Below are 227054 nucleotides of genomic sequence, written 5' to 3'. Positions count from 1 at the left end.
GAGCGACGCCATTCGCATCCGGATCCTGCGCGCGCCACACCGCGTCCCAACCGCCGAGATCCGACCAGCCCGCCGAGAATGGCACCACGGCAAGGTTGTCGGCCTTTTCCATCACCGCGTAATCGACCGAGATCGACGGCGCCCTTGCGTAGTCCTCGGGCGAGAGCCGCATGAAACCCAGATCGGCCGTCGCGTTCTGCAGCGCGGCCGCGACCGGCTCCATCACCTTGGGGGCATGGCGGCGGAATGCCTCGACCATATCGGCGGCGCGGGCGAGGAAGATGCCCGCATTCCACAGGAAATTCCCCGATCCGAGCAGTTTCGCGGCGCGGTCTGCGTCGGGTTTTTCCACGAAGCGCACCAGATCGACGGCGGCTTCGCCTTCATCGGGGGCGGCGGCAAGTTCTAGATAGCCATAGCCGGTTTCGGGGCGGTCGGGGGTGATGCCGAACGTCACGATCTTGCCCGCGCCCACCGCCGCCATGCCGCGCGCCACCGCGGCGCGAAACGCGGCTGCGTCGGGGATGGCGTGATCCGAGGGCGCGACCAGCATCACCGCATCGGGGTCGCGCGCCATCAGGTAGAGCGCGGCGGTCAGCACGGCGGGGGCGGTGTTGCGCGGCTCTGGCTCGATCAGCACCGCGCCGGGGTCGATGCCCAGCTGCGCAAGCTGTTCGGTGACGACAAATCGGAAATCCGATCCGGTCACGATCACCGGGGCGCCGAAATCCGTCCCCTCTCCGGCAAAGCGCAAGGCGGCCTGCTGGAACAGCGTCTCTTCGCCGATCAGCGGAACGAACTGCTTTGGGTAGGATTTGCGCGAGAGCGGCCAGAGCCGCGTCCCCGATCCGCCGCACAGGATGACGGGAAACAGCTTCGCGGGCGCGGAAGGGTGCATGATGTCGGGCCTCTCAGTCTCAACCTCTCCCGGATGAAGGCTCATGCGGGAGGCACGGCGTGCATAAAGGCCCGGCCCGTCTTAGGCAATCATCGAGTGGTTCATCGCAAAGCGCGCGAGCCGGGGCGGACGCGGCGCGGAACGGAAATCGGCGCGGGCTTACGAAGCTGCACTGCTGCACGAGCGATCGGCGCGGCCTCAGTTCTGCGCCAACTGCACCGGCTCTTCGCCGATGGCATCACGATACCAGTCGACGATGGCCTGACGCTCCTGCGGCTCCATGAACGAGACATTGGCCGGGGGCATCGCGTGGGTCAGGCCCGCTTGCAGATAGATCTGACGCGCAGCGCGGGTCACGTCATGCGGCGTTTCCAGCAGCAGATCCTTGGGCGCGCGCCGGATGCCTTCATAGCCCGGATCGCGGGCATGGCACATGGCGCAGCGCCCCGGCACGATGGTCATCACCTCGTCGAACCCCTCTGCCTCGGCGAATTGCTGTTGCAGCGGGGTCAGGGCCTGCGCTTCCGATTCCTCATAGGAGGACTGCCAGAGCGGCGCGGTGGACAGCCACATCACCCCGATGAACAGCACCGTGGTCGCCGCCCAGGCCCACCACTTCATGTTCCCGGTGGCGTGCATCGTGTTGAAGAAATGCCGGATGGTGACACCCATCAGGAAGATCAGCGCCGCGATCAGCCAGTTATACTCTGTCGCGAAGGCCAGCGGATAATGGTTCGACAGCATCAGGAACACGACCGGCAGGGTCAGGTAGTTGTTATGCGTCGAGCGCAGCTTGGCGATCTTGCCGTATTTCGGGTCGGGCTTGCGGCCTTCCTGAAGATCCTTCACCACGACACGCTGGTTCGGCATGATGATGAAGAACACATTCGCGGTCATGATCGTTGCGGTGAACGCGCCCAGATGCAGCATCGTCGCCCGGCCCGTGAAAATCTGGTTGTAGCCCCAGCCCATCGCCACAAGCAGCACGAAGAGCAGCAGCATCAGCAGCGTCGGACGCTCACCCAGGCCGGATTTGCACAGCCGGTCATAGACCAGCCAGCCCACCGACAGCGACAGCGCCGAGATCAGGATACCCTGCCACAGCGACAGATCGGCCTTGGCTGGATCGATGAGGTAAAGCTCGCCCCCGACCCAATAGACGATCATCAGCAGGGCAGCACCCGAGAGCCATGTCGAATAGCTCTCCCATTTGAACCAGATCAGGTGGTCCGGCATGTTGTCAGGTGCAACGAGATATTTCTGAATGTGATAAAAACCGCCGCCATGGACCTGCCACTCTTCGCCATGCGCGCCGGCAGGCAGATGCGGCGTTTTGCGCAGCCCGAGATCGAGCGCGATGAAATAGAAGCTCGACCCGATCCAGGCCATTGCGGTGATGATATGCGTCCACCGAACGGCAAATCCGATCCAGTCCCAGATGATGGCAAATTCGTTCATCAGAGTCTCCCTTCGTCCCGTCCTGCCACGCTAGCCGAAGCGCCGGGGCACGGGTAAGCATGAAAATCGCCGAAGAGTTTCAAGAAATGCCTGAAACGGTGCACGCTGTCTCTGCTCCCGGCGGCGGCATAATGGCGGCGCCGGGACCAGAGATGTCAGCGGCGATCAGCCATAGCTGGAGACATGGCTTCCGGCGAGGGCCGAGATATTCACCAGCCCGCGCACGGTAATGCCCGGGGTGACGATATGGGCGCGATTCTCCATCCCCATGAGGATCGGCCCGACCTCCAGCCCGCCCGCGACCGAACGCAGCATGTTACGCCCGGCATTGGCGATCTCGGCATTGGCATAGACCAGACCGTTCGCCGCCCCTCTCAGCCGCCCGTCGGGATAAAGCCGTTCGCGCAGCTCCGGGTCGAGCGCGACATCGGCGGTCATTTCGCCCTCATATTCGAAATCGAGATCCATCGTGTCGAGGATCTCCATCGCTGCCCGCATGTTCTGGCTGGTGGGCGTGTCGAGATTGCCGAATTGCGAGGCCGAACACAGCGCGATGCGCGGCTCGACCCCGAATCGCCGCATATGGCGCGCGGCCCCGATCACGGTCTCGGCGATCTGGCTGGGCTCCGGGTCGAGATGGACCTGCGTATCGGCCAGAAAGAGCGGCCCCTTATCGAGAATGATCAGCGACAGCGCGCCCACCGGATGCGCCCCGCCACGGGCGAGGATCTCGCTCACATAGCGCAGATGCCAGCGATATTCCCCGAACGTCCCGCAGATCATGCTGTCCGCCTCGCCGCGATGGACCATCATGGCGGCAATGGCGGTGGTGTTGGTGCGGATGATCGCCCGGGCCAGATCCGGCGTCACGCCGCGCCGCCGCATGAGCTGGTGATAGGCGCTCCAATATTCGCGATAGCGCGCGTCGCTTTCTGGATTGATGACCTCGATCGCGTCGAGATCCAGCCGGATGCCGTCGCGTTCCAGACGCTGCTTCATCACCTCGGGGCGGCCGATGAGGATCGGCGTATCGTAACCTTCTTCGATCAGCTGGCGGGCGGTGTGCAGGATCCGCTCGTCCTCACCCTCGGCAAAGACGAGACGGCGATTGGCCACCCGGTCGGCCTCGAAGACGCGCCGCATGATGTTGTAGGTCCGATAGACCCGGCCCTGAAGCCGCCGGGTGTAATCGTCGAGATCCAGATCCCGCGTCGCCACCCCCGATTCGACCGCCGCCCGCGCCACCGCCGAGGCGATTTTCGGCAGAAGCCGCGGATCGAAGGGTTTCGGGATCAGATATTCCGGCCCAAAGGTCAGCGTCTCGCCGCGATAGGCCTGCCCGACCTCGGCCGAGGTGGTTTCGCGGGCCAGCGCCGCAATCGCCTCGACACAGGCGACCTTCATCTCGTCGTTGATCGTGGTCGCCCCGGCATCGAGCGCGCCCCGGAAAATGAAGGGGAAGCACAGCACATTGTTGACCTGGTTCGGATAATCGCTGCGCCCGGTGGCGATCAGCGCGTTCGGCGCGGCTTCGCGCGCCTCTTCGGGCATGATCTCGGGCGTGGGGTTGGCCAGCGCGAAGATGATCGGATCGGGCGCCATTTTCGCGACCATCTCCTTGGTCAGCAGGCCGGGGCCCGAGACGCCCAGGAACAGATCCGCACCCTCCATCGCGTCCATGGTCGTGCGCATCTCGGTGTCGCGGGCGAATTCCTGCTTTTCCGGATTCAGGTCGTTGCGGCCGGTATGCACGACGCCCTTGCTGTCGAGCATGGTGATATGGTCCTTCTGCACGCCCAGAACCATCAGCATCTTCAGGCAGGCGATCCCCGCCGCGCCCGCTCCGAGCGCCACGACCTTCAGTTCCTCGAATTTCTTGCCCGAGAGCCGCATCGCATTGCTTGCGGCGGCCGCCGCGACAATGGCCGTGCCGTGCTGGTCATCGTGGAAGACCGGGATATTCATCTTCTCGCGGCAGATTTTTTCCACGAGAAAACAATCCGGTGCCTTGATATCCTCCAGATTGACCGCGCCGAATGTGGGTTCCAGCTTGCAGACGATCTCGGCCAGTTTCTCGGGATCGGTCTCATCGACCTCGATATCGAAGCAATCCACACCGGCGAATTTCTTGAAGAGCACCGCCTTGCCCTCCATCACCGGCTTCGAGGCCTGCGCGCCGATATTGCCCAGCCCCAGCACCGCCGTGCCGTTCGACACCACCGCGACAAGGTTGCTTTTCGCGGTAAAGCGCATCGCGTCGAGCGGGTTTTTCTGGATGTCCAGACAGGCCTCGGCCACGCCGGGCGAATAGGCGTTCGACAGGTCGCGCCCGGTATCCATCGGCTTGGTGGCGCGGATCTCCAGCTTCCCGGGCTTGGGGAATTCGTGATAATCGAGCGCCTCCTGTCGGCGATCCCTGCTGATATCGTCTTCCGGCATGCTGTCCTCCCTCGCGCATCGGGCCGCTTGACCCCGGGGCATATTCGGCACGGGAAGCACGGGATTTGCAATGCCTCTCGGGTGGTTCCGGCGGCTTTCCGGGAATGAGGCTGTTTCAGGCAAAGCCTGAAAGCGCCGTCCGCGCCCAAGCTCAGCCGCTTCCTTCGGCGGAGCGGTTCAGGCGGCGGCGAACCGTGTCATGCGCTCGCGCAGCGCGGCGATCTCTGCCTCGTTCATGACCAGCCCCAGCTTGCTGCGCCGCCAGATGACATCCTCGACCGTTTCGGCCCATTCCTGCGTCACCAGCCAGTTCAGCTCTGCCTCGGTCAGCCCGCCGCCGAGCTGCGCGCCCGGCCCGTCGGCCAGAAATGTCTCTGCGTCCGTGCCATAGGCGCGGACCAGCCGCAGCGCCTGGGCATCGTTCAGCCAGTCATGCGCCGCTTGCAGCCGCGCCACCAGATCGCCGACGCCGTCGACCGGGAAATCTCCACCCGGCAGCGCCACGCCCGCCGTCCATTTGCCGCGCGCGGCGGGAAAGAAGGGTTCCAGCTTTTCCATCGCGCTTTCCGCGAGCCGGCGATAGGTGGTGATCTTGCCGCCAAAGACATTCAGCACCGGCGCTCCGCCCTCGTCATCATCGAGGCTCAGCACATAGTCCCGCGTCGCAGCCGTGGCCGAGCTGGCCCCGTCATCGTAAAGCGAGCGCACGCCGGAATAGCTCCACACGATCTGATCGGGGGTGATCGGCTCGGCGAAATAGCGGCTGGCGAATTCGCAGAGATATTCGGTCTCGTCGCCGGTAATCTCGGGATTGCCGGGATTGCCTTGGTGATCGGCGTCGGTGGTGCCGATCAGGGTGAAATCCTGCTCGAAGGGGATGGCGAAGATGATCCGGCCGTCAGGCCCCTGGAAGAAATAGGATTTCTCGTGGTCATAGAGCTTGCGCACGACGATGTGACTGCCCCGTACGAGCCGCACGGATTCGCGGCTGTCGAGATGGGCCACGTCGCGGATCACATGCCCGGTCCACGGCCCCGCCGCATTCACCAGCGCGCGGGCGCGATGGGTCGCGCGCTCGCCCAGGGCGGTCTCGGTCTCGATGCGCCACAGATCGCCCTCGCGCGCCGCCTCTATCACGCGGGTCCGGGTGTGGATCTCGGCCCCGCGCGCCTGCGCGTCGCGCGCGTTGAGCACCACCAGACGCGCATCCTGCACCCAGCAATCGCTGTATTCATAGGCCAGCTCGGTGCCGGGTTTCAGCGCTGCGCCCGCCGGATCGTCGGTCAGGTCCAGTTCGCGCGTTGGCGGCAGCAGCTTTCGCCCCCCCATATGGTCATAGAGAAACAGCCCGAGCCGGATCAGCCATGACGGACGCCGCCCCTTCAGCCAGGGCATGACAACCCGCAACAGCCGCGAGGTCGGGGTGGTCGATTCAAAGCGCATCTCGGGCAGGATCGGCAGCACGAAGCGCATCGGCCAGCTGATATGCGGCATGGCGCGCAGCAACAGCTCGCGTTCACGCAGCGCCTCGCGGACCAGCCGGAACTCGAAATATTCCAGATAGCGAAGCCCGCCGTGAAACAGCTTGGTCGATCGCGAAGAGGTCGCCTGCGCCAGATCGTCCATCTCGGCCAGACGCACGGTCAGTCCGCGCCCGGCGGCGTCGCGGGCGATGCCGCATCCGTTGATGCCGCCTCCGATGATGAAAAGATCGACGGGCTCGTTCACTGGCAAATCTCCACAAATTCTCCGCAAGGAACGCGATAATGCGGGGAATGTCAAAGCCGCGAGGGCTGTTCGGGCGGTGCTTCGGACCGTTTGGCTTTCATTGGGTTTGACGCTGCTAGGGTCAACTCGCGCAATTGCGACTTGCCGAGCCCCCCGCCCTGCATGACATAGTGATCCGACCCCAGCCAAGACAGCGAATGACATTGCTCCTGCCCCAATTCCCGCCCGCCATGCCGCGCGCCCTGGCACGGCTGATCGCCGCAGCGGCGCTGACGGTCGTGATCCCGTCCCAGATGTCGGCACAATCGGGGCCGCCGGGCGGGCGCGGCGCGGCCGGACCGACCGAGGTCGGGGTGATGGCGGTGCGCCGCGAGCCGGTGCCGGTCACCGTGGAACTTCCGGGCCGCGCTGTCGCCTATCAGCGCGCCGCAATCCGCCCCAAGGTCGGCGGCGAGATCACCGCCATCCCTTACGAGGCCGGTGCCGAGGTCGAGGAAGGCACCGTTCTGTTCCAGCTTGAGGACGAAACGCTCGCCGCCGAGCTGACCGCGCGAGAGGTCGCGGTGTCGTCCGCCGAGGCGGCGCTCAGCGGGGCGCAGGCCACGGTCGATCGCTATCGCCAGCTCAGCGGTTCGGGCGTCAGCCGGGCCGAGTTCGAACAGGCCGAGGTGGCGCTTGCCGCGGCAGAGGCAGCGCTCGGCGCGGCAGAGGCACAGCGCGATCTGGCGCGGCTGGCGCTGGCCAGGACGGAAATCGTCAGCCCGATCCGCGGCGTGGTCTCGGTCAGCCCGTTCAGCGTCGGCGATATCGTCAGTTCGGGTCAGGCCGATGCGCTGACCGAGGTGGCGCAGATCGACCCGATCTATGTTGATGTGTCGGAATCGCGCGCGCGCATTCTGCGCTATCAGCAGCGCATGGATGAAGGAGACATGCAGCGGCTCGGCGCGCCGACGGATGCGCGGCTGGTGCTGGAAACCGGCGAGGCGTATGACCGGCCCGGCCGCGTGCTCAGCCCCGGCGCCGAGGTCTCTGCGACCACCGGAACGATCCCGATCCGCCTGCAATTTCCCAACCCGGATCGCCGCATCCTGCCCGGCCAGTTCGTCAGGGTGACGCTGACCGTGGGCAGCGTCGACGCGGTTCTCGTGCCGCAGCGCGCCACCAGCCGGGCCGCCAGCGGTGAACTGACCGCTTTCGTCGCTCGCGACGGGGTGGCCGTGGAGGTTTCGCTGACCGAGACCGGGGTGCATGAGAATGGCTGGATCGTCACGGAGGGGATCGATGGGGGCGAGCAGCTGGTCCTCGACGGGCTCAGCAATCTGCGCGACGGGGCCGAGATCACCACAGTGCCGGTCACCATCGATGCCGAAGGCGTGGTGCGCGACGTCGAGGCCGATCCGCCCCAGAACGCAGCAGCCGATGCGGTCGCAGGAAGCGGCAGGGATGCCGGGGCGGCCCCCTCTCAAAGCCGCGCGACGCCGCAACCGGGCGGCTGAGCGATGGGGCAGTTCTTCATCCATCGGCCGGTCTTTGCCTGGGTGCTGGCCATCGTCACGATGCTGGTCGGTGTGTATAGCCTGATCGGTCTGCCCGTGTCGCAATATCCCGACATCGCCCCGACCACGATCCGCATTTCGGCGGCTTACTCGGGCGCGACGGCAGAGGCGGTGCAGAACTCTGTCACCACCCCCATCGAGGACGCGCTGACCGGGATCGACGGGATGATCTATTTCGAATCCAGCTCGTCTCAGGGCCGCGCCTCGCTGGAGCTGACCTTCGACGACAGCGTCGATCCAACCGATGCGTTGAACGATGTGCAATCCAAGGTGCGCAGCGTGGAAAGCCGCCTGCCCTCGCCCGTGCAGTCGAACGGGGTCAGTGTCTCGCGCTCGACTTCCTCGATCCTGATGGTCGGTTCGCTGGTGTCGACAGATAACCGCTATTCGACGGTCGAGCTGGGCAACATGCTCGAAGAGATCGTCGAGGGGCCGGTAAAGCGCGTCGCGGGCGTGGGCGGGATCAATGTGTTCGGCTCGGGCTACGCGATGCGGATCTGGCTGGACCCGTTCCGGCTGGCGCAATACAGCCTTCTGCCGACCGACATCACCTCGGCGGTGGCCTCGCAGAACTCGACCGTTTCGGTGGGCTCGCTCGGCGATCAGCCGGTGACGCCGGGCCAGCAATTCACCTCGACCATCACCGCGCAGAGCCAGCTGGAAAGCGTCGAGGATTTCCGCCGCATCCTGCTGAAGACCGGCGAGGATGGCGCCACGGTCTGGCTGGGCGACGTGGCCGATATCGGGATCGGGCAGGAACGCTATGGCTCGGACAGTCGCTTCAACGGGCTGAATGCGGCCGGGTTCGGGGTCAATCTGGAAACCGGCGCCAATGCGGTCGAGACGGCGCAGGGCGTGCGCGAGGTGCTGGCGGGACTGAACAATGCCCTCCCCGACGGGGTCGAATTGCGCGTGGCCTATGACACCTCGCCATTTGTCGAACTCTCCATCGAGAAGGTCTATCACACGCTGATCGAGGCGATCTGCCTCGTCGTCGGGGTGATCCTGATCTTCCTGCAACGCTGGCGGGCGACGATCATCCCGGTGATCGTGGTGCCGGTGGTGCTTCTGGGCACATTCGCGGTGCTGGCGACGCTCGGCTATTCGATCAACACGCTCACCATGTTCGCGATGGTTCTGGCGATCGGTCTGCTGGTCGATGACGCCATCGTCGTGGTCGAGAATGTGGAACGGGTGATGCGCGAGGACGGGGTCGGCCCGGCCGAGGCCACCGAGCGGTCGATGCGCCAGATCTCGGGCGCGTTGATCGGGATCGCGGCGGTGCTGTCGGCGGTGTTCCTGCCGATGGCCTTCATGGCCGGCTCGACCGGGGTGGTCTATCGCCAGTTCTCGGTGACGATCATCACCGCGATGGTTCTGTCGCTGCTTGCCGCGCTGATCCTGACCCCGTCCCAGACCGCGACCCTGCTGCGCCGCCACGAAGGCGAGATCGGGTTCGCCCCGGCGCGCTGGTTCAACCGCAATTTCGACCGGCTCGCCGATCTTTATGCGGCAGCGGTGGCGCGGCTGGTTCGCCGCCCGGTCATGGCGCTTCTGGTTCTGGCACTGATCGCGGCGGGGGGCTGGCAGCTTTTCAGCCGAATGAGTTCGACCTTCCTTCCGACCGAGGATCAGGGCGTTCTGATGGTGCGCATCTCGCTGTCCGAGGGCTCGACCTCGCAACAGACCCGCGCCGTGGTCGAGGAGATCGAGGATTACCTGCTCAACGACGAGGCGGCGGTCGAATCCATCTTCGGCGCGCTTGGCTGGGGCTTTTCCGGCAGCAGCCAGAGCCGCGCCATGCTGTTCGTCAAGCTGAAGCCCTTCGATGAACGCGCCGACCCGGAACTGGCCGCGGCCTCGGTGGCGCAGCGGGCCAATGCGCGCTTCGGCAATGACCGCGCCGGACGGATCAGCTTTCTGCAACCGCCCGCCATCCAGGGGCTCGGCAACCAGGCCGGGTTCAACATGTTCCTGATCGACCAGACGGGACAGGGAATCGACGGGCTGCGCGAAGCCTCCTCTGCTCTTGAAGCCGCGGCCGAGGCCGATCCAAGGCTGGCCAATGTCAGCGGCCGTGGCGACGAGGACGACGCGGCGCTGCGCCTGACCATCGACGCACAGCGCGCCGAGGCGCTGGGGTTGAGCCTCAACGAGGTGAACGGGATGCTCTCGGTGATCTTTTCGGGGCGCGAGGTGAACGACTTCGCGCTTGGCGCGACGCTGCGCCCGGTGATCGTGCAGGGCGATGCGGAATACCGGATGCAACCCGACGATCTGGAGGCATGGTATGCGCGCAATTCCGACGGCGAGATGGTGCCGTTCAGCGCGTTCTCCTCTTATCGGTGGGAGCCGGTCGCGCCCCGCCTGCAACGGTTCGAGGGCGCGGATGCGATCTCGATCTCGGGCGAGGCGGGGCCAGGCACCCCGTCGGGCGAGGCGCTGGACGCGATGGAAGAGCTGGTCTCCGAACTGCCGGGCGGCTTTGGCGTGGCCTGGACCGAACTCAGCTATCAGGAACGGCAATCAGGCAATCAGGCGCCCTGGCTTTATGCGCTGTCGGCGCTTGTCGTGTTCCTGTCGCTGGCGGCGATCTATGAAAGCTGGTCCGTGCCGATGGCCGTGATTCTCGCCGTGCCGGTTGGCGTGCTTGGCGCGGTGGCCGCGGCGCTGATCTTCGGGCAGCCCAATGACGTCTATTTCAAGGTCGGCATCCTCACCACTATCGGGCTGGCGGCGAAGAATGCGATCCTCATCGTCGAATTCGCCCGTGTTCTCGAACTGGAAGGCCGCGCCACCGCCGCAGCCGCAATCGAGGCCGCACGGCTGCGGCTGCGTCCGATCCTGATGACTTCCTTTGCCTTCATCCTCGGCGTGGTGCCTCTGGCAACGGCAAGCGGGGCCGGGGCCGCGGCGCAGAACTCCATCGGGATCGGGGTGATGGGGGGGATGATCGCGGCGACCTTTATCGGCATCTTCATGGTGCCAAGCTTCTATGTGGCGATCCGCAGCCTGTCCGGACCGCTGCGCGCCCCGCCGAAGCCCCGCCGGGACGAGACCGGACAGGCTATGCCGGGCGAATGAGGATGGCGCGGAAATCATTCACATTGGTCAGGGTGGGCCCCGGCACAACCTGATCGCCAAGCGCGCCGAAGAAGCTGTGCGCGTCATTTCGGCTCAGCGCATCTTGTGCATCAAGCCCGGCCGCAGCCGCGCGGGACAGCGTGTCAGGGGCGATCACCGCGCCGGCCACCTCGGCCGCGCCATCGACACCGTCCGTATCGCAGGCCAGCGCGTGAATGCCCGCCGCGCCGTTCAGCGCCATTGCGAGGGCCAGAGCGTATTCCGCATTCGGCCCCCCGACCCCGTCGCCGCGCCGTGTGACCGTCAGCTCTCCGCCGGAAAGCACCAGAAGCGGATCGTCCTTCGCGCCCATCTCGGCCTGCAATTTCAGCGCCAGCGCGGCATGTTGCGACGCCACCTCGCGCGCTTCGCCGTCAAGATCGTCACCCAGCATCAGCGTGGCATAGCCGTTGCCCTGCGCCTCTGCCGCCGCTGCGCCGAGCGATTGCGCGGGCGCTGCGACGACGCGGTTTTCGACCCGCGACAGCCGCGTGTCGCCGGGCGCGATCACCCCTGATCCCGCCGACAGAACCGCGCGGGCGCTGTCCGGCAGGGGGATTTTCCAGCGATTGACGATGGCCTCGGCATCTTCCGCCGTCGAGCCATCGCCGACGGTCGGTCCCGAGCCGATAATCGCGGGATCGTCGCCCGGCACATCCGAGATCATCAGCGCCAGCATCCGCGCCGGCGCCGCCGCAGCGGCAAGCTGGCCGCCCTTCACCCGGCTGAGATGCTTGCGCAGAATGTTCATCTTCCCGATCGGCGCGCCCGATTCCAGCAGTGCCGCGTTGACCGCCTGTTTTTCGGCCAGCGTCATCTCTCCGGCGGGCGCGCAAAGAAGCGCTGAGGCCCCGCCCGAGATCAGCGCCAGCACCAGGTCGTCCTCCGCCAGCCCCTCCAGCAGAGACAGCATCCGCCGTGTTGCCGCAACCCCGGCCTCATCCGGCACCGGATGGGCGGCCTCGACGATCTCGATCCCCTGCGTCGGTCGGCCATAGCCGTAACGCGTAATGACCAGACCCTCGCAGGGGGCCCATTCGGCCTCGACCGCCTCGGCCATGCGCGCCGACGCCTTGCCCGCGCCGATGACGACACAGCGCCCCGCCGGACGCTCGGGCAGGTTCGGCCCGATGAAGCGCATCGGGTCGGCCGTCTTGACCGCCCGGTCGAACAGCCGGTTCAGGAATTCGCGCTCGGACATTCTTTCCTCCGTCAGCCTGCGGCGCGACGGCGCCAGCCCTGCCAGATGGTTAACACGATCAGCGCCGCGGTGGCGATGACGAAGCCGCAGGCGATGGGCCGTTCCAGGAACACCATCGGATCCCCGCGAGAGATCAGCAGCGCGCGGCGCAGATTGGTCTCGATCAACGGCCCGAGCACAAAACCCAACAGCAGCAGGGCCGGGCTGAATTTCGCCAGTGCCATCAGATAGCCCGAAATGCCGACAATCGCGACCACGGCGATGTCGAAGCCGGATTCGCGCACCGAATAGACGCCCAGGCAGACAAAGATCAGGATCGCCGGATACAGATAGCGGAACGGAATTCGCAGCATCGAGACCCAGATCCCGATCAGCGGCAGGTTCAGGATCAGCAGCAGGAAATTTCCGATCCCGAAACTGACCACCAGCCCCCAGAACATCTCGGGCCGTGCCTCCAGCATCAGCGGGCCCGGCTGAATGCCGTGGATCACCAAAGCGCCCAGCATCAGTGCCATGATCGGATCGCCGGGGATACCCAGCGTCAGCGTCGGCACGAAGGCGGTGATCGCGGCCGCGTTATTGGCGGCTTCCGGTCCAGCGACGCCTTCCACCGCGCCCTTGCCAAACCGCTCGGGGCTGCGCGAGACGCGCTGCTCCATCGCATAGCTGAGGAAAGAGGACAGCGTCGAGCCGGTGCCGGGCAGCGCACCGAAAAACGATCCCAGCGTAGTGCCGCGCAGCACCGGCAGCGGCATCCGGCGCAGATCGTCGCGGCTCGGCATCATCTGGCGGAAGCTGACCTTCTGCGGCACACCGGTCCGCTCGGCATCGCGGATATTGCCGACGACCTCGGCCACCCCGAACAGCCCCATCGCCAGAGCGACAAGGTTGATCCCGTCCAGCAACTCGGTCTGGCCAAAGGTGAAGCGCTGCGCTCCGGAATTCACATCCGTGCCGACGCAGCCAAGGATCAGCCCCAGAACCACCATCGCAAAGGATTTGAGAGGCCGGTCAGAGCCGATGGTCGAGGCCGCGACCAGCCCGAGGATCATCATCGCTGCATAGTCCGCCGCCCCGAAGGCGGTGGCGGCGCGGCTCAGCCAGCCGGCCAGCACGACCAGCACCACGATGCCCAGAACCGAGCCTGTGAAGGACGACACCATCGACACGAACAGCGCCACCCCGGCGCGCCCCTGCTGGGCCAGAGGATAGCCGTCCAGCGTGGTCACCGCCGATTGCGGCGTGCCGGGCAGGCGCAGCAGGATCGAGGCCACCGCCCCGCCATATTGCGCGCCGTAATAGACCCCGGCCAGCATGATCAGCGCCGCCTCGGGGCTGATGTAATAGGTGATCGGCAGCAGCAGCGAGATCGCCGCCATCGCCCCGATCCCCGGCAACACGCCGATAAACGTGCCCAGCGTCACGCCGAGCAGGCAATAGATCAGCACAGCCGGTTGCAGGGCGACGCTGAACCCGTAGGCGATGCCTTCAAGCGCGGTCATGGATCAGGCCAGAGCGGCAGGCCCATTTGCAGGCCCAGTTCAAACACGACGAAGGTCAGCGCCGTGACCGACACGGCCAGCACCACGCGCCACAGCCAGCCCGGACGCGGCGCGGGGATCGAGGCGACCAGCACGGCGATGAAACAGGCCAGCACCATGCCCAGCCATTCCATCCCCAGCCCGAAGATCAGGATCGCGGCGATGACCGCGGCGAGATCGGAGAGGCGGATCGGGGCGGGCTCCGCCCCGCGCGACCAGGCCGGCACCGCGATGGCCGCACCGAGGGCGGCAAGCGCCACCCCCAGCACGGTCGGGAAGAACCCTGGCCCCATGGCGCGCAACGTCCCGAAATCCAGCCGCGCCCCGGCCCAGGCAGCCACGCCCAGCCCGATCGCGGCCAGCACGGCACCGCCCCAGATATCCGCCCAGTCCCTTTGCATCTGCCGGGGCTTATTCCGCCGCCTCGACCTTGTCGATCACCGCGCCCCACATCCCGGTGTCATCCGCGATACGCTGCGTCAGATCATCGGCGGAACCGCCCGCCGCCTGCCAGCCCATATCCAGAAGCTTCTGCTGAACCGTCTCATCCTGAAGGATTTCGTTGATCTCGGTATTGAGCCGCTCGATCACGGCCGCATCCATGTCGGCGGGCGCGATGAAGGCGTTCCACAGCTCGGCCTTAAAATCATCCGGCAGACCGGCGTTTCCGGCGATCACCGGCACGTCCGGGATCTGGCCGAAGGGCTCTGCCGATGTCACGCCCAGCATCTTCATGTTCCCGGCCTCGACATGGGGCAGCGCGGCAGAGGGCGCCATGAAGCCCGAATCGATCTCGCCGCCCATGATCGAGGTGGTGACCTCGGCATAGGCGGTGAAGGGGACATGCAGCATCTCGATCCCGGCCTCGCTGTTGAACAGCTCGGCGGTCAGATGCGCGCCCGAGCCCTGCCCGACCGAGCCGAAGCTGAGCGCGCCCGGCTCGGCCTTGGCGGTCTCGACGAAGCCGGCCAGATCCTCGATCTCGGACTCGCCCGAGACGGCCAGGACCAGCGGAGATGTCGCGATCAGCGCGATCGGCGCAATGTCGGCCTGCGGATCGAAGCCGGTATCGCCCATCATCCGCGCCGCCGTGGTCAGCGGCCCGTTGATCGAGGTGCCGATGGCGTGGCCGTCATCGGCATTGGCCAGCATCTGCTGGATGCCGATCACCCCGCCCGCGCCGGGCTTGTTCTCGATCACGATGGGCTGGCCCAGACGTTCCGCCAGAGGTTCCGTGATGATCCGGGCCAGCAGGTCGGGCGAAGATCCTGCCGGGAAGCCGACATAGACATGGACCGGCTCGGTCGGCCAGTCGGCATCCTGCGCGAAGGCCGGGAGGGCAAAGGCGGCAGCGCCGAGGATCAGCGTGGCGCGGCGGGTCAGGTGAAGGGTCATGATATGTCCTCTCTGTTGGATCAAAGGTCGCGCAGGGCCGGAAGCCCCACGCCGGTGGCATCGAAGCCGCCATCGGCGGCGATGGTCTGGCCGGTGACATATCCGGCCTTGTCCGAGCACAGGAACACGATCACCTCGGCGATCTCTGTCTCGGTGCCGTAGCGGTTCAGCGGGATCGCGTCGTGATAGGCGGCGCGGATCTCTGGCGTGTGAACGGCCAGCGCGAGCTTGGTGTCCACAGGGCCCGGCGCGACGCAGTTGGAGCGGATCCCCAGCTCGCCCAATTCGGCGGCCTGCTGGCGGGTCAGGTGGATCACCGCCGCCTTCGAGGTGCCATAGGCCACCCGCAGCGTCGAGGCCCGCAATCCGCTGATCGAGGCGATGTTGACGATGGCCCCCCGGCCCCGGCGCAGATGCGGGATCACGCTTTGAGAGGTCAGGAAAACCCCGTCGAGATTGGTCTCCATCACCCGGCGCCATGTCTGCATCTCGGTTTCACCCAGAGGCCGGAAATCCGCCACCCCGGCATTGTTGATCAGCGCATCCACCTTTCCGAATTCGCCAGTGACCTGCGCCACCATCGCCGCGACCTGCGACTCGTCCGAGACGTCGCAGATGACGGGCAGCACATTCTCCAGCCCCGCGGCGGCCTCGGCCAGCGCCTCTGCGTCGCGGTCGATCATGGCGACGCGTCGGCCCTCGGCCAGAAACAGCCTGGTGGTGGCGAGCCCGATGCCGCGCGCGGCGCCGGTAACGATGGCGTTGGACATTTCAGCCTCCCAGCAAACGAACGAGGAAAAGGGACATTTCCGGTGCGGCAGCGATCACGACCAGCCCGATCAGGCTGGCCAGCAGGAAGGGCAGCGCACCGCGCGCGACCTGCTCGATCCGCAGGCGGGTGACATTGGCGGCGACATACAGGTTGATCCCGACCGGCGGCGTGATCAGCCCGATGGCCAGATTCACCATGGTCAGCACCCCGAACCAGACCGGATCCCAGCCCAGTTCCCGCACCACCGGCATGAAGATCGGCAATGAGATGAACATCACCGTCACCGCATCCATGAACATCCCCGCGATCAGCAGGATCAGCATGATTACGATCAGGATCACCGCGCCGTTGTCGGACAGGCCCAGAAGGGCGGTCGAATAGCTGCCGACCAGATCCTCGACCGTGACCACCCAGCCGAACAGGCTCGCATAGGCCACGACCATCATCACCACCGCCGAGGAGGACGCGGCATCGCTCAGCGAGGCATAGAGCCCGCGCAGCGTCAGCGTGCGATAGACGATGCCCCCCACGCCAAGCGCATAGACGGTGGCGACAAGCGCCGCCTCGGTCGGGGTAAAGATGCCGGAATAAATCCCACCCAGGATCACCACCGGGGTCAGCAGCCCCCAGAAACTGTCGCGAAAACTGCGCCAGAGCCGCGTGCCATAAGGCGCCCCCGCATAGGGATCGGGGCTGAGCCGGTCCAGCGCCGCTCTGCCCTTGCCCTGTCCGCGCCCGGCCAGCGGCAGCACCGCCAGCATGGTCAGCCCCATGAAGGCGCCGGGAATGATCGCGGCGATGAACAGATCCGAGATCGAGGTTTCCGCGATCACCCCGAAGATCACCAGCCCGATCGAGGGCGGGATGACGATGGAAAACGCCGCCCCCGTACTGACCAGCCCGGCGGCGAAGGCGCGGGAATAGCCGTCCTCCTCCATGGCGCGGATCAGCATCGGGCCGATGGCCGCGACCGAGGCCGGGCCGGACCCCGACACCGCGCCCCAGAACAGGCAGACCACCGTGCCGACAACGCCCATCCCGCCGGGCAGGCTGCCGATCAGCACGCGGAAGAAGCGGATCATCCGCTCGGCGATGCCCAGCGAGCCCATCAGCGCGCCCGCAAGAATGAAGAACGGGATCGCCAGCAGCGAATATTTCGCGATGCCCGAGGCGATCAGATCGCCGGCAAGATCGAAGCCGAAGCCGATCAGCCACATCGCGTACAGCGCTGAGAGGCCCAGCGAAAACGCCACTGGCACGCCGATCGCCATCAGCAGGAAGAAGGCGATCACCATCTGGGTGCCGGCGGGGATGCTGGCGACGGTCTCAAACATCGGGCACCTCGGCGGGCGCGTCACCGGGGTCGTGGCGGCCTTTCCACGCATATTGCAGATAGCGGATCATGATCAGCGCGAATCCGAAAGGCACCGCCGCCTGATAATACCAGGCCGGGATCTGCAGCGCGTAGCTCTGCATCCCGTTGCCGATCAGATTGGTCAGCGCCTGCCAGGAAAACCACGCCGACATGAGCAGCAGCAGCACGCTCAGCGCGGTGGCCAGCAGGAACAGCGTCCGGCGCAGCACGCGCGGCAGGCTGTCGGTCAGAAGCGTCACGGCCAGATGCTCGCCCCGCCTTGCGGCGATGGCGGCGCCGAACACGGTCAGCAGCAGGAACCCGTTGGTCAGCAGCTCTTCCGAGGCCGCCAGCGAGTAATTCGTCAGATAGCGCACGCAGACATTGGCAAAACCCACCGCCGTCATGCCCAGAAAGATCACCGCGCAGATGATCTTTTCGGCCTCGTTCAGGATGAAGCGCATCCGGTCCCTTTCCGGCAGCGGGGCGGCCGACCGCCCCGCCGGCGATCGTTACTTCACCGAGGCCACGGCGTCCTGGAAGGTTTTGACCAGATCGGGGCCGACCTTTTCGGCCCATGTATCGAAGGCGGGCTGGGTCGCTTCACGGAAGGCGGCGAGCTCTTCGGCATTGGGTTCATAGACCTCCATCCCCTGTTCTTTCAGGAAATCGAGCCCTTCCGCGGTGCCTTCGCGGCTGATGTCGCGTTGATATTCCATCGCCTCGGTCGCGGCCTCCTGGAACTGCGCCTGTGTGTCCGCATCGAGCGAATCCCAGCGTTCCTTCGCGATGCCGAGGAACAGCGGATCATAGGAATAATGCCAGGTCGTGATGTATTTCTGCATCTCATAGACCTGCTGCGGGATGATCACCGCACCGATCGGGTTCTCCTGCCCGTCCACCACGCCCTGCTGCAATGCGGTGAGGGTTTCCGACCATTGCATCTGCTGCGGATTGGCGCCGAGCGCATTCATCACGTCGATATACATCGGCCCGGCCACGCGAACATTCATACCCTCCATATCGGCGGGCGAGGTCACCGGCTTGGTGTTGTTGGTCAGCTCGCGGAAGCCGTTTTCGCCCCAGGCCAGCACCTTGATGCCCTTTTCCAGCAGGATCTCTTCCAGCGGCGCGACCGCCTCGCCCTGGGTGGTGGCGTCGACCTGTTCGTAATTCTCGTACATATAGGGCAGCGAGAACACCGCCATTTCCGGCACCAGAGGCGTGACGTTGATCGCCGAGGTCACCACCAGATCCAGCGCGCCGCGCCCGACCATCTCGGCCTGTTTCATCTGGTCGCCGCCGGATAGCTGGGCGTTCGGAAATACTCGCACGTCATATTCGCCGCCGGTCTTTTCGGCCAGAAGCTCGCCAAAGCGTTCCGCCCCCTGCTGCCAGGTCGTGGTGTCGCCGACATTATGCGACAGGCGCAGCGTTTCCGCCTGCGCGCTGACCGCCATGATCGCGGTCGCCGCGATGGCGGCGAAGCTGAAGCGTGTGAAGCTCATGAAATCTCTCCCCGTTGATAGTCACGCCGCGTCGGGTCCGAGACCCGCGCGAAGATTGCCGCGCAACTTCACCCTATCGGGCGGCTGCATACAAGACGTATTTCGGTGCAGATCCTCCGGCTCAGACCGCGTCCCAGAGCCGCTCCGCATGCCAGGCGACGTGATCGCCCATGAAGCTCTGCACGAAGAAATAGCTGTGATCGTAGCCGGGCTGCATCCGGATCATCGCCGGTTGCCGACGCGCGGCGATGGCTTGGGCCAGCGCCTCGGGGCGCAGCAGGTCGAGAAACTGGTCCTCGGTGCCCTGATCGATCAGGATCTCACCGGGATAACCCTTTTCCGCCATCAGCAAACTCGCGTCATGGGCGGCCCATGCGGCGCGGTCCTCGCCCAGATAGGCGGTGAACTGCTTGCGGCCCCAATCCGAGTCGCTCGGGTTCGCGATGGGCGCGAAGGCCGAGACGCTGCGATAGGTCTCGGGCAGGGTCAGCGCCAGGGTCAGCGCGCCGTGACCGCCCATGGAATGCCCGGTGATGCCCTGCGCGGCGCGGTCCAGCGGAAATTCGTCAAAGACCAGATCGGGCAATTCCTGCGCGATGTAATCCCACATGCGGAAATGTTTCGCCCAAGGGTCCTGCGTGGCGTTGACATAGAAGCCCGCGCCCTGCCCCAGATCGAAAGCCTCGTCATCGGCCACCCCCTCGCCGCGCGGCGAGGTGTCGGGGAAGATCAGCGCGATCCCTTCGCGCGCGGCATGATCCTGCGCGGCGGCCTTGTTCATCGCGTTCTCATGGGTGCAGGTCAGCCCCGACAGATACCACAGCACCGGCACCTCGGCCTGTTCGGCCTGCGGCGGCAGATAGACGGCAAAGGTCATTTCGGTGCCGGTCGCTGTCGAGGCGTGACGATACACGCCCTGCCGCCCGCCGAAGCTGCGGTTTTCGCTGAGTGTTTCAAGGCTCATCGAGGTCTCCCTTACTCAGATCGTGATACATAACGAGCGCATCGACATAGCCCGCACGCGGGTGGCTGAACGCGCCGGGAAGGCGGCCCACGGCCTGAAACCCGGCCTGTTCCCAGACCCGGATCGCGCCCGCATTGGTCGCCACGACGAAATTGAACTGCATCGCGCGGAATCCCCGTTCCCGCGCCCATATCTTCGCATGGCGAACCATGTCCCGCGCCACGCCCTGCCCGCGCGCCGCCGGGTCGGTGGCGAAGCTGGCATTGGCGACATGGCTGCCGCCTCCGCCCCGGTTCGCGCCGACATGGCTGGTCCCGAGAACGCGCCCGGCGCGTTCTGCCACGAAGGCTGTGAAGGGCGCCGCGAACCAGTCGTCAAGCGCATCGTCTCGGTTGATGTCGCGGTCGATGCAATAGGTCTCGCCAGCGCGATAGACCGGTTCGAGGATCGCCCAGATCGCGTCGTGGTCGCCCGCCCCGGCCTCTCGGATCGAGAGCGGCGCAGGCTCGGAGCCATCGCTCAATACAGCACCACCGAGCGGATGGATTCGCCGGAATGCATCAGATCGAAGCCCTTGTTGATGTCGTCCAGCCCCATGGTGTGGGTAATCATCGGGTCGATCTCGATCTTGCCGTCCATATACCAATCGACGATCCTGGGCACATCGGTCCGGCCGCGCGCGCCACCGAAGGCCGTGCCTTTCCAGACCCGGCCGGTGACCAGCTGGAAGGGCCGCGTGCTGATCTCGGCCCCGGCGGGCGCCACGCCGATGATGATCGACTGGCCCCAGCCGCGATGGGTGCATTCCAGCGCGTCGCGCATCACCTTGACGTTACCAGTGGCGTCGAAGCTGTAATCCGCCCCGCCGATCTGGTCGAAGGGGGTCTTGGTCATCTCGACGATTTCCTGAACCGTATTCTCGACCTCGGACGGGTTGATGAAATGGGTCATGCCGAAGCGTTCCGCCATCATCTTCTTTTCGTTGTTCAGATCCACCCCGATAATCATGTCGGCCCCGGCGAGCCGCAGCCCCTGGATCACGTTCAGCCCGATCCCGCCCAGCCCGAACACCACGGCCTTGGCGCCGATTTCCACCTTGGCGGTGTTGATGACAGCGCCGATGCCGGTGGTCACGCCGCAGCCGATATAGCAGATCTTGTCGAACGGCGCGTCCTCGCGGACCTTCGCCACGGCAATTTCCGGCAGCACGGTGAAATTCGAGAATGTCGAGCAGCCCATATAGTGATGGATCGGCGTGCCATCGGGCATGGAAAACCGGCTGGTGCCATCGGGCATGAATCCCTGCCCCTGCGTGGCGCGGATCGCTGTGCAGAGATTGGTCTTGCCCGACAGGCAGGACGCGCATTGCCGGCATTCCGGCGTGTAGAGCGGGATCACATGATCGCCCGGCTTCACGCTGGTGACGCCCTCGCCGATCTCGACCACGACGCCGGCGCCCTCATGACCCAGAATCGAGGGGAACAGCCCCTCGGGATCGCCGCCGGAGAGGGTGAATTCATCGGTGTGGCAGATGCCTGTGGCCTTGACCTCGACCATCACCTCGCCGGCCTTGGGACCGTCGAGATTGACCTCCATCACTTCCAGCTTCTTGCCGGCCTCAAGGGCCACGGCGGCACGGGTTTTCATGGCAGGACCTCCTATCTGTTGCGGGCATGTTTGGACAGGCCGGCGGGGCGGGTCAAGCGAAGCGTGTCGCGTGACACAGCGAGCTTGCCCGAACGCCGGACAGCGCAACGCCTTTCGATGACCTGCCTGCGATGATCGTCGCAGCCGCCCGACCCTCACGCACCCGTTATTTCCGACAAAAATAGTTTGACAGCCGGAGGAGTAACTGATGAAAAGACTGGGAATTGGGCTGGCGCGCCCGCGCCCTCCATCGCCCGTCTGTCTCAGGAGACCACATGTTCCGCTCGACCCTGACCGCCCTGCCGCTGGTGATGATCGCCGCCGCCTCTGTCGCCGCCACGCCGGAAGACGTCGTCGAGACCTATGCCGACATCGCCGAAGCCGCCTATGGGGACAGCCTGTCAACGGCGCAGGCACTGCGCGAGGCCATCGGGACGCTGGTCGAGAGCCCTTCCGAAGAGACCCTCAACGCCGCGCGCGAGGCTTATACCGCCGCCCGCGTCCCCTATCAGCAGACCGAGGCCTATCGCTTCGGCAACCCGATCGTGGATGATTGGGAAGGCCGCGTGAATGCCTGGCCTCTGGATGAGGGTCTGATCGATTACGTGGCCGAGGACACCCCGTCGGCCGAGGATAACGAGCTGGCGCAACTCAACGTGATCGCCAATCCTTCGCTGGATCTGTCGGGCGACACCATCGACGCAACCGAAATCACGCCAGAGCTCATCTCGGGCCAGCTTCACGAGGCCGGCGGGATCGAGGCGAATGTCGCCTCGGGCTATCACGCCATCGAATTCCTGCTCTGGGGGCAGGATCTGAACGGCACCGGGCCGGGCGCGGGTGAGCGCCCCTGGACGGATTACGCAACCGGCGAGGACTGCACCGGCGGCAATTGCGACCGTCGCGGCGCCTATCTGACCGCGGCCGCCGACCTGCTGGTCTCGGACCTTGAAGAGATGGTTGCCAACTGGTCCGAGGGCGGCGAGGCCCGCCTGGCCGTGACCGAAGACCCTCAGGCCGGACTGAACGCGATGCTGACCGGCATGGGCAGCCTCTCTTACGGCGAACAAGCTGGCGAGCGCATGAAGCTGGGGCTGATGCTGAACGACCCCGAGGAAGAACATGACTGCTTCTCGGACCAGACCCATCTGAGCCATTACTATGACGGGCTCGGCATCCAGAATGTCTATCTGGGCCGCTATGTCCGTCCCGATGGCAGCGAGGTCAGCGGCCCGTCCCTGTCCGAACTGGTCGCCGAAGCCGATGCCGATGTGGACGCGGCGCTGAAATCGGGGCTGGACGCCTCGATGGCGGCACTGACCGAGCTGCGCGACACCGCCGAGGCCGGAACGGCCTATGACCAGATGCTCGCCGCGGGCAATGCCGAGGGTGAGGCGATCATCATGGCCGCCGTCGATGCGCTTGTCGCCCAGACCCGGGATATCGAGCGCGCGGTCGCGGCGCTCGGGCTGAACGAGATCGCCTTCGAAGGCTCGGACAGCCTCGACGACCCCAACGCCGTCTTCCAGTAACCGCATAAACCCAAAGGTTTTTGTCATGATTGTCTGTCACTGCATGCAGATCTCCGACCGCGATATTCGCGCCGCTGTCGGCTGGATGCGCGCCGCGGACCCTGATACGATTGTGACGCCGGGCAAGATCTATCACGCGCTCGGCAAGCGCGCCGATTGCGGCGGCTGCATGAAGTTGTTCGTCGCCGAGATGCGCGCGGCGGACGGGTTCGCTGTCGGTCAGGGTCACCCCGTGCCGGCAGTGCTGACAGGCCTGCGGCGCAAGATCGCGGGCTGACAAGAAAGGAACTGGAATGAAGGGCGACGCCAAGGTCATTGAATACCTTAACGCAGCTCTGCGCTCGGAACTGACGGCGGTCAGCCAGTACTGGCTGCATTACCGGCTTCAGGAAGATTGGGGCTATGGCAAGATCGCCGACAAGTCCCGCGCGGAATCGATCGAAGAGATGCACCATGCCGACAAGCTGATCCAGCGGATCATCTTCCTGGAAGGGCACCCGAATCTGCAGAAGCTCGACCCGCTGCGCATCGGCCAGTCCATCAAGGAAACGATGGAATGCGATCTGGCTGGCGAGCATGACGCGCGCAATCTCTATATCGAGGCGCGCGATCACTGCGAGAAGGTCGGCGACTATGTCAGCAAGAACCTTTTCGAAGAGCTGATCTCGGACGAGGAGGGCCATATCGACTTCCTCGAAACCCAGCTCGAACTGCATGAGCAGATCGGCGCGCAGAATTTCGGCCTGCTGAATGCGAAACCCTCGGACGAGGCCGAGTAAGACAATCCGGCGGGCGCATCTGCCGCCCGCCGCCCGAATGATCTTCCGATACAGACGACCAGATGATCCGCCGCCCTGCCCCTGCCGGTCCGTTTCTCCAGCCCGGCGCCGCAAGGCGGCTGATGACTGCCTGCGTGCTGGCGTGGCTGGCCGCGCCTGCGGTCGCACAGGACGGTCCCGATTCCGTCCGCGCGGTGCCCGATGATCCGCAACCCGCCGCTGACTGGCAGGCAGAGCCGCATCTGAACATCATCCCGCGCACACCAGCCGAATCCGCACGCATCGGCGCCGCGACCCGGCCGGCCACGGATTTCTCCGCGCCCGAGCCGTTCGAGCAGAACCCCGGCGGGGCGGCGACGACGCGCTATACCGACAACGCAGACGCCTTCTCGCAATTCTCCGCCAATATGCCCTTCGAATCCGAACTGGATTTCAAGGTCGGCAATGGCATCTTCCGCAAGCTGTGGATCGGCGCGCCCTCCTCGACCAAGGGCAGCGACGGGCTCGGGCCGCTCTACAACGCGCGGTCCTGCCAGAACTGCCATATCAAGGACGGTCGCGGCCATATGCCGGACGGGCCGGATGACAGCCGCGTCTCGGCCTTCCTGCGGCTCTCGGTGATGGGCGGGCCGGATCAGCCGGCGATCCCGGATTACATCCCGACCCTGCCCGACCCGGTCTATGGCGGGCAGTTGCAGGACCTGTCGCTCGAGGGCTACCTCGCCGAGGCAAGGATGGGCGTGCAGTGGCGCAACAAGACCGTGACGCTCTCGGATGGGGAAACCGTCACCCTGCGCGCACCAAGCTACAGCCTCGACAACCCCGCCTATGGCAACCCGCATGAGGGGCTGATGATCTCGCCCCGTGTCGCGCCGCAGATGATCGGGCTGGGTCTGCTCGAGGCGATCCCCGCCGCCGACATCGTCGCCGCCGCCGACCCTCAGGACCGCGACGGAGACGGCATTTCGGGCCGCGCGCAGATCGTCTGGTCGAGCGAATTCGGCCAGCCCATGCTGGGCCGCTTCGGCCACAAGGCGGGCAATGCGACGATCCATGAACAATCGGCCTCGGCCTTCTCGGGCGATATGGGGCTGTCCACCCCGCTTTTCCCCGCCCCTTCCGGCGAATGCACCGAGGCGCAGCGCGACTGCCTCACCGCCCCCGCCGGGCAGGAGCCGGGCATTCGCGACGGGCTGGAGGTCGATGCCCAGACGATGGATCTGGTCACCTTCTATTCCCGCAACCTCGCCGTCCCCGAGCGCCGCGATCTCGACGACCCTCAGGTGTTGCGCGGCAAGCAGATCGCCTATGAAATCGGCTGCACCTCCTGCCACCGCCCGAAATTCGTGACCCACCGGCTGAATGATCGCCCCGAGCAGAGCTTCCAGCTCATCTGGCCATATAGCGACATGTTGCTGCACGATATGGGCGAAGATCTGGCGGATCATCGCCCCGAATCCCGCGCCACCGGCCGCGAATGGCGCACCGCGCCGCTTTGGGGGATCTCGCTGAACGGGCAGGTGACCGGCACCGAATCCTATCTCCATGACGGCCGGGCACGCACGCTTCTCGAAGCGATCCTCTGGCATGGCGGCGAGGCGCAGGCAGCGCGCGACAAGGTGGTGGCCATGCCCCGCGACGACCGCGACGCCCTCATCGCCTGGCTGGAATCACTATAAACAAGGCGCCGCACGCGGCGACGCCTCTTCATCCTGAGCCAAATATCCCGGGGTGAATGGCCCGGTCACGGGCCAGAGGGGCAGCGCCCCTTCTACGCCATCTCGACCAGCAGGTCCTTCGCATCGATCTGCTGCCCGGGGCTGACATGCACCGCCTTCACCGTGCCGTCGCGATCGGCGTGGATGGCGGTTTCCATCTTCATCGCCTCGATGGTCAGCAGCATGTCCCCCGCCTTCACCGCCTGCCCCACCGTGGCCGCGACCGAGGCGACCACGCCCGGCATCGGCGCACCGATATGCGACTCGTTCCCCGGATCGGCCTTCGGAGCTGCGGCAGCCGCCGCACCCTCGGCGCGGTTCGGCACGCGGATATTGCGCGGCTGGCCATTGAGTTCAAAGAACACCTTCACCTCGCCCTTGTCATCGGTCTCGCCAATCGCCTGAAGGCGGATCTCCAGCGTCTTGCCGGGGTCGATCTCGACGCTGATCTGGTCGCCCGGTTCCATCCCGTAGAAGAAATTCTTCGTCGGCAGGGTGCGGACCGGGCCATAGATGCGGTGCCGGCCCATATAGTCGAGAAACACTTTCGGATACATCAGATACCCGTTCAGATCCTCGTCATCGATGCTCATCCCGTCGAGCTGTTCCGACAGATCGGCGCGCGTCGCTTCCAGATCGACCGGCTTCATCGCCGCGCCGGGGCGCGTGGTCAACGGCTTTTCGCCCTTCAGCACCTTCTTCTGCAACGCCTCGGGCCAGCCGCCCGGAGGCTGGCCGAGATTGCCGCGCATCATGTCGATCACGGAATCGGGGAAGGCCACGTCCACATTCGGGTCCTCGACCTGTTCGCGGCTCAAACCCTGGCTCACCATCATCAGCGCCATGTCGCCCACCACTTTCGAGGAGGGCGTGACCTTCACGATATCGCCGAACATCTTGTTCACCTCGGCATAGGTCTGGGCGACCTCGTGCCAGCGATCCTCCAGCCCGAGGCTGCGGGCCTGAGCTTTCAGATTGGTGAACTGCCCGCCGGGCATCTCGTGCAGATAGACCTCGGAGGCCGGTGCCTGGAGCCCGGATTCAAAGGCGGCGTAATCCTCGCGGACACGTTCCCAGTAATTGGAAATCTCGCGCACCGCGTCGATATCCAGCCCGGTGTCACGCCCGGTCCGCTCGAATGTCTCGACAATGGACCCGAGCGTCGGCTGGCTGGTATTGCCCGACAGCGCATCCATCGCGCCGTCGACGATATCCACCCCGGCCTCGGCGGCGGCCAGATAGGACGCACCGCCCATGCCGCTGGTATCATGGGTATGGAAATGGATCGGCAGCCCGACCTCTTCCTTCAGCGCGGTGACCAGCTTGCGCGCCGCGGCGGGCTTCAACAGCCCCGCCATATCCTTCAGCCCGAGGATATGGGCGCCCGCGTCGCGCAGCTCTTTTCCCATTGAAACATAATATTGCAGGTCGTATTTCGCGCGATGCGGGTCGAGAACATTGCCGGTATAGCAAATCGCGGCCTCGCAGATCTTGCCGGTCTCGATCACCGAATCCATGGCAACGCGCATATTCTCGACCCAGTTCAGACTGTCGAAGACGCGGAACACATCGACGCCCGATTCCGCCGCCTGTTTCACGAAGCTTTCCACGACGTTATCGGGATAATTCGTATAGCCCACCCCGTTCGACGCGCGCAGCAGCATCTGGGTCAGCAGGTTCGGCATCCGCGCGCGAATATCGCGAAGCCGCTGCCACGGGCATTCCTGCAAGAATCGATAGGCGACGTCGAAGGTCGCCCCGCCCCAGCATTCGACACTGAACAGCTGCGGCAGATTGGCGGCATAGGCCGGCGCCACCCGGATCATGTCGATGGACCGCATCCGCGTGGCCAGCAGCGACTGATGCCCGTCGCGCATCGCCGTGTCGGTCAGCAGCAGGCGGCTTTGCGAGGCCACCCAGTCGGCCACGGCCTGCGCGCCTTTCTCTTCCAGCAATTGCCGCGTCCCGGCGGGCGGAGGAGAAACGCGGGGTTTCGGCGCGGTCACGGGCCGTGCCTCGGCCGGCGGCGCGGCGCGGCCCGCGGTCTCGGGATGACCGTTGACCGAGATATCCGCCAGATAGGTCAGGATCTTCGTCGCCCGGTCCTGCCGCTGCCGGAACTCGAACAGCTCGGGCGTCGTGTCGATGAATTTCGTCGTGTATTCATCCGACAGGAATGTCGGGTGTTTCAGCAGGTTGATGACGAAATCGATATTCGTGCTGACCCCGCGCACCCGGAATTCGCGCAAGGCCCGGTCCATCCGCCGGATCGCCTGATCGGGTGTCTGCGCCCATGCGGTGACCTTGACCAGCAGCGAATCGTAGAACCGCGTGATCACCCCGCCCGAATAGGCCGTGCCGCCATCCAGACGGATGCCCATCCCGGTCGCCGAGCGATAGGCGGTGATGCGCCCGTAATCGGGGATGAAATTATTCTGCGGATCCTCGGTCGTCACCCGGCATTGCAGCGCATGGCCGGACAGCGTCACCTGATCCTGAGACGCCACGCCCGTCGCCTCGGCCAGTGTCGCGCCCTCGGCGATCTTGATCTGGGCCTGCACGATGTCGATCCCGGTCACCTCTTCGGTGACGGTGTGTTCGACCTGAACGCGCGGATTGACCTCGATGAAATAGAAAGCGTCGGTTTCCATATCCATCAGGAACTCGACCGTGCCCGCCGCCTGATAGCCGACCGCCTGCCCGATCTTCAGCGCAAGCGCGCAGACCTCCTGGCGCTGCGCTTGCGTCAGATAGGGTGCGGGCGCGCGTTCCACCACCTTCTGATTGCGGCGCTGCACGGTGCAGTCGCGTTCAAACAGGTGATACAGCCCGCCATGCGTATCGCCCAAGAGCTGCACCTCGACATGGCGCGCGCGGGTGATCATCTTTTCCAGATAACCCTCGCCATTGCCAAAGGCAGCCTCGGCCTCGCGGCGGCCTTCGCGGACCTTCTCGACCAGCTCGTCAGGTGCGTTGATCGGGCGCATCCCACGCCCGCCGCCGCCCCATGAGGCTTTCAGCATCAGCGGATAGCCGATCTCGGCGGCTTCCTTCTTGATGGCGTCGAAATCCTCGCCCAGAACCTCGGTCGCGGGGATCACCGGCACTCCGGCCTCGATCGCCACGCGCCGCGCGCTGGCCTTGTCGCCAAGCGCGCGCATCGTCTCTGCCCTGGGTCCGATGAAGATGATCCCGGCAGTCTCGCAGGCATCGACCAGCTCGGGGTTTTCGGACAGAAGGCCATAGCCCGGATGGATCGCATCCGCGCCGCTTTCCTTCGCGACCCGGATGATCTCGTCAATCGACAGATAGGCCGCGACCGGACCCAGCCCCTCGCCGATGCGATATGCCTCATCCGCCTTGAAACGGTGCAGGCCCAGCTTGTCTTCCTCGGCATAGACCGCGACGGTTTTCTTGCCCAGCTCATTCGCCGCGCGCATGACGCGGATGGCGATTTCGCCACGATTGGCCACAAGGATCTTCTGGATGTCGCGCATGGCTCCCCCCGATTTGCTGCACCTGCAAAGACCATAGCGATCCGTCGGCGCATGTAAACGCGCCTTGTCACAAACGCGTCATTGCCGCGGCTCAGGCTGCAAGATCGACCCAGACCGGCACGTGATCCGATGGCTTTTCGCCTGCGCGAACCTCTCGATCCACGCCAGATGAATTCACGATATCAGCCGCTTGCGGAGACAACATCAGATGGTCGATACGAATCCCGTTATCGCGCCGCCACGCGCCGCCCTGAAAATCCCAGAAGGTGAAGGGACCGCGATGGCCGTAAGGATCGGCATCGCGCAGCGCATCGGTCCAGCCCTGCGCTGCAATGCGGCGAAACGCGGCGCGGCTTTCGGGCAGGAACAGCGCGTCCCTGACCCACTCACCCGGCTCGGCAGCATCGCGGGGTTGCGGAATGATATTGAAATCGCCCAGCATCACCACCGGCATTTCGGTGGCCAGCAACTCGGCAGCGCGCAACCGCAACCGTTCCATCCAGTCGAGCTTATAGTCGTATTTCGGCCCCGGCGCCGGGTTGCCATTGGGCAGGTACAGCCCCGCCACCCGCACCGCGCGATCACCGACCACCGTCGCCTCGATATAGCGGGCCTGTTCGTCGGCATCGTCCCCGGGCAAGCCGCGCGTCACATCTTCCAGCGGCAGCTTCGACAGGATCGCCACGCCATTGAAGCCTTTCTGCCCATGTGTCGCGACGTTATAGCCCATATCCTCGAAATGCGCGGCAGGGAAATTCTCGTCCACCGACTTGATTTCCTGCAACACGGCCAGATCCGGCGCGGCCGCCGCCAGCCAATCGCTCAGCGCGGCGATGCGCGCCTTGATGCCGTTGATGTTGAAACTGGCGATTTTCATGCGCGACATCATGTGCCGGGCGGGAGCGATTGGCAAGATGCGCTGCCGCACCTGGCGCTTACGCGTCAGCAGCAGCATGGTCATGCTGCCGGCACAGGCGATCTGCCGCCGGTCACGATGGCGCCGCGCGCTCTTCGACGGCAAGAAAGGCGAAGTTGCGCCCGAAGCCGGTCAATCCGAACTCAGGCGCCAAAAATGACGCCTGAGATCATCATCAGCGACCGAAGCCTCAGATCGAAAACGATGTCCCGCAACCGCAGGACGACGCCGCGTTCGGGTTCTCGATCACGAAACGCGCCCCGATCAGCTCATCGGCAAAGTCGATAACGGCACCTTCCAGAAACGGAAGCGAGACCGGATCGACCAGCACACGCTGCCCCTTGCCTTCCAGAACCAGATCATCATCGGCCTGCGCATCCAGGCGGATGTCATACTGAAACCCCGAGCAGCCGCCACCCTCGACCGCGACGCGCAGCGCCTGCGGATCATCCGCGCCGTCATTGATCTCGGCCAGGCGGGCAAAGGCGCGTTCGGTCACTTGGGGAGGCAGGTTCATGGGGCGTTCCCGTTTCGCTTGTCTTGCCCCGAATATAGGGTTCGCGCGGTAACGCTGCAAGGAACCCAGCCGCAAGGAGGTCGCATGACCGCCCCCTATGCCTGCCAGCCCGAGGATAGCCGCGGACGGCTTCACCCCGAAAGCCTGTCCAGCTTCCGTTCGCCCTGGCAGCGCGACCGCGACCGGATCATCCATTCCTCGGCCTTCCGCCGTCTGAAACACAAGACGCAGGTTTTCGTCGAGCAGGAGGGCGACGCCTATCGTGGCGATTATTTCCGCACCCGGCTGACCCACACGATCGAGGTGGCGCAGGTGGCAAGGACCATTGCCGGCGCGCTCGATCTGAACACCGATCTCGCCGAGGCGGTGGCGCTGGCCCATGATCTCGGCCACCCGCCCTTCGGCCATACCGGCGAGGATGCGCTCGCCGCGCTGATGGAGCCTTATGGCGGCTTTGACCATAACGCGCAGGCGCTGCGCATCGTCACCGGGCTAGAGCGCCATTACGCCGATTTCGACGGGCTCAACCTGACATGGGAATCGCTCGAAGGCATCGCCAAGCATAACGGCCCGGTGGCGCCGCCCTATCCCTATGCGCTGTCCGAGGTGAATGCGCAGTGGAATCTGGAACTTTCCAGCAATGCCAGCGCCGAGGCGCAGGTGGCGGCGGTGGCCGATGACATCGCCTATAATCATCACGACATTCATGACGGGCTGCGCGCCGGGCTGTTCAGCGAGGCCGATCTGGCCGATCTGCCCGTGGTCGGTCCGGCCTTCGCGCAGGTCGACCGTCTGCATCCGGGGCTGGACACCAGCCGCCGTCGCCACGAGGCGCTTCGCCGCGTCTTCGGGATCATGGTCGAGGATGTGATCGCGGTGGCGCAGAACCGGCTGACCTCGCTGCAACCGCGCTCGGCCGATGATATTCGCGGCATGGACGGGGCGATCATCCGGTTTTCCAAGCCGCTTTACCAAAATCTCAAGGCGATCAAGTCGTTCCTGTTCACCCGCATGTATCGCGCGCCCTCGGTGGTCGATGAACGCAAGCTGGTCACGCATATGTTGAACGATCTCTTCCCGCTTTTCATGTCCAACCCCGAGCTTTTGCCCCAGGACTGGCGGGCCGAGGCGATGGCCGGAACCGAGACCGAGCGCGCGCGGCTGGTGCTGGATTATGTCGCCGGGATGACGGATCGCTTTGCCATGGCCGAATGGGAACGCCTGTGCCAAAGCGATCTGCGCGGCTGAACACGCGGCCGTAATGCGGGCAGCCGCGGCATTTGCGCATTGCCCAGCCGTATATCATTCATCAAACCGGTGAACCCTGCGGGGCTTCCTGCGTTGTGCTGCCAACAAAGGAGGTTTCCCATGATTACCAAGACTGGTTCCGCGAAATGGCAGGGTGGCATCAAGGACGGCAATGGTGAGGTCTCGACCGAATCCGGCGCATTGTCGTCGCAGCCCTATGGCTTCGCCACACGTTTTGAGGACAAGGCCGGCACCAACCCCGAAGAGCTGATCGGCGCCGCGCATGCCTCTTGCTTCGCGATGGCGCTGTCGAAGGAACTCGGCGATGCCGGGGTGACGGATGTGACGATCGAGGCCAGCTCGGCCGTGTCGCTCGATCAGGAGGGCGAAGGCTTTGCGGTGAAAAAAGCCGCATTGACCGCCCGCGTCTCCGGCAATGGCGACCGCGATGCGATCGAGAAGGCAGCCGAGGGGGCCAAGGCCAATTGCCCGATCTCCAAGCTGCTGAATACCGACATCACGCTTGACCTCACAGTCGCATGATGTTTATTCGCTACGGCTATGATATCACGATAGAAAGCGACGCGTCGCTGCCGATGCTGCTGCAAATGTCGGTGCGGCCGGAGCGGCAACTAGACTTGCGCGGAGTCGAAGCGTTCGAGACCGATCCCGGCGTCCCGTTTTCGACCTTTGTCGATGATTACGGCAACTTCACCCGCCGATTGACTGCGCCGGCGGGTCAATTCCGCATGAAGCAGGAGGCGATCATCACCGATAGCGGCCTGCCCGAGCCGGATTTTCCCGATGCGCAGGAAATGCCCGTCGAGGCTCTGCCGGATGATGTGATCCAGTTCCTGATGCCGTCGCGATATTGCGATTCCGATCTGCTCATGCAGCCGGCCTGGGATCTGTTTGGCAATGTCGCGCCGGGCTGGAACCGGGTCGAGACGATCATGGATTGGGTGCATAACCACATCAAGTTCAACTACATGGACGCCGACGCGACCCGCACCGCCAAGGACGCGTTCGAGCAGGGCAAGGGCGTGTGCCGCGATTTCGCGCATCTGGCCATCGCGCTTTGCCGCGCGCTGAATATCCCGGCGCGCTATGTGAATGGGCATCTCGGCGATTTCGGCGTGCCGTTGCCGCCCGATCCGATGGATTATGCCGCCTCCGTGCAGGTCTATCTGTCCGGTCGCTGGTGGAATTTCGATCCGCGCAACAACTCGCGCCGGATCGGCCGGCTTCCCGTCGGTTACGGGCGCGATGCCACGGATGTGGCGCTGATCTCCAGCTTCGGGGCGCATCGGCTGCTGAACTTCACGGTCATCACGGAAGAGGTCGATGCCGATGGCAAGAAGGTCGAGCAGAAGAAATCTGCCTGACAAATCAGCGCCCTGAGCGCGTTAATTAGAACGAGGAAGGGCGTGCCGCGGCGCGCCCTTTCCGATCAATACGCGACGCTTCCGGTGCCCGCTGGCAATGCGCCATAGGGCAGCCAGACGGTTTTCCACTGCACCGCATGGTCGAGGAAGCGCTGCCCATGCGCGCTTTGCTTCGTCCAGTCCAGATTCTCGAAGGACCAGACCGGCTTGAGATTGCCCGTCGAGGCTTTCTCGACCGCCTCAGCCCCTTTTGCGCCGCAATACCACAGAGCCGCCACATCGTCATGCGCGGCCAGCACCGCCGCCAGATCATCCTTCGGGCCCGAAATGATGTTCACCACCCCTCCCGGCAGATCCGAAGTGTCGAAGACCTGCGCGATGTCGAAGGCCGCCACCGGATCGTCCTGCGCCGGCACCGCAACCACCGTATTGCCCATGGCGATGGCCGGAGCCACGAGACTGACCAGCGACAGAAGCGGCGCGTCATTGGGACAGATCACCCCCATGATCCCGAAGGGCTGCGGGATTACATTGACCAGGTAGCCGGGCTTGGTCTGCACGTTCATCCCGTCGAACTTGTCGGCCCAGGCGGCATAGTGGAACAGCCGCCGAATCGCGGCGTCCACCGCCTCTTTGCCGTGTTTCGCGCCCAGCTCGTCCCGGCGCAGCGAAAGGTTCTCGGCGATGAAATACATCACCTGCGCGCGCCCATGCCCGCCCATCGCGGCCCATTTCGAGGCTTTCTTCGCTGCCTCGACCGCGTTGCGGATATCCTTGCGGTTGCCCAGAGGCACCAGGTCGCCCGAGGCCGCGCGATAGCTCGCCCCGCCATCGGGCCGTTTCTGCGCGCCGCCGATATAGAGCTTCTCGGTCCGGTCGATCCCCTTGCCGGACGCTGCGCCATCGGTCATCGCCTTGGGGGTTTTCGGCGCTTTCTCCTTCACTGAATCGGGCTTCGGGCCCGAGAGATAATCCAGCATACCAACGCGCCCGCCCTCGCGGCCAAAGCCGGATTCGCGCATTCCGCCGAAAGGCGCCGCCGCGTCGAACATATTCGCGCCGTTGATCCACACCACCCCGGATTTCACCTGCGCGGCCAGATCGGTCGCCACGGTGGCGCTTTCGGAAAAGATCTGCGCCGCCAGCCCATAGCGCGTATTATTCGCCAGGCTGATCGCCTCATCGGCGGTGCGGAAGGTCGTCAGCGTGGCGATGGGGCCAAAAATTTCCTCGCTCCATGCGGGGTTTGCAGGCGAAACCTCGCGCAGATAGCCGGGCGCGACATAGCAGGCTTCGCCGGGTGCACCGCCCACCAGATCCGCCCCCGCCGCGACCGCCTGTTTGCACAGCGTCACGATCCTGTCCTTCTGCACCGGATGCACGATTGCGCCCACATCGGTCGATTTGTCCAGTGGCGGCCCCATACGCAATGTTTCCATGCGGCGGGTCAGCAGCGTCTCGAACCGCTCGGCCACCGCTTCGGCCACGAGGATCCGCGAACCCGCGCAACAGACCTGCCCCTGGTTGAACCAGATCGAATCGACCACGCCTTCGACCGCAGCATCAAGATCGGCATCCTCCATCACGATGAAGGGCGATTTGCCGCCCAGTTCCAGCGTCAGCCGCTTGCCGGTTCCGGCGGTGGCGGCGCGAATGGCGCGCCCCACCTCGGTCGAGCCGGTGAAGGCGATCTTGTCCACATCGGCCTCGACAAGCGCCGCGCCGGTCTCTCCGTCGCCGGTGACGATATTGACGACCCCGCGCGGCAACCCGACCTCCTGGCAGATCTCGGCAAAGGCAAGGGCGGTCAGCGGCGTGTATTCCGCCGGTTTCAGGACCACGGTGTTGCCCGCCGCAATCGCGGGCGCGATCTTCCAGGCCAGCATCAGCAGCGGAAAATTCCACGGCACGATCTGGCCGGCCACGCCGATGGCGCTGTGATCGGGAAACTCATCCGCCATCAGCTCGGCCCATCCGGCATGATGATAGAAATGCCGCACGACCAGAGGAATGTCGGCATCGCGGCTTTCGCGGATCGGCTTGCCGTTATCGAGGCTTTCCAGCACCGACAGGAACCGCTCGCGTTTCTGGATGACCCGCGCAATGGCATAGAGATAGGACGCCCGTTCATAGCCGGTCAGCTTGGCCCATTTCGGCTGCGCCTTCCGCGCCGCCTTGACCGCCGCGGCGACATCTTCGGCGGTGCCCTGGCTGATCTGGGCCAGGGTCTCGCCGGTTGCCGGATCGCTGGTGACAAAGCCGCGCCCGGCCGGGGTGAAGCTGCCATCGATGAAATGGCCGAAACGCTCATGCTGCTTCAGCCAGTCGCGCACCGCGCTGCTGTCCTCGACCGAGGGGCCGTAATCCATCGTATCCATGATTTCGCTCACAGTCGGCATGTTGTCCTCAGGCCATGGTAAGGCGGTGGGCGGCGGCATAGCGGCCGGTGACGAAGTGGCTGATCTGGCGTTCCAGATCGCCCAGAAGCGAGCTTGCCCCGATGCGGAACAGATCGGGCCGCACCCAATCGCGGCCAAGCTCCTCGACCATCAACACCTGCCAGGCGAGCGCATCCTTCGCCGTTTTCAGCCCGCCCGCCGGTTTGAACCCGACCACGTGGCCGGTCCGGTCGCGATAGTCGCGGATCGCGCGGCACATCACCAGGCTGACCGGCAGCGTGGCGTTCACGCCCTCCTTGCCGGTCGAGGTCTTGATCCAGTCGCTGCCCGCCTGCATGGCGACATGGCTGGCGCGGGCCACGTTTTCCAGCGATTTCAGATCGCCTGTCGCCAAAATCGCCTTCATCTTCGCCGTGCCGCAGGCCTCGCGCATGGCGCTGATCTCATCGTAAAGCGCGGCCCATTCGGCTTGCAGCACATGGGAGCGGGTAATGACGATGTCGATTTCGTCCGCGCCCTGGTCGACGGCATAGCGGATCTCGGCCAGCCGCAGATCCAGCGGCATCAGCCCGGCGGGAAAGCCGGTGGCGACGCTGGCCACCGGAATACCGCTATTGCCAAGCGCACGCTTCGCCGCTGCCACCATCGTCGGATAGACGCAGACCGCGCCGGTGGTCAGCCCCTCGACCCCCATCGCGGCCAGCAATTCGGGATCGACCGGCTGGCGCGCCTTGGCACAAAGCCGCGCCACGCGGTCCTCGGTATCGTCCCCGGCCAGGGTGGTCAGGTCGATGCAGGAAACCGCGTTCAGCAGCCACGCCGCCTGGTATTCCTTCTTGATCGAGCGCCGCACCGGCAACGTCGCCGCCCGACGCTCGACCGCCGGGGTGTTGATGCGGATCCGGTCGAACCATTCCGGCGTCAGCGCGGTGCCGGGATTGCGTGTCGTGTCAGCCATGAATGTCCCTGCGTTTCAGACAGGAAGACTAGCCCCTGCCAGACATCGCCGGCAAGCAGCCGTCACGGATTTCCCCGCGTCACTTCGGGTCGCGCGGCTTGCCCTTCCAGCTATGCAGCCAGCCGGTGAACCCGTCGCGCGCCTCGTTGAACTCATCCGAGACGCGGTCCATCGCCGCATCGGCGCGGGCATCGACGCTGTCCACAGCCGCGCCCATGCGCTTCGTGGCCGGGTCGATGGTGCGCTCGCGGAACTGGTTCCACATCCGCCAGAGCAGTGCCAGAAGCGCGCCCAGCACAAGCAGGATCAGCAGCGCCGGCCAATTCAGCGGCGCCGCCGAGGGCCCCGCCACCTGCGTCACCGAAATCGCGTTGGGATAGATCGAGAACAGCGGAATCCGCCAGCCATACGAGGCGATGCTCACCCAGATCGGATCGCGCGAATTGGATTGCAGATTGGTCGCCTCTGCATGGAGGTTCGAGCTGTCATATTTGAAATAGGGCGGCCAGATCAGACCCGTATCCTCGTTGCGATAGACGAAGACCTTTTCGCTCGGGCGCACCGTCTCGATGAAGCGGATATCGCGCTGCCCCGAGGAATTTTCCACCGTGCCGGTATCTTCCGACGCGTAGAAGATGGCATTGCGCCCGATCTCGGTCAGCCGGTTATAGGTGTTTGTGATCCGCACCGTGTCCTTGCTCGGCAGCGCATAATCGAGAAACAGGAACACGAAGACGCCGAACACGACCCCCAGAGTGACCTTTACGTAATACATCCGGCGTTTCTCCTTACTGCACGTTCACGAACCAGGCGATCGCCACGATGGCAATGGTCGGCACCACAAAGACAAGCGCAACCAGCCGCGCCTTCAGCGTCTTGCGAAAACCCGTCATCGAACGCTGCACGAAGGTTCTTCGTTCCGGGCTGTCCCCGGCGCGTTCGGGATGGCGGCGGTCCCATTCCTCTTCGAGCGCCTCGGTCTTGGTCGATCTCAGATAGACCGAGATCATCACATAGAACACCGCCTCGACGATGAACAGCACGACCGCAAGCCGGATAATTGCCATGGCTCAGGCTCCCCAGGGTCCGCGAAGCGAACCGCCCTGCCCGCTCAGCCCGCCGATGCGAAGCGAGCCCGCCGCGCCCGTCCCGCCGCGCGAAGGGGCCGCGCCCCAGGGACCGGCAGCAGGGGCGGGTTCCTCCATCCCGGGTTCGGGGCCGAAAAGCGCCTCGCGCGTGCCCTGCTTGTCGATCTGGTATTCGCGGGCGAGATGGCGCACGACATAATCCTTCTTGGCATCGTCCCAAGCCTGATATTCTTTATAGAACAATGGCTTGTTCAGGATGAACATGGCACGCAGATCATGCGGCGCAAGTTCGGTCAGAAGCTGGTTCACGAGATCCCGCGCCGGCGTCCCCGTGGCGCGGATGGCATAGAAATACGCCGGATCGGCGCTGTCGATCACCGGCCAGGCGCCGCCCTGTTCGGCATAGCGCAGCAGCGCGCTCAGCCCCCTGATCTCGGCTGGCAGACCCGCCCCCATCCGCGCCGCCGCCCGGCGCAGCGCCGGGCGCGTGCCGTCGCCAGTGTCGATCCCAAGACGCGTCGCGGCATCGACGAGGATGAAGTCGATCTTCTGGCGCAGGATCGCCGCGGCGGCGCCCGATTGCGCGGTCACGACCGGCTCGGCAAGCGCGTTGCGCGCCAGCCACATGGCGATGTCAGTGCCGTTTTCGAGGCTCAGCATGGTGACATCCGGCAGATCGAGCTCGAATTGCGGGTCCGAGAGAAGCTTCGGATCGCGGAAGATCATCGCCTTCTCGCGCGGCGAGCGGAACACATAGACGCCACCAAACAGCGAGGACCAGAAATCAGGCACCTCGTAATCCCCGGTTCCGAGACGGATCGGATTGCGGATCACGTCGCCGGTTTCCCTGGCCTGATCGATCATCCGCGCGATCAGCACGTCGTCGTACCAGCCGCCCGGCTCGCTGCGGAACCGCTCGATCAGCGCGGTGAGATTATCCGCATTCGCCACGTGATTGCCGGTCGTGTCGGCGCTGATCCGGATCCGCCCGATCTGGAGCAGATCCGCCGGCGCGTTCACCCGCCAGACCATATCGTCCATCTCGCCCACAACCGCGTCGCGGGCAGTCAGGCTGAAAAGCTGGCTCTCATTATCGAAGATGAACCGCCTGAGGAGTTCGCGCAGCACCGAGAGATCCGCATTCAGCAGCGGCGCCGTCTTCTGTTCCGTCGTGAGCAGGATGAACTGGCGATGCGCGCCCTCGGGGTTGAGATAGTCCATATCGCCGATCTCGTCCCCGATCTCGGGCGAGTATCCCGCCAGATCGATATGAAACTCGCCAAGCGCGGTTTCCTTGCCCGTGACCAGCTTCAGCGCCCGATTATAGCGCGCCACCCAGGCCGGGCTGTCCACCCGGATCAGGTTGCCGAACATCAGGCCGTTTTCGATGAGGCGTTTCATGCGGTCACCTTAGCATCTGGATGTGACAGAGGGCAGCGCCGGTTTTTCGCGCGACAGAGCCGCGCGGAACTACGGCGGTGGTCAGAATCACCCCTCCCCCCGATACCGCTTTTGCGCCTCGGCCATACGCTCCATGTTCCGCACGGCCTCCTCGATTGCGGTTTCGTCGCTGCTGTCGGCATAGCGCCACTCGCTGTCGGCGTAGCGGTTGATTTCCTGGGCGATCATTTCCCTGGTGATCGGCTGACGCAGCGCCTCGATCATTTCCCGCTTGCGGGCGTAGGGCTGGTGAAGGAACGGCTCGGGGCTCTCGAACCACTCATCGGGCATGTCGAAATCCATCGAACGCGCCTTGATCGCGTCGGTGATATTCTTGATCGCGCGGCCGGTGAAGCGTTCGTCGGCAACCGAAATCGCGTGCAGATAGGTGCCGAACTCGGCCAGCGTGTCGAGGCTGCCGGTCTGCGCCGTCACCTCTTCCCAGACCTTGGCCAGCCCTGCCTCCTGCGGCTGGTTATGGCGCTCCAGACTGTCGGCCACGGCGGTCTTGATTGCCTGCGCCTTCATCAGATCATGCTCGCCGACCGGGATCTGGTGACGCCTGCCCAGAAGCAAGGCCAGAATGTCGATATAATCGGCCCGCGTCTTCGGCCCGTCGATCAGGAACCGCGCACCGGCCCTTTGCCGCAGCGCGTCGTCGATGGATTCGGCATAGTTGGAAAACATCCCGAAGGTGGCATTGCCGCGCACGATGGTCGAGGCCCCCGCGAAAGCCTCCATCAGCACGGCGGTGATCTCCTGCTGGCCGCTCGACGACTGTTTGTCACCGCGCTTCCCGGCGATCTGGTCGATATCGTCAATGGTGCCGAAACCGATCACGCCGGGGTCGATCACGCTGTCGATAAAGGCGCGCGCGTTCTGGCCCGACTTGCCCTGATAGGAGTCCACATTGTCGATCGACAGATTCGCATAGCGGAACGGATAGCCCGCGACAGTGCAGTAATCATTGATCAGCCCGGCCATCATCTGGATCAGCGTCGTCTTGCCGGTGCCGGGCTTGCCGTCGCCGAGGAAGGTATAGATGAAGCCGCCCAGTTCCACGAACGGGTTCATCCGGCGGTCGAAGTCATAGGCGACCAGCATCCGCGACAGCCGCATCATCTGGTGTTTCGCGATGGCGTTGCCGACGACCTCTTCCGGTGTCTTGAAGGCCAGTTGCACGGGCTTGCCGCGTGCCTTGGTGGCCGGGGCGAAACCGGCGATGGGGAAATCATCCGCCGCCACGCGCCAGCTTGCGCCGGTGAAGCTGCCGCTGCGCGGAGCGGTCTCGGCACGGGCCTGCACGGCGGAGGATAGCGCCTCGGCATGGGCGATCACGGCGGCGATCAGCGTCTTGTCGTCATGCGCCGCGCGGGCGAGGTTCTGATCCAGCTCCCACAGCGCGCCCTGCAGGGCAACGGTCGGGTTGTCGGTCAGGATCTCGTCGGCGGTGATCCCCTCGACGGTTTCCGACCCGGCATGTTCGGCCAGCAGGAACGCGGTCGCATTGGCAAAAACCGACATGGCGGCGAGCGACTCCACGGCCAGCAACTCGGCGAATTCACCCCTCCGCTCATTCGGCATCCGCCCTTCCAGATTGGCCCGCTTGAGCTCGGCGGCCCCCGACCGCGCTGCCACCTCATCGACCACGGCGAGCGAGATCGCCAACGCGCGGCGCAGCGCCCGCGCGACCGTGGCGGCGGCGGGCGAGGGCAGATCGTCGCCGCCCACCGCCTCGATCCGGTCCACAAGCTGGACCCCCTCGGCGCGCGCAGTGGACCGCCCCGCCAGCCCCGGCGTGGTCGAGCGGAAGCGCGAGCTTCGTCGCGGTATGCCCGGCGAACGCTCCGGCCGGGCGCTCGGCGCGGCCTTGCCCAGCCGGGGGGCATGGTCGAAGCCGGTCAGCAGCGACAATGCCTGCGGGTAATGGCTGCGGATTTCGGCCTCGGGCAGCTCCATCTCGTTACGAACGTCCATTCGGGTCCTCTTCACTCCACCAATCGGGCGTATCTCACCCGCAAAACCGCCCGCCGCCTGCCATCAGCGATAGCCGGCGACGCGACCATCGGGCAGCGGCACATATTTCCGCATGCGCCGGAAACCCTCGGGATCAAGTTCTGCCAGCGCCTGATAGGGGCGCGCGGGCAGGATCAGGGCGCGCTCCACCGCGCTCGCCCCCTGCCCGGTCCCGCCCAGCCCCAGCGGGTCCAGCTTGAAGATCTGCCGCTCGGTCACGCTGAAGAACCCGGTCGATTCCATGATCGCGCGCTCTGCCCGCAAATCCTCTACCGTCAGCGCCACCGCCCAATCCTCGCCCGACGGCGCGCGGGCATTGTCCAGCACCTCGCGGATCGGACCTTCCTGCGTGGTGAAGTGCTGCGAATAGATCGGCCCGAGCAGCACGCGCCGCAGCCGATGCGGATGCAGATTGTCGAAATCGCGGTCGAAGCCCTGTGCAATGGTGACCAGTTGCAGCGTGGTGACCGACTGCGCCATCAGATGCGCCTGCACCTCGGGCCAGCGCCTTGAATCCTCGACCAGAGGCCGGCGTCCGCTATCGTCGCATTCCAGCAGATACAGCACCGGCATGTTCAGCTGGCTGTCATAGACCGCCCAATGGATCAGCCAGCGGCGGCGATTGCGGGCGTCGGACAACCAGTATCCCTGCGGATGCATTTGCGGCCAGAACAGCCCGCCCTTCGCCAGCGCCTCGTAATAGAGCCGCTGCGACATGGCGTATTGCAGCTGGGTGGGGATGGTCAGATCGCCGACGATCTGGCGGATCATGTCATCCTTGATCGCCTCGCTGTCCGGGGTGCGCCCCAGTTGGCTCTCGGCCTGTGCGGCATCGGCGGCCATCTGCGCGATCTCGGACCAGACCGGATAGCCCGATTCATGCACATCTATGGTCAGGAACCGCCTGAGCGGCCCCTCGACCCGGCCCGAGACGAGGTATTTCATCGACAGCGCATCTGCCGAGGCAACCATCGCCGCCAGATAGGCGTCGATGATCCCGGTCTCGGTCTGGCTGAACAGCCCGTCGCGCACGGTCTCTTCCAGCACCGCCGGAAGCGTGGCCGAGATCAGCCGCAGCTTCTCGAAATAGCGGCGCGCGATCAGATCGTCCTCGATCTGCCGGTGATCGGCGTCCAGATTGCCGGTGCGGTCTTCAGTCATGGGGTGTCCTCGGCGGTCTGAGCGTCTGTCCGGAACCAGAGTATCGGCGAGATCAGCCAGCACGTCACCCGGTCGGCCACATCGTCCAGCCGTGCGTTCACCGACGCCAGCGTGCGAATCCAGCGTCGCGGCGCATGTAAAACAAACAGGACCAGCATGATGGCGGCCAGAGGCAGGGTCAGTGCGGCACGGATCACCATATCGGCCAGATACAGCAGCAGAAAGACGACCACCCCCGCGATCAGCGGCCCGAAACAGGCCGCCGATACGCCGCTGAGCAGCGCCTCGGCCGGGCCGTGCCCGGCGGCCAGCGAATACCCCGCCACGGTCAGCCCCGACAGCAGCGCCGCAGCCAGCAAGCCGCCCACGACCCGCTGCCGGTTCCAGCCCGAAACGGTGCCCTCGCCACGCGGCATCCGGCCCGCCCCATCCGAGGCCATGTCGGGGATGTGCGTCATCGGACCGCGTCCCGTCTGTTCCCGCACGGGCATCCCCCGCGATCAGCCGCCGTAGAGATTGCTGTCGTGCTTCTTCACGATCTCCGCGAAGCGGCGGGCGAAGCGTTCATCGGCCCTGGCCTTTTCTTCCAGAACCTTGCGGGCAAAGACCATGTGGTCGCCATGCGCTTCCAGCATGTCGGCCATCCGGTCATTCGTCGCCGTGCCGATCGCCGCCATCTGGGCCTGCGCCTCCTGATCGGTGCGCACGCCGATCTCGTTGATGCGGTGGGCGACATCCTGCTGCTGCGCGGTCTTCAGCGACTTGGTCAGCGCGTCATACAGCACCACGCGCTGCTTGGTGTCGGTCTGCAGCTTGTTGATCAGCACCATCTGCGTGGCCGCCTGGTTCTGAAGACTGTCCACCCATGTCTTTCCGGCCTCGATATAGCGCTCCAACGTCTGCGATTTGGCAAGCGCAACCTGTTCCTGCTGGATCAGCTCGTTATGATCCTTGTTGGCATTGGCGAGTTCGGTTTCCAGCCGGGTCCGGTCGGAGGGGTCGGTGGTCGAGGCGACCTTGTTTTCCAGCTCGATCAGCTTCGGGTCCATCGCAGCGATCTTCTGACGCAGATCCTCCAGCGTGTCGACCGTGGCCTCACGCTCGCTCAGCGTGCCGGTCAGGTTGGTCTCGACCTTCGCCTTCTGATCGTTCAGCTGTGCAAGCTGATCCTGCAACAGCCGCGTGATCACATCGGATTTCGAGATAAGATCCTGCAACTTGTCGTCGATCGAGGCGGTGCGCAGACGCTCCTGCCGCATCGATTCGGCCTTGCCGCGCGCAAAGATGCCGACAAAGCTTTCCCAGCCGGTCTTGGATCGCATCTCTTCGAAATCCTTCGAGAACCCGGCGGTCACATCGTCCAGCCCCATGATGAGCTCGGCGATATTGGCGTTCATCGTCTCGGTATGGGCGTTGACATCGGCCAGCGTGGCATTGGCGATGTCGATGCCGGGTTCGGCCACCCCGGTCTCGGTGCCGGCGCGGTCGAGCTGGCTCGTCACCTCCGCCATTTTCTGCTGCGTCAGCACGATCTGCTTCTGCGTTTCGGTCATTTGCTGGTCGAGCGACGCCATCCGATACCCCCTTAAAATGGCAGTTGATAAAACTTTAGGCTCAAACGCGAGGCATACAAGACCCGTCACCGGAATTCACGTCTTGGAAGGCGGCCATCGGCGGAATGGTTAACGCAGCATGCGGCAGGTCAACCCGGCCCCGGAGCCGGGGGGCACGGCCCCGCCGGCGCGATGCCGGCGCAGCGCGAACCATCTGGACAGCCCTGCGCCCGCGCGTCACTCTGCGCGCCATGAGCAGCCTCAGTGAAAACATCCTGTCCCGCCGCGACGATCTGATCCGTCTTACCCAAGACTTGATCCGAATCCCGACGCTCAACCCGCCGGGCCAGCATTATCGCGAGATCTGCGACTATCTCGAAGCCCGGCTCGCCCCGCGCGGCTTTCGTTGCGAGCTGATCCGCGCCCATGGTGCCCCCGGCGACTCCGAGACCTATCCGCGCTGGAACATCCTCGCCCGCCATCACGGCGAGCGGCCCGGAGACGCGGTGCATTTCAACTCGCATCACGACGTGGTCGAGATCGGCCATGGCTGGACGCGCGACCCTCTCGGTGCCGAATACGATTCCGACGAGGACCGCATCTATGGCCGCGGCGCCTGCGACATGAAGGGCGGGCTGGCGGCGTCGATCATCGCGGCAGAGGCGTTCATCGACACATATCCCGACCATGCCGGCAGGGTGGAAATTTCGGCCACGGCGGATGAGGAAACCGGCGGCTATGGCGGCGTCGCCCATCTGGCCGAGCGCGGCGATTTTGCCGATGTGCAGCATGTCATCATCCCCGAACCGCTGCACAAGGACCGGATCTGTCTCGGCCATCGCGGCGTCTGGTGGGCCGAGATCGAGACCCATGGCCGCATCGCGCATGGCTCGATGCCGTTTCTCGGCGACAGCGCCATCCGCCATATGGGCGCGGTGCTGGAAGAGATGGAGGCGACGCTCTGGCCGCTTCTGGCCGGGAAACGCACCGAAATGCCGGTGATCCCGGAAGGCGCGCGCTCCTCGACGCTGAACATCAACTCGATCCATGGCGGCGAGCCGGATCATGGCCCCGAATATACCGGCCTGCCCGCCCCTGTCGTGCCGGATCGCTGCCGCATCACCATCGACCGGCGCTTCCTAATCGAGGAAGACCCCGCCGAGGTAAAGGCCGAGATCACCGCGCTGATGGAACGCATCCGCGCCCGCCGCCCCGGCTTCCGCTACGAGATCCGGGACCTGTTCGAAGTGATCCCCTCAATGACCGACCGCGACGCTCCGGTCGTGCGCAGCACCGCCGCCGCGATCGAGCGCGTGCTGGGGCTTCAGGCCGGCTATGTCGTCAGCCCCGGCACTTACGATCAGAAACATATCGATCGGATCGGCAAGCTGAAGAACTGTATCGCCTACGGGCCGGGCGTGCTGGAAATGGCGCATCAGCCCGACGAGTGGATCGGCATCGCGGATATGCTGGATTCGGCAAAGGTGATGGGCCTCGTGCTGGCCGACCTTCTGACCGGCGACCGGGCCGCCAGCCGGTAAGGGCGCGGCACCTCCCAGCAAGGCCGCGCCGCAAGGCTCAGATGCGCTGCTCGGCGGCCATGGCGTCCCAGATCGCGGGCAGCACGATATCGCGGGTCAGCGGCGCAAGCTCCAGCGCCGAGCGGTCCGGCGGCAGCAGCCAGCGGATCTCCTCGATCTCGGATCGCGCGCTCAGCGTCTCGGCGGTCTCGACCCGGTACAGCTCGGCGATGATGCGGTCGCCTGCCTCATGCGTCGCCAGCGCCTCGAACCGGCCCAGATACAGCGCGCCCTCGTCGGAAGGCTGCAAACCCAGCTCTTCGTCCAATTCGCGATACAGCGCCACCAGCGGCGCCTCGCCGCAATCGATCTTGCCGCCCGGCTGCATGAAGGCGGTCGTGCCGTGTTTGCGCACCAGTAATGTTGCCCCATCCGCGCGCATCAGCGCCGCCGCGGCGATATGGATGTCCATCTCCCCACTCCAATCCCCTCCATTCCTCCCGCGAGAAAATTCAACCCGACACGCAAGGGTTGCAGCAACATGTATAACAATGGGATGCGCCGCCGCCGGGTGGATCGGCGGAAAATCGCCGGAAATCAGCGGTGCAGCAGCGCTTCCGTCGCGCCGCCATTCGTGCAAATATGCGCCCAAAGGCCCGAAGAAGGCCGCAACCGGGGCAGCCCATGTCACAGCGCCTGTCGCTTTCGGCGATCGTCATCGTTCTTCTGGCCGTGCTGGCCAGCCTCTATTTCGCCTTCGCCGCCGTGCAGGGGCCGTCGGGGCTGATGCGCCGCATTCAGCTCGAGGCCGAGACCGAGACCCTGCGGGCCGAACGCGACGCGCTTCAGGCCGAGGTGGACGAGATGGAGAATCTCACCCACCGCCTCTCCGATGATTATCTCGATCTCGACCTGCTGGACGAGCGCGCCCGCGAGGTTCTGGGGCTGATGCGCCCGGACGAGGTCATCATCCGCTAACCCCCGCGCGCGTCACCTGTTTCACCCGGTCGCGGATCCCTGAGTTGGGGCGATTTCACGGCTTCATTTGATAGTGTTCCGTCTTCGAGATCGCCGATTGCAGCCCCCGCGGCGATGCGCTACGGATAGTTTAACGCTGAACTATCCCGCCAGCTTGCAGGAGGTAACCCGCATGGCCAGGAAACCCGCAGCCACCAAGTCCACAACCACCAGAAGCACGCGCTCGCGCAGTGCAGGCTCCGGTTCGCGCAGCGCGTCGAGCTCGTCGAAAAGCAGTGCCAAGCCGAACGTGTCGAAGGACGAACTGCTGAAATACTACAAGGACATGCTCCTGATCCGCCGATTCGAGGAAAAGGCCGGCCAGCTTTACGGCATGGGCCTGATCGGCGGTTTCTGTCACCTGTATATCGGTCAGGAAGCCGTCGTCGTCGGGCTGGAAGCCGCCGCCGAGGAAGGCGACAAGCGCGTCACCTCCTATCGCGATCACGGGCATATGCTGGCCTGCGGCATGGACCCGAACGGCGTCATGGCCGAGCTGACCGGCCGCGAGGGCGGCTATTCCAAGGGGAAGGGCGGCTCGATGCACATGTTCTCCAAGGAGAAGCATTTCTATGGCGGCCACGGCATCGTCGCCGCCCAGGTGCCGCTCGGGGCCGGGCTCGCCTTTGCCGACAAATATCTGGAAAACGACCGTGTCACCTTCACCTATTTCGGTGACGGCGCCGCCAACCAGGGCCAGGTCTATGAAACCTACAACATGGCCGAGCTGTGGGATCTGCCGGTGATCTTCGTGATCGAGAACAACCAGTATGCGATGGGCACCTCGGTCAAGCGCTCGACCAAGTCGACCTCGCTTTTCGGCCGTGGCGAAGCCTTCGGCATCCCCGGCGAGCAGGTGGACGGCATGGATGTGCTGGCCGTCAAGGAAGCGGGCGAGAAAGCCGTCGCCCACTGCCGCGCCGGCAAGGGGCCGTATATCCTGGAAATCATGACCTATCGCTATCGCGGCCATTCCATGTCGGACCCGGCGAAATACCGGTCCCGCGAAGAGGTCCAGAAGATGCGCGAAGAGCGCGACCCGATCGAGGGCATCCGCGCCATGCTGCTGCAAGGCAAGCACGCATCCGAGGACGATCTCAAATCCATCGACAAGGAAATCAAGGACATCGTCAACCAATCCGCCGAATTCGCCAAGGAAAGCCCGGAACCGGCGCTGGATGAGCTGTGGACAGACATCTATGCCGACGTGGCGCCCCAGGACGAAGACGCGTAAGGGAGGGAAAAAGAATGGCTACCGAAATCCTCATGCCCGCCCTGTCCCCGACCATGGAGGAAGGGACGCTGGCGAAATGGCTCAAGAAAGAAGGCGACACCGTTTCGGCGGGTGACATCATCGCCGAAATCGAAACCGACAAGGCGACGATGGAATTCGAAGCGGTGGATGAAGGCATCCTCGGCAAGATCCTGATCGACGAGGGGTCCGAGGGCGTGAAGGTCAACACCCCCATCGCCGTGATGATCGAGGAAGGCGAAAGCGCCGAAGACATCGAGGCTGCCTCGTCCGGCGGCGACAGCGGCGGCGATGACAGCGCCTCGGAAGAACCGCCCGCCCAGACGGGCGAAGGCGAGAACTCCAAGGACGAGAAGGGCGAAACCACCTCTGCCGTGGCCGAGGTCAAGACCCCCGCCCCCGACCGCTCGCCCGACTGGCCAGAAGGCACCGAGATGAAGCAGCAGACCGTCCGCGAGGCGCTGCGCGATGCCATGGCCGAGGAAATGCGCCGCGACGACACGGTGTTCCTGATGGGCGAGGAAGTCGGCGAATATCAGGGCGCTTACAAGATCAGCCAGGGTCTGCTGGACGAATTCGGCCCGAAGCGGATCGTCGACACGCCGATCTCCGAACATGGCTTCACCGGCATCGGGGTCGGCGCCTCGTTTGGCGGGCTGCGCCCGATTGTCGAGTTCATGACCTTCAACTTCGCCATGCAGGCGATGGATCAGATCATCAACTCGGCGGCCAAGACGCTGTATATGTCCGGCGGCCAGATGGGCGCGCCGATGGTGTTCCGCGGCCCGAACGGCGCTGCGGCCCGCGTGGCGGCGCAGCACAGCCAGGATTATGCGGCATGGTATAGCTCGGTTCCCGGGCTGAAGGTCGTCATGCCCTATACCGCCGCCGATGCGAAGGGCCTGCTGAAAACCGCCATTCGCGACCCCAACCCTGTGATCTTCCTCGAAAACGAGATCCTCTATGGCCGCAGCTTCGACGTGCCGGATCTCGAGGATTTCACCATCCCCTTCGGCAAGGCCCGCATCGCCCGCGAAGGCAAGGATGTGACCATCGTCAGCTTCGGCATCGGCATGGCCCATTCGCTGGAAGCCGCCGACAAGCTGGCCGAGGACGGGATCGAGGCCGAGGTGATCGACCTGCGCACGCTGCGCCCGCTCGATTACGGCACGGTCATTGAATCGGTGAAAAAGACCAACCGCATGATCACCGTCGAGGAAGGCTTCCCGGTCGGCTCGATCGGCAACCACCTGTCGGCCTATGTGATGGAAAACGCCTTCGACTATCTCGACGCGCCGGTCATCAACTGCACCGGCAAGGACGTGCCGATGCCCTATGCCGCCAATCTTGAAAAACACGCCCTCATCACCTCTGACGAAGTCGTCGAGGCGGTGAAAAAAGTGACCTACAAGTAAGGGAGGGACGACCATGCCCACGGAAATCCTGATGCCCGCCCTGTCCCCGACCATGGAGGAGGGGACGCTGGCCAAATGGCTGGTCAAGGAAGGTGACGAGGTCAGCTCGGGCGACATCATCGCCGAGATCGAGACCGACAAGGCCACGATGGAATTCGAGGCCGTCGATGAAGGCAAGATCGGCAAGATCCTGATCGAGGAAGGCAGCGAAGGGGTGAAGGTCAACACGCCCATCGCCGTTCTTCTGGAAGAAGGGGAAAGCGCCGACGATATCGGCGATGTCTCCTCCGGCGGCGGCGAGGCCAAGGCCGACGCGCCGAAGGACACCGACAAGAACGCTGATGAGGGCTCGGGCAAAGACGATGCCAAGCCAGAAAAGGCCGAGGCACCCAAGGCCGAAACCGGCAAGGCCCCGCCCGCGCCGAAATCCGGCGATGGCGGGCGTATCTTCGCCTCGCCCCTCGCCCGCCGGATCGCCGCCGACAAGGGGCTGGATCTCGCCCAGATCAAGGGCTCTGGTCCGAATGGCCGGATCGTGAAGGCCGATGTCGAGGACGCCAAGCCCGGCGCCGCCCCGGCCAAAGCCGACGCGGCGAAATCCGACGCGCCCGCCGCCTCCGCCGCGGCATCGGCCCCGGCCGGACCCTCCGCCGACGCCATCCTCAAGATGTATGAGGACCGCGAAACCGAAGAAATCAAGCTGGACGGGATGCGCCGCACCATCGCGCAGCGTCTGGGCGAGGCCAAGCAGACCATCCCGCATTTCTATCTGCGCCGCTCGGCCAAGCTGGACGAGCTGATGAAGTTCCGCGCACAACTGAACAAGCAGCTCGAAGAGCGCGGCGTGAAGCTGTCGGTCAACGACTTCATCATCAAGGCCTGCGCGCTTGCCCTGCAGGAAGTGCCGGACGCCAATGCCGTCTGGGCCGGCGACCGCATCCTCAAGCTCAAGCCCTCGGATGTGGCCGTGGCCGTCGCCATCGAAGGCGGGCTGTTCACCCCGGTGCTGAAGGACGCGCAGCAGAAGACGCTGTCGGCCCTGTCCGCCGAGATGAAGGATCTGGCCAGCCGCGCGAAGTCGAAGAAACTCGCTCCGCATGAATATCAGGGCGGCAGCTTCGCGATCTCGAATCTCGGCATGTTCGGGATCGAGAATTTCGACGCGGTCATCAACCCGCCCCACGGCGCGATCCTCGCCGTCGGCTCGGGCATCCAGACCCCGGTCGTCGAGGCCGGCGAGGTCGTGATCCGCAACGTCATGTCCATGACCCTCTCGGTCGATCACCGCGTCATCGACGGCGCGCTCGGCGCGCAGCTTCTGGAACGCATCGTCGCGCATCTGGAAAACCCGATGGGGATGCTGGCCTGAACCACGCAACGACGAACCGACGAAAGGGGCCACGCGGCCCCTTTTTTTCGTGGCGGCTTCCGCAGGCATATCCACCCCGAAAGGCCGCAGATGAATGACCTGTTCCCATATCGTGACCTGGCCGCAAAGCTGGCGGCACAGACCCCCGAAGACGAGCTTCTCCTCCGGGCCGAGGATTTTCCGCCAGAGCTCCCCGACCATCTCGACTTCGACGGTCTGGTGATCGACACCGGCTTCCGGCGCCAGATCGAATGGATCGGAGGCGACAGCGCGCCCTTCACGATCCGGGACCGCACCTTCGGCTTCGACGGCTACGCCATGCCCGAGGGCTATCGGCTCTTCGGGCTATGGCTCCTGCATCTTCTGTTCTCGGGACGTGACTGGGCAGGTCTCAACCTGACCCATGAACGCAGCCTGACCAAAAGCTTCTATGCCAGTGTCGAGCGCCCCGGCCCGTCCCTCTCCGGGCTTCGCATCGCCAGTCACACGCGATATTCCGGCTATCATCACACGCCGCAACAGGTCTCGCGCCACCCGTTTGCGGACCCGGAGATCTCCAGCCCCCAGAGGCTCGACGGGCCCGAGGACCGCCCGCTTTTTGTCTTCGGCTGGAGCGAGACGGGTCAGGACAGACGCTGGGACATCGCCAGCGCCGATCAGCTTATCCTCGCGGCACCCCCGCCCGGTCTGGCGGCGATGGCGGGGCTGATGATCGACATGGCCCACCCGACGCTCGGCCGTGACGAGATCAATTTCGAAGTGCCACATATGGGCATCGCAGGCACCCGCCCCTTCTCGGTTGAGGCACGGTTCTGGCTGCCCGGCTCCATCGCCTTTCCCGAAGCAAATCTGGCGCATGTCCCCATCCGCAGACACCGCACGGATTGAGGCAGGCAGAAACGCGCCGGTCTCACCCTGACCGAAATATCCGATCCGGCGTCGACGGCTCGTCCGGCATCCGATCAGAAATGCGCTTTCGGCACATCCGGCCTGCGCGCGGCAAGCGCCAGCAGCCCGGCGGTAAAGCAGAAACCGATGGGGAAAATGGTAAAGATGCCGAGTCCGAACGCATAGAGCATCAGCCCGCCCGCGATCAGCAGCAGCACCCCGCCCCAAAGCGCACGGGCCATGGCCATCGCGCCCCCGGCGATTGCCAGAAGCGGCGAGATCAGGCTCGCGATGCGGATCATCTCGGCATTCTCGATCGCGCCGAATGTCTCGGCAAAGGCGGCACTGCGGCTGCTGAGTTCGATGAAGCCATAGCTGAAGAACCCGACCATCAGCGCCATCAGCCCGCCAATCACCCCCAGCATCATCGCCGCTGCCCGCATGCGCAAATCCTTTCCCTCGCCACGCGCAGCGCGCGGCTCTGCGAACAGGAGATGGCGCGCGATAAGCGGGATTTCAACCGCTTGGCCATGACCCCGCGGGATTGTGTAGGCGCGGTACACATGCTTCGTGACAGCTTTGCACGCCCCGAGCCGCCGGTATCGCGGCTCAGACCATCATCTCTTTGGTCGCGGTCAGCTTCAGCTCGGGATGGTCGCGCTCGACCCGGTCGATGTCCCATTGCAGCCGCGTCAGATAGACCTGATCCCCGTCGTGATCCGTCGCCATATGCTGCTTGTTGGCATTGGCAAAAGCCTCGACCTTGTCCTGAGGCCCCGCCAGCCAGCGGGCCGAGGTGAATTGCGACGGCTCGAACCGCACCGGGATGCCGTATTCCAGCTCGATCCGGCTGGCCAGCACCTCGAATTGCAGCGCGCCCACCACGCCGACGATAAAGCCAGAGCCGATCTGCGGTTTGAACACCTTGGCAGCACCCTCCTCGGCGAATTGCATCAGTGCCTTTTCCAGATGCTTGGCCTTCATCGGATCGGTTGCCCGCACCGATTGCAGCAATTCCGGCGCGAAGGATGGAATTCCGGTAAAGCGCAGCGCCTCGCCCTCGGTCAGCGCATCGCCGATGCGAAGCTGGCCGTGGTTCGGAATGCCGATAATGTCCCCCGCCCAGGCCTCTTCGGCCAGTTCGCGGTCGGCGGCGAGGAACAGCACCGGGTTGCTGACCGCCATCGGCTTCTTGCTGCGCACATGCAGCAGCTTCATCCCGCGCTCGAAATGCCCCGAGGCGAGCCGTACGAAGGCCACCCGGTCACGATGCTTGGGGTCCATATTGGCCTGCACCTTGAAGACGAAGCCCGAAACCTTCTTTTCCTCGGGCGAGATCTGGCGCTCGGCGGCGTTCTGGGGCTGCGGCTCGGGGCCGTAACTTCCGATCCCGTCCATCAGCTCGCGCACGCCGAAACTGTTGATCGCGCTGCCGAACCAGATCGGGGTCAGATGCCCTTCGAGGAACGATTTCCGGTCGAAGGCGGGCAGCAGTTCCCGCGCCATTTCAATCTCTTCGCGCAGCTTGTTGAGCTGTTCCTCGGGGATGTGCTCGGCCAGTTTCGGATCGTCGATGCCGGTGATCTTCACGGTTTCGGCAACCTTGTTCCGGTCGGCGCGGTCCATGATCTCCAGCCGGTCGTTCAGCAGGTCATAGGCGCCGATGAAGTCCCGCCCAACGCCGATGGGCCAGCTTGCCGGTGCCACGTCGATCGCCAGGTTTTCCTGGATTTCGTCGATGATCTCGAATGTGTCGCGGCTTTCGCGGTCCATTTTGTTGCAGAAGGTCAGGATCGGCAGATCGCGCAGCCGGCAGACCTCGAACAGCTTGCGGGTCTGACTTTCGACGCCCTTCGCCCCGTCGATGACCATGATCGCCGCATCCACCGCCGTCAGCGTGCGATAGGTGTCCTCGGAGAAATCCGAGTGGCCGGGCGTATCGACAAGATTGTAACGGAAATCCTTGTATTCGAAGGACATCGCCGAAGCCGAGACCGAGATCCCCCGGTCCTGTTCCATCTTCATGAAGTCGGACCGGGTGCGCCGCGCCTCGCCCTTGGCGCGGACCTGCCCGGCCATCTGGATCGCGCCGCCGAACAGCAGGAATTTCTCGGTCAGCGTGGTCTTGCCGGCATCCGGGTGGCTGATGATCGCGAAGGTGCGGCGGCGGGCGATCTCGGGCGGCAATTCGGGGCGGTTGGTGGTCATTTCGGGCGTCCTTTCCTGACCGCGCCGTTTACCCTGCCGCGCGCCGGCCCGCAAACCGGAAAAGGGGCGTCCGTTGGGACGCCCCTCACAAGCTCGGGATGATTCAGCCTCAGCCCAGATAGGACGAGACGAACCAGGTATCCTTATCCACGTCATTCGACGCGGCGGTGAGGATATCGGCGGTGTTCGGATCGCCCGCCTCGTCGGTGGTATCGATTCCATCTCGCAGCTTGCCGCCATATTCGCGCAGCATCTCTGCAACTGCCTTGGCATGAGCGTCCAGCTTGACCAGATCCGTCGGATAGGCCTTCAGCGTGGTGGCCTTCGCCACCTCATCGACCGTGCTGATCGCGGTGCCGTCAAGCTGTTGCACCCGCTCGGCCATTTCATCGACGCCGGCATCGACATGTTCCTTGACGCTGTCGAGAAGCTCGTGAAAGCCGATGAAACCCGGTCCTTTCACATTCCAATGCGCCTGTTTCAGCGCACGGCTGACGGCGATGCCGTCCGCGACGAGGGTGTTCAGCACCTCGATCGAGGTCTTGCGTGCATTATCTGTCAGGCTCTTGAGATCGACACTCATATCCGTCTCCTTCTCTGCTGCCGCGGCTCGCGGATCTGGCGATCAACTTGCGCTGCGCGACAAAGTTCCCCGGCGCGGCGGCACGACGCGGCAGCCGGGCCAAGACTCGAATAACAATGATTTTTCGTTGGAAAGACGGAACGGATGCAGCGCTCATATGTTGACTCGCCGAACCCGAGTTTGCATCCTGACGCGCAGCCGAGAGAGGTGACCAATGAGCGACAACACACTGACCCGGATGGATTTGGCAGAAGCCGTGTTCCGTGAGGTGGGTCTGTCCCGACATGAATCCGGCCAGCTTGTCGAAAGCGTTCTGACCCATATCTCCGATGCGCTCGTTCGGGGGGAGCAGGTCAAGATCTCGTCCTTCGGCACGTTTTCGGTGCGCGACAAGAATGAACGCATCGGCCGCAACCCCAAAACCGGGGAAGAGGTGCCGATCACCCCGCGCCGCGTTCTCAGCTTCCGGCCCTCCCATCTGATGAAGGACCGCGTGGCGGTCGGCAACAAGGCCTGACATGAAAAAAGCAGCCGACGCGTTCCGGTCTATTGGCGAAGTTTCGCAGTTGGTCGGGGTCGCGCCGCATGTGCTGCGATACTGGGAAGCGCAGTTTCCGCTGTTCTCTCCCGTCAAGCGCCGTGACGGGCGGCGCTATTACCGGCCCGATGACATCCGTATGGCAGCCGGGCTGTGCGAGACGCTGCGCGAGGAAGGCACGCCGATCAAGCTGGTGAAAAAGCAGATGGCGCAGGATCGCGGCGCGGCGCTGAAGGCACGCGGCGCAGCGCGGCTTGGCGGAAGCTTCGCCAGTGAAGTTGCAGGCAGCAGCGCCGGGCAGCCAGTCGGTCCCGCAAAGGTCGAAAAAACGACGGCGCGCCGTGCCAAGAGCAGCAAGGCTACAGGAAAAAACCCGGCCAGGGCGCAAGAGAAGACGGCGCCTGAAAAAGGGCCGGATATGGCAGAAAGCGCGCCGAGACAGCAGCGCAAGGCAGGTAGTATGAGTGACTCGCTTCCCCTCTTCCCCGAGCTCGAGTCCGGGAAGGCACGGAAAGAACCATCGAAAACCCGCGCCACCGCCGAATCGCCGCTGCGCGGCGACACCGCGCCGGGGGAGTGGCTGGGCCGCCTGAACGCCGTGGCATCCGGGTTACGCGGCACCCGTTCCTTGCCGCCCGATGCGGCGCGTGCGCTGCGCGACCGGCTGGACGAAGCCCGGCGCGGCCTCGCCGCCTGAGCCGCGCATCGCGGGTCGGTTTTTTGTCACGCGGCCCCTTGTGTCCCGGAGGCGCTTCGCCCTATATGGCCCGCGTCGGGCTGTGGCGCAGCCTGGTTAGCGCGTCCGTCTGGGGGACGGAAGGTCGTGAGTTCGAATCTCGCCAGCCCGACCATCTTCGAACCGCCCATCCCGTCCGGGGTGGGCGTTCGTCTATGCGGAGGTCGAGGAAATGAGCGGTGTTCTTCCAGACAGCGAATTGCGCGCGCTGATTGCGGATGGCGCGATCACCGCAGATCTGCCCATCACCGATGCCCAGATCCAGCCCGCCAGCCTCGACCTGCGCCTCGGTGCGCAGGCCTGGCGTCTGCGCGCGTCGTTCCTGCCCGGCAAGGGGCGTGGCGTGCGCGAGAGGCTCTCGGATTTCGAAATGCACCGGATGGATCTGTCGAACGGCGCGGTGCTGGAGAAGGGCTGTGTCTATCTGGTCCCGCTAATGGAGCGGCTGCGTCTGCCGCGCGGGCTGTCGGCGGTGGCCAATGCGAAAAGCTCGACCGGACGGCTGGATCTGCTGACCCGGCTGATCACCGATGACGGGACCGAGTTCGACCGGCTGCCCGACGGCTATGACGGCCCGCTCTATGCCGAGATCTGCCCGCGCAGCTTCTCGGTGCTGGTGCGTCCGGGGATGCGGCTGAACCAGCTTCGGCTGCGGCGTGGACAGGCGGTGCTGGATGACGCGGCACTGTGCGTGCTGCATGCCGAAACGCCTCTGGTCGGCGGTGAGGCTCTGATCGATCAGGGGCTGGGCTTCTCGGTCGATCTGCGGCCCGGTGACGGCGATCTCGTCGGCTATCGGGCGCGGCCCCATAGCGGGGTGATCGACCTGGACCGGATCGGGGCCTATGACCCGCGCGAATTCTGGGACGCGCTGCACAGCACGGACGGGCGGCTGATCCTCGATCCCGGCGCGTTCTACATTCTCGTCAGCCGTGAATCGGTGGCAATCCCCGCCGATTACGCCGCCGAGATGGCCCCCTATCTGGCGATGGTGGGCGAGTTCCGGGTGCATTACGCGGGGTTCTTCGATCCCGGATTCGGCATCGGCCCGTCAGGTCAGGGCGCGCGCGGCGTGCTGGAGGTGCGGTGCCACGAGGCCCCCTTCGCGCTCGAACATGGGCAGGTCGTCGGGCGGCTTGTCTATGAAAAGATGGCTGGCCGGCCCGAGCGGCTTTACGGTCAGGACATCGCGTCGAATTATCAGGGTCAGGGGCTGAAGCTCGCCAAGCAGTTCAGCGGATCCGGCGGGTGATCCGCGCGGCCTTGCGGGCGCGTTTGACCATTTGACGGGTGCTCTTCTTGGAGTTCGCCATCTCGCGGCGCTCCTGATCGGTCATGTCGGCGGGGTCCTTGCCGCGCCGCGCGAGCATGTCGAGCCCCTTGTCGATGCCCGCATTGGTCGCCCGGCGCGTGACCTGGCGCATGACCATATTGATGATATGGTTCAGATTCATATGTCTTCCTCCTCGCCGAAGAGATCTCCGGGACGGCTTTCAGCGGATATATCGTCATCATCGTTGTCGCGGACAAGTGGCACCGCCAAATCTCCGGGCGGGCGGCTGTCCAGCAGACCCGCGGCGCGCAGCTCGGAGAGGCCAGGCAGATCGCGGGCGGTTTCCAGACCGAAATGGTCCAGAAATTCCTCGGTCACAACGAATGTCACCGGCCGGCCCGGAGTCATCCGGCGGCGGCCAACCCGGACCCAGCCCTGCTCGATCAGCTGATCCAGCGTCCCGCGCGAGGTCGCGACGCCGCGGATTTCCTCGATCTCGGCGCGGGTGACCGGCTGGTGATAGGCAATGATCGCGAGGGTTTCGGTGGCCGCGCGCGACAGGCGGCGGGTCTCGATGGTCTCGGTCTGCATCAGGAAGGACAGATCCGGTGCCGTGCGGAAGGCGAAGGCGTCGCCGACGCGAGTCAGTTCCACCCCCCGGCCCTCATAGCGGCTGCGCAGCCGCGCCACGGCCTCGGCTGCGTCGGCGCCCTGCGGCATGCGCTCCGCCAAGTCGCGCAGGCTGACCGGCTGGGCCGAGGCGAACAGCATCGCTTCGACCATCCGCTCCTGCTCATCGAGCGGCGGCGGCGGGAATTCCAGATCGTCGTTCATTCTGTCCCCGGCTTGCGGCGGATGGTGATGGGCGCGAATGTATCGGCCTGCCGGATTTCCAGCTTACCCTCGCGCGCCAGTTCCAGCGTCGCGGCGAAGGTCGCCGCGGTCGCGGAACGTCCCCGCTCGCCCCGGCCCCAGCCATCGGGCAGGAACTCGGCCAGCGAGGTCCACTCGCCGGCATAGCCGATCAGGTGGCGCACACGCTCGAGCGCCTGCTCCATGGTGAACACATCCTTGCGGTCGAAGGCATAGGGGCGGAACTCGTCGCGGGTTTTCAGCCGCGCATAGGCGCGCATCAGGTCGATCAGCCCAACCTCATAGGTCACGCTGCGGCTGCGGGCGATCTGCTCGGGCATGCCGCGCACGAAACGGGTCTGCCCCAGCCGGTCGCGCCCCATCAGCCGGGCCGAGGCCTTGCGCATCGCATCCAGCCTTTCGAGCTGGAAGGCCAGATGCGCGGCCAGATCCTCGGCAGAGGGGCCGTCCTCCTCGGAGTCGGGCGGCAGCAGCAGCCGCGATTTCAGAAAGGCCAGCCAGGCCGCCATGACCAGGTAATCCGCCGCCAGTTCGATGCGCAGCTTGCGCGCCTCCTCGACGAAGGCCAGATATTGCTCGGAGAGTTGCAGGATCGAGACCTGCATCAGATCGACCTTTTGTGTCCGCGCCAATGTCAGCAGCAGATCCAGCGGTCCCTCATAGCCGTCCACATCGACGATCAGCGCCTCTTCGGCGCGGCGTTCCTCGACAGCGGTGGCGACCTCGAGCGGAAGCGGCTCCTTCTTCTCGCGCCTGGGTCGCAGAGGGGTGACGTTGTCGGTCAAGCGGGCCTCATCGGTTCAGGGGCGCAGAATCCGCGCAGCCCGCGCTTGAGTCAAGCGTGGGGCCAATCGACCTGCCCGCCAGAGCTGCGATATTCGGCCAGCAGCTCGGCGGCGGGGGCGGTATCCGGCGCGCGGCGGGCACTCAGCGCCGCGTCGCCGCGGCGGATCGCATCAGGCGTCATCTCGCCCGCCTCGGCCACGACCTCTTCCATCTCGGACATATGGCCATGGCAATGCAGCACCAGATCGCAGCCCGCAGCGATGGCCGCCGCGCTGCGCTGCCCGATGCTGCCCGACAGCCCGTTCATCGAGATATCGTCGGTCATCAGCAGCCCGTCAAAGCCGATCTCGTCACGGATCACCCCGATCATCCGCGCCGAGGCCGTGGCGGGCGCATCGTCAAGATCGGAAAAGCGGATATGCGCGCTCATCCCCATCGGCAGATCGTTCAGCGCCCGGAAAGTCGCGAAATCGGTCTGGTTCAGCTCATCGAGCGGGGCAGAGACCAAGGGCGTTTCTTTGTGGCTGTCGGCAACGGCGCGGCCATGCCCCGGCATGTGTTTCATGATCGGGACGACGCCCGCCTCCAGCAGTCCGTCGGCGACGGCGCGGCCATTGGCGACGACGCTGGCCACGTCCCGGCCAAGGCAGCGGTTTTGCAGGAAGGGATGCGTCTCGTCCGAGGCGATGTCCAGCGTCGGCGCGCAATTGCTGTCGATCCCAATCGCGCGCAGCTCTTGCCCGATCAGCCGATAGCGCAGCCGCATCGCCTGCGGCCCGCGCCCGGCATCGTCCAGAGGCGGCGCCCATTCGGCCCAGTGCGGCGCGCGCATCCGCTGAACGCGCCCGCCTTCCTGGTCGATGGTGATGATCGCCTCGCGCCCGACGGCCTCGCGCAGATCTCCGGTGAGCCGGCGAAGCTGATCGGGATGCTCGACATTGCGGGCAAAGAGGATGAACCCCCAGGGATCGGCCGAGCGGAAGAAATCCCGCTCGGCCTTGCTGAGTTCGGTGCCGAGAAGCCCGAAAATCGCGGCAGTGGTCATTACTGCGCCGTGGCGGGATAGCAATCCGTGCCTTCGGCGAGCAACGCGGCGCAGAAGCGGCGCGCATCGTCGCGCGATTCGAACCCCGCGACACGCAGGCGATAGAAGGTCCGCCCGTTCCGCTCGGTCGTCTGCACCACCGGCGCCTTGCCCGAGAAGAGCGACGAGAACCGGCCCGAGATCCGGCCCCATTCGCTGTCCGCAATGGCGTTGGAATCGAAGGCGCCGATCTGCACCAGAGGCGCGCCCGAAGACACTTGCGCGGTTTCGGTCGCAGGCGGGTCTTCGGCAACGGCTTCGGCCACGGCGTCCTCGATGGCCGGGCGCTCTGCCGGGGCGGCAGCGGCGGTCTCGGTGCCGGTCTCGGTCGCGGTTTCGCTCGCCGCTGCGGTGTCCGTCGCGGCGGGCGCGGATTGCGCGCGCGCGGCGATGCTGGCCGGGCGCGGTGCCGGGCGCGGCGCGCTGATCGCAGGGGCGGCGTCGGCGGCGGCCTCGGCCTCCATCTGCGCGGTGAGAGCAGTTATGTCCTCTCCCTCGCCGACAATGCCAAGCGAGGCGAGATCGCCCGGCTCATCGGCGATCAGACCGGCGGCAAGCCCGGCGGCGGCCTCGGCATCGGCGACGGCGATCACGGGTTGCTGAGGCGGCAGCGGCGCGATGTCTTCGGCGGCTGCATCCATGGCGGCGGGATCTGCCAGTTCGCCCATCGCCACATCATCGGCCTCCAGCCCGGTCGGCGCGGGGGCGATGGCGATCTCTGCATTGGGCGGCACTTCGACGCCGGCGGCAACCTCGTTCACCGAAAGCCCGCCATTCTGCGCCAGTTCTCCGCCAGGCTCATCCGGTGCCGTGCGCGCCTCGCCCACTGCGGCGCGGATCACCGGCACGCCCGACACATCGCGGGCCACCAGCTTATAGCCCCAGACCACGAGCCCGATCAGCAGCAAGACCGAGACGACCGCGCCCAGGTAATGGGTCAGCCGTCCAAGCCGCGCGCCGAGACTTTCGGGATGTTCTTCCGCATAGGGCTGGTCTTCGTCATACCAGCCGTAATCTTCTTCGTAATCGTCCTGAGCCTGATGCTGATAACGATATTCCCGAGCCTGACGAGGCGCGGAATCCGCAAAACGGCCCGAGCCGAAATCGGTAACTGCCATAAGATGCCTGCCTGCCGGGGTGACCGGCTGTTGATTACTGCCCGATCCCGGCCCGGCGCCTTTATCAGCGCATTTCCTTGGCCGGAGTCACCCCAAGAATAGCAAGACCTGACGAAATGACAACGCCAACGGCACGCAATAGCGCAATTTTTGTCGCGGTGGCCTTGGCATCGCCCTCCTGGATGAAGCGCAGCGCGGTCTCGTCATTGCCGCGATTCCACAGCGAATGCAGGGCTCCGGCCAGATCATACAGGTAGAATGCCACCCGATGCGGCTCATGCGCCGAGGCCGCCGCCTCGATCAGACGGGGATATTCGGCCAGCTTGCGCACCAGCTCCATCTCGGCGGGATGGTCGAGCGCCGACAGATCGGCCCCGGCCAGCGCCGTATCCGACACATCCACCCCCATCTCGGCGGCGCGTTTCATCACCGAATGCACCCGGGCCGAGGCATATTGCACATACCAGACCGGATTGTCCTTGGACTGTTCCAGCACCTTGGCGAAGTCGAAATCCAGCGGCGCATCGTTCTTGCGGGTCAGCATATGGAAGCGGGTCACGTCGCGGCCCGCCTGTTCGACCACGTCGCGCAACGTGACGAAAGTGCCGGCGCGCTTGGACATCTTGAAGGGCTCGCCGTTCTTGAACAGCTTCACCAGCTGGATCAGCTTCACATCCAGCGGGACACGGCCATTCGACAGCGCCTTGACCGCCGCGTTCATCCGCTTGACATAACCGCCATGATCGGCGCCGAACACGTCGATCAACTGATCGAAACCCCGGTCGATCTTGTCCCAGTGATAGGCGATGTCGGGGGCGAAATAGGTCCAGCTCCCGTCGGATTTCATGACCGCCCGGTCCTGGTCGTCGCCATGATCGGTCGAGCGGAACAGCGTCTGCTCGCGCGCCTCCCAGTCATCGGGCAGCTTGCCCTTGGGCGGCTCCAGCACGCCTTCATAGATCAGCCCGGCGGACCGCAGCCGCCCGATCGCCGCCTCGATCCGGCCCGAGCCGTAAAGCGCCTTTTCCGAAGAATAGACATCCATCTTCACGTTGAGCGAGGCGAGATCCGCGCGGATCATCTCCATCATCTTCTCGGTGGCGAATTCGCGGATTTCGGCCAGCCATTCCTCTTCGGGCTTGTCCAACAGGCTGTCGCCATATTTCTCTTTCAGTGCTTCGCCGACCGGGATCAGATAGTCGCCGGGATAAAGCCCCTCGGCAATCGCCGGTTCCAGCCCGTTCGCCTCGCGATAGCGTTCATAAGCGGATCGCGCCAGAACATCGACCTGCGCGCCGCCATCGTTGATGTAATATTCGCGAGTCACGTCATAGCCGGCGAAATCCAGCAGGCTGGCAAGCGCGTCGCCGAACACCGCGCCGCGCGTATGACCGACATGCATCGGCCCGGTCGGGTTGGCCGAGACGAATTCGACATTGACCCTGGTGCCCTGCCCCATTTCGGACCGGCCATAGGCTTCGGGCGCGCTCAGCACCGCCTTCACGACGCCCTGCCACGCAGCGGAATCGAGCCGCAGATTGATGAAGCCCGGCCCCGCCACCTCGGCCGAATTGATCCGCGCATCGCCGCCCAGCCGGGCCGCCAGTTTCTCGGCAATGTCGCGCGGCTTGGCGCGGGCGGGCTTCGCCAACACCATCGCCGCATTCGTCGCCATGTCGCCATGCGCCGGATCGCGCGGCGGCTCGACGGTGACATTCGTGTAATCCAGACCCGAGGGCAGTTCGCCCGCCTCGGTCATTGCGTTCAGCGCGTCCAGAACGACGCCGTGAATATCGGCAAACAGGTTCATCATATTCTTCCGCTTGTTCCCGGCTGCGATAGCCCTGCCCGGCACCAAAGGTCAACATCGGCCCGCCGCCAGCACGGCTCAGCTTGTCGTGCCATCCGCCGTGAGATGGCGCAGACCGTGGGTCACATCGGCGCGGATGGCAAGCCGCAGCGCCGGCTCATCGCCCGCCCTGAGTGCGGCGATGATCATCCGGTGATGGCACGGCGGATCATTGCGCTGCACCCGCCCGTAAAGCGCCCGCATCGTCGGGCCGAGCTGTAGCCACACGGTTTCCAGGATCGCCAGCATCGCCGGAGCCTGGGCGCGAAGATAAAGCGTCCGGTGAAAATCCAGATTGCTGCGGATATAGCCCACCGCGTCATGTCCGGTCACCGCATCGGCGATGCCGTTATTGATCGCGCTCAGCCGGTCGATCAGCGCGAAATGCGCGCGCGGCAAGGCGCGTGCGGCCAGCTCCGGCTCGATCAGCGCCCGCAGCGCGGCGAGTTCCTCGATCCGCTCCACCGAGAGTTCCGGCGTCGTCACCCGCCCCGATGCCGAAAGCGTCAGTGCGCCTTCCGCCGCCAGCCTGCGCACGGCCTCGCGGGCGGGCGTCATCGAGACATGGTAGTCCCTGGCGAGGCCGCGGATGGTCAGCGCCTGGCCGGGCGGCAGCTCTCCGACCAGGATCCGGCCGCGGAGATTGCGGTAAAGCCGCTCATGGGCGGTGGGATCGGCGGGGCGGGCGGCATTCATGCCGTCTTGTGATCACAAGAGGGGGCGGCGTCAATCCTTGAAACGCCAGGCTTGCAGATCGGCACCATGCTGCCGCAGCCAGCGGCGATGCGGCGCATGATCCGGCATCAACGCCTCGACCTGCGCCCAGAAACGCGGCGAGTGATCCATATGCGCCAGATGCGCGACCTCATGCGCGGCGACGTAATCCAGCACCTCGGGCGGCGCCATGGCCAGCCGCCACGAAAACATCAGCCGCCCCTCCGAGGTGCAGCTTCCCCAGCGGGACCGCGTGTCACGCAGCGTCATCGCGGTGGGGCTCCGGCCCAGACGATGCGCATGACGCCCCACCGCCTCGCGCAGCGCGGCATGGGCGCGATGTTTCAGCCAGGCCTGAACGGTGGCCCCGACAAGGCGGCCGCGGGGCACAGCCAGAACATCCTCGGCCATCGTGACGCGCTTCACCGGCAGCACGCGCAGCCGCAGCACCTGCCCCGCCACAGGCAAAGCCGCACCCTCGGCCACGATGCGCGGCGCGGGCATCGCCGCCACGGTCCGGCGCAGCCAGTCGGCCTTCGAGACCGCGAAATCACGCCCCGCCTCCAGGCTCGCGCGGCTTGGCAGGGTCAGCACCACCCCGCCCCCGCTGCGCGATACCCGCAGCGTCATCCGCCGCGCGCGGCTGTTGCGGCGCACGGCCACGGGCATATCATCGACGGTAATCTGCTCGGGCATGGCTGCGGAAGGGACTTTACAGCTAGATGGGCTTGTGGCAGGGGAACGCGGATTTACCTAACCGCGGCGTAAGGAGAATACCATGCCCAAAGAGGAATGGGGCACGAAGCGCCTCTGCCCGCAATGCGGGTCTCGTTTCTATGACCTGCAGAAAGACCCGATGACCTGCCCGGTCTGCGATGCCGAGATGACGCTGGAAAGCCTCAGCCAGGGCCGCACCCGCTCGCTCGTCTCTGAAAAGACCGCGTCGAAGGATGATGATCAGAGCGATGATCTCATCGAAGACGATCTCGATGACGACGATGACAGCAGCGTCGATGACGATCTTCTGGAAGATGACGACGACGATGGCGACGTATCGCTCGACGACATTGCGGATGTGTCGAATGAGGATGACGACTGATTGCATTTGCAACAGTTTGGTTTTATGCCCTGTTCTGACGTAACTGGTTCAGAACAGGGAGAAACCTCTTGAAATACCAGACCTTGAACGCCTTGGCGCCACAGATGCGCAGCATCCTGCGGATCGTTTCGGCGATTGTCTTCATGGCGCATGGCACGCAGAAGATCCTCGGATTCCCGGCCAGCGACCGGGCCTTCCCGGAAATCATGTCGCGTTTCTGGATCGCCGGCATGCTGGAGCTCATCGGCGGCGCGCTGCTGATTCTCGGGCTGTTCTCGCGCCCGGTGGCGTTCATCCTGTCGGGGCTGATGGCCTTCGCCTATTGGCTTGCACACGCGCCGCAGCACTGGGTTCCGGCGCTGAATGGCGGAGATGCGGCGATCCTCTATTGCTTCATCTTCCTCTATATCGTGTTCGCCGGTCCCGGCCCGTGGAGCCTCGACGCCCGCCTCGGCCGCGACCGCTGAGCGACGCCGCAGCGCAACCCGAAACCGGGCCCCCAGCGGGCCCGTTTTCTTTTTCCGCGCGGCCGGAATTTTCCTCTTGCGCCCCGCAACCCGACCCCATATAGACCCCCCACGCAACGGCGCAGCGCGCCCTTGCAGACCTCCGGTGGGGCCATAGCTCAGTTGGTAGAGCGCTTGAATGGCATTCAAGAGGTCAGGGGTTCGACTCCCCTTGGCTCCACCAGTTCACCGCTTAACAGCGCCGGATACCTCGCTCGTCTTCGCCTGAGGATGTGGATTTGCCGTGCGGTCAGGTGTTGTTCTTCCCTGACAATCCGACGCTGATTTGATCCGCCCCACCGGCGTCCCGATCGCCGCGCGGCATTTTCCCTTTCCGAGGCTGAGGATGCACCATGAGCGACCAATTCCACGTCGTGACGGGGGGCCCGGTGCGGGCAAGACCAGCCTCATCGCCGAGTTTTCCCGACGCGGCGTCCACAGGGTTCCCGGATCCGGCCAGGCCATCACGCGTGAGAAGATGGCGCGCGGTGGGGACGCCCTGCCCTGGGCGGATTGCATGGGCTTTGCCGAGCGGATGATGGATTATGACTTGCGCGACTACAGCGCCGCATAGGCGCTCTCCGGCCCTTGATGTTCGACGGCGGCATTCCCGGCTAGCCGACCCTCTCCGGCCTCCCGGTGCTACCGCATGTCGCCGCAGCCGCCAGGGAAATGCGCTACAGCGCCCGCAACTTCCCAGCATCCTTCTGTGACGAGATCTGCGAACAGGATTCCGAGCGCAGGCAGAGCCGGGTTGAGGCCGAAATGACATCCGCGCTCATGCCGCGAAGCCACGCTGCGCTTTCCCTCGAAGTCACGGCGCTTCCGCTCGACGGCAGAGCGGAGCGCGCCGATTTCGTCATCGCGCATGTCTGGCCCTGAAACCAGGGCCGACCGGGCAACGGCATCGCATCAGCCCTCCCCTGCCGCAGCCCAACGCGAACGCAGGACAGGATGCTTCAGACCGTATCGGCGGCACCCTTCGCGCCGTCAGCCTTGGCCCGCGCCTCGGCGGCCTCGGCGACGGCCTTGCTGGCTTCTTCCTGAACCTGCTGGGCATAGGCGACCATGTTCGCGGCGTAGGCCTCGTACCAGTCGGCGGTTTCCTCGGCCTGCATCGTCTCGGCCTTGCGGCGCATATCCTCGGCCTTGCTACGGGTCTCTTCGACCGACTTGTCCCAATCCGCCTTGGCCTGGCTCCACTGTGCCTTTACCTCGTCACTGGCCTCGTCGAAATAGCCCTGGATCTGCTTGTTCAGCTCCTCCTGCCGCTCCGCGGCAGAGTCGCGCCATTTGCGCATGTTATCGGCGAAATCGTCGCCGCGCTCGCGCATATCCTCCTGCCATTTGGCAAGGCGCTTTTCGAATTCCTCGGCGTTGCGGGCGAGGTTGGAAAACATGTCGGACAGTTTCATAGCTGATCTCCCTGAGATTCATGCGCGGATCAAATCATGTGCGACCCAACAAAAAGCCCCCGCGCCGGGTTCCGGGCGGGGCAGATGCTGCAAGAGGCGGGCGAGGCTCAGCCTTCGGCGTTCTCCGCCTCGGCGCGCTCGGCCTCGATCTCGCGCCAGCGGGCGACATTGGCGTTATGTTCGTCCAAAGTGCGGGCGAAGGCGTGCCCGCCCGTGCCGTCCGCGACGAAATAGATAAAATCGGTCTCAGCCGGGTTCAGCGCGGCCTCGATTGCGGCGCGGCCCGGATTGGCAATCGGCGTCGGCGGCAACCCGTCGATCTGATAGGTGTTCCAGTCGGTGCGCGTGTCCAGCTCGGACCGGCGAAGACCCCGATCAAGCACGCCGCGCCCCTCGGTCACGCCATAGATCACAGTCGGGTCGGTTTGCAGCCGCATCCCCTGTTCCAGCCGGTTCACGAAGACGCTCGCGACTTGCGGACGCTCTTCGGGCTGTCCGGTTTCCTTTTCCACAATGGAGGCCATGATGAGCGCTTCTTCCGGGCTCTCATAGGGCAGGCCAAAGGGCCGCGCCTCCCACGCATTCGCAAGGATCGTGCTCTGTCGCGCCGCCATCTGAGCCAGCAATTCCGCGCGGTCCTGCCCGCTGGACACCTCGTAGCTGTCTGGCGCGAGGGTGCCTTCGGCCGGGATTTCCGCAACCTCGCCGGTCAGGAAGTCGGCGCGTTTCAGCCCCTCGACCACCTGCCAGCTGGTGACGCCTTCGGCCACCGCGACGCGCAGCCGCGCATCGGGCTGGTTCTCGGCATTGGCGATGGGCTCGGGCTTGGCCTCATCGGCGGGGTTATACTGCACGCGCTCTTCGTAATTGCCCGTTTCGGGATCGATGTCGCGCAGGATCACCGAGTCGGCGCGAACGCCGATGCGATAGATCACCTCGGTCCCGCAGGTGGACGGCCCGCCTTCGGTGATGATGCCCACGATGTCGGACATGCTCGCCTCGGGCTGCACCAGGTAAGAGCCGAATTTCAGCTCACGCGACTTTCCCTCGGCATCGGCGCCGGCGCGGAAGATATAGGCGTTGGAGATTGCCCCCTGCTCTTCGAGCTGCTTGCTCACCGCCGACAGGCTGGCCCCCCGCGCCACCTGCACGCATTGCGCGACCTCGCTCGGGCCGGAGCCGGAATATTGCGCCTTGCCCCAGGCGATCATCGCCGCGGCGCCGATCAGCAGAAAGATCGCCAGAGTCAGGAATGTCGATACGATATTCTTCCACATGTCAGTCGCGGACCTTCCCCACGATCAGGCAGGCATTGGTGCCGCCGAACCCGAAGCTGTTGGACAGCGCCACGTCGATCTTGCGGCGCACGGCGGCATTGGCGGCGAGGTCGAGCTTGGGCTCGACCGCCGGCGCATCAAGGTTGATCGTCGGCGGCGCAATCTGGTCGCGCACGGCGAGGATGCAGAAAATCGCCTCGACAGCGCCTGCGGCCCCCAGCAGATGCCCGATGCTCGACTTGGTCGATGACATGGTCACATCCTTGGCGTGATCCCCCAGCAGACGCTCGACTGCGCCCAGCTCGATCGTATCTGCCATGGTCGAGGTGCCATGCGCGTTCACATAATCGATATCGGCGGGTTCCAGCCCGCCATTCTTCAGCGCCGCCTGCATGGCGCGGAAACCCCCATCGCCATCCTCGGACGGGGCGGTGATGTGATAGGCGTCACCCGAAAGCCCGTAACCCAGCACCTCGGCATAGATCTTTGCACCGCGAGCCTTGGCGTGTTCGTATTCCTCCAGCACGACACAGCCCGCGCCCTCGCCCATCACGAAGCCGTCGCGATCCGCGTCATAGGGGCGGCTTGCGGCCTTGGGGTCGTCGGCCCGCTTGGTCGACAGCGCCTTGCAGGCGTTGAACCCGGCGATCCCGATCTCGCTGATCGGGGATTCGGCGCCGCCCGCGACCATCACATCGGCATCGCCCAGCATGATCAGCCGCGCCGCGTCGCCAATCGCATGTGCCCCGGTGGAACAGGCCGTCACCACGGAATGGTTCGGACCCTTGAAGCCGAAACGGATCGAGACCTGACCCGAGATCAGGTTGATCAGCGCGCCCGGAATGAAGAAGGGGCTGACCCGCTTCGGCCCGCGCTCTTTGATCAGCACGGCGGTTTCGGCGATCGAGGTCAGCCCGCCGATGCCAGAACCGATCATCACCCCGGTGCGCAGCTTTTCGTCGTCGGATATATCCTCCCAGCCCGCATCCTGCACCGCTTGCGTGGCGGCGGCCATGCCGTAGAGGATGAAATCATCGACCTTGCGGCGCTCTTTCGCGGCCATCCAGTCATCGGGGTTGAATGTGCCGTCGCTGCCATCGCCGACCGGAATTTCGCAGGCATATTTGGTCGTCACGTTCTCAGCGTCGAAGCGGGTGATCGGCCCGGCGCCGGATTGGCCGTCCAGCAGACGTTCCCACGTCGCCTCGACCCCGGACGCCAGCGGCGTGACCATTCCCAGCCCCGTGACAACAACCCTGCGCATCGCAAATCCTCTCTGCTCGTTTCGCGATCTGATACACGCAGCGCGAGATACGCGCAACGCTGCAAGGGTTGATCACGCTGCGGCCCGCCGGGGGTTTGCGGCGTTTGGCCTGCGGTGCCCGCCCGACGGCCGGACAGGCCCCGTGCCGCACCTAAGCGGCATCCATCCTCACGATCACCTTCCCCTTGGCGCGCCCGGATTCAAGATAGGCCATCGCCTCCGACATCTCGGCGAAGGGGAAAACCCGGTCCACGACCGGGCTCAGCCTCCCGGCCTCGATCAGCGCGGCGAGCTCGGCCAGTTCCGGCCCGCTCGGATGCATGAAAAGAAAGCGGTAGCGCACCCCATGTTTTCGAGCTTGCTGACGCAGCTTTCGGGAAATGAACCAGAAAACCCCGGTCATCATCGGCCCGAAACCCAGATCCTTGCGGGCCGTATCTGGCTCGGGCAGCCCCGAGACCGAGACCACTTTTCCGCCCGGCCTGACCACGCCGAAACTCGCCTCCAGCGCCGCGCCGCCCAGCAGATCCAGGGCCCCGTCCATGTCGCTCAATCTGTCCTGAAACTGCTCTTGCGTATAATCGATCACATGGTCCGCCCCGAGACGCTCGACCAGCTCCCTCCCACGCGGCGAGGCGGTCGTCGTCACCTCGGCGCCAAGCCATTTCGCGATCTGGATGGCGAAGGTGCCGACCCCGCCCGCACCGGCAGAGATGAAGACGCGACTGCCGGGCCCGAGCCCGATTTCGTCGCGCAGGGCCTGAAGCGCCGTCAGCCCGGCCAGGGGCACACCGGCGGCAGTCACCAGATCCAGCCGATCCGGGACGCGGGCCAGCAGATCCTGCGGCACCACCGCATATTCCGCGAATGCTCCCATCCGGTCCTTCGGCATCCGCGCAAAGACCCGGTCGCCGGGGGCGAACTGCGTCACCCGCGCGCCCGCAGCCTCGACGATGCCGGAAACTTCGTTCCCCATCACCGCAGGCAGTTTGTAGCGCTGAATGGCCTTCAGATCGCCCCCGCGGATCTTGTAATCCACCGGGTTCAGCCCCGCCGCATGAACCTTGATCAAAAGCTCGTCCGGTCCGGGCCGGGGCCTGTCGATCTCTTGCAGCCCGGATTTCTCCGGGCCGCCATAGCCGGTCATCATGAACGCCTTCATCGTCAACCTCTCGCACGCCATGGAGTCGGTTCCGATGAAAGCCCGCCGCCGCCGAGTTCAACCCCACAGGCGCGAAAAACCTACGCTTGCGGCGCGTTTTCATGCATTCTTCATATTGGTGCGGGGCCTGTTCAGCCCTGCTGCCAACCCGGCTTTCGCTTGTCGAAGAACGCGGCGATGCCTTCCGGCGCCTCTTTACCGTCCCACATGGCGATCAGCCGGTCGATCGTATCCTCGATCACGGCCTCGTCGATGCGCGGACCCAAAGCGCGGGCGAGCCGCTTTGCCTCGGCCACCGCACCCGGCGCGCATTGCATGTAGGGCGCGGCCTCGGCCTCGACCATCTCATCCAGATGGCCCGGATCCGCCAGCCGCGCGACGAGGTTCAGCGTCACCGCTTCCTCTGCGTCAAAGATCCGGCCAGACATGAAGACGCGCCGTGCCTTGTCCTCGCCCATGCGGGCCAGCACATAAGGGCCGATAGTGGCCGGGATCAGTCCGAGCCGCGTTTCGGTCAGGCCGAATTTGGCGTCCCGCGCGGCGATGACCACGTCGCAGACCGACATCATGCCCACCCCGCCACCGAACGCGTTGCCATGCACCCGCCCGATCAGCGGCTTGGCCATTATGTTCATCGCGTGCAGCATATGGGCGAGCTGCCGCGCTCCGGCCCGCCGGGTCTCGGCATCGGCGTCGATCTGCTGACGCATCCAGCCCAGATCGCCCCCTGCGCAGAAAGTCGGCCCATCGGCGGCGAGAATCACTACCCGAACCGAGTCATCCGCGCTCAGCGCGCCGGCTGCATCGGTCAGCTCTTCCAGCATCTTGGCCGAAAGCGCGTTGCGCTTTTCCGGCAGAGCAAGCGTCAGCGTCGCCACGCCACGCGGGTCGGTCTCGATGCGGATCGTTTCATGGCTCATGCCGTTCCTCCCTGCCGCAAATGCCGCGCGAATTCGGCGGCTTTTGTGATCACATCCATATCCAGCCCGGTCTCATACCCCGCCGAGGCGAGATGCGCGGCGACTTTCTCGGTCGCCACATTTCCCGCGGCGCCCGGCGCATAGGGGCAACCGCCCAGCCCGCCGACCGCAGCGTCGAAGACCCGCACCCCACGCGCGAGGCTGGCATCGATATTCTGCAAGGCCCGCCCCGCCGTGTCGTGGTAATGCCCGGCCAGCCGATCCGCTGGCACCTCGTTCAACACCGCCGACAGCATCGCGTCGATGGTTTCCGGCCGCCCCTGCCCGATCGTGTCGCCGAGGCTGACTTCATAGCACCCCATCGCCGACAGCGCCGCCGCCACGCGGGCAACATTCGCGGGCGGGGTCGGTCCGTCAAAGGGGCAATCCGTCACCACGCTGACATAGCCGCGCACCTTGATGCCATCCTGCTTCGCGGCCTCCACCACCGGGACAAATCGTTCCAGACTTTCGGCAATGCTGGCGTTGAGATTGGCCTTGCTGAACCCTTCCGAGGCCGAGGCGAAGACCGCCACCTCGTCGGCCTGCGCGGCCCGCGCGCCCTCATAGCCCCTGATGTTCGGCGTCAGCACCGCATAGCTGACCCCGTTCGCCCGCGCGATCCCGGCCATGACCTGCGCGGCATCGCCCATCTGCGGCACCCATTTCGGGCTGACGAAGCTGGTGACCTCGATCCGCCGGAACCCCGCGCCGGACAGCATGTCCACAAGCGCGATCTTGTCTTCGGTGGGGATCAGCCGCTTTTCGTTCTGCAAGCCGTCACGCGGGCCCATCTCGAAGATCTCGACCGGACCGCTCATGCCGCCTCCTCTTCCTCTTCCAGCCGGATCAGCGCCGCGCCGGCCTCGACCTGATCGCCGGCGGCGGCCAGAACCTCGGCCACCACCCCGTCGCGGGCGGCGGTCAGCGTATGTTCCATCTTCATCGCCTCCAGCACCGCCAGCCGGTCGCCCGCCGCGACCTGCTGACCGGCCTCGACGAACACCGCCTTGACCTGGCCGGGCATGGGCGACAGCGTCAGCGCATCGCCCGCCTCTTCGCCTGCGACGTCCAGCGGATCGAGCGGTTTCAACGTGACCGAGCGCCCGCCGAACACGCTGACCCCGGCGCCGTGGCGCACCACGCGCGAGCGGCGCGGGCTGCCATCCACCCACCAGCGGCCGCTCTGCTGAGTGACCTCATGCGTGGCCCCGTCCAGCGTCACCTGCGCCCGACCCGGCCCCAGCGCCTCGATCACGGCCTCGCCGCCCTCCCACATCACCGTGCGGCGCAAAGGCTGCCACAGGGTCATGCCGGCGCGGGTCTCGGGATCGTCCAGACCGGCGACACCCAACGCGCCGAGCGCCAGCGTGCGGCGGTCGGGTTCGGCCTCGGCGATCAGATCGTCCAGATCGCGTTCGATCAGCCCGGTATCGACCTCGCCCTCGCGGAACCCCTGATGCCGGGTCAGCGCGATGAGGAATTCCAGATTGGTGACGCTGCCCGCGACCTCGGTGTCGATCAGCGCGGTTTCGAGCGCCCGCAGCGCAATCGCGCGGGTCGGGCCATAGGTCACGATCTTCGCGATCATCGGGTCGTACCAGGGCGAGATCGTGTCGCCGGGGCGCACCCCGGTTTCGGTCCGCGCGTGATCGGGGAATTGCAGATGCGCCAGAGTTCCGGTCGCGGGCAGGAACCCCGCCGGGACATCCTCGGCATAAAGCCGCGCCTCGAAGGCATGGCCGGTGATGCTCAGATCCTCCTGCCGCGCGGGCAGATCCTCGCCGCTGGCGACGCGCAGCTGCCATTCGACCAGATCGACCCCGGTGATGAGCTCGGTCACCGGATGCTCGACCTGAAGCCGCGTGTTCATCTCCATGAACCAGAACCCGTCCTCGCGCAGCCCGTCCGCGCCGTCGACGATGAATTCGATGGTCCCCGCGCCCTTGTAGCTGATCGCCTCGGCCGCGCGGACGGCGGCATCGCCCATCACCTTGCGGACATTTTCCGGCATGTCGGGGGCGGGGGCTTCCTCGATCACCTTCTGGTGGCGGCGTTGCAGGGAACAGTCGCGTTCGAACAGATGCACGGCGCGGGTGCCATCGCCGAAGACCTGCACTTCGATATGGCGGGGCTGAAGAATATATTTCTCGATCAGCACGTCGGGATTGCCGAAGGCGGTCTTCGCCTCGCCCTGCGCCGAGGCGAGCGCGTCGGCGAAATCCTTGGCATCGTCCACGCGGCGCATCCCCTTGCCGCCGCCGCCCGCCACGGCCTTGATCAGCACCGGATAGCCGATTTTCTCGGCCTGCCGCGCCAGATGATCGGCGTCCTGATTGCTGCCATGATAGCCGGGCACGACCGGCACGCCAGCCTCCTCCATCAGCTTCTTCGCCGCATCCTTCAGCCCCATGGCCCGGATCGCTTTGGCCGAGGGGCCGACAAAGACCAGCCCCGCGGCCTCGACCGCATCGACGAAATCGGGGTTCTCGGACAGGAACCCATAGCCGGGATGGATCGCCTGCGCGCCGGTCTCCTGCGCGGCGCGGATGATCGCATCGCCGCGCAGATAGCTGTCGGCAGGCGCGGGGCCGCCCAGATGCACGGCCTCGTCGGACATGGCGACATGGCGCGCATCGCGGTCGGCATCGGAATAGACCGCAACGGTGGCCACGCCGAGACGGCGGCATGTGTCGATGACACGGCAGGCGATCTCGCCGCGATTGGCGATCAGGATTTTCTGGAACATGGCGGCTCCTGTGTTGCGCGGGCAGCGGCGGGGGCTTCGCGCCCCCGCACCCCCGCGGGATATTTGGACCAGGGTGAAGAGGTCATGCTGCGGCCTCTTCCAGCAGGCGGGCCGAGGCGGCATCGAAGGCGACCAGAGTGACGTCGAGCCCCTCGCCATTCTGACGGATCGTCTCGACCGCGATGGCTGCGGCGCGCTCGGGCGGGAAGCCATAGACGCCGGTCGAGATGGCCGGAAAGGCAATCGAGCGGAGTCCGTGTCCCGCGGCGAGGGCAAGGCTGTTGCGATAGCAGGCGGCGAGAAGCGCGTCCTCCCCCGCATCGCCGCCCTTCCAGACCGGGCCGACCGTGTGGATGACATGGCGCGCCTGCAATTCGTGACCGCCGGTGATTCGCGCCTCGCCGGTCGGGCAACCGCCGATGCTGCGGCACTCGCTAAGCAGGCCCGGCCCGGCCGCGCGGTGGATCGCGCCGTCGACGCCCCCGCCGCCCTGCAAGGTTTCATTCGCGGCGTTGACGATGGCATCGACGCTCAGCCTTGTGATGTCGCCCTGCCAGACGCGGATCATGCGTAATCCTCCACCACGCGGAAACGTTCGCAGACCAGATCCATCTCGGCATCGAAACCGCCATTGCGGGCGAAGAATGCCATATGGACGCGCCGCCAGGTTTCGTAATCGCCCTCGCCCTCGGCCAGGGCGAATTCCTCGGGCACTTCGCAGAAGCGGCGGATCGTGACCTCGGTGGTTTCGATCAGCAGGGACGGGTTGCCGTCCCAGTCGAGCGCCACGTCGCGCCGCCCGACCTTCGGCAGCGGCTCGCCGTCCTGCTGAAAGTCGCGCAGCGCGCCGCAGGTCGCGGTTTTCGCGCCCGAGCGCACCAATTCCAGCAGATGCGCATTCAGCGCGCGCGTATCGCCGAATTTGAAGCTGACCGTCATCGCCGCTTCATCCTGATCGAAATATCCCCGCCGGAGGCATCCCGCATCGCAAGCCTCACATCCGGAAGACGCCGAAGCGCGTCGGTTCAATCGGCGCGTTCAGGCTGGCGCGCAGCGACAGCGACAGCACATCGCGGGTCTTGCGCGGATCGACGATGCCGTCATCCCAGAGCCGGGCCGAGGCATAAAGCGGATGCGACTGGCGTTCGAACATCTCGATGGTGGGGCGCTTGAATTCGGCCTCTTCCTCGGCGGACCAATGGCCGCCCTTGCGCTCGATCCCGTCGCGCTTGACGGTGGCCAGAACGCCAGCGGCCTGTTCGCCGCCCATGACCGAGATGCGGCTGTTCGGCCATGTCCACAGGAAGCGCGGAGAATAGGCGCGGCCGGACATGCCGTAATTGCCCGCGCCGAACGACCCGCCGACCAGCATGGTGATTTTCGGCACATTGGTCGTCGCCACCGCCGTCACCATCTTGGCACCATGCCGGGCGATGCCTTCGTTTTCGTATTTCCGCCCGACCATGAAGCCGGTGATGTTCTGCAAAAAGATCAGCGGCGTGCCGCGCTGCGAGCAGAGTTCGACGAAATGCGCGCCCTTCTGGGCGGCCTCCGAAAACAGCACGCCGTTATTGGCGACGATGCCGACCGGACAGCCCTCGATATGGGCGAACCCCGTGACAAGGGTTTCCCCGAACCGCGCCTTGAACTCATCGAAGCGGCTGCCATCCACCACCCGCGCGATGACCTCGCGGATGTCGTAGGGGGTGCGCAGGTCGGCCGGCACCACGCCGAGGATCTCGTCAGGGTCATAAGCCGGAGCCTCGGGCGGTTGCCAGACCACCGTGTCGGGCAGGCGGCGGTTCAGATGCAGGATGGCGCGGCGGGCCTGTGCCAGCGCATGGGCGTCGTTCTCGGCCAGATAATCGGCCACGCCGGACAGCCTTGTATGCACATCGCCGCCGCCCAGATCCTCGGCGCTGACGACCTCTCCGGTCGCCGCCTTGACCAGCGGCGGGCCGGCCAGAAAGATCGTGCCTTGATCGCGGACGATGATGGTCACATCGGACATGGCGGGAACGTAAGCCCCGCCAGCGGTGCAGGATCCCATCACCACCGCGATCTGCGGGATGCCCTTGGCGCTCATCTGCGCCTGATTATAGAAGATCCGCCCGAAATGGTCGCGATCGGGGAAGACCTCGTCCTGATTGGGCAGGTTCGCGCCGCCGCTATCGACCAGATAGACGCAGGGCAGATGGCATTGCTCGGCGATCTCCTGCGCGCGCAGATGTTTCTTGACGGTCATCGGGTAATAGGTGCCGCCCTTCACCGTCGCATCATTGGCCACGACCATCACGTCCTGCCCGCGCACGCGCCCGATCCCGACGATCACCCCCGCGCCCGGCGCCGCACCGTCATACATGCCATGCGCCGCCGTTGCCCCGATTTCGAGAAAGGGCGAGCCGGGGTCGAGCAGATTGGCCACACGTTCCCGCGGCGGCATCTTCCCGCGCGAGACATGTCGTTCCATGGATGCCTCGCCGCCGCCTGCCGCGGCGGCCTCGGCGGCCTCGCGCGCAGTGGCGAGCAGTTCCAGATGCGCGTCGCGGTTGTCGCGATACGCATCCGACGAGGTCAGTGCCGCAGAGTTCAGCTTCATTCTTCGCCCTCTCGCTTCGATCCGTCATCCGGGCCTGCGCCCGGTTCATTGTCCTGTCCTGCAGCGTCGATCTCGCGCTGCCGCAATTCGCGCCGCATGACCTTGCCGGTGATCGTCATCGGCAATGCCTCCAGAAATTCGATCTCACGCGGATAGCTATGCGCGGCACAATGGCGCCTGGCATGATCCTGCAACGCGGCGGCCAGATCGTCCGTGGGAGAGACCCCCTCGCGCAGCACGATGAAGGCCTTCACGATCTCTGTGCGCATCGGGTCGGGCTTGCCGACCACCCCGGCGGCGGCGACGGAACCGTGCTTGATGAGCACATCCTCGATTTCCGACGGACCGATGCGATAGCCGGACGAGGTGATCACGTCGTCATCGCGCCCGACAAAGCGCAGATAGCCGTCCTCTTCGACGCCACGATCTCCGGTCAGCATCCAGTCGCCGCGGAATTTATCCGCCGTCGCGTCGGGCCGGTTCCAATAGCCGAGAAACATCGAGCCCGCACCGCGCCGCACGGCGATATCGCCTTCGTCCGTTGTAGGCTGGCCGTCCTCGTCGATCACCGTGACCTCGAAACCGGGGGAAGGCTTGCCCATCGCGCCGGGGCGGGTCGGGAACATGCTGCCCGCCGAAGACACGATCATGTTGCATTCGGTCTGGCCGTAGAATTCATTGATCTCGACACCCAGCGCCTCTTGCCCCCAGGCCAGCATCTCGGCCCCCAGCGTCTCGCCGCCCGAACTGACCGAGCGGAGCCCCGGGACAGAGACCCCGGCCGCGCGCAGCATGCGCAGCGCCGTGGCGGGCAGGAAGGCGGCCGTCACGCCGCAATCGCGGATCAGCCCGACGCAGGCCTCGGCATCGAATTTCGGCAGCCGCGCGGCGACCACAGCCACGCCGAGCGCCAGCCCCGGCATGGCCACGTCGAACAGCCCGCCGATCCAAGCCCAATCGGCAGGTGTCCACAGCACATCCGCGCCGGGGCGCAGCAGGTCGTGGCTCATCTCGACGCCGGGCAGATGGCCCGTCAGCACGCGGTGACCGTGCAAGGCGCCTTTGGGCGCGCCGGTGGTGCCGGAGGTGTAGATGATGATGGCGGGCATCTCGGGCCCGGTTTCGACGGCGGTGAACGGGCCGGGTTCGGGCAGTTCGTCCTCTTCCGGAACGATGACCCGAAGATCGAACGGCGCCAGCATCTCGCGCCCCTCGGGATCGGTGATGACGGTATCGACCCCGGCATCTTCCAGGCGGAGCCGCAGCGCCTCGGGACCGAACAGCTTGAAGAGCGGGACAGAGATCGCCCCGGATTTCCAGACCGCCGCATGTGCGGCTGCTGTCCAGGCGCTCTGGGTGCGCAGAATGCCGATCCTCGCCCCGGGGCCAGCGGCAAGCGCATGGGCCAGCCGGTCGGTCATCGCCGAGAGCGCGCCATAGGTCACATCGCGCCGGGCCGCGCCGTCATATTCGATCACCGCCAGCCTGTCCGGCTCGGCCCTGGCCCAATCATCGGTGATCTGCACACCCATGTTCAGCCGCGCGGGGAAGTCCCAACGGAAACGCGCCCGGATGGCCGCGTAATCATGACTGTCCAGCAAAGGCTTCATCGCGCGCCCCGATCCGCGCGCCCTGGCCGAAGCCCTTGTCGCGCATCCGCCGCAGCGTCGAGACATGGCTCGACGAAAATACGATCCATCCGCGGCACGGACTGCCGATTCAGCACCGATGCCGGGGCTGCGACCGGCGCGGGCGGGTTTGCCGGCACCGCCATCATCATGCCTCCCCCGGCAGGGCAAAGCCGAAACGCTCGCCCGCCTTGAAGGCGTTGCGGTCGTTGCCGCGCGACGGGATGCCGGGCTTCAGCAGCTGCGCCAGATGCATCAGGTTCCAGCTCATGATGGTGCTGTTGCGCCGCGTGAAATCATTGTCGAACCCGGCCCGGCTGCCATCCTCGGCCTTGTCGCCGAAGCTCGGCCCCGGCCCGGCCTCTCCGATCCAGCCGCAATCGGCCTGGGGCGGGATCGTATAGCCCAGATGGTTCAGCGCGAAACCGATGGTCATGGCGGCGTGCTTGATGCCGTCCTCATTGCCGGTGACGACGCAGCCGCCCACCTTGCCATAGAACACCGACTGCCCCTTGTCGTTCAGCATCCCCGACATGGCATAGAGCCGTTCGATGAGAATGCGGCAGACGCTGCTTTCCTCGCCCAGCCACAAGGGTGTGCCGATCACCAGAATATCGGCGTCGCGAATGCGCGGCCAGATCACCTCGGGCCAGTCGTCGCGGTCCCAGCCATGCGCGCGCATATCGGGATAGACCCCCGGCGGCACCACATGGTCGAGCAGGTGGATGTGATCGACCGAGACGCCCTGCCCGGCCATCAGGCCGCCGCAGGCATCCAGCAGAATCTGCGTGTGGCTGTCGCTGCTGCGCTTTTGCAGCGAGCAGTTCACGAAAACCGCGTTCAGATCGTCGAAACCCATCCGCCTCTCCTCCCTCGATGCGGTGTTTCGGATCAGGCCCCCGCCATGAGTTCCCGCCCGATCAGCATCCGGCGGATTTCGCTGGTCCCGGCCCCGATCTCCATCAGCTTGGCGTCGCGGAACAGCCGGCTGACCACGCTGTCATTCAGGAAGCCTGCCCCGCCAAGCGCCTGCACGGCCTGATGCGCCTGCACCATGGCTTGTTCCGAGGCGTAAAGCACCGCCCCCGCCGCATCCTGCCGCGTCACCTTGCCAGCGTCGCAGGCCTTGGCGACCTCATAGACATAGGCCTTGGCGGTGTTCATCGCGACATACATATCGGCGATCTTGGCCTGCATCAGCTGGAAATCCCCGATGGGCTTGCCGAACTGCTTGCGCTCCTTGCTATAGGGGACGACCTCATCCAGACAGGCGGCCATGATCCCCGTCCCGATCCCCGACAGCACCAGCCGTTCGTAATCGAGACCGGACATCAGCACGCGGACGCCTTTGCCCTCTTCGCCCAGCACATTCTCGAACGGGACTTCGCAATTTTCGAAGATCAGTTCACCCGTGTTCGAGCCACGCATCCCGACCTTGTCGAAATGCGGACCCTGCTTGAAGCCCCCCATGCCCTTTTCGATGATGAAGGCGGTGATGCCTTTCGATCCGGCCTCGGGGTCGGTTTTGGCATAGACGACCAGCGTATCGGCATCCGGCCCGTTGGTGATCCAGTATTTCGCGCCGTTCAGCACATAGTAACCGTTGCGCTTTTCCGCCTTGAGCTTCATGCCGACGACGTCCGACCCCGCGCCCTCTTCGGACATGGCAAGCGCGCCGATATGTTCGCCGGAACACAGCTTCGGCAGGTATTTCTGCTTCTGCTCCTCAGAGGCGTTCAGCTTGAGCTGGTTCACACAAAGGTTGGAATGCGCCCCGTAGGACAGGCTGATCGAGGCCGAGGCCCGCGCGATTTCCTCTGTCGCGATGGTATGGGCCAGATAGCCCATGCCCGAGCCGCCATATTCTTCGGCCACGGTAATGCCCAGAAGACCAAGTTCACCGAATTCCTGCCAAAGCTCGTTGGGGAAGGCGTTCTCGGTATCGGTCTTCGCCGCCAGAGGCTTGATCCGTTCCTGCGCGAAGCGATGCACCATCTCGCGCAGCGCGCCGATATCCTCGCCCAGATCGAACTCCATCCCGTGGTTGAACATCGCCAGCCTCTCCTCCGGTTATTTGAACAAGTGTTCATATAACGCTGAATATGCGACACCCGCCCCTCCCGCGTCAAGGAAAGACTGCGCCCCATGACGGGCTGCGTCAATCGGGCGTCTTTGCGCGCGGGGGAAATTGGGCATCGAAGCGCGGACGCGAACATGCGTCTGCGGCGGGTGACGATAAGAGAGCAAGGTGGTGGGCGGTGAGGGATTCGAACCCCCGACATCTTCGGTGTAAACGAAGCGCTCTACCAGCTGAGCTAACCGCCCCATGACCGCCCTGGGCGGCGCATGCGAACCGCGCCGGATTAGCCCGGCGCGGTGCTGTGATCAAGGGGGCGGGTTATTTCTCGCCCGGCGTGCCGTCGAATTTCTTTTCCAGACTGTCCCAGCAATCGACATAGTTGTCCTGCAAGGGCGCCTCGTTCGCCGCGAACGCGGTGAGTTGCTGCGGGAAGCGGGTCTCGAACATGAACTGCATGGTGTTGTCCTGCTTGACCGGCTTCATCGGCTCGGTGCTGCCATGCTCGAAGGCGTCGCGGTCGGGGCCGTGGGGCAGCATCATGTTGTGCAGAGAGGTGCCGCCCGGAACGAAGCCCTCGGGCTTGGCGTCATAGATGCCGTGAATATTGCCCATCATCTCGGACATGATGTTCTTGTGATACCAGGGCGGGCGGAAGCTGTGTTCGGCCACCATCCAGCGTTCACGGAACAGCACGAAGTCGATATTCGCCGTCCCCTCCTGCCCCGAGGGCGCGGTCAGCACGGTGAAGATCGAGGGGTCGGGATGGTCGAACAGGATCGCGCCCACCGGCGAATAGGTCCGCAGATCGTATTTATAGGCGCAGTAATTGCCGTGCCAGGCGACGATATCCAGTGGCGAGTGGTCGATGAAGCTCTCATGGAACTGGCCGCACCATTTGATGACCACGCGCGATTTCGCCTCGCGATCCTCGAAGGCAGCCACCGGGCATTTGAAGTCGCGCGGGTTGGCCAGGCAGTTCGCACCGATCGGGCCGCGCCCCGGCAGGTCGAATTTCTGGCCGTAATTCTCGCAGACGAAGCCGCGCGCGGGGCCCTCCAGAACCTCGACGCGATAGACCAGTCCGCGCGGAATGATGGCGATCTCGCGCGGTTCCAGGTCGATGATGCCCAACTCGGTGCAGAAACGCAGCCGGCCTTCCTGAGGAACGACAAGCAACTCGCTGTCGGCGCTGTAGAAGTATTCGTCCTTCATCGATTCGGTGACGAGATAGATATGCGCCGCCATGCCGACCTGGGTGTTCACGTCCCCGGCCGTGGTCATGGTGCGCATCCCGGTGATCCAGGTCAGTTTCTGGTCCGTATGCGGCACCGGGTCCCAGCGATACTGGCCGAGGCTGATGACGTCGGGCAGCACATGCGGCGCTGATTTCCAATAGGGCACATCGATTTTGCTGAACCGCCCGACATGCTTGACCGAGGGGCGGATGCGATAGCACCAGCTGCGTTCATTCTGGCCGCGCGGCGCGGTGAAAGCCGTGCCGGAGAGCTGTTCCGCATACAGCCCGTAATTCACCTTTTGCGGCGAGTTCTGCCCCTGGGGCAGCGCGCCCGGCAGCGCCTCGGTTTCGAAATCATTGCCGAAGCCGGGCATATAGCCTTCATGCGTGTCGGTGCCATTTTTCGTCGCGGCGCGAATCATGCCTTGCGGCAGGGCATCGATGGTCATGGATTCCCCCTTGAGATGAGTTTGCGGCAGAATAAGTTGCAACTGCAACTAAGTCAACTGCCCTTGGCGTGAATCGGCGTATTTATGGCGCGCGGGCAAGCGCGCCTCGCCCGTATGCGCATAAGAAACGCCGCGCGGGGCCGGGCCGCGCGGCGTGTCGGGCCGGGTCAACAAACTGGTTCTGGCTCAGTAATCGCCCTCTCCGTCACCGTCAGACGGGAACTCGGCGATGGTGCGCTTGTCGGGCGGCGGCAGGCTGGGTTCCTCGGGCGGCGCTTCCGGCGCGTCGTTTTCCTTGTCCTTGCTGTCGCCATCGGCGCGCAGCGCCTCGGGGTTGCGCAGCCAGACATCGCGCTGCGCGAAGGGGATCTCGATCCCTTCCTCGGCGAAACGTGCGGCGATCTGGTGGCGGATTTCGGACATGACGCCCAGCCCGCCATTGATGTCCGACAGGATCGCGCGGATCTCGAAATCGAGGCTGTCGGCGCCGAAATTCTGGAACAGCACCGCAGGGGGCGGGTCGAACAACACCGTCGGCTGATCCTCGGCGATTTCCATCAGGATGCGCTCGACCTTGCGGGTGTCGGTGCCATAGGCCACCCCGACCGGAACGATGATCCGGCCCCGCGCATTGCCGCGCGTCCAGTTGGTCACCGACTGGCTGATCAGGTCGCTGTTCGGCACGATCACATCGGTCTGATCGAAGGTCTTGATCCGGGTGGAGCGGACCGAGACATCCTGTACGAAGCCCTGCTGACCGCCGGCTTCGACCCAATCGCCGACGCTGATCGGGCGCTCGATCAGAAGGATGATCCCCGAAACGAAATTCGACACGATATTCTGCATGCCGAAGCCGATCCCGACCGACAATGCACCAGCAACGATGGCGAGGCTGGACAGGTCGAACCCGGCCGAGGTGATAGCGATCAGCGCGGCAAGAAAGATCCCGATATAACCGACGCCAGAGACAAATGCGGTCTGCGCGCCCTGATCGAGCCTCGTGCGCGGCAGGATCTGCGTGCGCATGGCGCTTTTCACCCAGCCGGTCAGCAGATAGCCAAGCGCAAAGACGATCAGGAAGGTGACCACCGCGCCGGGCGACAGCTTGATCCCGCCCAGCGTCACCCCTTGCAGGATCTGTGTCCAGCTTTCACGCAGATCGGCCAGCGAAGCGCCCCAGATCAGCGCGAAAAGCGGCAGCGACAGGATCGTCAGCGCCGTGCCGACCAGAACCGGAAACAGCGAGGCGGTGACGGTATCGCGGTCTCCGCGCATCAGCGAATACAGGTCGACCAGGAAATCCTGTATCAGCACCAGCAGGCCGATCAACCACAGCGTCTTGACCATCGGCCAGAAGAAGGCGTTGGCGCCGTTCACATAGCCGAACATCATCGCCGCTATGACCGCGACCACAAAAAGACGCAGGAACCGCCCCAAGAAGGACAGGAAACGCGCCCGCAAGGGCGGCGAATCGCTGCCGTCATATTTCGTCAGGCGCCGCAGGATATTGGCCAGCTGGAACATGAAGAAGGCGCCGGCAAGAAGCAGGATGAAATGCACCACCCCGGCCCCGGCCTGGCTGACCTCATAGGGGATCAGCGGCGGCGCGTTATCGCGGCGCACGAAGCCCGACAGCGGCAGCATGGAATTGGCCAGCCAGGCGTGTATCGCCGTCACCACCGCCAGCCCGGTTCCGTAATAGCGGGCGAGATTGCGCTGTTTGGGCGGCAGGTTCAGCGTGTCATAGGCGACCGCGGTCGAAGCGAACGCCACGCTGACCAGCCACCGCCCGCTGAAGAACACCAGCCCGGCCAGCGGCATGCTGAGCAGAAGCGGCGTGGTCCACTGCCCGAACAACCCGGTCGCGTCGAGCGCGTAGGCGAACAGGAAGATCCCGATCATCGGCACGAGAATCTGCGCCAGCGACACCAGAAAGGCGACCACCGCGCGCGCATCGCCCCGCGTCCGCGAACCAAGCCAGGACGGCAGGAACTCGACCAGTTGGCGCGCATAGATCAGTCCCGCCGCGGCCAGCAGGAACAGCATCAGCCGCGGAACGGATTCGATCCTGCCGCGATCCGCCCACATGCTGCCCGCCTCATCGGCGACCCCCGAGACCGTGGCCCGGAAATCCTCTGCCGCCGCCGCCCAGCTTGTCGGCATCAGCGGCGATGCCGTCTCGGCGAGGATCTCGCGCGCTTCGCGCATCCGCTCGATTTCGTCGGCATGCATGACAAGCGCTTCGGCCCGGCTGAAGGCCTCGGTGGCGCGGACGGCAGGGGCCTGCAACTCGGCAAGCTGCTCGTTCAGCCGCTCTCGGCGCGAGGCGACATCCTCGGCCTCCTCCTCGCCCTCAGCGGGCTCCGGGCCGAGCGTGGCGATCTGTTCCTTCAGCGTCTCGATGCGTGGGCCGTTGATGTTCTCGGCCTGCTCGAAACGCTCGCGCCATTCGGTCGCCCGCTCGCGGATCGAATCGATCTGCCCGTCCGAGGTATCCCGGTCATCGAGCGCCGCCTCGGCCTGGCTGGCGAAATTTTCCCAAGTGTCGTAATTGATCTCTTCCGGCTGTTGCGCCGCGACCTGCGAGGCAAGCAGAAGCAGCGCCAGAAGCGCGGCGCGAAAAACATTCGGAATCAACATTATTCCTCAAACACCTCAGGCATGTCCTGCGGCTCTGCCTCCATCCAGCCGGGGACAGGCAGGCCCTTCTCGCGCAGGAATTCGGGGTTGTAGAGCTTGGTCTGGTAGCGGTTCCCCGCATCGCAGAGCACGGTAACGATGGTCTTGCCCGGACCCAGATCCTTCGCCAGACGGATCGCGCCCGCGACATTGATCCCGGCGGAACCGCCAAGCACCAGCCCCTCATTCTCGGCCATATCGAACAGCACCTCGAGTGCCTCGCTATCGGGGATACGATAGCTGTAATCGGGGCGGAAGCCCTCGAGATTGGCGGTGATCCGGCCCTGTCCGATCCCCTCGGTGATCGAGCTTCCGGGGCTTTCGAATTCGCCGGTCGTATAGAAGGAATGCAGCGCCGCGCCTTCGGGATCGGCAAGCCCGATGGTCACACCCTTGGGCTGAAGCGCCTCGGCCACACCGGCCAGCGTTCCGCCCGAGCCGACCGCGCAGATAAAGCCGTCAACCCTGCCGCCGGTCTGATCCCAGATCTCGGGGCCGGTGGTTTCGGCATGGGCGCGGCGATTGGCGACATTGTCGAACTGGTTGGCCCAGATCGCGCCATTCGCCTCGGTCTCATTCAGCGCCTTGGCGAGACGCTCGCTATAGCGCACATAGTTGTTCGGGTTGCGATAAGGCACCGCCGGCACCTGCACCAGCTCGGCCCCCGCCAGGCGAATCATGTCCTTCTTTTCCTGGCTCTGCGTCTCGGGGATCACAATGACAGAGCGGAACCCCATCGAGGCGCCGACCAGGGCCAGCCCGATGCCGGTATTGCCCGCCGTGCCTTCCACGATGGTGCCGCCGGGCTTCAGCGCGCCGCGCTCGACCGCGTCCTTGATGATATACAGCGCCGCACGGTCCTTGACCGACTGGCCCGGATTCATGAACTCGGCCTTGCCCAGAATCTCGCATCCGGTCGCCTCAGAGGCGCCATGAAGGCGGATCAGGGGGGTGTTGCCGATCGCGGCGGCAAGATCGGGGCGAATGTCCATGTCGGGGCCTTTCCTGTCACGTCCAGTTCAGATCAATACCAGCGTGGCCTGTGGCGGCAAGGCTTCAGCGGCCGGAAACCGCAAGCGCGGATCAAGTTCCCGCCAGATCGGAGCGGATTTTATAGACCATCCGGTCAAGCCAGAGCGCCATGGTAATCAGCGGCCCGCATTGCAATTGGCCGTCAAGCGCGAGTTGCACCAGCTCGTCGCGGCGCATGATATGGGTGGCGATATCCTCGCCCTCCTCGGCCAGCCCGAACCCGGCACGATCCTCGTGGCCGGACAGGTCCACCGCGCCGATGAAAGGGTAGAAGAACTCGCTGTTCGAGCCGGGCGTCGGGTAATGCGGGGGCAGCGCGTAAAGCCCGCCCGTCCGCAGCCCGGCCTCCTCGACCGCCTCGCGCCGCGCCGCCTCGGCCGGGTTTTCGCCGGCATCGATGCGCCCGGCGATGGGTTCCAGCATCCAGCATTGCCGCTGGCCGCGGGCCATCGGGCCGATGCGGAACTGGCTGATGAGCATGACGCAGTCGCGCAGCGGATCATAGGGCAGCAGCAGCGCCGCATCCGCCGAAATGAACGCCTCACGATGCAGCTCGGGCGACCACCCGCCATCAAAGAGCCGGTGCCGCAGCGAGATCTCGTCGACCGCGAAATAGCGTCCATAAGCCTCGCGCCGCGCGGTGATCTCGACCCGGTCGGGCTGAGGCGCAGGGAGATGCGCGACCGGATCGGGCTCGGCCGCGGCCCGCAGCCGGACCGCCGCGATCTCGGCGATACGAGCGAGACGCGCCCTTATGCCGGCCGCCGGCATTTCGTCGCGGGCCAGAATGGCGCGGGCGGTTTCCGCCATCAAGTCGGCACGGTCCGGGGTCCAGTCTGCAGTCCCGCCGCCCGCGCCAAGCCCCCAGACCGTCTGCCCACCCGCCGACACGGGAACCAGCCCCATCACCTCCAGATAGCGGCGCAGCGCCGGGGTCGGCGCGACGTGCAGCGTTGCGATCTCGCCCGCGTCTTCCTGCCATGCGGGCCAGTCCCCGCCGAGCCCGGCATCAGCCCCGCCGGAGAGCCGCCCCGGCAGCGTCCCGGACACGCCCGAGACGCCCAGCCTATCGGCCAGCTTCGGCGCGGCCAGAGGCCCGGCGAGGATCATCGTCGTGTCCGTCATAGTGCCGTTCCCTTCAGACGCCGCGCTGCCGCCCTGCCCGTCTCTGCGGCGAGTTGCTCCAGCACCTCGGACTCGATCCGCGCCATCAGGGCGTCCAGACGCTGCGCCGCGGGATCGCGCCGCGCCGCCGCGATCCGGTCTATGGCCGCCACCCCGAGCGGCGCGAAAGCGGCGTGATAGGTGAGTTCGGTGCGCATCCTGGTCTCGGTTCGGATCTCGCGCAACTGCAGCATCAGATCGGCCGCGATATCGTCGGGGGTGACCGGAAATTCAAATCCATCCGCAGCCGCGAAACCGCGCGCAAAGGCGACTTCGCGGTTCAGCCGCGCCGCAACCATCTGCGGCACGGGATCTGTGACATTCAGCAGAGCCCTCAGCGCAGCGAGGCTGACCGCGCCCCGCTTTTGGTCGCGGCCAAGCCGCAGCGCGGCGGCAGACAATGCGCCGGGCCGCGTGAGTTCAATCCGCGCCGCCAGCTCCAGCCCGCGCCCCTCAGTCTCGGTCGAAACCCCGGTTGCGCCTAGCGCCGGACCGAGTGCCGGATCGTCGATCAGCGCGGGGGTGAGCTGGGCCTCGATCGCGCCCAGAAACAGGGCCGAGACCCGTGCAGGATCATGGATCCGCGCCACCTCGGCCCGCCAGTCGGGGCTGCTTCCATGGGTCAGATAAAGCCGCGCCATGCGGTCGGCGAACAGCTCTGCCTCGGCCCCGACCGCCTGCGCGCGCTGTTCGGCCAGCCCGGCGCGGAACAGCGCCTCCGCCGCCGTCTCGGCACCCAGGGCGGGCGGCGCCTGCGAAGTCACGCGCTCGGCCCCGGCACCCTGCGGCAGGGCCAGCACGGCCAGCAGGCAGAGGGCCGTCGCAACGGCGCGGAAGTGACGCATCGGAGAATCCTTGCAGGCGATACCGCTTTTCACCGCAAACCCCCTTGCGCTTCAACCCCTCGCCCGCTACATGCGCCCCCACCACACCGAAAAAAGCGCGGAGAAGTGCCGGAGTGGTCGAACGGGGCGGTCTCGAAAACCGTTGAGCCTTCACGGGTTCCGTGGGTTCGAATCCCACCTTCTCCGCCATTTACCACACCCGATTATCGACGCTGACGGCTTGTTTCGCGGATGGGGTCCGGCCTAGTCCTGCTGCTGCGACAACAGCGCCTCGCGCAGGGTGACGCTGGTTTTCTCCAGATGGTCTTTCAGGATCACGGAGAGCGCCGCCCCGTCGCGGGCCGCGAGGCTTTTCAGGATCGCCTCGTGTTCGGCCATGGCCTGATCCCACCGCTCGCGGGTCATGTTCGCCATATAGCGCCCGCGACGCACGCGTGTGGCCAGATGCCGATATTGCGCGGTCAGCGTATCATTGCGCGCGGCGGCGAGTATAGCCTCGTGGATTTTCTGGTTCAGCTTGAAATAGCCTTCGAGCTTGCCATCCTCATACAGGCCGCGCATTTCGTCGTGCAGGGCGCGGATCGCGGCGATCTCGTCTTCGGTGATATGTTTGCAGGCGAGCTCGCCGGCCAGGGCTTCAAGCGCGCCCATCACCGGGAACATCTCGTCCAGATCCTCGATGGTGATCCGGCTGACCCAGGCGCCGCGATTGGTTTCCAGATTGACCAGGCCATCGGTCGCCAGCACTTTCAGCGCCTCGCGCAGCGGGGTGCGCGACACGCCGTAAACCTCGCATAGCTCCTTTTCCGGGATCTTCTGTCCCGGAGGCAACTCACCGCTGACGATGCGTTCGCGCAGGGCTTCGGTCAGCTCTTCATGCAGCGAGCGGCGGCGAATCTGACGGCCTGACCGGGTTTCGAGATTCATCGTCAGATCGCCTCCTTCAGCGAAAGTTCCAGTAGTCTGGCGACATGGATCGCCTGCCGCCCCGTGCCGTCGGCGATCTGGTGGCGGCAGGACGTGCCATCGGCGACGATGAGGTCATCGCCCCCGGCGGATCTGACGGCGGGAAACAGGCTCAGCTCGCCCATCCGGCGCGAGATTTCCTCGGTTTCGACGCCATAACCAAACGCACCCGCCATTCCACAGCAGCTTGTCTCTATGATCTCAATATCCGTTTCGGGCACAAGCGCCAAGGTCTTCTGAATGGCCGGCATGACCTCCATCGCCTTCTGATGGCAATGTCCATGCAACAGCACGCGCGGCGCCGGCGCGCGCAGGGCAAGGTCCAGCCGGCCGGCCTCGTCCTCGCGGGCGAGATATTCCTCGAACATCAGCGCGGCGGCCGCGACCGTGTCGCTGTCCTCACCGGGAAGCAAGGCCGGGATCTCGTCGCGCAGTGTCAGCAGGCTCGACGGTTCCAGACCGATCACCGCGCGCCCGGCCCGCACATGGGGCAGCAGCGCCGAGATCAGCCGCCGCGCCTCGTCCCGCGCCTGATCGACCAGCCCGACCGACAGGAAGGTGCGCCCGGAATGCAGCGGCCTGCCGCCGCCGACCGGACGCGCCACGGCGACGCGCCGGCCCGCCGCGCGAAGCACCCGGATCGCGGCGCGCAGATTTTCGGGCTCGAACCAGCGATTGAACGGATCGGCGAACAGCACGACATCCGGGTTATCGTCCTGCGCCTCGTCGTCGCGGAACGGATGCGCGGCCCAATGCGGCAACTGGCGCTTGTCGGAAAACCCGGTCGCGCCCTGCATCAGCCGGGCAAGCAGCGGCACGCGGTTGCGCAGATTCAGCAGCCAGCCGAATCGCGAGGCGACCGGCGCATAAACCGGCAGATAGGCGACCAGCCGGTCATGCAGCGACAGCCCCGTCACCGAGCGCCGCGCCGCCTGCACCTCGATCTTCATCTTCGCCATGTCGACACCGGTCGGGCATTCTCGCTTGCAGCCCTTGCAGGACACGCAAAGCTTCATCGTCTCGGCCATCTCCTCCGAGGCGAGCGCATCCGGCCCGAGCTGACCCGAGATCGCCAGCCGCAGCGCATTCGCCCGGCCCCGCGTCACGTCGCGCTCGTGCCTTGTCACACGATAAGAGGGACACATCGTCCCCCCCGCGAGTTTGCGGCAGGCGCCGTTATTGTTGCACATCTCGACCGCGCCCTGAAAACCGCCGCCCGCGCCGGGCCAGGCCGACCAGTCGAAGGCCGTTTTCAGCGGCGCGACCTGATAATCGGGCGCGAAGCGGAACAGGCTGCGATCATCCATTTTGGGCGCATCGACGATCTTTCCGGGATTGAAGCGGCGCTCGGGGTCGAAACGGTCCTTCACCTCGCGGAACAGCGTGGTGATCTCGGTGCCGAACATCCGGTCGTGAAATTCGGACCGCACGATCCCGTCGCCATGCTCGCCGGAATGCGAGCCCTTGTATTTCGCGACCAGATCGAAGGCCTCTTCGGCGATGGCGCGCATTCGTTTCACATCGTCATCGAGCTTGAGGTTCAGCACCGGGCGGACATGCAGACAGCCGACCGAGGCATGGGCATACCATGTGCCGCGCGTCCCGTGGCGCTCGAATACCTCGCTGAGTTCGCGTGTGTATTCGGCCAGATCGGGCAGTTCGACCGCGCAATCCTCGACAAAAGAGACAGGCTTACCCTCCTGTTTCATCGACATCATGATGTTGAGCCCCGACTTGCGGACCTCGGCGATCTGACCCTGAAGCCGCTGATCCGTGACCTGCACCACCCCGCCCCAGCGCTTGCCCTCGCCGGACCAGTCGAAGCCGAGATCGCCCATCCGCTCGTCAAGCTGGCGCAGCTTGGCGGCGTTGGCTGCGGCATCGCCCTCATCGAATTCGACCAGCAGAAGCGCCTCGGGCGCGCCCTTCACGAATTGCTCGATGGTGCGCCGGAACAGCGGGATCTGCCGGGACAGGCCGATCATGGTGGAATCGACCAGTTCGACCGAAAGCGGGTCCAGCCCGACCAGATGCTGCGTCGCATCCATCGCCTGATAGAAGCTGGGAAAATGACACACGCCCAGAACCCGCTGCCCGACCAGGGGCCAGAGCTTCAGCTCTATCTGCGTGAAATAGGCCAGCGTCCCCTCGCTGCCGACCAGCAGATGCGACAGGTTCACCGGGTGGTTCGACGGCACCAGCGCATCGATGTTATAGCCGCCGACGCGGCGCGTCAGCTTGGGGATGCGGGCGTCGATCAATGCGGCATTCTCGCGCCCCAGCCGCAGCAGCGGATCGATCAGCGCGGGGTCGAGATCGCTCTGATCCGACGGGCCGAACCGCGCGAGACGGCCATCGGCCATGATCGCCTCGATCGACAGGACATTGTCGCGCATCGTGCCGTAGCGCAGAGAACGCCCGCCGCAGGAATTGTTCGCCGCCATGCCGCCGATCGTGGCGCGCGACGCGGTCGAGACATCGACCGGAAACCACAGACCATGCGGTTTCAGCGCCCGGTTCAGCTCATCCAGCACGATGCCCGGCTCGACCACCACCCGGCGGTTTTCGACATCGAGTTCGAGAATGCGGTTGAAATGCACCGAATTGTCGAGAATGAGCCCGCTATTCACCGTCTGCCCGCATTGCGAGGTGCCCCCGCCGCGTCCGGTCACCGGCACACCCTCGGCCCGCGCGGCGGCCAGCGCGATCTCGACATCCTCCCGCCCCCGCGGGATCGCGACACCCTGCGGCATAATCTGGTAGAACGAGGCATCCGTCGAATAGCGCCCGCGCGAGAATGCGTCGAACATCACATCGCCCGAGAAGTCGCGGCGCAGCACCTCATCCAGCATGGGATCCCTCTTCGAAATTGCAGGTTGACTCAGGGCTAGCCGAATTGGATACATAATGCAAAATTAAAAACGCAATATGGAGCGGCACGACGTCGCATTGGGAGAGAGAGATGACACATAGATCCGGCCGCCACTTCTTGCAGATCCCCGGCCCGAGCCCGGTGCCAGAGCGGGTGCTGCGCGCCATCTCGGCCCAGGTCATCGACCATCGCGGCCCGGATTTCGCCGCGGTCGGCAAGGCGGCGCTGGAGGGCATGAAGACGATCTTCAAGACGGAACAGGATGTCATCATCTACCCCTCATCCGGCACCGGAGCGTGGGAGGCGGCTCTGGTCAATCTGCTGTCCGAAGGCGATCGGGTGCTGATGTACGAGACAGGGCATTTCGCTGCGCTGTGGAAGAAAATGGCCGAGAAGCTGGGGCTGCGTCCGGAATTCATCGAGGGCGACTGGCGCGGGGGCGCCGATCCCGACGCGATCGAGAAACGTATTCGCGCGGACAAGGCCCATGAGATCAAGGCCGTGGCGGTGGTTCATAACGAGACCTCGACGGGCTCGGTCTCGCCGGTGGCGCAGATCCGTCAGGCCATCGACGCGGCGAAGCACCCGGCGATGCTGATGGTGGACACGATTTCAGGCCTCGCATCGATCGATTTCCGCTTCGACGAATGGGGCGTGGACGTGGCCGTTTCGGGCTCGCAGAAAGGTCTGATGCTGCCGCCGGGCATCGCCTTCAACGCGGTCAGCGCCAAGGCGATGGAGGCCTCGGAGACAGGGGGCATGCGCCGCTCTTACTGGGACTGGCGCGAGATGAAGGCGATCAATGCGTCGGGCTATTTCCCCTATACCCCGGCCACGAACATGCTTTACGGGCTGAACGAAGCCATCGCCATGCTGCATGAGGAAGGGCTGGAAAATGTCTTCGCCCGGCACCAGCGCCACGGTGCCGCGACCCGTGCCGCCGTGCGGCATTGGGGGCTCGAGGTGCTGTGCCGCCAGCAGGGACAGGAAAGCGGCGTGCTGACGGCGGTGATGATGCCCGAGGGACACAGCGCCGACGCGTTCCGCGCCACGGCGCTGAAACATTACGATATCTCGCTCGGCAACGGGCTGTCGAAGGTCGCCGACAAGGTCTTCCGCATCGGTCATCTGGGCGATTTCAACGACCTGACGCTGGCCGGCGTGCTGACCGGGGTCGAGCTTGGGCTGCGCAAGGCCGGGGTTCCACATCAGGATGGCGGGATCGACGCGGCGCTGAAGGTGCTGGACGAGATCCCGCAGCCCGGCGTGGCGGCCTGATCCTGCCGCCGACTATGGCAGGGCGGCGGCCCGTCGGCGCGCCGCCCTCGTTCATCAGCCGCCATCAGCCGTCAGACCGGCCGCTTCGATGGCCCGGCTGGCACAGGCCTCATCATTATCCGAGCTGTCCCCGGTGATTCCGACCGCGCCGATGATCTCTCCATCCTTGCGGATCAGCACGCCGCCCGGCACCGGCACCAGCGAACCGCCTGCCAGCGCGTTGACCGACTGGATGAAATAAGGCTGTTCCTTGGCGCGCTCGAAGATCCCGCGCGAGCCCATGCCAAGCGCGATGGCGCCGCTGGCTTTCCCCTTCGCGACCTCGCGGCGCAGCGTGCTCGTGCCGTCCTGACGCAGCAGCACCTTCAGATGGCCGGCCGCATCCAGCACGGCGACGGTCAGCGGCTTGAGGCCCATATCGCCCCCGATCCGCAGGCAGTCATTCGCTATCGCCTGGGCAGTGTCGAGCTTCAGATCCATTCCGTATTCTCCTTTCGGCGCAGAGCCGTGGCGGTCATTGATATGCACGAGGCATCGGGGCGATGGTGACGATGCGGCGGCGCGATGTCTACCGCCCCTGCCATTCCGGTCGTCGCTTGGCCAGGAATGCGCCGACACCCTCGCGGAAATCGCGGCTGCCATAGACCCGTTCGATGATGTCGCGATCCTGCGGCGGTCCGGCCTCGATCCGCCCGAGGATCTCGCGGCAGGCGGCAAGGGTGATGGGCGCCGCCTCGCAGAGCCGTGCGATCTGGCGCTCGGCCTCGGCCTCGAGCTCCTCGGGCGGCACGCAGGCGCTCGAGAAACCCAGCCGGTGCACGGTTACACCGTCAAGAAAGCGGGACAACAGCAGCATCTGCCGCACCGGACCGTCGCCGAAGGCGCGGACCAGCCGGGCGATATTCGCCGCCGACAGGCAATTGCCGACAGTGCGCGCGATGGGGACGCCGAATTTCGCCTCGGGCGTGACGATGCGCAGATCGCAGGCCGCGGCGATGGCGAGCCCGCCGCCCACCGCCGCACCCCCGATCACCGCAAGCGTGGGCGCGGGAAGCCGGGACAGCCTGCTCAGCGTGGCGTCGATGCGATCCTCATAGGCGACACCATCGGCGCCATCTTCGAACGCGGTGAATTCGGAGATATCGGTGCCGGCGACAAAGCCGCCCCCTGCCCCGCGAAACACGATGGCCCGCAGATCGCGCTGCGCTTCGAGACGGTCACAGATCCCGGCCAGCCGGTCATACATCGCAAAGCTCATCGCATTGCGCGCCTCGGGGCGGTCGAAGGTCACATGGGCGACCGCATCTTCGATCCGCAGGGTGACATCGCCCTTTGCCTCAGCCATGGGCGGCCTCGCGTCCCAGTTCGCGCAGGATCTCGGCGCGATGTTCATCCAGCAGGGGGGGATGACGGCGCACGCGTTGCGGCGTGCCGCGCAGCTTGACCGGAAAGCCGATATTTCTGACCTCGCCCTCGACCGGGTGGCGGATGGGCATCACCATGTCGCGCGCCTGCGCATGTTCGTTGCCCAGCGCCTCGGCGTAATCGAGGATCGAGCCGGCGGGAATACCCGCGGTCAGCAGCGCTTCGACCCAATGCGCGCGGGATCGGGTAATCAGCGTCTCTTCCAGATCGGCGATGAGCGCATCGCGATTGGCCAGACGCAGCGCGTTGGTCGCGTAATCGGCATGGTCAATCAGATCCTCGCGCCCGATGGTTTCGCAGAGCCGCCGGAACAGCTTGTCGTTATTGGCACCGAGCACGAAATGCCCATCCGACGCCCGGACCGCCTGATAAGGCGCGGCCATGCGGTTGGCGGTGCCGATCCGTTCGGGAATATTGCCGGTCCCCCAGTAATCGCAGATGTCCCAGACCGCGAAGGACAGCCCCGCCTCGTAAAGAGAGGCATCGATGAACTGCCCCTCTCCGGTTTTTTGCCGGCCGATATAGGCGGCAAGGATCGCATAGACGGTCAGCATCGAGCAGCCGATATCGGCCAGCGGACCGCCCGACTTGGCCGGTGGCCCTTCGGGATGGCCGGTGATCGACATGATCCCCGAAGCCGCCTGCGCCATGAGATCGAATCCCGGCCTTTGCGACCAGGGGCCGGTCTGGCCGAAGCCAGAGATGCTGGCATAGATGATGCCGGGGTTGCGCGCGGCCACCGTCTCATAGTCGATCCCAAGCTTCTTCACCACGCCGGGGCGGTAATTCTCGACGATCACATCCGCTGTGGCTGCCAGATCCATGAAGATCCCGCGGTCCTCCTCGGATTTCAGATCGAGCGCGATCGAGCGCTTGTTGCGGTTCAGGTTGAGAAAGCCGAGACTGTCATCGCCTTTCAGCTTGAACCCCATCGAGCTGCGGGTCTGATCGCCGGTGGGCGGCTCGACCTTGATGACATCAGCCCCCAGATCGCCCAGCAACATGCAGCAGAACGGCCCGGCCATGACCTGACAGACATCCAGCACGCGGATGCCCTCCAGTGGCAGCGGTTTTTCGGCACTCATGGCGCTATCCTCCGTAGATCAGGTTGACCAGCAACAGCGAGACGCCGGGCAAGTAGGTGCAGATCAGAAGCAGTGCGACGAGGGCGCCGATGAAGGGCAGATTGACCTTCGTCGTCTCCCAGATGTCGGATTTCGCAATCGAACAGGCCGCGATCAGCACCGAGGCAACCGGCGGCGTCTGCTGGCCGATGGCGAGGTTCAGCGTCACCACCAGCCCGAAGTGCACCGGGTCGATCCCGGCGGCCAGCACCATCGGCATGACGATCGGCACGACGAGGATGATCGCCGCAGCGGAATGCAGGAACATGCCGAGGATCAGAAAGGCCACGTTCAGCATCAGCAGGATGAGATATTTGTTGTCGGTCAGCTCGCCGATGGTGCGGGCCAGCTGCTGCGGAAGCTGCGCCTCGGTCAGGAAGCCGCCGATCAGATAGGACGAGGCAACGAGCAGCATCACCACCGCCGTCTGCACGCCGCTATCGACCAGAGCCTTGTAGAGCGCGCGCACATCGAATTCGCGATAGATCACGCCCGAGATGAACAGCGCCGCAACCACGGCCAGCGCCGCGCCCTCGGTGGCGGTGACGATGCCGCCGAAAATGCCGCCAAGGATGATGACCGGCAGCATCAACGCCCAGCCTGCCTCCTTGAAGCGCAGCCAGACATTCGAAATCTGGAAACGCTCCTCGACCGGGAAATTATGCCGCCGGGCCTGGATATAGGCGGCGATGGCAAGACAGATCGCGCCGACGATACCGGGCCCGAAACCCGCGATGAACATCTTCACCACGGATTGCTGCGCCATGACCGCATAGAGGATCATCGGGATCGACGGCGGCAGGATGATGGCGAGGCTGGAGGCCGAGGAACAGATCGCCGCCGAGAACTCCTTCGAGTATCCCTTCTTGCGCATCGCCGGAACCAGAATCGAGCCGAGCGCGGCGACGCCTGCCACGGCCGAGCCGGAAATCTCGGCGAAGAACATCGAGGCGCCGATCACCACGAAAGACAACCCCCCGCGGACGAAGCCGACCAGAGCCGACGCCAGCGCGATCAGTCGCCGCGAAATCGACGAGGCGTTCATGATCGCACCCGCGAACACGAAAAGCGGGATCGCCAGCAGCGAGAAATTCGATGCGCCCTCGAACATGGTGAGCGCGAGGTTGGGCAGCATGTCCACGCCCTGCACGGTGACCACCGCCACGATGGCGACAATCCCAAGCGCGACCGCGATGGGCACATTCACAAGGGCAAGCGCGAACATGCCCAAAAGCATCAATCCGATGGTCATTCTGCATCTCCGCGTTGGCCGGGCTTGCGGTGGTCCAGTGGGGTCTGGCGGTCGGGGGCGGGGTTGGCGTCGTCCTCATCCAGCGGGGTGTTCGCGATATCGCCGAGCGCCTCCTTGATCTCGTGATCGACGAAACCTTCGCCGCGCGCGTCGCGCATCAGCTCGGGCAGGCGCATGGCCTCGGCGATCATGAACAGCACCGCGCCGACCGGGATGATCGCCTGGGTGAACTGGACCGAGACACTCGGCAGCGACACCAGCGTCATTCCTTCGAGGATCACCAGCACCTGCCAGCCCGCATAGGCGAGCAGGCCGAAGAACAGGAACACGCAAAGCTCGGAAAAAATCGTGGCGGCGACGCGCCAGTGTGGCGGCATGGCGTTGACCAGTCCGGGAAAGCCGATATGCGCCCCCTTCAGCGCCGCGAGCGCGCTGCCGAAATAGGTCATCCAGACCAGCCCGATCGAGGCCACCTCGTCATACCAGCTCAGCGCCGCGCCCATATAGCGATAGGCTGTGCCCATCACGATCAGAATGGCCAGCAGCGCCACGATCAGCGCGGTGATGACCTCGAGAATTGTCTCGAAGCCCCGCCTCAGCGTGAGCGTCTTCATCGGAGTCTCCTGGGGGGAAAGGGTTCAACGTGCAGCCCGGTCGGAAAACCGGCCGGGCTGCGCGGCGATGCGTTTATTCGGCCGGGGCCAGGCTTTGCGCCTGCGCGATCAGATCGGCAGCGCCGTCCACGGCCTCCGAGAACTGCGCATAGATCGGCTGGCTGGCCTCGATGAAGGCGGCGGTGTCGACCTCGTTCACCTCCATCCCCTCGTCCTTGAGCTTCTGAAGCAGATCGGTGTCCAGACCGGCGGCGATCTCGTAAACGACATCCTGCATCTCGACTGCGGTTTCCTGAAGCACCTGCTGCACCTCGGGGTCGAACTTGTCCCAAGAGCGCCCGGCGACGACATAGCCCGGGGTATAGACGTGGTTGCTCTGCGACAGATAGCTCTGCACCTCATAGAAACGCGACGGATAGATCTGTGCATAGGGGTTCTCCTGCCCGTCCATCACCCCGGTCTGGAGCGCCACGAACACTTCGGAGAACGCCATCGGGCTGGGGCTTGCGCCATAGGTCTCGAACATCTTCACGCGCCATTCGCCATTCGGCACGCGCAGCTTGATCCCGGCGAGATCCTCGGGCGTGTTGATCGGGCGGGCATTATTGGTGATCTGGCGGAAGCCGTTTTCCCAGACCCCGATGATCCTGAACCCTGCGGCCTCGGCCTGCGGCGCCATTTCCGGCATGACGATCTCGTCGCGGATCTTCTTCATATGCTCGCGGTCCTGGACGAGATAGGGCATTTCGAACAGCCCGAAGATCGGCACCATCGAGGACATGATCGTCGAGGGCAGCGCCAGATCGACCGTGCCGAGCTTGATCTTCTGGAGCATCGCCTTGTCATTGCCGAGCTGGCTGGAGCCATAGACCACGACCTTGGCGCTGTCGCCGAGCTTTTCATTGGCGCGTTCGGCGAATTCGGTGGCGCTGAGATCCATCAGCGATCCCGGCTCGCCGACATGGCCGAATTTCACCTCGGTCTGGGCGAAGCCCGCTGTGGCCATCCCGAAACCCGCCACCACGGCGGCGGTCAGCATTGCTTTCATGTTCATTGGTTTTCCTCCCGGTTTGGTAGTCTGTTTGCGACGGCCTGACTGGAGCTGCGCAGACCCTATCCGCGCGGTGAACAGGGTCACGCGCGTCAGAATGTCTTCGGGTGTGTGAGGGGCCGGCGGCAGCGCCAAAGGCGGCGGATATGCGTTCGGCACCGCCATCAGCCGTGGACGCTTTCGGTCCGGCGGGGCTGCTTGGGTCCCGTCGCGGCGGCATGGCGCGGAGCTTTTGTCACGACTCTCACCCTCCCCTGTGCGTCGTCGTAATTTTGAATTATGTATAAATAATGATTCTTCGGCGGGTCAAGCACTTCCTCGTCGCGATGCGAGAATGTCCTGCCTCCTGAAATGACATCTCAGTCTTTTCAGCCAGTTAGGTTTTTCCGGGCTTCGCGGTGTCGCATGTCCTGGCCTGCCCCGCCCGCAGCGCGGCGACGGGCCCGAAGCGTTGCGCCGACATGCAAACGCCCCGCGTGGCGGGGCGTCGGATAGGCTCGCTGCGATGTCAGCGGGTCATTCGCGGCTGGCAAGAAGGTGGTTCAGGATCAGCCGGTCGCGCCGCGCAGCAAGGGTCTCTGCATCCTGATCTGCGGTGATCTCGGCCATTCCCTCTTTCAGTCTGGCGACGGTTTCTGGCGTCAGCCGCGGCTGGCCGAGATCGTCCCACCACGCCTCGAAATGCGGCCCGAGATGATCGCAGAAGCCACCGATCCCGCCCGCCCCGCCGCCAAGATGGAACAGCGTCGTCGGCCCGAGACAGGCCCAGCGAAGACCCGGCCCCGACGCGACGGCCTTGTCGATATCGGCAACGCTGGCCACGCCTTCGGCGGCAAGATGGATCGCCTCGCGCCAGACCGCAGCCTGAAGCCGGTTGGCGATATGGCCCGGCACCTCCTTGTGCAGCCGCACGCAGACCTTGCCGAGCGATTCATAGAACTGCGCGGCCGTGTCCAGAACGTTGTCTTCGGTGCGGTCATTCCCCATCAACTCGACCAGAGGGATCAGATGGGGCGGGTTGAAGGGATGGGCAAGGATCAGCCGCCCCGGCTCGGCGAAGCCCTGTTGCAGTTCGCTGAGCCGCAACCCGGAGGTCGAGCTGCCGATGATTGCGTCGGGCGTCAGCTCGGGCTCGATCCGGGCGTAGATTTCATGTTTCAGCTCCAGCCGTTCGGGCACGCTCTCCTGCACGAAATCGGCGCCGCGCACCGCCTGAGCGGGATCGTCCACCACCCGCAGCCGGGTCTGCACGCCGGCATGATCCCAGCCAAGCGCGGTCAGCGCCGGTGCGGCAGCCTTGACGACATCCTTGAGTCGCGCACCGGTATCCTGCGCCGGATCATAGACAGTGACCTGCCGCCCGGTCGCCGCGAAAAGCGCGGCCCAGCTGAGCCCGATCGTTCCGGCCCCGATGATGGCAATATGCGGATTCTTCATGGATCAGCCTTTCTTAAGTCCCCGATAGACGGCGTTGCGCAGCCCTTCGCGATGCTGCACGCGGTGGTCTGGCGCATGAGTCAGAAATACGACGATCAGGTCATGAGCGGGATCGACCCAGAAATTCGTGCCCGAGACACCCGGCCACAGAAATTCGCCGATCCCGCCGGGAATCGCCGCGCGACGCTGGTTGCGCACCGCCAGCCCAAGGCCGAAGCACAGCCCGGTTTTCGGCCAGGGCGCGGTGACGCCGAGATTGGCGGTATAGCTGCCAAAGCGGATATTCGCGGGCAGGTGATCGCTCAGCATCAGAGACAATGCCTCGGCCGACAGGATCCGCGTTCCCGCCAGCGCCCCGCCATCGGCGAGCATCCGGGTGAATTTCAGGTAGTCGGCGGCGGTGGACCACATCCCGGCCCCGCCCGAGCACCACCGCTCTTCTGACGACAGCGGCGGGGCCAGCGCGTCGCAGACCTGCGACTGCGGCAGCGCCGCCGTGCGCGCGGGATCGGGGCGGAACCCGGTCCGCGTCATCCCCAGCGGGCCCAGCACGATCTCTTGCAGCGAAACGTCGAGAGGCCGTCCCGTCACCACCTCGATCACGCGCCCCAGCATATCCGTTGACATGCCATATTCGAAAACGGTGCCGGGCTGGTGCAAAAGCGGGATCCGCGTCAACCGCTCGACCATCAGCCGGTTGTCGGCAGCATAATCGAAGACGCGATGCGCCTTATAGGCCCGGTGCACATCCGTGTCGCCAAAGACACCATATGTCAGACCCGAAAGATGCGTCATCAAGTGATGCACGCTGACCGCCCGCTCAAGCGGACGCGTCCCGCCCTGCCCGTCGCTGACCCCCGCCGCACCGAAGCCCGGCACGAAGCGCGACACCGGATCACCGCGCGAAAGCCGCCCCTGCGCGATCAGCGACATCGCCGCGACCGATACGATGGGCTTGGTCATCGAGGCGATCCAGAAGGCGGTATCCTGCGACACCTCGTCCGATCCCGGCCCGGAAAGCGTGCCGAAATCTGTCTGGTGAACGATGCCACCGCCCCGCATCACGGCAAGCGATCCGGCCCGCAGCCGCCCCGCCTCACGCTCCTGCGCGAGCCAGTCTTCGACCGGCCGGGAATCGAAAGCGCCCCGCGCGCTCATTGCATCACCGAGGGCAGGAATGTGACGATCTGCGGCAGCGCGAAGAAAAGCAGTATCATGGCCAGAAACGCCGCCACGAAGGGCAGTGTCCCTGTCGAGATCTGCCCGAGAGACGCCTCGCGCCCGGCCACGCCCGACAGCACATAAAGGATCATGCCGACCGGGGGCGTGATCAGTCCGATCTCGACCAGCATCACCAGCACGATGCCGAACCATAGCGGGTCCCAGCCTGCCGCCCCGATGACCGGCAGGATGATCGGCAGCGTCATCAGCACCATGCTGATCGGCTCGACGAACATGCCGAGCACCAGATAAAGCAGCACGATGGCCAGAAACAGCCCGATATCCGATAGTGACATTTGGTCGATCAGACCAACCAGAGCCTGCGGCATGGACAGGAAGTCCACCGCGAACCCCATCAGAGAAGCGCCCACCGCGATCATCAGCAGGAACGAGGTCGTCAGCACGGTCTCTTCAAGGGCTGCCATCAAGGCGCCAAAGCTCAGCATGCGCCGGAAAAAGCTGATCAGCAGCGCGCCCAGGACGCCGACCGCACCGGCCTCGGTCGGCGTCGCGATCCCGGCATAGAGCGATCCGAGCACCATCACCATCAGCACGAGGAACGGCACCACGCCCCGCATGGCCGCGAGTTTCTCGGTCAGGGTCGCGGCCTGACCGCGCGGCGCGGCATCTGGATCGATCAGCGACCAAAGCAGCACCAGAACCGAAAAGGCTGCGATCATCAGCAGACCGGGGATGATCCCCGCCATGAATAGCTGCGTTACCGGCACCCCGGCCATGGGACCATAGACGATCATCGCGATGCTGGGCGGGATCAGGATGCCGAGCGTTCCGCCCGCTGCCAGTACGCCGTATCCCAGTCCCGGCTTGTATCCCTCGCGCATCATTTCGGGCCCGGCGACCCGGCCCATCGTCGCGGCGGTGGCGAGGCTCGAACCCGATACGGCGGCAAAGATGCCCGAGGCGAGGATCGAGGCATAGGCCAGCCCGCCGCGCAGCCGGCCCATCGCCGTTCTGGCCGCGGCGAACATCTCGGTCGAGGCATTGCTGCGCACGAGGATCGCGCCCATCAGCACGAACATCGGAATCGCCGCCAGCTCGAAGCTGTTGATCGCGCTCCAGCTTCGTTCGCCGATCGCATTGAGCGTCACCGGGGGCAGCCAGAAGATCATCGACAAGACACCGATGCTCATCAGCGTGAAGACGACCGGCAGACCAGCCAGCAACAGCAGGAAAAGGATGCCGATCAGCGACAGAGATTTCGCCGTCAGACCGGCATCCTGCGTCAGGACGAACCAGACCGCCACGGGAGGGATGATCGTGGCGATGGGCAAAACCGTCCGGACGCCTCCGGCCAGCGCGGCAGAGATAAACACCAGCGCACCGAAGATCGCGATGTGAGCCGTGGCCGACCAACCCGGCTCCAGCAGGCCGGTGCCGCTCAGCCCGGCCAGCAGAAGCGCAAGCCAGGCCGGTGCCCGCGCGGCGAGGCCTCCGCCAGCCGTGCCGATCAGCGCGACGATCATTCCCGCAAGGCCCAGCATCACGGCAAGCTGCGGGATCCAGAGCGGTGTGTTCATCAGGCTCCAGCTTCGGGTGCCGCTCTCAAGGCTCTCGGACCAGAAGGCCGAAAAGCGCCACAGCACGATCAGCGCGACGAAAACAGAAATCCAGTTCAGCGCCGAGATCACCGCGCGCTGTCGCGCCGGGGCAAGCCGTCCGATCAGAAGGTCAACGCGCACATTGCTGTCGCGGCTGACCACGAAACCCGCGCCGATGAACGTGATCGCCACGACCAGATAGGTCGACACCTCGGTGACCCAGACCGTCGCATGGCCGAAAAAGCTGCGCGCGATCACCTCGTAGTTCACCGAGATCAGCATCGCCATCACGGCCAGCATTCCAAGACCGCGCGACACCACAGCCACCTGACCGGCAAGCGTGCCCGCCCCGCCAGCCGCCGCCGGGGCAGTCGCCGGGACCGTCTCCGGCCCCGGCGACTCTTCCATGACCGAGACCACCTTTTCACTCAAGGGCTGCACGAGCGGTCGCGAGCACGGAATCCGCATCCAGGCCGGCGCGCTGCATATCCTCGCGCCAGGCCTCGATGACCTTGGACTGAAGCTCTTCTGCATTGAACCGGGCGTTTTCCTCGTCGCTGACAACGGTGTATTCCACACCGGCCTCGGCCCAGAGCTCGGGCAGTTCCTCGGTGCGTTCGCGCCAGCGCTGTGCGAAATCCGCCTCGATCCGGTCGAACTCGTCAGAGATCTTCGCCCGAAGCTCTTCGGGCAGTTCGCCCCAGGCATCGTTATTCACCAGAACCGGGGACGGCACCACCTTGCCCAGTTGCCAGTCCGCGGCATGGGTGATGACCGAGCCGAACCCCGCACCATAGGCCCAGCACGTGTCGGTGATGACGCCGTCGATGACCCCGCGTTCAAGCGCAGGCAGCACCTCCGCGGCCGACAAGGACACGGTGATCGCGCCGAGCGCGTCGCCGATCAGCCCGGTGCCGCGATTATTGACGCGCAGCTTCCGGCCCTCCCATTCTTCCAGCGTGGTGATCGGCTTGGTCGAAAACAGCGTCTGCGGACAGAAGGCCGTCTCCAGGATCTCGGTGGCGTTGTAATCCTCGGTATAGATGGCGCGCAGCTGGTCGCCGTAATCGCTTTGCGACAGGGCCAGCAGGTCGTCATAGCTCTCGGAATAGCCCGGCAGGCTCGGCACGGTGAACATCGGCTGGGTGCCGGTGTAATAGCCGGTCAGCGGCATGCTGAGCTGCACGAGCCCGTCGCGGACGCTTTCCAGCAGCCGGTCGCCCGCGACCAGCGAGGATGTCGCAGTGATCTGAACCTGCCCATCCGTTGCCTCGGCGATGCGATCGGGGATCGCCAGCGCCACCTCTTCGTAGATCGTGCCCTTCACCGACAGATAGGCCAGCGTCCACTCATAGCTCTGATCCTGCGCTTGCGCCGCGCCGAACGCGGTGCTGCCCAGCAGTCCCGCCGTGATGCGATATTTCATGATCCTCTTCCCTGTTTGTCTGCCGGGCGCCGGCCTCCCCACGACCTGATCTTCTTCAGAATACTCTAATCGGAATTCCGCAGCTGGCTTTTGCTTGGCGCCACGAAATTTTGTGATACCGTCCACCGTGTCGCAATGAGCTCACGGCCATGAACGCCAGGACCAGCAATTTCGCCAATCCAAAGCTTCCGCTGATCGGCAGATCTGCCGATGCGCAGCCCGGCGATGCCGGCGATCATTGGCGCAGCGTATTCAGCGGCGTCTGGGGCCCGCTGAATGTCAGGCCGGTGACCGACGGGAATATCTCGGGCAGCCTTTACAGCCGCAAGGTGGGCGATCTGACCTTCAACCGGATCGAGTTCGGCAATCAGCAATTCGAGAAATCCCACAGCCGTCACAGCAATGAAGAACCGTTCTTTTCGCTCAGCTTTCCCGAAAGCGGCGCGGCCCTGTGTCAGATCGGCGAGAGGATCGAACAGCTTCTGCCGCAAAACGCCTATTTGCTGAATAACGGCATGTCGGCAAAGCTGCGCGTGCAGAAGGATTATTCGACCTTCAACCTCAAGATCCCCGTCAGCGCGCTCGAACACCGGCTGGGACCGAATTCCGGCATTCTGTCGCGCGCGGTGGTCCGGCCGGATGCGATCTTTCACATGATGAAACGGCTGATCTTCGAATTGCTCGACACCGGGGACGAAGCCGATGAGCGCACCATCGGTTTCATGACCAATCAGATGCTGGAGACGGTGGCCTTTTTTCTGACCTCGGGCGACAGCATGTCCGATGACAGCATCGCCGTGCAGGCGGCGCAGGCGCGGGTGCTGGCCTTCATCGATGCCGGTTTCCGCGATCCGGGCCTGACCCCGCTGCGGATCGCCGAGGCGTGCCGCATCTCGCGCAGCTATCTTTACAAGATATTCGCCGACGGCCCTTCGGTGATGGAACGTGTGCGCTTGCGACGGCTGGAATCGGCGCGCGGGATGATCATGCATGGCGGCGGGCGACGCTCGATGACCGAGATCGCGATGGCATCGGGGTTTTCCAGCTCCAGCGAGTTTTCGCGTCTGTTCCGCAAACAATACGGGGTCGCGCCGAGCCGCCTTTAGGACAGGCGCAAAGGCGGCGCCGGGATGGGCGGGACGGATTTCCGGTCCCGCCGGGGCGCGGGCATGGCCCTGCCCCGGCGCAGATAGCGCGATCAGTCGGCGCCTCTGACTTCGAAACCGGCGTCAGGATCGGGACGGAAGATCTTGCGCACCGCATAGGCTCCGGCGGCGATGGCAAGGCCGATCAGATCTGTGACCCATCCCCCCTCGATCATCGACAGCGCCGCCACGATCAGCGCCAGACGCACGAACCACACCGCCCGTGCGCCGAGGAACCAGCCCTGCACACCCGCGGATAAAAGGAACACGCCGAAAGTCGCCGTCGCGCCTGCGCGGATCACTTCGGGCCAGCTTCCATCCATCAGGATTGCCGAATTATAGAAGAACATGAATGGCACGATGAAGGCCGCGATGCCGATCTTGAACGAAGCGACCGAGGTCTCCATAGGGTTGGCGCCCGATATCCCCGCAGCGGCATAGGAAGCCAGCGCCACAGGCGGGGTGATCGCCGAAAGCACGGCGAAGTAGAACACGAAGAAATGCGCGGTCAGCGTCGGAATCCCCAGCTCGACCAGCCCCGGCGCCACCACCGAGGCGGCCACCGCATAGGCCGCCGTGGTCGGCATCCCCATCCCCAGAAGGATCGCGATGCACATGGCAAAGAACAGCGCCAGAAGCTGCGACGCCTCGGCCAGCCCGAGCAGCAGGTTGGAAAACCGCGCCCCGACCCCGGTCAATGAGATCACGCCCACGATGATGCCAGCACAGGCGCAGACCGCGATGATCTGGATCGACATGGTCCCGGCCAGTTCGAACGCCTTCACGACCGAGCGCGGCCCCATCCGGTAAGGCGTCAGCCAGCTCACCACCGCCGCCGCCACCGTCGCCAGCGTGCCTGCGCGGATCACCGAATAGCCCATGAACAGCGCCACGATCAGGATGACGATGGGCAGGAACAGGAAGGCGCGCTTGGCCATGGCTTTCAGCTTGGGCAGCTCGTCGTCGCGCATTCCGCGCATGCCCAGCTTCGCGGCCTCGAAATCGACCATGAAATAGACCGAGACGAAATACAGCACCGCCGGGATGATCGCGGCGATGGCGATCTCGGTATAGGGAATGCCGGTGATCTCGGCCATGATGAAAGCGCCCGCACCCATGATCGGAGGCATGATCTGACCGCCGGTCGAGGCGGCGGCCTCGACCGCGCCAGAGGTCTGCTTTTTATAGCCGACCTTCTTCATCAGCGGGATCGTCAGCGACCCCGTCGCCACCACGTTCCCCGCCGAAGTGCCGTTGATCATTCCCATCAGACCCGAGGCGAAGATGGCCACCTTGGCCGGCCCGCCGCGCGTCCTGCCGGCTGCGGCAAAGGCGAAGTTCACGAAGTAATCCCCCACCTTCGAGGCCTGAAGGAAGGCCGCGAAGATGATGAAGAGAATGATATAGGTCGAGCTGACCGCCGTGGTCGGCCCGAGAATGCCGGCATCGGTGTAAACCTGGCTGAAGAAGCGCTTCCAGCCGATTTGCGGCGAGTTCAGGAAGCCGGGCAGCATATGGCCGAAGAACACATAGCCGAGGAACACCGTGGAGATGATGACCAAAGCCAGCCCGGCCACGCGCCGCGTCAGCTCCATGATGAGCAGCGTGCCCGCCGTGGCCGCGAGCGAGATCCCCACCGGCGCGAAGGGCGTGCCGGTCGAGTTGCGCATCAGCGTGCCGTAGATGGTGATGAGATAGGCCGCGACGGCGACCGCGCAGATGCCCAGCACCACATCGGGCACCGCAATGCGCCCGCGTCTGCGGCGATGCGCCCAGGACAGCACGATGCCGCCCACCGTCGCCACGATCAGCGGCGCGCCATACAGCCAGACTTCGCGGAAGCGGATGGTTTCGTCGATGCCGGTCCATTGCACCCCGCCAGAGATCTGCAATGCGAACCAGATCGCCACCCCCAGCGAGAAGAGCGCCGGAATCATCAGCGCCATGCCGATCCAGTCGAGCGCCCTGGTGTCGGCGGTTTCCTTGTCGTCATCGAACCGGGTCGACGCGAACAGGATAAAGCCCAGGAACAGCGCACCCGCCACGTGAACGATGCGGAAATTCCACGTCTCCATCGGGAAACGCGGCAAAAGCGGGATGCGGATGCCGGTCCATTCAGCGATGGACAGCCCGTTCAGCGCCGCCATGTGGAAGATCGCATAGATGGCTGCCAGCCCGCTGACCGCGTAAAACCGCCAGCCCTCGAAGATCCGCCGATTGGATTCGATCGCCTCTTCGTCGACGCCATCGGCAAGGGCCAGATCCATCGGATCGTTTCTCTGCTCCGTCATAAGGAACATCTCCGCTTCTTCTGTGGCGCAGCGCGGGCGGCACCGAATTGGTCAAGGCGCCGCACCCGGTCCGGGCGCGGCGCCGTCATGTCGTGAAAGACCTGCGATCAGCCGCCGTAGATCATGTCCTCGGCGATTTCGGCACCGGCGTTCTCCTGGAACCACTTGGCCGCGCCCGGATGCCAGGGCAGGACGGTGTTCTTGTCCCAGTTCTCCGGCACGGTGGTTTCGGCGGCGCGGTGAATATTCACCATGCGCTCATTATCCGACATCACCACATCGACCACCGCGTTCACGAAGCTCTCGGGCAGGCTGCAATCGGCGATGGCGAAGTTCCACATCGCGACCGAGCGCGCCGGGGCTTCCAGCGTGGTATAGGTATCCGCCGGGATCTCGAATTCCGAAACCGGGAAATTGTCCAGAATCTGCTTCTGCTCTTCTTCCGTGAACTCGATGATGTTCACATCGGTCTGCACCTCGAGCTGGCTGACCGCCGGAACCGGCACGCCGGCCGCGAAGGCGATCACGTCAAGAAGCCCGTCCTGAAGCTGCCCGCCGAGATCAGACCAACCGCCATTGCGGCGCTCGTAATTGACGCCCAGCTCATCCATGAAGCGCGGGAAATACGTGTCCGAGGTCGAGCCCGCCGGGCCGAAGCCGATCCGCGCGCCCTCCGGGATATCGGCGACCGAGGCGATGCCCGACGAGGACAGCGCGGTGACCGAGAACGGGGTCTGATACATCGGAAACATCGCGCAGGCATTGGTCAGCTGCATCCCCGGCGCGATCGGGTTCTCGCCGGCCAGCGACTCCGCCGCCGGACCCATCGTGGTCATGCCGAAAGCCGCGTCGCCGGTATGGACCAGCGCCATGTTCTGCATCGGACCGCCGGTGACCTCTGCCCCGCCCGAAATCCCGAGTTCTTCGGCAACCAGATTGGCCCAGCCCGAGCCATAGGCGAAATAGGTGCCGCCCTGGCTCGCCGTGCCGACCGTAAAGCTGTCCGGCCAGCCCTCGCGGTCCTGATCCTGCGCGAGCGCCGCGCCACCAAGCGAAGTCAGCGCGGCCGCGCCGAGCGCTGCCATCGAAGTCATGAAGATTCTCATTATTTTTCCTCCTGTTGGTCGTCCGTGTCCGCAACCGCTTCGCGTCTCCTGGCCCGCGAGCGGAACAGGAGCGATGCGGCCCGTGCAAAATCGGTATGCTAAAGAAAACCGGGGTGATTGCAAACTGTCATTCGGCGCCGCATCGCGCGCCGACCCCGCCATCGGGACCGATCCTGTCCGACAGGACCAGCGCGGCTCGGCAGGGGCTGCCGATCAGGCTGCTTCGGGGCGTTCTTCCTCGGGGATGGGCGGGGTCGTTTCGGGTGGGATCGGGCAGAGATAGGGTGTCTCGGCCAGAAATGCCTCATGCGCCGACTTCGCCTCGGCGATCAATGCGGGATCACGCAGCGCCGCGCGCGCCGTTGCCGCCATCACCTTCGCGGCGTGGAGCATCCCCTTATGCGCGGCGGGCATTTTTCCCTGCGCGGTCTGCTGCCAGCTATGCAGCGCCGTGCCGATCGCGCAAGTGGCGACGCGGGCCTGAACCGTCGGCACCGCCCAGCTGACATCGCCGACATCGGTCGAGCCCATGCCACCCATGAAGGGCCGGTCGAGCGGCGCGATGAAATCGCACATGGCCTTGTCGTAATCCGGTTTCATGGACAGCCGGAAGAAGGTGTCGGCGATATCCTCGCGTGTCATGGTCTTGCGGATATCGGTCGCGAAGGCGATATCGCTTTCGTCGAAGGGCACCGGCCCGAGCGCATTGAACTCGGCCTGCATCGCCTCGGAGAGCGGGCGGTTCTCGATCAGGTTCGACACCGCAGAGAACACGCGCGAGGTCACCTTTGTCTCGGTCATCAGCGCCGCCCCCTCCGCGATCTTGCGCACCCGCTCGACCAGCGAGGACAGCCCGCCGAGATCCGGGCTGCGGATCAGCTGGCGGATCGTGGCCTTGGCCTGCACGACATTCGGGCCGATCCCGCCCGCATCCAGATAGGCGTAATGGACCCGCGCCAGATCCGGCATATGTTCGCGCATATAGTTGACGCCGACATTCATCAGCTCGACCGAATCGAGGGCCGAGCGGCCCAGTTCCGGCGCACCTGCCGCATGGGCCGCCTTGCCGTGGAAGGTGAAATCGATCCGCGTATTCGCCAGGGACCGCATGTCATCCACCGCATTGAAGCTGGCCGGATGCCAGGTGATCGCGATATCGACATCGTCGAAGAATCCGTCGCGGACCATATAGGTTTTCGCGGCCCCGCCTTCCTCTGCCGGGCAGCCATAATAGCGCACGGTGCCGTCGATCCCTTCGGCCTCCAGCCAGTCCTTGACGGCGGTCGCAGCCGACAGGGCGGCGGCACCCAGAAGGTTATGGCCGCAGCCATGGCCAAAGCCGTGATCGGCGATCTGTTTCGGCTCTGCCAGTCCGGGCTGCTGCGACAGGCCGGGCAGCGCGTCATATTCGCCCAGGATCGCGATGACGGGGCCGCCCTTGCCGGCCTCTCCCATCACGGCGGTCGGGATGCCGGCGATGTTTTCAGTCACCCGGAAGCCCTGCTGGCGCAGCATTTCGGTATGGGCGGCGCAGGATTCCTTTTCGCCATAGGCCAGTTCCGGCGTGTCAAAGACACGGTCGGCAAGGCCGGTGAATTCTGCAGCTCTTTCGTCCACGAGGGACCAGATCGGATTGTCGTTACGCATGGTTCTCTCCTTCGGGGCGGGTCAGGCCGCCCGGTCATTCAGATGGCAGGCCGACATCCGGCCCGGCGCGATTTCTTTCAGCGCGGGAACCTCGATGCGGCAGCGGTCATGGGCATGGGGGCAGCGCGGATGGAAGTGACAGCCCTTTGGCGGGTTCATGGGCGATGGGATTTCGCCTTCAATCGCGTGATAGGTCTTCTTGCCGGTTTCGAATGTCGGGATATTCGCGACAAGCGCCTGCGTATAGGGATGGTTGGGCCGTGCGATCAGATCCTGCGCGGTGCCGATTTCGACGAAACGGCCCAGATACATCACCACGATCCGGTCCGAGATATGTTCGACCACGCCCAGATCGTGGCTGACGAACAGATAGGTCAGGTCGAACTCCTCGCGCAGGCGCACGAAGAGGTTGAGCACCTGCGCCTGGATCGAGACATCGAGCGCCGCGACGGATTCGTCACAGACCAGAAAATCCGGCTTGACCGCAAGCGCCCGCGCGATCCCGATCCGGGCCCGCTGCCCGCCGGAAAACTGGTGCGGATAGCGTTTGCCCGTGCTGGGGTCGAGACCGACCTGATCGAGCAGCCTGTCGACATAGGACGCCACCTCGGCGCGTGGCACGATGCGGTGCACGCGGGGCGCCTCGCCGATGATGTCGCGCACGCGCGAACGCGGATTCAGCGACGACATGGGGTCCTGAAAGATCATCTGGATCTTCAGAGCGGCATCGCGCGCCTCGGCCCCTTTCAGCGCGGCAATATCCTGCCCGCGATAGAGAATACGGCCCGCCGTCGGGTTGCTCAGCCCCGCCACCATCCGGCCCAGCGTGGATTTGCCGCAGCCGGATTCGCCGACCAGCCCCAGGATCTCGCCGCGCCTGATGTCGATGCTGACATCATCGACAGCGTGCACCGTCACCGGCGCAATATCGGCGCCGAGCTTGCGTGCTGCACGCTCGGCAATGTCGAGTTCGCTGGTAAAGCGCTTGGATACTTTGTCGATGCTCAGGATAGGCTCTTGGGTCACGCGGCAGAGCCCCCCTCGCGCATGTCTTGATGCGGGTGAAAGCAGCGCACAAAGCGGTCGGCCCCCGCCGGATCAAGCGTCGGCTCTGCCTGACAGGCGGCATCGGCGCGGGGGCAGCGGGGCCGGAACTTGCAGCCATCGGGCAGCTTGAGAAGCGAGGGCGTCGCCCCCTTGATCTGGTTCAGCATCGCCCCGTGCTGCTTGCCATGCGGCACGCTTTCGATCAGCCCGCGCGTATAGGGGTGGCGGGGCCGGGCGATCACCTCGGCCGTGGGGCCTTCTTCGATGATGCGGCCCGCATACATCACCGCCAGCCGGTCGGCGAGGCCCGACACAACGGCGAGATCATGGGTGATCCAGATCAGTGCCGTGCCGGACTGGGCGCAAAGCGTCTGAATCTCGGACAGGATCTGCGCCTGAATGGTCACATCAAGCGCCGTGGTGGGTTCATCCGCGATGACCAGATCGGGCTTGTGCAGCAAGGCAATCGCAATCGCCACGCGCTGCCGCATTCCGCCCGAAAACTGATGCGGATAGCTTTGCAGCCGCTCATCCGGCGACGAGATACCGACCTGGACAAGCGCCTCTCGCGAGCGTCGCAGGGCTTCTTCGCGGCTGACATTGTCATGGGCGCGGACGGTTTCGATCATCTGGGTGTCGATGCGCAGAACCGGGTTCAGCGTCATCATCGGGTCCTGAAAAATCATTGCGATCCGCTTGCCACGCAGCCCGCGCATCACCGGCTCGCCGCCGGTGACAAGATCGTCGCCGTGAAACAGGATCTGCCCGCCGGTGACGCGGCCCGGCGGATCGACCAGGCCCAGGATGGAAAAGCCGGTTACGGACTTCCCGGAACCGGATTCCCCAACCAGCCCCAGGATCTGCCCCTTCTCAAGCGAGAAGCTGACACCATCCACTGCCTTGGCAACGCCGTCGCGGGTGAAGAAATGCGTTTGCAGGTCTTTGACGTCGAGAAGTGCGGTCATTTCTGCAATCTCGGGTTAAGCACATCGCGCAGCCGGTCACCGACCAAATTGATGGCGATGATGGTGACGACAAGGGCGATGCCGGGGAACAGGCTGATCCAGAAGCGGCCCGACAGCAGGTAGTCATAACCATTCGCGATCAACAGACCCAGCGAGGGTTCCGTGATCGGGACGCCGACGCCAAGGAAGGACAGCGTCGCTTCCAGGGCAATGGCCTGCGCGATCTGGACGGTGGCGACGACGATCAGCGGCGGGATGCAGTTGGGCAGCAGGTGCCGGAACATGATCCGGCGGTTCGACAGCGCCAGACAGCGCGCCGCGTCGATATAGTCCTTGCGCCGTTCGACAATGGCAGAGCTGCGCACCGTGCGCGCGTAATAGGCCCATTGCACGATCACAAGCGCCATGATCACCTTATCCACCCCGCGCCCCAGCAGGGCCAGCAGGATCAGCGCAATGAGAATGGCGGGGAAGGACAGTTGCAGATCCACGATCCGCATGATGAAGCTGTCCAGCCGTCCGCCGAAATAGGCAGCGGTGACGCCGACAATCGTGCCGATGGTGATCGCGATCGCCAGCGAGGACAGCGCCACCAGCAGGCTGATCCGCAGCCCGAAGATGATCGCCGACAGCATGTCGCGCCCCTGCTGATCGGTGCCGAGCCAATAGGTCGTCTGCCCGTCGAAGGTCGTCTCGCCGGGCGCCAGCCCGCCATCCATGATATTGAGCTGCGTCAGGTCATACGGGTTCTGCGGCGCGATCAGGGGGGCGGCCAGCGCGATCAGCGCGACCAGCACAAACAGGATCAGGCCAATCACCGCGACAGGGTCCTCGACGAATTCCTTCGCGATGCGGACAAGCGGGCTCTCGACGCGGATGGGTGCCGGCGTGGCGGCGGGGTCAGTCGTCGTCTCGGTCATCCCTTCATCTCCGACAGGCGGATGCGTGGATCGAGCAGCGAATAGATCACGTCGACAACGAAATTGATGGTCACGATGATCAGCACGGTCAGCATCAGATAGGCCACGATGACCGGGCGATCCAGCAGGTTGATGCTGTCGATGAGCAGCTTGCCCATGCCGGGCCATGCAAACACGGTTTCCGTCACGATGGCGAAGGCCACCATGGAACCCAGTTCAAGCCCGATGATGGTCACGACCGGGATCATGATATTCTTGAGGATATGAACCAGCACAACGCGGCGTCCCGACAGCCCCTTCGCGCGGGCGAATTTGATATAATCCTGCAGCGCCACCTCACGCGTATTGGCGCGGGCCAGACGGATGATCAGGGACATCTTGAACAGCGCGAGATTCACCGCGGGCAGGATGAGATGCGACAGCCCGTCCCATGTCAGGAAGCTGACCTGCATGCCCAGAAACTCTGTCGTCTCGCCGCGTCCGCCTGCCGGCAGCCAGCCAAGCAGAACCGCGAAAACAAGGATCAGCAACATGCCCTGCCAGAAGTTCGGCAGCGAGAAGCCGAGGATCGACCCCGCCATGATCGTGCGGCCCGCCACGCCATTGGGGCGCATCCCGGCCCAGACCCCGAGCGGCACACCGATGCCCACTGACAGAAGCAGCGCCACGAAGGCCAGCTCCATGGTCGCGGGCAACCGTTCCAGAATGATGTCGAGTGCAGGCCGCCCATAGACGAAAGACGTGCCGAGATCGCCCTGCACCGCATTGCTCAGAAAGATGCCGAATTGCTGATAGAGCGGCTTGTCCAGACCCAGTCGCTCTGTCGTGGCCGCGATATCGGCCTGCGTCGCCTCGGGGTTGATGAGCACATCGACGGGGTTGCCGATAAAGAATACCCCGATGAATACCAGCACCGCCATTGCGATGACGGCCAGAAGGCTCTGACCCAAACGGCGGAGAAGATAGACGATCACGCGGCGGCCCCTTCGGTCATCGCATCCGGTCGCGCGCCGGCACCCCGTGCGGGATGCCGGCGGCGGCCTTATTCGGCGGGCTTCACTTCGGAGGCCATGGTGTACTGGTCCACCCGAGGCTCATAGCTCAGTTCGGGCTTCATCGCCCAGACGGTCTGCTCGTAATGCAGCGGGATGATCCCGAAATCGTCCAGCACCATGGTTTCCGCCTCTTGCAGCATCCGGTCACGCTCGGCATCGTCGATCGTGGCCATCGCTTCCAACAGCAGCGCATCCATCTCGGGGTTGGAATAACGCCCGGCATTGGTCGGACCCATCCCGGCGGCCTCGTCATAGGTCGCGACCAGAGATTTCAGCGGCGAGGACATGTCCCCCGAGGACGCACCCCATCCCGCCATATAGATCGGGAACTCCAGCGCATTGCGGCGCGAGAAGAACTGGCTCGCCGTGCTGGCATCGACATTGGTCTGGATGCCGATCTGGGCCATCATCTGTGCCACGGCCTGAGCAACCTGTTCGTCGTTGATATAGCGGTCATTCGGCGTTCCGAGCGTGATCGAGAAGCCGTCGGGATAGCCCGCCTCGGCCAGCAGTTCCTTGGCGCGTTCCGGATCATAGGGATCGACCTCGCGACCGGAGGTGCCGAACATCGGCGGCGGCAGCAGCTCGCCCGCGGCCTGAGCATATCCGCCCATGATCCGCTCGGTGATGGCCTCGCGGTTGATCGAGATCGAAATCGCTTCGCGGACGCGCGGATCGAGCAGCGGGTTGCCGTCCGCGCCCTCGATGCCGGGCGGGTCGTCGGTCTGCTGCATATGCAGATAGATAATCCGGTTCGACAGCGCGTCGACGACGCTGAACCCGGCCTCTTCGATCCGGGGAATGTCCTGGATCGGCGGCGATTCGATCATGTCGACGTCGCCTGCCAGCAATGCCGCGACGCGCGGGCCGTCACTGGTGATCGGGCGCATGACAACGCGTTCCCAATCCGGGGTGCCGCCCCAGTAATCCTCGAAGCGGGTCACGACCAGCTCCGAGCCGCGCGTATAGTTGTCGAGCTTGTAGGGTCCGGTGCCCACGGCGATATCTGGCGAGTTAAAGGCGGGGGCTTGCGGCACCTCGCCCATGCCCTCGCAATTGCCCTCGGGGGCATAGGTCACCTCGTCCTCGGCGCCGAGCGCGTCGGCGGACACGATGGCGAGGCTCCACAGATCGGTGGGCAGAAGCGGGTTGGTGGCGGTGGTGGTGATGGTCAGCGTATGATCGTCCTCGGCCTGCATATCGGCAATGCCGCCGGTGAAGATCGTATAGGCCGAGGGCGAGTTCTCGACCAAGGGCACGCGGCAGAAGGAATAAATAACGTCGCGCGCGGTGAAGTCGCTGCCATTGTGGAACTTGACGCCCTGCTTCAGCTTGAAACGCCATGTGGTGTCATCGAGCGCCTCCCAGCTTTCGGCGAGGCCGGGCGTCACCTTTTGCACGGCATCCTGCGTGGTCAACGCTTCGAAGATGTTCTTCAGCACCTGAATATTTGTCGAGAGCTGGTGAAACTGCGGGTCCATGGACGTGGCCTCGGATTTCAGCCCGAGCGTCAGTTCCTGTGCGAGGGCCGGCGTGGCTGCGGAGCCGAGCAGCACAGCGATCAGAGGAGCGGTTAATCTGTTCATGACGTGAATCCCTTCCCGTTGGTGGCACGACGTCGCACGTTGCGGCGACACTCCCCGAGGTTGATCCCCGATGGCGCAATGGCGTGTTGGAGATCACGGTATTATGCGATATTCATAAGTCAACAAACAAATTCTATGAGATTTTCGCATAGCACGCATGAGCAGGCGAATAGATCCCGACGGCACCCGAAGCCATGCCGGAATCACCCTGCGTGAGCTGGAAGTTCTGGAGGCGCTGATATCGGCTGGCAGTTCGATCAACGCAGCACGGCGGCTCGGGATTTCGCAATCGGCTGTGAGCCGCAGGCTGACCCAGCTTGAAGACCGGCTCGGCTCGCGGCTGTTTCGCCGTGAGGGTGGCGGTCTGCGCCCGACCATCGAGGCGCTTTCGATCAATGAAAAGCTGAGGCCGGTTTTCGATACGCTCGCGAAGATCGTGAATGCGGATGAGGCACCGGAGGAAGGGTATGGCGGCACGCTGTCCATCGTGGCGCCGCCGACCATCGCGCATCGTTTCCTGCCGACGCGGATCGCGGCGTTCCGAAAGCGCAACCCGGCGCTGCACGTTTCGCTCGACGTGCTGGCCAGCGACAGCCTGCTGACCGGGATTGCGGAAAGCCGCTTCGATATCGGGCTGACCGACAGCACCGTCGCCCATGACGGGGTCGTCAGTGAATTGCTGCTCGAGACCCAGGCGGTCTGCATCATGCGCAAGGATCACCACCTTGCCGGCTTCGACGTGATCCGCCCCGAAGACCTGCATGAGGAACAGTTCGTCGCGCTCTCGCGCCGCCATTCCAGCCGCGCCAAGATCGACCGCCTCTTCGAGCGCGCCGGCGTGGACATGCATATCGTCATCGAGACCTCGACCAATGTCTCGCTCGTGGAGTTCGTCGGCGAGGGGCTGGGCGTGTCGCTGCTTAACCCGTTTCCGATGATCCATCAGGTTTCGGACCAGATCGCGATTCGTCCGTTTCTTCCGGCGATCCGCTACACCGCGAATTTCATGGTCCCGGCGAGCCGCCCGCTGTCTTCGGCAACGAGCGCCTTCATGCAGTCCATCCGCAGTAGCCTCGACCGCAGCGCCTATCCTGATCTTCCCCTGCCCCGCTGATCGACGCGAAGCGGCCCTTTCCTTGCGGCCCGCATAAGGCTGCGGACTGTCGGCTTTGCCCGCTCCGCTCGCCCCGGAATTTGACACTTAATCGTCAGATTACCGTCACATAACTGTCACGGGCGGGGCGTAGACGGGCGGCGGAGCAAATAACTGCCCTCAGACTATGGAGTCGATTATGAGCAAGATCCAAGTGATCGTTTCTGCCACGGCGATCATTGCGGCCTCGGCCGGTGTCGCTTCGGCCCGCGACCAGATCCGCATCGTGGGATCGTCCACCGTGTTCCCGTACACCCAGGCAGTGGCCGAGGAATTCGCCGCTGAAACCGGCGCGCCGGCCCCCATCGTCGAATCGACCGGCACCGGCGGCGGCATGCAGATCTTCTGCGAAGGCGTGGGCGAAGACACCGCCGACATCACCGGCGCCTCGCGCGCGATGAAGAAATCCGAATACGATCTCTGCACCGAGAACGGCGTCGACAGCATTTCGGAAGCGATGATCGGCTATGACGGGTTGTCCATCGCGACCTCGATCGAGAACGAAGCGCTGACCGAGCTGACCCTGGCGCAGGTCTATAAGGCCCTGGGCGCTCAGGTTCCGGTCGACGGCGAGCTGGTCGACAACCCCTATACCAAGTGGTCGGAAATCGACGACTCGCTGCCCGACACCGAGATCACCGCCTTCGGCCCGCCCCCGACCTCGGGCACCCGCGACGCCTTCGTCGAGCTGGGCATGATCGTCGGCTGCGAATCGATCCCGGAAATGGCCGAGCTGGCCGAGGCTTCGGACGACGAAGACTTCTTCGAAAACAACTGCTCGCGCATGCGCACCGACGGTCCGTTCATCGAGGCCGGCGAGAATGACAACCTGATCGTTCAGCGTCTTGAAGCCGATCCGAACGCGGTTGGCATCTTCGGTTATTCGTTCCTTTTCGAGAACCAGGACAAGCTGAAGGACATCGCTCTGGACGGCGTCGAGGCCAACATGGACACGATCGGCGACGGTTCCTATCCGCTGTCGCGCCCGCTCTTCTTCTATGTGAAGAACGCGCATCGCGGCGTGATCCCGAACCTGAACGAGTTCATCGACGCCTATATGGCGGATGACGCACTGGCCGCCGACGGCTATCTGGCCGAGCGTGGTCTGGTCGCGCTGGGCGATGACGAGCGCGCCTCGCTTCAGGAAGCGGTGACCTCGGGCGCTGCCATGGAAGCGCCGGCCGAATAATCCGGCTCTCGGCAACCGGGCCCCGCCTCGTTTCGGGGCGGGGCCCCTCTTCAAAAGCGGATTCGCTCGATGGTTCTTTTCGCCTTTGCCCTGCTGCTGACGGCTTCGCTGGTCGGTTATGTCTTCAACCGCCGCGCCGCCGTCGCGATTCGCGCTGACGGGACGCGGCTGCACTCGCTGCCTTATTTCCACGGGCTCTATGCTGCGCTGATGGTTCTGGTGCCTGTTCTGGTGCTGATCCTCGTCTGGCTTGCGCTGCGCGGACCCACGATCGACATGATGGTGATGAGCTCGCTGCCCGCCGACGCGACGGCGGGCATGGGTCCGGGCGACCGCCAGCTTCTCAGCTCCGAGATCGTCTCGATTGCCCGCGGACAGATCTTCGGCGAACCGGAGCCCTGGAAGCTCGCCGCCGCCGAGCGGATGGTGTCGCTTCAAAACGCCGCCGGCTGGCTGCTGCTGTTGGTTGTCGCCGCTCTGGGCATCGCCATGCTGGCCTTGACGCGCCGCCGCGTTGCCGCCGAGTTCCGCGCCCGCCAGGGCGCCGAGGGGATCATCCACGGCATCATGATCGCCTGTTCGGTCTTTGCCATTCTGGTGACCGTCGGCATCATCTTCTCGCTGCTGTTCGAGGCGATCCGCTTCTTCCGCATGGTGCCCTTCACCGAGTTCCTCTTCGGCACCAGCTGGGAGCCTCAGATCCCGATCCGCGCGGACCAGATCGCTGCCGAAGGCGCGTTCGGCTGGCTGCCGGTGCTGACGGGCACGCTGGTGATCAGCTTCATCGCGATGTTCTTCTCGATCCCGATCGGGCTGTTCTCGGCGATCTACCTGAACGAGTTCGCCAGCCAGCGCGTGCGGAAAACCATTAAACCCATCCTCGAGATCCTCGCCGGCATCCCCACTGTCGTTTACGGCTTCTTCGCAACGTTAACCGTGGCGCCTTTCCTGCGCGATACCGGCGCGGCAATCGGGCTTCAGGTCTCGCCCAACACCGCGCTCGCCGCGGGCAGCGTGATGGCGGTGATGCTGATCCCGTTCATCTCTTCCTTTACCGATGACGCGCTGTCGGCGGTGCCGCGAAGCCTGCGAGACGGCAGCCTCGCGCTCGGCTCGACCCGCTCCGAGACGATGTTGAAGGTGCTCTTTCCCGCGGCGATTCCCGGTATCGTGGGCGGCATCCTGCTGGCCGTAAGCCGCGCGATCGGCGAGACCATGATCGTGGTGATGGCCGCCGGCATCATGGCCAATCTGACGCTGCACCCGCTGGACAGCGTGACGACGATCACCGTGCAGATCATGACACTGCTCATCGGCGACACCTCGTTTGACAGCCCCAAGACCCTGGCAGCCTTCGCGCTCGGGCTCATGCTGTTCATCTTCACGCTTCTCATCAACATTCTCGCGCTGCGGATCGTCCGCAAATATCGCGAACTCTACGATTGAGGCCCGACATGGCGACCCATCCCGATATCGAGGGCCAGACCGGCCAGTGGACCTCGTCCCGCGCCGCCGCCCAACTGCGCAAGCGGCATCGCGGCGAGACGATCCTGAAGACGCTCGGCATCGCAGCACTTGGCATCGCCGTTGCGATGCTGGTGATCCTGCTGTGGACATTGGTGAGCGAAGGGGCGAAGGCGTTCCGCCAGACCCACATCACCCTCAGCGTGCCGATCACCCAGGAATATATCTCGGCGGACGATCCCGCCGAGGGAGATTTCCGCGGCATGTTCTCGGCCGCCGTGGCGCAGAGCTTCGACTTTCTCGACGAAGAAGAAGCCGAGATTGCCGAGGACATGCTGACCAGTCAGGCCCGGTTCCAGATCCGCGACGAGATCCTCGCCGATCCATCGCTGATCGGCCAGACGGTCGAGATGAGGGTCGCGGCGTCGGACCCTTACGACCAGCTGAACAAGGGCGTTCTGAGCCGTGAGATCGCCGAGGGCGGGCGCAGCCGCTTTACCAATGACAGCATCGCCGTCTTCGAGAAGATCGAGGATGCCGGGCTGATATCCCTGCCCTTCAACACGGGGCTGTTCACCAATGCCGACAGCCGCTTCCCCGAGGCGGCCGGCCTGAAAGGCGCGCTGATCGGCTCGTTCTACACGCTGTTGGTCTGCTTCATGATCTCGTTCCCGGTCGGTATCGGCGCGGCGATCTATCTTGAGGAATTTGCGCCGAAAAACCGGCTCAGCGACCTGATCGAGATCAATATCAACAATCTCGCCGCCGTGCCGTCCGTGGTGTTCGGTCTGCTCGGTCTCGCGGTGTTTCTCGGCTGGTTCGGGATGCCGCGCTCGGCCCCGCTGGTGGGCGGGATCACCCTGTCTCTGATGACCCTGCCGACGATCATCATCGCGACGCGGAACGCGCTGAAAGCGGTGCCGCCTTCGATCCGCGAAGCCGCGCTTGGCGTCGGGGCCTCGCGTCAGCAGGTGGTGTTCCAGCATGTGCTGCCGCTGGCCATGCCCGGTATCCTGACCGGCACGATCATCGGTCTGGCGCAGGCTCTGGGAGAGACCGCGCCGCTTCTGCTGATCGGGATGAACGCCTTTATCACCGCCGCGCCGGCCACCCCGCTTGACGCGGCCACCTCGCTGCCCACCCAGATCTATATCTGGGCCGACAGTCCCGAACGCGGCTTCACCAGCCGGACATCGGCCGCGATCCTGGTTCTCCTGGGCTTCCTCGTGATGATGAACGCCTTGGCGATCTTCCTCCGCAACAAGTTCGAACGCCGCTGGTAGAAACGTGGCTGGGATGGATACAATGAACGATATGACCATGGTGGAGCGTCGCGTGACGCAAGATGACAAGATCAAGATCTCGGCCCGCAAGGTTCAGGTCTATTACGGCGATAAACACGCCATCAAGGATGTCGATGTGGACATTCTCGACAAGACCGTGACCGCCTTCATCGGACCCTCAGGCTGCGGCAAGTCGACCTTCCTGCGCTGTATCAACCGGATGAACGACACGATCGACATCGCCCGGATCGAGGGCAATATCGAGATCGACGGCCAGGACATCTATGACCGCCGCGTCGATCCGGTGCAGCTTCGCGCCCGTGTCGGCATGGTGTTCCAGAAGGCCAACCCCTTCCCGAAATCGATCTATGACAATGTCGCCTATGGGCCGAAGATCCACGGGCTGACCAGGAACAAGGCCGAACTCGACGAAATCGTCGAGACATCGCTGCGCGGTGCGGCGCTCTGGGATGAGGTGAAGGACCGGCTTCATGAACCCGGCACCGGGCTTTCCGGCGGTCAGCAGCAGCGTCTCTGCATCGCCCGCGCCGTCGCGACCCGCCCCGAGGTGCTGCTGATGGACGAGCCCTGCTCGGCGCTCGATCCGATCGCCACCAGCCAGGTCGAGGAACTGATCGACCAGCTCCGCGAGGAGTTTTCGGTGGTGATCGTGACCCACTCCATGCAGCAGGCCGCGCGTGTCAGCCAGAAGACCGCCTTCTTTCATCTCGGGAATCTGGTCGAATATGGCGACACCGACGATATTTTCACCAAGCCGCAGGACCCGCGGACGGAAAGTTATATTTCAGGCCGGATCGGCTGACGCCCCGCGCCGCAGGAGGAACAGATGCAAAGCGACAAACATATCGCCTCGGCCTTCGACCGCGATCTCGAAACCATTCAGGCGCTCGTGGTGCGCATGGGCGGCATGGTCGAGACCGCCATCACCGACGCCGCCCGCGCGCTCGAGACCTTTGACGAAGAGCTGGCCGAAACCGTGCGCCGCCGCGACAAGGAAATCGACGCGCTCGATCTTCAGGTGAACGAAGAGGCTGCGCGGCTGATCGCCCTGCGCGCGCCCACCGCGACCGATTTGCGACTGGTGCTGACCGTCATCAAGATCTCTGCCTCGCTCGAACGGGTCGGGGATTACGCCAAGAACATGGCCAAGCGCAGCCATGTGTTGTCGCATCTGCCGGTGATCGACGGGGCCGGCATGGCGCTGCGCCGCATGTCCGTCACCGTCGAACGGCTGCTGAAGGATGCACTCGACAGCTATATCCAGCGCGACGCCGAACTTGCCGCCGATGTGCGCGAGCGGGATCTGGAAGTCGACCAGATGTATAATGCGCTGTTCCGCGAATTCCTGACCTATATGATGGAGGATCCGCGCCACATCACCGCCTGCATGCATCTGCATTTCATCGCCAAGAATATCGAGCGCATGGGCGATCACGCCACGGCCATCGCCGAGCAGGTGATCTATCTCGTCACCGGCGAACTGCCCGACGAGGCCCGGCCCAAGAAGGACGGGGTGGTGCGCGCAACGGTCACGGAAGCCGAGGGATAAGACATGTCGATCCGTCAGACCCCCTGCGTCCTGGTCGTCGAGGATGAAAGCGCGCAGCGCGAGGTGCTGAAATACAATCTCGAAGCCGAGGGTTTCGAGGTGGTGATCGCTGAAAACGGCGATGAAGCGCTGCTGCTCGTGGCCGAGGAAAATCCCGATCTGATCGTGCTCGACTGGATGCTGCCGAACGTCTCGGGGATCGAGATCTGCCGCCGGATCAAGGCCGATCCGCAGACCCGGTCCATTCCCATCGTGATGCTTTCGGCGCGCGGGGATGAGACAGACCGGGTGCGCGGGCTTGAAACCGGCGCGGATGACTATGTGGTGAAACCCTATTCGGTGGTCGAGCTGATGGCCCGGCTGCGCACCCAGCTTCGCCGCACCCGCCCGGCGACAATGGGCGAGCGGCTGAGCTTCGGCGACATCATCCTTGACGCCGGAGAACATCGTGTCTTCCGCGCCGGCCAGGCGCTGCATCTCGGCCCGACCGAGTTCCGGCTGCTTTCGACGCTGATGGAAAAGCCGGGCCGGGTCTGGACGCGCGAGCAGCTCCTCGACCGGGTCTGGGGTCGTGACATCTATGTCGATACCCGCACCATCGACGTGCATGTCGGAAGGCTGCGCAAGGCGCTGATGCAGAATGGCGGCGACAACCCGGTGCGCACGGTGCGCGGCGCGGGCTACGCGCTCGGCTGAACCCCTGCCGCAACCCACACAGCTCAACACCAACGGGTGCATTGCCCCCGCACCCCCACGGTATATCCCCACCAAAGATGGGCCGCGACATGCTGGCTCGGGCATCTTTGGTGCGAAAATACCCTAGGGTCCGGGGCAGAGCCCCGGTCCGGCCGCGCGGGACTGATCACCCTGCCCGCGCCGCTCAGGCGGTCACAGCTTGGATGCGATAAAGGCCAGATGCTTGCGCTGCGCCGTGCCGGCTGCGCCGGGATCGCCCGAGGCGATGGCGTCGAAAATGCGCTGATGCTGCTCGCCGAGAATATCCAGCACTTGCGGCACGTTGGTTTCCGCCCGCCGCTCGCGCCAGCCCTGATCGCGGCGGAATTCGCGGATCAGCTCGTAGATTTCCAGGAACAGCGCATTATCGGCCAGCTCGGCGATGCGGTAATGGAACACCGCGTCGGCGACCTCGTAATCCTGCGCCGACACGGCGGCGCGGGTGTTCTGCATCAGCTGGTCCAGCTTCACGATGTCCCCCGCCTCGGCCCTGATCGCGGCAAGTTCGGCCAGGCGCGGCTCGATCTGATAGCGCACATCCATCAGCTGGCTCAGCGAGAGCCGCCCGGCCAACAGCCGGTGACGGCCACGATCCGGATGCGGCGGCGGGATTGCGAAAGTGCCGCGCCCGTGACGGCGAAACACCGCGCCCCGGGCCTGCAACTCATCCAGCGCCAGCCGCAGATTGCGCCGCGAAACGCCCAGCATCTCGGCGAGGCTGCGCTCGGGCGGCAGGCGTCCATCGGCGCGAAGCGCGTCCTCGACCACGGGCATCAGCGCCGCGATGACATCCGTGTGGTCGTCCTTGGCCATTCCGTGCCGTGCCCTTCTCAGCCGCTGAACAGGTCGATGAACATGCGTATCGAAGTGAGCAGCAGAAAGCCGCCAAAGGCAAGCCGCAGCGCCCGGCGCGGGATGGAGTGGGCCAGCTTCACTCCCAATTGCGAGAAGGTCGTGGTCAGCGGGATGATGACCGCCGCCGCCAGCAGGTTCACGTAGCCGATGGAAAATGGCGGGAGCCCGTCCTGCCCCAGCCCGGTCGCGGCATAGATCAGCGCGCCGGGCAGGCCGATGATGAACCCGATCGCCGCCGAGGTGCCTACCGCGCGGCGGATGTCATAGCCGAGGAAGTTCAGCAAAGGCACGCCGATCGTGCCGCCGCCGATCCCCATCATGGCGCTGACCGTGCCGGTGAACACGCCGAAAAAGGCCCAGACCGGGCGCGAAAACCCCTTCGGCTCGGGATCGGCGCGGCCCTTGCGGAGGATCATGTCGGCGGACACAACCAGCGCGACCGTGGCGAAGACCGCAATCAGCACATTGCCCGAAACATAGCCGCCCAGCAGGCTTCCCGCGATGACCCCGGCCAGGATCCAGGGCGCCCAAAGCCGCAGCAGCCCGGTGTCGATGGCGCCGCGCCGGTGATGGCCCAGCCCCGAGGCGAGCGAGGTGAAGACGATGGTCGCAAGCGAGGTGCCGACGGCGACCTTCATGGTCAGCTCCGGGTCCATGCCGGCCAGCGTCAGCGCGAAATACAGTGCCGGGACAATGACGATGCCGCCACCCACGCCCAACAACCCGGCGAGAATGCCGCCGCCAATCCCCGCGCCTATAGCGACGGCGGCAAGCTCGATCAGCGCGGAAGTGGTGATGCCCTCCATCGTCTCAGACTTTCGTGGTGGCGCGGGACTGGCTGGCCCGGCCCTCGGCCTGGCGACGGGCCTGATCCTCGGCCACGCGACGCTCGATCTCGGCGCGTTCAGGGTTGCCGCTGAAGGAAGATGCCGTCGGCAGAAGCTCGTAGAAATGCAGATACTGTTCGGAAGCGACGTCCAGCAGACGGCGCAGCTCGGCCAGCGGATCGGCGTCGTCATCGACGCGCAGATCCAGCCAGGGATGCGCCTCGCCGCGATGGATCAGCAGGCCCGCCGCCTGCCGGCCGCGCTTGTCGCCGCCCGCCGCCTCGCCCGCCTCCATCGCGGTCAGCAGCCGTTCGGCGAAGCCCAGATCGTTGCGCTCGGCATAGACCCGCGCCGTGTCCTCGACCACTTGCGGACCCTCCAGCATATTCCCCGCGACCGAAAAGCCCTCGCCCAGCACATGACCGGCCCAGTCGATGCAATCGGCCCCGGTATGGGCGGCAAAGCGACCGTCACGGTCGGTCAGATGCGCCTGGCGATGGCTTTCGCCGTCATCCCGCGCGACCAGATCGGCCAGCACATCCTCGGCGGATTCTCCGGCTTCGAGACGGCGCAGCCCCTCGCTGCCCCAGACCGGGTTGACGAAAGCCTGGGTTGCGAAGGCCGCGTTCCGCCCGATGAACGGCACGAGCGCGCCGCAGGCGAAGAAGCGACTGGCCACGGCAATGCCGATAGCGCCGCTTTTGGTGTCACGCGCCACGATGGAATAGGTCATGTGTCAGCGCCCCACTGCATAGGCTTGCATCAATCTCGGCGTGGCGGCGGCGGTCAGCATCCCATCCGCATCGCGCCGCGCAGCGGTCAGTCGCCCGACGCTCCACGGTTCAGCCACCGTCACCTCATGGCCGCGCGCGCGCAGATCCGCAATCACCTCATCGCCGAAATTCGGCTCGATCATCAGCGCGCCGGGCTTCGCCTCGCGCGGGTAGAAGCTGGACTGGAAGTGACTGCTGTGAAACAGCGGCGCATCCATGCCGCGCTGCATCTCCATCCCGTGATGGACATAGCGCAGGAACCAGATCAGCTGCCATTGATCCTGCTGATCGCCGCCGGGCGTGCCGAAGGCAATGCGGGTGCCTTTCTTTTCCGCCAGCGACGGCGTCAGCGTGGTGCGCGGGCGTGCGCCGGGTTTCAGCGAGGTCGGCAACCCGTCGCGCAGCCAGAACATCTGCGCGCGGCTGTTCAGCGGAAAGCCGAGGCCGGGGATCACCGGGCTGGATTGCAGCCAGCCGCCCGATGGGGTCGCGCTGACCATATTGCCCCAGCGGTCGATCACGTCGAGATGCACCGTATCGCCGCGGCGTTCGGTCAGATGGGCCATGGTCGGCTCGCCCGCGCTGGCGCCGCGCGCGGCGTCGAAATCGGTCTCGGCGCGCGCGATGGCGTCATCCGCGAGATGCTCCAGCCCCTCGATCCGCCCCGGGCGCTGTTCCAGGCTGGCGCGCTCGCCGATCAGACCGGCACGCTCTGCCGCGTAATCCTCGGACAGCAGTTTCTCCAGCGGGACATCGAAGTGATCCGGGTCACCGTAATAGGCCTCGCGGTCGGCATAGGCGAGCTTCATCGCCTCGATCACGACATGCACGAAATCCGCGCCAAGCGGGTCCATCGCGGCCAGATCGAATTGCTTGAGGATCTGCAATGCCTGAAGCAGAACCGGGCCCTGCGACCACGGCGCGGTCTTGTGCACCGTCCAGCCGTGATACTCGATCGAGACCGGCTCTTCCCAGCTGGCCTGCCATTCGGCCAGATCCTCGCGAGAGAGCACGCCCTCATGCGCGCTGCCAGAGACATCCATGACCTTCGCCCCGGCCAGATAATCGCAGATCGCCTTGGCCACGAAGCCCGAGGACCAGATCTTGCGGGCGGCGTCGATGCGGGCCTCGCGGCTGTCCCCCTGGGCCTCGTCGACGATCCGCTGATAGCAGGCGGCGAGATCCGGGTTGCGAAACAGCGCCCAAGGTTCCGGCGCGGTGTCGTCCGGCAGCCAGGTCGCGGCGCTTGTGGGCCATTCTTCGCGGAAGAAATCGGCAAGCCCGGCGATGGTGTTGGCGACGCGCGGAAGGACCGGATGACCGTCGCGCGCATAGGCGATGGCGGGGGCCATGACCTCGGACAGCTCCATGCTGCCATGGTCGCGCAGCATGAGCATCCAGCCGTCAAAGGCCCCCGGCACCACCGTGGCCAGCAACCCCGAGCCGGGGATGAGCCCGTTGCCGAACTGGCCGCGGTAATGATCCATCGTCGCCCCGCGCGGCGCCACGCCCTGTGCACAGAGCACACGCGTCTCGGCGGTCTCGGCAAGATGCACGATGGCGGGCAGGTCTCCGCCCGGGCCGTTCAGATGCGGCTCGACCACCTGAAGCACAAGCGCCGTCGCGACGGCTGCATCGAAGGCATTGCCGCCCTTTTCAAGAATGCCCATCCCCACCGCAGAGGCGAGCCAATGGGTCGAGGCGACGGTTCCGAATGTGCCGCGAATATCGGGGCGGGTGGTGAAATCACTCATATCGTTTCCTGTACATCAATCCTCGCGAGGGTCGAGCGCGTCGCGCAACCCGTCGCCAAGCAGGTTGAAGCCGAGCACGACCAGAAAGATCGCGATGCCCGGCCAGACGGCCATCCAGGGTGCCTGTGCCATGAACCCCTTGGCGACGTTCAGCATCGCGCCCCAGCTCGGCGCGGGCGGTTGCTGGCCAAGGCCGAGAAAGGACAGCGAAGCCTCGGCAATGATCGCGCTGGCCACGGTGAGTGTTGCCTGGACGAGGACCGGAGGCAGCACGTTGGGGAAAATATAGCGCCTCAGGATCACCGGGGTGGACAGCCCGATCGCATTCGCGCTTTCCACGTAATCCTCGGAGGCGACGTTGATCGCCTGGCCGCGTGTCAGCCGGATGAAGACCGGGGTGGCGGCGATGCCGATGGCGATCATCGCGTTGGTCAGCGACGGCCCCAGAAACGCCGCCAGCGCAATCGCGAGGATCAGGAACGGCATGGCCAGCAGCGCCTCGGTGCAGCGCGAGATGATGGCATCGGTCCAGCCACCGAAATATCCGGCGATGACACCGAGGGGCACGCCGATGGCAATGGCGATGGCAACAGACACCACCCCCGCCATCAGCGAGGCGCGCGCGCCCCAGATCATGCGCGACAGCTGGTCGCGGCCCAGCTCATCCGTGCCGAACCAATGCGCCGCCGAGGGCGGCTGCCGGATCGCGGCCCAGTCGGCGGCGGCCGGATCGGGCAGCGGCAGGATCGGGGCGGCAAGCGCCAGCAGGATGAACACGCTGACCAGAGCGGCGCCGAACATGGCGCTGCGATGGGCCAGCAGCTTACCCCAGACCCGGCTGCGCGGCTTGCGGATCGGCGCGGTGCTGGTGGCGTTATGGGATGCGGCTTCGGTCATCAGCTCACCTTCAGGCGCGGGTTCAGCATCACATAGGCTGCGTCGGCGACCAGATTCATCAGGATGAAGCCCATCGCCGTGACCAGAACCACCCCCTGCACCACTGCGTAATCGCGGTTGAACACCGCATCGACCACCATCTTGCCGAAACCAGGAATGGTAAAGATCTGCTCGGTCAGCACCGCGCCTGCAATCAGCTCTCCGAACAGCAGCGCGGCCAGCGTCACCACCGGGGTGAGCGCATTGCGGAAGGCGTGATGCATGACCACCGTCCGCTCTCCCAGCCCTTTCGCGCGGGCGGTGCGGATATAGTCCTGCCGCAGCACGCCCAGCATCGACGACCGCGTGTGCCGCATCAGCGAGGCGGCGAGCGCGGTGCCCAGAACGAAGGCGGGCATCAGCATGGTGCGGATGGATTGCAGCGGGTCTTCGGTCAGCGGGACATAGCCCGAGGCAGGAAGAAGCTGCCAGCGGACCGAGACCAGCAGGATCAGCATGATGCCCAGCCAGAAATTCGGCAGGGACAGCCCCGACAAGGCGACGATATTGGCGACGTAATCCGTCATCGTGCCCTTCTTCACCGCCGAGATGATGCCGGCCGGAATCCCGATGGCGGCGGCGAAGATCATCGACATCACCGCAAGCTGGATCGTCACCGGCAGCTTCGAGGCGATCATCTCTGACACCGGCAGCCCGGTGCGGATCGACTGGCCGAAATCGCCCTGCAACACGCCGCCGATCCAGCGCAGATATTGCATCCAGATCGGGTCGTTCAGGTGATACAGCTCGCGCAGCCGCTCCAGCGTCTCGGGGTCGCGATCCTCTCCGGCGAGCGCCAGCACCGGATCTCCGGGCAGAAGCTGCTGCAACGCGAAGACGAAGATCGACACGAGGATCAGCGTCGGGATCGAGACCAGCAGGCGGCGGGCGATATAGGACAGCATCAGAAGCGCCTTCTCGGGTGGACCGCCCTTTTGCCGCGAGATGGCGACCGGGCGGGCGGGGTCAAGCGGAACGGGCCGGGCGACGCATCGCGCCGCCCGGCCCTGCGGCTCATTCGGTCAGCGACACGCCTTCCAGCCGGATCATCCCGTCCGGGCTGGGGCTGAAGCCTTCGACATCGCCGGAGACGCCATAGAGCCAGGCTTCGTTATACAGATAGAAAAGCGGCAGCTCTTCCATCAGGATCTGGTTGGCCTGATGATACAGCGCCTTGCGCTCTTCCATGTCGCTGACGGCGCGGGCCTCTGCGAGGAGCCGGTCGACCTCTTCATTCGAGTATTTTCCGTCATTGAACCCGCCATCCGTCGAGACAAAGCCCAGAATATTGCCGTCAGGGTCGATCCGGCCCGACCAGCCGACCTGACTGGCCTGGAAATCGCCGGCGGCCTGGTCGGACAGCATGGTCGCGAATTCCTTGGCGACGAGATTGATCTGGATGCCCGCCTCGGCGGCCATGGCCTGGATCATCTGCACGACCTGCTGGTTCTCGGGCCGGTTGGGGAACTGCATGTCCAGCGTGATGCCGTCGGCATAACCCGCCTCGGCCAGCAGGGCCTTGGCCTGTTCGATGTCGCGTTCCGGCACTGGATAGGCTTCGTCGAAATAGGGGCTGACGGCAGAGGCGGACTGGCTGGCCGGGGCCGCCATGCCGGCGAACACGACCTGGTTGATCGCGGCGCGGTCGATGGCGAGCGACAGCGCCTTGCGCAGCCGCGGATCGTTGCCGAAGGGGTTGTCGGCTTTCGGCCCGTTCTGGGTATTGAAGGTGATACCCTGATAGCCGAGCCCGTCGGCGCGCTCATAGGTCAGGTCGTCGCTGGCCTTCACCGTCTCGACATCGGTCGCCGCGAGCCTGTTGATGAGATCGAGGTCCCCGGATTGCAGATTGGCCAGACGCACCGTCGAATCGGGAATCGGCAGATAGCTCACCCCGTCGAGCAGAATTTCGTCGGCATTCCAGTAATCCTCGAATTTCTCCAGCTCGATCCGGTCCTGCGCCACACGGCTCACGAATTTGAACGGGCCGGAGCAGACCGGATTGGCCGACACATCGCCGTCGAAGCTTGCGGGCGAGATCATCATCCCGGCCCGGTCGGCAAGCTGCGCCAATAGCGGCGCATCGGGCGCCGAGAGCTTCAGCCGGACGTGATGCGTATCGACCACCTCGACCTCTTCGATGGTGCTGATTTCGGATTTTCTCATGCTGCTGTCGAGCGTCTGCGAGCGTTCGATATTGGCCTTGACCGCCTCGCCGTCGAAGGCCGTGCCGTCATGGAACACCACCCCCTCGCGCAACATCATGTCGACGGTTTTGCCATCCTCGCTGACCGTCCATTCGGTCGCGAGCTGCGGGATCAGCTCCAGATCCGGCGTCACGTCGATCAGCTTGTCGCAGAGCGCGGTGAACACGATCCGGCCAACAAAGGTCCGGCCGCGATCGGGGTCGAGCGCGTCAGGGTCGCTTTCCAGCCCGATGCGCAGCGTCTGACCCTGTGCGGCCAGTGCGGTAGAGCCGAGCAGGGCGGCGATGAAGAGCGTTCTTCTGAACGTCATGATGGGGTCTCCTCCGGTTGGTTTTCGGTCGTTCCGTCCGCGGCGGCGAGTGCCTGCCTGTAAAGCCGGAAACGTGTTTCCGCCGCCGCGCTGCGGGCCGGCGGAGGTGGCAGTCTGTCATCGCTGCCGGCGATCTCGCGCCAGCGGAAACAGGCGATCTCGGTGCCGGCATCGGTCGTCTCGGTCGGCGGGCGCCCGCCTTCGCAGATCGCCTCGGCATAGGGGCAGCGCGTGCGGAAATGGCAGCCCGAGGGCGGGTCCATCGGGCTTGGGGTCTCGCCGGTCAGCGCTGGTCCCTCGCCCCCGCCCTCGGGGCCGGGAATCGCCGCCAGAAGCGCCCGCGTGTAGGGATGGCGCGGATGAGCAAAGATCGCGTCGGTCGGCCCGCTTTCGACGATCCGGCCGAGATACATCACCGCGACACGGTCGCTCATCTGGCGGATCACGGCGAGGTCATGGGCGATCACCACAAGCGTCAGCCCCAGCCGGTCACGCAGATCGGCCAGCAGGTTCACCACCTGCGCCTGAACGCTGACATCGAGCGCGCTGACCGGCTCATCCCCGATCAGCAGCTTCGGCCCCGAGGCAAGCGCCCGCGCAATGCCGATCCGCTGCCGCTGACCGCCGCTGAATTCATGCGGATAGCGATCCATATGTTCCGGCCGCAGCCCGACCTGGGACAGCAGCCGCGCGACCTCGGCGCGGCGGGCGGCGGCGTTCATCTCGGGGCGATGCGCCTCCAGCGGTTCGGCCACCAGCCGCGCCACGGTCAGCCGGGGATTCAGCGAGGAAAACGGGTCCTGGAAAATAAACTGCACATCGCGGCGCAGCGCGCGCAGCTCTTTGCCGCTGATCTGCGCGATCTCGTGGCCGGCGACGCGCACCGAGCCTGCGCTGGGCTCATGCAGCCGCATCAGCAGCCGCGCCAGCGTCGATTTCCCACAGCCGGATTCGCCGACAATGGCGAAGGTCTCACCGCGCGCGACGCTCAGATCGACGCCGTCCACCGCGTGCAGCAGCTTGGGCGCCTTCATGAAACCGCCGCCGATCTCGAAATGCTTCGACAGCCCGCGCGCCTCGATCACCGTCTCGCTCATGCGGCCCCCTCCAGACGCTGTTCCAGCGGCGCGAAATGGCAAGCCACATTGTGGTCCGGCGCGATCCCGGTCAGCGGCGGCGTGTCGTTGCAACGCGCGCGCGCAAAGGGACAGCGGGTCGAGAAACGGCAGCCCTGCGGCATGGTCTCGATGGACGGCACGATGCCCGGAACCGAGGCCAGCCTGGTGCGCGGACCGCGCAGCGCCGGAACCGAGGACATGAGCCCTATCGTATAGGGGTGCTGCGGATCGCCGAAGATCGCCTCGACCGGGCCGCTTTCGACGACGCGGCCCGCATACATGACCGCCACCGTCGTCGCCACCTCGGCCACGACGCCGAGATCATGGGTGATGAGCATCACCCCCATCTCGCCGCCAGCCTGCAATTCGCGGATCAGATCGAGGATCTGCGCCTGAATCGTCACGTCCAGCGCGGTCGTCGGCTCGTCCGCGATCAGCAGATCGGGGCTGTTCACCAGCGCCATCGCGATCATCACGCGCTGCCGCATTCCGCCCGACATCTGATGCGGGTAATCGCGCATCCGCCGCTCGGGCGCTGGGATGCCGACGCGGCGCAGCATTTCGACTGCCTGTTCCTGTCCGTTGCCGGGATTGTGCCGCCGCCAGGCCTCGGCGATCTGGTCACCGATGCGATGGGCAGGGTTCAGGCTGGACATGGGTTCCTGAAAGATCATCCCGATCCGGTTGCCGCGCAGCTTCGCCAGCTCGGCCTGATCGCCAAGCGCGATCCGCCGGCCCGCAAAATCCAGATCACCCGCCAGCCTGCGGCGCAAGGCGGGCGGCAGCAGCCCCATCACCGCGAGCGAGGTGAGACTTTTGCCGCAACCCGATTCGCCGACGATGCACAGCGTCTCGCCACGATGCACCGACAAGGTCACCCCATCCAGCAACGGCGCATCATGGCCGGGCACATGCACGCTCAGCCCGTCGAGGGTCAGCAGCGTTTCGGTCTGTGCTGTCATCTGCGTCATCGAATCCAAACCAATCCCGGATTGGTTCAGCAAGCCACAGCATCTCTGCTATTGCAACCCTTAACCATTTCCTACCCAAGCTTTCCGCACCGCCCGGCAGACGGCGCCCGCTCGCGCCGCTGCGGTTGCTCGCTGGAACGCATCCGTTATGATGCAGGCACAACACCCTGACAGAGGATGGAAAACCGATGATGGACGGGTTGTGGCAGGTTCTGCTGCTGGCATTGCTGCCGGGTCTCGGAAATTTCGCCGGTGGTCTGGCAGCGGAATATGGGCCCAGCTCGCCAAGGTTGCTTAATCTCGCCCTGCACGCGGCGTCGGGAATCGTCATTGCCATTGTCGCCGTCGAGCTGATGCCCGAGGCCGTCGAGGTTCTTCCCGGCTGGTGGATCGCGGCCGGCTTTGCCGCCGGGGCCGCCGCCTATATCCTCATCGAGGAGATGCTGCATAACGCGGTCTCGGACGGGCATGGCGCGGATCACGACGACGATCATGCCGGCGCGCCGAAAATCGGCGGTGGCGCCGCCATGTGGATGATCTATGTCGCCGTGGCGGTGGATCTGGCCAGTGACGGCTTCATGCTGGGCTCCGGCGCGGCGCTCTCGCCCGCCCTCGCCCTGACGCTGGCGCTCGGTCAGGTCATGGCGGATTTCCCCGAGGGATATGCGGTGATCGCCAATTTCCGCGCCAAGGGGGTCGAGCGCGGGCGCCGGATCCTGCTGTCGGCATCGTTCGTGCTGTTCTCGGTCGGCGCCGCTCTCGTCGCGTTCCTGCTGCTGCGCAATGCGCCCGAGATGCTGAAAATGCTGGCGCTGACCTTTGTCTCGGGGCTGCTGACCGTCGCCGCCGTCGAGGAGATGCTGGGCGAGGCGCATGACGCTGAAGAGGATAACCGCAGCTCGGTCGCCGCCTTCGCGGGCGGATTCGTGCTGTTCACGCTCGTCTCCTCGGGGCTGGAATCGATCATCGGCGCGGGCTGAGCGCGGCCCTTTTCCCAACACAGGACCGCATGTAAATTGCCCGCCGCGCAACAGCGCGGCGGGCTCAGGATTGGGCGAATTGGCCGGGCCGATACCAGCCGCGGGCTCAGATCGCCGGAAGCCGGTCGATCATCCTGTCGAGCGTGATCGGATAGTCGCGCACCCGCACCCCGGTCGCGTTATACATCGCATTGGCAATCGCCGCCGCCGCGCCGCAAATGCCCAGCTCGCCCACGCCTTTGGCTTTCAGCGGCGTCGAGGCCGGGTCGAGCGTGTCAAGAAACTCGACGGTCTGTTCGGGAATATCGGCGTGGACGGCGACCTCATAGCCCGCAAGATCGTGGTTCACGAAGAAGCCGCGCCCCATATCGGTGGCGAGATCCTCGCATAGCGCTGCACCTGCGGCCATGGTCATCCCGCCGATCACCTGGCTGCGCGCGGTAACCGGGTTCAGGATGCGGCCCGCATCGCAGACCGCGACCATGCGGCGGATGCGGGTCTCGCCGGTGGCAGCATGCACGGCAACCTCGACAAAATGCGCGCCGAAAGTCGCGAGCACCATCTCTTGCTTGAACGCACCGAAAGTCACGCTGTCCTCGGCGGTCAGTTCGTCGCCATCTCCAATCTCGGAGATCTGCATCACCGTGTTGCCGGCACGCATTTCCCCGTTTTCGAAACGCGGATCCTCGACGCCCAGGCTGTCCGCGATCTGCGCCTGAAGGGCGAGACAGGCGGCATAGACCCCGGCGGTCGAGCTTGCCGCGCCAAATTGCCCGCCCGAGCCGGACGAGACCGGATAGGCGCTGTTGCCAAGCCGGACCTCGACAGCCTCGATCGGCAGGCCCATCGTCTCGGCGGCGGTCTGGGCGATGATCGTATAGCTGCCCGTGCCGATATCGGTCATGTCGGTCTCGACGATCAGCCGGCCCGATTGCAGCCGCACCCGCGCCCCCGATTTCAGGGTCGGCGCGCCGCGATAGGCGCCGGCCATGCCATGACCGATCAGCCACATGCCGTCGCGCCTCTGTCCCGGAGCCGCATTGCGATCCGCCCAGCCGAAAAGCTCGGCACCCCGATCCAGGCAGGCGATGAAGTTGCGGTCCGAAAATCGCTGCTCGGGGTTGCTGGGATTGACCTGGGTATCGTTCAGCTTGCGGAACGCGACGGGGTCCATATCCAGCTTCTCGGCCATCTCGTCCATGGCGATTTCCAGCGCCATGAGCCCCGGCGCCTCGCCGGGAGCCCGCATATCCGAGGACTCGGGCAGGTTCATATCGACCAGATGGTTGCGGATCAGCCGGTTCTCGCCCGCATAGAAATAGGGCGTCTGCGCCGTCGCATCCTCGCCCCGCCCGCCCGGCAGGGTGTGCGAGGCCGCCTCATGCGCCACGCCGACAAGCCGCCCGTCTTCCGAGGCCGCCAGCCGGATATGTTGCACCGTGGCAGAGCGATGGGTGGTGTTGTTCATCATCAAGGGCCGCGGCAGAGCCAGCTTGACGGGCCGCCCCGCCGCGCGCGATCCGATCGCGGCCAGCACCGCATCGGCGCGCAGCCAAAGCTTGCCGCCGAACCCGCCGCCGACATAGGGGCTTTCGACGCGGATCTTGTCCATCTCGAGCCCGAATGTCGTGGCCAGCGACTGCTTGTTCCAGTTGATCATCTGGTTCGATGTCCACACGGTCAGCCTGTCGCCATCCGACCAATCCACGACCGAGGCATGCGGCTCCATCATCGCATGGGTCTGGGACGGGGTATGATAGACCGCGTCCAGCGTGACTGCCGCATCGGCGAAGGCGGCCTCGAAATCGCCTGTGTCGGTTTCGGCCTCGCCCGTGCCTTCCAGCCGGGCAAAAGCGGCGTCGAGATCGACATCGACCTGCTCTGCCTCGTACTCCGCTTCGATCAGCGCGGCAGCGGCGCGGGCCTGTTCGAAGGTCTCGGCCACGACCACGGCGATGGCCTGGTGATAATGCTGGATCTCGTCACCGCCGAACAGCCGCGCATAGTTGAAATCCCATTTCGGCAGCGGGTCGATCTCGAGCGTGGTGACCACCGCGACCACGCCCGGCGCATTGCGCGCCGCCTCGGCGTCGATTGCGGTCACCCGACCCTTTGCGATGGTGGCGCCGACCGGGAAGCCGATCAACTGGTTCGCGACCACATCGTGCCGTTCATAGGCATAGCGTGCCTGCCCGGATACCTTCACCGGACCGTCGATCCGGGAATGCGGCTTTCCGATGATGGTGGCGCGGTCGAAGAGATTGTCTTCAGCGGGTTTGTTGAATTCCATGATCTCACTCCTCGGCCAGCATCGCGGCGAGCGTGCGCTCGGCCAATGTGATCTTGAAGGCGTTTTCCTCGGTCGGGCGGGCGCCGCCCAGCAACTTCGCCATGACCGCCGTGGCGCCGTTCGGCAGCTCGGCATCGGCCTCGGCACTGCGCCAGGGCTTGGGTGCGACACCGCCAAGCGCGACCCGGCCAGAGCCGTCCGGCTGACGGATCAGCGCCACCGACACAAGCGCGAAGGCATAAGAGGCCCGGTCGCGCACCTTGTGATAGCCATGCCGCCCGCCCACAGGGGGCGGCAGCCTCACCGCGGTGATCAGCTCACCCTGTTGCAGCGCGGTCTCGATTTCGGGCGTGTCGCCGGGCAGCTGATGCAGATCCTCAAGCGGGATCTCGCGGCTTTCGCCCGCGGCGTTGACCGTCTCGACCACTGCGTCGAGCACCCGCATCCCCACCGCCATATCCGAGGGATGCGTCGCGATGCAGGCATCCGAGGTGCCGATCACCCCGAGCTGGCGCGAGAATGCGCCTTCGGACAGCGCCGCACAGCCCGCACCGGGCGCGCGCTTGTTGCAGGGCATGGCGGTGTCGTAGAAATACGGGCAGCGTGTTCGCTGCAACAGATTGCCGCCGGTGCTCGCCTTGTTGCGCAGCTGACCCGAGGCCCCTGCGACAAGCGCCCGCGTCAGGACACCGTAATCGCGGCGCACACGCTCATCGGCGGCAAGGTCGGTATTGCTGACAAGCGCGCCGATCCGCAGCCCGCCTTCCTCGGTTTCGGTGATTTCGTCCAGCCCCGCACCGCGCAGGTCGATCAGATGGGCGGGCGTCTCGATCCCGAGCTTCATCAGGTCCAGAAGATTGGTCCCGCCAGCGATGAATTTCGCGCCCTCGGTGCCGGCGAGCTGCGCGGCGGCCCCAGCCGCATCGCTGGCCCGTTCATAGGAAAACGCTTTCATGCCCGGTCCTCCGCCACCTGAGTGATTGCCGCAAGGATGTTGGAATAGGCCCCGCAACGGCAGATATTGCCCGACATCCGCTCGCGGATTTCAGCATCGGTCGCCTCGATGGCGGCGGTCAGGTCTCCGGTCACATGGCTGGGGATGCCCCCGGCAATTTCCTCCAGCACCGCATTGGCCGAGCAGATCTGCCCCGGCGTACAATAGCCGCACTGAAACCCGTCGTGATCGACGAAAGCCTGCTGCATCGGGTCAAGGTCATCCGGCGTGCCGAAGCCCTCGATGGTCTTGACCTCATCCCCCTCATGCATGACCGCGAGCGAGAGACAGGAATTGATCCGCTGCCCGTTCACGATCACCGTGCAGGCGCCGCATTGGCCGTGATCGCAGCCCTTCTTGGTCCCGGTCAGCCGCAGATGCTCGCGCAGCGCGTCAAGCAGCGTGGTGCGGTTGTCCAGTTCCAGCGTCTGCTGCTGCCCGTTCACCGTGAAGGAGACATTGCTGCGCATGGCAGGCTCGATGCTGTCTGGCACAGCGGCGGTTTCAGCGTCCTGCTGCGCCTGCGCCGGGGCAGCAATCCCCGCCACCGCCGCGGCCGAAGCGGTACCCGCCAGAAATGTGCGGCGGCGCAATTCGAAATCTGTTGATGGTGTCATGTGCGAGCCTTCCTGATCTGGCAAATGAAGCTGGCGGAAAGATGCTTGGGAACTCGGGAGCGGGTGCAGCTCGAGCCTGCCTCGTGGCGGCTAAGAATGTGACTCGTGAAACCTCGACCCCGCATCCGGCAATTCTGCGTCTCGTCTGCCGAAAACGCGCATGAGCCGGATTGCGTTTCATCCGATCGCTCTGACAACGGATAGCAACCGCCTCATCTTTCGACTTATGAGCGGTATTTGACGCAATTTCACGTTGCTGACCGGGCGGGATAATAAATGTTAGGGCCTTCGCGACAGGCACCCCGCCGCCGCGATGGGCATAGATGGCTGCCCCTGTGTTTTCACGCTCGGGCCGCGCCGCAGAACCGCGGTATCGCATCGCTCACCGCGCCAGAGATCACCGCGCCAGAGATCACCGCGGATGTTGAAACCGGACGGCTGCCCCGGATGTTATCGAACCGGTGCCTGCGTTCGGATGGGTTCCATCTTCCTATCCCTCTCAGCGACAGGTAACGCACCCTTGCGCTTGCTGATCGACAGACTCAGATAATGGGAATGAGCTTCACACCGCACCGCAGCCGCCAGGACAAGCAGATGCGCGACATATCCGAGACCGACCGCAGCGCCGAAGCGGCAGAGTTGCCCGCGATCTGCGAAAGCGAAGTGCCGCTCGACGCTGCGATGCGTGAGGACACGGCCATCGCGGTCATCACCGGGACCGAGGGGCCATCCTACCGCCCTGTCGGCGCCGCGATGGTCATTGGCGCGGATGGGGTCTGTACGGGCAGCCTTTCGTCAGGCTGCCTGGAAAGCGATGTGGCGCTTCAGGCGCAGGCGGCGCTGAAGGACGGCAGGCGGCGGAAACTCCGCTACGGGCGCGGCTCGCCCTTTATCGACATCGCCCTGCCCTGCGGCGGAGCGTTGGATATCGAGATCATTCCCCATCCCGACCGCGACCCCATCGCCCGCGCCCGCAAAAAGCTCGCGCAGCGGGACCGCGCCGAGCTGCGCCTGCGCAGCGGGACCGGGATCGGAACTGGCGATACGGCTGATCTGCTGCTGCATATCCTTCCCCAGACCCGGTTCGCGGTCTTGGGAAAGGGGCCGGAAACCATCTGTTTCGCGACGCTGGCGCGCGGCGCCGGTTACCCGGTCGAGCTCTACTCTCCCGATGCCGAGACGCTGGAGAAGGCGGGTTTCGGCACCACACTTTCGGGCACGCAGTGGCCAGAGGGTCTGGCGCTCGACCCCCACACCGCCGTGACGCTGTTCTTTCACGATCATGACAAGGAGCCGCCCCTGCTCGCCCATGCGCTGCGCAGCCCGGCGTTTTTCGTCGGCGCGCAGGGCAGCCTGCGGGCGCATCAGGCACGCTGTGAGGTGCTGCGCGATCTCGGTCTGCGCCCTGACGAACTCGACCGGCTGGCCTCGCCCTTCGGGCTGATCCCGTCCGCGCGCGACCCGCGCACGCTGGCCGTCTCGGTTTTGGCGCATGTTCTCGATACGGCGATGAGGTCCGGGGCGGACAGATCATGACCGGCACCGCTGCGCTGCTGCTTGCGGCGGGCAGGTCGATGCGCTTCGGCAGCCCCGACAAGCTGCTGGCGCCCTTCCGGGGACAGACCGTGATCGCAGCGGCAATGGCCGCTCTGGAGACGCCGCGCATCACAATGCGGCTGGCGGTGGTGTCATCGCAGCGCGTGGCGACGGCGGTGCAGCGTGCCGGGTTCGAGCCGCTCATCATCGCGGCGGGCCAGCCACAATCGGCAAGCCTCGCCGCCGGGGTTCGACACCTGGCCGGGCGAGATCTGGCCCGGATCGTGGTGGCGCTGGGCGATATGCCCTTTCTGCGACGGGACGATTTCGATGCGCTGATCACCCTTGCGGGGGATGGCGCCGCCTGCGCCCGGCGCGCCGCGCAACCCATGGTCCCGGCGGTCTTTCCACGCGTGATGTTTGACCGGCTGTGTCATGTCGCGGGCGACGAGGGCGCGCGGCGCTTCCTGACAGAACTGCCCGGCAAAAGCCGCCTGCCAATTCCCGCCGAGCGGCTGCGCGACATCGACACGCAGGACGATCTGGCGCGGACCGGCGGCTGAACCCGAACGTCAGCCCGCGAGCATGCGGCGCGCCCGGATCAGGTCGCTTACCAGCTGTTCGCGCGCCACCCGCGCGCCGGGACCGGTTTCGCGCAGGATCATGCTGGGATGCCAGGTGATCAGCACCGGCCCCTCGATCAGCCCGTTTTCGACACCGCCCCGGCGCGGCGTCAGCGGGTCGCGATTGCCGGTCAGCGCATAGGCCGCCGTCGCCCCGAGCGCGACAGTCACCCGAGGCGCGACGAAGCGACGCTCCAGCCCCAGCCACCACCGGCAATGCTGCACCTCGCCCGCATTGGGGTTCTGATGCAGCCGCCGCTTGCCGCGCGGGCGAAACTTGAAATGCTTGACGGCATTGGTCAGCCAGGCCCGCTCCGGATCGATCCCGGTCTCGGCCATGGCCTGCCGCAAAAGCTGACCGGCCGGGCCGACAAAGGGCCGCCCGGCAAGATCCTCGTGATCGCCCGGCGCCTCGCCCACGATCATCAGCGGCGCCTGCGGGTCGCCCTCCCCCCAAACGGTCTGCGTCGCGTGCTGGCACAGATCGCAGCGCCGGCAGCGCAGGGCCTGCGCCCGCGCCGCCTCCATCGTGTCGGGCGCGCTGTCATCCGGGGCCTGGCGCAGCCGCGCGGTGACCTTGGCGGCGAAGGCGGGCGCTTCGGTGGCACCGGCATCGGCCATGGCCTGAACCCGGCGCGGAGCATCGGCCAGCATCTCGCCGATCAGCCGCGTCTCCGGCAGATTCTTCCAATATTTCACCGGCATCTCCGAGCGCATCGCCTGGGTCTTGATCCGCGCCGGGTTGAAGATATTGGCGAAATAGGTCTGCCAGAGATCATGGCTGGCATCTTCGGGCAGATCCGGGCGCGGAGCGGGCGGTTCGAAGCCGATCGCCTCGCCCTCAAACCGCGCGATCCCTTCGGGCGTGGCGATCAGCCAGTCCATATCGGCAAAACGCTTCGCAAAGAACGGTGTCCCGGCTTCGAGGATCGGATGCTCCGGCTCGAACCAGGCGCCGAAGCTGCGCCGCGACCCCTTTGACGGCAATTCGTGGAAGCGCACGAAGGCGTGCATCTTGTGGATGTCGCGCCGCACCGATTTCGCCATCCGCTCAAGCCGGTTGCGCATCGGGTCGGCCGGGTTGGACAGAAAGCGCCGATCCTCTTGCGTCCGCATCAGTGCCGCATAAAGCAGCCCCCAGCGCTCGGGATCGGAATGGCTTGAAACCTGACGGGCGAGATCCAGCAAATCCTTCGTCGCCACCACTGGCTGCGCGCCCAAGCCAGGAACCGAGGCAGCGCCGAACAGCTCCGCCGGATCGTCGGGTGCGGCCCATCTCACCTCATCCGCCGCAACGCGATTGCTGGCGAGTTGCCGTGCCGCCGCCCGCCACGCCTCGAAGCTGCGGAACCGGGGCAGGTCGACGCGGATCATCCGAACAGCGACAATTGTTCGGCTGGGGGCGCGAAGCGCGCCCGCAGCCCGTCACTGTCGGTCAGCAGCCCCGGCTTCCAGTCGGGCAGCACCACAAAGGGCTGCGCCTTCGACATGATCGCGCCGATCCGCAGCAGGTCGCCATAGCGCACCGGACCGTTGCGACGTGCCGCGAGAATGCGGCTGACTGTCTTGGTGCCGAAGCCGGGCACACGCAGCAAAAGCTCTTTCGGAGCGCGGGCGACATCGACCGGGAACTGTGTCCGGTTGGCCAGCGCCCAGGCGAGCTTCGGATCAATCTCCAGATCCAGATTGCCGTCCGGTCGCGCCGCGCCGATCTCATCTGCGTCGAAACCGTAAAACCGCATCAGCCAGTCCGCCTGATACAGCCGATGCTCGCGCATCAGTGGCGGCTTGATGAGTGGCAGCGCCTTCGAGGCGTCGGGAATGGGGCTGAAGGCCGAATAATAGACGCGCTTCAGATCATAGCCCGCATAGAGCCGCGACGACGTGCCCAGTATCTCGCGATCCGTGGCCTTGTCGGCGCCGACGATCATCTGCGTCGACTGACCCGCCGGCGCAAAGGCGGGCGGGCGCTTGCCGCGAAAACTCCGCTCTTTCGCGGCCTCCCGCGAGAGGCGCATCCCGGCCATCGAGGCGCGGATCGTCTCGGGCCGCTTCTCGGGCGCCAATTCGCGCAGGCTGCCATCCTGCGGCAATTCGATATTCACTGACATCCGATCAGCATAAAGCCCCGCCTCCTCGACCAGCTCCGGCGAGGCGTCGGGAATGGTTTTCAGGTGGATATAGCCCTTGAAACCATGATCCACTCGCAACATCCGCGCAATGCGCAGAATATCGGACATGGTCTGATCCGGGCTCTTGATGATGCCCGAGGACAGGAACAGCCCCTCGATCATGTTGCGGCGATAGAATTCCAGTGTGAGCGTCACTACCTCTTCCGGGGTGAACCGGGCGCGCTCGACATTGCTGCTGACGCGATTGATGCAGAAGGCGCAATCATAGATGCAGAAATTCGTCATCAGGATTTTCAAAAGGCTGACGCATCGCCCATCCGGCGTATAGGCATGACAAATCCCAGTGCCCCCGGCAGAGCCGATCCCGCCCTTGCGAGAATCGCGCCGCGTGGTTCCGCTGGATGCACAGGAGGCGTCGTATTTCGCCGCATCCGACAGAATCGCCAGCTTGTCCTGAAGAGTTTTCTGCGCCATGACGGGCAGATTATGTTCTTATTTCGTTCTTGTAAATCCAACCGCGCGGAAAAGTGAGCGTCCGATCGCCTTGCCGTAGCGGCACAGTTCAGAATTCCGAGCGCAGGCGGCGCAGCCCCGCCGACAGAACGCCCACATCCGAACCGACGGCCAGAAACGCCACGCCCATCGCCGCATAGTCGCGGGCCAGCGCGAGATCGGTTGTCAGAATGCCCGCCGCCTTGCCCGCCTCGCGGATCCGGGGAATCGCGGCACGGATCGCCTCTTGCACGGGGGCGGCGCCTGGCTGGCCAAGATGGCCCATATCGGCAGCGAGATCCGAGGGTCCGATGAACACACCGTCCACGCCCTCGACCGCCAGAATGTCGTCAAGCGCGTCCAGACCGGCGCGGCTTTCGACCTGCAACAGCAGGCAGATCTGGTCATTGGCCGTGGTCAGGTAATCGGCGAAGGCACCATGTCCCGAAGCCCGCGCGAGCGTCGCGCCGATGCCGCGCACGCCTTGCGGCGGATACAGCACCGAGCGAACCGCCTCGCGCGCCTGATCGGCGGTTTCGATCATCGGGATCAGCAGCGTCTGCGCGCCCAGATCCAGCACCTGCTTGATGCGCGCGCGGTCATCGTCGCGCAGCCGCACCACGGGCTGGCTGTTCGCACCCACCGCGCGCAGCTGCGCCAGAACGTCGCGCAGCTCGTTCGGCCCGTGCTCGCCGTCGATCACCAGCCAGTCGAAACCGATGCGCGAGGCCAGCTCGGCGGCCGAAGCATCGCCGAGGGCGAGCCACAGCCCGATCAGCGTGTCGCCCGATTTCAGACGTGTCTTGAACAGGTTTTCGGGTGCGGACATGGGAACCTCATGCAAAATTGACGGAAGCGGAGCCGAAGCGACCGTAATCGGCGCGGATCTCGGAGCCGGGCGGGCATTCGACCGGCGCCAGGAAAGAGCCGGACAGCACCACCTGTCCAGGCTCGATCCGCTGGCCATATCGGCTCATCCGACGGGACAGCCAGATCATGCCGGTCACCGGATCGTCCTGCACCGCAGCGCCCAGCCCGGTCGCGACCACCTCGGCATCGCGCTTGACGATGGCACCGACCCAACGCAGATCGACGCTGTCGGGGGCGTGGCGCTGCGGACCCAGCACGATCCCGGCATTGGCGGCATTATCGGCCACGGTGTCGAAGACCTGGCGAGGCTGGCCGGTTTCGGGATCGGCGCGCAGGATGCGGGTGTCGAGGATCTCGATGGCGGGCGCGACGGCCTCGGTCGCGGCCAGCACCTGATCGCGCGTCGCCTTGCCCTCCAGCGGTGCCTTCATGATAAAGGCGATCTCGGCCTCAATGCGGGGCTGAATAAACCGGCCCGCGGGCACCGTCGCGCCATCGGCAAACGCCATATCGTCATAGAGCACCCCCGAATCCGGCGTGTCGATGCCAAGCGCATCCTGCATCGCCTTCGAGGTCAGCCCGATTTTCCAGCCGATGATCCGCCGCCCAGCTGCCAGCTTCCGCGCCATCTGCGCGGACTGGATCGCATAGGCGTCGTCCAGCGTGATGCCCGGATGGCGCTGCGACAGAAGGCCGATCTGGCGGCGCGTGGCCTCGGCTTCCAGCAGATCGGCGGCGGCGGCGGCGATGGCTTCGGGATCAAGGCTCATTCGTCGGCGACCCCGTTGCGCAGCGTGCCGATGCCCTCGGCCTGAACCTCGATCACATCGCCCGGCACCAGCCAGCGCGGAGGATCGAAGCGCGCCCCCGCCCCCGTCGGCGTGCCGCAGACGATCACATCGCCCGGCACCAGCGTGCAGAAGGTCGAGACGTAATTCACGATATAGCGGAAATCGAAGATCATCCGGCTGGTGCGGTCCTGCTGGCGGATCTCTCCGTTGACGCGGGTGGTCAGCTCGATGTCGTCCAGCTGACCCGCTTCGCGGAACGGCACCAGCCACGGCCCGATCGCGCCCGAGGCGTCCCAATTCTTGCCCTGCGTGACATTGAATTTGGCGTGGCGCACCCAGTCGCGGATGGTGCCTTCGTTGCACAGGCTCAGCGCGGCGATGTGGTCATAGGCATCCTCGCGCGCGATGCGGCGACCGGCCTTGCCGATGACGATCACCACCTCGCCCTCGTAATCCAGCTGCGCGGATTCGGGCGGGCGGATCAAGGGCTGACCGTGGCCCGTGAAGCTGCGCGGAAAGCGGATGAACAGGGAGGGGCGCGGAGGGGCCTCCTGCCCGTCCTTGTATTCGGCGTTGCGGTCGGGGAAATTCACGCCGACACAGATCAGCTTTTCAGGGTCGGCAACAGGGATCATGTATTCGACCTGATCCTCGCGGAAGGTCGGTGCACGCCCTTTGGCGGAGGTGATCAGATCTTCCAGCGCGCCCGCCTCGATCACCTGTTTCAGTCCGCTGAACCGCGCGCCGAATTCCGGCGTCAGATCGATGATGCCCTGATCGGTCACCATGCCGTAGCGTTCGGTGCCATTGGCACGGAAGGCAGCGATGCGGGCGGGGACGGGGCGGGTCATGGCTTGCTCATGCGTTGTGCGGTGTCGGTGATGGCCCGATAGGCGATGTCGATATCTTCCTCGGTGCAATCGAACTGCCCGGCCTGAAAGCGGATGACGACCCGTCCCGCCGCACGGGTCTGGGTCAGATAGATGCGGCCATCGTCATTGATCGCGTTAAGCAGCGCAATGGTCTGCGCATCATCCGCGCCCGTCTGGCGAAAGCTGAACAGCGACAGCACCGGCGGGGTGGTGATCTCGAACCCCGGTGTCCGGGCCAGCCTGTCGGCCAGCGCCTGCGACCAGCGGACATGGTTGCGGATCATGCGGCGCAGCCCCTCCAGCCCGTGAAAGCGCAGCAGGAACCACAGCTTCAGCGCCCGGAAGCGACGGCCCAGAGGCACCGACCATTCGGAATAGTTGATGATGCCGTCCTGGCCGTGGGTCTTCAGATATTCAGGCTGTATCGCCAGCGTCCGGACCAGCAGATCGGGATCACGCAGCAGATGGGCAGAACAGTCGAACTGCGCGCCCAGCCATTTATGCGGGTTGAAGACGATGGAATCGGCATCCTCGATCCCCTGCCACAGATCGCGGAATTCGGGGCAGATCATCGCGGCCCCGGCCCATGCGGCATCGACATGGCTATAAAGATCATGCCGCTTCGCGACCGCTAGAACCGCGCTCAGATCGTCGCTGGCGCCGGTGCCGGTGGCGCCGATGCAGGCGATGACCCCTGCCGGGACATGGCCCGCGGCCAGATCGGCGCGGATCGCGGCGTCGAGCGCCTCGGCCGGCATCGAGCCGATGGGGCTCTCTGCCGGGATGCGGACCAGATTTTCCTCACCGATCCCGGACACCCAGATCGCGCGGTCGATGGATGTATGCACCTGATCCGAGCAATAGATCCGCAGCCGCCCCTGCCCCGCCAGCCCCTGCCGGTTGCCCTGCCAGTTCAGCGCGCGTTCCCGCATCACCAGCACGGCGGCCAGCGTCGCGGACGAGGCACTGTCCTGGATCACCCCCGAAAAGCTTTCCGGCAGGCCAAGCGCATCGCGCAGCCATTCCATCATCCGGGTTTCCAGCTCGGTCGCGGCGGGCGAGGTCTGCCACAGCATGCATTGCGCCGCCATCGCCGTGACCAGATGTTCCGCCACCACCGAGACCGGCGCCGCATTGGCCGGGAAATAGGCGAAAAACCGGGGATGCTGCCAATGGGTCATGCCGGGCTGAATGATCGCCTCGAAATCGTCGAAGATCGCCTGCATCTCCTCTCCGGTTTCGGGCGGGCGCACGGGCATGGCGCGATAGATCTCGCCCGGCTGCGTCTGCGCGCGCACCGGCCTGTCGCGCAGCGATGCGCGGTAGCGCGCTCCCCACAGAGCGGCCTTTTCGGACCAGCGTTCGAATTCCTGCGGCTCCATGCGCTGCCTCCTTACGGCGCGATGATCGGGCTGGCCTTCAGCCTGCTTTCGGCAGGCTCCACCCCGTGAAAGACCGAGCCATGTTCGAACCAGGACCGCGGTGCGGGCGCGCCCCACAGGGTCTGGCGCTGCGGGTCCTTCAGATCCCATCTGATCGCCTCGAGATCCGGGTCCACGGTCTGATAGTCCGAGCAATAGAGCTCGATCCGGTGTCCGTCCGGGTCGAGGATATAGAGGAAAAAGGCGTTGGAAATGCCGTGCCGCCCCGGCCCCCGCTCGATATTGCCGACATAGCCGGTGGTTGCCATCAGATCGAGCAGGTCGATGATGTTCAGCGGCGTCGGCACCCAGAAGGCGGTGTGATGCAGCCGCGGGCCGGTGCCGTTGGTGAAGGCAATGTCATGCACCCCGCCCTTGCGATGCGTCCATGCCGCCCACAGATGGCCGGTTTCCTCATCCTCGGTGTATTCCGTCACGCGAAAGCCGATCCGGTTATAGAAATCCACCGCCTTGTCGACATCGGTCGAGAAACAGTTGAAATGGTCGATGCGCAGCGGCTTCACGCCTTTATAAAGCGCATAGTTCTGATGGATGGGTGGAAGTCGGTCCATCCTGAAATAGAACTCGATGGGCATGCCGAAACAGTCATGGGTTCGCAGCGTGCGGCCCTGATATGCGCGCTCGACCCATTCGACCGCGTGGCCCTGATCCCTGAACCAGCCATGAGCCTTGTCGAGTTCGCCCTCGTCAAAGACCTTGAAGGACAGGCTGTGGATCTCTGCCCTGTCGGATTTGCGCAGCACCATGCAGTGATGGCCGCGTTCCTCCATCGCGCGCAGGAAGATGTGGTCATCATCCTCATCGGTGACCTGAAGCCCCAGAGTGTCGACATAGAAGGCGCGGCTGGCGGCCAGATCGGTCACGCCGAGCACGACATGCGACAGCCGGAGGATATTGAAGGGCGGATGCAGATTCGGAGCGGGAATGGGCATTGTCTCTCTCCCCTGGCGGTGACGATAGGCGGCGCGGATCAGGTGCCGAGCTTCGGGATGTCATGAAGTTGCCGGGGGAAGCTGACATTGACGGTTTCCATGTAGAAATCAAAGGACCACTCGCCCCCGTCGCGCCCGATGCCGCTGGCCTTGACGCCGCCAAAGGGCGTCGGCAGGTGGCGGACATTCTCGGAGTTGACCCACATCATCCCGGCCTCAAGCCGGTCGGTCATCCGCATCGCGCGGTTCAGATCGTTGGTCCACAGATAGGCGGCCAGCCCGTAATCCACGTCATTGGCCAGCCGCAGCGCGTCCTCTTCGTCGCGGAAGGGGATGGCGGTCAGCACCGGGCCAAAGATTTCCTCTTGCGCGATGGCCATGTCGTTCGTCGCGCCGGTGAACAGCGTCGGGCGCACAAAGCAGCCCTGATCGCCGACCTTCTCGCCGCCGGCGGCAATGGTGGCGCCCTGTTCGCGGGCGCGGTCGAAATAGGACAGCACCTTCGCCTCGTGTTCGGGGTGGATCAGCGGGCCGACCACGGTGTCGGGGTCCAGCGGGTGGCCCACCCTGATGCGCTTCGCGACCTCGGCCACGCGGGCGGTGAAATCGTCATAGATGCTGTCCTGCACCAGAAGCCGAGAGGACGAGGTGCAACGCTCGCCATTCAGCGAATAGATCATGAAGGTTGCGGCATCGACGGCGCGGTCCAGATCGGCATCGTCGAAAACGATCACCGGATTCTTGCCGCCCAGTTCGAAATGGACGCGTTTCAGCGTCTTTGCCCCCTGCGCCATGATCATGCTGCCGGTGCGGCTTTCGCCGACAAAGGCGATGGCCCTAATGCCCGGATGTTCCGTCAGCGCGCGGCCCGCATCCTCGCCCATGCCGTTCACAAGGTTCAGAACCCCCGGCGGCAGCCCGGCACCCTCGGCGATCTCGACCAGCAGGCGGGCGGTCATGGGCGAGAATTCGGCAGGTTTGTGGACCACGGTGCAACCGGCAGCCAGGGCGGGCGCGATCTTCCATGTGGACAGCATGAAGGGCGTGTTCCACGGGGTGATCACCCCCACCGGCCCGATCGGGCGGCGCGAGGTCACATTCATCTGGTTCGCCGTGCGCAGCGCCTGCCCGTCCTCGGCCTGAGGCGCCTTGTCCGCGAAGAAACGGAAATTATCCGCCCCGCGCAGCGCCGCCTTGGACATGAAGCGCAGCGCCTGCCCGGTATCCATGCATTCGGTGAAGGCGATTTCCTCGGCCCTCGCTTCGATGGCATCGGCGACCCGATGCAGGATCTTGCGCCGTTCGGCCCCCGGCATCCGGCCCCATGTCGCGAACGCCTTTTGCGCGGCGGCGACGGCGGCGTCGATATCGGCGGCACCGCCCTTCGCCACCCGCGCCAGCGGTTTCAGATCGACCGGAGAAATCGTCGCGAAGGTCTCGCCCGACTGCGCGGATGCATCTTGCCCGCCAATGCGGTTCAGCACCCCGTCCTTCGCGAAGCGCGCCATATAATCCTGCGCGCGGGCGATGTTGTCGCTGAGCCTCGTCATGCGGTGTTCCTTTCAGCCTTTGCCCGACAGGCGGGCATGGATCGGCGTGTTCTTCCAGCTAAGATCCGGATCGGCGACCCGTATCTCCAGCGAGAGGGCGAAATGAGGTGTCGCCAGCGGACCGGCCAGCGCGGCCTCGGCGGCGCCCATGATCGTGGCGCCGGCCTCGGCCAGCGCGGCCTTTCGGCGCCCTGCCCCGACGGTCAGGGTGAGCGCGGCAAAATCATTCTCGGCCAGACCATCCGCGACGATGGCATGATCGGCGGCAAAGGCCCGCACCCGGATTCCGGCCAGCGGAAAGATCCCGGTCGCCACCATCGCGCGGTGCAACCCCGCACATAGCGACCCGATATCGGCGCGACGCGCCAGCCCGCGCGAATACTCGATCCTCAGATGGGGCATGATCCTCTCTCCCTTTAATTAACGTGTGAAATAAAAGAGCCGAAGTCAAGGTCGAAGGATGACAAGCTGACAATGCCACGGCGGAGCGCTGTCCGCGCGGTCATTCTTGCCAAAGATCGAATCCTGTCACATTGTCGGATATCCACGGCAGAAGACGCGACTGACACCACATGGACGACCAAAGCCCCCGAGACGGTTTCGAGTTTGCTCAGACGCGCCGCAGCCTGCCCATTGCGCTTCTCATGGCCCGCGAAGCGGTGATGGAGCGGTTCCGCCCGATGCTGAATGACAAGAACGTGACCGAGCAGCAATGGCGGGTGCTGCGGGTCCTGAAGGAAAGCGGCAACGCGGATGCCTCGGCCCTGTCGCGGGCGGCCTGCGTGCTGCCGCCATCGCTGACCCGCATCCTGCGCACGCTCGAAGCGCGCGGCTTCATCGCCACGCGGCGCGATCCGCGCGACGGTCGCCGCGCCAGCATCGCGCTGACCCGCGAGGGGCAGGACTTCATCCGCGAAGTCTCACCCGAAAGCGCCGAGATCTATGCCGAGATCGAGCGCCTCATCGGCCCCGACCGCATGACCGCCCTGCTCGACGAGATCGAGTTCCTGCAAGCCGCGCTGTCGGAATCCGACCAACGCCGCGACTGACCCGCATCAACGCGCAACGGTGCCCCGTCCGGCCGGCCGTCCGCGTTGCGTGACCGGCGGGGCGCCGTAGGCGGTCCGATAGGCGCGAGTGAAGCTGCCGCCATTCTCGAAGCCGCAGGCAAAGGCGATATCGGTGACCGGCATCTCGGTCTGGACCAGCAGATGCCGCGCCTTTTCCAGACGCATCTCCATGTAATATTTGCGCGGCGAGGTGTTCAGATATTTCCCGAAAAGCCGTTCGAGCTGGCGCACCGAGATGCCGATCTCGCGGGCGATGGCCGATGGCGGCAAAGGCTCTTCCAGATGGCTCTGCATCAGCTCGATGGCGCGGACGAGATGGGCGTTGCGCATCCCGTTGCGCGATTGCAGCGAAACCTTTTGCGCCGAGCTCGCCTCGCGCGCGGCGCTATAGACCATCTGGTCGGCCACCGCGACGGACAGGTCGCTTCCGTGATCCTCGCGGATCAGGTGCAGCATCAGATCGGCGGTGGCGGTTCCGCCCGATGCAGTGAGGTATTTCTCGTCGGCGACAAAGACGCTGCGCACCAGATTCACCTCGGGAAAGGCCTCCATGAAGCTGTCATGGTAATCCCAGTGCAGCGCCGCCTTGCGCCCGTTCAGGAACCCCGCCTGAGCCAGGATGATGGTGCCGGCGCAAAGCGCCCCGATCCGGCCCCGCCCCTTGCGGTCAAGCTGCCGCAGCGCCGTGACCAGTTCACGCGAGGCCACACGGTTCAGCCCGGTGCTCGACAGGACGAACAGCCGGTCGCAGGGCGGGATGGATGCGAAATCGGCATGGACCAGATTGACCGTGCCGTCCGAACTCACCGCGGTCTCGCCATTTTCCGAGACGTAGGACCAGCGATACAGCTCTTGGTCGCTGATGAGATTGGCGATGCGCAGCGGATCGACCGCACAGGCAAATGCCAGATGGGTGAAGCCGTCCAGCAAGGCAAAGACGACATGGTGTGGACCCGTCACGCGCCGGCATCTCCCGAAACATGGCCGCGCAGGGACGCCCTGCCGGGCCGGGTTGGCCTGACCGGAACCCCCCGGTCAACGCGGCATGATAATCCGCGGCGCGACGCCGCGCCAGATACCGAAAACATCAGCGCGCACGGGTTCAGACATCCACCTCGATGGCGCCGATGGGCTTGGAACAGCAGGCCAGCACATATCCGGCCTCGATATCGTCCTCCGAGATGCCGCCGCTATGGACCATGTGCACCTGCCCGGACAGCTTGCGGATCTTGCAGGTGCCGCAGACGCCGAAGGTGCAGCCCGAAGGGATATTCAGCCCCGATGATTTCGCCACGCCGAGGATCGTGTCGGTCTCTCGGCATTGGGCAGTCACCGCTGCACCGGCGAAGGTGATGCTCGCGGACGCGCAGGCATCGGGGACCAGATCGTCCGGCTCCTCCAGCTCGGCCTCGCTCTCCACCGGGGCGGCGAAGCTTTCCTGATGATAATGCTCCATGTCGAAGCCGAGCGCGATCAGCATCTCGCGCACCGCGTTCATGAAAGGCTCGGGTCCGCAGCAATAGATCTGCCGGTCCAGATAATCATTCGCGATCAGCCCCAGCATCACCTGGTTGAGCCGCCCGCGATAGCCGGTCCAGACCTCGTAGGGGTCCTCTTCCTCGACAATGAAGCTCAGCCTGATCGACGGCGCGCGCGAAGCCATCTGTTCAAGCTGCGCGCGACCGATGATCTCGACCGGGCGGCGGGCGCAGTTGATGATGGTGACATCCGCGCCGGTGCCGCGATCGAAAAGATAGCTGGTCATCGAGAGCGTCGGCGTGACACCCGACCCCGCAGAGATGAACAGATATTTCCGCGTCGCGCCCGGATCGAGCGTAAAGATCCCCGCGGGCCCCGACGCCTTGATCCGCATCCCCGGACGCAGATTGTCCAGCATCCAGCGGGTTCCGACACTGCCCTTCTGCGCCTTGACCGTGACCGAGATCGACAAAGGCCGCGACGGCGGGGAGGAAATCGTATAAGTCCGCCAGATCGGCCCGCCGGGCAGCGGCAGCTCCAGCGTCAGGAACTGGCCGGGCTGATAGCGGAACATCGCGCCCGAGGGCGAAACGAAGCTGAAGGTCGCGCAGTCCGGCGCCTCTGGCACGACCGAACAGCAGACCAGAGTCTCGCTGTCGGTCCAGATGCCGGTGTCTTCGGTGACGGTCAGATTGCCCTGAATGGTCATCGCGCTACTCCGCCGCCCGCGCCTGCGGGCCGATGATCGAGCGGGTCAGCGCGTCGGCATACCAGTTCACGAACTGGATCACCCCGCCCTCCTGGCTGACCGAATAGGGACCGGGTTCGTAGGCCGGCGAATTCACCCCGCGCTGATTGTTCTCGACCACCTCGCGATCTTCGGCATTGGTCGCGATCCACACCTCGGTGAGCCGGTCCAGATCGTAATCGCGCCCCTCCTCGGCATCCTTGTGCACCAGCCATTTCGTAACGACCTCGGTGGTGGTCGGGCTGAGCGGAGTCAGCCGGAAGACGATGCTGTGATCCGACAGGAAATGGTTCCAGCTTGTCGGATAGTGAAACTTCAGCAGCGCCCCCGCATCGCGAAACGGAAGGGTCGAATTCGGTTTGCTGACGGCAACCTTGCCATCCATCGTGTAGCTTTCAGCGCTGCCGACCAGCGGGGTGCGCATGAAGCGCCAGTCCCCGATGGGCGAGATGCGCATCGCGCCGGGCGCGCCCGCCGCCTCGCAGCGCTCGACATGCTGGCGCTGTTCCTCGGCCATCTCGCCAGAGCCGTCATTGCCCGCTGCGCGCGGGTCTTCGGGGAAGGTGCGGCACAGCGCCGGGTGGTTGCCCGAACAGTGATAGCATTCGCGATTGTTTTCCCAGACCAGCTTCCAGTTGCCGTTTTCGATGATGGTGCTTTCATAGGCGACCTTGGAGTTCTCCAGATCATGCGGGGCCAGATAACGCGCCGCCTCGGCCGCATAGCCCGAAAGATCCGGCGCCTGCGCGGCGAGGCAGATGAACACCAGCCCCGAGACATTGCGGCAATGAACCGGCTTCAGCCCGTGCCGCGCGGGATCGAAATCCGGGCCCATGTCGCGCGCCCAAAGCAGCCTGCCGTCCAGCTCGTAGGTCCATTGGTGATAGGGGCAGACGATCTTGGGATTGGTCCCCTTGCGCGACTTGCACAGGACCGAGCCACGATGCCGGCAGGAATTGTGAAAGGCCCGGATCTCGCGATCCGCCCCGCGCACGATCACCACCGAGTAATCCCCGACCTGATAGGTGACATAATCGCCGGTCTTGGGAATCTCGCAGGCGGGGATCGCGAACAGCCAGTCGCGATACCAGATATGTTCCAGATCCACCTGCAAGGCGCCAGGATCGCAGTAAAGCTCTCGTGACAGGGAATGGGCCGGCTTGCGCCGCATCAGGATCGACAGGATATCGGCCTCACGCAACATACGGATCTCCTTGACCGGGTCTGCCCTGACAAAGCGGCCCGGCCCCAAAACCACCGCGGGAAACCCTGGTCAGCCCCGCCTCTTCCGTCCAGCAGACACCGAAGCGCAGGGTGCGACTTTGCAAATTGCGACATTCCGAAAACATGGCGCGACCTGCACCACGATTTTCGATCCTCTGTGGCCGCTGAGGCGCAGCCGCTTTCTGCTGGGATGACAAGGGGATGCGCGCCACGGACCGGTTGATGCAGCGCCTTGCGCGGTCGCATTTTCGTGACCGTGAGAACGGGGTGAAACCGGCGTGAATCGGCCTAGTCGCGATGCCCGATCTGCGCCTTGAAACGCTCCAGCTCCTGCGCGGGGAGCCATTTGTCGGTGTAGATCTCGACATAGCGCGGCACGCGCTGAAGCCGTTCGGACAGGCTTTCCTGCACGCGCATCGAGATATAGCCGATCTGCGCCAGATAGATGGTCCGCGCCCTTACATCGGCGTCGTCCGGCGCATGGCCCCAGCCTTCCAGCAGGGCACAAAGCGCCGCCAGCCGGGTCTCGTCGGCCTGTTGCAGGCGGCGCTGCGCCTCGGCGTCATGCTGCGCCCAGCTTCGCACCGCAAGCTCGATACTGGTGTCGAAACGGCCGGGCGCAAAGAACACTGCGAGCACGTTCAGCATCGCCTCGGTCTCGGTCGCGGCATAGTCCCGCGTCGCCGCCACCAAGGGTTCGGTCGTGGCCTCGTCCCAGCGGTCAAGCAGCCCCTGCAAAAGCTGCCGTCGATCCTTGAAGAACCAGTAGAAGCTGGTCCGCGACAGGTTCAACGAAGCGGCAAGCGGCATGATCTTTACCGCGCCCACCCCTTTGCGGATCAGCATCTCATAGGCGGCATCGAGCCAAAGCTCGCGTGAACCGCGCCAGCCGCGCTCGGGGAGATGGCCCTGTGACATGGCCGTTACATAGCGGGTCCGCGCAATGCTGTCCATGAAATGTTCGTTCATGTCTATTTTCACGACATGCTTACAAGATACTGGAACGGATAGGTTTCAGGAAGCAGGACTGTTCCCACAGGCATCCCGTCGCCCGCCGGACTGTCCCGGCACGCGACAGGAATGAACTTTTAATTGACACAACTGAACATTTTTCGAAAACTCGCTTTCAGCGCATGTGCGGCACCGATTCACGCGAGGCTCTTGTCATGTCGAACGACCCCCTGCTCCAGCCGTTTCAGCTCAAGCATCTGACGCTGAAGAACCGCGTCATGATTACCAGCCACGAACCGGCCTATCCCGAAGACGGGATGCCGAAAGACCGCTATCGCGCCTATCACGTCGAACGCGCGAAGGCCGGAATCGCCATGACCATGACCGCCGGTTCGGCCAGCGTCGCGCGCGACAGCCCGCCCGCCTTCAACAATATCCTGGCATGGCGTGACGAAGTGGTCGGCTGGATGAGGAAAGTTGCCGATGAATGCCATTCCGAGGGCTGTGCTGTGATGATCCAGCTCACCCATCTGGGCCGCCGCACACGATGGGACAAGGATGACTGGCTGCCCACCCTCTCATCCTGTCATGAGCGCGAGGCGGCGCATCGGGCCTTTCCGAAGCAGATCGAGGATTGGGACATCGCGCGTGTGATCGAGGATTATGCCGACGCCGCCGAGCGCATGAAAAGCGCCGGTCTCGACGGGATCGAGCTGATGGCTTACGGCCATCTTATCGACCAGTTCTGGTCGCCGCTGACCAATGATCTCGACGCGCCCTATGGCGGAGATCTGGACAACCGGATGCGCTTCTCGGTCGAGGTGTTACAGGCGATCCGCGACCGCTGCGGGCCGGAATTCATCGTCGGCATCCGATATACCGGCGATGAGCGCCTGCCGGGCGGGATCAGCAAGGAGGACGGGTTCGAAATCTCGCGGCGGCTGAAATCCAGCGGGCTGGTGGATTTTCTGAACGTGGTGCGCGGCCATATCGACACCGATCCCGGCCTGACCGATGTGATCCCGATCCAGGGGATGCGCAACGCGCCGCATCTGGATTTCGCCGGAGAGATCCGGGCCGAAACGCAGATCCCGACCTTCCATGCCGCGAAGATCCCCGATCTGGCCACGGCGCGCCACGCCATTGCCTCGGGCAAGCTGGACATGGTCGGCATGACCCGCGCGCATCTGGCCGATCCGCATCTGGTGCGCAAGCTTGTCGAAGGGCGCGAGGACGATATTCGTCCCTGCGTGGGCGCGAATTACTGTCTCGACCGGATCTATCAGGGCGGCATGGCATTGTGCATCCACAACCCCTCGACCGGGCGCGAGCTGGAGCAGCCGCATCTGATCGCGAAAGCGCCTTCGGCGAAGCGCGTGACGGTGGTCGGCGCAGGCCCTGCCGGGCTGGAGGCCGCCCGCGTCGCCGCCGAGCGCGGCCATCAGGTCACGGTGCTGGAAGCCGCCAGCCAGCCCGGCGGCCAGATCCGCCTGACCGCCCAGCAGGAGCGGCGGCGCGAGATGATCTCGGTCATCCAGTGGCGCTATGAACAATGCCTCAAGATGGGCGTCGGCTTCCGCTTCGACACATTCGTCGAGGCCGAGGACGTGATCGCGACCGACCCGGACGAGGTCATCATTGCCACGGGCGGGCTGCCCCATACCGAGATACTGCGCGCCGGCAACGAGCTGGTCGTGTCGGCCTGGGACATCCTCTCTGGCGATGCGCGGCCCGGTCAGGACGTGCTGGTCTTCGACGATGCGGGCGATCACGCCGGATTGCAGGCCGCCGACCTGATCTCTGCCACCGGAGCGCGGACAGAGATCGTCACCCCGGACCGGATGTTCGCCCCCGAGGTGATGGCGATGAATCTGGTCCCCTATATGCGCGCCATGCAGGGCCGCGACACGACATTCACCGTGACCTGGCGGCTGGAGGAAGTCGCGCGCGAGGGCAACAAGCTGCGCGCCACGCTCGGCTCGGATTATGGCGGTGTCAGCCGCGAGCGGGTCGTCGATCAGGTGGTGGTCAATCACGGCACGCGGCCCCTGGATGAGCTGTATTTCGAACTGAAACCGCAATCGCGCAATCTCGGCGAGGTGGATTACGAGGCTTTCGTCGCCGGACGTCCGCAGGATATCGAGACCAATCCCGACGGCTCCTTCCGGCTGTTCCGGATCGGCGACGCGGTCGCCTCGCGCAATACCCATGCGGCGATCTATGACGGGTTGCGGCTGGCGCGGCATCTTTAATCCGCGCCTCTGCAAGCGACTGAACCGAAAGAGTTTCATTGGCGCGGCAGTCCCAATTTCTGGCGCGCCGGGCCGAGACCTTACCGGGCCGCGAATGCTAGCCTCGTCGCGGATACCGGCACAGGGCCGGACATGGGAGGAATCATGGATCACAAGATGCTCATCAACGGGCAGCTCGTCGCAGGCGATAAGATGCTCGACGTCATCAACCCGGCCACCGAAGAGGTGTTTGCGCGTGTGCCGCATGCCAGCGAGGCCGATCTCGACCGCGCGGTCGAGGCGGCGGCGGCGGCGCAGAAAGATTGGGCGAAGAAATCCATGGCGGAACGCCGCGCCAAGATCGAAGAGCTGGCCGCCGCGATCGGCGACAATGCCGACGATCTGGCCCGCACGCTGGTCCAGGAACAGGGCAAGCCCCTGCCCGAGGCACAGGGCGAGGTCGAGTGGAGCCAGGGCTATCTGATGCACACCTCGACGCTGGAACTTCCCGACCGAGTCATCCAGGACGATGCCGAATTCCGCATCGAGACGCGGCACAAGCCGCTCGGCGTGGTGGGCGCGATCGTGGCGTGGAACTTTCCCCTTCTGCTGGCCTGCTGGAAGATCGGCCCGGCGCTGATGGCGGGCAATGCGCTGGTGCTGAAACCGGCGCCGACCACCCCGGTCACGACGCTGAAGCTGGGCGAGCTTTGCGCGAAGATCTTTCCGGCCGGTCTGGTCAATATTCTGACCGACGCGAATGATCTGGGCCCGAAGATGACCGCACATCCCGGCATCGCCAAGATCGGATTCACCGGCTCGTCCGAGACTGGCAAGCGGATCATGGCCAGTGCTGCCGACACGATGAAGCGCGTCACGCTGGAAATGGGCGGCAATGATCCGGCGATCATCCTGCCCGATGTGAATGTCCGCGAGACCGCCGAAAAGGTCTATGGCGGCGCGTTTTTCAATGCCGGTCAGGTCTGTCTGGCCGTCAAGCGCGCCTATGTGCATGACGAGATCTATGACGAATTCTGCGATGCGCTTGTCGATATCGCCTCGACCACGGTGCTCGATGACGGGCTGAAACAGGGCACCACGATGGGCCCGATCCAGAACAAGGCGCAATTCGAGAAGGTGAAAGGCTTTATCGAGGATGCCCGTGCGAGCGGCAAGGTCATCGCGGGCGGAGAGGTGCGCGAGGGAAAGGGTTACTTCATCGCTCCCACCATCGTCCGCGATGTGAAGGACGGGCAGAAGATCGTCGACGAGGAACAGTTCGGCCCGATCCTGCCGGTGATCCGCTTCGATGATGTGGACGACGTGATCGCGCGGGCGAACAACTCGGATTACGGGCTGGGCGGCTCGGTGCATTCGGCCGATGTCGAGAAGGCCACCGAGATCGCCGGCAATATCGAGACCGGCACGGTCTGGGTGAACCAGCAGATGAATATCGGTCCGCATATCCCGATGGCCGGGTTCAAGGGATCGGGGCTCGGTGTCGAGCAATCGGTCGAAGGGCTGGCCGAGTATACCCAGATGCAGGTCATCAACGTCGCCCGCGGCTGACAGCCGCACCAACCCGACCAGAGCGCGCGGCGCCCTCGCCGGTGCCGCGCGCCTTTGTCTCAGCGGGGCGGGGACAGGCCCGCCCAGATGCGCACCGGCGATCTGGGCGAATTCGATGCAGAGGGGTTCTGCACCATTGTCGGGCGGGTGAAGGACATGATCATTCGCGGCGGCGAGAACATCTATCCGCGCGAGATCGAGGAATTCCTGATCCGCCACGAACAGATCAGCGATGTGCAGGTCTTCGGCATCCCCGACGCGAAATTCGGCGAGGAAGTCTGCGCATGGGTCGTGCCGCGCAAGGGCAAGATGCCATCGGCTGAATCGCTGCGCGATTACTGCAAGGGACAGATCGCGCATTTCAAGATCCCGCGCCATATCCGCATCGTCCCGGAACTGCCGATGACGGTCACGGGCAAGCCGCAGAAATTCGTCATGCGCGACGAGATGCAGAAATTGCTGGAGGCCGAGGCGGCTGAATGAGCGGCGCCGGGTTCAGAATTCGTGATCCGGGCTGTGGCAGCCGATGCAGGATCGCGTCGGCCCCGAGGCCGCACCCGCCGCATGGTCCGAGACATGGCAATCGCGGCACAGCCTGTGAAACTGCTGTTCCAGCAACGGGCTGACTTTCGGATCGGTGACATGGCAGCTGAGGCAGGGGGGGCCGGGGCGGCGGTCGATGAATTCGTGATGGCAGCTCGCACAGGGCACCTGGACGTGATCGTCATGGACGAAACGCATCGGCAGGATCGGCGGACCGCCCGCAGGCAGCGCCGCGCGACCGATCGCAGGGTCGGCCCCGGGTCGCCGCAAGATCACGAGCGCCGCACCCAGGAGCAACAGCACCGCGAGCGCCCATTTCATGTCCCGAAATTCCGGATCATGGCAAATACCGCGGCGAAACAGGCCCCGCCGACGACATAGGCCGAAAGCGGCACCTGAAACGGCGCACCGAGCCAGCCCCAGGCCCCGCGACCCAGACAACAGAGCAGGGACAGCGCCACGAGGGCCAAGACCGAAGGCCAGCCGGGCAGATAGAAGCCACTCAGCACGATATGCAGCGCCGCGGCAATCGTGGCGAGCGCGCCCAGCCAGCGATGCCACAGCCGGAACTGCGCATAGTGGCGGTGCAGACGCATCCGCTCGGGCAGATGCGCCAGCACGCTCAGCGCCGTCAGCAGCAGAAGCGCGGCGAGCCCGAGCCACATATGCAAGGGCGCGCCCGGTTGCAGATAGACGCGCAGCACATCATCGCTCAGCAGCAGCCAGAACCCATGCGCGAACATGAACATCACCACCGCGTCCCCGATCCGCGCATGGGCTCGACCGGTCCCCTGCCGCCGCGCCGGGATCATCTGGAACAGCAGACCGGCGAAAGCCGCAAAGCCGATACCCTGCCCCAGATCCCAAATCCACCCGGCACCGAGACGCGGCTGGCCCAGGAAACTCACCGCGAAGATCAGGATGAAAAATGCCGCGAGTGCCCGCATTCGCCGCGCCGCCCTGCCCGCTCAGGGCCATGGATAATCGGCGATGGCGATCCCCGAGGCGTCGAGTGTCTTGACCACCTCGCGCCGGAACAGAACCACATTGCCCACCGTGCTGGCCCGCCGCCTTGTGACCTCGTCGCCGGTGAAATGCCCTTTACCCTCGCCCCATTCGTCAAGGATGTAGTTCAGCACGCCGGCGATCTCGGCATCGCTCATCTTCGTGCCGATCACGCCCGGCACATGCAGGATATAGTCGCGCCCGATCTCGACATCCGCGATATGCTGCACCGAATCGGGAAAGGCCGGGATGCCGCCCGCGATGGTCCCCTGCCCGGTCAGCCCGTGGCAGCCAGAGCAATGCAGGATGTAATTCGCGCGCGCCGTCTTTCGCGCCTTTTCCGGCGACAGATCCTGCGCCGCCGCCGGACAGACGGCGAGCGACAGGATCAGCGCAAAGATCCCGGCGAGCTTCGGGCGGGACGGCATCGGCTTCACTCGGTCTCGGGGCGCAGCTCTTTGACCGCGTCCTGACCCTTGTCGCCGTCGCGCACCGCCGCGATGGCCTCGGCGGTGAGCTCCTGTTCGGTTTCGCCCAGCTCGGTCAGCACCCAACTGCCGATGGTGGCGAGGTCTTCATCCTCGACCCCGGCCACGGCGGGCATCGGAATGCCCGAATACATCTCTCCGCGAACGGTGATCGGCATGTTCATGCCTTTGGTCATGACGAGGGCCATGAATTCAGGGCCGTCATCGCCGAGCGCCTGCCAGAAATCCGGCCGGTCGAGCGGCGGGGCAAGGCCCGGCGTGCCTGTGCCGCCGGTGTTGTGGCAGGCCCCGCAGCTTTGATCGAACAGCGCAGCGCCATCCGCAGCCTCCTGCCCGAGCGCCGGACCGGCCAGCAGACCGGCCAGCATGACCAGACCGAGGCGGGGCATCATTCGGCCATCCCGACAACCAGCGACACGGTGCAGTGATAGCCCTTGTCGGTATTGGCGAGGCACCAGTTGATGTCGTTATAGAGCCCCATCTGATAGCCGGGACGCTCGCCCTTGTTCTGGTTGCAGAAGGTCGCGCTCGGCACGAAGGGCTTGCCGCAGCAATCGTTATAGCTGACCAGATAGTCCTTGCCGTCATCGGGGTTCGAGCAGGTGCCGACCCAGGCCACCGCCGACACGGTCGAGCCGGGCGGACAGGTGGTCAGCGTACCGCCGGATTCCTCGCAAAGGAAGCCGTCGATGGCGCAGTGACGCCAATAGCTGCACGGGTCCTCTCCGCTGGTGGCGGGGCTGGCGGCATTGGCGCGCCGGTCGAAGGGCAGCACCGGGGTGACAACCGCCGCGCCCAGCATCGCGGCTCCGGTCCGGGCCATGAACGAGCGCCGCCCATGCTGTCGGGCCGAGGCGCGGATATTGGTCTCGATCACCTTGTCGAAACGCTTGAGCAGGTTTTCCATGATGCGGGACATGTCAGTCTCCTTTCCGGGTGGCGTGGGTCAGCTAGGGGTCATGCCGGCGACGGCGGCCTGATAAGAGGGGATGCCGGTTTCCGAGGCGGTGAAGAGGCTTTCGAGCTGTTCGCGGCTGTTCACCAGCCCCTTGGCGGCAACCTTGCCGTGGCGGTCGATCAGCACCGCGAAGGGCAGTTTCGAGACGCGGAAGCTCATGCCGAGCTCCGAGGACAGCACATAGGGGAAGCTGTCCAGGCCTTCGGCCTCGATCAGCCGGCGATGCAGCGCCTCGCGCCCGTCAGAGGCGAGGATCACGTCAAGCCACTGGCCCTCATCGGCGCGAATCGATTTCAGCGCGGGCAGCAGCGCCTTGCAGTTCGGGCAACTGGTGGACAGGAAGAACACGAGCTGCGCCTTGTCGCCGCCGCCGAGCGTCAGACCGGGGCCGTTCAGATCAGGCAGCGCCATGCCCGGCACCTTGTCGCCAAGCGCGGGTCCGCTGTCCGAGATCATCGCGCCGACCGGCGAGACCCGTTCGAACAGAATGCCGATCTGGCGGGCGAGCGCAAAGATGACCGCAATCTGGATCACCACGACGATCCAAAGGACGATATTTGAAAATAGCAACAGGCTCATTTCAGATCTCTTCGTTACGAATATGCGGCAGATGCGAGGCGAGCTTTTCGGCGACGGCATAGATCGCGGCCAGAACCAGCGCCGCAGCGATGGCGAGCGCGGCCTCGGCGGGCCGAACCGGCATGGCGGGCAGCACCGCAACCCAGAGCGCCAGCGCCGTCAGCAGCGCATTGCGCCCGAGCGTCAGCGCCGACACCATCTGAGGCGCGCCGCCGCAACCGCAGTCGATCCGGCTTTGTCCGCGCATCAGCGCCGCCGCCATCAGCAGCCCGTATCCCGCGAACAGCCCGGCTGCGAGCAGCGCCCCGGCGAGGCGCGTGGCGGGCAGCATCAGCAACAGGATCGACAGCGCTTCAAGCAGGGTCAGCGCCCGGACGGCAGGCCCGGCCCAGCGGTCTGGAACGACGCCATAGCCCTGCGCGAAGCCGAGCGTTTCAAGAAACCCCGCCAGCTTGTGCCATGCGGCGCGCGCCAGCACGATCACGAGAAAGCTCGTGATCGTGACCGAGGCGAGGGATGCCAGCGACGCCATTTCAGTAATCGGTGTCGACAATGGTCGGGAAGAAGGCGAGCCCTTCGAGCGAGACGGCGGTCTCGATCGAGACCTCGTCGCCGTCCATCCCGATCTCGTAGCGATGGACGCCGCCCAGGTGGTCGATGCCGATCAGCTGCGGCGTCTCGCCGCGGCTGACGGTGATGCTGGAATCGCCATTCGCGGCACCCCGTCCGACGACGGTTTCGGTTTCCATGTCCACGGCCCAGATCTCGGCGGCGGGGGTCTTGTGCGTGCCGTCGCCGGGGTTTTCATGCATGGTCACGAAGAGCGTGTCCGAGGGCTCGTGATAGGCCATCAGGTTATAGCCGGACGGCGCCCAGCCTTCCTCGGCGAAATCGATGGTCTTGACCAGCGAAGGCGCCTCGCCGCTGTCATCGACGACATAGAAGGATCCGCCATAGGAGACATAGACGAGATTGCCATCCACCCGCACCGCATTGCCGAAAAGCGGGTCCTGCTCGGGATCGAAGACCGGTTCGGATTTCGCGCCTTCGCCGGCGCTGCCATCGGCCGAATAGCTGTATTTGGCGATGGTGCCGTCCCCGCAGAGCGTGGTGAAGGCGTTGCCTTCAAGCGTCGGATAGGCGGTCCAGCATCCCGGTGTCGGGATCTCGACCAGATCCGTGCCGCTCTCCAGATCGACGATATTGACCGAGGTGGCCGGGGTCGCGTTTTGCAGGACGAGGAAATCCCCGTCCGCCGAAAGATTGATCGTCCCCCGCTGGCTGAGCGCCTGCGCAAGCTTGGGCGACACGGTGAATTCACGGTTCGCCACCAGCGTCGCGGCATCCCATTCATGCACCACGGCCTCGACCTCGCCATAGCTGTAGCGGCTCATATAGACCGATGCCGTCCAGACGCTGGCCTGATCCGGCCCCATCATCAGCTGGCTGAACGTGCCCGCGCCGATCGTGCCCTCGAGCGTCAGGTCTTCGGCGTTCAGCACCGAGACCTGGCTCGGCCCGGACAGCCCCATATCCATGACATAGACATGATCGCCCTCCGAAATCCGTTCTTCGACGGTGAGGGTTTCGGGTTCGATATCGGTCTCCTGTCCGAAGCCTTGAGACGCGGGAATGACGGCAACCGAAATCGCGAGGATGAGATTCTGTTTCATGGGCGACCTTCTGGGCTGTTGTGACGGATCTTCGGGCAGGATGTCGGCACGGGCCGCGCAAGAACGCCGGCGCGCATCGTCGCGCGACGACGGTGTTTGCGCATGGATCGGCGCGATGGCGCGCCAGTCCCGGCTGGGTTGAGCGTGCATGTCCTCCTCCCGCTCTGCCGGCTCCCATCCGGCTTGCGATCAGCACAGCATGGTACAACGCTTCGGGTCTTGGCTTTCAGCGCCAGCCGCATTGCGCGCTGCGCCAAAAAAATGCAGTCAGATCAATGCGGCAAACGGTATTGCGCCGATCGCGCATAGAAATCGCCGGGCGGCATCTCGAAAAGCTGCCGGAAGCCGCGATTGAAATGCGAGAGGTCGCTGAACCCGGCCCGATAGGCCAGCCCCGAGATCGAGGGCCGCGCCCCCATCCGCGCCATGCGCCGCAAATGGCTGGCCACCAGCGTCAGCCGGCGCTCGAGCAGGAAGCGGGTGAAGGTGGTGCCATTGTCGCGGAATTCGCGCTGCAACTGACGGCGCGACATATGGACGAGCGCGGCGAGCGCCTCGATCGAGAATTCCGGGTCCGAAAGATTCCGTTCGACGGTCTCGCGCACGAAGCGATAGCGGCCGCGCCGGTCGCGAAACCCCGCGGCCCCTGCCGAGCCGCGCCCGTCGCGGAACATCAGGGCGATGAAATCGAACAGGTAATCGGACGACCCGTCCGGCGCGCTGTCCTCGGCCAGCAGATTCATCAGGCTCGCATGAAGCGGATGGCTGCGCTCGACCCGGCGTCCCACAATCAGCGACTCGGCCCGCCCCTCGAGACAGATGGCGCGCGGCAGATGCACCGAGGCGAATGAGGCATCGCGCCCCTCGAACAGAAGTTCGGCGGTGCGCGTCGAGTCCATCAACAGCCCGTCGCCGGGCCGCAGCAGCGTGTCATGGCCGTTATGACGGATGCCCATCTCGCCGGTTTTCTGAAGCAGAAGGAACAGGAATTCGTTGTCGTCGCGCCTGATCCCGGCCCGCTGCCGCTCGATCCGGTCGATCCGGCAGCTCATCTCGGCGACTTCGATCCCCTGCACGCGGCGCAACCGGAAATCGCCGATTCCCGCGCGCGCGCTCGATGTCGGTGTGCTGTAGTAATGGCCACAATTCGTGAGCACGCATTGCGACCACTCGTCGAAATCCATCACGGCCTTTTCCTCCCAGAAAGGCGGTTGTCGCGGCCTGCGCCGCGACCGATCCCGGCCCTCCTCGACGGGGATCGGCGGCGCCGCCGCAGCGCCGGACGCGCCGGCGCGTCCGCCCATAATGCGCAGACAGAGGGCCGCATTCAAGCTCTGCTACGGAGAGGTTCGATTTCACCGGCCTGGATCAACCGGTGAACGGCGCTGGCGAGGTCAAATTCCAAATGGAAATTAGTGGTGCCCGGAGGCGGATTCGAACCACCGACACGCGGATTTTCAATCCGCTGCTCTACCAACTGAGCTATCCGGGCACGTCAGCCTTGGCTGAGGTGGGGCGTGTTTACGCAAGGCCGGATGCGGTGTCCAGACCCAAAAACATCATTCCTCGCGCTCCGGCAGATCGGGTTGCGCGGGCTCGCCCGGGATGGCGTAGTCGCCTCGCAGCCAATGTGCCAGATCGACATCGGCACAGCGCTTCGAGCAGAACGGGCGATAGGCTTCGACCGAAGGTTTCTGGCATATCGGGCAGCGGCTCATGGCTCCTCCTTGAGCAGTCGGGACAAGGCTGCGCGGTCGCGCTTGCGGGTCATTTCAAACAATCCCAGCGACGTCCAGCCGGTCAGAACCGCGTCCCGCCCATCGCGGCGGAACGCCTTTCTCATCTCCTGCTCCAGCGTCCCGCGCTCGCGCTTGGAGATCGGCGCGAAGTCGATCACCACCTGCCCGCCAAGCCCGCGCAGGCGCAGCTGGCGCGGCAGATCGCGGGCGAGCGCGATATTGGCTTTCAGCCCCGCAGCGGGGCTGTGATCGGGGCCGGTATTCACGTCGATGGCAACAAGCGCGCGCGTCGGCTCGATCATCGCGAAGGCCCCACCGGGCAGATCGACGCGCGGAGACAACAGCGCGCGGACGGCGTCGGCGGCATGGTCGGGAAGCTCGGCGATTTCCTCGACCGAATCCGGCGGCGGCTCGGCCCAGTCGCGCCAGGCGGTCTCGGTCGGGCTGGGCGCGTCGAGCAGCAGCTCGGGCGGGCCGGCCTCGTCGCCCGACATGGACGTGTCGATACTGACGAGCTGTTCCAGCTCGGCCCGGATCTCGGCATCATCGGCATCGGCCGCGGCGCTGCGCAGGATCAGGCCGGTGCCCTCATCGGGGATCACCTCTGCGCCCAGCGCCTCCAAGCCAGCGCGCCGGTCCGGGTCGTGGATCGCGCGCGAGACATTCACCCCCGGCACGCCCGGCGTCACGATGCCGAAGCGTCCCCGCAAAAGCAGCCGTGTGCTGAGCGGCACCGCCTTGCCGGGCTCTGCCACGCCGCTGACCTGAACCAGAACCGGCTGGCCCTCGCGCAGCCTCGAACGGTCGCGCAGATAGCCATTGGCGCCATCGGGCAGAGTCACGAAAACGCCGCCCTGCCCTTTCACCAGCCGGTTGACCTTGCCGCGCAGAATCGCGCCCGGCGCGAACGCTACCGCGTCGCCCGGATCGAGCGCGAGATCTTCGAGCCGGCCATCTTCGAACAGCGCCGCGGCCTCGCGCCCGAACAGCGCTCCGATAATGATCTGACGGCCTTTCATCTGGTCTCCTCCTCGATGGGTTGACGCTGGCGCGCGGCCGCCAGCAGCGTGGCGGTTTCGGCCAGAGGCAGACCGACCACGGCGCTGAAGGAGCCGCTGATCCAGGCGACGAACGCCCCGGCGCGGCCCTGGATCGCATAGCCGCCCGCCTTGCCCTGCCATTCGCCGCTGTCGAGATAGCCGGTGATCTCGGCCTCGCTCAGCGAGCGCAGCCGCACGACGGTTTCGACCAGCCGGGACCATTCCCGGGCATCGCGCCGCAGGGTCAGTGCCGTCAGCACGCGGTGGCGGCGTCCCGAAAGCAGCCGCAGCATGGCGCGGGCCTCTTCTGCATCGGACGGCTTGCCGAGAATGCGCCGCCCCGCCGTGACCGTCGTATCCGCCGCAAGCACGATCTCGCCCGTCGCAGCAGGCACGGCGCGCGCCTTTTCCGCCGCAATGCGCCGGACATAATCGCGCGGTTTTTCGTTGCGCCGCGGTGTTTCGTCGATATCCGCAGGGCGGATCTCATCGGGGACGACGCCGATCTGGGCAAGCAGATCGAGGCGGCGCGGGCTCGCGGAGCCGAGAATGAGGCGCGGAGGCGCGGCGGGAATCATCGGCGGACAGGCTTGTTCATCGACGCGGCCTAGCGCGAATTGCGGCGGAGGGAAACCGCGCCCGCCGCCCGAAAGCGTGCCGTCGCGCGGACGCGCCGCGCGGCGTCGCGGTCACTTGAAGCGATAGTTGATCCGGCCCTTGGTCAGATCATAGGTGTTCATTTCCACCTGCACCTTGTCGCCGGCGAGAACGCGGATGCGGTTCTTCCGCATCTTCCCTGCCATATGCGCAATGATCTCATGGCCGTTTTCCAGCTCGACCCTGAACGTCGCATTCGGCAGGAGTTCCTTCACGACGCCGGGGAATTCGAGCATTTCTTCCTTGGCCATGGTCACTCCTAGACAGCTTGCCCGCTGGAAATCGCGGGCGAGCGATAAATGCGTCCGTAACCGCTGCTTTTCAAGGGCAAAAGCGGAATTTGGCGCTTTGACGACATGAACGTGACAAAAGCGGCGCGGTTTCGTCGATGACCGGACGCGCGCGGCCTTTGGCACATTTGCGACGGGCCGATCGGCATTCGGCCACGACACCGCAGCGATCCGGCAGCTTGCCTTTGGCCGCGCCGCGCCGGTCATCCCTGCGCTGAAACCGCAGCCCCGAGCCCGCTCAGTCGATGATAAGATTCATCGGGAGTGCGCCGGGATCATCGTCAGCCCCAGAGGTCCCGGCCGGCGGGCCACCATCAGAAGCCGCCCGAAACGGATCGGGCGCGGCGATATCGGCGATGGGCGGTTCCGGCTCGACCTCGCCGCTGGCAGAGAAGACATTGCCGCCAGACCCATCGGGAAGCGTCTGCGCATCCGATGTGCCGAGATCGGCGAAAAGCGGGTCGGGACCGCGCCCGGCGGCCAACGCGGAAACCCGCTGCGCGCCGGGCGGAAGGCTGAGCCGGATGGCGCGCTGCCCATGCAGCGTGCCCAGCTTGCCGCGCGCCACGACCGGACCGCCCGGCACCCGCAGGCGGACGCTGGACATGGCATCATGCGGCAGGCTGAGCGTATCGCCGGGCGACAGCGCCTTCAGCGCGCGCAACGAAATCCGCCTGCGGCAGAGCACCGCATCGAGAAGGATCGGGACGCCGCGCACCGCCTCATGGAGGCTCATCGGGTGGGCAGCGCCTCGGATCGTCGCGCGCGACCCCGCCCCCGGCCCGGACGCGTGCCGGTCGTCAAAAGCCGCATCGCTTGTCGCACCGCTTCGACCCGTCGCCGCCCGACAGTCGCGGTCGGGCAGAAAGATCAGCAAATGTGCCTCTCTGCCGCCGCCCTGTCCCAGCCGCGTGTCGAAACGATAGGCGCAATAAGGCATATCTTCGAGCATCAGCTCGAGCGGTTTGGGGTCCTCGATAAAGCTGGCGAAGCGGAAACGCTCGGCTGCGGCGCCGTGGTGCAGCGCGCCAAGTTCGCCCGCAAGCTCGGACAGGATCACATTCACCAGATCGGCGCAGATCGCGGCATCGGTCCGCGTCGGTCGACGTTCGCGCGGCGGGCGATGAGAGACCTGGCCGAGCGACTGCATCTCGATCACCGAGGCGAGAAAGGCGGGACATAGCGCGACCACTCCCAGCGCGCCATCGCCGCTTTCGACAGCGAGAATCAGCGCATGTTCCGGCAGAAGCTCGGGCAATTCGGCCAGCACTGCGGGACCGATGCGCATCGCGGTCGGAAACACGGGCAGGCCGCAAATCTGCTGCGCGGCCCGGCCCACGGCGGTAGAGACAGCGCGTTCCGGGGTCGGGCGCGGCACAGCGGCGCGGGGCGGCGCGTCCGAGGCATGGCCGCGCCTGCGCGCGAGATAAGCGGTCAGAACCGCCGTCGCCCCGCCCCCATCCCGCGCCTGTGTCCGACCCGCCGCCATATCGACCGCCGCCTTCGCCATATCCTGCCCGAATCAACTCTGCCCGGCGTCAGCATCCGCGCCAGAGATTGAGATTCCGTTTATGCCGGCTCTGCATCGGCGGCCGGTGTCTCTCCCAGACCCGGAGGCCGGCGCGGCAGTTCCAGCCGGAAAGCCGCACCGTCATGACCCGGAAGATAGGTGATCGCCCCGCCAAGCGCCTGCATCACCTCGCGCGAGATCGCCAGCCCAAGCCCGGCGCCGCCGGCGCTCGCCGAATCGGTCAGCCGCGAGAATTTCTCGAAGATCAGATCCTGTTGTTCCGGCGGAATGCCGGGCCCGTTATCCAGGATATCGATCCGCGTGCCCGCCGCATGGGCATGGACACGAATGCTCAGCAAAGGCCGCTCGGCATGGGCGTATTTGCGGGCGTTGCCGATCAGGTTAATCAAGACCTGCAACAGCCGGTCGGGGTCGGTCATCACCATCACATGCTCGGCGGGCAGATCGCGGTCGATGGTCATACCGGCCCCCTCTCCCGCCGCCGAGCTCGCTTCGATGGCGCGCGAGATCAGATCATGCAGATTGACCGGCGCCAGCGTCAGCCGCGCCCGCCCGCTTTCAAGAACCGACAGATCCAGAAGATCATCGAGCAGCCGGGTCAGGCGCGAGGCCTCGTCATGGATGATCCCGGCAAAGCGGGCACGATCCTCATCGGGGATATCAGGCATCCGGAGCAGTTCCGAAAAGGCCCGGACCGATGTCATCGGAGTGCGCAGCTCATGGCTGATCTGGCTGAGAAAGGCATCCTTCTGCACGGACAGCGCGGTCAGCCGCTCATTCGCTTCCTGAAGGCGGCGGGCGGTGCGGGCGAGCTCATCCGAATCGTCCTTGAGCTGGCGGGCACGCTGCTGCGCGCGCTGCGCCTCGCCTGCCACGGCCATCAGCTCCGCCATGGTGGTCGGGCGCTGACCGCCGACCTGGGCCAGCATGGCATGGGCCGTCGCCGTGCCGACCGCGCCGGCCAGCCGCCGTTCCAGACGCGACAGGAACCCGGCGGTCACGTCCGGCAGGAAGCCCGATTTCCCTTGCCGCTCGGCCTCGGCGCGGAACACGCGCAGCGCTTCCTCGCCGCCCCAGACCCGCCGGGCCAGCGCCAGCAGCGCTTCGGACCGGGCCGCGCCATCGGGACGCGGCGGGGTCTCGGCCGTGGCGGCCTCGGGGGCGACGGCATGGACGAATGACAGCGCCTGCAACCGTTCCTGCGGATCAGGCAGCGTCAGCAGAGAGACCGAGGTGAATAACGCAATATTCAGCCCGAGAGAGAGAAACACCGCCGCGGCCAGCGGATCGACCGGGCCGAACCCGATCAGCGGGGCGAGGCCCAGCGAGGGCAGGAAAACCAGCGCAAACCACACCGCAGCTCCGGCTACGATGCCGGCATAGGCTCCCCTGCGTGTCGCCCCGCGCCAGAGCAGCCCGCCCAGCATGGCGGGCAATAGCTGGGCCACCCCGACAAAGGCCACCGTGCCCATCGCCGCCAGCGCCTGCCCGCCGCCGACCGCCTGATACAGCGCGCCCAGCCCGATGACGCCCAGTATGGCGATGCGCCGCGACGCCAGCAGCGGACCGCGAATATCGGCGCTCTGCGCGGCCTCCTCGGCGCCGGCGCGGCGGCGCGCGGCCAGGATCAGCGGCACCAACAGATGGTTCGAAATCATCGTCGCGAGGGCTATCGCGCTGATGATGACCATCGAGGTCGCACTGCTGAAACCGCCCAGAAAGACAAGCAGCGCCAGCCCGTCCGCGCCCTGTGAAAGCGGCAGATGCAGCACATAGAGATCGGGCGGCGCATCGGCGGGCAGCATCTCGCGCCCGATCACGGCGATGGGCAGCACGAAAAGCGACATGCCCAGCAGATAGGCCGGAAACGCCCAGGAGGCCGAGTTCAGCGGCGCCTCGTCGGCGGGCTCGATCACCAGCACCTGAAACATGCGCGGCAATGTCAGCACCGCCGCCGCCGAAACCGCGATCAGCGCCGTCCAGCGATCCGGGCGCAGCACCCAGCCTGCCGCATCGGGGCTCGCGGCGCGCTCGGCAATGCGCATGATCACCTCTGCGGGACCGCCCGCCAGCCCCCAGACCACCCAGAGGCCGAGCGTCACGAAGGCGACCAGCTTGACCACCGCCTCGACCGCAATGGCCATGACCACGCCATGATGGCGCTCATCGGCGGCGAGATTGCGGGTGCCGAACAGAATCGCGAACACGGCCAGCCCCGCCGCCACCCAGAGATCCAGCGGGCCGGGCAAGGCGTCTCCGGGGCCGAACACGGCAAAGGACAGAGCAATGGATTCAAGCTGAAGCGCCAGATAGGGCGTCGCGGCGACGAGCGCGATCAGCGTAATCAGCGCGGCGAGCGGGTTGGATTTGCCGAAACGGGCGGAGATCAGGTCAGCCACCGAGGTGACGCGGTGCATGCGCGCGACGCGCACCAGTCGTCGCAACCCCCACCAGCTTCCCGCCAGCACCACGGTCGGACCCAGATAGATGGTGGCAAATTCCAGCCCCGAGCGACTGGCATAACCGACCGCCCCGTAAAACGTCCACGCCGTGCAATAGACCGAGAGCGACAGCGTATAAACCAGCGGCCGGTCGGTCCAGCCGGTGCGCCCCCGCGCCGCCGCGCGGTCGGCCGCCCAGGCCACGGCAAACAGCACGCCGACATAGATCAGCGCGGCGAAGACCAGCGTGTCAAAGCTCATCCCCGCGCGCCTCCTCCGGGCTGGCGCGGGACAGGCGGCGATGCAGCAGCCGCGAGGCGATGACCACGGCCAGCCATAACGAGAACAGCCAGACCGTGCCGCCTGCCCCCGATAGCGGGGCGGGCGCCAGCCACACCGGCCCGAGCAGGAGGATCAGCGTCAGGATCGGCAGCAGCCGCGCCGCATCCTTCAGCCGGCGCCGCCGATAGGCGCCGCGCTCGAGAAAGATCGGACGGCCGGATGGCAGGCTCATTGCGGCGCGCCCAGTATCTCGCGCACCATGTCGCGCAGCGCGTCGTTGTCGAAGGGCTTGGCGAGAAATCGATCCGCGCCTTCGACCGAAACGCCGTTGCGCCCGCCGCCGCCCCTTGCCGTCAGCACCAGCACGGGCGTCGCCGCGAGATTCGGATCGGCGCGAAGCGACGCCAGCACTTCGAGCCCCGAGCGTGCGGGCAGCATCACGTCCAGAATGACCAGCCGGGGCCGCAGCGCCGCAATCCGGTCGAGCGCGGCGCTGCCTTCTGGCCAATGCGCCAGCCGCCAGCCATCACGTGACAGGATAAAGCGCACCGCCTCGGCGATGTTGGGCTCATCCTCGATCAGCAGAATATCCGTCTCTGACGCCATGCTCCGCGCCGCCTCCCCAATACTCCGATTAGGCAGGCAGGCGGCGCTTGTCAAAGCAGACGCGGCTGCGCGCCCGTCTCACCATGAAGAATCGAGGGCACACGCCGCGCCGGACAGGCAGAGCGAGGGCAGATGCGGCATGTTGGGCCGACAGGCACGGCGGCGCTGCCGGGTTCCGTCGCCGGACGCAGCAACATGACTGCACGGCTCAGAACCGGCGCGGCGAGCGAACCGGAATGCTGACGCGTGGCAATGGCGAGGCTGTGAAAATGCTGGCCGGACTCGGTCTCGATCCGCCGCGCAACGGGGGTGCCGGGCTGGCCCAGAGCCTCGAAAATCGGCAGCATGGCGCAGGCATCGCCGGGGCGCGCCTGGCTCATCCCGCGCGCCGCGCGCCGAAAGATGACCCCGCCCGCCCCGTCACAGATCATCAGACCGGCATCAGCTTCGGTGGTGCCGATCCGGCGCAAGACCAGATCCAGCGGCAGGCCATGCGCGGCTGCGAGCGCCAGCGGATCGGAGGAACCGTCCGCCAAGACTGTATCAGGAAGCGCGGCACGATCTGCCGCAGCCGAACGTTGCCATGTTTCCGCAAGCTCCCGCGCTGCATCCGATGCCGGCGGCACCTGGCCGTCGCCCTCGGCGACCCAGGCCTCGAATTCTTCTTGCGGGGTCATCAGCCCGGCATCTTCCTCGAAACTGTCGAGATAGGCGACGAGCGCTTGCGATGTCACCGACAGGCGCTGGCTGTCCTGATCGAGATTGGCGTGAAACCGGTCCCGCCACTCCGCCGACATCTCTGGCTCCTGCACCAGGATCGAGGCGGTGGAGCGCAGCGAGGTCACAGCCGACAGGACCTCATGCAGCGTGTCCAGCAGATAGGGGTTCTGCGTCATCCTGTCCGACAGATCGGCGAGACGCCGGGTCTTGGCGTCGTCGCGCTGCGACAAGGCCGCCAGCAGCGCTGCCCATCCTGGAAGCCGAGCGGCGAATTCGGCGGTCCGTTCGATCTCGACCGGAAGCCCTGCTGCGGCTTCACCCGCCGCGGCGATGGTCAGCATGCCCAGTAGCGCCTGCGCCCGTCCGGCCTCTAGTTCGGCCTCGGTGGTGTCGAGCGCGACGGCAAGCCGCGCGCGCAGCGCGTCGGTCAGGTTGCGGCGGTCATGTTCGATGAGATTCAGATAGGCCGGCGAAATCCCCGCAGCTTTCGCCACATCGACCTGCGCCCGGCCAAGCGAGAGCCGTCTTTCGCGGATCCGGGTGCCGGCAGAGACGCGGTGCGGGGGGCTGGCCTGGCTCATCTGTAAAACAATGCCACAACAACATGGCAGCGCAAGGCGATACAAGAAGGCAGATTTTACAAAATAGCCGAAATCTTTACACGGCCATGCCGTGACGCCCCGCCAGATCGGTGAAGAATTGCCACGCCACCCGGCCCGAACGCGCGCCGCGCGTGGCCTGCCACTCGATCGCCTCGGCGCGCAGGGTTTCGTCGTCGATCTCCAGCCCGGCGGCGTCGCAATAACCCCGGATCATGGTCAGATACTCGTCCTGACCGCACGGATGAAATCCCAGCCACAGCCCGAAACGATCCGACAGCGAGACCTTTTCCTCAACCGCCTCGCCGGGATGGATCGCGGTCGAGCGCTCATTGTCGATCATGTCGCGCGGCATCAGGTGGCGGCGGTTCGAGGTCGCGTAGAGAATGACATTGCCGGGCCGCCCCGCCACACCGCCATCCAGCACCGCCTTGAGCGATTTATACTGCGTGTCGTCATGGCTGAAGGACAGATCATCCGCAAACAGCAGGAAACGCCGGTCTTCAGCAGCCCCAAGCAGAGCGAGCAGACGGCCGACGCTGGACAGATCCTCACGCGCGATCTCGACGAGAACCAGCGGCAGGCCCTGCGCCACCGCCTCGGCATGAGCGGCCTTGACCAGCGAGGATTTGCCCATCCCCCGCGCGCCCCAGAGCAGCGCGTTATTCGCTGCGTGGCCGCGGGCGAATTGCAAGGTGTTGGCCAGCAGCGTGTCGCGGGCGCGGTCGATGCCGACCAGACGGTCGAGCCCGACGCGATTGACCTGCGGCACCGGCTCGAGCCGGTCGGGATCGGTGTGCCAGATATAGGCGTCAGCCCCGGCGAAATCGGGCGCGGGCGCGGGGGCCGGGGCCAGCCGTTCCAGCGCCGCCGCGATGCGGGTCAGCGTGTCGGGATCAGCCATCGTCATCGGCAAGGCCCTGCGCCCGAAGATCGTCTTCACGGCGCTTCTCGATCCGCCTTACGAGCTGGATCGATATCTCGTACAGCCCGTAAACCACTGTAAACAGGACGATCTGGCTGACAACGTCCGGCGGCGTCACGATCGCCGCCAGCACCAGAATCAGCAGCAGCGCATATTTGCGCATCCCGCTCAGCCCCTCGGACGAGACCAGCCCGGCTTTGCCCAGAAGCGTCAGCGCCACGGGGAGCTGGAACGACAGCCCGAAGGCGAGGATGAATTTCGTCGTCAGCGCAAGATACTCGCTGACCGAGCCCTGGAACACGATCCCCGCCATCGCCGTGGATGGCCCGGCCTCGGCATCTTCCGGCAGGCTCAACGGACCCTGCTGAAAACCGAGGAAGAAGTCGTAAGCCATTGGAAGAATGATGAAATAGGCGAACGCCGCGCCAAGAAAGAACATTGCCGGAGAGGCGATCAGAAAGGGCAGGAACGCCTGTTTCTCGCTGCGATAGAGACCCGGCGCGACGAAGCGCCAGAGCTGGAAGGCGATGATCGGGAAGGCGAGAATGAAGCCGCCCAGAAAGCTGATCTGGATGGCAACGAAGAAACCTTCCTGCAATTTCAGCAGGATAAGACCACATTCCTGACCACGGCTGTCAAGCGCGTCGCAGATCGGGCGGGTGAGGAAATTATAGATCGGGTTCCAGACGGCATAGCACAGCACCATCGCGATGACGAAGGCGAGCACCGACCAGATCAGCCGCGTGCGCAGCTCTGCCAGATGCTCGATCAGCGGCGCCGAGCTGTCATCGATATCTTCCCTGCGATCGGTATTGGAACTCACCTCAGCCTTCCTTCGACTCGCTGCGCCTGACCGCATGCAGGCGGCGCTGACCGGGTTCATGGTCCTGTGTCTCTGTCGCGGCGGCCGGACGCGCGGTGGAAGCAGGTGCCGGCCCACTGGCTTCGGCCCGCGATCTCGGCGCCTTGGCCGACACCGCGGCAGAGGCCGGGCTGGCGCCCTCACCCGCGACCGGCGCTTCCGCTGCCGGATCCGGTTTGGCCCCAGCGCGGGAAGAGGGGATCTTCGGGTCCCATTTCTCGAAACGCGACGCGGCGCGATCCAGCGCGTCCACGCCCAGAGAGCGCTTCGAGGTCACATCGCGGATCTCATTCAGCGATTTCGTCGCCTCGTCGATGCCCGAATCGCGGGCAGCGTCTTCCATGGCCGAGGAAAACTCGCGCGCCATGGATCGCACCTTGCCGGTGATCCGGCCCAGGGCACGGAACATATGCGGCAGGTCGCGCGGACCGACCACGATCAGCGCAACCACGCCGATGAGCAGCAGCTCAGTCCAGCCGATATCCAGCATCAGATGCCTTTCGCGAGGATCGAGACCACGGGACCGCTTCCCGCACTCAGATGCGGGTCTTGTCGTCCGGGGTCTGGTGCGGGGTCACGTCGCGCAGCTTCTCGTCGCGGCGGGCCTGGTCGCGGTCCATCTCGTCTGTCAGCTCACGGCCGGAATTCTCGACCTCGTCGCTGCCTTCCTTGACGCCCTTCTTGAACGAACTGATGCCCTTGCCAACCTCTCCCATGAGCGAAGAGACCTTGCCGCGCCCGAACAGGACGAGCACCACGACGGCGATCAGCAGAAGGCCGGGAAGGCCGATATTGTTCAGCATGTCTTGCTCCCTCCTCGGGCCGAGATGACCCGATGACGCAACACATCTAGGACCTTCGGCGGCGATTTGCAAAGCCTCGTTGCAGGGTTTTCATCCGATCCGCGGCACGGCCCGCCGCGGCTTGGCAGCGCAGCCGGGCTGGTCCATAAGCGGGGCATGGAACCCGCCGCGATCATCACTGCCTTCGTGACGCTGTTCGTCGTCATCGATCCGGTCGGGCTGGCACCGCTGTTCATCGCCCTGACCGACGGGATGAGCGATGCGCAGCGCCGACGGATCGGCTGGCGGGCGGTCGCGATCGCCGCGGTGCTGTTGACGCTGTTCGGGCTGGCCGGCGATTCGATCCTGGATTTCGTCGGCATCTCGCTGCCCGCCTTCCAGATCGCCGGAGGAATCCTTTTGTTCCTCACCGCGCTCGACATGCTGTTCGAGCGCCGCACCGAACGGCGCGAGGGGCAATCGGCCGAAAACGACAACGATCCTTCGGTGTTCCCGCTGGCGACGCCGCTTCTGGCCGGTCCCGGCGCATTGGCGACGATGATCCTGCTGGTCGGCGAGGGTCAGAGCACGCTGCACGCAATCATGGTGCTGCTTGTGATGCTGTCGGTACTGGCGCTTGCCATGCTGTTCTTCGTGCTGGCCGGGCCATTGTCGCGCGTGCTCGGGCGGACCGGGACCATGGTCGTCACGCGGCTGCTGGGGATGCTGCTGGCGGCGCTTTCGGTGCAGTTCATCATCGACGGGCTCAGGGGAACGGGGCTGTATTCATGAGTGACGAAATCCCGCGCGTCGCCTATTTCGTGCTGCTGCTGATCGCCCTGGGCGGCTATCTGATCGTCGAGTTCCGGGCCAATCCGGGCAAGTCGCTGCGTCAGATGCTGGCCTGGGGGCTGATCTTTCTGGGGCTGATCGCCGGGTTCGGTCTTTGGGAGGATATTCGCAACGATGTCGCGCCCCGACAGATCGTCGATGGCGGGCGGATCGAGTTGCCGAAGCAGGATGACGGGCATTTCTACATCGACATGCGCCTGAACGGCGAAGCGGTCGAATTCATGGTCGATACCGGTGCCACCCAGATCGCGCTCAGCCCGTCCGATGCCGAACGCATCGGGCTGGACCCCGAGACGCTCAGCTACAGCCAGATGGTCGCCACGGCGAACGGCACCGCCTTTGCCGCGCCGGTCCGCATCGACAGCATCGAGATCGGCGGCATCACCGACCGCGACGTCGCCGCCAGCGTGACGGATGCACCGATGGATATCTCGCTGCTGGGGATGAGCTATCTCAGCCGTTTTGCCCGCGTCAGCTTCGAGGGCGAGGTGATGGTGCTGGAGCGCTAGCGTTTCTTTTCCCAGCGGCCGCCCGCTTCGGACCAGTATTCAGCCGCGATCCCCGCCCCCGTCAGGCTGCGCCATTGCTCGCGGGCCCGTTCGACAGCCTGCGGATCATTCCCGTCGAAGATCACGCAAACCCGTTCGAGTCGCGCGGCCTCATCCGCGCCGATCTCTGTCCCATCCAGCGCCATCAGACAATCGGGGCTGTTCGCGGCGGGCGGCGCATCCGACGGGCGCAGCAATACCGGCTGACGGGCGTCATGCGGACCGCCTGCCAGCCCATGCGGCAGGAAGCCCTCGCCCAGCCACAGCGCCTCGTCGAGCTGTGTCAGCCGCGTCGCCTCCTGCCCGCGCAATTCCACCCGCCAGCCCGCCGATGCGGCCTTGCCCAGAAGCTGCGGCAGCAGGCGCTCGGCGGTCGAGCGGGTCAGGTGGTAAAACAGCGCATTGCCCATGGCGCGGCGATCAGCCCTCGTATTGATCGCGGATCAGACGGTTCAGCGTCATCACACCCCAGCCAGAGGCCCCTTTCGGCGCCAGGTCCGAGCCACCCGGCGGCAGCGCGACACCGGCTATGTCGATATGCGCCCAGGGCTGTCCGTCACGGATGAAGCGCTGCAGGAACTGCGCGGCGGTAATCGACCCCGCCGGGCGGCCGCCGACATTCTTCATATCCGCCAGGCGGCTTTCCAGCTGCTTGTCATAGGCCGGCGCAAGCGGAAGACGCCACGCACCCTCACCCTCTGCATCCGAGGCTTTCAGCAGCGATTTCGACAATTCGTCATCATTCGAGAAAATCCCCGCATGTTCATGACCCAGCGCGATAATCACCGCCCCGGTCAGCGTGGCGAGGTCGATGATCGCGGCGGGCTCGAAACGGTCCTGCGCGTACCAGAGCACGTCAGCCAGAACCAGCCGCCCCTCGGCATCGGTGTTGATCACCTCGATCGTGTCGCCTTTCATGGACCGGACGATGTCGCCGGGACGCTGCGCGCGCCCGTCCGGCATGTTCTCGACCAGCCCGACAAGACCGACGACATTGGCCTTGGCCCGGCGCAAAGCGAGCGTGCGCATCACACCGGCCACGACGCCCGCACCGCCCATATCCATGGTCATTTCTTCCATGCCGGCGGCGGGCTTGATCGAAATGCCGCCCGTATCGAAGACCACGCCCTTGCCGACAAGCGCCACCGGCGCCTCGCCCTTGGCACCCCCATCCCAGCGCATCACCACCACCTTGGAAGGCGATTCCGAACCCTGCCCCACGGCCAGCAGCGCCCGCATCCCGAGCTTTTCCAGCTCGGCCTCGTCCAGCACCTCGACGGTCAGGCCGATTTCCTCCATCGCGGCCAGCCGGTCGGCGAAATCGATGGTGGTGAGGATATTGGCGGGCTCGTTGACCAGGTCGCGGGTAAAGAAGACGCCCTCCGCCACCGCCGCCTGATCCCCGACCTGCTGCGACAGGTCTTCGGGATTTGCGCACATGAAGGTGACGCTGGCCTTCTTCGGATCGAGCTGTTCCGCCTCTTGGTCGTCCGCAACCCGCGCCGTCTCGCCGCCCGCGGCATCGTTCAGCAGCGCATCGGGCTGCGCGCCGCCCCGCGCCTGCACCGATTGCGGAGGCGTGCCGGCAGCGGCCCCGGCCGCACCATCCTCGCCATCCCCGTCAGCGTCGTTCTTGCGGGTCTTGTAGACCGAGAAATCATATCCCCTGAGAGCGATCCCAAGCGCGATTTCGGCGGCCTGCGGATGGTTGTGCGCCATGACCAGCATCTCGGTATCGCCGAGCGCCGCGCCGATCGCGCCACCCGCCTTGCGCGCCTCGGACACCGAGACCTTGCGCGGCAGCTTGACCAGCATCACCGATTCGGCTTCCCAGTCGGTCGGCCAGGACAGGGTCATCGCCTCGCCCGGCTTGAGCTTCTGAAAATCGCGTGAGTCCGCGGCGCGGCTGATGGCATTGCGCGACTTGCGCGGGATCTTCGGCGGCAGCTTTCCGTCCTCGCCGACGATCAGCGCGACGCGACCTGCGCGGCTCTCCAACCCTTCGGTTGTTGTCTCGGTGAATCGGATCTCGACCGGATGGGTCATGAAAGCTCTCCTGTCTGATTTGCCCGGCAGACTATCCCCGCCCAGCGCCCTTGGCCAGAGCGGCGGCACGCCGGGCGGTCTTTCCTCAGCGCGCGGCAAAGGCTAATCAGGACCAAGCCGAAGGACCGCGCATGAACCGCATCGACCGTTACATTCTCAAGCTGATGCTGATCTTTTTCGGCTTCTTCGCGCTTGTGCTGGTCGCGGTATATTGGGTGAACCGCGCCGTGTCGCTGTTCGAGACGCTGATCGGTGACGGGCAGACGGCACTGGTGGTGCTGGAATTCACCGTGCTGACGCTGCCTCTGGTGATCTCGGTTGTGCTGCCGGTCGCGGCCTTCGCAGCGACGGCTTACGGCACGAACCGGCTGTCGGGCGAATCCGAGCTTGTCGCCATGCAGGCGGCGGGGCTGTCGCCCTGGCGCATGGCCCGGCCGGTGCTGGTCTTCGGGGTGTTTGTGGGGATCATGGTCGCGGTGCTGGTCCATGCGCTCGTCCCGCTGGCCCGCGCCCGCATCGCCGACCGGCAGGAACAGATTGCCGAGAACGTGACCGCGCAGTTCCTCAATCCCGGTGTGTTCCAATATCCGGCGCAGGGGATCACGCTGTTCATCCGCGAGATCAGCCCGCAAGGCGAGCTTGGCGGGCTGTTTCTGGAAGATGCGCGCGATGGCGGCGCGGTGACATCCTACAGCGCCGAAGAAGCACTGATCGTCAAGGCCGAGACCGGGCCGAAGCTGGTCATGGTCAGCGGCATGGTGCAGTCCCTGCGCGCCAGCGAGGACAATCCGCCCCGCCTGTCGGTCACGCGCTTCGAGGACATGACCTATGATCTGGGCGAGATCGTCGGCGGCGGCGGGGATCGCGGGCGCGATCTGCGTGACTATTCGACCCGACGCCTGCTGAGCCCCGACCGCGCGCTGCTGGATGCGACGGGCGCAACTGCCCCGCGCGCAAGGCTGGAGGCGCATGAGCGGATCGCGCAGCCGCTTCTGTCCCCGGTCGCGGCGATGCTGGGTTTCGCCACGCTGCTTGTCGGAGGGTTTTCCCGCTTCGGGGTCTGGCGGCAGGTCGGATGGGCGATCGTGGCGCTGATCTTCGTGCAGCTTCTGACCAACTGGGCCGCGAACCGCGCCGGGGACGATCCGGCGCTGTGGCCTCTGGTTTATCTGCCATCGGCGGCGGGCGCGGCAATCTGCGTCGTGCTGTTATGGGTGTCGGCCCGGCCGTCGCGGCCCAGCCCCGGCGCAGCCTCTGCCCCGGATGAAGGACCGCAGCCCGCATGACACTCGCCCGCTATGTCGCCATGCGCTACCTGCGCGCCTTCCTGCTTCTGGCCGGGGTATTTCTGGCCATTCTGCTGCTCATCGACATGGTCGAGCAGATCCGCCGCTTTTCCGATGACGGCATCAGCCTGGGCGGGGCGGCGCGGCTTTCGGCCCTGTCGGTCGCCGGGAGTTTCTACAACATCCTGCCGCTGATCGGGCTGTTGGGCGGGATCATGCTGTTTCTCGGCCTGTCGCGCAGCTCCGAGATGGTGGCGATCCGCGCCTCGGGCCGCTCGGGGCTGCGCTGCGTGATGGCACCGGCGGTCATGGCGCTGATCATCGGGGTGGCCGCGGTGGCGGTGCTGAACCCGATGGTGGCGGCGACCGAGGCGAAATATTCCGACGCCGTCGCCCGCATCGAATCGGGCGCGCCGCAGACGGTCAGCCTTGGCGATGACGCGGTCTGGCTGCGACAGGCCATCGGCGAGGGCGGCGGACAGATGATGATCCGCGCCGCCCGCACCAGCCCCGACGCGACCACGCTCTATGAGGCGAGCTTCGTCATTTATGAACCCGAGACCGGCCCGGCGCTTCGGATCGAGGCGCAGGAAGCGACGCTTACTCCGGGCGAGTGGATGCTGACCGGGGTCAAGGAATGGTCGCTCTCGGACGCCAATCCCGAGGCCGCCGCGCGCGAGACCGAGCAATTGCGTCTTCCGACTGAACTCACTGCCGACCGCATCCGCGACGGATTTGGCCGTCCGCAGGCGGTCCCGGTCTGGGAACTCCCGGCCTATATCGACGGGCTGAAACGTGCCGGTTTCTCGGCACTGCGCCATCAGGTCTGGTTCCAGATGGAACTGGCGCTGCCTCTGACGCTGGCGGCGATGGTGATGATCGCCTCGGCCTTCACCATGCGCCATATGCGCGGGCGCAAGACCGGGGGGCTCGTGCTCGGGGCGTTTGCCGCCGGTCTGGGACTGTTCTTCCTGCGCAACATGGCGCAGGTTCTTGGCGACAATGCCGGTGTGCCGCCCGCACTTGCGGGATGGGCGCCGCCGGTCGTGGCGCTGCTGTTTGCGGTCGGTGCTCTGCTGCAACTCGAGGACGGATGATGACAACCCGGCTGCTGATCCCCGCGCTCTGCCTCGCCGCCGCGCCGCTTCTGGCGCAAACCATCGGTGACGGGCCGGTCTGGCTCGGCACGGCCGAGCTGGGCGAGGCCGACGGCCCTGCCCTCGCCCCGACCGAGGACACCGATCTGCCCTTCGCCGACGGCACCGAGCTGAGCCGGCTTTCCGGCAGTGTCCGCCCGCCAAGGCGCGAGCTGACCATCCCCGGCGAAGGGGTCGAAGAAGACGGCGGCGCAGCAACATTGCTTGCCGATTACATCACCCTGGCCAAGGATCAGACGCTGACCGCCTCGGGTGGCGTGGTGGTCTGGTATCAGGGTGCGCGGCTCGTCGCGGACGAGGTGCGCTATGACGGCGCGAGCGGCGACATGACGATCGCGGGGCCGATCCATCTGACCCGCCCCGGCCTCGCCGGAACCGAGGATGACGCGATCCTCATCGCTGAAGAGGCGCAGCTGACCCAGGACATGCGCGAGGGGCTTCTGCGCGGCGCGAGGCTGGTCCTCGCGCGAGAGATGCAGCTCGCCGCCAACCAGGTCACGCTGACGGATAACGGGCGCTTCACGACGCTGGATCAGGTCGTGGCCTCGTCCTGCCGGATCTGCGCCGAAGACCCGACCCCGCTCTGGGAAATTCGGGCCCGCCAGATCGTACATGACCAGCAAGAGAACCGGCTCATCTTCGAGCATCCGCAGCTTCGCGCCTTCGGTCTGCCGGTCGCCGCGTGGCCCGGCACCGTGACCGCGCCCGATCCGACGGTCGAGCGGATGTCGGGCTTTCTGCGCCCGCGTTTTCGCACCACCTCCCGGCTCGGCTTCGGCGTGATGGTGCCCTATTTCAAGACGCTCGGGCCCCATGCCGATGTGACCGTCACGCCCTATCTTTCCGCCTCCGAGACCCGCACGCTCATGCTGCGTTACCGTCAAGCCTTCTGGAACGGTGCCACGGAATGGAACGGCGCGATCACCCGCGACGACATTCGCGAAGGCGAGACCCGCGGCTATCTCTTTGGTGCCGCCCGCTGGGAACTGCCGCGTGGCTATGAGCTGGGGATGCAGGTCCAGACGGCCTCGGATGACGGCTATCTGCTCGATTACGACATCACCGATGCCGACCGGCTGTGGAGCGGGTTCACCCTCGACCGGATCAATTCGGACAAGCTGGTTTGGGCGCGGGTCGGCAATTACCATTCGCTGCGCGAGGACGAGAACAATTCGACCTCGCCCGCGCAGGTCGCCGATCTGTCCTGGATCCGGCGCTGGCGGCTCGGTGGCGGAGAAGCCGAGCTGGAATGGTCCGCCCATGCCCATCGGCGCCCGTCGAGCACGGATATATCGGGCCGTGACGTGGCGCGGAGCTCGCTCGGGCTGGAATGGCAGCGCTCGCAGATCCTGCCGGGTGGCGTGCTGGCGACCGGCGCGATCGGGCTGGATGCGGATTTCTATGCGATCCGCGACGATTCCACCTCCGATGACACGGTCGTGCGCACCACGCCCTGGATCGCAACCACGCTGCGCTATCCGCTGACCGGCAGCGACGGGCGCGCATCCTATGTGGTCGAGCCGGTCGCCCAGCTTGTCTGGTCGCCTTACGAGGATAACGACGACGTTCCCAATGAGGACAGCCGCCAGATCGAATTCGACGAAGGCAATCTTTTCGCCCTGTCCCGCTATCCCGGCTGGGATGCACGCGAAACCGGGCTGAGGGCCAATCTCGGCCTGACCTGGACCCGGCTCGATCCTGCGGGGTGGAGCCTGTCTCTGGCCGGGGGCCGCATCTTCCGCGACCGGCAAAGCGCCGATGAAAACGCGCCGCTGCCGATCCGCGGGCGCAGCTCGGACTGGCTGGTGGCCGGGCATTATTCCAGCAATTCGGGGCTCAGCATCGCCAACCGCGCGCTGTTCGACGATGATCTCGATCTGAGCCGAGACGAGCTGCGGCTCGGTTGGGCTCGGCCGGGGCTCGAGCTGAGCCTCGGCTATCTCTGGGCCAAGGCCGAACGCTTCGACGAGCGCGAGCGCGATCTGTCAGAGCTCACCGGCGAAATCGGCTGGCAGCTGGCCGATGGCTGGTGGGCCTCGGCGCAGAGCCGTCACGATCTCGAGGCACAGCGGGCGCAGCGCGCGGGGCTGGGTATCGCCTATCGCAATGAATGTATCAGCGTCGAGCTGGACGCCTCGCGCCGCTTCACCGACACCGCAGAGGTCGATCCCGAAACCGATATCGGCCTGTCGGTGCGTCTTGGCGGGTTCGGGCGGCAGCCCGATGGCAAGGGCACGGTGGCGCGCCGGTCCTGCTTGCGCTAGATTGCAGCCAAATCAAAAGGGGGCATGAATTCATGCGGCAGTTACTTCTTTCCGTCGCCGTCGCGGCAAGCCTGAGCGGCGCCTTTGGCGGCCCGTCGATGGCGCAGGATTTCACGCCCGTCGTCTATGTGAACAACTCGGTCGTCACCCGCTACGAGATCGACCAGCGGATGCGCTTCATGGATGTGCTGAACGCCCCCGATCAGGGCGCCGCCGCCGCGGAAAAGGCTCTGATCGAGGATCGCATCCGGCTTGCCGCGGCCCGTCAGATCGGGGTCGAGGTCAGCGATGTCGGGCTTGAGGAAGGGCTCGCCGAATTTGCCGGCCGCGCCGGGCTGACCACAGGCGAGTTCATTCAGGTTCTGGAACGCAACGGCGTCGAGCGTCAGGCCTATCGCGACTTCGTCAAGGCCGGTGTCGCCTGGCGAGAGGTGGTGCGCCAGCGGATCGCGCCCTCGGTGGCGGTCAGCGATGCCGAGGTCGAGCAGGCGCTCAAGCGCATCGTCGAGACCCCGCGCGTCACGCAGGTGCTGCTGTCGGAAATCATCATCCCCGCCCCGCCGGGACAGGAAGAGGCCGTGCTGAGGCAGGCGGAGAACATCGTTGCCAATGCCACAAGCGAGGCCGCCTTCGCCGAGGCGGCGCGGCAATATTCGGCGACGCCGACGCGCAGCCGGGGCGGGCGTCTTGACTGGATGACGGTGGATAACATGCCGCCCACGCTGCGCCCGATCATTCTGGGGCTGCAACCGGGACAGGCCACGCCGCCGCTGACCGTGCAGGGCGCAGTGGTGATCTTTTACCTGCGTGACACGCAGGGCGAGCTTCGCCCCGGCGCGAAGGAACAGCAGCTCGACTATCTTCAGGTCACCTTTGGCGATGCGGCAAGCGCGCAGAACGCCGCTGCTCAGGCGCGATCCTGCGAGGATCTCTATGTTTTCGCCAACGGGCTGCCCGATCAGCAGGTGCAGCGCGTCACCGCCTCGCAAGGCGGCATCCCGACCGATATCTCGGTGCGGCTCGCCTCGCTCGACGAGAACGAGGCGACGCTGATCCCGCGCGGCGGCGCGACCGACGTGGTGATGCTGTGCGACCGCACCCCGGTGCTGATCGCGGGGCTGGATGGCGGGCCGGTGGCAACCGCCTCGACAGAGGATGGCGAGACGGTGACCGAGGCCGATCCGAATGCCCTGCCGCAGCGCGAACAGGTGCGCGAGCAGATCTTCAGCCGCAAGGTCAGCCAGGCGGCGGATGCCTATCTGGCGGAATTGCGCGCGGATGCGCTGATCCGGCGCAACTGACATGGCCGCGCCGCCGATCCTCGTCACCTGCGGAGAACCCGCCGGGATCGGACCGGAACTTGCGCCGAAGCTGACCGGCACCGGCATCCCCTTCATCTGGCTCGGCGATCCGCGTCATCTGCCCGATGGCACGGACTGGATCGAGGTCCAGGACCTGTCGACCCCACCCGAGGGGGTATTGGCCGTTCTGCGACATGAGTTCGCGGCGCCGGCCCGGCCCGGCCAGCCCGACCCGGCCAATGCGGCAGGAGTGATCGCGGTGATCGAACGCGCCGTGCGGCTGGCTCTGGACGGTGCTGCCTCGGGCATCTGCACCATGCCGATCCACAAGAAAGCGCTGAAGGACGGGGCGGGCTTTGCTTTCCCCGGTCATACCGAGTTCCTCGCCCATCTCGCAGGAGATGTAAAAGTGGCGATGATGCTTGCCTCGACCACGGTCGCGCCCCCCTGCCGCGTGGTCCCGGCGACGATCCATATCCCGCTGTCGCAAGTGCCCGAGGCGCTGACGGCGGACGCCCTGGAGGACGCGATTCGCATCACCCGCGAAGCGCTGATCCGCGATTTCGGCATCGACGCGCCGCGCCTCGCCGTCGCCGGGCTGAACCCCCATGCCGGAGAGGGCGGCGCGATGGGCGGCGAGGAAACCGGCTGGATCGCCCCGCTCATCGCCCGGCTGCGTGAGGACGGTCTGAACATCGCAGGCCCGCTGCCGGCCGACACGATGTTCCACGCCCCCGCCCGCGCGCAATGGGATGCGGCGATCTGCGCCTATCACGATCAGGCGCTGATCCCGATCAAGACGCTGGATTTCGCGGGCGGGGTGAATGTCACGCTTGGCCTGCCCTTCATCCGCACCTCACCCGATCATGGCACCGCCTTCGACATTGCCGGGCAGGGCCGCGCCGACCCGGCCTCGGCCATTGCCGCGCTCCGCATGGCCGCCGAGATGGCCGCGACCCGCCGATGAGCCTCACCCTGATGCAAATATCCTCGGGGGGGAGTCCCGCAGGGACGGGGGGCAGACAGCCCCCCTGCCAACGGGTGCGATCGAGATGAGTGGGATCGACAATCTCCCCCCGCTGCGCGAGGTCATCGCGACCCATGATCTGCGCGCAAAAAAGCAGCTCGGGCAGAATTTCCTGCTGGATCTGAACCTCACCGCCAAGATCGCCCGCCAGGCCGGGGATCTTTCCGGCAGCGACATTCTGGAAATCGGTCCCGGTCCGGGCGGTCTGACGCGCGGTCTGCTGGCCGAGGGCGCGCGCCGGGTGCTGGCCATCGAAAAAGACGCGCGCGCCCTGCCCGCCCTCGCCCAGATCGCCGACGCCTATCCGGGCCGGTTGCAAGTGATCCATGGCGACGCGCTCGAGATCGACCCGCTGGCGCATCTGTCTCCGCCGATCCGCATCGCCGCAAACCTGCCCTATAATGTCGGCACCGAGCTCCTGATCCGCTGGCTGACCCCGCCCGCATGGCCGCCCTTCTGGGAAAGCCTCACGCTGATGTTCCAGCGCGAGGTGGCCGAGCGCATCACCGCGCAGCCCGGCTCCAAGGCTTACGGGCGGCTTGCCGTGCTGGCGCAATGGCGTTGCGAGGCGCGGGTGGTCATGACCCTCCCGCCCGAGGCTTTCGTGCCGGCGCCCAAGGTGCATTCCGCGGTGGTGCAGATCACCGCCCTGCCCGCACCCCGATTCGAGGCGGATGCCGCCACGCTCAGCGAAGTGGTGGCGGCGGCCTTCAACCAGCGCCGCAAGATGCTGCGCAGCGCGCTGAAATCGCTGCATCCGAGGATCGAAACGCTGCTCGCCGATGCGGGCATCCCCGCCACCGCACGCGCGGAAGAAATCGACGTGGCGCGGTTCTGCGCGCTTGCCCGCGCATTGCGCGCCGCCCGCTCCTGAGAAAGCCGTAATCCGCGTCGCAGCGCGGAGGGCCGAAACGAAAAAGGGCCGGAACTTCGGTCCCGGCCCTTCGGTCATTCGATCAGCGGCGATTAGTCGCCCGGCACTTCCACGACCGGCGGCACGGCATCGCCCTCGGCGGCGGCGTCGCCTGTCTTGGCCGATTTACGCGACCGGCTGCGCGGCTCGGCGCTGCGGGTGCGGGTCGTGGTGCTGCGGCGGGCGCGCGGCTTGGGCTCGGCCCGCTCGGGCGTCTCGACCGGACCTTCTTCGGTGGCGTCGATCGCATCGGGCAGCGCGCCGGGCGTGTTCTCTGCCGAACCCGGCTGTTCCGCGGCGTCCTGCGCTGCGGCCTCGCGGGGCTGGCTGCGCCCGGCGCGACTGCGGTCGCGACCATTGGCCCGCGATTTCTCGTCGCGCGGCTTATCCTCGCGGGAGGGCTGATCCTCGGACGTCTCGTTGGCGCGGCGCTGATCCTCGGCCCCGTTGCCGGGTTGAGCGCGCGGATCACGCTCTTCCTCGCCGCGCTGGCCGTCACTCTGCTGGTTCTGCTGGTGACCCTGCTGATGCTGGTTCTGATTATTGTTGTGATTATTCTGCTGCTGCTGTTGCTGCTGCTGACGCTCGGCCTGCTCACGCTGGGCTTCGCCCAACATGCGGGTGTAATGCTCGGCATGTTGCAGGAAAGCCTGCTCGGCCACGCGGTCATTCGACAGCTGCGCATCGCGGGCGAGCGTCAGATACTTGTCGATGATCTGCTGAGGCGTGCCGCGGACCTTGCCCTCGGGGCCCGAGGAATCGAACACGCGATTTACGATATTGCCGAGCGAACGCTGACGGTTCGACTTCGAACGCGAACGGGATTTCGAAGATCTCATTTGCCTGACTTTATCCAGTCGTCTGGAATTGTTCCCTTGCCACCACATTGCCGCGTTTCGTCCTTTAGGGCGGGTTCACCCGCGATCAGACTGCAACGATGTCGTGGCTGATAGGTGCGGCGAACCCTGTCCACCGTCACGCGCCTTGAATAAACACGGCTTTCTTTCCGTTACAAGCGAAAATTATCGCCAATTCTTCCAAAGCCATGCCTATTTAAGCAGTCTAGCACGGTTTCAACAGGGTCTGTCACGAAAAACTTGCGCGAATCACACGATCGCGACCGTCGAGATCCGGCAGCACTGTCACGCGCGCCCCCTCTGCCGCAAAGATCGCGGCGACCTCGGCCCCCTGCTGCCAGCCGATCTCGGCGAGGACATGCCCGCCCGGCCGCAGATGCGCCGCCGCTCCGGCCGCGATCCGACGATAGGCCGTCAGCCCGTCGCCGCCATCGGTAAGCGCCAGATGAGGTTCCCAGTCGCGCACCTCGGGTTGCAGCGCCGCCATCTCGCAGGCGGCAATATAGGGCGGGTTCGAGACGATCAGGTCGAAATGCCCGGTCACGCCGTCGAACCAGTCGGCCCGCGCAAAATCTGCGCTGACGCCGATCCGCGCGGCGTTGTCCTGCGCCACGCGCAGCGCTTTGTCGGAGATATCGGTGGCCAGCCCCGACGCGCCGGGCCGCTCGGCGAGAAGCGAGATCAGGATCGCGCCCGTCCCGGTCCCCAGATCCAGAACCGATGCCCAGGGCAGCTCCAACGCCGCGGCGACAAGTGCCTCGGTTTCGGGGCGCGGGTCCAGCGTATCGGGCGTTACCCGGAACTCATGCTTCCAGAAGGCGCGCCTGCCGGTGATCTGGCTTAACGGCTGGCGCGCGGCGCGGGAATCGAGCATCGCGCCTAGCTGCGCCCGCAGAGCGTCCGGTAAGGGTTCGGACGCGGCCGCGCGATAGTGCCGCGCCCCCTCGGCCGCAGCCAGAATCGCCGCTGCCTCGCGCCGCGCATCTTCCAGCCCGGCCGCCCGCAGACGCGATCCGGCCAGGTCGAGCCACTCCCTCCGGGTCATTCCTGCGCCGCCAGCTTCTCGGCCTGATCGTGGGCGGTGAGCGCGTCGATGATCTCGGCCAGATCGCCCTGCATCACCCGGTCGAGCGCGTAGAGCGTCAGGTTGATCCGGTGATCGGTCATCCGGCCCTGCGGGAAATTATAGGTACGGATGCGTTCCGAGCGGTCTCCCGAGCCGACCTGCGACTTGCGGTCCGCGGCGCGCGCGCTGTCGGCGCGTTCGCGTTCGATATCGTAAAGCCGCGCACGCAGCACGGCCATCGCATTGGCGCGGTTCTGATGCTGGGATTTTTCCGAGCTGGTGACAACGATGCCGGTCGGCAGATGGGTGATGCGCACCGCCGAATCTGTGGTGTTCACATGCTGACCGCCCGCGCCCGAGGCGCGCATCGTATCAATGCGCAGATCGTTTGCGGGGATGTCGATATCGACATCCTCCGCCTCGGGCAGCACCGCGACCGTCGCCGCCGAGGTGTGAATGCGACCGCCCGATTCGGTTTCCGGCACGCGCTGCACGCGATGCACGCCGGATTCATATTTGAGCCGCGCAAAGACCCCCTCGCCCTCGATCCGCGCTACCGCCTCCTTGACTCCACCAAGTTCCGTCTCGCTCAGTTCGAGCATCTGGAAATTCCATCCCTGCGCCTCGGCGTGGCGGCGATACATGGACAAAAGATCGCCGGCGAACAGGGCCGCTTCCTCTCCGCCCGTGCCGGGGCGGATTTCGACGATGGCGGGGCGGGCATCGGCGGCATCCTTTGGCAACAGCGCGATGCGCAGGGCCTGTTCCAGCTCCGGCAGGGCCGACTTCAGCCGCATGACCTCTTCCTCGGCCAGCTCGCGCATATCGGGGTCTGCAAGCATCTGCTGCGCCTCGTGCAGCCCGTCCTGCGCGGCGCGCCATTCGGCGATTTGCGCGACCACAGGCTTCAGCTCGGCATATTCGCGGCTGATTGCGGCGATTTCGTCGGCGGCGGGCCCGGCATTAAGCCGCGCCTCGATAAACTCGAAGCGCTGCGTGATCTGGTGGAGGCGGTCTTCGGGAAGCATTCCGCTGATGTGACGCGGGGCGCGCTGCGCGTCAAGCGGCAAGCCCCGCGCAGGGCATCACTCCAGCGGTCGAAGCGCCTCCTGGGTGGCGATGTTGATGAAGTGGTGGCTATGGAACTCGTCCGCGGTCAGCGCGCCATCCTCGTTCTGATTGGCATAGGCGAAAGCGGCCTCCTGGAAGCGGCCCATCTCTTCGCCGGTGACCGCGCCGTCATCGTCGTAATCCATGAACTTATAGATGATCCGGCTGGCGGTCTGATATTGCGTGCTGCGGCCCAGATCATCGGCGATGACCCCCATACCGAAGCCCCAGTTGAGAAACTCGTCCATGTCAATCCCGCCGCTTTCGTCGAGATCCATCGAGGCCACGACATCCTGAGTGTAGCCGTCGCGCTCTTGCGGGGTCAGCGCGTTGTCGCCATCTGCGTCGATGGTCTCGAACAGGGTCTGGGCCAGATCGCCGGGGCTCTGCTGCTGCGCGACAGCCGGGGCGGCAACTGCAAGCGCGAAAGAGGCATAGGCAAGGCTGCGTAAAATCATTCTGTCGGTCCTTTCAAACGGGAGGAGCCCCGCAGGAAAAACACGCGGCGCTTCTAGCGGTGGAAACGTCATTGCCCCGTCAGAGTTCCTGCCGCGGCTGCCCCTCAGGGCGCGGTATTGCCCTTCCGCCGCGTCCACCCATAGAGACAGATCAGCTCCACCGCGACATGCGCCCCGGCAATGGCGGTGGCGCCGGTGGTGTCATAGGGCGGCGAGACTTCGACCACGTCTCCGCCCATCAGATTGATCCCGGCCAGCCCGCGCAGCAACGCGGCCGCCTGCCAGCTGGCCAGCCCGCCCCAGACCGGCGTGCCGGTGCCCGGTGCGAAGGCCGGATCGAGCGCGTCGATATCGAAGGTGATATAGACCGGGCGATCCCCGATAGCCTCGCGGATTCGGGCGAGAGTGGTGTCAATCCCGTCCCGGTGGACCGAGGGCGCATCGAGGATCGTAACGCCAAGCGTGTCCGGATTCTCGGTTCTGATCCCGATACTGACGCTCGCCGCCGGATCGACGACGCCCTCGCGGATTGCCTTGTAAAGAAACGTTCCGTGATCGATCCGCTCGGGGTCATCGTCGACCCAAGTGTCGGAATGCGCGTCGAACTGGATCAGTGCAACCGGGCCGTGACGCTGCGCATAGGCCCGCAGGATCGGCAAGGTGATGAAATGATCGCCGCCAAGCGTGACCGTGCCCACGCCCTGATCCAAAAGGCCGCCAATATGCGTCTCGATCCGGGCAGGAACCTCGCGCGTATTCGCATAATCGAACGCCATGTCGCCCGCATCGGCGATAGCCAGCTCGGCCAGCGGGTCATAGCCCCAGCCATAGGGCGCATCATAGGGTTGCAGCGTCGAGGCCTCGCGGATGGCACGCGGCCCGAAGCGGGTGCCGGGGCGATGGGTCACGGCCTGATCGAAGGGGATGCCGGTCACCGCCAGATCGAAGCCCGCCAGATCCTTCGCATAGCGCCGACGCAGAAACGATGTGGCGCCGCCAAAGGCGTTCTCGAAGCTCAGCCCCCGCGACTCATCGCGCGTAAACGCCTGATCCACCTGGTTTTTCGCGTCTTCCAGAGCCATGCACTATATCCTTTCGACCGGCAGGATCATGGCCGAGCATGCAACGCCCCGCGCCGGACGGCAATCGGGTGCACCATGAAAAACGGGGCCGCACATGGCGGCCCCTCGCAGGAAAGGCTTCGGGATGGATCAGCCTTCCAGCTTGGCTTCGACCGAAATCTCGATCTCAAGCTCGTCATCGACGGCGGGGACGAATGCGCCGAGATTGAAATCCGACCGGTCGATCTCGGTCTCGCCGCTGAAACCGATGGTCGGTGTCTGGGTGATCGGGTCGACCCCTGCCCCGACGAATTCCACGTCGAGCGTCACCGGGCGGGTCACGCCGTTCAGCGTCAGATCGCCGGTCACCTGAGCCTCTTCCCCGTCATCTTCAAGCTCGATCCCGGTCGAGGTGAAGGTGATGACCGGCATGTCCTCGCCCTCGACCCCGAAGAAATCATCAGTCTTCAGATGCTCGTCCAACTCGGGCGCGACAGTGCGCAGCGCCGAAAGCGGGAACGAGGCTTCGACCGTGGCCGAAGCGAGGTCTTGCGGGTCCAGCGTGATGCTGCCCTCGACACCGTTCACGAAGCCGCGCGAGGTCGAGAAGCCCATGTGATCGTAGCTGAACATGATCTGGCTATGCGCGGGATCGAAGCTGTAGGTGCCGGCCTCGGGCATGTTGTCATCATCGCCGGGCTTGGTCATCACCGGCGCGCCGGGCTGTTCCTCGCCACTGTTGGATCCGGCTGCGTCGGCAGCGCCGCTTTCGGCCGACGCGTTTTCGCCGGACGCGCCCTCGCCAGCGGGGTCATCAGTCTGGGCGCCCGTGTCGGCAGCAGCGTCTGCGCCTGCGTCAGCCGAACCCGCCGTGGCTTCGGTCGTTGCCGTCTCGTCGGTGTCGTCCTGCGCCTGCGCCAGAACCGGCGCTGTCACGGCCATTGCGGCAATCAGGGCAGAGCTGAAAAGCGGTGTGCGGAAATCTTTGAACATGCTGTCACTCCTCATCGTGTTGCTGGGGCAACGCCGCGCAACCGGCCCGGTTCCGCCGCTGGCAGAGCCGTGATAACCGTCAAGGCGGCAGCGGCGGGCAAAGGTAAAACGGGCGGGCAGGAATCTCCTTGCATCCCTGTAATCCGCCGCTATAAAGCCGCATCCTTCCGCAATCGCGAAACCGGCGCAGCCTCTCGTGGCGGGGCGCGGAAGGGGTTTTCCCGCCGTTGAAGCCGCCTTGAAAACTGAAAGGTCTGACATGCCGCTTTATGAGCATGTGCTGATCGCCCGCCAGGACCTGTCGAACACGCAGGCCGAAGGGCTGGTCGAACATTTTTCCACCGTGCTGGCCGATAATGGCGGCAAGGTGGTCGACAGCGAATACTGGGGTGTCCGCACCCTCGCCTATAAGATCAACAAGAACCGCAAGGGCCATTACGCCTTCCTGCGCACCGACGCGCCTTCGGCCGCCGTGCAGGAGATGGAGCGTCTGGCCCGTCTGCATGACGACGTGATGCGGGTGATGTCGATCAAGGTCGACGCACACGAAGAAGGCCCGTCCGTCCAGATGCAGAAGCGCGAAGAGCGCGGTGAGCGTCGCAGCCGCGACCGCGACAACTAAGGAGATCGAGACATGGCGAACAAACCGTTTTTCCGCCGTCGCAAGGTCGATCCGTTCGGTGGCGACAACGCCCCCAAGATCGACTACAAGGACACCCGTCTGCTGCAGCGCTATATCAGCGAACGCGGCAAGATCGTGCCGTCGCGCATCACCGCCGTTTCGGCCAAGAACCAGCGCAAGCTGGCTCAGGCCATCAAGCGCGCACGCTTTCTGGCGCTGCTGCCCTATGTCGTGAAATAAGGAGGAAGACCGATGCAAGTCATCCTGCTGGAACGCGTCGCCAAGCTCGGCGCCATGGGCGACGTGGTCCGCGTCAAGGAAGGTTACGCCCGCAATTTCCTGCTGCCGCAGGGGAAGGCGCTGCGTGCCTCGGAATCCAACATCGCCGCATTCGAGGCGCAGAAGGCCGCGCTCGTCGCCAAGAACGACGAATCCAAGGCCGATGCCCAGAAGGTTGCCGACAAGCTGAACGGCGAAACCTTCATCATCATCCGCTCGGCCTCCGATGCCGGCTCGCTTTACGGTTCGGTCAGCCCGCGTGACGCGGCGGATGCGGCCAATGCGGCAGGTCACCAGATCGACCGCAAGCAGGTCGTGCTTGGCGCCCCGATCAAAGAGCTGGGCCTGCACAACATCCAGGTCGTGCTGCATCCCGAGGTCGAGGCCGAGATCACGCTGAACGTGGCTCGCTCGAACGAGGAAGCCGAGCTTCAGGCGTCGGGCAAGTCGATCCAGGACCTCGCGGCGGAAGAAGACGCCGAGGCCGAGTTCGAGATTGCCGAGCTGTTCGACGATATCGGCTCTGCCTCGCGCGACGACGACGAGCTGGTCACCGACGCGCCGGAAACCACGGCCGGTTCGGGCGAGTAATCGCCCAAATCTATCACCAGATAGCAGAGCCGCGCCGGTCGCCCCGGCGCGGCTTTTTCGTGTCGCCCCTCCCGGCAAGCCTCCAGCACTCCGCCCGGCTCCGCTGGCAGTGCCGGAAATAGCGCCCGTTTCGCCGCGGCCCGAGCCGGATCGCTGGAACGAAACCGCGCGACGCTCGTTTTGCCTGCAACAAGACAGCGAAAGGAACGGCTTATGTCGCGCTTTGCAGATGTGACCAGCGATACCCCTCATGGCCCGCGCCCGGTTCCCGAGGGGCATATCCCTTCGGGCCGCTTGCCGCCGAGCCGGCGTTTGCCGCCACCCGAGGAAAAACGCCCGAGCCTTGCGGTTCTGGGCGGGATGGGCGTCGCCGCGGCTGCGGCAACCGCGCTGACCATCTTCGCGGGCCGCGCCGTCGCCGGTGCGATCAGCGGCGATGACGAGGACCGGCCCCGCCGCCGCAGCCGCCCGCGCCGCCGCCACGCGCCCCGCTTCGAGGAGTTGAGCCTTGCCGAGCGTCAGGCGATGCTCAACCGCGCCCGCGCCGATTTCGTGGATTACGACGAACACGCCGCAGATCTGCGCCGCCGTGCTGCCCAACCGCGCCCGCGCCCCCGCCCGGCAGGCGGGCGCCGCCCGTCTCAGGGTCATTCCGAAGGTGGGTTCCTGCGCAGCTTCGGCGACAGCGCCGGCGAAATCGCCACCAATCTGACCCGTCTCGTTGCCGCAGCGACGGCAGCGGTGCAGGGCTTCCAGCAGGTCTCGGGCCGCGCCGACGGCATCCTGCGCGACTTCATGGAGGCCTCCGACAAGTTCGGCGGTCTGTTCGGCGGCAAAGGCGGCGATGGGGATGATACCCGAACGAGCCACACGCCAGCGCAGAAGGCCGACCAGACCGACACGGCCTCCGCGCACCGCAGCGCCGAAAACGAGGCCACGCGCCGCAGTCATAATCTGTGATCCGCGGTCATGGCCCGATCCTCTGACCGCTCGATTGCCGATGCGCTGTTCGACCCGCTGCCCGATGATGTCAGGCGTCGCTACGGGCTGGATGACGATGCCCGCCAGAACCGCGACACCGGAAAATCCGAGGGCAGCGAAGGGCCCCGGCAAGCTGAGGGCAGCAGCAAGGCCGCCGGTCTGCCCGCCCCCCGCGCCGACGCCCCCGATTCGCCATGGCGAATGCGGCTCGGCGAATGGTGGCGGGTGCTCAAGGCCACGATCCGCGAGATCGGCAAGGACCGCGTCACCTCGGTAGCGGGCGGCGTCGTGTTCTTCGGACTTCTGGCGTTGTTCCCGGCAATCACCGCGCTTGTTTCGATCTTCGGGCTGGTTGCCGACCCTGTGGTCATCGAAGATCAGCTCGACAATCTCGAACAGGTGGTGCCGCCCTCGGCGCTCGACATTATCCGGGGTCAGATCGAATCGATCATCAGCTCACCCGGGACCGCCTTGTCCTTTGCCGGGATTGCCGGTCTGCTGGCGACGCTGTGGTCGGCCAATGGCGGCATGAAGGCGCTGATGGGCGCGCTGAACGTCGCCTGGGTCGAACAGGAGAGCCGCGGTTTCGTCAAGCTGAACCTGATCTCGCTGGGGATGACGCTTGGTGCGATCGTGCTGATCATCGCGCTGGTGACGGCGATTGCCGTCCTGCCCGCGCTGCTCGACTGGCTTCCGCTGCCCGAAAGCACGGTCAGCATGTTCTCGGCAATCCGCTGGCCGATCATGTTCGCGGTGCTGCTACTGTCGATCTCGCTGCTCTACCGCTTCGGGCCGAGCCGCGACGACGCCCATTTCAGCTGGGTCTCGCCGGGTGCGCTGTTCGCCGCGGTCGGTCTGGTCGGCGCCTCTTCGCTATTCTCCTTCTACGCCGCCAATTTCGCCAGCTATAACGAGACCTACGGAACGCTGGGTGCGGTGGTGGTGCTGATGATGTGGATGTGGATCGCGGCCATCGTGGTCCTTGTCGGAGCCGAGCTGAACGCCGTGGCCGAGCGCCATTTGAGGGCGCTGAACGGCGAGGCTCAGAAGCGGTGAGCCGCGCGCTGCCCGATTTGCAGAATCGCGGCGGGCCCCCATATTCAGAGCCAACGCGCCCGGCGTTTCGGCCCCGGCCCCGGCGCCGATGATCCGGTCGAGACGATCCCGGCGGTGCCGCGCGGCATGGCTTGATTTTCCCCTCGCGCAGCGCCGATTGCTTTGTTAGAACGGCGCGGATTTCGTGGCGGGCCCTCGTGCCCGCTGCAGGACATTGCGGGTGTGGCGAAATTGGTAGACGCACCAGATTTAGGTTCTGGCGCCGCAAGGCGTGGGGGTTCAAGTCCCTCCACCCGCACCATGACGAAGGATAGGACATGCAGGTCACAGAGACCCAGAACGAAGGCCTCAAGCGCGGCTACCAGATGACCCTCCCGGCCGCCGATCTGGCCGCGACCGTGGACGCCAAGCTGAAAGAAGCTCAGCCGGAAGTCGAGATGAAGGGCTTCCGCAAGGGCAAGGTGCCGATGGCAATGCTGAAAAAGCAGTTCGGCCCGCGCGTGATGGGCGATGCGATGCAGGATTCCATTGATGGCGCGCTGCGCGAACATCTGGAAAAATCCGGCGACCGCCCGGCAGTGCAGCCCAAGGTCGAGATGCAGGATGGCGAGAACTGGAAGGAAGGCGATGACGTCGTGGTCAACGTCTCCTACGAGATCCTGCCCGAGATCCCCGAGGTCGACCTGTCCAAGGTCAAGCTGGAACGTCTGGTCGTGAAGGCCGAAGACGACGCCGTGACCGAGGCTCTGGAAGGGCTGGCCAAGAACGCGACGGCTTACGAAGACAAGCGCAAGGGCTCGAAAGCCGCCAAGGACGATCAGGTTGTGATTGACTTCAAGGGCTCGGTCGATGGCGAGGAATTCGAAGGCGGGACCGCCGAGGATTACCCGCTGGTGCTTGGCTCGAACAGCTTCATCCCCGGTTTCGAGGATCAGCTGATCGGCGCCAAGGCCGGCGACGAGATCGCGGTGAACGTCAAGTTCCCCGACGAATACGGTGCCGCCCATCTGGCCGGCAAGGATGCGGTCTTCGCCACCACCGTCAAGGCGGTGAAGAAGCCGGTCGATGCCAAGCTCGACGATGAGCTGGCCAAGCGCTTCGGTGCCGAATCGCTCGACAAGCTGAAAGAGCAGATCGCCGAGCGTCTGGAAGGCGAATATAAAGGTGCGAGCCGCGCGGTGATGAAGCGCTCCCTGCTGGATCAGCTCGACGAGCAGGTGAAGTTCGACCTGCCCGACGTTCTGGTCGAAGCCGAGGCCGGTCAGATCGCGCATCAGCTCTGGCACGAGGAACACCCCGAAGAGCAGGGCCATAATCACGGCGAGATCGAGCCGACCGAGGAGCACAAGAAGCTGGCCGAGCGCCGCGTGCGTCTGGGTCTGCTGCTTGCCGAGATCGGTCAGAAGGCCGAGGTTCAGGTCTCGGATCAGGAATTCACCCAGGCGGTGATGAACCAGGCGCGCCAGTTCCCCGGGCAGGAGCGTCAGTTCTTTGAGTTCATCCAGCAGAACCCGCAGGCGCAGCAGCAGCTCCGCGCTCCGATCTTCGAGGACAAGGTTGTCGATCACATCGCCGAGCAGGCGAAGGTCGAGGACAAGGAAGTGAGCAAGGAAGAGCTGGAAAAAGCTGTCGAAAACCTCGACCAGCTCTGAAACCGGCCTTGCCCGCATTGCAGAAAGCCGCGACCCTTTGGCCGCGGCTTTTTCTATTGAGCAAGGCGTTATGACGGCATCAGAGATCCTGCGCGGCTTCCGGGAAGCGATGCGCATCAATGAATTCCATCGCGCGGCGCGGGAGTGGCTGGCCGCGGATCAGATCGGGCTCTGGCCGCAATCTGCCAAGCTGATCCGCAGACCCGCCGCCTATGCTGCCATCGACAACGCCTTTCCCGGCCGCGGGGGCTGGCGCTTCGAAGAAATCTCGCTTCTGGCCGATGGTGACCGCGTGGTGACCGATAGGCGCATCACCCACGCGGATCTCGAGGTGATTGCGCGCGCCATCACCTTTCACGAAACGCGACAGGGCCGCATCGCCCGCCAGACCGAATACGGGCCCGACCGCTATCCGGTGCCGGCCTGGCGGGTGGGGATTCCGGAGGTTGACGGGGTTCGGGCGCCGTTTTGACTCTGGTCAAAATTTGGGCAGTCTGGGCGAATTTCGTGCGGCTGGCCCGGTTTTCGGGGGCGGATGCCGCGTTTCGCGCCTCTCTCGTGGACGGGCGGCGCCAAACCCGGCAAGCAGGTCGCAGACACGCGCAGGAAGGATCACCGCGATGAAAAAGATCGAAGCGATCATCAAGCCCTTCAAGCTGGACGATGTGAAGGAGGCCCTTCAGGAAGTCGGCGTCCAGGGGCTTACCGTCACCGAGGTCAAGGGCTTCGGCCGTCAGAAAGGCCATACCGAGCTTTATCGCGGCGCGGAATATGTCGTGGACTTCCTGCCCAAGATCAAGATCGAGATGATCCTGCCCGACGATCAGATCGACGCCGCCGTCGAGGCCATCGTCTCGGCCGCGCGCACCGAAAAGATCGGCGACGGCAAGATTTTCGTTTCGCCCGTCGATCAGGCGATCCGCATCCGCACCGGCGAAACCGGCGACGACGCGGTCTGATCCGCGCCGCCTGAACAATCTTAACAGCGACGATCCGGGATCGGCCTTGGCCGGTTCGCATATGAAAAAGGAAAGACTTTATGAAAGCCGCAGATGTCATCAAGCTGATGGAAGATGAAGAGGTCGAATATGTCGATGTCCGCTTCACCGATCCGAAGGGCAAGCTCCAGCATGTCACGCTGGTCAACGACGAGGTCGACGAGGACTTCTTCGAGGAAGGCTTCATGTTCGACGGCTCGTCCATCGCCGGCTGGAAGTCGATCGAACAGTCCGACATGAAGCTGATGCCCGACCCGGCCAGCGTCTATATCGACCCGTTCTATGCTGAGAAAACGCTCTGCGTGCACTGCAACGTGGTCGAGCCGGACACGGGCGAGCCCTATGCCCGCGACCCGCGCGGCACCGCCGTCAAGGCCGAGGCCTATCTGAAATCGACCGGGATCGGCGATGTGTCATTCTGGGGGCCCGAGGCCGAGTTCTTCCTGTTCGATGATGTGCGTTATTCGGTGACGCCGCAGAAGGTGGCCTATGCGATCGACGCGGCCGATGCGGCCTGGAATACCGATGCCGAATACGAAATGGGCAACACCGCCCACCGTGCAGGCCACAAGGGCGGCTATTTCCCGGTGAACCCGGTCGATGCCGGTCAGGACATCCGCGGCGAGATGCTGTCGACGATGAAGCGCATCGGCATGAAGGTGGACAAGCATCACCACGAGGTTGCATCCGCGCAGCACGAGCTGGGGCTGGTCTTTGGCGAGCTGACCGAGCAGGCCGACCATCTTCAGAAATACAAATATGTCATTCACAACGTGGCCCATGCCTATGGCAAATCCGCGACCTTCATGCCGAAGCCGATGAAGGGGGATAACGGCTCGGGGATGCATGTGAACATGTCGATCTGGAAGGACGGCAAGCCAATCTTTGCGGGCGACAAATATGCCGATCTGTCGCAAGAGGCGCTGTGGTTCATCGGCGGCATCCTGAAACACGCCAAGGCGCTGAACGCGCTGACCAACCCGTCGACCAACAGCTATAAGCGGCTGATCCCGGGCTTCGAAGCGCCGGTGCTGCGGGCCTATTCGGCGCGGAACCGTTCGGGCTGCGTGCGGATTCCGTGGACCGAAAGCCCCAAGGCCAAGCGCGTCGAGGCGCGGTTCCCCGATCCGGCGGCAAACCCCTATCTGTGCTTCGCGGCACTGCTGATGGCGGGTCTGGACGGGATCAAGAACAAGATCGACCCCGGCCCGGCCTCGGACAAGGATCTTTACGACCTGCCCCCGGAAGAGCTGGCCGAGATCCCGACCGTCTGCGGCTCCCTGCGCGAAGCGCTGGAAGAGCTTGAAAAAGACATGGATTTCCTGCTGCAGGGCGACGTGTTCACCCGCGACCAGCTTGAGGGCTATATGGCGCTGAAATGGGAAGAGGTCTATGCCTATGAGCACACCCCGCACCCGGTCGAATATCAGCTTTACTATTCGGTCTGAGCGCAGCGCGATCCACAGCCTCTCCACAGGGTGCCCAGAGGGTTATCCCCGCAACGATCCACAGGCAGCCCCAAGGCTGCCTGTTTTTTTGGGCGTTACAGCGCGGATATTGGCGTCAGACCCGCGTCTCGAATCTGCGTGGATGATATTCGTTCCGTCTGAGAATCAGAGGCTCAGAGCATCACCGGCTCTCCCTGCGCCGCGCACACCGTTGAGCATCCTATCGTCCAGCCTGTCACCATGAAGCACCGACACATCACCGGTGGTTTCAAGCACCACCGCCCGCACCTGCGCGGGGTCGAGCACATTGGCCGCGCGCAGCTTTGCGGCAAGGTCATCGGGCGACACGCGCGCGTCGCGCAGCGCGTCATGCAGCACCGTTCCGTCGCGCATCAGAAGGCGGGGCTCGTTCTCGACGGCGGACTCGAACCGGTCCGAAGTGATGCGCATACGGGCATGGGCGTATTGCACCGCCATCAGCGCGGCCATGGCGATCAGGCTTTGCAGGAACCCTGCCCAGCCCGTCGCCTGCGATGCCCCGGCCATCAGCGACCCGACGGCCAGTGTGGTGACGAAATCCACCGAAGCCATCTTGGAGAACGAGCGCAGCCCGATGATCCGCACAAGGAAGATCAGCCAGCACAGCGCCATCGCCGAGAGAAGCGCGCCACGCAGCAGGATGTCGATCACGATCTGGTCCGTAAACATGGAAAATCCTTTCAATAAAACCCGGCGCTGTTGCGGCGCGCCCGGAAAATCCGGTGATGCTGAACTTTCCCTCGGCGAGAGGCAAGCGATGTTAATCGCACGCAGCAGGTGTATTTATGCCATCCGATGTATCACGCCAGCACCGAGCCTTGAGCGACCCGGATCTCGCCGACGGTCAGGCAGCGCTGAGGAATGCCGGTGTCTGACGAGCCTGAGCGGCTGGGCGCATATATGCCTTTTCGCCGTACCAAGCTTATCGCAATCTATCACATGACAGATTGTCGCCATGCCGCTTCCGCAAGATTGGAAGTTTATCGTTATATCTCATACGATTAAAAGCGCGGCTGCTGCTTCACAATAATGTGAAGAAGGCGAGGTTATCGCTCTGCTTATGCATAGTATCGGCTGAGTCTCCCAATTATGATTAATCATATTTAAGCCTTCGGCTGTGTCACAAATCTTTCACGTATCGTATTAACTTTTGTTTATGTTCTAGTTAATTTGGTTAATCATTCGTTCACACCGCAGGCTATTCCCTGAGTGCAATCGGATGTCCGGCGAGTGTCATCTAACCGTTTTTTAGTGGTGCTACCATGCCGACATCCCGTAAAGAACAAGCCTATCTTCTCGACCCGTCTAGTTCACCGCCGTCCGGAACGACGCTGAACGTCCGGAGAATTACTCTGGTTGATCAGGATGATGACGGGGATTTTTCCTCCAGCGGATACGATTCCGTTGATGGATGGGATATCTATGGGAGCTTTTCCGATACCATCAGGGTCAGGCTCGCGGACGGATCGGTCACGAATATCAGCGGCACCACATTCTACGCTTACAATGGAAACCAATATTTCACGCCGACCGACGGCACGATACTCGAAAACGCGACCTTTATACGAACCGTCTCGTCAACGTACCGAGATAATGGCGGGGTCAAACCGACCGATCTGGGCCCGACCTGCTTCACGTCGGGGACGCTGATCGAGATAGCCGATGGCGGTCAGGTGCCGATCGAAACGCTGAACGTCGGTGACGCGGTTCGGGTCGTTACGGCAGGTCGCGACGCGGTACAGGACATTCGCTGGATCGGGCGCCGCGACATCGGCCGGACCGAGATGGAGCGCAACGAGAAGCTGCGTCCAGTGAGGGTGAAGGCGGGCGTCTTGGGGAAGGGCCTGCCCCGGCGCGATCTTCTGGTCTCGCGCCAGCATCGGATTCTGGTATCCTCACCCATCACGACACGCATGTTCGGCGTATCCGAAGTTCTGATCCCGGCCATCCGCCTGATCGCTTTTCCCGGCATCTTCATTGACGATGAGGTGGAGACCGTCACCTATTTCCACCTGCTGTTCGACGCCCATGAGATCGTGATCTCGGAAGGCGCCCCGACGGAAAGCCTTTATACCGGGCCCGAGGCGATGAAAGTCATCTCGCAAGAAGCCCGGGACGAAATCTTGACCCTGTTCCCCGAGCTCGATCGCGCAGAGATGCAGCCTCCCCACGCGCGGATCGTGCCGCCGCTTCATGCACAGAAGCGGCTCGTATACCGGCATGTCAAAAACAGCATGCCGGTATTGGAGGGTTGAGATCGGTGAGGGGTGACTGCGGTGACCCCTCACCCCCAGAGCGCGGTGCAGATAAAGAACAGCAGCCCCGACAGCGTCGCGGCGGCCGGCACGGTAATCAGCCAGGCCGCGAGGATGGTGGTGAAATGTGAACGGCGCACGACCTTGCGGCGGCGGCGCTGCTCGGCGGTCGAGATGGTGTCGACGCGGTGCTCACCCATGATCCGCTCGTGATACCATTCGCGGAAGAAGCCGACGCCGAAGATGCCCCCGATGGCGATATGGGTCGAGCTGACCGGCAGACCCAGCCATGAGGCGATGATGACGGTGATCGCGGCCGACAGTGCCACGCAATAGGCGCGCATCGCGTTGAGGCGGGTGATCTCGTTTCCGACGATATTGATGAGCTTGGGCCCGAACAGCAGCAGTCCGACCGACAGCCCCGCGCCGCCGATCAGCATCACCCAGAGCGGGATCGACACGCTGTCGCTGCTGCCACCGTCCTGCACGGCATGGACGATCGCGGCGAGCGGGCCGACGGCGTTGGCGACGTCATTGGCGCCATGAGCGAAAGACAGCAGACCCGCCGAGAGCACCAGCGGGATAGCGAACAGCTCTTTGAGGGATTTCTTGCGCGGTTCCAGCCCGAGGGACTGGCGCGCGATGACCGGGCGCATGGCGATGGTGGTGACGATGGCGAGGGCCAGGCCGATCAGCAGCGCCGGGCCGAAGCCGATGGACACGATCTTCTTCAGCCCTTTCAGCGCCAGATAGGTGGCGAAGGTCCCGGCCATGATGCCGATCAGCACCGGCACCCAGCGGCGGGCCGAGGCCAGCATATCCTCGGTGTAGATGATCTTGATCTTGATGAAGGCGAGAAACGCCGCCGCGATCACCCCGCCCATCAACGGAGAGATTACCCAGCTTGCCACGATCGCGCCCATGGTCGGCCAGTTCACCGCCGCAAAGCCGGCGGCGGCGATCCCCGCCCCCATGACTCCGCCGACAATGGAGTGGGTGGTCGAGACAGGCGCGCCGAGCCAGGTCGCAAGGTTGATCCAAAGCGCCCCGGCGAGCAGGGCCGAGAACATCGCCCAGATGAACACGCCGGGCTGCGCGACGCTTTCCGGCGAGATGATCCCGCGCGACACGGTCGAGACCACATCGCCACCCGCCAGCAGCGCGCCCGCCGTTTCGCAGATGGCGGCAACGACCAGCGCCGATCCGATGGTCATCGCCCGCGCGCCGACGGCGGGCCCCATATTGTTGGCCACATCGTTGGCGCCGATATTCAGCGCCATATAGGCCCCCACGACCGCAGCGGCGATGACGATGGCCGTCGTCGCGCTGAACCCGGTGAACGAGGCGACGGCCAGCCCGACAAGCGCCATGAAGGCCAGCCCGATCCCCGGTGCCACCAGCGGGCGCGATACCACTGCCGCGGCCTGTTCCAGCGTCGAGATCCGCCCGAGATCCTTGTTGAGTGTCTTCCAGGATTTGAGGTCAGAATCGGCCATGTCCCACCCGTCTTGCTTTGCGACAGATGCGTAACAGCACAGTAACACTCCGACAATCGCAAGACGGCTTCACGGCATTGTTTGCGCGCATGGCTTGCCCCGGCGATGCACAGGGGCCACGCTGCGCGCCAGCATCACGCAAGATTTTGGACATTGCCAACAGGAGAGCCGCCATGCAGCATCAGCACCATCGCCGCAGAGGGATGACCCGCCGCCATGTCATGGCATCCGCCGCGGGCCTCGCCGGGCTGTCGGCGCTGCCGGGCGTCGCGCTTGCGCAAGAGCCGCATCCCAATCCGATGCCCGAAGAGATCCGCAAGGTGCTGGAACGCAACCCCGCCCTGCCCGTGCTGGGCAACCCGGACGGCAATGTCACGCTGAGCGAGTTCTTCGATTACAACTGCACTTTCTGCCGCCGCAACATGGACGCAGTGCAGCGGCTCGTCACCGAGGATCAGGATCTGCGTGTGGTGTTCCGCGAATGGCCGGTCTTCGGCGATGGCTCGATGTTCGCGGCGAAAGCCTCGCTCGCATCGCTGCGACAGGGCAAATACTGGCAGTTTCACGCCGCGATGATGAATATGGGCGGCCGCGCGGAAGAGGCCAGCGTGCTGCGCGAGGCGCGCAATGTCGGGCTGGACATCGAGAAGCTGCAAGCCGACATGGAAAAGCGCGAGATCCTCGACCAGATCTATGAAACGATGGACCTGGCCGACACGATGCGGCTTCAGGGCACCCCCACCTTCATCGCCGGTCACGAGGCGACATTCGGGCTGCAAAGCGTCGCCGATCTCAAGCGGCTGGTGGCGACGGCGCGCGAGGATCTGCTTTAGGCGCCGCGGCGGGTTTTCCCGGAGCTGGGGGCATTGACGCGGGCGCGTCAAACTGACCAATCTGTCGCCACCAATCGGGAGAAGAAACCATGACAAAGCATTTCGCCCTGAGCCTTGCCGTTCTGGCCGGCTCGACCGCGCTTGCCGGCGCGGAGGAAGTCAAGCTTGGCTATGCGCTGGCCGAAGACAGCCATTACGGCGCCGGCGCACGGGCCTTTGAAGAGACGCTGACCGCCGAGCTTGGCGATGCGTTTACCGTCGAACATTACCCCTCCTCGGGTCTCGGCGGCGAGCGTGAGGTGATCGAGGGGCTCCAGATCGGGACCGTGCAGGCGACCATCGCGTCTTCTGGCACGCTGTCGAATTTCGTGCCCGAGGTCGGGGTGTTCGACATCCCCTTCCTGTTCCGCGATCTGAGCCATGCCCGCACCGTGCTTGACGGCGAGATCGGCGATGAGATGCTGGCGAAGTTCAGCGAGACGGGGCTGCATGCGCTGGCCTGGGGCGAGCAGGGTTTCCGCCACATCACCAATAATCGTGCTGCGGTCGCCTCACCCGAGGATCTGGACGGGCTGAAAATCCGCACCATGGAAAATCCGGTTCATCTGAAAGCGTTCGACGCGCTCGGCGCCGCGCCGACTCCGATGGCCTGGCCCGAGGTGATCCCGGCGCTGGAACAGGGCGCGATCGACGGGCAGGAGAACCCGCTTTCGGTGATCGTCTCGGCCAAGCTGGACGAGGTACAGCAATATCTGACGCTGGACGGCCATGTCTATTCGCCGGCCATCGTGATGGTGTCTGGCCAGCTTTGGGACGGGCTCGACGACGCGCAGAAAGCGGCCTTCGAGAAGGCCGGCGATGCCGCCGTGGTGGCGATGCGCGATTATGTCGATCAGGTCGAATCCGAGGGCGTCGCGACGCTGAAAGAGCGCGGCATGGAGGTGAACGAGCTGACAGCCGAGGACAAGCAGGCGTTTCAGGACCAGCTTGCGGATGTCTATGTCGAATATGAGGAACAGTTCGGCAAGGAGCTGATGGACAGCATCATCGCCACCGAATGAGCCGCATCGACGACATTGCGAAGGGCGGGCCCCGCCCTTCGCTGGCCGAACGCATCTTTGTCGCGCTGAACGCCGCCGCCATCGTCGCCCTGCTGGGGGTGATGTGCGTCGTCGTGGGCTGGAATGTCGGGTTGCGCTATCTGACCGGCAATTCGCTGCCCTGGGCCGATGAGGTGGCGCGCTATACGATGATATGGATGTGTTTCCTCGGCGCCGGGCTGGCGCTGCGCGAGGGGGCGCATGTGGCGCTGACCAATTTCCAGACAGCTCTGCCGATTGGCGCCGCGCGCGCCTTGCGGGGCGTGGTGCTGATGCTGCTGACGATCTTCTTCGGCGTGATGATCTGGATGGGCTGGGACTATATGAGCCGCGCACAGTTCCAGCTTTCGGCGGCGCTGCGGATCAGGATGTTCTGGGTCTATGCCGCGATGCCGGTCGGATTTGCACTGCTGATCGTTCATCTGGCGCTGATCGCGCGACGTTATCTGCGTGACGGGCTGGAGGCCGAAGAGGCCGAGGTGCCGCGATGATTGCGCTGATGGTGCTGTCCTTCCTGGTCTTTCTGGTCATCGGCGTGCCGGTGGCCTTTGCGCTTGGCCTTGCCGCCTTCACCGCGCTGGGCCTGACCGGGGCGTATCCGCTGGTGGTGATCGTGAAAGAGATGTTTTCCGGTCTCGACAGCTTTCCGCTGCTCGCCGTGCCGTTCTTCATCTTCGCCGCCGAGATCATGTCAGCGGGGGCGATTTCCATGTCGCTGCTGCGTTTCGCCCGGCAATTCGTTGGCCATCTGCGCGGCGGGCTCGGTTATGCCAATGTCATCAGCCAGACGCTGTTCGCGGGGATCTCGGGCTCGGCGCTGGCCGATGCGGCGGGGCCCGGCGCGATGATGACGCGGATGATGGAGAAAGGCGGCTATGACCGCGCCTATGCGGGCGCGCTGACCATTTCAAGCGCCGTGGTCGGGCCGATCATTCCGCCCTCGATCACCATGATCATCTATGCGTTGCAGGATCAGAACGTCTCGGTCGGATCGCTTTTCATGGCCGGTATCCTGCCGGGGCTGCTGATCTCCGCGGCGATGGCGACGGTGAATTTCGTCATCAGCCGGAGACGCAACTATGTCAGCGATATGCGCCGCCCCGAGCCGGGCGTGATGCTGCGCAACTCGCTTCATGCGGTGCCGTCGCTGATGCTGATCGTGCTGATCGTCGGCGGCATCCGCAGCGGCATCACCACGCCTACCGAGGCCTCTGTCATGGCGGTGTTCTATGCGCTGCTGGTGAGCGTGGTGATCTATCGCAGCATGGGGCTGCGCGAGATCTGGGGCGCGGCGCGTCGGGCGGCGATCATGTCGGTCTCCGTGCTGCTGATCCTCGCCTCGGCCCGCGCCTTCGCCTGGGTGCTGATCATCGAGGGCGTGCCGCAGGATCTGGCCGATTACGTGATCGCGCTGGAACTGTCGCCCATCGCCTTTCTGCTGGCGGTGAATCTGCTGCTGCTGGTCTTCGGCATGTTCATGGACCCGCTGCCCGGGGTAATGATCCTGGTGCCGATCCTCGCGCCGATTGCCCATGCGCTCGGGATTGCGCCGGATCATTTCGCCATTGTGGTGATCGTGAACCTGACTTTCGGCTTGCTGACGCCGCCGGTGGGCGGGCTGATCTTCGTGATCGCCGCCTCGACCGGGCAGAGGCCGGGGGCGCTGATCCGAGAGCTGCCGCCGTTTTTCCTCGCCGCGATCGGTGTGCTTCTGGTGCTGACATTCGTGCCGTTTTTCTCGACCTGGCTGCCGGGGATCGGCGGGTATGGGCACTAGCGTTCCAGGCGGCAGCGATGGCGCTTGGCACGCAGCGTCTGCACGGGCGCGCGGCGGCGGGCGCAAACCGCTGAGCGCCGCTAGACCTCCGGCCGGTCGCCGGTGCTTGCGGTGGCGCGGAACTCGCTGACCGGCGACGCGGCCATCGCTGCGGCGCGGGGCAGGAACAGGGTCAGCACGCCGAGGATGGGCATCCATGCGGTCAGCGCAAAAACGAATTCGATGCTGCGCAGATCGGCCACCACGCCGAGCGCCGCCGCCGCAATCGCGCCGGAACCGAAGGCAAAGCCGAAAAAGATCCCCGCGATCAGCCCGACGCGGCCCGGCACGAGCTCTTGCGCGAAAACCACGATCGCCGGGAAGGCCGAGGCGATCACCACCCCGATTACCACGGTCAGCACGCCGGTCGCGACCAGCCCGACATGCGGCAGCATCAGCGTGAACGGCAAAGCGCCGAGGATCGAGATCCAGATCACGGTGAGCGGGCGGAACCTGTCGCCCAGCGGTCCGCCGGCGATGACGCCGACCGCCATGGCGGCAAGGAACAGGAACAGCATGAGCTGCGATTGCTGGGTGCTCAGCCCGAATTTCTCGATCAGGTAAAAGGTGTAATAGCTGATGAACGAGGCCGAATAGACATTCTTCGAAAAAGTCAGCAGCGCGAGGATGACGATGGCCGCCTGCACGCGCCGCCGCGACAGCCCATGCGGCACCGCGGGTCTGGCCCGCCGGGTGTCGTCGCGCAGATATGCCGCATACCAGACCCCGACCCGCGCGAGGATCAGCACGCCCAGCATAGCCAGCGCGGTGAACCACATGATCGAGCCGCGCCCATTCGGCACCACGATGAACGCCGCCAGAAGCGGGCCGATGGCGGTGCCCACGTTGCCTCCCACCTGAAAGAAGCTTTGCGCCGTGCCGTAGCGCCCGCCCGAGGCCATGCGCGCGACGCGGCTCGCCTCGGGGTGGAACACGGCAGAGCCAATCCCGATCAGCATCGCACCGATGACCAGCAGCGGATAGCTGGGCGAAGCGGCCAGTGCCACCAGCCCGATCAGCGTCGAGCTCATCCCGATGGACAGGGATGCGGGCATCGGACGCCGGTCGGTCATCAGCCCGACGGCGGGTTGCAGCAGCGAGGCGGTGCCCTGAAACACGAAGGTCAGCAGGCCTATCTGCCAGAAATCGAGCGAGAACTCGGCCTTGAGCAGAGGATAGACCGCCGCCAGCAGCGACTGCATGATATCGTTGAGCATATGGCACAGGCTGACCCCGGCGAGGATCAGCCAGGTGGTGCGCTCTGGCGTGTCGGTTGGTGCTGCGGCGGCGTTGGACATGGGCAGGTGATCTCCCTGCCCTGTTCATCCGCCTCGGCGCGGGCGGCGTCAAGGGCGGCGTGGTCAGGGTGGAAAACAAGGCTGCGACGGGATGGCCGGAACCGGCAAGGTTCCGGCCATCCCGAAGGCCGCCAAAAGCCGGGGCTCAGTCCAGCTTGCGCAGAATGTCGGAGATCTTGCTGAACACGGTGTGAATCTCCTCTTCCGAGATGATGAGCGGTGGCGAGAGGGCAATAATGTCGCCGGTGACGCGGATCATCAGACCGTCCGCCCAGGCGGCCTTCATCGCCTCCATCGCGCGCGCGCCGGGGGCACCGTCGCGCGATTCCAGCTCGATGGCGCCGACAAGGCCGAGATTGCGCAGATCCTTCACATGCGGCAGGCCTTTCAACCCGTGCAGCGCATTTTCCCAGATCGGGGCCATGCGGTCGGCGCGGGCAAAAAGATCTTCCTCGCGATAGGTCTCGATCGCCGCCATTGCCGCCGCCACCGCGATGGGGTGGGCGGAATAGGTGAAGCCGTGGAACAGCTCGATCGCGGCGTCGGCATTGTCCATGGCCGAGTTGTAGATCTTTTCGTCGACGATCACCGCGCCCATCGGGATGGTGCCGTTGGTCAGCCCCTTGGCGGTGGTGATGATGTCGGGCTTCACGTCGAAATATTCCGACGCGCTCGCCCGGCCGAGCCGGCCATAGGCAGTGATGACCTCATCGAAGATCAGCAGGATGCCGTAGCGGTCACAGATCTCGCGCAGCCGCTTGAGATAGCCTTTCGGCGGCAGCAACACCCCGGCCGAGCCGGCCATCGGCTCGACGATCACCGCTGCAATGGTCGAGGGATCGTGCAGCTCGGCCAGCCGGGTCAGGTCATCGGCCAGCTCGGCGCCATGTTCGGGGCAGCCGCGCGAATAGGCGTTGCGTTCGAGATCATGGGTGTGGCGCAGATGGTCGACGCCGCTCAGCAGGCTGCCGAAATACATCCGGTTCTTGACGATGCCGCCGACCGAGATGCCGCCGAAGCCGACACCGTGATAGCCCTTTTCGCGTCCGATCAATCGGGTCCGCGCCGCGTCGCCGCGCATGCGGTGGTAATGCAGCGCGATCTTGAGCGCCGTGTCCACCGATTCCGAGCCGGAATTGGTGTAGAAGACATGGTTCAACCCCTCGGGGAACAGCGCCTGCAACTGGTTGGACAGCGCATAGGATTGCGGGGTGCCGAAGTTGAAATGCGGGGCGTAATCGAGCGTCTCGACCTGCCGCTTGACCGCTTCGACGATGCGCGGGGCCTTGTGGCCCGCATTCACGCACCACAGCCCTGCAACCGCGTCGAGGATCTGCCGCCCGTCCGAACTGGTGTAATACATGCCTTCCGCCGCGGTCACGAGGCGGGGGTCATTGGCGAAATCGCGATTGGCGGTGAACGGCATCCAGAAGCTGGACATGTCGTTCGGAGTCAGCGTCTTGTTCATGGTCGTTCCTCCCGTTCCGGCGGGCTGCCGGGTCCTGCAACAGATTGGTCCTGCTTCATGCCACGATCAATCCCGATTCTCGGGGAAAGATCATCTTGCCGAAAAGCTGCCGCCTCTCGGCAGGATGCATTGGTATCGCGGCGATTGCACCGCGCGAGCTTCCAAGGCCAGATCGGTCCGCGCCGCACCGATTGCCTCTGGCCTGTGCCGCGCCTATTCTTTTGCCCATGACACATCCCTGCCCGTTCCCAACCGGCCCAGGCGCCGCCACGCGCGCCCCGACAGGTCCTGACGCATGACCCCCGAGCGGCATCGTTTCGTCATCATGGGTGTCTCGGGCAGCGGAAAAACCACGGTGGGCGCGGCGGTGGCGGCGCGTCTCGGGCTAAAGTTCATCGACGGCGACCGGCTGCACCCGCCAGAGAATATCGAGAAGATGGCGCAAGGCATCGCGTTGCAAGACGCCGATCGCTGGCCCTGGCTGGACCGGGTTGGCGACCGGCTGAGGCCCGGCACGATCATCGCCTGCTCGTCGCTGCGCCGGGCCTATCGCGATCGCATCCGCAGCCGCGCCGGCGGGCCGGTGGTGTTTCTTTATCTGCGCGGGCGGCGCGACACTCTGGCCGGGCGCATGCGGCAGCGCGAGGGGCATTTCATGCCGGCGGCCCTGCTGGACAGCCAGCTGGCCACGCTGGAAGAGCCCGGCGCGGATGAGGCCGTCGTGATCGCCGATATCGAGGAGCCTCTGGATCGCATCGTGGCGACGCTCATCGCCGGAACGCGCCGTGGTGCCGGGCCGAAGATGCCTGGCGGGTAAACCCTCGCCGAGCGAGATTCGGGAATGATTGGAAAATTCGCCGCGCTCGCATCGTGACGTCACCGATCTGACACCATCCCGACATATCCCTGTTGCACTCTGGCGCGACACAGCGTGGGTCACAAATATGGAGCAAACCCATGCCGTTCCGCAGAAAACTGCTTTCCGGGCTGGTCTCGGCCCTCGCGCTTGGCGCTGCGCTGCCTGCGCTGGCCGCGCCGCAGTTCAACCGCGTCGCCAGCTTCCCGACCACCCGCAACATTGAAGAGGGCGCCGACACCAGCCGCGAGACTTCGGCCGAGATCATGGCAGTCACCGAGGACGGCAATACGCTGATCTATTCCGACAGCCCGCTGGGCGCGATCGGGGTGATCGACATTACCGATCCGGCAAACCCCGCGCCGCTTGGCAATATCGCGATGGATGGCGAGCCGACGACCACGGTGCTGCGCGGAGGTCTGGCCTTTGTCGGGGTGAACACCTCGGGATCCTATACCGCGCCCTCTGGCGTGCTGCGCACGGTGGATCTGGACAGCCAGCAGATCACGGCAAGCTGCGATCTGGGCGGGCAGCCGGACAGCGTGGCGATCTCGCCCGCCGGGGACATGATCGCCGTCGCCATCGAGAATGAGCGCGACGAGGATGCGGGCGATGGCGGGCTGCCGCAGATGCCCGCCGGGTTCGTGGTTCGCCTGCCGGTGGGCGATGCGGGGGTGGATTGCGACGGGCTGGAACGGATCGAACTGACCGGTCTCGCCGATATCGCCCCCGAAGACCCGGAGCCGGAATTCCTCGATTTCAACGAGGCGGGCGAGCTTGCCGTCACCCTGCAGGAGAACAACCATATCGTCGTGATCGGCGCGGATGGTGCGGTGGCATCGGATTTCAGCGCCGGATCGGTCGATCTCGACGGGGTGGACATCGCCGAGGAGGGTGCTCTGGACTTTACCGGCAGCCTCGACGAGGTGCCGCGCGAACCCGATGCGCTGAAATGGCTGAATGACGACTATTTCGTCGTCGCGAATGAGGGCGACTGGAAAGGGGGCTCGCGCGGTTTCACCATCTTCGCGAAGGATGGCACGATCGCCTATGACAGCGGCACCAGCTTCGAGCGCGCCGTGGCCGAGATCGGACATTACCCGGAGGGCCGGTCCGAGAATAAGGGCGCCGAACCCGAGGCCGTCACCGTCGCCACCTATGGCGATCAGCGGCTGCTTTTCGTGGCCTCGGAGCGCGGCAGCGTGGTCGGCGTTTATGATGCGACCGATCCTGCCGCGCCCGAACTTTTGCAGATGCTGCCCTCGGGTATCGGCCCGGAGGGGCTGGTGCCGATCCCGCAGCGTAACCTGTTCGCCACCGCCAACGAAACCGATCTGGGCGAGGATGGCGGGGCCCGCGCTCATGTGATGATCTATGAGCGCAGCGAAGGCGAGGCAGCCTATCCGACGCTGAGCTCGGCCGGATCGGAGCCGCTGATCGGCTGGGGCGCGCTGTCGGGGCTGGCAATGGACCCGTCCGCGCCGGAGACGCTCTATGCGGTCAGCGACAGCGCCTATGACACCCAACCTGCGATCTTCACCATCGACGCCTCGGTCAGCCCTGCCAAAATCACCGGCAAGACGGTGGTGACCCGCGACGGCGCCCCCGCAGAGAAGCTGGATCTGGAAGGCATCGCCAGCGATGGGCAGGGCGGGTTCTGGCTGGCCTCGGAAGGTCATCCCGAGAAAGAGATCCCCCATGCCGTGCTGCGCGTCGCCGGAGATGGCACCATCAACGATGAATTCCCGCTGCCCGACAGCCTGCTGGAACAGCAGAAGCGGTTCGGGCTGGAAGGCATCGCGGTGCAGGACGGCAAGGTCTGGGTCGCCGTGCAGCGCGAATGGGGAGACGACCCCGAAGGCCAGGTCAAGCTGCTGCAACTGGACCCGGCGACCGGCGAATGGACGGGGCTGCACTATCCGCTGGACAGCGGCGCGGGCTGGGTCGGACTGTCGGAACTGGCGATCAACGGCGATCATCTCTATCTGATCGAGCGCGACAACCAGATCGGCGAAGCGGCGAAGCTGAAAGCGGTGACCCGCGTGGCACTGGCCGATCTCAATCCGGTGCCGCTGGATGAGGAGCTTCCGCTGGTCGGGAAGGAAACCGTGCGCGACCTGATCCCGGACATGCAGCGCTGGAATGGCTATGTGCAGGACAAGGTCGAAGGCATGGCCATCGCCGAAGACGGCACGGTCTGGGTCGTGACCGATAATGACGGGGTGGACGACGCGTCGGGCGAGACGTTCCTGTGGTCCTTCAAGCTCGACTGAGCGCGGGCCGAAAATGTGAAAAGGCCCCGCCGGGTGCGGGGCCTTTTTCTTATGCCAAATGGTCCTGCCGGGCTTTGCCCCTTGTCAGCGCTCAGCGCCAGGAGCTGTCGCCCGCCCGGCGTGCGTCCTGGCTGCGCTTGAAGACGATCAGTGCGACCAGCGTCGCAATGGCGCCCGACAGCAGATAGGCGCCCGCCGACCACAGCCCGAAGGTCTCGGTCAGATACAGCGCGACAAAGGGCGCGAAGCCAGCGCCGAACATCCAGGACAGGTCCGCCGTCAGGTTCGAGGCGGTATATCGGTTTTTCACGGCGAAACCCGAGGCCACCACGCCCGAGGACTGACCGAAGGACAATCCCAGCAGGGCGAAGCCTATGAACACATAGAGCGCCTCGCCGCTGAAACCGAGGCTCAGCAGGAGCGGCGACAGCATGGCATAGATCGCGATACCGAAGGCGCAGTTGCGCAGCAGCGTGCGCCGCCCGATCTTGTCGGCGATGAAGCCCGAGGCGATCATCGAGCCCAGCCCGAACAGCGCGCCGACGATTTCGATCCAAAGGAAGCCCGTGATGTTTTCCGGCGCGTAGAGATAGATCCAGCTCAGCGGGAACACGGTGACCATGTGGAACAGCGCCAGCGTCGCCAGCGGGATGAAGGCCCCGGCGATGATGTTCATCGATTCCTCGCGCAGCAGGCGGGGATTGATGCGCGGGCGCAGCTCGGCCTGGCTGAACAGCGTCTCCAGATCGGTGCTGACCACCAGCCGCAGCCGCGCGAACAGCGCCACGACGTTGATCGCGAAGGCGACGAAGAACGGATAGCGCCAGCCGAAGCGCAGGAATTCCTCTTCCGAGAGCGAGGCGCGCAGAAAGATGAACAGGCCGCAGGCGAGCATCAGCCCCAGCGGCGCGCCGATCTGCGGAAGCACCGCATAACGCGCGCGCTTGTCCTCGGGCGCGTTCAGCGCCAGCAGCGAGGACATGCCGTCCCAGGCCCCGCCCAGGGCCGCCCCCTGCCCCATGCGGAACAGGCAGAGGCTTGCGACGGTCAGCCACCCCTCCTGTTCATAGCTGGGCAGGAAGGAAATCGCGACGGTCGAAAGCCCCAGAAGAAACAGTGCCGCAGTCAGCTTGGTGCCGCGGCCGAAGCGGCGATCCACCTCGGTGAAGATGAAGGTGCCGACGGGACGCGCCATGAAGCCGAGCGCCAGAACCGCGAAGGAATAGAGAATCCCTTCAACCGGCGAAGCGAAGGAAAAAATGAACTGCGGAAAGACCAGAACGCAGGCGATCGCAAAGACGAAAAAGTCGAAGAACTCCGAGGTGCGACCAATGACCACACCGATGGCAAGGTCGCTCAGACGGACATGTTCATCGCGCTCTTCGGGAATGGATTCGGCTGTTGTGTCCATGATTACTGCCTTTTTCTGGCGTTTCGGCGCGTCTCCGGCGCCGCAATAGGAGGCAACTTGTGCCCGCCCCTGTCAAGCCGAATGCTTCATGGACAATCCGACCCCGCTTTGCTTTTCTTAACCCACGACCTACATCTCTGCGCGAAGCGACGAGGCGGTGAGACGACCTTCCGGCCACCGCGCCGCGCCCCAGAAAGTGCGAGCTTTCAGAATGAAGATTTTGCGGTACACATTCCTTGCGACGCTGTTCCTCGGCCTGGCCGGATGCGGCTCCGAGGTGCTGTCTCCGGGCGGCGATGTGGCGGTGAAGACCCGCGACGTGCTGGGCATCACCACGGCGCTGATCCTGGTGATCGTGCTGCCGGTGATGGCGGCGACGGTGTTCTTCGCCTTTCGCTACCGCGCGGGCAACCGCGACAATGACCGGGATTACGATCCCGATTTCCACCACTCCGTGCAACTCGAGCTGCTGATCTGGGCGGCGCCGCTGGTGATCATCATCTGGCTCGGCGCGCTGACCTGGGTCAGCACGCATAAGCTGGACCCCTATCGTCCGCTCGACAGCGAAACCGAGGGGGTCGAGGATGACGAGGAACCGCTGGTGGTCAAGGTCGTCTCGATGGACTGGAAATGGCTGTTCATCTATCCCGAGCAGGGCATCGCCACGGTGAACGAGCTGGCCGCCCCGCTCGATCGCCCCATCCGCTTCGATCTGACCGCGACCCAGGTGATGACAGCGTTCTATGTGCCGACGCTGGCGGGAATGATCTATACCATGCCCTCGATGCAGACACAGCTTCACGCGGTCATCAACGATCCCGGCGAATATAAGGGCATGGCCTCGCATTATAGCGGCGCCGGCTTCTCCGAGATGGATTTCGTCTTCTATGGTCTCGAAGACGCCGAGTTCGAGGAATGGGTGTCCAAGTCTCGCGACAGCGGCGAGGTGCTGGACCGCGACGAATATCGCGCGCTTCTGGAACCCACCGTGGATGTGCCGCCGGCCTTCTACGCGCTTGGCGACGAGGAACTGTATCACGACATTCTCAACCGCTGCGTCGAGCCGGGCCAGATGTGTATGGACGAGATGATGGCGATGGATCGCAGCGGCGGTCCGGGTGGTCACGGCGAGATGGCGGCTATGAGCGACGACGCCGACGGCGCGACCGAGGGCGATATGCCCGGCGGCGAAGCGCCCGAAACAGAGGGCGACGAGACCGGCCCGATCGGACACGAGTCGCGCGATCCTGAAGAGCTTGGCCATGAGGCTGGTCATGGTGGCGCCGATGAAAGCGAATCCGATGACGGGAGCCACGGCGAAAAGGCTGCCGGCGCGGGCGCCGCGGCGAACTGACAGGTGACGAGATGGCAGTAACAAACGAACCGATTGAAACCACCTTCCTGTTCGGCCGCCTGGGCTGGGACAAGCTGCCGCTCGACGTGCCGATCGTGGTCGCGACCTTTGTCGTCGTCGCGATCATCGGCGCGGTGGTGGTGGGCGCGCTGACCTATTACCGGCTCTGGGGTTATCTGTGGAAAGAGTGGTTCACCACGGTGGATCACAAGCGGATCGGGATCATGTACATGATCCTCGGGCTGATCATGTTCCTGCGCGGCTTCGCCGATGCGGTCATGATGCGCATCCAGCAGGTCTGGGCCTTCGGCGGCTCTGAGGGATACCTCGATTCGCATCACTACGACCAGATCTTCACCGCCCACGGCACGATCATGATCTTCTTCGTGGCCATGCCCTTCGTCACCGGGCTGATGAACTATGCGGTGCCCCTGCAGATCGGCGCGCGCGACGTTTCCTTCCCCTTCCTGAACAATTTCAGCTTCTGGATGACCACCGGCGGCGCGATCCTGGTGATGGTCTCGCTGTTCGTCGGTGAGTTCGCCCAGACCGGCTGGCTGGCCTTCCCGCCCTTGTCCGGCGTGGTCTCCAGCCCGCGGGAGGGGGTGGATTACTATATCTGGGGGCTTCAGATCGCGGGGGTGGGAACGACACTGTCGGGCATCAACCTCGTGGTGACGATCCTGAAGATGCGCGCGCCGGGGATGACTCTGATGCGGATGCCGGTCTTCACCTGGACGGCGCTCTGTTCCAATATCCTCATCGTCGCAACCTTCCCGGTGCTGACCGCGACACTGGTCCTGCTGGCGCTCGACCGCTATCTCGGTTTCAATTTCTTCACCAACGAGCTCGGCGGCAACCCGATGCTCTATGTGAACCTGATCTGGATATGGGGCCACCCGGAGGTCTATATCCTGATCCTGCCCGCCTTCGGCATCTTCTCCGAGGTGACCGCCACCTTCTGCGGCAAGCGGCTGTTCGGCTATAACTCGATGGTCTATGCGACGGTCTGCATCACCATTCTGTCCTATGTCGTCTGGCTGCATCACTTCTTTACCATGGGGTCAGGCGCGTCGGTGAACGCCTTCTTCGGCATCGCCACGATGATCATCTCGATCCCCACCGGGGCGAAGATCTTCAACTGGCTGTTCACCATGTATAAGGGGCGCATCCGCTATGAGCTGCCGATGATGTGGACGGTGGCCTTCATGCTGACCTTCACCATTGGCGGGATGACCGGCGTCATGCTGGCCGTGCCCCCGGCGGATTTCATTGTCCATAACTCGCTGTTTCTGGTGGCGCATTTTCATAACGTCATCATCGGCGGCGTCGTCTATGGCATCTTTGCCGGTATCAATTATTGGTGGCCGAAAGCCTTCGGTTTCCGCATGAACCAGTTCTGGGGTCATGTCAGCTTCTGGTGCTGGGTGGTCGGGTTCTGGGTCGCCTTCACCCCGCTTTACGTCATGGGGCTGATGGGCGTGACACGCCGGCTGCGCACCTTCGACGATCCCTCGCTTCAGGTCTGGTTCGCGATTGCCGCCTTTGGCGCCCTGCTGATCGCCTGCGGCATCGTGGCGCTGGTGCTGCAGATCTTCTTCTCGATCAAGGATCGCGAGAAGCTGCGCGACGAGACCGGCGATCCCTGGGACGGGCGCACGCTGGAATGGGCGACCTCGTCGCCGCCGCCGGCCTATAACTTCGCCACCACGCCGATCGTCTATGACATCGACGCCTGGCACGACATGAAGGCGCATGGCTATCAGCGGCCAGTGTCCGGCTTCGCCCGCATCCATATGCCGAGGAACACCGGCACCGGGGTGATCCTGTCGGCGATCAGCGTGGTGCTGGGTTTTGCGCTGGTCTGGCATATCTGGTGGCTGGCGGCGCTGTCCTTTATCGCCCTGCTCGGCGCGGCGATATGGCACACATTCGACTACAGCCGGGATTACTACATCCCCGAAGCCAAGGTGGTCGCCACCGAGGATGCCCGGACCAAAGCTCTCAGCAACGCGGTGTGAGACAGAGATGAGTGCAGAAATCGTGACCGATCCGGCGGACGAGCGCGTCTTCCACCCCGCCGAAGAGCCGCATCACCCAGACGGGCATTCCACGCCCCTCGGCTTCTGGATCTATCTGATGAGCGACTGTCTCATCTTTGCGATCCTGTTCGCGACCTTCGCGGTGCTGGGACATCGCTATGGCGGCGGGCCCGGCCCGCAAGAGCTGTTCGACCTGCCGCTGGTGGCGTTGAACACGGCGATGCTGCTGATCTCGTCGATCACCTTCGGCTTCTCGATGCTGGCCATGCATGAGGGCAACCAGAAGGGCGTCATCAGATGGCTCGGGATCACCGCCGCTTTCGGCGCGGCCTTTCTCGCTATCGAGATCTATGAGTTCAGCCATCTCATTCACGAAGGTGCCGGGCCGGGCCGGTCGGCATTCCTGTCGGCCTTCTTCACGCTGGTCGGCACGCATGGGCTGCATGTGACCTTCGGCCTGCTCTGGCTGGGAATCATGGTGATCCAGATCCGCAAGCACGGGCTCAGCCCGGCCAATATGCGCAGGCTCAACTGCCTGTCGCTGTTCTGGCACTTCCTCGACGTGATCTGGATCGGCGTGTTCAGCTTTGTTTACCTGATGGGGATGATCTGATGAGCGACAGCGGCAGCAACCCTCATGACAGCCACCACGCGCAGGCGGAGTTTCCGCACGGCACCAGGCGCGACTATGTGACCGGCTTCATCCTCGCCGTGATCCTGACCGTGATTCCCTTCGCGGTGGTGATGTCGGGCGGCGCGGGTTCGACGCAGACCACGGCGATCATCATCCTTGTCTGCGCCGTGGCGCAGATGGTCGTGCACATGATCTATTTCCTGCATATGAGCCCCAAGGCCGAGAATGGCTGGACGCTGGTGTCGCTGGTCTTCACCATCATCCTGCTGATCATCGCCGTCGTCGGGACCGTCTGGGTCATGTACAACATGGATGCCAACATGATGCCGGGCATGGGCACCGATCCGCAAAGCGAAACGCTGGACCCTTGAGCAAGGCCGGATCCGAGCCGCGCCGACCGCTCTGGCTGGTCGCGGTGATCCTGCTGCTCGGCGCGATACTCTTCACGGGTTTCGCGGGACTCGGGGTGTGGCAGATCCAACGGCTCGGCTGGAAGCGCGATCTGATCGCCACGGTCGAGGCGCGCGTGGATGCAACACCGATCGGCTGGGCCGAGGCCGCCGCCCTGCCCGCCGATCAGCGCGAGTATCGCCGCGTGAGCGTCTCGGGGCGCTTCGACCACTCTGCCGAGACGCTGGTCAAGGCTGTGACCGAGCGTGGCGGCGGCTATTGGGTGCTGACCCCGCTGGAGACGCAGGGGGGCGAGGTGCTGCTGATCAATCGCGGCTTCGTGCCGACCGAATTGCAGGACGCGGCCAGTCGCCCCGATGGACAGGTCGAGGGCCGGCAGGAGATTACCGGGCTGATGCGCCTCTCCGAGCCGGGCGGGGCCTTTCTTCGCGACAACGACCCGGCAGCGGATCGCTGGTATAGCCGCGATGTCGCGGCCATCGCCGCCGCCAGCGATCTGGACAGCGCCGCCCCGGTCTTCATCGACGCTGACGCCACGGCGACACCGCAGCCGGGCGGTTATCCCGTGGGCGGGCTGACCGTGGTCGATTTCCGCAACGCGCATCTCAGCTATGCGCTGACCTGGTTCGCGCTGGCCGGGATGGTCGGCTTCGGGATGGTGCTGCTGTTGCGGCAGGAAGCATCGCAGAGGCACCGTCGCGCCTGATCGCCAGATCGACCGTGCCGCCATCTTTGCCCTGCCCCCCCCCACGGTTGCAGCGCGGCGCTGCGGCGCGTAACACTCGGTTCAACGCAGCGCCCACCGGAGGAACGACATGGTTCGCGAGCTTCAATCCGAACGGAAAGGCCCTGGCGATGCCAGCAGCGTCGTCGTCTTCCTGCATGGCTACGGCGCGGACGGCGCGGATCTGCTGGGCATTGCCGATGTGCTTGGCCCGCATCTGCCGGGCACCGCGTTTTACGCCCCCGACGCGCCCGAACGCAGCGCCGGCAATCCGTTCGGGCGGCAATGGTTTCCGATCCCGTGGATGGACGGCTCGACCGAAGAACAGGCCCGCGCCTCGATGATCCAGTCTGTCGAGGATGTGGATGCGTTTCTGGACAGAGTGATCGCCGATGAGGGCATCTCGCCCGACCGGCTGGCCATTATCGGCTTTTCGCAGGGCACCATGATGGCGCTGCATGTCGTGCCGCGCAGGGCCGAGCCTGTTGCCGCATTGGTGGGGATTTCGGGCCGGTTGCTTGCGCCGGAAACGCTTGCGGCCGAGGCCCGCGTCAAGCCGCCGGTGCTGCTGATGCATGGCGATCAGGACCCGGTGGTGCCGTTCAGCGATCTGGAGGCGACCGGTTCGGCGCTGGCATCTGAGGGCTTCGATGTATCCAGCTTCGTCATGAAGGGCATGGGTCACGGCATTTCGCAGGATGGGCTGCTGACCGCGCTGCGCTTTTTGCAGCAGCATCTGGGCGATTGAGTCCTTCCGAAGCTGTCGCCGCGTCATCGGGTCGATCGCCTGAACCCTGCAACGACTGCCACATCGCGCGGGGCTGGCCACCCGATCTCAGGACCGGCTCGCCTGCGCGCTGAGCGCCGTGGCCTCGCGCAGCAACATCTCTCCGCTGCCAGCGGCGCCGGTCAACGCGCTGCGCGAGCCGCCACGACTGGTTTTGTCGGCATCTGGATCGTCCGGCTGTGCCGCGCTGTGCAGATCGGCCCGCAACCTTCGCTGCGTCGCCGCCACCTCGGCCCGCACGCCGTTGATCGCGGCGCTGACGGATGCTGCCGCGCCGCGCAGTTCGGCCGTTTGTGCCGCCCGCGCCGCCTGCAACTCGCGGCTGAGATCGCGCGCGGGATCGGGCTTCGGCGCGCTCAGCAGATCCATGCGATCAGAGGCCAGCGACAACTGCGCATCCAGATCCGAGAGACCGGCCATTTCCAGCGTGATCCGGCGCCTGTCGCGCGCCGCGGCATAGCGGCTTTCAACCATGGCCGCATCGCTGCCGCGCGTCGGCGCGGCCACGAAACGGACGATCGCCTCTGCCGGGGCGGTGGCCTGGGGCGGGGTCTGTAACTGGCGCGGGCCGGGCTGGGGAGGCACCGTGACATAATGAGGCGCCAAGTCGAGCCTGAACATCTGCTTCTCCTGCGTCATGCTTTCCAGAAGGTTACGCCTCCATCCCCCTGGCTCATAACGGATTCTCCCTAAAATGCGACGCAAGCCGGCCTGTCACATCCGCGTCACGGAGCAGGGTTAGAACAAAACCACATTCTGGGGCTTGCCTGATTCCGACCCCGAGATATAGTCGGTGTCAGACAGGGCAGAGAAGGACCGGCAGGACGGGGTTGCGGATGCTCGACGACCACCACCACGCGGAATTCAGGACGCAGTTCGTGCGGGAACCGGCGGCGCTGAAACATTGCCCTGCCTTGGTGCTGAACGCGGATTACCGGCCCCTGTCGTATTATCCGCTGTCGCTCTGGCCCTGGCAGGAGGCGATCAAGGCGGTGTTCCTCGACCGGGTCAGCATCATCGCCGAATATGACGACTATGTTCATAGTCAGAGACAGGCCTTCAGGATACCTTCGGTGGTGGTGCTGAAAGATTTCGTCAAACCTCAGAAGCGCGTGGCATTCACGCGCTTCAATCTTTTTCTGAGGGACGGTTTTGCCTGTCAGTATTGCGGCTCGAAAGGCGATCTGACTTTCGATCACGTTATCCCCCGCTCGCGCGGCGGGGTAACGAGCTGGGAAAACGTCGTCGCCGCCTGCTCACCCTGCAACTTGCGCAAGGCGAATCGGTCGTTGCGGCACAGCGGGCTTAGCCTGCGCCGCCCGCCGCGCTGCCCCTCGGCAGAGGACATGCACAAGATGGGGCGGAAATTCCCGCCGAACCATCTTCACGAGACCTGGATGGATTTCCTGTATTGGGATGCCGAGCTGGAACGCTGAGGCTACCCGCTCCGACAGACCGCATTCAAAGCCGCCCCATCGGGTTGAGCTCGGTCAGAGATGATCGTGACGGGCAAGGTGAACGACCCCGGCGGCGATCAGCGCGGCAAGCGCGAGCGCCACGATCGGCACCCCTTGCGACAGGCTGACCCAGAGCGTCGCGGCAGCGGCGAGGATCACGGCAGCGATCAGCAGCAGAAACTGCGGCAATGGCATAACGAATCTCCCTTCGCGCTTAATATGGGACCGGGTTTCGGCGATGAAAACCCTTGTGGCGACGATGTTGCGGAATATGGACTATGTTCCCCATATGTTCTAAGGTAGAGCCATGCTGCCGCCCCGAGACCCCGACGAAATCATCAAAGCCCGCGGCGCGGACACGCGCCCGGCGAATCGGTTTGACCGTCTGCACGCAGAGCGTGAACATGACGGCTGGGACATCCCGGAAGAACAACGGAAGCTGCACACGCAGGTGACCGATGAACAGCCGCGCCGGATCATCACACGCAACCAGTCGCCGGATGTGCCCTTCGACCGGTCGATCAACCCCTATCGCGGCTGCGAACATGGCTGCATCTACTGTTTCGCCCGGCCCAGCCACGCCTATTGGGGCCTGTCGCCCGGACTGGATTTCGAGACGAAGATCACCGCCAAGCCCGATGCCGCGCGGCTGCTGGCGGCAGAGATCGCGAAACCCTCTTACCGGGTGGCACCGATCGCGTTCGGGACGAATACCGACCCGTATCAGCCGGTCGAATCGAAGCTGAGGATCATGCCGGACCTGTGGCAGGTTCTGCTGGACTGGAACCATCCGGCAAGCCTCGTGACGCGCGGGCAGACCGTCTTGCGCGACCTGCCTTTGCTGGCCCAGATGGCGGCGCGGCAATTGGTGCATGTCGGCGTTTCCATCACCACGCTGGATACCGGCTTGGCCCGCGCGATGGAGCCGCGCGCCCCTGCCCCGGCAACCCGGCTACGCATGATCCGAGAGATGGCGCAGGCCGGGATACAGGTCCGGGTCATGGTCGCACCGGTGATCCCGGTGCTGACCGAACCCGAGATCGAGCGCATCCTGACCGCCGCGCGAGAGGCCGGGGCGACAAATGCCAGCATGATCCCCCTGCGCCTGCCGCATGAGGTCGCGCCCCTGTTCCGCGACTGGCTGGACCGGCACCGCCCCGATGCGGCGGCCCATGTGATGAACCGGGTGCAGGCGATGCGCGGCGGGCGCGACAACGATACGCGCTTCGGCAGCCGCATGCGCGGCGAGGGCATCGAAGCAGAGCTGATGATGAAACGCTTCAAGATCGCCCGCAAAAGGTTGGGCTATGCCGAGACAACACCGCCCTTGGACTGCTCCCGCTTCGGCCAGCCGCCGCGCCGGGGCGATCAGCTGAGCCTGTTCTAGCCCGCCGGCCAGCCGGGCCTGTCGTCGATAGGCTCGGCGACTGACACTCCGCCGCTGCTTTCGGCGGTGCGTTCAAGCGTTGCGATCAGCGGGACCATATCGGTCAGGATCAGCAGCCGGGTCATCTTTCCCCAGCGAAGATGAATGACATGGACGCCGCCATTCTGCGTGCGCACGCCATCCGTGCCGGTATTGCTCTCGGTCCATTCCACCGTTGCGATGGTGTTCCAAGGCCCGCCCGCAATGTCGATCCGGTGCAGCTCGAATCGCAGATCCGGCATTACCCGGCGCAGCCGCTCATACCAGGCGCGGATCGATTCGGGGCGGTTACGGCGCCCTGACAAAGCGTGACCATCGCCCATGAAGATATGCTCTGCCGCGGGCGCGAAGGCACCGAGAATGGGTTCGATCTCGCCACGATTGATCGAATCGAACAGGTCGCGGATGCGGCCGCGGACAATAGAGTGATACATGACAACCTCGGAAACAGAAATTTCGTGATGATAATCCGACCGGATGTAAACACCCCTTACATCCATCTGCAATGCGTCTTTTCGCAACTCAGCCAAGCGGTCCGGGCCTGCGTTCTTCCGACAGCATGACATTGGCCTCGACCTGTCCGAGCCCCGGCAGGGTCATGATCCGCCGCCGCAGGATGCGTTCGAAATCGGCGATGTCCCGTGCGACGATGCGCAGGCGATAGTCGAACTGGCCCAGAACATGCTGCACCAGCTGCACCTCGGGGATGGCGGTGACGGCGCGTTCGAATTCCTCTAGGCTGGTGCGCCCTTTCGTCGCCAGCCTTATGCCCAGAAACACAGTCACCCCGAAGCCGAGCGCGGCATTGTCCAGCCCCACCCGGCGACCCGCGATAATGCCGGCATCCTGCAAACGCTTGATCCGCCGCCATGTCGCGGGCTGGGCCATGCCCAGGGCCCGCCCGATCTCTGCCGCGCCGAGGGTTGCGTCCCGCGACAGCATTTTCAGGATCGACAGATCGGTCGCATCGGGCGTCACAGCGGCAGCTCCGCGCTGTTCTTGATGGTCGAGACCAGCATCAGCGCATCTGAGGTTTCGACATTGGGCAGGTTGAGGATGCGGGCGCGATAGATCTCCTGCCAATGGGCCATGTCCCGGGCAATCACCGACAGCCGGAAATCGACGCTGCCCAGAAAGGTCTGGATCTCGATCACCTCTGGAACCTCTCGGGCGGCGGCGGTGAATTCGTCGAAGGCGCGTGGGTTGGTCTTGTCGAGGGTGAAGCGCAGGCTGACCTCGACCTCATAGCCCAGCTTGCGCCAGTCGATCCGCGCCTGCTGTCCGGAGATGGTGCCCGCAGCCCGCATCTTTTCCAGACGCCGCGACAGGGTGGCACCGGTGACGCCCGCGCGTTCGGCCAGCCGCGTCGCGGACTGGTCGGGATCGGCAAGAAGCTGGCGCAGGATTCGGCGATCAGTGGCGTCTGGCATGATTGTTACGCGTGTGATCCATTTAAGGCATGATAATCTTATTATTCGGGCATTTTCTGCGAATATTGCAGGGATCACCAGCGAAATTTTTCGTATCACCCATCCAGAGATAACTGAAAGGACCGCTGACATGCGCGTTTACTACGACCGCGATTGCGACGTTAACCTGATCAAGGACAAGAAGATCGCCATTCTGGGATATGGCTCTCAGGGTCACGCCCACGCGTTGAACCTGCGCGATTCGGGTGCGAAGAATGTCGTCGTCGCGCTGCGCGAAGGCTCACCGTCGAAGGCCAAGGCCGAAGGCGAGGGCCTTCAGGTGATGGAGATCGCCGAGGCCGCCAAATGGGCCGACCTGATCATGTTCACCATGCCCGACGAATTGCAGGCAGAGACCTACAAGAAATACGTCCATGACAACCTGCGCGAAGGTGCCGCGATTGCCTTTGCCCACGGCCTGAACGTGCATTTCGGCCTGATCGAGCCGAAGCCGGGCGTCGATGTCATCATGATGGCCCCGAAAGGCCCCGGCCACACCGTGCGCGGCGAATATGTCAAAGGCGGCGGCGTGCCCTGCCTGGTGGCCGTGCATCAGGACGCGACCGGCAAGGCGATGGATCTGGGCCTGTCTTATTGCTCGGCCATCGGTGGCGGGCGTTCGGGCATCATCGAAACCAACTTCCGCGAGGAATGCGAAACCGACCTGTTCGGCGAGCAGGCGGTGCTGTGCGGCGGTCTGGTCGAACTGATCCGCATGGGTTTCGAGACGCTGGTCGAAGCCGGTTATGAGCCGGAAATGGCCTATTTCGAATGCCTGCACGAGGTGAAGCTGATCGTCGATCTGATCTATGAAGGCGGCATCGCGAATATGAACTATTCGATCTCGAACACCGCCGAATATGGCGAATATGTCTCGGGTCCGCGCATCCTGCCTTACGAGGAAACCAAGAAGCGCATGAAAGAGGTTCTGACCGACATCCAGAACGGCAAGTTCGTCCGCGACTTCATGCAGGAAAACAGCGTCGGCCAGCCCTCCTTCAAGGCGACGCGCCGCATCAATGACGAGCATCAGATCGAGCAGGTCGGTGAGAAACTGCGCGAGATGATGCCCTGGATTTCCAAGGGCAAGATGGTCGACAAGGCGCGGAACTGATCCGACGCCCCGCACCGACGCAAAAGCCCGGCCAGATGGCCGGGCTTTTTCATTTGCCGGCCCCTGGCTGGTGTTCAGCCTGGAAGACGCCGGGCTTCGACCCCTACTCCGCCGCCTCGACCTTATCCTGCGTCCTGGTTTCGAAATCCGACGCATCGTGCCGCTCGCGCAGCTGTCCCGACGGCTCGCCAGAGGTGCGGTTGACCATAAGACCGCGCTGAACGGCGGGACGCGCAGCAATTTCGTCGTTCCAGCGAAGCACGTTCTTGTAGCTTTTGCCCTCGAGGAAGGTCACCGCTTCACCATAGACACCGCCCGTGGTCAGCCGCCCATACCAGGGGAAAATCGCCATGTCGGCGATGGAATAGTCATCGCCTGCCATGAATTTATTCTCGGCGAGATGCTTGTCCAGCACATCGAGCTGCCGCTTGGTTTCCATCGCATAGCGGTCGATGGCGTATTTGATCTTGACCGGGGCATAGTGGTAAAAATGCCCGAAGCCGCCGCCCACGAACGGGGCCGAGCCCATCTGCCAGAACAGCCAGTTCAGCGCCTCGGTCCGTGCGGCAGGATCGGCCGGCAGAAACTCACCGAATTTCTCGGCGAGATAAAGCAGGATCGCGCCCGATTCAAAGACGCGCCGCGGCGGATTGACCGAATGGTCCATCATCGCCGGGATCTTGGAATTCGGATTGACCGAGACGAAACCGCTGCCGAACTGGTCGCCCTCGCCGATATCGATCAGCCACGCATCATATTCGGCCCCGGAGTGGCCCCTTGCCAGAAGCTCCTCCAGCATGATCGTGACCTTCTGTCCGTTCG

214 protein-coding genes, 6 tRNA genes and 2 pseudogenes (2 of these 222 only partly in view) are annotated in these 227054 nt (G+C 65.0%); 76 read left to right on the top strand and 146 right to left on the bottom strand.

Features of this window, described 5'->3' with window-relative positions; all coding sequences use genetic code 11:
• From PAF18_RS03305 to glpD, 4 genes are all read right to left on the bottom strand, one after another.
• Positions 1-898, bottom strand: partial view of a mannose-1-phosphate guanylyltransferase/mannose-6-phosphate isomerase gene (locus PAF18_RS03305; RefSeq protein ID WP_271118043.1) — the 5' portion only. 563 nt of this gene lie to the left of the window's left edge; only the first 898 of its 1461 coding nucleotides appear in the window; it begins with the start codon at positions 896-898; its stop codon lies beyond the left edge, outside the window.
• A 198-nt stretch (positions 899-1096) separates the two neighbouring features.
• Positions 1097-2356, bottom strand: coding sequence for a urate hydroxylase PuuD (locus PAF18_RS03300; RefSeq protein ID WP_271117214.1), 1260 nt, complete (start codon positions 2354-2356; stop codon positions 1097-1099).
• A 165-nt stretch (positions 2357-2521) separates the two neighbouring features.
• Positions 2522-4795 (bottom strand): NADP-dependent malic enzyme, encoded by a 2274-nt coding sequence (locus PAF18_RS03295; protein ID WP_271117213.1) that lies wholly within the window; start codon positions 4793-4795, stop codon positions 2522-2524.
• Between the two features lie 177 nt (positions 4796-4972).
• Positions 4973-6523, bottom strand: a complete 1551-nt coding sequence (glpD, locus tag PAF18_RS03290; protein ID WP_271117212.1) for a glycerol-3-phosphate dehydrogenase — start codon at positions 6521-6523, stop codon at positions 4973-4975.
• A gap of 197 nt (positions 6524-6720) precedes the next feature.
• On the opposite strand from glpD, the gene PAF18_RS03285 reads away from it, so the two are divergent.
• Both PAF18_RS03285 and PAF18_RS03280 read left to right on the top strand, forming a co-directional pair.
• The gene (locus tag PAF18_RS03285) at positions 6721-8019 is read left to right on the top strand and encodes an efflux RND transporter periplasmic adaptor subunit (RefSeq protein ID WP_271117211.1); all 1299 of its coding nucleotides are present in this window, start codon (positions 6721-6723) and stop codon (positions 8017-8019) included.
• A 3-nt stretch (positions 8020-8022) separates the two neighbouring features.
• On the top strand, positions 8023-11163 hold the full coding sequence (locus PAF18_RS03280) for a multidrug efflux RND transporter permease subunit (RefSeq protein ID WP_271117210.1): 3141 nt from the start codon (positions 8023-8025) through the stop codon (positions 11161-11163).
• Here the strand turns inward: PAF18_RS03280 and PAF18_RS03275 are convergent.
• The 11 genes from PAF18_RS03275 to PAF18_RS03225 all read right to left on the bottom strand — a co-directional run bounded on the left by PAF18_RS03275 (position 11147) and on the right by PAF18_RS03225 (position 21584).
• Positions 11147-12403 carry a glycerate kinase type-2 family protein gene (locus PAF18_RS03275; RefSeq protein ID WP_271117209.1) on the bottom strand — a complete coding sequence of 419 codons (1257 nt, stop codon included), beginning with the start codon at positions 12401-12403 and terminating at the stop codon, positions 11147-11149. The two genes, PAF18_RS03280 and PAF18_RS03275, sit on opposite strands and share 17 nt — an antisense overlap.
• 11 nt (positions 12404-12414) lie before the next feature.
• Complete coding sequence (locus PAF18_RS03270; protein ID WP_271117208.1) at positions 12415-13905, bottom strand: tripartite tricarboxylate transporter permease; 1491 nt, start codon at positions 13903-13905, stop codon at positions 12415-12417.
• Positions 13902-14345, bottom strand: a complete 444-nt coding sequence (locus tag PAF18_RS03265; protein ID WP_271117207.1) for a tripartite tricarboxylate transporter TctB family protein — start codon at positions 14343-14345, stop codon at positions 13902-13904. Before PAF18_RS03265 ends, PAF18_RS03270 begins: the two co-directional genes overlap by 4 nt.
• A 10-nt stretch (positions 14346-14355) precedes the next feature.
• Positions 14356-15339: a Bug family tripartite tricarboxylate transporter substrate binding protein gene (locus tag PAF18_RS03260; RefSeq protein ID WP_271117206.1), complete on the bottom strand. Its 984-nt coding sequence runs from the start codon at positions 15337-15339 to the stop codon at positions 14356-14358.
• Between the two features lie 20 nt (positions 15340-15359).
• Positions 15360-16109 (bottom strand): SDR family NAD(P)-dependent oxidoreductase, encoded by a 750-nt coding sequence (locus PAF18_RS03255; RefSeq protein ID WP_271117205.1) that lies wholly within the window; start codon positions 16107-16109, stop codon positions 15360-15362.
• Position 16110: 1 nt separating this feature from the next.
• On the bottom strand, positions 16111-17445 hold the full coding sequence (locus PAF18_RS03250; RefSeq protein ID WP_271117204.1) for a TRAP transporter large permease: 1335 nt from the start codon (positions 17443-17445) through the stop codon (positions 16111-16113).
• Positions 17438-17929, bottom strand: coding sequence for a TRAP transporter small permease (locus tag PAF18_RS03245; RefSeq protein WP_271117203.1), 492 nt, complete (start codon positions 17927-17929; stop codon positions 17438-17440). The genes PAF18_RS03250 and PAF18_RS03245 overlap by 8 nt, the downstream gene beginning before the upstream one ends.
• A 48-nt stretch (positions 17930-17977) precedes the next feature.
• Positions 17978-18973 (bottom strand): DctP family TRAP transporter solute-binding subunit, encoded by a 996-nt coding sequence (locus tag PAF18_RS03240; RefSeq protein ID WP_271117202.1) that lies wholly within the window; start codon positions 18971-18973, stop codon positions 17978-17980.
• Positions 18974-19094: 121 nt separating this feature from the next.
• Positions 19095-19937, bottom strand: a complete 843-nt coding sequence (gene fghA / locus PAF18_RS03235) for an S-formylglutathione hydrolase (protein ID WP_271117201.1) — start codon at positions 19935-19937, stop codon at positions 19095-19097.
• The gene (locus PAF18_RS03230; protein WP_271117200.1) at positions 19927-20460 is read right to left on the bottom strand and encodes a GNAT family N-acetyltransferase; all 534 of its coding nucleotides are present in this window, start codon (positions 20458-20460) and stop codon (positions 19927-19929) included. The genes fghA and PAF18_RS03230 overlap by 11 nt, the downstream gene beginning before the upstream one ends.
• Positions 20457-21584, bottom strand: a complete 1128-nt coding sequence (locus PAF18_RS03225) for an S-(hydroxymethyl)glutathione dehydrogenase/class III alcohol dehydrogenase (RefSeq protein ID WP_271117199.1) — start codon at positions 21582-21584, stop codon at positions 20457-20459. The genes PAF18_RS03230 and PAF18_RS03225 overlap by 4 nt, the downstream gene beginning before the upstream one ends.
• Before the next feature lie 275 nt (positions 21585-21859).
• On the opposite strand from PAF18_RS03225, the gene PAF18_RS03220 reads away from it, so the two are divergent.
• The 4 genes from PAF18_RS03220 (at position 21860) to PAF18_RS03205 (ending at position 25574) form a co-directional block, all read left to right on the top strand.
• Complete coding sequence (locus PAF18_RS03220) at positions 21860-23116, top strand: imelysin family protein (RefSeq protein ID WP_434802236.1); 1257 nt, start codon at positions 21860-21862, stop codon at positions 23114-23116.
• Between the two features lie 25 nt (positions 23117-23141).
• Positions 23142-23393, top strand: a complete 252-nt coding sequence (locus PAF18_RS03215; RefSeq protein ID WP_271117198.1) for a (2Fe-2S)-binding protein — start codon at positions 23142-23144, stop codon at positions 23391-23393.
• 16 nt (positions 23394-23409) lie between these two features.
• Complete coding sequence (bfr, locus tag PAF18_RS03210; protein WP_271117197.1) at positions 23410-23895, top strand: bacterioferritin; 486 nt, start codon at positions 23410-23412, stop codon at positions 23893-23895.
• A gap of 62 nt (positions 23896-23957) precedes the next feature.
• Entirely contained in the window at positions 23958-25574 is a 1617-nt protein-coding gene (locus PAF18_RS03205; protein ID WP_271117196.1) for a di-heme oxidoreductase family protein, read from the top strand.
• 92 nt (positions 25575-25666) lie between these two features.
• Here the strand turns inward: PAF18_RS03205 and PAF18_RS03200 are convergent, their stop codons facing one another.
• The gene (locus PAF18_RS03200) at positions 25667-29110 is read right to left on the bottom strand and encodes a pyruvate carboxylase (RefSeq protein ID WP_271117195.1); all 3444 of its coding nucleotides are present in this window, start codon (positions 29108-29110) and stop codon (positions 25667-25669) included.
• 91 nt (positions 29111-29201) lie between these two features.
• Complete coding sequence (gene xth, locus PAF18_RS03195; protein WP_271117194.1) at positions 29202-29987, bottom strand: exodeoxyribonuclease III; 786 nt, start codon at positions 29985-29987, stop codon at positions 29202-29204.
• On the opposite strand from xth, the gene PAF18_RS03190 reads away from it, so the two are divergent.
• Positions 29965-30186 carry a hypothetical protein gene (locus PAF18_RS03190; protein WP_271117193.1) on the top strand — a complete coding sequence of 74 codons (222 nt, stop codon included), beginning with the start codon at positions 29965-29967 and terminating at the stop codon, positions 30184-30186. The two genes, xth and PAF18_RS03190, sit on opposite strands and share 23 nt — an antisense overlap.
• Before the next feature lie 30 nt (positions 30187-30216).
• On the opposite strand, the gene PAF18_RS03185 is transcribed toward PAF18_RS03190, so the two are convergent.
• Entirely contained in the window at positions 30217-30543 is a 327-nt protein-coding gene (locus tag PAF18_RS03185; RefSeq protein WP_271117192.1) for a HesB/IscA family protein, read from the bottom strand.
• Between the two features lie 84 nt (positions 30544-30627).
• On the opposite strand from PAF18_RS03185, the gene PAF18_RS03180 reads away from it, so the two are divergent.
• The 3 genes from PAF18_RS03180 to PAF18_RS03170 all read left to right on the top strand — a co-directional run bounded on the left by PAF18_RS03180 (position 30628) and on the right by PAF18_RS03170 (position 33176).
• Positions 30628-31791, top strand: a complete 1164-nt coding sequence (locus PAF18_RS03180) for a deoxyguanosinetriphosphate triphosphohydrolase (RefSeq protein ID WP_271117191.1) — start codon at positions 30628-30630, stop codon at positions 31789-31791.
• Positions 31792-31911: 120 nt separating this feature from the next.
• Positions 31912-32334: an OsmC family peroxiredoxin gene (locus tag PAF18_RS03175; protein ID WP_271117190.1), complete on the top strand. Its 423-nt coding sequence runs from the start codon at positions 31912-31914 to the stop codon at positions 32332-32334.
• Positions 32334-33176 (top strand): transglutaminase-like domain-containing protein, encoded by an 843-nt coding sequence (locus PAF18_RS03170; RefSeq protein ID WP_271117189.1) that lies wholly within the window; start codon positions 32334-32336, stop codon positions 33174-33176. The genes PAF18_RS03175 and PAF18_RS03170 overlap by 1 nt, the downstream gene beginning before the upstream one ends.
• 65 nt (positions 33177-33241) lie before the next feature.
• On the opposite strand, the gene PAF18_RS03165 is transcribed toward PAF18_RS03170, so the two are convergent.
• The 9 genes from PAF18_RS03165 to PAF18_RS03125 form a co-directional block, all read right to left on the bottom strand.
• Positions 33242-35575: an aldehyde dehydrogenase family protein gene (locus PAF18_RS03165; protein ID WP_271117188.1), complete on the bottom strand. Its 2334-nt coding sequence runs from the start codon at positions 35573-35575 to the stop codon at positions 33242-33244.
• Positions 35576-35582: 7 nt separating this feature from the next.
• Positions 35583-36533, bottom strand: a complete 951-nt coding sequence (gene deoC / locus PAF18_RS03160; RefSeq protein ID WP_271117187.1) for a deoxyribose-phosphate aldolase — start codon at positions 36531-36533, stop codon at positions 35583-35585.
• A 79-nt stretch (positions 36534-36612) separates the two neighbouring features.
• The gene (locus PAF18_RS03155) at positions 36613-37308 is read right to left on the bottom strand and encodes a DUF1523 family protein (RefSeq protein WP_271117186.1); all 696 of its coding nucleotides are present in this window, start codon (positions 37306-37308) and stop codon (positions 36613-36615) included.
• A 13-nt stretch (positions 37309-37321) separates the two neighbouring features.
• Positions 37322-37600 carry a hypothetical protein gene (locus PAF18_RS03150; protein WP_271117185.1) on the bottom strand — a complete coding sequence of 93 codons (279 nt, stop codon included), beginning with the start codon at positions 37598-37600 and terminating at the stop codon, positions 37322-37324.
• 3 nt (positions 37601-37603) lie between these two features.
• A complete protein-coding gene (locus PAF18_RS03145; protein WP_271117184.1) occupies positions 37604-39022 on the bottom strand; it encodes a DUF6638 family protein in 1419 nt (472 codons plus the stop codon).
• Between the two features lie 87 nt (positions 39023-39109).
• A complete protein-coding gene (locus PAF18_RS03140) occupies positions 39110-41038 on the bottom strand; it encodes an AAA family ATPase (protein ID WP_271117183.1) in 1929 nt (642 codons plus the stop codon).
• A 63-nt stretch (positions 41039-41101) separates the two neighbouring features.
• Positions 41102-42238, bottom strand: coding sequence for a hypothetical protein (locus tag PAF18_RS03135; protein ID WP_271117182.1), 1137 nt, complete (start codon positions 42236-42238; stop codon positions 41102-41104).
• Positions 42235-42696, bottom strand: a complete 462-nt coding sequence (locus PAF18_RS03130) for a hypothetical protein (RefSeq protein ID WP_271117181.1) — start codon at positions 42694-42696, stop codon at positions 42235-42237. Before PAF18_RS03130 ends, PAF18_RS03135 begins: the two co-directional genes overlap by 4 nt.
• A gap of 42 nt (positions 42697-42738) precedes the next feature.
• A complete protein-coding gene (locus PAF18_RS03125) occupies positions 42739-43812 on the bottom strand; it encodes a coiled-coil domain-containing protein (protein WP_271117180.1) in 1074 nt (357 codons plus the stop codon).
• Positions 43813-44042: 230 nt separating this feature from the next.
• On the opposite strand from PAF18_RS03125, the gene PAF18_RS03120 reads away from it, so the two are divergent.
• Positions 44043-45332, top strand: a complete 1290-nt coding sequence (locus PAF18_RS03120; RefSeq protein WP_271117179.1) for an acetylornithine deacetylase/succinyl-diaminopimelate desuccinylase family protein — start codon at positions 44043-44045, stop codon at positions 45330-45332.
• A 37-nt stretch (positions 45333-45369) separates the two neighbouring features.
• On the opposite strand, the gene PAF18_RS03115 is transcribed toward PAF18_RS03120, so the two are convergent.
• Positions 45370-45783 carry an NUDIX hydrolase gene (locus tag PAF18_RS03115; RefSeq protein ID WP_271117178.1) on the bottom strand — a complete coding sequence of 138 codons (414 nt, stop codon included), beginning with the start codon at positions 45781-45783 and terminating at the stop codon, positions 45370-45372.
• A gap of 212 nt (positions 45784-45995) precedes the next feature.
• Between PAF18_RS03115 and PAF18_RS03110 the strand changes: the two genes are divergently transcribed.
• Complete coding sequence (locus tag PAF18_RS03110; RefSeq protein WP_271117177.1) at positions 45996-46289, top strand: FtsB family cell division protein; 294 nt, start codon at positions 45996-45998, stop codon at positions 46287-46289.
• A gap of 141 nt (positions 46290-46430) precedes the next feature.
• On the opposite strand, the gene PAF18_RS03105 is transcribed toward PAF18_RS03110, so the two are convergent.
• Positions 46431-46571: a hypothetical protein gene (locus tag PAF18_RS03105; RefSeq protein ID WP_271117176.1), complete on the bottom strand. Its 141-nt coding sequence runs from the start codon at positions 46569-46571 to the stop codon at positions 46431-46433.
• Between the two features lie 7 nt (positions 46572-46578).
• Here PAF18_RS03105 and pdhA point away from each other — a divergent pair, with 7 nt between their 5' ends.
• The 4 genes from pdhA to PAF18_RS03085 all read left to right on the top strand — a co-directional run bounded on the left by pdhA (position 46579) and on the right by PAF18_RS03085 (position 51252).
• Positions 46579-47562 carry a pyruvate dehydrogenase (acetyl-transferring) E1 component subunit alpha gene (gene pdhA, locus PAF18_RS03100; protein WP_271117175.1) on the top strand — a complete coding sequence of 328 codons (984 nt, stop codon included), beginning with the start codon at positions 46579-46581 and terminating at the stop codon, positions 47560-47562.
• A gap of 14 nt (positions 47563-47576) precedes the next feature.
• A complete protein-coding gene (locus PAF18_RS03095; RefSeq protein WP_271117174.1) occupies positions 47577-48995 on the top strand; it encodes a pyruvate dehydrogenase complex E1 component subunit beta in 1419 nt (472 codons plus the stop codon).
• A 13-nt stretch (positions 48996-49008) separates the two neighbouring features.
• The gene (locus tag PAF18_RS03090; protein ID WP_271117173.1) at positions 49009-50364 is read left to right on the top strand and encodes a pyruvate dehydrogenase complex dihydrolipoamide acetyltransferase; all 1356 of its coding nucleotides are present in this window, start codon (positions 49009-49011) and stop codon (positions 50362-50364) included.
• Positions 50365-50454: 90 nt separating this feature from the next.
• On the top strand, positions 50455-51252 hold the full coding sequence (locus PAF18_RS03085) for a hypothetical protein (RefSeq protein ID WP_271117172.1): 798 nt from the start codon (positions 50455-50457) through the stop codon (positions 51250-51252).
• Positions 51253-51326: 74 nt separating this feature from the next.
• Here PAF18_RS03085 and PAF18_RS03080 read toward each other — a convergent pair whose 3' ends face one another.
• The 3 genes and pseudogenes from PAF18_RS03080 to dps form a co-directional block, all read right to left on the bottom strand.
• Complete coding sequence (locus tag PAF18_RS03080; RefSeq protein ID WP_271117171.1) at positions 51327-51695, bottom strand: hypothetical protein; 369 nt, start codon at positions 51693-51695, stop codon at positions 51327-51329.
• A 166-nt stretch (positions 51696-51861) separates the two neighbouring features.
• Positions 51862-53460, bottom strand: a complete 1599-nt coding sequence (locus tag PAF18_RS03075) for a peptide chain release factor 3 (RefSeq protein WP_271117170.1) — start codon at positions 53458-53460, stop codon at positions 51862-51864.
• A 109-nt stretch (positions 53461-53569) separates the two neighbouring features.
• Positions 53570-54046, bottom strand: a pseudogene (gene dps / locus PAF18_RS03070) (DNA starvation/stationary phase protection protein Dps); the annotation flags it as partial.
• 211 nt (positions 54047-54257) lie between these two features.
• Here dps and ihfA point away from each other — a divergent pair.
• From ihfA to PAF18_RS03050, 4 genes are all read left to right on the top strand, one after another.
• Positions 54258-54560, top strand: coding sequence for an integration host factor subunit alpha (gene ihfA / locus PAF18_RS03065; RefSeq protein ID WP_271117169.1), 303 nt, complete (start codon positions 54258-54260; stop codon positions 54558-54560).
• A gap of 1 nt (position 54561) precedes the next feature.
• Positions 54562-55278, top strand: coding sequence for a MerR family transcriptional regulator (locus tag PAF18_RS03060; protein WP_271117168.1), 717 nt, complete (start codon positions 54562-54564; stop codon positions 55276-55278).
• Between the two features lie 76 nt (positions 55279-55354).
• Positions 55355-55432: transfer RNA gene (locus PAF18_RS03055), tRNA-Pro, on the top strand.
• Positions 55433-55489: 57 nt separating this feature from the next.
• Positions 55490-56569 carry a 2'-deoxycytidine 5'-triphosphate deaminase gene (locus tag PAF18_RS03050; RefSeq protein WP_271117167.1) on the top strand — a complete coding sequence of 360 codons (1080 nt, stop codon included), beginning with the start codon at positions 55490-55492 and terminating at the stop codon, positions 56567-56569.
• Here PAF18_RS03050 and PAF18_RS03045 read toward each other — a convergent pair.
• The 8 genes from PAF18_RS03045 to PAF18_RS03010 all read right to left on the bottom strand — a co-directional run bounded on the left by PAF18_RS03045 (position 56550) and on the right by PAF18_RS03010 (position 63710).
• Complete coding sequence (locus PAF18_RS03045; RefSeq protein WP_271117166.1) at positions 56550-56771, bottom strand: hypothetical protein; 222 nt, start codon at positions 56769-56771, stop codon at positions 56550-56552. The two genes, PAF18_RS03050 and PAF18_RS03045, sit on opposite strands and share 20 nt — an antisense overlap.
• Entirely contained in the window at positions 56768-57424 is a 657-nt protein-coding gene (scpB, locus tag PAF18_RS03040) for an SMC-Scp complex subunit ScpB (protein WP_271117165.1), read from the bottom strand. The genes PAF18_RS03045 and scpB overlap by 4 nt, the downstream gene beginning before the upstream one ends.
• Positions 57421-58227, bottom strand: coding sequence for a segregation and condensation protein A (locus PAF18_RS03035; protein ID WP_271118041.1), 807 nt, complete (start codon positions 58225-58227; stop codon positions 57421-57423). Before PAF18_RS03035 ends, scpB begins: the two co-directional genes overlap by 4 nt.
• 71 nt (positions 58228-58298) lie before the next feature.
• The gene (locus tag PAF18_RS03030) at positions 58299-59294 is read right to left on the bottom strand and encodes a glycoside hydrolase family 3 N-terminal domain-containing protein (RefSeq protein ID WP_271117164.1); all 996 of its coding nucleotides are present in this window, start codon (positions 59292-59294) and stop codon (positions 58299-58301) included.
• Positions 59294-60451, bottom strand: coding sequence for an SPOR domain-containing protein (locus PAF18_RS03025; protein ID WP_271117163.1), 1158 nt, complete (start codon positions 60449-60451; stop codon positions 59294-59296). The genes PAF18_RS03030 and PAF18_RS03025 overlap by 1 nt, the downstream gene beginning before the upstream one ends.
• 64 nt (positions 60452-60515) lie before the next feature.
• Positions 60516-62261, bottom strand: coding sequence for an arginine--tRNA ligase (gene argS, locus PAF18_RS03020; protein ID WP_271117162.1), 1746 nt, complete (start codon positions 62259-62261; stop codon positions 60516-60518).
• Between the two features lie 78 nt (positions 62262-62339).
• The gene (locus PAF18_RS03015; RefSeq protein ID WP_271117161.1) at positions 62340-62996 is read right to left on the bottom strand and encodes a GntR family transcriptional regulator; all 657 of its coding nucleotides are present in this window, start codon (positions 62994-62996) and stop codon (positions 62340-62342) included.
• Between the two features lie 30 nt (positions 62997-63026).
• Positions 63027-63710, bottom strand: a complete 684-nt coding sequence (locus PAF18_RS03010; protein ID WP_271117160.1) for a M48 family metallopeptidase — start codon at positions 63708-63710, stop codon at positions 63027-63029.
• A gap of 82 nt (positions 63711-63792) precedes the next feature.
• Here PAF18_RS03010 and PAF18_RS03005 point away from each other — a divergent pair, with 82 nt between their 5' ends.
• The 5 genes from PAF18_RS03005 to PAF18_RS02985 all read left to right on the top strand — a co-directional run bounded on the left by PAF18_RS03005 (position 63793) and on the right by PAF18_RS02985 (position 65501).
• Positions 63793-64113: a TIGR02300 family protein gene (locus PAF18_RS03005; protein ID WP_271117159.1), complete on the top strand. Its 321-nt coding sequence runs from the start codon at positions 63793-63795 to the stop codon at positions 64111-64113.
• A gap of 104 nt (positions 64114-64217) precedes the next feature.
• Entirely contained in the window at positions 64218-64580 is a 363-nt protein-coding gene (locus PAF18_RS03000; protein WP_271117158.1) for a DoxX family protein, read from the top strand.
• 147 nt (positions 64581-64727) lie between these two features.
• A tRNA-Ala gene (locus PAF18_RS02995) sits at positions 64728-64803 on the top strand.
• A 162-nt stretch (positions 64804-64965) separates the two neighbouring features.
• Positions 64966-65193 carry an AAA family ATPase gene (locus PAF18_RS02990; RefSeq protein WP_271118040.1) on the top strand — a complete coding sequence of 76 codons (228 nt, stop codon included), beginning with the start codon at positions 64966-64968 and terminating at the stop codon, positions 65191-65193.
• 98 nt (positions 65194-65291) lie between these two features.
• Positions 65292-65501 (top strand): hypothetical protein, encoded by a 210-nt coding sequence (locus PAF18_RS02985; protein ID WP_271117157.1) that lies wholly within the window; start codon positions 65292-65294, stop codon positions 65499-65501.
• A gap of 77 nt (positions 65502-65578) precedes the next feature.
• Here the strand turns inward: PAF18_RS02985 and PAF18_RS02980 are convergent, their stop codons facing one another.
• The 19 genes from PAF18_RS02980 to PAF18_RS02890 form a co-directional block, all read right to left on the bottom strand.
• Complete coding sequence (locus PAF18_RS02980) at positions 65579-66034, bottom strand: hypothetical protein (RefSeq protein ID WP_271117156.1); 456 nt, start codon at positions 66032-66034, stop codon at positions 65579-65581.
• Positions 66035-66141: 107 nt separating this feature from the next.
• Positions 66142-67311 carry an endolytic transglycosylase MltG gene (mltG, locus tag PAF18_RS02975; RefSeq protein WP_271117155.1) on the bottom strand — a complete coding sequence of 390 codons (1170 nt, stop codon included), beginning with the start codon at positions 67309-67311 and terminating at the stop codon, positions 66142-66144.
• Between the two features lies 1 nt (position 67312).
• Positions 67313-68575 (bottom strand): beta-ketoacyl-ACP synthase II, encoded by a 1263-nt coding sequence (fabF, locus tag PAF18_RS02970; RefSeq protein ID WP_271117154.1) that lies wholly within the window; start codon positions 68573-68575, stop codon positions 67313-67315.
• 151 nt (positions 68576-68726) lie between these two features.
• Positions 68727-69737: an NADP-dependent oxidoreductase gene (locus tag PAF18_RS02965; RefSeq protein WP_271117153.1), complete on the bottom strand. Its 1011-nt coding sequence runs from the start codon at positions 69735-69737 to the stop codon at positions 68727-68729.
• A gap of 131 nt (positions 69738-69868) precedes the next feature.
• The gene (locus PAF18_RS02960) at positions 69869-70657 is read right to left on the bottom strand and encodes a crotonase/enoyl-CoA hydratase family protein (protein WP_271117152.1); all 789 of its coding nucleotides are present in this window, start codon (positions 70655-70657) and stop codon (positions 69869-69871) included.
• Positions 70654-71517 (bottom strand): hydroxymethylglutaryl-CoA lyase, encoded by an 864-nt coding sequence (locus PAF18_RS02955; protein WP_271117151.1) that lies wholly within the window; start codon positions 71515-71517, stop codon positions 70654-70656. The genes PAF18_RS02960 and PAF18_RS02955 overlap by 4 nt, the downstream gene beginning before the upstream one ends.
• Positions 71514-73445: an acetyl-CoA carboxylase biotin carboxylase subunit gene (locus PAF18_RS02950; RefSeq protein WP_271117150.1), complete on the bottom strand. Its 1932-nt coding sequence runs from the start codon at positions 73443-73445 to the stop codon at positions 71514-71516. Before PAF18_RS02950 ends, PAF18_RS02955 begins: the two co-directional genes overlap by 4 nt.
• An 82-nt stretch (positions 73446-73527) precedes the next feature.
• Positions 73528-74013 carry an O-acetyl-ADP-ribose deacetylase gene (locus PAF18_RS02945; protein WP_271117149.1) on the bottom strand — a complete coding sequence of 162 codons (486 nt, stop codon included), beginning with the start codon at positions 74011-74013 and terminating at the stop codon, positions 73528-73530.
• Positions 74010-74384, bottom strand: a complete 375-nt coding sequence (locus PAF18_RS02940; protein WP_271117148.1) for an ASCH domain-containing protein — start codon at positions 74382-74384, stop codon at positions 74010-74012. Before PAF18_RS02940 ends, PAF18_RS02945 begins: the two co-directional genes overlap by 4 nt.
• Before the next feature lie 55 nt (positions 74385-74439).
• Complete coding sequence (locus tag PAF18_RS02935; RefSeq protein WP_271117147.1) at positions 74440-76044, bottom strand: carboxyl transferase domain-containing protein; 1605 nt, start codon at positions 76042-76044, stop codon at positions 74440-74442.
• Entirely contained in the window at positions 76041-77654 is a 1614-nt protein-coding gene (locus PAF18_RS02930) for an AMP-binding protein (protein WP_271117146.1), read from the bottom strand. The genes PAF18_RS02935 and PAF18_RS02930 overlap by 4 nt, the downstream gene beginning before the upstream one ends.
• 166 nt (positions 77655-77820) lie before the next feature.
• The gene (locus PAF18_RS02925) at positions 77821-78531 is read right to left on the bottom strand and encodes a flavodoxin family protein (RefSeq protein ID WP_271117145.1); all 711 of its coding nucleotides are present in this window, start codon (positions 78529-78531) and stop codon (positions 77821-77823) included.
• Between the two features lie 32 nt (positions 78532-78563).
• Positions 78564-79724, bottom strand: coding sequence for an isovaleryl-CoA dehydrogenase (locus PAF18_RS02920; RefSeq protein ID WP_271117144.1), 1161 nt, complete (start codon positions 79722-79724; stop codon positions 78564-78566).
• Positions 79725-79921: 197 nt separating this feature from the next.
• Positions 79922-79997: transfer RNA gene (locus tag PAF18_RS02915), tRNA-Val, on the bottom strand.
• 73 nt (positions 79998-80070) lie between these two features.
• Positions 80071-81438, bottom strand: a complete 1368-nt coding sequence (gene hmgA, locus PAF18_RS02910) for a homogentisate 1,2-dioxygenase (protein ID WP_271117143.1) — start codon at positions 81436-81438, stop codon at positions 80071-80073.
• A 186-nt stretch (positions 81439-81624) separates the two neighbouring features.
• Positions 81625-84078: a mechanosensitive ion channel family protein gene (locus PAF18_RS02905; RefSeq protein ID WP_271117142.1), complete on the bottom strand. Its 2454-nt coding sequence runs from the start codon at positions 84076-84078 to the stop codon at positions 81625-81627.
• Complete coding sequence (locus PAF18_RS02900) at positions 84078-85109, bottom strand: cysteine synthase A (RefSeq protein ID WP_271117141.1); 1032 nt, start codon at positions 85107-85109, stop codon at positions 84078-84080. The genes PAF18_RS02905 and PAF18_RS02900 overlap by 1 nt, the downstream gene beginning before the upstream one ends.
• A gap of 91 nt (positions 85110-85200) precedes the next feature.
• Entirely contained in the window at positions 85201-86274 is a 1074-nt protein-coding gene (locus tag PAF18_RS02895) for an NUDIX domain-containing protein (RefSeq protein WP_271117140.1), read from the bottom strand.
• Complete coding sequence (locus tag PAF18_RS02890; protein ID WP_271117139.1) at positions 86271-87191, bottom strand: hypothetical protein; 921 nt, start codon at positions 87189-87191, stop codon at positions 86271-86273. Before PAF18_RS02890 ends, PAF18_RS02895 begins: the two co-directional genes overlap by 4 nt.
• 66 nt (positions 87192-87257) lie before the next feature.
• Here PAF18_RS02890 and PAF18_RS02885 point away from each other — a divergent pair.
• A tRNA-Ser gene (locus PAF18_RS02885) sits at positions 87258-87347 on the top strand.
• Positions 87348-87401: 54 nt separating this feature from the next.
• On the opposite strand, the gene PAF18_RS02880 is transcribed toward PAF18_RS02885, so the two are convergent.
• Both PAF18_RS02880 and PAF18_RS02875 read right to left on the bottom strand, forming a co-directional pair.
• Entirely contained in the window at positions 87402-88085 is a 684-nt protein-coding gene (locus tag PAF18_RS02880) for a GntR family transcriptional regulator (protein WP_271117138.1), read from the bottom strand.
• A gap of 2 nt (positions 88086-88087) precedes the next feature.
• On the bottom strand, positions 88088-90976 hold the full coding sequence (locus PAF18_RS02875) for an FAD-binding and (Fe-S)-binding domain-containing protein (protein ID WP_271117137.1): 2889 nt from the start codon (positions 90974-90976) through the stop codon (positions 88088-88090).
• Positions 90977-91086: 110 nt separating this feature from the next.
• Here PAF18_RS02875 and PAF18_RS02870 point away from each other — a divergent pair, with 110 nt between their 5' ends.
• Positions 91087-92274 (top strand): pyridoxal-phosphate-dependent aminotransferase family protein, encoded by a 1188-nt coding sequence (locus PAF18_RS02870; RefSeq protein WP_271117136.1) that lies wholly within the window; start codon positions 91087-91089, stop codon positions 92272-92274.
• A 54-nt stretch (positions 92275-92328) separates the two neighbouring features.
• Here PAF18_RS02870 and PAF18_RS02865 read toward each other — a convergent pair whose 3' ends face one another.
• The 10 genes from PAF18_RS02865 to dctP form a co-directional block, all read right to left on the bottom strand.
• Entirely contained in the window at positions 92329-92754 is a 426-nt protein-coding gene (locus PAF18_RS02865; RefSeq protein ID WP_271117135.1) for a GlcG/HbpS family heme-binding protein, read from the bottom strand.
• Between the two features lie 88 nt (positions 92755-92842).
• On the bottom strand, positions 92843-93619 hold the full coding sequence (locus PAF18_RS02860; RefSeq protein WP_271117134.1) for an enoyl-CoA hydratase: 777 nt from the start codon (positions 93617-93619) through the stop codon (positions 92843-92845).
• Complete coding sequence (locus PAF18_RS02855; RefSeq protein WP_271117133.1) at positions 93612-94784, bottom strand: CaiB/BaiF CoA transferase family protein; 1173 nt, start codon at positions 94782-94784, stop codon at positions 93612-93614. Before PAF18_RS02855 ends, PAF18_RS02860 begins: the two co-directional genes overlap by 8 nt.
• Before the next feature lie 4 nt (positions 94785-94788).
• A complete protein-coding gene (locus PAF18_RS02850) occupies positions 94789-96075 on the bottom strand; it encodes a TRAP transporter large permease (RefSeq protein WP_271117132.1) in 1287 nt (428 codons plus the stop codon).
• On the bottom strand, positions 96072-96689 hold the full coding sequence (locus PAF18_RS02845; protein WP_271117131.1) for a TRAP transporter small permease: 618 nt from the start codon (positions 96687-96689) through the stop codon (positions 96072-96074). The genes PAF18_RS02850 and PAF18_RS02845 overlap by 4 nt, the downstream gene beginning before the upstream one ends.
• Before the next feature lie 73 nt (positions 96690-96762).
• Positions 96763-97743, bottom strand: a complete 981-nt coding sequence (locus PAF18_RS02840) for a TRAP transporter substrate-binding protein (protein WP_271117130.1) — start codon at positions 97741-97743, stop codon at positions 96763-96765.
• A gap of 513 nt (positions 97744-98256) precedes the next feature.
• A complete protein-coding gene (locus tag PAF18_RS02835; RefSeq protein WP_271117129.1) occupies positions 98257-99177 on the bottom strand; it encodes a 3-hydroxyacyl-CoA dehydrogenase family protein in 921 nt (306 codons plus the stop codon).
• A 3-nt stretch (positions 99178-99180) separates the two neighbouring features.
• Positions 99181-100335, bottom strand: coding sequence for a serine hydrolase domain-containing protein (locus PAF18_RS02830; RefSeq protein WP_271117128.1), 1155 nt, complete (start codon positions 100333-100335; stop codon positions 99181-99183).
• Entirely contained in the window at positions 100332-102365 is a 2034-nt protein-coding gene (locus PAF18_RS02825) for a TRAP transporter large permease subunit (protein WP_271117127.1), read from the bottom strand. The genes PAF18_RS02830 and PAF18_RS02825 overlap by 4 nt, the downstream gene beginning before the upstream one ends.
• 16 nt (positions 102366-102381) lie before the next feature.
• Positions 102382-103383: a TRAP transporter substrate-binding protein DctP gene (gene dctP / locus PAF18_RS02820; protein WP_271117126.1), complete on the bottom strand. Its 1002-nt coding sequence runs from the start codon at positions 103381-103383 to the stop codon at positions 102382-102384.
• Positions 103384-103532: 149 nt separating this feature from the next.
• Here dctP and PAF18_RS02815 point away from each other — a divergent pair, with 149 nt between their 5' ends.
• Positions 103533-104489, top strand: coding sequence for an AraC family transcriptional regulator (locus tag PAF18_RS02815; protein WP_271117125.1), 957 nt, complete (start codon positions 103533-103535; stop codon positions 104487-104489).
• A 92-nt stretch (positions 104490-104581) separates the two neighbouring features.
• Here PAF18_RS02815 and PAF18_RS02810 read toward each other — a convergent pair whose 3' ends face one another.
• The 8 genes from PAF18_RS02810 to PAF18_RS02775 form a co-directional block, all read right to left on the bottom strand.
• Positions 104582-106819 (bottom strand): TRAP transporter permease, encoded by a 2238-nt coding sequence (locus PAF18_RS02810; protein ID WP_271118039.1) that lies wholly within the window; start codon positions 106817-106819, stop codon positions 104582-104584.
• A 107-nt stretch (positions 106820-106926) separates the two neighbouring features.
• Entirely contained in the window at positions 106927-107913 is a 987-nt protein-coding gene (locus tag PAF18_RS02805) for a TAXI family TRAP transporter solute-binding subunit (RefSeq protein WP_271117124.1), read from the bottom strand.
• A gap of 225 nt (positions 107914-108138) precedes the next feature.
• Positions 108139-109572 (bottom strand): M20 family metallopeptidase, encoded by a 1434-nt coding sequence (locus PAF18_RS02800; RefSeq protein WP_271117123.1) that lies wholly within the window; start codon positions 109570-109572, stop codon positions 108139-108141.
• 21 nt (positions 109573-109593) lie between these two features.
• A complete protein-coding gene (locus PAF18_RS02795) occupies positions 109594-110598 on the bottom strand; it encodes an ABC transporter ATP-binding protein (protein WP_271117122.1) in 1005 nt (334 codons plus the stop codon).
• Positions 110595-111584, bottom strand: a complete 990-nt coding sequence (locus tag PAF18_RS02790; RefSeq protein WP_271117121.1) for an ABC transporter ATP-binding protein — start codon at positions 111582-111584, stop codon at positions 110595-110597. Before PAF18_RS02790 ends, PAF18_RS02795 begins: the two co-directional genes overlap by 4 nt.
• The gene (locus tag PAF18_RS02785; protein ID WP_271117120.1) at positions 111581-112504 is read right to left on the bottom strand and encodes an ABC transporter permease; all 924 of its coding nucleotides are present in this window, start codon (positions 112502-112504) and stop codon (positions 111581-111583) included. The genes PAF18_RS02790 and PAF18_RS02785 overlap by 4 nt, the downstream gene beginning before the upstream one ends.
• Positions 112501-113478 (bottom strand): ABC transporter permease, encoded by a 978-nt coding sequence (locus PAF18_RS02780; RefSeq protein ID WP_271117119.1) that lies wholly within the window; start codon positions 113476-113478, stop codon positions 112501-112503. Before PAF18_RS02780 ends, PAF18_RS02785 begins: the two co-directional genes overlap by 4 nt.
• A 68-nt stretch (positions 113479-113546) precedes the next feature.
• Entirely contained in the window at positions 113547-115145 is a 1599-nt protein-coding gene (locus PAF18_RS02775) for an ABC transporter substrate-binding protein (protein WP_271117118.1), read from the bottom strand.
• 157 nt (positions 115146-115302) lie between these two features.
• On the opposite strand from PAF18_RS02775, the gene PAF18_RS02770 reads away from it, so the two are divergent.
• The 7 genes from PAF18_RS02770 to phoB all read left to right on the top strand — a co-directional run bounded on the left by PAF18_RS02770 (position 115303) and on the right by phoB (position 122500).
• Entirely contained in the window at positions 115303-116259 is a 957-nt protein-coding gene (locus PAF18_RS02770) for a LysR substrate-binding domain-containing protein (RefSeq protein ID WP_271117117.1), read from the top strand.
• A gap of 178 nt (positions 116260-116437) precedes the next feature.
• Positions 116438-117487: a substrate-binding domain-containing protein gene (locus PAF18_RS02765; RefSeq protein WP_271117116.1), complete on the top strand. Its 1050-nt coding sequence runs from the start codon at positions 116438-116440 to the stop codon at positions 117485-117487.
• 69 nt (positions 117488-117556) lie between these two features.
• Complete coding sequence (gene pstC / locus PAF18_RS02760; RefSeq protein WP_271117115.1) at positions 117557-118933, top strand: phosphate ABC transporter permease subunit PstC; 1377 nt, start codon at positions 117557-117559, stop codon at positions 118931-118933.
• An 8-nt stretch (positions 118934-118941) separates the two neighbouring features.
• Positions 118942-120234, top strand: a complete 1293-nt coding sequence (pstA, locus tag PAF18_RS02755; RefSeq protein ID WP_271117114.1) for a phosphate ABC transporter permease PstA — start codon at positions 118942-118944, stop codon at positions 120232-120234.
• A 22-nt stretch (positions 120235-120256) separates the two neighbouring features.
• Complete coding sequence (gene pstB / locus PAF18_RS02750; protein ID WP_271117113.1) at positions 120257-121057, top strand: phosphate ABC transporter ATP-binding protein PstB; 801 nt, start codon at positions 120257-120259, stop codon at positions 121055-121057.
• A gap of 24 nt (positions 121058-121081) precedes the next feature.
• Positions 121082-121804, top strand: coding sequence for a phosphate signaling complex protein PhoU (phoU, locus tag PAF18_RS02745; RefSeq protein ID WP_271117112.1), 723 nt, complete (start codon positions 121082-121084; stop codon positions 121802-121804).
• 3 nt (positions 121805-121807) lie between these two features.
• On the top strand, positions 121808-122500 hold the full coding sequence (gene phoB / locus PAF18_RS02740) for a phosphate regulon transcriptional regulator PhoB (RefSeq protein WP_271117111.1): 693 nt from the start codon (positions 121808-121810) through the stop codon (positions 122498-122500).
• A gap of 192 nt (positions 122501-122692) precedes the next feature.
• On the opposite strand, the gene PAF18_RS02735 is transcribed toward phoB, so the two are convergent.
• From PAF18_RS02735 to PAF18_RS02695, 9 genes are all read right to left on the bottom strand, one after another.
• On the bottom strand, positions 122693-123352 hold the full coding sequence (locus tag PAF18_RS02735) for a FadR/GntR family transcriptional regulator (protein WP_271117110.1): 660 nt from the start codon (positions 123350-123352) through the stop codon (positions 122693-122695).
• A gap of 17 nt (positions 123353-123369) precedes the next feature.
• Positions 123370-124200: a sulfite exporter TauE/SafE family protein gene (locus PAF18_RS02730; RefSeq protein WP_271117109.1), complete on the bottom strand. Its 831-nt coding sequence runs from the start codon at positions 124198-124200 to the stop codon at positions 123370-123372.
• A gap of 4 nt (positions 124201-124204) precedes the next feature.
• Complete coding sequence (locus PAF18_RS02725; protein WP_271117108.1) at positions 124205-124954, bottom strand: DUF1028 domain-containing protein; 750 nt, start codon at positions 124952-124954, stop codon at positions 124205-124207.
• A 3-nt stretch (positions 124955-124957) separates the two neighbouring features.
• Positions 124958-126748: a gamma-glutamyltransferase family protein gene (locus tag PAF18_RS02720; RefSeq protein ID WP_271117107.1), complete on the bottom strand. Its 1791-nt coding sequence runs from the start codon at positions 126746-126748 to the stop codon at positions 124958-124960.
• A 15-nt stretch (positions 126749-126763) separates the two neighbouring features.
• Positions 126764-127645, bottom strand: coding sequence for an ABC transporter permease (locus PAF18_RS02715; protein WP_271117106.1), 882 nt, complete (start codon positions 127643-127645; stop codon positions 126764-126766).
• Positions 127645-128589 carry an ABC transporter permease gene (locus PAF18_RS02710; protein ID WP_271117105.1) on the bottom strand — a complete coding sequence of 315 codons (945 nt, stop codon included), beginning with the start codon at positions 128587-128589 and terminating at the stop codon, positions 127645-127647. Before PAF18_RS02710 ends, PAF18_RS02715 begins: the two co-directional genes overlap by 1 nt.
• A 109-nt stretch (positions 128590-128698) precedes the next feature.
• A complete protein-coding gene (locus tag PAF18_RS02705; RefSeq protein WP_271117104.1) occupies positions 128699-130201 on the bottom strand; it encodes an ABC transporter substrate-binding protein in 1503 nt (500 codons plus the stop codon).
• Positions 130198-131298, bottom strand: a complete 1101-nt coding sequence (locus PAF18_RS02700; RefSeq protein WP_271117103.1) for an ABC transporter ATP-binding protein — start codon at positions 131296-131298, stop codon at positions 130198-130200. Before PAF18_RS02700 ends, PAF18_RS02705 begins: the two co-directional genes overlap by 4 nt.
• Positions 131295-132281, bottom strand: a complete 987-nt coding sequence (locus tag PAF18_RS02695; RefSeq protein ID WP_271117102.1) for an ABC transporter ATP-binding protein — start codon at positions 132279-132281, stop codon at positions 131295-131297. Before PAF18_RS02695 ends, PAF18_RS02700 begins: the two co-directional genes overlap by 4 nt.
• Before the next feature lie 197 nt (positions 132282-132478).
• On the opposite strand from PAF18_RS02695, the gene PAF18_RS02690 reads away from it, so the two are divergent.
• A complete protein-coding gene (locus PAF18_RS02690) occupies positions 132479-133270 on the top strand; it encodes a ZIP family metal transporter (RefSeq protein WP_271117101.1) in 792 nt (263 codons plus the stop codon).
• Between the two features lie 106 nt (positions 133271-133376).
• Here the strand turns inward: PAF18_RS02690 and paoC are convergent, their stop codons facing one another.
• From paoC to paoA, 3 genes are read right to left on the bottom strand one after another with little or no spacing between them, the layout of a single operon-like run.
• On the bottom strand, positions 133377-135560 hold the full coding sequence (paoC, locus tag PAF18_RS02685; protein ID WP_271117100.1) for an aldehyde oxidoreductase molybdenum-binding subunit PaoC: 2184 nt from the start codon (positions 135558-135560) through the stop codon (positions 133377-133379).
• A 4-nt stretch (positions 135561-135564) separates the two neighbouring features.
• On the bottom strand, positions 135565-136515 hold the full coding sequence (locus tag PAF18_RS02680) for an FAD binding domain-containing protein (RefSeq protein ID WP_271117099.1): 951 nt from the start codon (positions 136513-136515) through the stop codon (positions 135565-135567).
• The gene (paoA, locus tag PAF18_RS02675; protein ID WP_271117098.1) at positions 136512-137171 is read right to left on the bottom strand and encodes an aldehyde dehydrogenase iron-sulfur subunit PaoA; all 660 of its coding nucleotides are present in this window, start codon (positions 137169-137171) and stop codon (positions 136512-136514) included. Before paoA ends, PAF18_RS02680 begins: the two co-directional genes overlap by 4 nt.
• 555 nt (positions 137172-137726) lie before the next feature.
• Between paoA and PAF18_RS02670 the strand changes: the two genes are divergently transcribed.
• Together PAF18_RS02670 and PAF18_RS02665 are read left to right on the top strand one after the other, a co-directional pair.
• Positions 137727-138707 carry an XdhC family protein gene (locus tag PAF18_RS02670; RefSeq protein ID WP_271117097.1) on the top strand — a complete coding sequence of 327 codons (981 nt, stop codon included), beginning with the start codon at positions 137727-137729 and terminating at the stop codon, positions 138705-138707.
• Positions 138704-139270 (top strand): nucleotidyltransferase family protein, encoded by a 567-nt coding sequence (locus PAF18_RS02665; RefSeq protein ID WP_271117096.1) that lies wholly within the window; start codon positions 138704-138706, stop codon positions 139268-139270. Before PAF18_RS02670 ends, PAF18_RS02665 begins: the two co-directional genes overlap by 4 nt.
• Before the next feature lie 9 nt (positions 139271-139279).
• On the opposite strand, the gene PAF18_RS02660 is transcribed toward PAF18_RS02665, so the two are convergent.
• From PAF18_RS02660 to PAF18_RS02620, 9 genes are all read right to left on the bottom strand, one after another.
• The gene (locus tag PAF18_RS02660; protein WP_271117095.1) at positions 139280-140704 is read right to left on the bottom strand and encodes a UdgX family uracil-DNA binding protein; all 1425 of its coding nucleotides are present in this window, start codon (positions 140702-140704) and stop codon (positions 139280-139282) included.
• Positions 140701-141936 carry a putative DNA modification/repair radical SAM protein gene (locus tag PAF18_RS02655; RefSeq protein ID WP_271117094.1) on the bottom strand — a complete coding sequence of 412 codons (1236 nt, stop codon included), beginning with the start codon at positions 141934-141936 and terminating at the stop codon, positions 140701-140703. Before PAF18_RS02655 ends, PAF18_RS02660 begins: the two co-directional genes overlap by 4 nt.
• An 88-nt stretch (positions 141937-142024) precedes the next feature.
• Positions 142025-142783, bottom strand: coding sequence for an HpcH/HpaI aldolase family protein (locus PAF18_RS02650; RefSeq protein WP_271117093.1), 759 nt, complete (start codon positions 142781-142783; stop codon positions 142025-142027).
• A 7-nt stretch (positions 142784-142790) separates the two neighbouring features.
• Positions 142791-143594 (bottom strand): 2-oxo-hept-4-ene-1,7-dioate hydratase, encoded by an 804-nt coding sequence (hpaH, locus tag PAF18_RS02645; protein WP_271117092.1) that lies wholly within the window; start codon positions 143592-143594, stop codon positions 142791-142793.
• The gene (locus tag PAF18_RS02640; RefSeq protein WP_271117091.1) at positions 143591-144466 is read right to left on the bottom strand and encodes a fumarylacetoacetate hydrolase family protein; all 876 of its coding nucleotides are present in this window, start codon (positions 144464-144466) and stop codon (positions 143591-143593) included. Before PAF18_RS02640 ends, hpaH begins: the two co-directional genes overlap by 4 nt.
• Positions 144463-145869, bottom strand: coding sequence for a pyridoxal phosphate-dependent decarboxylase family protein (locus tag PAF18_RS02635; protein WP_271117090.1), 1407 nt, complete (start codon positions 145867-145869; stop codon positions 144463-144465). The genes PAF18_RS02640 and PAF18_RS02635 overlap by 4 nt, the downstream gene beginning before the upstream one ends.
• A gap of 11 nt (positions 145870-145880) precedes the next feature.
• Entirely contained in the window at positions 145881-146861 is a 981-nt protein-coding gene (hpaD, locus tag PAF18_RS02630; RefSeq protein ID WP_271117089.1) for a 3,4-dihydroxyphenylacetate 2,3-dioxygenase, read from the bottom strand.
• Between the two features lie 38 nt (positions 146862-146899).
• The gene (hpaE, locus tag PAF18_RS02625) at positions 146900-148411 is read right to left on the bottom strand and encodes a 5-carboxymethyl-2-hydroxymuconate semialdehyde dehydrogenase (protein ID WP_271117088.1); all 1512 of its coding nucleotides are present in this window, start codon (positions 148409-148411) and stop codon (positions 146900-146902) included.
• 12 nt (positions 148412-148423) lie between these two features.
• Entirely contained in the window at positions 148424-148813 is a 390-nt protein-coding gene (locus PAF18_RS02620) for a 5-carboxymethyl-2-hydroxymuconate Delta-isomerase (RefSeq protein WP_271117087.1), read from the bottom strand.
• A 170-nt stretch (positions 148814-148983) separates the two neighbouring features.
• On the opposite strand from PAF18_RS02620, the gene hpaR reads away from it, so the two are divergent.
• Entirely contained in the window at positions 148984-149460 is a 477-nt protein-coding gene (hpaR, locus tag PAF18_RS02615; RefSeq protein ID WP_271117086.1) for a homoprotocatechuate degradation operon regulator HpaR, read from the top strand.
• A gap of 6 nt (positions 149461-149466) precedes the next feature.
• On the opposite strand, the gene PAF18_RS02610 is transcribed toward hpaR, so the two are convergent.
• The 4 genes from PAF18_RS02610 to PAF18_RS02595 form a co-directional block, all read right to left on the bottom strand.
• Entirely contained in the window at positions 149467-150441 is a 975-nt protein-coding gene (locus tag PAF18_RS02610; RefSeq protein ID WP_271117085.1) for a GlxA family transcriptional regulator, read from the bottom strand.
• A 142-nt stretch (positions 150442-150583) separates the two neighbouring features.
• On the bottom strand, positions 150584-151669 hold the full coding sequence (locus tag PAF18_RS02605; protein WP_271117084.1) for an FAD-binding oxidoreductase: 1086 nt from the start codon (positions 151667-151669) through the stop codon (positions 150584-150586).
• 4 nt (positions 151670-151673) lie between these two features.
• On the bottom strand, positions 151674-152912 hold the full coding sequence (locus tag PAF18_RS02600; RefSeq protein ID WP_271117083.1) for an aromatic ring-hydroxylating oxygenase subunit alpha: 1239 nt from the start codon (positions 152910-152912) through the stop codon (positions 151674-151676).
• A gap of 308 nt (positions 152913-153220) precedes the next feature.
• Positions 153221-153850 (bottom strand): TetR/AcrR family transcriptional regulator, encoded by a 630-nt coding sequence (locus PAF18_RS02595; protein ID WP_271118038.1) that lies wholly within the window; start codon positions 153848-153850, stop codon positions 153221-153223.
• 248 nt (positions 153851-154098) lie between these two features.
• On the opposite strand from PAF18_RS02595, the gene PAF18_RS02590 reads away from it, so the two are divergent.
• The 3 genes and pseudogenes from PAF18_RS02590 to PAF18_RS02580 all read left to right on the top strand — a co-directional run.
• On the top strand, positions 154099-156135 hold the full coding sequence (locus tag PAF18_RS02590) for an NADH:flavin oxidoreductase (protein WP_271118037.1): 2037 nt from the start codon (positions 154099-154101) through the stop codon (positions 156133-156135).
• 144 nt (positions 156136-156279) lie between these two features.
• Positions 156280-157683 carry an aldehyde dehydrogenase family protein gene (locus tag PAF18_RS02585; protein WP_271117082.1) on the top strand — a complete coding sequence of 468 codons (1404 nt, stop codon included), beginning with the start codon at positions 156280-156282 and terminating at the stop codon, positions 157681-157683.
• A gap of 75 nt (positions 157684-157758) precedes the next feature.
• Positions 157759-158166, top strand: a pseudogene (locus PAF18_RS02580) (AMP-binding enzyme); the annotation flags it as partial.
• Positions 158167-158178: 12 nt separating this feature from the next.
• On the opposite strand, the gene PAF18_RS02575 reads toward PAF18_RS02580, so the two are convergent.
• The 23 genes from PAF18_RS02575 to PAF18_RS02465 form a co-directional block, all read right to left on the bottom strand.
• Positions 158179-158547: a cytochrome c3 family protein gene (locus tag PAF18_RS02575; RefSeq protein WP_271117081.1), complete on the bottom strand. Its 369-nt coding sequence runs from the start codon at positions 158545-158547 to the stop codon at positions 158179-158181.
• Entirely contained in the window at positions 158544-159173 is a 630-nt protein-coding gene (locus tag PAF18_RS02570) for a ferric reductase-like transmembrane domain-containing protein (RefSeq protein ID WP_271117080.1), read from the bottom strand. The genes PAF18_RS02575 and PAF18_RS02570 overlap by 4 nt, the downstream gene beginning before the upstream one ends.
• 21 nt (positions 159174-159194) lie before the next feature.
• Positions 159195-159659 (bottom strand): c-type cytochrome, encoded by a 465-nt coding sequence (locus tag PAF18_RS02565; protein ID WP_271117079.1) that lies wholly within the window; start codon positions 159657-159659, stop codon positions 159195-159197.
• A 5-nt stretch (positions 159660-159664) separates the two neighbouring features.
• Positions 159665-160111, bottom strand: coding sequence for a c-type cytochrome (locus tag PAF18_RS02560; protein ID WP_271117078.1), 447 nt, complete (start codon positions 160109-160111; stop codon positions 159665-159667).
• Entirely contained in the window at positions 160108-160638 is a 531-nt protein-coding gene (locus tag PAF18_RS02555; RefSeq protein ID WP_271117077.1) for a methylamine dehydrogenase light chain, read from the bottom strand. Before PAF18_RS02555 ends, PAF18_RS02560 begins: the two co-directional genes overlap by 4 nt.
• A gap of 27 nt (positions 160639-160665) precedes the next feature.
• Positions 160666-161256: a thioredoxin domain-containing protein gene (locus PAF18_RS02550; protein ID WP_271117076.1), complete on the bottom strand. Its 591-nt coding sequence runs from the start codon at positions 161254-161256 to the stop codon at positions 160666-160668.
• Position 161257: 1 nt separating this feature from the next.
• Positions 161258-161788: a MauE/DoxX family redox-associated membrane protein gene (locus tag PAF18_RS02545; protein WP_271117075.1), complete on the bottom strand. Its 531-nt coding sequence runs from the start codon at positions 161786-161788 to the stop codon at positions 161258-161260.
• Position 161789: 1 nt separating this feature from the next.
• Complete coding sequence (locus PAF18_RS02540) at positions 161790-162929, bottom strand: amine dehydrogenase large subunit (protein ID WP_271117074.1); 1140 nt, start codon at positions 162927-162929, stop codon at positions 161790-161792.
• 272 nt (positions 162930-163201) lie between these two features.
• Positions 163202-164113, bottom strand: a complete 912-nt coding sequence (locus PAF18_RS02535) for a helix-turn-helix domain-containing protein (RefSeq protein ID WP_271118036.1) — start codon at positions 164111-164113, stop codon at positions 163202-163204.
• A gap of 232 nt (positions 164114-164345) precedes the next feature.
• Positions 164346-164421 (bottom strand) — tRNA-Phe (locus PAF18_RS02530).
• A gap of 67 nt (positions 164422-164488) precedes the next feature.
• Complete coding sequence (locus PAF18_RS02525) at positions 164489-164647, bottom strand: DNA gyrase inhibitor YacG (RefSeq protein WP_271117073.1); 159 nt, start codon at positions 164645-164647, stop codon at positions 164489-164491.
• Complete coding sequence (locus tag PAF18_RS02520; RefSeq protein WP_271117072.1) at positions 164644-165687, bottom strand: ribonuclease E/G; 1044 nt, start codon at positions 165685-165687, stop codon at positions 164644-164646. Before PAF18_RS02520 ends, PAF18_RS02525 begins: the two co-directional genes overlap by 4 nt.
• Positions 165684-166286 carry a Maf family protein gene (locus tag PAF18_RS02515; protein ID WP_271117071.1) on the bottom strand — a complete coding sequence of 201 codons (603 nt, stop codon included), beginning with the start codon at positions 166284-166286 and terminating at the stop codon, positions 165684-165686. Before PAF18_RS02515 ends, PAF18_RS02520 begins: the two co-directional genes overlap by 4 nt.
• Before the next feature lie 111 nt (positions 166287-166397).
• Positions 166398-166616 carry a translation initiation factor IF-1 gene (infA, locus tag PAF18_RS02510; RefSeq protein WP_010397442.1) on the bottom strand — a complete coding sequence of 73 codons (219 nt, stop codon included), beginning with the start codon at positions 166614-166616 and terminating at the stop codon, positions 166398-166400.
• A gap of 277 nt (positions 166617-166893) precedes the next feature.
• Positions 166894-168165, bottom strand: a complete 1272-nt coding sequence (locus tag PAF18_RS02505; RefSeq protein WP_271117070.1) for a FliM/FliN family flagellar motor C-terminal domain-containing protein — start codon at positions 168163-168165, stop codon at positions 166894-166896.
• 59 nt (positions 168166-168224) lie between these two features.
• Positions 168225-170888 carry an ATP-binding protein gene (locus PAF18_RS02500; RefSeq protein ID WP_271117069.1) on the bottom strand — a complete coding sequence of 888 codons (2664 nt, stop codon included), beginning with the start codon at positions 170886-170888 and terminating at the stop codon, positions 168225-168227.
• The gene (locus PAF18_RS02495; protein WP_271117068.1) at positions 170878-171141 is read right to left on the bottom strand and encodes a hypothetical protein; all 264 of its coding nucleotides are present in this window, start codon (positions 171139-171141) and stop codon (positions 170878-170880) included. Before PAF18_RS02495 ends, PAF18_RS02500 begins: the two co-directional genes overlap by 11 nt.
• A complete protein-coding gene (locus PAF18_RS02490; protein WP_271117067.1) occupies positions 171138-171515 on the bottom strand; it encodes a response regulator transcription factor in 378 nt (125 codons plus the stop codon). The genes PAF18_RS02495 and PAF18_RS02490 overlap by 4 nt, the downstream gene beginning before the upstream one ends.
• A gap of 50 nt (positions 171516-171565) precedes the next feature.
• Entirely contained in the window at positions 171566-172816 is a 1251-nt protein-coding gene (locus tag PAF18_RS02485; protein ID WP_271117066.1) for a short-chain fatty acyl-CoA regulator family protein, read from the bottom strand.
• Between the two features lie 76 nt (positions 172817-172892).
• On the bottom strand, positions 172893-173738 hold the full coding sequence (locus PAF18_RS02480; RefSeq protein ID WP_271118035.1) for an ATP-binding protein: 846 nt from the start codon (positions 173736-173738) through the stop codon (positions 172893-172895).
• On the bottom strand, positions 173731-174582 hold the full coding sequence (gene tatC, locus PAF18_RS02475) for a twin-arginine translocase subunit TatC (protein WP_271117065.1): 852 nt from the start codon (positions 174580-174582) through the stop codon (positions 173731-173733). Before tatC ends, PAF18_RS02480 begins: the two co-directional genes overlap by 8 nt.
• A gap of 1 nt (position 174583) precedes the next feature.
• The gene (gene tatB, locus PAF18_RS02470; protein WP_271117064.1) at positions 174584-175111 is read right to left on the bottom strand and encodes a Sec-independent protein translocase protein TatB; all 528 of its coding nucleotides are present in this window, start codon (positions 175109-175111) and stop codon (positions 174584-174586) included.
• A 46-nt stretch (positions 175112-175157) separates the two neighbouring features.
• A complete protein-coding gene (locus PAF18_RS02465) occupies positions 175158-175424 on the bottom strand; it encodes a twin-arginine translocase TatA/TatE family subunit (RefSeq protein ID WP_271117063.1) in 267 nt (88 codons plus the stop codon).
• 156 nt (positions 175425-175580) lie between these two features.
• Between PAF18_RS02465 and PAF18_RS02460 the strand changes: the two genes are divergently transcribed.
• Together PAF18_RS02460 and PAF18_RS02455 are read left to right on the top strand one after the other, a co-directional pair.
• Complete coding sequence (locus PAF18_RS02460) at positions 175581-176195, top strand: MarC family protein (protein ID WP_271118034.1); 615 nt, start codon at positions 175581-175583, stop codon at positions 176193-176195.
• A complete protein-coding gene (locus PAF18_RS02455; RefSeq protein ID WP_271117062.1) occupies positions 176192-176764 on the top strand; it encodes a retropepsin-like aspartic protease family protein in 573 nt (190 codons plus the stop codon). The genes PAF18_RS02460 and PAF18_RS02455 overlap by 4 nt, the downstream gene beginning before the upstream one ends.
• Here PAF18_RS02455 and PAF18_RS02450 read toward each other — a convergent pair.
• On the bottom strand, positions 176761-177213 hold the full coding sequence (locus PAF18_RS02450) for a DNA polymerase III subunit chi (RefSeq protein WP_271117061.1): 453 nt from the start codon (positions 177211-177213) through the stop codon (positions 176761-176763). The genes PAF18_RS02455 and PAF18_RS02450 overlap by 4 nt on opposite strands.
• Before the next feature lie 10 nt (positions 177214-177223).
• Positions 177224-178849, bottom strand: a complete 1626-nt coding sequence (locus tag PAF18_RS02445; protein WP_271117060.1) for a leucyl aminopeptidase — start codon at positions 178847-178849, stop codon at positions 177224-177226.
• Between the two features lie 131 nt (positions 178850-178980).
• Between PAF18_RS02445 and lptF the strand changes: the two genes are divergently transcribed.
• The 6 genes from lptF (at position 178981) to rsmA (ending at position 186758) form a co-directional block, all read left to right on the top strand.
• Positions 178981-180135 carry an LPS export ABC transporter permease LptF gene (gene lptF, locus PAF18_RS02440; protein ID WP_271117059.1) on the top strand — a complete coding sequence of 385 codons (1155 nt, stop codon included), beginning with the start codon at positions 178981-178983 and terminating at the stop codon, positions 180133-180135.
• Positions 180132-181232: an LPS export ABC transporter permease LptG gene (gene lptG / locus PAF18_RS02435; protein WP_271117058.1), complete on the top strand. Its 1101-nt coding sequence runs from the start codon at positions 180132-180134 to the stop codon at positions 181230-181232. The genes lptF and lptG overlap by 4 nt, the downstream gene beginning before the upstream one ends.
• Positions 181232-183556 (top strand): LPS-assembly protein LptD, encoded by a 2325-nt coding sequence (locus PAF18_RS02430; protein WP_271117057.1) that lies wholly within the window; start codon positions 181232-181234, stop codon positions 183554-183556. The genes lptG and PAF18_RS02430 overlap by 1 nt, the downstream gene beginning before the upstream one ends.
• Positions 183557-183588: 32 nt before the next feature.
• Entirely contained in the window at positions 183589-184857 is a 1269-nt protein-coding gene (locus PAF18_RS02425; protein ID WP_271117056.1) for a peptidylprolyl isomerase, read from the top strand.
• A 1-nt stretch (position 184858) separates the two neighbouring features.
• Positions 184859-185824 (top strand): 4-hydroxythreonine-4-phosphate dehydrogenase PdxA, encoded by a 966-nt coding sequence (gene pdxA / locus PAF18_RS02420; protein WP_271117055.1) that lies wholly within the window; start codon positions 184859-184861, stop codon positions 185822-185824.
• 85 nt (positions 185825-185909) lie between these two features.
• Positions 185910-186758 carry a 16S rRNA (adenine(1518)-N(6)/adenine(1519)-N(6))-dimethyltransferase RsmA gene (rsmA, locus tag PAF18_RS02415; RefSeq protein WP_271117054.1) on the top strand — a complete coding sequence of 283 codons (849 nt, stop codon included), beginning with the start codon at positions 185910-185912 and terminating at the stop codon, positions 186756-186758.
• Between the two features lie 92 nt (positions 186759-186850).
• Here rsmA and PAF18_RS02410 read toward each other — a convergent pair whose 3' ends face one another.
• From PAF18_RS02410 to PAF18_RS02385, 6 genes are all read right to left on the bottom strand, one after another.
• Positions 186851-187636 carry a DUF4167 domain-containing protein gene (locus tag PAF18_RS02410; protein ID WP_271117053.1) on the bottom strand — a complete coding sequence of 262 codons (786 nt, stop codon included), beginning with the start codon at positions 187634-187636 and terminating at the stop codon, positions 186851-186853.
• A gap of 247 nt (positions 187637-187883) precedes the next feature.
• A complete protein-coding gene (gene prmC, locus PAF18_RS02405; RefSeq protein WP_271117052.1) occupies positions 187884-188699 on the bottom strand; it encodes a peptide chain release factor N(5)-glutamine methyltransferase in 816 nt (271 codons plus the stop codon).
• Complete coding sequence (gene prfA / locus PAF18_RS02400) at positions 188696-189748, bottom strand: peptide chain release factor 1 (protein WP_271117051.1); 1053 nt, start codon at positions 189746-189748, stop codon at positions 188696-188698. The genes prmC and prfA overlap by 4 nt, the downstream gene beginning before the upstream one ends.
• Before the next feature lie 57 nt (positions 189749-189805).
• The gene (locus tag PAF18_RS02395) at positions 189806-190288 is read right to left on the bottom strand and encodes an EF-hand domain-containing protein (protein ID WP_271117050.1); all 483 of its coding nucleotides are present in this window, start codon (positions 190286-190288) and stop codon (positions 189806-189808) included.
• Between the two features lie 104 nt (positions 190289-190392).
• Positions 190393-191370, bottom strand: a complete 978-nt coding sequence (gene speB / locus PAF18_RS02390) for an agmatinase (protein WP_271117049.1) — start codon at positions 191368-191370, stop codon at positions 190393-190395.
• Between the two features lie 129 nt (positions 191371-191499).
• Positions 191500-192342: a YceI family protein gene (locus PAF18_RS02385; RefSeq protein WP_271117048.1), complete on the bottom strand. Its 843-nt coding sequence runs from the start codon at positions 192340-192342 to the stop codon at positions 191500-191502.
• A gap of 259 nt (positions 192343-192601) precedes the next feature.
• Here PAF18_RS02385 and rpsF point away from each other — a divergent pair, with 259 nt between their 5' ends.
• The 10 genes from rpsF (at position 192602) to glnA (ending at position 199969) form a co-directional block, all read left to right on the top strand.
• Complete coding sequence (rpsF, locus tag PAF18_RS02380) at positions 192602-192964, top strand: 30S ribosomal protein S6 (RefSeq protein ID WP_271117047.1); 363 nt, start codon at positions 192602-192604, stop codon at positions 192962-192964.
• Between the two features lie 12 nt (positions 192965-192976).
• Positions 192977-193204: a 30S ribosomal protein S18 gene (rpsR, locus tag PAF18_RS02375; RefSeq protein ID WP_090520233.1), complete on the top strand. Its 228-nt coding sequence runs from the start codon at positions 192977-192979 to the stop codon at positions 193202-193204.
• 12 nt (positions 193205-193216) lie between these two features.
• Complete coding sequence (rplI, locus tag PAF18_RS02370) at positions 193217-193834, top strand: 50S ribosomal protein L9 (protein ID WP_271117046.1); 618 nt, start codon at positions 193217-193219, stop codon at positions 193832-193834.
• 213 nt (positions 193835-194047) lie between these two features.
• A complete protein-coding gene (locus tag PAF18_RS02365) occupies positions 194048-194794 on the top strand; it encodes a hypothetical protein (RefSeq protein ID WP_271117045.1) in 747 nt (248 codons plus the stop codon).
• A gap of 9 nt (positions 194795-194803) precedes the next feature.
• Entirely contained in the window at positions 194804-195871 is a 1068-nt protein-coding gene (locus PAF18_RS02360) for a YihY/virulence factor BrkB family protein (protein WP_271117044.1), read from the top strand.
• A 216-nt stretch (positions 195872-196087) separates the two neighbouring features.
• Positions 196088-196172, top strand: a tRNA-Leu gene (locus PAF18_RS02355).
• Between the two features lie 16 nt (positions 196173-196188).
• Positions 196189-197523 (top strand): trigger factor, encoded by a 1335-nt coding sequence (gene tig, locus PAF18_RS02350; protein WP_271117043.1) that lies wholly within the window; start codon positions 196189-196191, stop codon positions 197521-197523.
• Positions 197524-197593: 70 nt separating this feature from the next.
• On the top strand, positions 197594-197995 hold the full coding sequence (locus PAF18_RS02345; RefSeq protein ID WP_271117042.1) for a hypothetical protein: 402 nt from the start codon (positions 197594-197596) through the stop codon (positions 197993-197995).
• A gap of 148 nt (positions 197996-198143) precedes the next feature.
• Positions 198144-198482 carry a P-II family nitrogen regulator gene (locus PAF18_RS02340; RefSeq protein WP_271117041.1) on the top strand — a complete coding sequence of 113 codons (339 nt, stop codon included), beginning with the start codon at positions 198144-198146 and terminating at the stop codon, positions 198480-198482.
• A gap of 80 nt (positions 198483-198562) precedes the next feature.
• On the top strand, positions 198563-199969 hold the full coding sequence (glnA, locus tag PAF18_RS02335; RefSeq protein ID WP_271117040.1) for a type I glutamate--ammonia ligase: 1407 nt from the start codon (positions 198563-198565) through the stop codon (positions 199967-199969).
• Positions 199970-200134: 165 nt separating this feature from the next.
• Here glnA and PAF18_RS02330 read toward each other — a convergent pair whose 3' ends face one another.
• On the bottom strand, positions 200135-200677 hold the full coding sequence (locus PAF18_RS02330; RefSeq protein WP_271117039.1) for a DUF421 domain-containing protein: 543 nt from the start codon (positions 200675-200677) through the stop codon (positions 200135-200137).
• A 593-nt stretch (positions 200678-201270) separates the two neighbouring features.
• Here PAF18_RS02330 and PAF18_RS02325 point away from each other — a divergent pair.
• Positions 201271-202263, top strand: a complete 993-nt coding sequence (locus tag PAF18_RS02325; RefSeq protein ID WP_271117038.1) for a Hint domain-containing protein — start codon at positions 201271-201273, stop codon at positions 202261-202263.
• A 29-nt stretch (positions 202264-202292) separates the two neighbouring features.
• Here PAF18_RS02325 and PAF18_RS02320 read toward each other — a convergent pair whose 3' ends face one another.
• Entirely contained in the window at positions 202293-203759 is a 1467-nt protein-coding gene (locus tag PAF18_RS02320) for an inorganic phosphate transporter (RefSeq protein ID WP_271117037.1), read from the bottom strand.
• 173 nt (positions 203760-203932) lie between these two features.
• Here PAF18_RS02320 and PAF18_RS02315 point away from each other — a divergent pair, with 173 nt between their 5' ends.
• The 4 genes from PAF18_RS02315 to PAF18_RS02300 all read left to right on the top strand — a co-directional run bounded on the left by PAF18_RS02315 (position 203933) and on the right by PAF18_RS02300 (position 207469).
• Positions 203933-204592: a DsbA family protein gene (locus tag PAF18_RS02315; RefSeq protein WP_271117036.1), complete on the top strand. Its 660-nt coding sequence runs from the start codon at positions 203933-203935 to the stop codon at positions 204590-204592.
• A gap of 89 nt (positions 204593-204681) precedes the next feature.
• A complete protein-coding gene (locus PAF18_RS02310; RefSeq protein ID WP_271117035.1) occupies positions 204682-205653 on the top strand; it encodes a TRAP transporter substrate-binding protein in 972 nt (323 codons plus the stop codon).
• Positions 205650-206183: a TRAP transporter small permease gene (locus PAF18_RS02305; protein WP_271117034.1), complete on the top strand. Its 534-nt coding sequence runs from the start codon at positions 205650-205652 to the stop codon at positions 206181-206183. The genes PAF18_RS02310 and PAF18_RS02305 overlap by 4 nt, the downstream gene beginning before the upstream one ends.
• Entirely contained in the window at positions 206180-207469 is a 1290-nt protein-coding gene (locus PAF18_RS02300; RefSeq protein WP_271117033.1) for a TRAP transporter large permease, read from the top strand. The genes PAF18_RS02305 and PAF18_RS02300 overlap by 4 nt, the downstream gene beginning before the upstream one ends.
• A gap of 80 nt (positions 207470-207549) precedes the next feature.
• Here the strand turns inward: PAF18_RS02300 and PAF18_RS02295 are convergent, their stop codons facing one another.
• Both PAF18_RS02295 and aptA read right to left on the bottom strand, forming a co-directional pair.
• Positions 207550-208806, bottom strand: a complete 1257-nt coding sequence (locus tag PAF18_RS02295) for an MFS transporter (protein ID WP_271117032.1) — start codon at positions 208804-208806, stop codon at positions 207550-207552.
• 145 nt (positions 208807-208951) lie between these two features.
• Positions 208952-210274, bottom strand: a complete 1323-nt coding sequence (gene aptA, locus PAF18_RS02290) for an omega-aminotransferase AptA (RefSeq protein ID WP_271117031.1) — start codon at positions 210272-210274, stop codon at positions 208952-208954.
• A gap of 295 nt (positions 210275-210569) precedes the next feature.
• Between aptA and PAF18_RS02285 the strand changes: the two genes are divergently transcribed.
• Both PAF18_RS02285 and PAF18_RS02280 read left to right on the top strand, forming a co-directional pair.
• Positions 210570-211091, top strand: coding sequence for a gluconokinase (locus PAF18_RS02285; protein ID WP_271117030.1), 522 nt, complete (start codon positions 210570-210572; stop codon positions 211089-211091).
• Between the two features lie 140 nt (positions 211092-211231).
• Positions 211232-213403 (top strand): esterase-like activity of phytase family protein, encoded by a 2172-nt coding sequence (locus PAF18_RS02280; RefSeq protein ID WP_271117029.1) that lies wholly within the window; start codon positions 211232-211234, stop codon positions 213401-213403.
• 91 nt (positions 213404-213494) lie between these two features.
• On the opposite strand, the gene PAF18_RS02275 is transcribed toward PAF18_RS02280, so the two are convergent.
• The gene (locus PAF18_RS02275) at positions 213495-214814 is read right to left on the bottom strand and encodes an MFS transporter (protein ID WP_271117028.1); all 1320 of its coding nucleotides are present in this window, start codon (positions 214812-214814) and stop codon (positions 213495-213497) included.
• Positions 214815-215025: 211 nt separating this feature from the next.
• On the opposite strand from PAF18_RS02275, the gene cyoA reads away from it, so the two are divergent.
• The 6 genes from cyoA to PAF18_RS02245 all read left to right on the top strand — a co-directional run bounded on the left by cyoA (position 215026) and on the right by PAF18_RS02245 (position 220727).
• The gene (gene cyoA / locus PAF18_RS02270; protein ID WP_271117027.1) at positions 215026-216168 is read left to right on the top strand and encodes a ubiquinol oxidase subunit II; all 1143 of its coding nucleotides are present in this window, start codon (positions 215026-215028) and stop codon (positions 216166-216168) included.
• Positions 216169-216179: 11 nt separating this feature from the next.
• Positions 216180-218189: a cytochrome o ubiquinol oxidase subunit I gene (gene cyoB, locus PAF18_RS02265; protein ID WP_271117026.1), complete on the top strand. Its 2010-nt coding sequence runs from the start codon at positions 216180-216182 to the stop codon at positions 218187-218189.
• Between the two features lie 7 nt (positions 218190-218196).
• Positions 218197-218823 (top strand): cytochrome o ubiquinol oxidase subunit III, encoded by a 627-nt coding sequence (gene cyoC, locus PAF18_RS02260; protein WP_271117025.1) that lies wholly within the window; start codon positions 218197-218199, stop codon positions 218821-218823.
• Entirely contained in the window at positions 218823-219215 is a 393-nt protein-coding gene (gene cyoD / locus PAF18_RS02255) for a cytochrome o ubiquinol oxidase subunit IV (protein ID WP_271117024.1), read from the top strand. The genes cyoC and cyoD overlap by 1 nt, the downstream gene beginning before the upstream one ends.
• Entirely contained in the window at positions 219212-219961 is a 750-nt protein-coding gene (locus PAF18_RS02250; RefSeq protein ID WP_271117023.1) for an SURF1 family protein, read from the top strand. Before cyoD ends, PAF18_RS02250 begins: the two co-directional genes overlap by 4 nt.
• A 109-nt stretch (positions 219962-220070) precedes the next feature.
• Positions 220071-220727 (top strand): alpha/beta hydrolase, encoded by a 657-nt coding sequence (locus tag PAF18_RS02245; RefSeq protein WP_271117022.1) that lies wholly within the window; start codon positions 220071-220073, stop codon positions 220725-220727.
• 87 nt (positions 220728-220814) lie between these two features.
• Here PAF18_RS02245 and PAF18_RS02240 read toward each other — a convergent pair whose 3' ends face one another.
• Positions 220815-221387, bottom strand: coding sequence for a hypothetical protein (locus PAF18_RS02240; RefSeq protein WP_271117021.1), 573 nt, complete (start codon positions 221385-221387; stop codon positions 220815-220817).
• Between the two features lie 215 nt (positions 221388-221602).
• Between PAF18_RS02240 and PAF18_RS02235 the strand changes: the two genes are divergently transcribed.
• Positions 221603-222202, top strand: coding sequence for an HNH endonuclease (locus PAF18_RS02235; protein WP_271117020.1), 600 nt, complete (start codon positions 221603-221605; stop codon positions 222200-222202).
• A gap of 54 nt (positions 222203-222256) precedes the next feature.
• Here the strand turns inward: PAF18_RS02235 and PAF18_RS02230 are convergent, their stop codons facing one another.
• The gene (locus PAF18_RS02230; protein ID WP_271117019.1) at positions 222257-222418 is read right to left on the bottom strand and encodes a hypothetical protein; all 162 of its coding nucleotides are present in this window, start codon (positions 222416-222418) and stop codon (positions 222257-222259) included.
• Positions 222419-222530: 112 nt separating this feature from the next.
• Between PAF18_RS02230 and PAF18_RS02225 the strand changes: the two genes are divergently transcribed.
• Positions 222531-223610 (top strand): PA0069 family radical SAM protein, encoded by a 1080-nt coding sequence (locus PAF18_RS02225; protein ID WP_271117018.1) that lies wholly within the window; start codon positions 222531-222533, stop codon positions 223608-223610.
• Here the strand turns inward: PAF18_RS02225 and PAF18_RS02220 are convergent.
• From PAF18_RS02220 to PAF18_RS02210, 3 genes are read right to left on the bottom strand one after another with little or no spacing between them, the layout of a single operon-like run.
• Positions 223607-224179: a nuclear transport factor 2 family protein gene (locus PAF18_RS02220; RefSeq protein WP_271117017.1), complete on the bottom strand. Its 573-nt coding sequence runs from the start codon at positions 224177-224179 to the stop codon at positions 223607-223609. The two genes, PAF18_RS02225 and PAF18_RS02220, sit on opposite strands and share 4 nt — an antisense overlap.
• Positions 224172-224627 (bottom strand): Lrp/AsnC family transcriptional regulator, encoded by a 456-nt coding sequence (locus PAF18_RS02215; protein ID WP_271117016.1) that lies wholly within the window; start codon positions 224625-224627, stop codon positions 224172-224174. Before PAF18_RS02215 ends, PAF18_RS02220 begins: the two co-directional genes overlap by 8 nt.
• The gene (locus PAF18_RS02210) at positions 224624-225079 is read right to left on the bottom strand and encodes an Lrp/AsnC family transcriptional regulator (protein WP_271117015.1); all 456 of its coding nucleotides are present in this window, start codon (positions 225077-225079) and stop codon (positions 224624-224626) included. The genes PAF18_RS02215 and PAF18_RS02210 overlap by 4 nt, the downstream gene beginning before the upstream one ends.
• A gap of 130 nt (positions 225080-225209) precedes the next feature.
• Between PAF18_RS02210 and ilvC the strand changes: the two genes are divergently transcribed.
• Entirely contained in the window at positions 225210-226232 is a 1023-nt protein-coding gene (gene ilvC / locus PAF18_RS02205) for a ketol-acid reductoisomerase (RefSeq protein ID WP_271117014.1), read from the top strand.
• 103 nt (positions 226233-226335) lie between these two features.
• On the opposite strand, the gene yghU is transcribed toward ilvC, so the two are convergent.
• A protein-coding gene (gene yghU, locus PAF18_RS02200) for a glutathione-dependent disulfide-bond oxidoreductase (RefSeq protein WP_271117013.1) crosses the window boundary here: on the bottom strand, positions 226336-227054 show its 3' portion. 154 nt of this gene lie beyond the right edge of the window; 719 of the gene's 873 nt are visible here — the last part of the coding sequence; the start codon falls outside the window, past its right edge; its stop codon occupies positions 226336-226338.

Source organism: Paracoccus sediminicola (assembly GCF_027912835.1).
Lineage (GTDB): Bacteria > Pseudomonadota > Alphaproteobacteria > Rhodobacterales > Rhodobacteraceae > Paracoccus > Paracoccus sediminicola.
The sequence above is the reverse complement of the archived record's forward strand: the minus strand, read 5'-3'. Positions and strand labels throughout refer to the sequence as shown.

What these genes read in the sequence shown, in the direction of transcription:
- PAF18_RS02540 (WP_271117074.1), bottom strand. Translation starts at nt 162,929, where the DNA reads ATGAAACAGAATCTCATCCTCGCGATTTCGGTTGCCGTCATTCCCGCG.
- cyoB (WP_271117026.1), top strand. Translation starts at nt 216,180, where the DNA reads ATGGCAGTAACAAACGAACCGATTGAAACCACCTTCCTGTTCGGCCGC.
- PAF18_RS02930 (WP_271117146.1), bottom strand. Translation starts at nt 77,654, where the DNA reads ATGAAGCCTTTGCTGGACAGTCATGATTACGCGGCCATCCGGGCGCGT.
- PAF18_RS02235 (WP_271117020.1), top strand. Translation starts at nt 221,603, where the DNA reads ATGCTCGACGACCACCACCACGCGGAATTCAGGACGCAGTTCGTGCGG.
- PAF18_RS02425 (WP_271117056.1), top strand. Translation starts at nt 183,589, where the DNA reads ATGCGGCAGTTACTTCTTTCCGTCGCCGTCGCGGCAAGCCTGAGCGGC.
- PAF18_RS02330 (WP_271117039.1), bottom strand. Translation starts at nt 200,677, where the DNA reads ATGTTTACGGACCAGATCGTGATCGACATCCTGCTGCGTGGCGCGCTT.
- PAF18_RS03225 (WP_271117199.1), bottom strand. Translation starts at nt 21,584, where the DNA reads ATGAAAACCCGTGCCGCCGTGGCCCTTGAGGCCGGCAAGAAGCTGGAA.
- PAF18_RS02365 (WP_271117045.1), top strand. Translation starts at nt 194,048, where the DNA reads ATGTCGCGCTTTGCAGATGTGACCAGCGATACCCCTCATGGCCCGCGC.
- cyoC (WP_271117025.1), top strand. Translation starts at nt 218,197, where the DNA reads ATGAGTGCAGAAATCGTGACCGATCCGGCGGACGAGCGCGTCTTCCAC.
- PAF18_RS02585 (WP_271117082.1), top strand. Translation starts at nt 156,280, where the DNA reads ATGGATCACAAGATGCTCATCAACGGGCAGCTCGTCGCAGGCGATAAG.
- PAF18_RS02800 (WP_271117123.1), bottom strand. Translation starts at nt 109,572, where the DNA reads ATGCGTAACGACAATCCGATCTGGTCCCTCGTGGACGAAAGAGCTGCA.
- PAF18_RS03265 (WP_271117207.1), bottom strand. Translation starts at nt 14,345, where the DNA reads ATGCAAAGGGACTGGGCGGATATCTGGGGCGGTGCCGTGCTGGCCGCG.
- PAF18_RS02850 (WP_271117132.1), bottom strand. Translation starts at nt 96,075, where the DNA reads ATGACCATCGGATTGATGCTTTTGGGCATGTTCGCGCTTGCCCTTGTG.
- PAF18_RS02640 (WP_271117091.1), bottom strand. Translation starts at nt 144,466, where the DNA reads ATGACCCGCCCCGTCCCCGCCCGCATCGCTGCCTTCCGTGCCAATGGC.
- PAF18_RS02765 (WP_271117116.1), top strand. Translation starts at nt 116,438, where the DNA reads ATGAGCAAGATCCAAGTGATCGTTTCTGCCACGGCGATCATTGCGGCC.
- PAF18_RS02450 (WP_271117061.1), bottom strand. Translation starts at nt 177,213, where the DNA reads ATGGGCAATGCGCTGTTTTACCACCTGACCCGCTCGACCGCCGAGCGC.
- paoC (WP_271117100.1), bottom strand. Translation starts at nt 135,560, where the DNA reads ATGGAATTCAACAAACCCGCTGAAGACAATCTCTTCGACCGCGCCACC.
- PAF18_RS02985 (WP_271117157.1), top strand. Translation starts at nt 65,292, where the DNA reads ATGCGCTACAGCGCCCGCAACTTCCCAGCATCCTTCTGTGACGAGATC.
- PAF18_RS02725 (WP_271117108.1), bottom strand. Translation starts at nt 124,954, where the DNA reads ATGACCTATTCCATCGTGGCGCGTGACACCAAAAGCGGCGCTATCGGC.
- pstB (WP_271117113.1), top strand. Translation starts at nt 120,257, where the DNA reads ATGAACGATATGACCATGGTGGAGCGTCGCGTGACGCAAGATGACAAG.
- PAF18_RS02900 (WP_271117141.1), bottom strand. Translation starts at nt 85,109, where the DNA reads ATGGACATTCGCCCCGATCTTGCCGCCGCGATCGGCAACACCCCCCTG.
- PAF18_RS02895 (WP_271117140.1), bottom strand. Translation starts at nt 86,274, where the DNA reads ATGACGGACACGACGATGATCCTCGCCGGGCCTCTGGCCGCGCCGAAG.
- PAF18_RS02535 (WP_271118036.1), bottom strand. Translation starts at nt 164,113, where the DNA reads ATGGATTTCGACGAGTGGTCGCAATGCGTGCTCACGAATTGTGGCCAT.
- hpaD (WP_271117089.1), bottom strand. Translation starts at nt 146,861, where the DNA reads ATGCCCATTCCCGCTCCGAATCTGCATCCGCCCTTCAATATCCTCCGG.
- PAF18_RS03190 (WP_271117193.1), top strand. Translation starts at nt 29,965, where the DNA reads ATGTTGAAACTGGCGATTTTCATGCGCGACATCATGTGCCGGGCGGGA.
- PAF18_RS03030 (WP_271117164.1), bottom strand. Translation starts at nt 59,294, where the DNA reads ATGACCACTGCCGCGATTTTCGGGCTTCTCGGCACCGAACTCAGCAAG.
- speB (WP_271117049.1), bottom strand. Translation starts at nt 191,370, where the DNA reads ATGGCTCTGGAAGACGCGAAAAACCAGGTGGATCAGGCGTTTACGCGC.
- PAF18_RS03240 (WP_271117202.1), bottom strand. Translation starts at nt 18,973, where the DNA reads ATGAGCTTCACACGCTTCAGCTTCGCCGCCATCGCGGCGACCGCGATC.
- PAF18_RS02455 (WP_271117062.1), top strand. Translation starts at nt 176,192, where the DNA reads ATGAGTGACGAAATCCCGCGCGTCGCCTATTTCGTGCTGCTGCTGATC.
- PAF18_RS02735 (WP_271117110.1), bottom strand. Translation starts at nt 123,352, where the DNA reads ATGGCCAAGGACGACCACACGGATGTCATCGCGGCGCTGATGCCCGTG.
- PAF18_RS03130 (WP_271117181.1), bottom strand. Translation starts at nt 42,696, where the DNA reads ATGACGCACATCCCCGACATGGCCTCGGATGGGGCGGGCCGGATGCCG.
- PAF18_RS02490 (WP_271117067.1), bottom strand. Translation starts at nt 171,515, where the DNA reads ATGGCGTCAGAGACGGATATTCTGCTGATCGAGGATGAGCCCAACATC.
- fabF (WP_271117154.1), bottom strand. Translation starts at nt 68,575, where the DNA reads ATGCGCAGGGTTGTTGTCACGGGGCTGGGAATGGTCACGCCGCTGGCG.
- PAF18_RS02245 (WP_271117022.1), top strand. Translation starts at nt 220,071, where the DNA reads ATGGTTCGCGAGCTTCAATCCGAACGGAAAGGCCCTGGCGATGCCAGC.
- hpaR (WP_271117086.1), top strand. Translation starts at nt 148,984, where the DNA reads ATGGACGACCAAAGCCCCCGAGACGGTTTCGAGTTTGCTCAGACGCGC.
- PAF18_RS02705 (WP_271117104.1), bottom strand. Translation starts at nt 130,201, where the DNA reads ATGACGTTCAGAAGAACGCTCTTCATCGCCGCCCTGCTCGGCTCTACC.
- PAF18_RS02505 (WP_271117070.1), bottom strand. Translation starts at nt 168,165, where the DNA reads ATGGCGAAGGCGGCGGTCGATATGGCGGCGGGTCGGACACAGGCGCGG.
- PAF18_RS02575 (WP_271117081.1), bottom strand. Translation starts at nt 158,547, where the DNA reads ATGAAATGGGCGCTCGCGGTGCTGTTGCTCCTGGGTGCGGCGCTCGTG.
- PAF18_RS02600 (WP_271117083.1), bottom strand. Translation starts at nt 152,912, where the DNA reads ATGTTGCGTGAGGCCGATATCCTGTCGATCCTGATGCGGCGCAAGCCG.
- PAF18_RS02865 (WP_271117135.1), bottom strand. Translation starts at nt 92,754, where the DNA reads ATGGATCTGAAGCTCGACACTGCCCAGGCGATAGCGAATGACTGCCTG.
- mltG (WP_271117155.1), bottom strand. Translation starts at nt 67,311, where the DNA reads ATGTGGAAGAATATCGTATCGACATTCCTGACTCTGGCGATCTTTCTG.
- dctP (WP_271117126.1), bottom strand. Translation starts at nt 103,383, where the DNA reads ATGAAATATCGCATCACGGCGGGACTGCTGGGCAGCACCGCGTTCGGC.
- PAF18_RS02360 (WP_271117044.1), top strand. Translation starts at nt 194,804, where the DNA reads ATGGCCCGATCCTCTGACCGCTCGATTGCCGATGCGCTGTTCGACCCG.
- glnA (WP_271117040.1), top strand. Translation starts at nt 198,563, where the DNA reads ATGAAAGCCGCAGATGTCATCAAGCTGATGGAAGATGAAGAGGTCGAA.
- PAF18_RS02605 (WP_271117084.1), bottom strand. Translation starts at nt 151,669, where the DNA reads ATGACCATTCAGGGCAATCTGACCGTCACCGAAGACACCGGCATCTGG.
- PAF18_RS03050 (WP_271117167.1), top strand. Translation starts at nt 55,490, where the DNA reads ATGAGCGGTGTTCTTCCAGACAGCGAATTGCGCGCGCTGATTGCGGAT.
- PAF18_RS02285 (WP_271117030.1), top strand. Translation starts at nt 210,570, where the DNA reads ATGACCCCCGAGCGGCATCGTTTCGTCATCATGGGTGTCTCGGGCAGC.
- PAF18_RS02410 (WP_271117053.1), bottom strand. Translation starts at nt 187,636, where the DNA reads ATGAGATCTTCGAAATCCCGTTCGCGTTCGAAGTCGAACCGTCAGCGT.
- PAF18_RS02500 (WP_271117069.1), bottom strand. Translation starts at nt 170,888, where the DNA reads ATGAGCTTTGACACGCTGGTCTTCGCCGCGCTGATCTATGTCGGCGTG.
- ihfA (WP_271117169.1), top strand. Translation starts at nt 54,258, where the DNA reads ATGAGCGACAACACACTGACCCGGATGGATTTGGCAGAAGCCGTGTTC.
- PAF18_RS02465 (WP_271117063.1), bottom strand. Translation starts at nt 175,424, where the DNA reads ATGCTGAACAATATCGGCCTTCCCGGCCTTCTGCTGATCGCCGTCGTG.
- PAF18_RS03060 (WP_271117168.1), top strand. Translation starts at nt 54,562, where the DNA reads ATGAAAAAAGCAGCCGACGCGTTCCGGTCTATTGGCGAAGTTTCGCAG.
- PAF18_RS03090 (WP_271117173.1), top strand. Translation starts at nt 49,009, where the DNA reads ATGCCCACGGAAATCCTGATGCCCGCCCTGTCCCCGACCATGGAGGAG.
- PAF18_RS02785 (WP_271117120.1), bottom strand. Translation starts at nt 112,504, where the DNA reads ATGACCGAGACGACGACTGACCCCGCCGCCACGCCGGCACCCATCCGC.
- phoB (WP_271117111.1), top strand. Translation starts at nt 121,808, where the DNA reads ATGTCGATCCGTCAGACCCCCTGCGTCCTGGTCGTCGAGGATGAAAGC.
- hpaE (WP_271117088.1), bottom strand. Translation starts at nt 148,411, where the DNA reads ATGACGAGGCTCAGCGACAACATCGCCCGCGCGCAGGATTATATGGCG.
- tig (WP_271117043.1), top strand. Translation starts at nt 196,189, where the DNA reads ATGCAGGTCACAGAGACCCAGAACGAAGGCCTCAAGCGCGGCTACCAG.
- PAF18_RS03095 (WP_271117174.1), top strand. Translation starts at nt 47,577, where the DNA reads ATGGCTACCGAAATCCTCATGCCCGCCCTGTCCCCGACCATGGAGGAA.
- PAF18_RS02460 (WP_271118034.1), top strand. Translation starts at nt 175,581, where the DNA reads ATGGAACCCGCCGCGATCATCACTGCCTTCGTGACGCTGTTCGTCGTC.
- PAF18_RS02590 (WP_271118037.1), top strand. Translation starts at nt 154,099, where the DNA reads ATGTCGAACGACCCCCTGCTCCAGCCGTTTCAGCTCAAGCATCTGACG.
- aptA (WP_271117031.1), bottom strand. Translation starts at nt 210,274, where the DNA reads ATGAACAAGACGCTGACTCCGAACGACATGTCCAGCTTCTGGATGCCG.
- PAF18_RS02845 (WP_271117131.1), bottom strand. Translation starts at nt 96,689, where the DNA reads ATGAAGACGCTCACGCTGAGGCGGGGCTTCGAGACAATTCTCGAGGTC.
- rpsF (WP_271117047.1), top strand. Translation starts at nt 192,602, where the DNA reads ATGCCGCTTTATGAGCATGTGCTGATCGCCCGCCAGGACCTGTCGAAC.
- tatB (WP_271117064.1), bottom strand. Translation starts at nt 175,111, where the DNA reads ATGCTGGATATCGGCTGGACTGAGCTGCTGCTCATCGGCGTGGTTGCG.
- PAF18_RS03150 (WP_271117185.1), bottom strand. Translation starts at nt 37,600, where the DNA reads ATGGCAATTATCCGGCTTGCGGTCGTGCTGTTCATCGTCGAGGCGGTG.
- PAF18_RS03180 (WP_271117191.1), top strand. Translation starts at nt 30,628, where the DNA reads ATGACCGCCCCCTATGCCTGCCAGCCCGAGGATAGCCGCGGACGGCTT.
- PAF18_RS02325 (WP_271117038.1), top strand. Translation starts at nt 201,271, where the DNA reads ATGCCGACATCCCGTAAAGAACAAGCCTATCTTCTCGACCCGTCTAGT.
- PAF18_RS02315 (WP_271117036.1), top strand. Translation starts at nt 203,933, where the DNA reads ATGCAGCATCAGCACCATCGCCGCAGAGGGATGACCCGCCGCCATGTC.
- pstA (WP_271117114.1), top strand. Translation starts at nt 118,942, where the DNA reads ATGGCGACCCATCCCGATATCGAGGGCCAGACCGGCCAGTGGACCTCG.
- prfA (WP_271117051.1), bottom strand. Translation starts at nt 189,748, where the DNA reads ATGCTTCCCGAAGACCGCCTCCACCAGATCACGCAGCGCTTCGAGTTT.
- deoC (WP_271117187.1), bottom strand. Translation starts at nt 36,533, where the DNA reads ATGGCTGACACGACACGCAATCCCGGCACCGCGCTGACGCCGGAATGG.
- PAF18_RS02990 (WP_271118040.1), top strand. Translation starts at nt 64,966, where the DNA reads ATGCACCATGAGCGACCAATTCCACGTCGTGACGGGGGGCCCGGTGCG.
- PAF18_RS02700 (WP_271117103.1), bottom strand. Translation starts at nt 131,298, where the DNA reads ATGAGCGAGACGGTGATCGAGGCGCGCGGGCTGTCGAAGCATTTCGAG.
- PAF18_RS02665 (WP_271117096.1), top strand. Translation starts at nt 138,704, where the DNA reads ATGACCGGCACCGCTGCGCTGCTGCTTGCGGCGGGCAGGTCGATGCGC.
- PAF18_RS02240 (WP_271117021.1), bottom strand. Translation starts at nt 221,387, where the DNA reads ATGTTCAGGCTCGACTTGGCGCCTCATTATGTCACGGTGCCTCCCCAG.
- pstC (WP_271117115.1), top strand. Translation starts at nt 117,557, where the DNA reads ATGGTTCTTTTCGCCTTTGCCCTGCTGCTGACGGCTTCGCTGGTCGGT.
- PAF18_RS03300 (WP_271117214.1), bottom strand. Translation starts at nt 2,356, where the DNA reads ATGAACGAATTTGCCATCATCTGGGACTGGATCGGATTTGCCGTTCGG.
- hpaH (WP_271117092.1), bottom strand. Translation starts at nt 143,594, where the DNA reads ATGAGCCTTGATCCCGAAGCCATCGCCGCCGCCGCCGCCGATCTGCTG.
- PAF18_RS02295 (WP_271117032.1), bottom strand. Translation starts at nt 208,806, where the DNA reads ATGTCCAACGCCGCCGCAGCACCAACCGACACGCCAGAGCGCACCACC.
- ilvC (WP_271117014.1), top strand. Translation starts at nt 225,210, where the DNA reads ATGCGCGTTTACTACGACCGCGATTGCGACGTTAACCTGATCAAGGAC.
- PAF18_RS03075 (WP_271117170.1), bottom strand. Translation starts at nt 53,460, where the DNA reads ATGACCACCAACCGCCCCGAATTGCCGCCCGAGATCGCCCGCCGCCGC.
- PAF18_RS03025 (WP_271117163.1), bottom strand. Translation starts at nt 60,451, where the DNA reads ATGGCAGTTACCGATTTCGGCTCGGGCCGTTTTGCGGATTCCGCGCCT.
- PAF18_RS02710 (WP_271117105.1), bottom strand. Translation starts at nt 128,589, where the DNA reads ATGCTGTCCTATATCGCCCGCCGCCTGCTGGTCTCGATCCCGACGCTG.
- PAF18_RS02565 (WP_271117079.1), bottom strand. Translation starts at nt 159,659, where the DNA reads ATGCCGTCCCGCCCGAAGCTCGCCGGGATCTTTGCGCTGATCCTGTCG.
- PAF18_RS03080 (WP_271117171.1), bottom strand. Translation starts at nt 51,695, where the DNA reads ATGCGGGCAGCGGCGATGATGCTGGGGGTGATTGGCGGGCTGATGGCG.
- PAF18_RS02715 (WP_271117106.1), bottom strand. Translation starts at nt 127,645, where the DNA reads ATGACCGAAGCCGCATCCCATAACGCCACCAGCACCGCGCCGATCCGC.
- PAF18_RS03165 (WP_271117188.1), bottom strand. Translation starts at nt 35,575, where the DNA reads ATGCCGACTGTGAGCGAAATCATGGATACGATGGATTACGGCCCCTCG.
- PAF18_RS02860 (WP_271117134.1), bottom strand. Translation starts at nt 93,619, where the DNA reads ATGGCTGAGGCAAAGGGCGATGTCACCCTGCGGATCGAAGATGCGGTC.
- PAF18_RS03125 (WP_271117180.1), bottom strand. Translation starts at nt 43,812, where the DNA reads ATGGCGTCGCTCGACCAGCAAATGACCGAAACGCAGAAGCAGATCGTG.
- PAF18_RS02980 (WP_271117156.1), bottom strand. Translation starts at nt 66,034, where the DNA reads ATGAAACTGTCCGACATGTTTTCCAACCTCGCCCGCAACGCCGAGGAA.
- PAF18_RS02595 (WP_271118038.1), bottom strand. Translation starts at nt 153,850, where the DNA reads ATGTCACAGGGCCATCTCCCCGAGCGCGGCTGGCGCGGTTCACGCGAG.
- PAF18_RS02275 (WP_271117028.1), bottom strand. Translation starts at nt 214,814, where the DNA reads ATGGACACAACAGCCGAATCCATTCCCGAAGAGCGCGATGAACATGTC.
- PAF18_RS03120 (WP_271117179.1), top strand. Translation starts at nt 44,043, where the DNA reads ATGAGCAGCCTCAGTGAAAACATCCTGTCCCGCCGCGACGATCTGATC.
- rplI (WP_271117046.1), top strand. Translation starts at nt 193,217, where the DNA reads ATGCAAGTCATCCTGCTGGAACGCGTCGCCAAGCTCGGCGCCATGGGC.
- PAF18_RS03135 (WP_271117182.1), bottom strand. Translation starts at nt 42,238, where the DNA reads ATGACTGAAGACCGCACCGGCAATCTGGACGCCGATCACCGGCAGATC.
- PAF18_RS02960 (WP_271117152.1), bottom strand. Translation starts at nt 70,657, where the DNA reads ATGAGCCATGAAACGATCCGCATCGAGACCGACCCGCGTGGCGTGGCG.
- PAF18_RS03295 (WP_271117213.1), bottom strand. Translation starts at nt 4,795, where the DNA reads ATGCCGGAAGACGATATCAGCAGGGATCGCCGACAGGAGGCGCTCGAT.
- PAF18_RS02545 (WP_271117075.1), bottom strand. Translation starts at nt 161,788, where the DNA reads ATGGCGTCGCTGGCATCCCTCGCCTCGGTCACGATCACGAGCTTTCTC.
- PAF18_RS03145 (WP_271117184.1), bottom strand. Translation starts at nt 39,022, where the DNA reads ATGAAACGCCTCATCGAAAACGGCCTGATGTTCGGCAACCTGATCCGG.
- PAF18_RS02670 (WP_271117097.1), top strand. Translation starts at nt 137,727, where the DNA reads ATGAGCTTCACACCGCACCGCAGCCGCCAGGACAAGCAGATGCGCGAC.
- PAF18_RS02935 (WP_271117147.1), bottom strand. Translation starts at nt 76,044, where the DNA reads ATGAAGCTGAACTCTGCGGCACTGACCTCGTCGGATGCGTATCGCGAC.
- PAF18_RS03275 (WP_271117209.1), bottom strand. Translation starts at nt 12,403, where the DNA reads ATGTCCGAGCGCGAATTCCTGAACCGGCTGTTCGACCGGGCGGTCAAG.
- PAF18_RS02280 (WP_271117029.1), top strand. Translation starts at nt 211,232, where the DNA reads ATGCCGTTCCGCAGAAAACTGCTTTCCGGGCTGGTCTCGGCCCTCGCG.
- bfr (WP_271117197.1), top strand. Translation starts at nt 23,410, where the DNA reads ATGAAGGGCGACGCCAAGGTCATTGAATACCTTAACGCAGCTCTGCGC.
- PAF18_RS02525 (WP_271117073.1), bottom strand. Translation starts at nt 164,647, where the DNA reads ATGAGCCGCTGCCCGATATGCCAGAAACCTTCGGTCGAAGCCTATCGC.
- PAF18_RS02430 (WP_271117057.1), top strand. Translation starts at nt 181,232, where the DNA reads ATGACAACCCGGCTGCTGATCCCCGCGCTCTGCCTCGCCGCCGCGCCG.
- PAF18_RS02320 (WP_271117037.1), bottom strand. Translation starts at nt 203,759, where the DNA reads ATGGCCGATTCTGACCTCAAATCCTGGAAGACACTCAACAAGGATCTC.
- rsmA (WP_271117054.1), top strand. Translation starts at nt 185,910, where the DNA reads ATGAGTGGGATCGACAATCTCCCCCCGCTGCGCGAGGTCATCGCGACC.
- PAF18_RS02905 (WP_271117142.1), bottom strand. Translation starts at nt 84,078, where the DNA reads ATGTTGATTCCGAATGTTTTTCGCGCCGCGCTTCTGGCGCTGCTTCTG.
- PAF18_RS02515 (WP_271117071.1), bottom strand. Translation starts at nt 166,286, where the DNA reads ATGATTCCCGCCGCGCCTCCGCGCCTCATTCTCGGCTCCGCGAGCCCG.
- PAF18_RS02650 (WP_271117093.1), bottom strand. Translation starts at nt 142,783, where the DNA reads ATGTCCGCACCCGAAAACCTGTTCAAGACACGTCTGAAATCGGGCGAC.
- cyoD (WP_271117024.1), top strand. Translation starts at nt 218,823, where the DNA reads ATGAGCGACAGCGGCAGCAACCCTCATGACAGCCACCACGCGCAGGCG.
- PAF18_RS02445 (WP_271117060.1), bottom strand. Translation starts at nt 178,849, where the DNA reads ATGACCCATCCGGTCGAGATCCGATTCACCGAGACAACAACCGAAGGG.
- PAF18_RS02570 (WP_271117080.1), bottom strand. Translation starts at nt 159,173, where the DNA reads ATGCGGGCACTCGCGGCATTTTTCATCCTGATCTTCGCGGTGAGTTTC.
- PAF18_RS02495 (WP_271117068.1), bottom strand. Translation starts at nt 171,141, where the DNA reads ATGAGCCTGCCATCCGGCCGTCCGATCTTTCTCGAGCGCGGCGCCTAT.
- PAF18_RS03250 (WP_271117204.1), bottom strand. Translation starts at nt 17,445, where the DNA reads ATGTTTGAGACCGTCGCCAGCATCCCCGCCGGCACCCAGATGGTGATC.
- PAF18_RS02830 (WP_271117128.1), bottom strand. Translation starts at nt 100,335, where the DNA reads ATGAGCGCGCGGGGCGCTTTCGATTCCCGGCCGGTCGAAGACTGGCTC.
- PAF18_RS02345 (WP_271117042.1), top strand. Translation starts at nt 197,594, where the DNA reads ATGACGGCATCAGAGATCCTGCGCGGCTTCCGGGAAGCGATGCGCATC.
- PAF18_RS02770 (WP_271117117.1), top strand. Translation starts at nt 115,303, where the DNA reads ATGAGCAGGCGAATAGATCCCGACGGCACCCGAAGCCATGCCGGAATC.
- PAF18_RS02925 (WP_271117145.1), bottom strand. Translation starts at nt 78,531, where the DNA reads ATGGGTTTCGACGATCTGAACGCGGTTTTCGTGAACTGCTCGCTGCAA.
- PAF18_RS03170 (WP_271117189.1), top strand. Translation starts at nt 32,334, where the DNA reads ATGTTTATTCGCTACGGCTATGATATCACGATAGAAAGCGACGCGTCG.
- lptF (WP_271117059.1), top strand. Translation starts at nt 178,981, where the DNA reads ATGAACCGCATCGACCGTTACATTCTCAAGCTGATGCTGATCTTTTTC.
- PAF18_RS03205 (WP_271117196.1), top strand. Translation starts at nt 23,958, where the DNA reads ATGATCCGCCGCCCTGCCCCTGCCGGTCCGTTTCTCCAGCCCGGCGCC.
- PAF18_RS02620 (WP_271117087.1), bottom strand. Translation starts at nt 148,813, where the DNA reads ATGCCCCATCTGAGGATCGAGTATTCGCGCGGGCTGGCGCGTCGCGCC.
- PAF18_RS03215 (WP_271117198.1), top strand. Translation starts at nt 23,142, where the DNA reads ATGATTGTCTGTCACTGCATGCAGATCTCCGACCGCGATATTCGCGCC.
- PAF18_RS02550 (WP_271117076.1), bottom strand. Translation starts at nt 161,256, where the DNA reads ATGAGCCTGTTGCTATTTTCAAATATCGTCCTTTGGATCGTCGTGGTG.
- PAF18_RS03010 (WP_271117160.1), bottom strand. Translation starts at nt 63,710, where the DNA reads ATGCCCGAGCAGATTACCGTCGATGATATGCCCGTGGCCGTGCGCCGC.
- PAF18_RS02720 (WP_271117107.1), bottom strand. Translation starts at nt 126,748, where the DNA reads ATGAGTGATTTCACCACCCGCCCCGATATTCGCGGCACATTCGGAACC.
- PAF18_RS03115 (WP_271117178.1), bottom strand. Translation starts at nt 45,783, where the DNA reads ATGGACATCCATATCGCCGCGGCGGCGCTGATGCGCGCGGATGGGGCA.
- PAF18_RS03185 (WP_271117192.1), bottom strand. Translation starts at nt 30,543, where the DNA reads ATGAACCTGCCTCCCCAAGTGACCGAACGCGCCTTTGCCCGCCTGGCC.
- PAF18_RS02210 (WP_271117015.1), bottom strand. Translation starts at nt 225,079, where the DNA reads ATGCCAGACGCCACTGATCGCCGAATCCTGCGCCAGCTTCTTGCCGAT.
- PAF18_RS02870 (WP_271117136.1), top strand. Translation starts at nt 91,087, where the DNA reads ATGACACATAGATCCGGCCGCCACTTCTTGCAGATCCCCGGCCCGAGC.
- PAF18_RS02305 (WP_271117034.1), top strand. Translation starts at nt 205,650, where the DNA reads ATGAGCCGCATCGACGACATTGCGAAGGGCGGGCCCCGCCCTTCGCTG.
- PAF18_RS02680 (WP_271117099.1), bottom strand. Translation starts at nt 136,515, where the DNA reads ATGAAAGCGTTTTCCTATGAACGGGCCAGCGATGCGGCTGGGGCCGCC.
- PAF18_RS02810 (WP_271118039.1), bottom strand. Translation starts at nt 106,819, where the DNA reads ATGACGGAGCAGAGAAACGATCCGATGGATCTGGCCCTTGCCGATGGC.
- PAF18_RS03000 (WP_271117158.1), top strand. Translation starts at nt 64,218, where the DNA reads ATGCGCAGCATCCTGCGGATCGTTTCGGCGATTGTCTTCATGGCGCAT.
- PAF18_RS02310 (WP_271117035.1), top strand. Translation starts at nt 204,682, where the DNA reads ATGACAAAGCATTTCGCCCTGAGCCTTGCCGTTCTGGCCGGCTCGACC.
- pdxA (WP_271117055.1), top strand. Translation starts at nt 184,859, where the DNA reads ATGGCCGCGCCGCCGATCCTCGTCACCTGCGGAGAACCCGCCGGGATC.
- lptG (WP_271117058.1), top strand. Translation starts at nt 180,132, where the DNA reads ATGACACTCGCCCGCTATGTCGCCATGCGCTACCTGCGCGCCTTCCTG.
- PAF18_RS02655 (WP_271117094.1), bottom strand. Translation starts at nt 141,936, where the DNA reads ATGGCGCAGAAAACTCTTCAGGACAAGCTGGCGATTCTGTCGGATGCG.
- PAF18_RS02790 (WP_271117121.1), bottom strand. Translation starts at nt 111,584, where the DNA reads ATGACCGCACTTCTCGACGTCAAAGACCTGCAAACGCATTTCTTCACC.
- PAF18_RS02775 (WP_271117118.1), bottom strand. Translation starts at nt 115,145, where the DNA reads ATGAACAGATTAACCGCTCCTCTGATCGCTGTGCTGCTCGGCTCCGCA.
- PAF18_RS02825 (WP_271117127.1), bottom strand. Translation starts at nt 102,365, where the DNA reads ATGGAAGAGTCGCCGGGGCCGGAGACGGTCCCGGCGACTGCCCCGGCG.
- PAF18_RS02880 (WP_271117138.1), bottom strand. Translation starts at nt 88,085, where the DNA reads ATGAATCTCGAAACCCGGTCAGGCCGTCAGATTCGCCGCCGCTCGCTG.
- PAF18_RS02815 (WP_271117125.1), top strand. Translation starts at nt 103,533, where the DNA reads ATGAACGCCAGGACCAGCAATTTCGCCAATCCAAAGCTTCCGCTGATC.
- argS (WP_271117162.1), bottom strand. Translation starts at nt 62,261, where the DNA reads ATGAACCTGTTTGCCGATATTCACGGCGTCGTTCTGGACGCGCTGAAC.
- rpsR (WP_090520233.1), top strand. Translation starts at nt 192,977, where the DNA reads ATGGCGAACAAACCGTTTTTCCGCCGTCGCAAGGTCGATCCGTTCGGT.
- PAF18_RS02835 (WP_271117129.1), bottom strand. Translation starts at nt 99,177, where the DNA reads ATGAAGAATCCGCATATTGCCATCATCGGGGCCGGAACGATCGGGCTC.
- PAF18_RS03110 (WP_271117177.1), top strand. Translation starts at nt 45,996, where the DNA reads ATGTCACAGCGCCTGTCGCTTTCGGCGATCGTCATCGTTCTTCTGGCC.
- scpB (WP_271117165.1), bottom strand. Translation starts at nt 57,424, where the DNA reads ATGAACGACGATCTGGAATTCCCGCCGCCGCCGCTCGATGAGCAGGAG.
- PAF18_RS02560 (WP_271117078.1), bottom strand. Translation starts at nt 160,111, where the DNA reads ATGATGCCCCGCCTCGGTCTGGTCATGCTGGCCGGTCTGCTGGCCGGT.
- PAF18_RS03155 (WP_271117186.1), bottom strand. Translation starts at nt 37,308, where the DNA reads ATGTATTACGTAAAGGTCACTCTGGGGGTCGTGTTCGGCGTCTTCGTG.
- PAF18_RS02805 (WP_271117124.1), bottom strand. Translation starts at nt 107,913, where the DNA reads ATGACTTCGATGGCAGCGCTCGGCGCGGCCGCGCTGACTTCGCTTGGT.
- prmC (WP_271117052.1), bottom strand. Translation starts at nt 188,699, where the DNA reads ATGACCCGGAGGGAGTGGCTCGACCTGGCCGGATCGCGTCTGCGGGCG.
- PAF18_RS02950 (WP_271117150.1), bottom strand. Translation starts at nt 73,445, where the DNA reads ATGTTCCAGAAAATCCTGATCGCCAATCGCGGCGAGATCGCCTGCCGT.
- PAF18_RS03200 (WP_271117195.1), bottom strand. Translation starts at nt 29,110, where the DNA reads ATGCGCGACATCCAGAAGATCCTTGTGGCCAATCGTGGCGAAATCGCC.
- paoA (WP_271117098.1), bottom strand. Translation starts at nt 137,171, where the DNA reads ATGACACCATCAACAGATTTCGAATTGCGCCGCCGCACATTTCTGGCG.
- PAF18_RS03220 (WP_434802236.1), top strand. Translation starts at nt 21,860, where the DNA reads ATGTTCCGCTCGACCCTGACCGCCCTGCCGCTGGTGATGATCGCCGCC.
- phoU (WP_271117112.1), top strand. Translation starts at nt 121,082, where the DNA reads ATGCAAAGCGACAAACATATCGCCTCGGCCTTCGACCGCGATCTCGAA.
- PAF18_RS02840 (WP_271117130.1), bottom strand. Translation starts at nt 97,743, where the DNA reads ATGAACATGAAAGCAATGCTGACCGCCGCCGTGGTGGCGGGTTTCGGG.
- PAF18_RS03260 (WP_271117206.1), bottom strand. Translation starts at nt 15,339, where the DNA reads ATGACCCTTCACCTGACCCGCCGCGCCACGCTGATCCTCGGCGCTGCC.
- PAF18_RS03245 (WP_271117203.1), bottom strand. Translation starts at nt 17,929, where the DNA reads ATGCGCTTCATCCTGAACGAGGCCGAAAAGATCATCTGCGCGGTGATC.
- PAF18_RS02385 (WP_271117048.1), bottom strand. Translation starts at nt 192,342, where the DNA reads ATGTTCAAAGATTTCCGCACACCGCTTTTCAGCTCTGCCCTGATTGCC.
- PAF18_RS03140 (WP_271117183.1), bottom strand. Translation starts at nt 41,038, where the DNA reads ATGGACGTTCGTAACGAGATGGAGCTGCCCGAGGCCGAAATCCGCAGC.
- PAF18_RS02730 (WP_271117109.1), bottom strand. Translation starts at nt 124,200, where the DNA reads ATGGAGGGCATCACCACTTCCGCGCTGATCGAGCTTGCCGCCGTCGCT.
- PAF18_RS03285 (WP_271117211.1), top strand. Translation starts at nt 6,721, where the DNA reads ATGACATTGCTCCTGCCCCAATTCCCGCCCGCCATGCCGCGCGCCCTG.
- PAF18_RS03175 (WP_271117190.1), top strand. Translation starts at nt 31,912, where the DNA reads ATGATTACCAAGACTGGTTCCGCGAAATGGCAGGGTGGCATCAAGGAC.
- PAF18_RS02660 (WP_271117095.1), bottom strand. Translation starts at nt 140,704, where the DNA reads ATGATCCGCGTCGACCTGCCCCGGTTCCGCAGCTTCGAGGCGTGGCGG.
- xth (WP_271117194.1), bottom strand. Translation starts at nt 29,987, where the DNA reads ATGAAAATCGCCAGTTTCAACATCAACGGCATCAAGGCGCGCATCGCC.
- PAF18_RS02300 (WP_271117033.1), top strand. Translation starts at nt 206,180, where the DNA reads ATGATTGCGCTGATGGTGCTGTCCTTCCTGGTCTTTCTGGTCATCGGC.
- PAF18_RS02485 (WP_271117066.1), bottom strand. Translation starts at nt 172,816, where the DNA reads ATGAGCCAGGCCAGCCCCCCGCACCGCGTCTCTGCCGGCACCCGGATC.
- PAF18_RS02955 (WP_271117151.1), bottom strand. Translation starts at nt 71,517, where the DNA reads ATGAGCGGTCCGGTCGAGATCTTCGAGATGGGCCCGCGTGACGGCTTG.
- infA (WP_010397442.1), bottom strand. Translation starts at nt 166,616, where the DNA reads ATGGCCAAGGAAGAAATGCTCGAATTCCCCGGCGTCGTGAAGGAACTC.
- PAF18_RS02225 (WP_271117018.1), top strand. Translation starts at nt 222,531, where the DNA reads ATGCTGCCGCCCCGAGACCCCGACGAAATCATCAAAGCCCGCGGCGCG.
- hmgA (WP_271117143.1), bottom strand. Translation starts at nt 81,438, where the DNA reads ATGACCATCGATGCCCTGCCGCAAGGCATGATTCGCGCCGCGACGAAA.
- PAF18_RS02480 (WP_271118035.1), bottom strand. Translation starts at nt 173,738, where the DNA reads ATGGCTGATCCCGACACGCTGACCCGCATCGCGGCGGCGCTGGAACGG.
- PAF18_RS02635 (WP_271117090.1), bottom strand. Translation starts at nt 145,869, where the DNA reads ATGGAGCCGCAGGAATTCGAACGCTGGTCCGAAAAGGCCGCTCTGTGG.
- cyoA (WP_271117027.1), top strand. Translation starts at nt 215,026, where the DNA reads ATGAAGATTTTGCGGTACACATTCCTTGCGACGCTGTTCCTCGGCCTG.
- PAF18_RS02230 (WP_271117019.1), bottom strand. Translation starts at nt 222,418, where the DNA reads ATGCCATTGCCGCAGTTTCTGCTGCTGATCGCTGCCGTGATCCTCGCC.
- PAF18_RS03015 (WP_271117161.1), bottom strand. Translation starts at nt 62,996, where the DNA reads ATGAATGCCGCCCGCCCCGCCGATCCCACCGCCCATGAGCGGCTTTAC.
- PAF18_RS03045 (WP_271117166.1), bottom strand. Translation starts at nt 56,771, where the DNA reads ATGAATCTGAACCATATCATCAATATGGTCATGCGCCAGGTCACGCGC.
- PAF18_RS02945 (WP_271117149.1), bottom strand. Translation starts at nt 74,013, where the DNA reads ATGATCCGCGTCTGGCAGGGCGACATCACAAGGCTGAGCGTCGATGCC.
- PAF18_RS02690 (WP_271117101.1), top strand. Translation starts at nt 132,479, where the DNA reads ATGATGGACGGGTTGTGGCAGGTTCTGCTGCTGGCATTGCTGCCGGGT.
- PAF18_RS03270 (WP_271117208.1), bottom strand. Translation starts at nt 13,905, where the DNA reads ATGACCGCGCTTGAAGGCATCGCCTACGGGTTCAGCGTCGCCCTGCAA.
- PAF18_RS02520 (WP_271117072.1), bottom strand. Translation starts at nt 165,687, where the DNA reads ATGAAAGGCCGTCAGATCATTATCGGAGCGCTGTTCGGGCGCGAGGCC.
- PAF18_RS02875 (WP_271117137.1), bottom strand. Translation starts at nt 90,976, where the DNA reads ATGCTGGATGAGGTGCTGCGCCGCGACTTCTCGGGCGATGTGATGTTC.
- PAF18_RS03085 (WP_271117172.1), top strand. Translation starts at nt 50,455, where the DNA reads ATGAATGACCTGTTCCCATATCGTGACCTGGCCGCAAAGCTGGCGGCA.
- PAF18_RS03005 (WP_271117159.1), top strand. Translation starts at nt 63,793, where the DNA reads ATGCCCAAAGAGGAATGGGGCACGAAGCGCCTCTGCCCGCAATGCGGG.
- PAF18_RS02965 (WP_271117153.1), bottom strand. Translation starts at nt 69,737, where the DNA reads ATGAAGGCGTTCATGATGACCGGCTATGGCGGCCCGGAGAAATCCGGG.
- PAF18_RS02340 (WP_271117041.1), top strand. Translation starts at nt 198,144, where the DNA reads ATGAAAAAGATCGAAGCGATCATCAAGCCCTTCAAGCTGGACGATGTG.
- PAF18_RS02920 (WP_271117144.1), bottom strand. Translation starts at nt 79,724, where the DNA reads ATGTTCAACCACGGGATGGAGTTCGATCTGGGCGAGGATATCGGCGCG.
- PAF18_RS02855 (WP_271117133.1), bottom strand. Translation starts at nt 94,784, where the DNA reads ATGAGTGCCGAAAAACCGCTGCCACTGGAGGGCATCCGCGTGCTGGAT.
- PAF18_RS02395 (WP_271117050.1), bottom strand. Translation starts at nt 190,288, where the DNA reads ATGATTTTACGCAGCCTTGCCTATGCCTCTTTCGCGCTTGCAGTTGCC.
- PAF18_RS02695 (WP_271117102.1), bottom strand. Translation starts at nt 132,281, where the DNA reads ATGACAGCACAGACCGAAACGCTGCTGACCCTCGACGGGCTGAGCGTG.
- PAF18_RS02555 (WP_271117077.1), bottom strand. Translation starts at nt 160,638, where the DNA reads ATGTCCCGCATCATGGAAAACCTGCTCAAGCGTTTCGACAAGGTGATC.
- PAF18_RS02940 (WP_271117148.1), bottom strand. Translation starts at nt 74,384, where the DNA reads ATGACGGTCAGCTTCAAATTCGGCGATACGCGCGCGCTGAATGCGCAT.
- PAF18_RS03255 (WP_271117205.1), bottom strand. Translation starts at nt 16,109, where the DNA reads ATGTCCAACGCCATCGTTACCGGCGCCGCGCGCGGCATCGGGCTCGCC.
- fghA (WP_271117201.1), bottom strand. Translation starts at nt 19,937, where the DNA reads ATGAGCCTTGAAACACTCAGCGAAAACCGCAGCTTCGGCGGGCGGCAG.
- PAF18_RS03280 (WP_271117210.1), top strand. Translation starts at nt 8,023, where the DNA reads ATGGGGCAGTTCTTCATCCATCGGCCGGTCTTTGCCTGGGTGCTGGCC.